Source organism: Mycobacterium senriense (genome assembly GCF_019668465.1).
In the GTDB taxonomy this organism is placed as follows: domain Bacteria; phylum Actinomycetota; class Actinomycetes; order Mycobacteriales; family Mycobacteriaceae; genus Mycobacterium; species Mycobacterium senriense.
The window spans coordinates 1-227,677 of record NZ_AP024828.1 but is presented as its reverse complement, the minus strand read 5'-3'; the positions used below and the strand labels follow the sequence as shown (position 1 = coordinate 227,677).

219 protein-coding genes, 1 tRNA gene, 1 other RNA gene and 7 pseudogenes (1 of these 228 cut by a window edge) are annotated in these 227,677 nt (G+C 66.6%); 123 read left to right on the top strand and 105 right to left on the bottom strand.

Annotation, left to right across the window (positions count from 1 at the left end; genetic code table 11):
- The 9 genes from MTY59_RS01145 to MTY59_RS01105 all read right to left on the bottom strand — a co-directional run.
- Nucleotides 1-101, bottom strand: partial view of a phosphotransferase family protein gene (locus MTY59_RS01145; protein ID WP_221044052.1) — the 5' end (the start) only. 892 nt of this gene lie to the left of the window's left edge; the window shows 101 of its 993 coding nt (coding positions 1-101); the start codon lies at nt 99-101; its stop codon lies beyond the left edge, outside the window.
- Nucleotides 101-1,339 (bottom strand): acyl-CoA dehydrogenase family protein, encoded by a 1,239-nt coding sequence (locus tag MTY59_RS01140; RefSeq protein WP_221044051.1) that lies wholly within the window; start codon nt 1,337-1,339, stop codon nt 101-103. The genes MTY59_RS01145 and MTY59_RS01140 overlap by 1 nt, the downstream gene beginning before the upstream one ends.
- Nucleotides 1,340-1,347: 8 nt before the next feature.
- Nucleotides 1,348-1,992, bottom strand: coding sequence for a TetR/AcrR family transcriptional regulator (locus MTY59_RS01135; RefSeq protein WP_221044050.1), 645 nt, complete (start codon nt 1,990-1,992; stop codon nt 1,348-1,350).
- 14 nt (nt 1,993-2,006) lie between these two features.
- On the bottom strand, nt 2,007-2,900 hold the full coding sequence (locus tag MTY59_RS01130; protein WP_221044049.1) for a hydroxymethylglutaryl-CoA lyase: 894 nt from the start codon (nt 2,898-2,900) through the stop codon (nt 2,007-2,009).
- Nucleotides 2,897-4,102, bottom strand: a complete 1,206-nt coding sequence (locus MTY59_RS01125) for a CaiB/BaiF CoA transferase family protein (RefSeq protein ID WP_221044048.1) — start codon at nt 4,100-4,102, stop codon at nt 2,897-2,899. Before MTY59_RS01125 ends, MTY59_RS01130 begins: the two co-directional genes overlap by 4 nt.
- Entirely contained in the window at nt 4,099-5,301 is a 1,203-nt protein-coding gene (locus tag MTY59_RS01120) for an alpha/beta hydrolase (RefSeq protein WP_221044047.1), read from the bottom strand. Before MTY59_RS01120 ends, MTY59_RS01125 begins: the two co-directional genes overlap by 4 nt.
- Nucleotides 5,301-6,389 carry a homogentisate 1,2-dioxygenase gene (locus MTY59_RS01115; RefSeq protein ID WP_221044046.1) on the bottom strand — a complete coding sequence of 363 codons (1,089 nt, stop codon included), beginning with the start codon at nt 6,387-6,389 and terminating at the stop codon, nt 5,301-5,303. The genes MTY59_RS01120 and MTY59_RS01115 overlap by 1 nt, the downstream gene beginning before the upstream one ends.
- 177 nt (nt 6,390-6,566) lie before the next feature.
- Entirely contained in the window at nt 6,567-7,538 is a 972-nt protein-coding gene (locus MTY59_RS01110; protein ID WP_221044045.1) for an NADPH:quinone oxidoreductase family protein, read from the bottom strand.
- Between the two features lie 73 nt (nt 7,539-7,611).
- Nucleotides 7,612-8,610 carry an acrylyl-CoA reductase family protein gene (locus MTY59_RS01105; RefSeq protein WP_221044044.1) on the bottom strand — a complete coding sequence of 333 codons (999 nt, stop codon included), beginning with the start codon at nt 8,608-8,610 and terminating at the stop codon, nt 7,612-7,614.
- 22 nt (nt 8,611-8,632) lie between these two features.
- On the opposite strand from MTY59_RS01105, the gene MTY59_RS01100 reads away from it, so the two are divergent.
- Entirely contained in the window at nt 8,633-9,490 is an 858-nt protein-coding gene (locus tag MTY59_RS01100; protein WP_221044043.1) for an oxidoreductase, read from the top strand.
- A gap of 82 nt (nt 9,491-9,572) precedes the next feature.
- Here MTY59_RS01100 and MTY59_RS01095 read toward each other — a convergent pair whose 3' ends face one another.
- The 3 genes from MTY59_RS01095 to MTY59_RS01085 form a co-directional block, all read right to left on the bottom strand.
- A complete protein-coding gene (locus MTY59_RS01095; RefSeq protein WP_221044042.1) occupies nt 9,573-10,778 on the bottom strand; it encodes an acyl-CoA dehydrogenase family protein in 1,206 nt (401 codons plus the stop codon).
- A gap of 32 nt (nt 10,779-10,810) precedes the next feature.
- Nucleotides 10,811-12,214 (bottom strand): acyl-CoA dehydrogenase family protein, encoded by a 1,404-nt coding sequence (locus tag MTY59_RS01090; RefSeq protein WP_221044041.1) that lies wholly within the window; start codon nt 12,212-12,214, stop codon nt 10,811-10,813.
- An 86-nt stretch (nt 12,215-12,300) separates the two neighbouring features.
- Nucleotides 12,301-13,092, bottom strand: a complete 792-nt coding sequence (locus MTY59_RS01085) for an inositol monophosphatase family protein (RefSeq protein ID WP_221044040.1) — start codon at nt 13,090-13,092, stop codon at nt 12,301-12,303.
- Between the two features lie 33 nt (nt 13,093-13,125).
- Between MTY59_RS01085 and MTY59_RS01080 the strand changes: the two genes are divergently transcribed.
- Nucleotides 13,126-13,491: a hypothetical protein gene (locus tag MTY59_RS01080; RefSeq protein WP_221044039.1), complete on the top strand. Its 366-nt coding sequence runs from the start codon at nt 13,126-13,128 to the stop codon at nt 13,489-13,491.
- Nucleotides 13,492-13,498: 7 nt separating this feature from the next.
- On the opposite strand, the gene MTY59_RS01075 is transcribed toward MTY59_RS01080, so the two are convergent.
- The 3 genes and pseudogenes from MTY59_RS01075 to MTY59_RS01065 form a co-directional block, all read right to left on the bottom strand.
- A complete protein-coding gene (locus tag MTY59_RS01075; protein WP_221044038.1) occupies nt 13,499-14,599 on the bottom strand; it encodes a PPE family protein in 1,101 nt (366 codons plus the stop codon).
- A 92-nt stretch (nt 14,600-14,691) separates the two neighbouring features.
- Nucleotides 14,692-15,858, bottom strand: a complete 1,167-nt coding sequence (locus MTY59_RS01070; RefSeq protein ID WP_221044037.1) for a PPE family protein — start codon at nt 15,856-15,858, stop codon at nt 14,692-14,694.
- 434 nt (nt 15,859-16,292) lie between these two features.
- A pseudogene (locus MTY59_RS01065) lies at nt 16,293-16,658 on the bottom strand (SPFH domain-containing protein); the annotation flags it as partial.
- A 128-nt stretch (nt 16,659-16,786) separates the two neighbouring features.
- On the opposite strand from MTY59_RS01065, the gene MTY59_RS01060 reads away from it, so the two are divergent.
- A complete protein-coding gene (locus MTY59_RS01060; RefSeq protein ID WP_221044036.1) occupies nt 16,787-17,584 on the top strand; it encodes a universal stress protein in 798 nt (265 codons plus the stop codon).
- 204 nt (nt 17,585-17,788) lie between these two features.
- Nucleotides 17,789-18,262 carry a group III truncated hemoglobin gene (locus tag MTY59_RS01055; protein WP_221044035.1) on the top strand — a complete coding sequence of 158 codons (474 nt, stop codon included), beginning with the start codon at nt 17,789-17,791 and terminating at the stop codon, nt 18,260-18,262.
- Here MTY59_RS01055 and MTY59_RS01050 read toward each other — a convergent pair.
- Both MTY59_RS01050 and MTY59_RS01045 read right to left on the bottom strand, forming a co-directional pair.
- Complete coding sequence (locus MTY59_RS01050) at nt 18,204-18,635, bottom strand: pyridoxamine 5'-phosphate oxidase family protein (RefSeq protein ID WP_221044034.1); 432 nt, start codon at nt 18,633-18,635, stop codon at nt 18,204-18,206. The two genes, MTY59_RS01055 and MTY59_RS01050, sit on opposite strands and share 59 nt — an antisense overlap.
- A gap of 63 nt (nt 18,636-18,698) precedes the next feature.
- Entirely contained in the window at nt 18,699-20,060 is a 1,362-nt protein-coding gene (locus tag MTY59_RS01045) for an FAD-dependent oxidoreductase (protein ID WP_221044033.1), read from the bottom strand.
- Between the two features lie 162 nt (nt 20,061-20,222).
- Between MTY59_RS01045 and prfB the strand changes: the two genes are divergently transcribed.
- From prfB to MTY59_RS00980, 13 genes are all read left to right on the top strand, one after another.
- Nucleotides 20,223-21,344: a peptide chain release factor 2 gene (gene prfB, locus MTY59_RS01040; RefSeq protein WP_064950398.1), complete on the top strand. Its 1,122-nt coding sequence runs from the start codon at nt 20,223-20,225 to the stop codon at nt 21,342-21,344.
- Nucleotides 21,334-22,320, top strand: a complete 987-nt coding sequence (locus MTY59_RS01035; protein ID WP_250160691.1) for a mechanosensitive ion channel family protein — start codon at nt 21,334-21,336, stop codon at nt 22,318-22,320. Before prfB ends, MTY59_RS01035 begins: the two co-directional genes overlap by 11 nt.
- Nucleotides 22,317-22,817 carry an Rv3103c family proline-rich protein gene (locus MTY59_RS01030; protein ID WP_221044032.1) on the top strand — a complete coding sequence of 167 codons (501 nt, stop codon included), beginning with the start codon at nt 22,317-22,319 and terminating at the stop codon, nt 22,815-22,817. The genes MTY59_RS01035 and MTY59_RS01030 overlap by 4 nt, the downstream gene beginning before the upstream one ends.
- A 43-nt stretch (nt 22,818-22,860) precedes the next feature.
- Nucleotides 22,861-23,550: a cell division ATP-binding protein FtsE gene (gene ftsE, locus MTY59_RS01025; RefSeq protein WP_007772842.1), complete on the top strand. Its 690-nt coding sequence runs from the start codon at nt 22,861-22,863 to the stop codon at nt 23,548-23,550.
- The gene (ftsX, locus tag MTY59_RS01020; protein ID WP_221044031.1) at nt 23,551-24,444 is read left to right on the top strand and encodes a permease-like cell division protein FtsX; all 894 of its coding nucleotides are present in this window, start codon (nt 23,551-23,553) and stop codon (nt 24,442-24,444) included.
- Between the two features lie 2 nt (nt 24,445-24,446).
- A complete protein-coding gene (gene smpB, locus MTY59_RS01015) occupies nt 24,447-24,956 on the top strand; it encodes an SsrA-binding protein SmpB (protein ID WP_221044030.1) in 510 nt (169 codons plus the stop codon).
- The gene (locus tag MTY59_RS01010) at nt 24,953-25,795 is read left to right on the top strand and encodes an EamA family transporter (protein ID WP_221046191.1); all 843 of its coding nucleotides are present in this window, start codon (nt 24,953-24,955) and stop codon (nt 25,793-25,795) included. Before smpB ends, MTY59_RS01010 begins: the two co-directional genes overlap by 4 nt.
- A 48-nt stretch (nt 25,796-25,843) precedes the next feature.
- Entirely contained in the window at nt 25,844-26,689 is an 846-nt protein-coding gene (locus MTY59_RS01005; RefSeq protein WP_221044029.1) for a maleylpyruvate isomerase family mycothiol-dependent enzyme, read from the top strand.
- A 167-nt stretch (nt 26,690-26,856) separates the two neighbouring features.
- Complete coding sequence (locus MTY59_RS01000) at nt 26,857-27,819, top strand: ferritin-like domain-containing protein (RefSeq protein ID WP_221044028.1); 963 nt, start codon at nt 26,857-26,859, stop codon at nt 27,817-27,819.
- A gap of 136 nt (nt 27,820-27,955) precedes the next feature.
- Nucleotides 27,956-28,323: a transfer-messenger RNA gene (ssrA, locus tag MTY59_RS00995) on the top strand.
- Nucleotides 28,324-28,695: 372 nt separating this feature from the next.
- Nucleotides 28,696-28,917, top strand: a complete 222-nt coding sequence (locus MTY59_RS00990; protein ID WP_221044027.1) for a hypothetical protein — start codon at nt 28,696-28,698, stop codon at nt 28,915-28,917.
- Between the two features lie 494 nt (nt 28,918-29,411).
- Complete coding sequence (locus tag MTY59_RS00985) at nt 29,412-29,792, top strand: MmpS family transport accessory protein (RefSeq protein ID WP_415822785.1); 381 nt, start codon at nt 29,412-29,414, stop codon at nt 29,790-29,792.
- A complete protein-coding gene (locus MTY59_RS00980; RefSeq protein ID WP_284145290.1) occupies nt 29,789-32,725 on the top strand; it encodes an MMPL/RND family transporter in 2,937 nt (978 codons plus the stop codon). The genes MTY59_RS00985 and MTY59_RS00980 overlap by 4 nt, the downstream gene beginning before the upstream one ends.
- A 16-nt stretch (nt 32,726-32,741) precedes the next feature.
- Here MTY59_RS00980 and MTY59_RS00975 read toward each other — a convergent pair whose 3' ends face one another.
- A complete protein-coding gene (locus MTY59_RS00975; RefSeq protein WP_221044026.1) occupies nt 32,742-32,972 on the bottom strand; it encodes a ferric uptake regulation protein in 231 nt (76 codons plus the stop codon).
- 359 nt (nt 32,973-33,331) lie between these two features.
- Here MTY59_RS00975 and MTY59_RS00970 point away from each other — a divergent pair, with 359 nt between their 5' ends.
- From MTY59_RS00970 to MTY59_RS27135, 4 genes are all read left to right on the top strand, one after another.
- Nucleotides 33,332-34,102 carry an SDR family NAD(P)-dependent oxidoreductase gene (locus tag MTY59_RS00970; protein WP_221044025.1) on the top strand — a complete coding sequence of 257 codons (771 nt, stop codon included), beginning with the start codon at nt 33,332-33,334 and terminating at the stop codon, nt 34,100-34,102.
- 89 nt (nt 34,103-34,191) lie between these two features.
- The gene (locus tag MTY59_RS00965; protein ID WP_250160689.1) at nt 34,192-34,761 is read left to right on the top strand and encodes a cupin domain-containing protein; all 570 of its coding nucleotides are present in this window, start codon (nt 34,192-34,194) and stop codon (nt 34,759-34,761) included.
- A gap of 57 nt (nt 34,762-34,818) precedes the next feature.
- Entirely contained in the window at nt 34,819-35,577 is a 759-nt protein-coding gene (locus tag MTY59_RS00960) for an SDR family oxidoreductase (RefSeq protein WP_221044024.1), read from the top strand.
- 49 nt (nt 35,578-35,626) lie between these two features.
- Nucleotides 35,627-36,037: a cupin domain-containing protein gene (locus tag MTY59_RS27135; protein WP_250160688.1), complete on the top strand. Its 411-nt coding sequence runs from the start codon at nt 35,627-35,629 to the stop codon at nt 36,035-36,037.
- 19 nt (nt 36,038-36,056) lie between these two features.
- Here MTY59_RS27135 and MTY59_RS00950 read toward each other — a convergent pair whose 3' ends face one another.
- The 4 genes and pseudogenes from MTY59_RS00950 to MTY59_RS00935 form a co-directional block, all read right to left on the bottom strand.
- On the bottom strand, nt 36,057-36,632 hold the full coding sequence (locus tag MTY59_RS00950; RefSeq protein WP_284145701.1) for an N-acetylmuramoyl-L-alanine amidase: 576 nt from the start codon (nt 36,630-36,632) through the stop codon (nt 36,057-36,059).
- A 264-nt stretch (nt 36,633-36,896) separates the two neighbouring features.
- Nucleotides 36,897-37,799: an N-acetylmuramic acid 6-phosphate etherase gene (gene murQ, locus MTY59_RS27810; RefSeq protein WP_221046187.1), complete on the bottom strand. Its 903-nt coding sequence runs from the start codon at nt 37,797-37,799 to the stop codon at nt 36,897-36,899.
- 90 nt (nt 37,800-37,889) lie between these two features.
- Nucleotides 37,890-38,675, bottom strand: a pseudogene (locus MTY59_RS27805) (BadF/BadG/BcrA/BcrD ATPase family protein); the annotation flags it as partial.
- Nucleotides 38,603-38,971 carry a VOC family protein gene (locus MTY59_RS00935; protein ID WP_221044021.1) on the bottom strand — a complete coding sequence of 123 codons (369 nt, stop codon included), beginning with the start codon at nt 38,969-38,971 and terminating at the stop codon, nt 38,603-38,605. The gene MTY59_RS00935 and the pseudogene MTY59_RS27805, both read right to left, overlap by 73 nt.
- Nucleotides 38,972-39,068: 97 nt before the next feature.
- Between MTY59_RS00935 and MTY59_RS00930 the strand changes: the two genes are divergently transcribed.
- Entirely contained in the window at nt 39,069-40,397 is a 1,329-nt protein-coding gene (locus MTY59_RS00930) for an adenylate/guanylate cyclase domain-containing protein (protein ID WP_221044020.1), read from the top strand.
- Between the two features lie 74 nt (nt 40,398-40,471).
- Here MTY59_RS00930 and MTY59_RS00925 read toward each other — a convergent pair whose 3' ends face one another.
- Entirely contained in the window at nt 40,472-40,927 is a 456-nt protein-coding gene (locus tag MTY59_RS00925) for a GAF domain-containing protein (protein ID WP_221044019.1), read from the bottom strand.
- A gap of 86 nt (nt 40,928-41,013) precedes the next feature.
- Here MTY59_RS00925 and MTY59_RS00920 point away from each other — a divergent pair, with 86 nt between their 5' ends.
- Both MTY59_RS00920 and MTY59_RS00915 read left to right on the top strand, forming a co-directional pair.
- Nucleotides 41,014-42,537: an adenylate/guanylate cyclase domain-containing protein gene (locus tag MTY59_RS00920; protein WP_221044018.1), complete on the top strand. Its 1,524-nt coding sequence runs from the start codon at nt 41,014-41,016 to the stop codon at nt 42,535-42,537.
- 136 nt (nt 42,538-42,673) lie between these two features.
- On the top strand, nt 42,674-43,405 hold the full coding sequence (locus MTY59_RS00915; RefSeq protein WP_221044017.1) for a class I SAM-dependent methyltransferase: 732 nt from the start codon (nt 42,674-42,676) through the stop codon (nt 43,403-43,405).
- A gap of 7 nt (nt 43,406-43,412) precedes the next feature.
- On the opposite strand, the gene MTY59_RS00910 is transcribed toward MTY59_RS00915, so the two are convergent.
- The 4 genes and pseudogenes from MTY59_RS00910 to MTY59_RS00895 form a co-directional block, all read right to left on the bottom strand.
- Nucleotides 43,413-44,582 (bottom strand): glycosyltransferase, encoded by a 1,170-nt coding sequence (locus MTY59_RS00910; RefSeq protein WP_221044016.1) that lies wholly within the window; start codon nt 44,580-44,582, stop codon nt 43,413-43,415.
- On the bottom strand, nt 44,579-45,616 hold the full coding sequence (locus tag MTY59_RS00905; RefSeq protein WP_250160685.1) for a UDP-glucuronic acid decarboxylase family protein: 1,038 nt from the start codon (nt 45,614-45,616) through the stop codon (nt 44,579-44,581). The genes MTY59_RS00910 and MTY59_RS00905 overlap by 4 nt, the downstream gene beginning before the upstream one ends.
- A gap of 59 nt (nt 45,617-45,675) precedes the next feature.
- Nucleotides 45,676-46,113, bottom strand: coding sequence for a nitroreductase family deazaflavin-dependent oxidoreductase (locus MTY59_RS00900; protein WP_221044015.1), 438 nt, complete (start codon nt 46,111-46,113; stop codon nt 45,676-45,678).
- Nucleotides 46,114-46,372: 259 nt separating this feature from the next.
- Nucleotides 46,373-47,293 (bottom strand): annotated as a pseudogene (locus MTY59_RS00895) (LysR family transcriptional regulator); the annotation flags it as partial.
- Between the two features lie 102 nt (nt 47,294-47,395).
- On the opposite strand from MTY59_RS00895, the gene MTY59_RS00890 reads away from it, so the two are divergent.
- From MTY59_RS00890 to MTY59_RS00875, 4 genes are read left to right on the top strand one after another with little or no spacing between them, the layout of a single operon-like run.
- Nucleotides 47,396-48,682, top strand: a complete 1,287-nt coding sequence (locus MTY59_RS00890; RefSeq protein WP_221044014.1) for an aromatic ring-hydroxylating oxygenase subunit alpha — start codon at nt 47,396-47,398, stop codon at nt 48,680-48,682.
- The gene (locus tag MTY59_RS00885) at nt 48,679-49,002 is read left to right on the top strand and encodes a hypothetical protein (protein ID WP_221044013.1); all 324 of its coding nucleotides are present in this window, start codon (nt 48,679-48,681) and stop codon (nt 49,000-49,002) included. The genes MTY59_RS00890 and MTY59_RS00885 overlap by 4 nt, the downstream gene beginning before the upstream one ends.
- 4 nt (nt 49,003-49,006) lie before the next feature.
- On the top strand, nt 49,007-49,837 hold the full coding sequence (locus MTY59_RS00880; RefSeq protein WP_221044012.1) for a TauD/TfdA dioxygenase family protein: 831 nt from the start codon (nt 49,007-49,009) through the stop codon (nt 49,835-49,837).
- On the top strand, nt 49,834-50,712 hold the full coding sequence (locus MTY59_RS00875) for a TIGR03619 family F420-dependent LLM class oxidoreductase (RefSeq protein WP_221044011.1): 879 nt from the start codon (nt 49,834-49,836) through the stop codon (nt 50,710-50,712). The genes MTY59_RS00880 and MTY59_RS00875 overlap by 4 nt, the downstream gene beginning before the upstream one ends.
- Before the next feature lie 25 nt (nt 50,713-50,737).
- Here the strand turns inward: MTY59_RS00875 and MTY59_RS00870 are convergent, their stop codons facing one another.
- The gene (locus MTY59_RS00870; protein WP_221044010.1) at nt 50,738-51,883 is read right to left on the bottom strand and encodes an LLM class flavin-dependent oxidoreductase; all 1,146 of its coding nucleotides are present in this window, start codon (nt 51,881-51,883) and stop codon (nt 50,738-50,740) included.
- A 198-nt stretch (nt 51,884-52,081) separates the two neighbouring features.
- Between MTY59_RS00870 and MTY59_RS00865 the strand changes: the two genes are divergently transcribed.
- Together MTY59_RS00865 and MTY59_RS00860 are read left to right on the top strand one after the other, a co-directional pair.
- Nucleotides 52,082-53,545, top strand: coding sequence for a cytochrome P450 (locus MTY59_RS00865; RefSeq protein WP_221044009.1), 1,464 nt, complete (start codon nt 52,082-52,084; stop codon nt 53,543-53,545).
- A gap of 16 nt (nt 53,546-53,561) precedes the next feature.
- Entirely contained in the window at nt 53,562-54,710 is a 1,149-nt protein-coding gene (locus MTY59_RS00860; RefSeq protein ID WP_221044008.1) for a sulfotransferase family protein, read from the top strand.
- On the opposite strand, the pseudogene MTY59_RS00855 reads toward MTY59_RS00860, so the two are convergent.
- From MTY59_RS00855 to MTY59_RS00845, 3 genes and pseudogenes are all read right to left on the bottom strand, one after another.
- Nucleotides 54,674-55,028, bottom strand: a pseudogene (locus MTY59_RS00855) (MMPL family transporter); the annotation flags it as partial. The gene MTY59_RS00860 and the pseudogene MTY59_RS00855 overlap by 37 nt on opposite strands.
- 55 nt (nt 55,029-55,083) lie before the next feature.
- Entirely contained in the window at nt 55,084-55,590 is a 507-nt protein-coding gene (locus tag MTY59_RS00850; RefSeq protein WP_221044007.1) for a DUF2505 domain-containing protein, read from the bottom strand.
- Between the two features lie 27 nt (nt 55,591-55,617).
- Entirely contained in the window at nt 55,618-56,274 is a 657-nt protein-coding gene (locus tag MTY59_RS00845; protein WP_221046185.1) for a M15 family metallopeptidase, read from the bottom strand.
- A 220-nt stretch (nt 56,275-56,494) separates the two neighbouring features.
- Between MTY59_RS00845 and MTY59_RS00840 the strand changes: the two genes are divergently transcribed.
- Nucleotides 56,495-58,063 (top strand): serine hydrolase domain-containing protein, encoded by a 1,569-nt coding sequence (locus MTY59_RS00840; protein WP_221044006.1) that lies wholly within the window; start codon nt 56,495-56,497, stop codon nt 58,061-58,063.
- Nucleotides 58,064-58,070: 7 nt separating this feature from the next.
- Here MTY59_RS00840 and MTY59_RS00835 read toward each other — a convergent pair whose 3' ends face one another.
- The 3 genes from MTY59_RS00835 to MTY59_RS00825 form a co-directional block, all read right to left on the bottom strand.
- The gene (locus MTY59_RS00835) at nt 58,071-59,633 is read right to left on the bottom strand and encodes an LCP family protein (RefSeq protein ID WP_221046184.1); all 1,563 of its coding nucleotides are present in this window, start codon (nt 59,631-59,633) and stop codon (nt 58,071-58,073) included.
- 437 nt (nt 59,634-60,070) lie between these two features.
- Nucleotides 60,071-60,949 carry a phytanoyl-CoA dioxygenase family protein gene (locus MTY59_RS00830; RefSeq protein WP_221044005.1) on the bottom strand — a complete coding sequence of 293 codons (879 nt, stop codon included), beginning with the start codon at nt 60,947-60,949 and terminating at the stop codon, nt 60,071-60,073.
- 80 nt (nt 60,950-61,029) lie between these two features.
- Complete coding sequence (locus MTY59_RS00825; protein WP_221044004.1) at nt 61,030-62,487, bottom strand: phospholipase D-like domain-containing protein; 1,458 nt, start codon at nt 62,485-62,487, stop codon at nt 61,030-61,032.
- Between the two features lie 183 nt (nt 62,488-62,670).
- Here MTY59_RS00825 and MTY59_RS00820 point away from each other — a divergent pair, with 183 nt between their 5' ends.
- The gene (locus MTY59_RS00820; RefSeq protein WP_221044003.1) at nt 62,671-63,072 is read left to right on the top strand and encodes a DUF732 domain-containing protein; all 402 of its coding nucleotides are present in this window, start codon (nt 62,671-62,673) and stop codon (nt 63,070-63,072) included.
- 53 nt (nt 63,073-63,125) lie between these two features.
- Here MTY59_RS00820 and MTY59_RS00815 read toward each other — a convergent pair whose 3' ends face one another.
- The 3 genes from MTY59_RS00815 to MTY59_RS00805 all read right to left on the bottom strand — a co-directional run bounded on the left by MTY59_RS00815 (nt 63,126) and on the right by MTY59_RS00805 (nt 65,320).
- On the bottom strand, nt 63,126-63,740 hold the full coding sequence (locus MTY59_RS00815; protein WP_221044002.1) for a methylated-DNA--[protein]-cysteine S-methyltransferase: 615 nt from the start codon (nt 63,738-63,740) through the stop codon (nt 63,126-63,128).
- Nucleotides 63,737-64,240: an RNA polymerase sigma factor gene (locus tag MTY59_RS00810; protein WP_221044001.1), complete on the bottom strand. Its 504-nt coding sequence runs from the start codon at nt 64,238-64,240 to the stop codon at nt 63,737-63,739. Before MTY59_RS00810 ends, MTY59_RS00815 begins: the two co-directional genes overlap by 4 nt.
- Before the next feature lie 75 nt (nt 64,241-64,315).
- Complete coding sequence (locus MTY59_RS00805; protein ID WP_221044000.1) at nt 64,316-65,320, bottom strand: oxygenase MpaB family protein; 1,005 nt, start codon at nt 65,318-65,320, stop codon at nt 64,316-64,318.
- Between the two features lie 99 nt (nt 65,321-65,419).
- On the opposite strand from MTY59_RS00805, the gene MTY59_RS00800 reads away from it, so the two are divergent.
- From MTY59_RS00800 to MTY59_RS00780, 5 genes are read left to right on the top strand one after another with little or no spacing between them, the layout of a single operon-like run.
- A complete protein-coding gene (locus MTY59_RS00800) occupies nt 65,420-66,016 on the top strand; it encodes a TetR/AcrR family transcriptional regulator (protein WP_221043999.1) in 597 nt (198 codons plus the stop codon).
- Between the two features lie 11 nt (nt 66,017-66,027).
- Nucleotides 66,028-66,300, top strand: a complete 273-nt coding sequence (locus MTY59_RS00795; protein ID WP_221043998.1) for a hypothetical protein — start codon at nt 66,028-66,030, stop codon at nt 66,298-66,300.
- A 58-nt stretch (nt 66,301-66,358) separates the two neighbouring features.
- On the top strand, nt 66,359-66,766 hold the full coding sequence (locus tag MTY59_RS00790) for a DUF4267 domain-containing protein (protein WP_221043997.1): 408 nt from the start codon (nt 66,359-66,361) through the stop codon (nt 66,764-66,766).
- A gap of 60 nt (nt 66,767-66,826) precedes the next feature.
- Entirely contained in the window at nt 66,827-68,398 is a 1,572-nt protein-coding gene (locus tag MTY59_RS00785; RefSeq protein WP_221043996.1) for an adenylate/guanylate cyclase domain-containing protein, read from the top strand.
- A 32-nt stretch (nt 68,399-68,430) separates the two neighbouring features.
- Nucleotides 68,431-69,258 (top strand): LLM class F420-dependent oxidoreductase, encoded by an 828-nt coding sequence (locus MTY59_RS00780; protein ID WP_221043995.1) that lies wholly within the window; start codon nt 68,431-68,433, stop codon nt 69,256-69,258.
- 2 nt (nt 69,259-69,260) lie between these two features.
- On the opposite strand, the gene MTY59_RS00775 is transcribed toward MTY59_RS00780, so the two are convergent.
- From MTY59_RS00775 to MTY59_RS00765, 3 genes are all read right to left on the bottom strand, one after another.
- Nucleotides 69,261-70,736 (bottom strand): protein adenylyltransferase SelO, encoded by a 1,476-nt coding sequence (locus MTY59_RS00775; protein WP_221043994.1) that lies wholly within the window; start codon nt 70,734-70,736, stop codon nt 69,261-69,263.
- Nucleotides 70,737-70,765: 29 nt separating this feature from the next.
- A complete protein-coding gene (locus MTY59_RS00770; RefSeq protein ID WP_221043993.1) occupies nt 70,766-71,335 on the bottom strand; it encodes a hemerythrin domain-containing protein in 570 nt (189 codons plus the stop codon).
- Between the two features lie 245 nt (nt 71,336-71,580).
- Complete coding sequence (locus tag MTY59_RS00765) at nt 71,581-71,859, bottom strand: WGxxGxxG family protein (protein ID WP_221043992.1); 279 nt, start codon at nt 71,857-71,859, stop codon at nt 71,581-71,583.
- 327 nt (nt 71,860-72,186) lie between these two features.
- On the opposite strand from MTY59_RS00765, the gene MTY59_RS00760 reads away from it, so the two are divergent.
- From MTY59_RS00760 to MTY59_RS00750, 3 genes are read left to right on the top strand one after another with little or no spacing between them, the layout of a single operon-like run.
- Complete coding sequence (locus MTY59_RS00760; protein WP_221043991.1) at nt 72,187-73,107, top strand: HpcH/HpaI aldolase/citrate lyase family protein; 921 nt, start codon at nt 72,187-72,189, stop codon at nt 73,105-73,107.
- Between the two features lie 40 nt (nt 73,108-73,147).
- Nucleotides 73,148-73,504, top strand: a complete 357-nt coding sequence (locus MTY59_RS00755; RefSeq protein ID WP_221043990.1) for a DUF488 domain-containing protein — start codon at nt 73,148-73,150, stop codon at nt 73,502-73,504.
- A 31-nt stretch (nt 73,505-73,535) separates the two neighbouring features.
- The gene (locus MTY59_RS00750; protein ID WP_221043989.1) at nt 73,536-74,162 is read left to right on the top strand and encodes a GNAT family N-acetyltransferase; all 627 of its coding nucleotides are present in this window, start codon (nt 73,536-73,538) and stop codon (nt 74,160-74,162) included.
- Nucleotides 74,163-74,179: 17 nt separating this feature from the next.
- Here the strand turns inward: MTY59_RS00750 and crcB (MTY59_RS00745) are convergent, their stop codons facing one another.
- Together crcB (MTY59_RS00745) and crcB (MTY59_RS00740) are read right to left on the bottom strand one after the other, a co-directional pair.
- Nucleotides 74,180-74,563 carry a fluoride efflux transporter CrcB gene (gene crcB / locus MTY59_RS00745; protein WP_221043988.1) on the bottom strand — a complete coding sequence of 128 codons (384 nt, stop codon included), beginning with the start codon at nt 74,561-74,563 and terminating at the stop codon, nt 74,180-74,182.
- Complete coding sequence (crcB, locus tag MTY59_RS00740) at nt 74,560-74,958, bottom strand: fluoride efflux transporter CrcB (RefSeq protein WP_221043987.1); 399 nt, start codon at nt 74,956-74,958, stop codon at nt 74,560-74,562. The genes crcB (MTY59_RS00745) and crcB (MTY59_RS00740) overlap by 4 nt, the downstream gene beginning before the upstream one ends.
- Before the next feature lie 101 nt (nt 74,959-75,059).
- Between crcB (MTY59_RS00740) and pgm the strand changes: the two genes are divergently transcribed.
- The 4 genes from pgm (at nt 75,060) to MTY59_RS00720 (ending at nt 79,193) form a co-directional block, all read left to right on the top strand.
- Nucleotides 75,060-76,703: a phosphoglucomutase (alpha-D-glucose-1,6-bisphosphate-dependent) gene (gene pgm / locus MTY59_RS00735; RefSeq protein WP_221043986.1), complete on the top strand. Its 1,644-nt coding sequence runs from the start codon at nt 75,060-75,062 to the stop codon at nt 76,701-76,703.
- A gap of 92 nt (nt 76,704-76,795) precedes the next feature.
- Complete coding sequence (locus tag MTY59_RS00730) at nt 76,796-77,965, top strand: MFS transporter (RefSeq protein WP_415822783.1); 1,170 nt, start codon at nt 76,796-76,798, stop codon at nt 77,963-77,965.
- Between the two features lie 56 nt (nt 77,966-78,021).
- A tRNA-Ala gene (locus MTY59_RS00725) sits at nt 78,022-78,094 on the top strand.
- A gap of 334 nt (nt 78,095-78,428) precedes the next feature.
- Entirely contained in the window at nt 78,429-79,193 is a 765-nt protein-coding gene (locus tag MTY59_RS00720; protein ID WP_221043984.1) for a universal stress protein, read from the top strand.
- 135 nt (nt 79,194-79,328) lie between these two features.
- On the opposite strand, the pseudogene MTY59_RS00715 reads toward MTY59_RS00720, so the two are convergent.
- Nucleotides 79,329-79,631 (bottom strand): annotated as a pseudogene (locus tag MTY59_RS00715) (PucR family transcriptional regulator); the annotation flags it as partial.
- 537 nt (nt 79,632-80,168) lie between these two features.
- Between MTY59_RS00715 and MTY59_RS00710 the strand changes: the two are divergent.
- Together MTY59_RS00710 and car are read left to right on the top strand one after the other, a co-directional pair.
- Nucleotides 80,169-81,203, top strand: a complete 1,035-nt coding sequence (locus MTY59_RS00710; protein ID WP_221043983.1) for a hypothetical protein — start codon at nt 80,169-80,171, stop codon at nt 81,201-81,203.
- Between the two features lie 246 nt (nt 81,204-81,449).
- Nucleotides 81,450-84,998 (top strand): carboxylic acid reductase, encoded by a 3,549-nt coding sequence (gene car, locus MTY59_RS00705; RefSeq protein WP_221043982.1) that lies wholly within the window; start codon nt 81,450-81,452, stop codon nt 84,996-84,998.
- Between the two features lie 535 nt (nt 84,999-85,533).
- Here the strand turns inward: car and MTY59_RS00700 are convergent.
- Nucleotides 85,534-86,364, bottom strand: a complete 831-nt coding sequence (locus MTY59_RS00700; RefSeq protein ID WP_221043981.1) for a mycofactocin-coupled SDR family oxidoreductase — start codon at nt 86,362-86,364, stop codon at nt 85,534-85,536.
- A 475-nt stretch (nt 86,365-86,839) separates the two neighbouring features.
- Between MTY59_RS00700 and MTY59_RS00695 the strand changes: the two genes are divergently transcribed.
- The 5 genes from MTY59_RS00695 to MTY59_RS00675 all read left to right on the top strand — a co-directional run bounded on the left by MTY59_RS00695 (nt 86,840) and on the right by MTY59_RS00675 (nt 92,940).
- Nucleotides 86,840-89,725 (top strand): AfsR/SARP family transcriptional regulator, encoded by a 2,886-nt coding sequence (locus tag MTY59_RS00695; protein WP_221043980.1) that lies wholly within the window; start codon nt 86,840-86,842, stop codon nt 89,723-89,725.
- A 44-nt stretch (nt 89,726-89,769) separates the two neighbouring features.
- Nucleotides 89,770-90,978, top strand: a complete 1,209-nt coding sequence (locus MTY59_RS00690) for a cytochrome P450 (RefSeq protein WP_221043979.1) — start codon at nt 89,770-89,772, stop codon at nt 90,976-90,978.
- A complete protein-coding gene (locus tag MTY59_RS00685) occupies nt 90,918-91,763 on the top strand; it encodes an SDR family NAD(P)-dependent oxidoreductase (RefSeq protein ID WP_347881609.1) in 846 nt (281 codons plus the stop codon). Before MTY59_RS00690 ends, MTY59_RS00685 begins: the two co-directional genes overlap by 61 nt.
- 124 nt (nt 91,764-91,887) lie before the next feature.
- On the top strand, nt 91,888-92,343 hold the full coding sequence (locus MTY59_RS00680) for a nuclear transport factor 2 family protein (protein ID WP_221043977.1): 456 nt from the start codon (nt 91,888-91,890) through the stop codon (nt 92,341-92,343).
- Nucleotides 92,344-92,565: 222 nt separating this feature from the next.
- The gene (locus MTY59_RS00675; protein ID WP_221043976.1) at nt 92,566-92,940 is read left to right on the top strand and encodes a limonene-1,2-epoxide hydrolase family protein; all 375 of its coding nucleotides are present in this window, start codon (nt 92,566-92,568) and stop codon (nt 92,938-92,940) included.
- Nucleotides 92,941-93,551: 611 nt separating this feature from the next.
- On the opposite strand, the gene MTY59_RS00670 is transcribed toward MTY59_RS00675, so the two are convergent.
- Complete coding sequence (locus MTY59_RS00670; RefSeq protein ID WP_415822781.1) at nt 93,552-94,271, bottom strand: YwaF family protein; 720 nt, start codon at nt 94,269-94,271, stop codon at nt 93,552-93,554.
- Nucleotides 94,272-94,468: 197 nt separating this feature from the next.
- Here MTY59_RS00670 and MTY59_RS00665 point away from each other — a divergent pair.
- The 6 genes and pseudogenes from MTY59_RS00665 to MTY59_RS00640 form a co-directional block, all read left to right on the top strand.
- Nucleotides 94,469-94,765 (top strand): annotated as a pseudogene (locus MTY59_RS00665) (type II toxin-antitoxin system death-on-curing family toxin); the annotation flags it as partial.
- 192 nt (nt 94,766-94,957) lie between these two features.
- A complete protein-coding gene (locus tag MTY59_RS00660) occupies nt 94,958-95,467 on the top strand; it encodes a hypothetical protein (RefSeq protein WP_221043975.1) in 510 nt (169 codons plus the stop codon).
- 15 nt (nt 95,468-95,482) lie between these two features.
- Nucleotides 95,483-97,153, top strand: coding sequence for a hypothetical protein (locus tag MTY59_RS00655; protein WP_221043974.1), 1,671 nt, complete (start codon nt 95,483-95,485; stop codon nt 97,151-97,153).
- A 251-nt stretch (nt 97,154-97,404) separates the two neighbouring features.
- On the top strand, nt 97,405-98,370 hold the full coding sequence (locus MTY59_RS00650; RefSeq protein WP_221043973.1) for a metal-dependent hydrolase: 966 nt from the start codon (nt 97,405-97,407) through the stop codon (nt 98,368-98,370).
- Entirely contained in the window at nt 98,367-98,555 is a 189-nt protein-coding gene (locus MTY59_RS00645; protein ID WP_221043972.1) for a ferredoxin, read from the top strand. Before MTY59_RS00650 ends, MTY59_RS00645 begins: the two co-directional genes overlap by 4 nt.
- 3 nt (nt 98,556-98,558) lie before the next feature.
- Entirely contained in the window at nt 98,559-99,773 is a 1,215-nt protein-coding gene (locus MTY59_RS00640) for an NAD(P)/FAD-dependent oxidoreductase (protein ID WP_221043971.1), read from the top strand.
- A gap of 38 nt (nt 99,774-99,811) precedes the next feature.
- On the opposite strand, the gene MTY59_RS00635 is transcribed toward MTY59_RS00640, so the two are convergent.
- Complete coding sequence (locus MTY59_RS00635) at nt 99,812-100,027, bottom strand: hypothetical protein (protein WP_221046691.1); 216 nt, start codon at nt 100,025-100,027, stop codon at nt 99,812-99,814.
- Nucleotides 100,028-100,300: 273 nt separating this feature from the next.
- Between MTY59_RS00635 and MTY59_RS00630 the strand changes: the two genes are divergently transcribed.
- Nucleotides 100,301-100,495, top strand: coding sequence for a long chain fatty acid-CoA synthetase Faa4p (locus MTY59_RS00630; protein ID WP_221046182.1), 195 nt, complete (start codon nt 100,301-100,303; stop codon nt 100,493-100,495).
- Nucleotides 100,496-100,499: 4 nt separating this feature from the next.
- On the opposite strand, the gene MTY59_RS00625 is transcribed toward MTY59_RS00630, so the two are convergent.
- Complete coding sequence (locus tag MTY59_RS00625; protein WP_221043970.1) at nt 100,500-101,903, bottom strand: aldehyde dehydrogenase; 1,404 nt, start codon at nt 101,901-101,903, stop codon at nt 100,500-100,502.
- Nucleotides 101,904-102,087: 184 nt separating this feature from the next.
- Between MTY59_RS00625 and MTY59_RS00620 the strand changes: the two genes are divergently transcribed.
- From MTY59_RS00620 to MTY59_RS00575, 10 genes are all read left to right on the top strand, one after another.
- Nucleotides 102,088-103,356 carry an aromatic ring-hydroxylating oxygenase subunit alpha gene (locus MTY59_RS00620; protein WP_221043969.1) on the top strand — a complete coding sequence of 423 codons (1,269 nt, stop codon included), beginning with the start codon at nt 102,088-102,090 and terminating at the stop codon, nt 103,354-103,356.
- Nucleotides 103,353-103,688 (top strand): hypothetical protein, encoded by a 336-nt coding sequence (locus tag MTY59_RS00615; RefSeq protein ID WP_221043968.1) that lies wholly within the window; start codon nt 103,353-103,355, stop codon nt 103,686-103,688. Before MTY59_RS00620 ends, MTY59_RS00615 begins: the two co-directional genes overlap by 4 nt.
- Nucleotides 103,685-104,932: a metal-dependent hydrolase family protein gene (locus MTY59_RS00610; protein ID WP_221043967.1), complete on the top strand. Its 1,248-nt coding sequence runs from the start codon at nt 103,685-103,687 to the stop codon at nt 104,930-104,932. Before MTY59_RS00615 ends, MTY59_RS00610 begins: the two co-directional genes overlap by 4 nt.
- A gap of 11 nt (nt 104,933-104,943) precedes the next feature.
- Nucleotides 104,944-105,396: a MarR family winged helix-turn-helix transcriptional regulator gene (locus MTY59_RS00605; protein WP_221043966.1), complete on the top strand. Its 453-nt coding sequence runs from the start codon at nt 104,944-104,946 to the stop codon at nt 105,394-105,396.
- A gap of 93 nt (nt 105,397-105,489) precedes the next feature.
- Nucleotides 105,490-106,584 (top strand): ferredoxin--NADP reductase, encoded by a 1,095-nt coding sequence (locus MTY59_RS00600; protein ID WP_221043965.1) that lies wholly within the window; start codon nt 105,490-105,492, stop codon nt 106,582-106,584.
- Between the two features lie 32 nt (nt 106,585-106,616).
- Nucleotides 106,617-107,360: an SDR family NAD(P)-dependent oxidoreductase gene (locus tag MTY59_RS00595; RefSeq protein ID WP_221046181.1), complete on the top strand. Its 744-nt coding sequence runs from the start codon at nt 106,617-106,619 to the stop codon at nt 107,358-107,360.
- Between the two features lie 13 nt (nt 107,361-107,373).
- The gene (locus tag MTY59_RS00590) at nt 107,374-108,636 is read left to right on the top strand and encodes an aromatic ring-hydroxylating oxygenase subunit alpha (protein ID WP_221043964.1); all 1,263 of its coding nucleotides are present in this window, start codon (nt 107,374-107,376) and stop codon (nt 108,634-108,636) included.
- The gene (locus MTY59_RS00585) at nt 108,633-108,971 is read left to right on the top strand and encodes a hypothetical protein (RefSeq protein WP_221043963.1); all 339 of its coding nucleotides are present in this window, start codon (nt 108,633-108,635) and stop codon (nt 108,969-108,971) included. Before MTY59_RS00590 ends, MTY59_RS00585 begins: the two co-directional genes overlap by 4 nt.
- Before the next feature lie 50 nt (nt 108,972-109,021).
- The gene (locus tag MTY59_RS00580; protein ID WP_221043962.1) at nt 109,022-109,867 is read left to right on the top strand and encodes a TauD/TfdA dioxygenase family protein; all 846 of its coding nucleotides are present in this window, start codon (nt 109,022-109,024) and stop codon (nt 109,865-109,867) included.
- Nucleotides 109,867-110,418: a carboxymuconolactone decarboxylase family protein gene (locus MTY59_RS00575; RefSeq protein ID WP_221043961.1), complete on the top strand. Its 552-nt coding sequence runs from the start codon at nt 109,867-109,869 to the stop codon at nt 110,416-110,418. Before MTY59_RS00580 ends, MTY59_RS00575 begins: the two co-directional genes overlap by 1 nt.
- A 36-nt stretch (nt 110,419-110,454) precedes the next feature.
- Here the strand turns inward: MTY59_RS00575 and MTY59_RS00570 are convergent, their stop codons facing one another.
- Nucleotides 110,455-110,646, bottom strand: coding sequence for a ferredoxin (locus tag MTY59_RS00570; protein WP_221043960.1), 192 nt, complete (start codon nt 110,644-110,646; stop codon nt 110,455-110,457).
- Nucleotides 110,647-110,810: 164 nt separating this feature from the next.
- On the opposite strand from MTY59_RS00570, the gene eno reads away from it, so the two are divergent.
- The gene (eno, locus tag MTY59_RS00565) at nt 110,811-112,094 is read left to right on the top strand and encodes a phosphopyruvate hydratase (protein WP_221043959.1); all 1,284 of its coding nucleotides are present in this window, start codon (nt 110,811-110,813) and stop codon (nt 112,092-112,094) included.
- A 12-nt stretch (nt 112,095-112,106) separates the two neighbouring features.
- Here eno and MTY59_RS27800 read toward each other — a convergent pair whose 3' ends face one another.
- The 8 genes from MTY59_RS27800 to MTY59_RS00525 form a co-directional block, all read right to left on the bottom strand.
- Complete coding sequence (locus MTY59_RS27800) at nt 112,107-114,989, bottom strand: ATP-binding cassette domain-containing protein (RefSeq protein WP_221043958.1); 2,883 nt, start codon at nt 114,987-114,989, stop codon at nt 112,107-112,109.
- A 45-nt stretch (nt 114,990-115,034) separates the two neighbouring features.
- On the bottom strand, nt 115,035-115,862 hold the full coding sequence (locus MTY59_RS00555; protein WP_221043957.1) for a mycofactocin-coupled SDR family oxidoreductase: 828 nt from the start codon (nt 115,860-115,862) through the stop codon (nt 115,035-115,037).
- Complete coding sequence (locus MTY59_RS00550; protein WP_221043956.1) at nt 115,859-118,702, bottom strand: MMPL/RND family transporter; 2,844 nt, start codon at nt 118,700-118,702, stop codon at nt 115,859-115,861. Before MTY59_RS00550 ends, MTY59_RS00555 begins: the two co-directional genes overlap by 4 nt.
- Nucleotides 118,699-119,097 (bottom strand): MmpS family transport accessory protein, encoded by a 399-nt coding sequence (locus MTY59_RS00545; protein WP_221046180.1) that lies wholly within the window; start codon nt 119,095-119,097, stop codon nt 118,699-118,701. Before MTY59_RS00545 ends, MTY59_RS00550 begins: the two co-directional genes overlap by 4 nt.
- 251 nt (nt 119,098-119,348) lie before the next feature.
- On the bottom strand, nt 119,349-119,777 hold the full coding sequence (locus MTY59_RS00540; protein WP_221046179.1) for a hypothetical protein: 429 nt from the start codon (nt 119,775-119,777) through the stop codon (nt 119,349-119,351).
- 75 nt (nt 119,778-119,852) lie between these two features.
- A complete protein-coding gene (locus MTY59_RS00535; RefSeq protein ID WP_221043955.1) occupies nt 119,853-120,038 on the bottom strand; it encodes a hypothetical protein in 186 nt (61 codons plus the stop codon).
- A 29-nt stretch (nt 120,039-120,067) separates the two neighbouring features.
- The gene (locus MTY59_RS00530) at nt 120,068-121,501 is read right to left on the bottom strand and encodes a hypothetical protein (RefSeq protein ID WP_221043954.1); all 1,434 of its coding nucleotides are present in this window, start codon (nt 121,499-121,501) and stop codon (nt 120,068-120,070) included.
- 199 nt (nt 121,502-121,700) lie between these two features.
- Nucleotides 121,701-124,136 carry a glycogen/starch/alpha-glucan phosphorylase gene (locus MTY59_RS00525; protein ID WP_221046178.1) on the bottom strand — a complete coding sequence of 812 codons (2,436 nt, stop codon included), beginning with the start codon at nt 124,134-124,136 and terminating at the stop codon, nt 121,701-121,703.
- A 295-nt stretch (nt 124,137-124,431) separates the two neighbouring features.
- Here MTY59_RS00525 and MTY59_RS00520 point away from each other — a divergent pair, with 295 nt between their 5' ends.
- Nucleotides 124,432-125,931, top strand: a complete 1,500-nt coding sequence (locus MTY59_RS00520) for an MFS transporter (RefSeq protein ID WP_415822778.1) — start codon at nt 124,432-124,434, stop codon at nt 125,929-125,931.
- A 55-nt stretch (nt 125,932-125,986) separates the two neighbouring features.
- Here MTY59_RS00520 and MTY59_RS00515 read toward each other — a convergent pair whose 3' ends face one another.
- Entirely contained in the window at nt 125,987-126,310 is a 324-nt protein-coding gene (locus tag MTY59_RS00515) for a DMT family transporter (protein ID WP_076051517.1), read from the bottom strand.
- 91 nt (nt 126,311-126,401) lie between these two features.
- On the opposite strand from MTY59_RS00515, the gene MTY59_RS00510 reads away from it, so the two are divergent.
- From MTY59_RS00510 to MTY59_RS00495, 4 genes are all read left to right on the top strand, one after another.
- Entirely contained in the window at nt 126,402-127,325 is a 924-nt protein-coding gene (locus MTY59_RS00510) for an alpha/beta hydrolase (RefSeq protein ID WP_221043953.1), read from the top strand.
- Nucleotides 127,322-127,750, top strand: coding sequence for a DoxX family protein (locus tag MTY59_RS00505; protein ID WP_221043952.1), 429 nt, complete (start codon nt 127,322-127,324; stop codon nt 127,748-127,750). The genes MTY59_RS00510 and MTY59_RS00505 overlap by 4 nt, the downstream gene beginning before the upstream one ends.
- A gap of 88 nt (nt 127,751-127,838) precedes the next feature.
- Entirely contained in the window at nt 127,839-128,636 is a 798-nt protein-coding gene (locus tag MTY59_RS00500; protein ID WP_221043951.1) for an SDR family NAD(P)-dependent oxidoreductase, read from the top strand.
- The gene (locus tag MTY59_RS00495; protein ID WP_221043950.1) at nt 128,637-129,596 is read left to right on the top strand and encodes a phosphotransferase family protein; all 960 of its coding nucleotides are present in this window, start codon (nt 128,637-128,639) and stop codon (nt 129,594-129,596) included.
- Between the two features lie 15 nt (nt 129,597-129,611).
- Here MTY59_RS00495 and MTY59_RS00490 read toward each other — a convergent pair whose 3' ends face one another.
- Nucleotides 129,612-129,857 (bottom strand): hypothetical protein, encoded by a 246-nt coding sequence (locus tag MTY59_RS00490; RefSeq protein WP_221046690.1) that lies wholly within the window; start codon nt 129,855-129,857, stop codon nt 129,612-129,614.
- 170 nt (nt 129,858-130,027) lie between these two features.
- Between MTY59_RS00490 and MTY59_RS00485 the strand changes: the two genes are divergently transcribed.
- On the top strand, nt 130,028-130,711 hold the full coding sequence (locus tag MTY59_RS00485; protein WP_221046176.1) for an MspA family porin: 684 nt from the start codon (nt 130,028-130,030) through the stop codon (nt 130,709-130,711).
- A gap of 13 nt (nt 130,712-130,724) precedes the next feature.
- Here the strand turns inward: MTY59_RS00485 and MTY59_RS00480 are convergent, their stop codons facing one another.
- The 4 genes and pseudogenes from MTY59_RS00480 to MTY59_RS00465 form a co-directional block, all read right to left on the bottom strand.
- Nucleotides 130,725-132,020 carry an acyl-CoA dehydrogenase family protein gene (locus MTY59_RS00480; RefSeq protein WP_221043949.1) on the bottom strand — a complete coding sequence of 432 codons (1,296 nt, stop codon included), beginning with the start codon at nt 132,018-132,020 and terminating at the stop codon, nt 130,725-130,727.
- A gap of 3 nt (nt 132,021-132,023) precedes the next feature.
- Nucleotides 132,024-133,168, bottom strand: a pseudogene (locus MTY59_RS00475) (CaiB/BaiF CoA transferase family protein).
- Nucleotides 133,165-133,941: an enoyl-CoA hydratase/isomerase family protein gene (locus MTY59_RS00470; RefSeq protein WP_415822777.1), complete on the bottom strand. Its 777-nt coding sequence runs from the start codon at nt 133,939-133,941 to the stop codon at nt 133,165-133,167. The pseudogene MTY59_RS00475 and the gene MTY59_RS00470 overlap by 4 nt, the downstream one beginning before the upstream one ends.
- A gap of 2 nt (nt 133,942-133,943) precedes the next feature.
- Nucleotides 133,944-135,152 (bottom strand): acetyl-CoA C-acetyltransferase, encoded by a 1,209-nt coding sequence (locus MTY59_RS00465; RefSeq protein ID WP_250160916.1) that lies wholly within the window; start codon nt 135,150-135,152, stop codon nt 133,944-133,946.
- Nucleotides 135,153-135,375: 223 nt separating this feature from the next.
- Between MTY59_RS00465 and MTY59_RS00460 the strand changes: the two genes are divergently transcribed.
- Entirely contained in the window at nt 135,376-136,332 is a 957-nt protein-coding gene (locus MTY59_RS00460) for an LLM class F420-dependent oxidoreductase (RefSeq protein WP_221043947.1), read from the top strand.
- Between the two features lie 3 nt (nt 136,333-136,335).
- Here the strand turns inward: MTY59_RS00460 and MTY59_RS00455 are convergent, their stop codons facing one another.
- From MTY59_RS00455 to MTY59_RS00425, 7 genes are all read right to left on the bottom strand, one after another.
- A complete protein-coding gene (locus tag MTY59_RS00455; protein WP_221043946.1) occupies nt 136,336-137,166 on the bottom strand; it encodes an oxidoreductase in 831 nt (276 codons plus the stop codon).
- Between the two features lie 17 nt (nt 137,167-137,183).
- A complete protein-coding gene (gene ppk2, locus MTY59_RS00450; RefSeq protein WP_221043945.1) occupies nt 137,184-138,062 on the bottom strand; it encodes a polyphosphate kinase 2 in 879 nt (292 codons plus the stop codon).
- A gap of 30 nt (nt 138,063-138,092) precedes the next feature.
- Nucleotides 138,093-138,758, bottom strand: a complete 666-nt coding sequence (locus MTY59_RS00445; protein WP_221043944.1) for a nitroreductase family protein — start codon at nt 138,756-138,758, stop codon at nt 138,093-138,095.
- Between the two features lie 14 nt (nt 138,759-138,772).
- Entirely contained in the window at nt 138,773-140,290 is a 1,518-nt protein-coding gene (locus MTY59_RS00440; RefSeq protein ID WP_221043943.1) for an Hsp70 family protein, read from the bottom strand.
- 182 nt (nt 140,291-140,472) lie between these two features.
- Nucleotides 140,473-140,757: a hypothetical protein gene (locus tag MTY59_RS00435; protein ID WP_221043942.1), complete on the bottom strand. Its 285-nt coding sequence runs from the start codon at nt 140,755-140,757 to the stop codon at nt 140,473-140,475.
- 138 nt (nt 140,758-140,895) lie between these two features.
- Entirely contained in the window at nt 140,896-143,175 is a 2,280-nt protein-coding gene (locus MTY59_RS00430; RefSeq protein WP_221043941.1) for a carbon starvation CstA family protein, read from the bottom strand.
- Nucleotides 143,176-143,229: 54 nt separating this feature from the next.
- Nucleotides 143,230-144,759: an ATP-dependent DNA ligase gene (locus tag MTY59_RS00425; protein WP_221043940.1), complete on the bottom strand. Its 1,530-nt coding sequence runs from the start codon at nt 144,757-144,759 to the stop codon at nt 143,230-143,232.
- Between the two features lie 111 nt (nt 144,760-144,870).
- On the opposite strand from MTY59_RS00425, the gene MTY59_RS00420 reads away from it, so the two are divergent.
- Both MTY59_RS00420 and MTY59_RS00415 read left to right on the top strand, forming a co-directional pair.
- Nucleotides 144,871-145,638 (top strand): SDR family NAD(P)-dependent oxidoreductase, encoded by a 768-nt coding sequence (locus MTY59_RS00420; protein ID WP_007772657.1) that lies wholly within the window; start codon nt 144,871-144,873, stop codon nt 145,636-145,638.
- A gap of 175 nt (nt 145,639-145,813) precedes the next feature.
- A complete protein-coding gene (locus tag MTY59_RS00415) occupies nt 145,814-147,979 on the top strand; it encodes an acyl-CoA dehydrogenase family protein (RefSeq protein ID WP_221043939.1) in 2,166 nt (721 codons plus the stop codon).
- Between the two features lie 10 nt (nt 147,980-147,989).
- On the opposite strand, the gene MTY59_RS00410 is transcribed toward MTY59_RS00415, so the two are convergent.
- The gene (locus MTY59_RS00410) at nt 147,990-148,325 is read right to left on the bottom strand and encodes a Zn-ribbon domain-containing OB-fold protein (protein ID WP_221043938.1); all 336 of its coding nucleotides are present in this window, start codon (nt 148,323-148,325) and stop codon (nt 147,990-147,992) included.
- A 63-nt stretch (nt 148,326-148,388) separates the two neighbouring features.
- Here MTY59_RS00410 and MTY59_RS00405 point away from each other — a divergent pair, with 63 nt between their 5' ends.
- The 3 genes from MTY59_RS00405 to MTY59_RS00395 all read left to right on the top strand — a co-directional run bounded on the left by MTY59_RS00405 (nt 148,389) and on the right by MTY59_RS00395 (nt 152,195).
- Nucleotides 148,389-149,582 carry a thiolase family protein gene (locus MTY59_RS00405; protein ID WP_221043937.1) on the top strand — a complete coding sequence of 398 codons (1,194 nt, stop codon included), beginning with the start codon at nt 148,389-148,391 and terminating at the stop codon, nt 149,580-149,582.
- Nucleotides 149,583-149,604: 22 nt separating this feature from the next.
- Nucleotides 149,605-151,062, top strand: a complete 1,458-nt coding sequence (locus MTY59_RS00400; protein WP_221043936.1) for a FadR/GntR family transcriptional regulator — start codon at nt 149,605-149,607, stop codon at nt 151,060-151,062.
- A 140-nt stretch (nt 151,063-151,202) separates the two neighbouring features.
- Nucleotides 151,203-152,195: a sensor histidine kinase gene (locus MTY59_RS00395; RefSeq protein ID WP_221043935.1), complete on the top strand. Its 993-nt coding sequence runs from the start codon at nt 151,203-151,205 to the stop codon at nt 152,193-152,195.
- Between the two features lie 69 nt (nt 152,196-152,264).
- Here the strand turns inward: MTY59_RS00395 and MTY59_RS00390 are convergent, their stop codons facing one another.
- A complete protein-coding gene (locus tag MTY59_RS00390; protein ID WP_221043934.1) occupies nt 152,265-152,486 on the bottom strand; it encodes a hypothetical protein in 222 nt (73 codons plus the stop codon).
- A gap of 406 nt (nt 152,487-152,892) precedes the next feature.
- A complete protein-coding gene (locus tag MTY59_RS00385) occupies nt 152,893-153,081 on the bottom strand; it encodes a hypothetical protein (protein WP_221043933.1) in 189 nt (62 codons plus the stop codon).
- 333 nt (nt 153,082-153,414) lie between these two features.
- Here MTY59_RS00385 and MTY59_RS00380 point away from each other — a divergent pair, with 333 nt between their 5' ends.
- Entirely contained in the window at nt 153,415-153,939 is a 525-nt protein-coding gene (locus MTY59_RS00380) for a 2-isopropylmalate synthase (protein WP_221043932.1), read from the top strand.
- Nucleotides 153,940-154,030: 91 nt separating this feature from the next.
- On the opposite strand, the gene MTY59_RS00375 is transcribed toward MTY59_RS00380, so the two are convergent.
- A complete protein-coding gene (locus tag MTY59_RS00375; protein ID WP_221043931.1) occupies nt 154,031-155,509 on the bottom strand; it encodes a cytochrome P450 in 1,479 nt (492 codons plus the stop codon).
- A 114-nt stretch (nt 155,510-155,623) separates the two neighbouring features.
- Between MTY59_RS00375 and MTY59_RS00370 the strand changes: the two genes are divergently transcribed.
- Nucleotides 155,624-156,259 carry a TetR/AcrR family transcriptional regulator gene (locus tag MTY59_RS00370; RefSeq protein ID WP_221043930.1) on the top strand — a complete coding sequence of 212 codons (636 nt, stop codon included), beginning with the start codon at nt 155,624-155,626 and terminating at the stop codon, nt 156,257-156,259.
- Between the two features lie 29 nt (nt 156,260-156,288).
- A complete protein-coding gene (locus MTY59_RS00365; protein WP_221043929.1) occupies nt 156,289-157,221 on the top strand; it encodes an SDR family oxidoreductase in 933 nt (310 codons plus the stop codon).
- On the opposite strand, the gene MTY59_RS00360 is transcribed toward MTY59_RS00365, so the two are convergent.
- Both MTY59_RS00360 and MTY59_RS00355 read right to left on the bottom strand, forming a co-directional pair.
- Complete coding sequence (locus MTY59_RS00360; RefSeq protein WP_221046174.1) at nt 157,156-158,208, bottom strand: DNA polymerase IV; 1,053 nt, start codon at nt 158,206-158,208, stop codon at nt 157,156-157,158. The genes MTY59_RS00365 and MTY59_RS00360 overlap by 66 nt on opposite strands.
- Entirely contained in the window at nt 158,205-158,813 is a 609-nt protein-coding gene (locus MTY59_RS00355) for a TetR/AcrR family transcriptional regulator (protein ID WP_221043928.1), read from the bottom strand. The genes MTY59_RS00360 and MTY59_RS00355 overlap by 4 nt, the downstream gene beginning before the upstream one ends.
- A gap of 91 nt (nt 158,814-158,904) precedes the next feature.
- Between MTY59_RS00355 and MTY59_RS00350 the strand changes: the two genes are divergently transcribed.
- The 6 genes from MTY59_RS00350 to MTY59_RS00325 all read left to right on the top strand — a co-directional run bounded on the left by MTY59_RS00350 (nt 158,905) and on the right by MTY59_RS00325 (nt 165,296).
- Entirely contained in the window at nt 158,905-159,459 is a 555-nt protein-coding gene (locus tag MTY59_RS00350; protein WP_221043927.1) for an NAD(P)H-dependent oxidoreductase, read from the top strand.
- A gap of 506 nt (nt 159,460-159,965) precedes the next feature.
- Nucleotides 159,966-160,205, top strand: coding sequence for a redoxin NrdH (locus MTY59_RS00345; RefSeq protein ID WP_221043926.1), 240 nt, complete (start codon nt 159,966-159,968; stop codon nt 160,203-160,205).
- 27 nt (nt 160,206-160,232) lie between these two features.
- Nucleotides 160,233-160,679 (top strand): class Ib ribonucleoside-diphosphate reductase assembly flavoprotein NrdI, encoded by a 447-nt coding sequence (gene nrdI, locus MTY59_RS00340; protein ID WP_221043925.1) that lies wholly within the window; start codon nt 160,233-160,235, stop codon nt 160,677-160,679.
- Nucleotides 160,649-162,814, top strand: coding sequence for a class 1b ribonucleoside-diphosphate reductase subunit alpha (nrdE, locus tag MTY59_RS00335; protein ID WP_250160680.1), 2,166 nt, complete (start codon nt 160,649-160,651; stop codon nt 162,812-162,814). The genes nrdI and nrdE overlap by 31 nt, the downstream gene beginning before the upstream one ends.
- 61 nt (nt 162,815-162,875) lie before the next feature.
- Nucleotides 162,876-163,604 (top strand): TetR/AcrR family transcriptional regulator, encoded by a 729-nt coding sequence (locus MTY59_RS00330; RefSeq protein WP_221043924.1) that lies wholly within the window; start codon nt 162,876-162,878, stop codon nt 163,602-163,604.
- A gap of 153 nt (nt 163,605-163,757) precedes the next feature.
- Complete coding sequence (locus MTY59_RS00325) at nt 163,758-165,296, top strand: flavin-containing monooxygenase (protein WP_221043923.1); 1,539 nt, start codon at nt 163,758-163,760, stop codon at nt 165,294-165,296.
- Here the strand turns inward: MTY59_RS00325 and MTY59_RS00320 are convergent.
- Complete coding sequence (locus tag MTY59_RS00320) at nt 165,293-166,210, bottom strand: SDR family NAD(P)-dependent oxidoreductase (RefSeq protein WP_250160679.1); 918 nt, start codon at nt 166,208-166,210, stop codon at nt 165,293-165,295. The genes MTY59_RS00325 and MTY59_RS00320 overlap by 4 nt on opposite strands.
- Before the next feature lie 102 nt (nt 166,211-166,312).
- Between MTY59_RS00320 and MTY59_RS00315 the strand changes: the two genes are divergently transcribed.
- Nucleotides 166,313-166,885, top strand: a complete 573-nt coding sequence (locus tag MTY59_RS00315; RefSeq protein WP_221043922.1) for a TetR/AcrR family transcriptional regulator — start codon at nt 166,313-166,315, stop codon at nt 166,883-166,885.
- Here MTY59_RS00315 and MTY59_RS00310 read toward each other — a convergent pair.
- Together MTY59_RS00310 and MTY59_RS00305 are read right to left on the bottom strand one after the other, a co-directional pair.
- Nucleotides 166,857-167,402 carry a TetR/AcrR family transcriptional regulator gene (locus tag MTY59_RS00310; RefSeq protein WP_221043921.1) on the bottom strand — a complete coding sequence of 182 codons (546 nt, stop codon included), beginning with the start codon at nt 167,400-167,402 and terminating at the stop codon, nt 166,857-166,859. The two genes, MTY59_RS00315 and MTY59_RS00310, sit on opposite strands and share 29 nt — an antisense overlap.
- Nucleotides 167,386-167,832 (bottom strand): SRPBCC family protein, encoded by a 447-nt coding sequence (locus MTY59_RS00305; protein WP_221043920.1) that lies wholly within the window; start codon nt 167,830-167,832, stop codon nt 167,386-167,388. The genes MTY59_RS00310 and MTY59_RS00305 overlap by 17 nt, the downstream gene beginning before the upstream one ends.
- A gap of 179 nt (nt 167,833-168,011) precedes the next feature.
- Here MTY59_RS00305 and nrdF point away from each other — a divergent pair, with 179 nt between their 5' ends.
- The 3 genes from nrdF (at nt 168,012) to MTY59_RS00290 (ending at nt 170,160) form a co-directional block, all read left to right on the top strand.
- Nucleotides 168,012-168,986 (top strand): class 1b ribonucleoside-diphosphate reductase subunit beta, encoded by a 975-nt coding sequence (gene nrdF, locus MTY59_RS00300; RefSeq protein WP_221043919.1) that lies wholly within the window; start codon nt 168,012-168,014, stop codon nt 168,984-168,986.
- A 254-nt stretch (nt 168,987-169,240) separates the two neighbouring features.
- Nucleotides 169,241-169,399: a hypothetical protein gene (locus tag MTY59_RS00295; RefSeq protein ID WP_221043918.1), complete on the top strand. Its 159-nt coding sequence runs from the start codon at nt 169,241-169,243 to the stop codon at nt 169,397-169,399.
- A gap of 323 nt (nt 169,400-169,722) precedes the next feature.
- Entirely contained in the window at nt 169,723-170,160 is a 438-nt protein-coding gene (locus MTY59_RS00290) for a DUF3349 domain-containing protein (RefSeq protein ID WP_221043917.1), read from the top strand.
- Here MTY59_RS00290 and MTY59_RS00285 read toward each other — a convergent pair.
- A complete protein-coding gene (locus tag MTY59_RS00285) occupies nt 170,155-171,195 on the bottom strand; it encodes an NAD(P)-dependent alcohol dehydrogenase (RefSeq protein WP_221043916.1) in 1,041 nt (346 codons plus the stop codon). The genes MTY59_RS00290 and MTY59_RS00285 overlap by 6 nt on opposite strands.
- A gap of 119 nt (nt 171,196-171,314) precedes the next feature.
- Nucleotides 171,315-172,391 carry an iron-siderophore ABC transporter substrate-binding protein gene (locus tag MTY59_RS00280; RefSeq protein WP_221046171.1) on the bottom strand — a complete coding sequence of 359 codons (1,077 nt, stop codon included), beginning with the start codon at nt 172,389-172,391 and terminating at the stop codon, nt 171,315-171,317.
- A gap of 207 nt (nt 172,392-172,598) precedes the next feature.
- Here MTY59_RS00280 and ctaD point away from each other — a divergent pair, with 207 nt between their 5' ends.
- The 8 genes from ctaD (at nt 172,599) to MTY59_RS00240 (ending at nt 181,018) form a co-directional block, all read left to right on the top strand.
- The gene (gene ctaD / locus MTY59_RS00275; protein ID WP_250160678.1) at nt 172,599-174,359 is read left to right on the top strand and encodes an aa3-type cytochrome oxidase subunit I; all 1,761 of its coding nucleotides are present in this window, start codon (nt 172,599-172,601) and stop codon (nt 174,357-174,359) included.
- Nucleotides 174,360-174,374: 15 nt separating this feature from the next.
- Complete coding sequence (gene serB / locus MTY59_RS00270) at nt 174,375-175,613, top strand: phosphoserine phosphatase SerB (RefSeq protein WP_221043915.1); 1,239 nt, start codon at nt 174,375-174,377, stop codon at nt 175,611-175,613.
- A gap of 60 nt (nt 175,614-175,673) precedes the next feature.
- Nucleotides 175,674-176,516, top strand: a complete 843-nt coding sequence (locus MTY59_RS00265) for an ABC transporter ATP-binding protein (protein WP_221043914.1) — start codon at nt 175,674-175,676, stop codon at nt 176,514-176,516.
- The gene (locus MTY59_RS00260; protein WP_221043913.1) at nt 176,513-177,331 is read left to right on the top strand and encodes an NUDIX hydrolase; all 819 of its coding nucleotides are present in this window, start codon (nt 176,513-176,515) and stop codon (nt 177,329-177,331) included. The genes MTY59_RS00265 and MTY59_RS00260 overlap by 4 nt, the downstream gene beginning before the upstream one ends.
- Nucleotides 177,328-178,092, top strand: a complete 765-nt coding sequence (locus MTY59_RS00255; RefSeq protein WP_221043912.1) for an enoyl-CoA hydratase — start codon at nt 177,328-177,330, stop codon at nt 178,090-178,092. Before MTY59_RS00260 ends, MTY59_RS00255 begins: the two co-directional genes overlap by 4 nt.
- 10 nt (nt 178,093-178,102) lie before the next feature.
- On the top strand, nt 178,103-179,074 hold the full coding sequence (locus MTY59_RS00250; protein WP_221043911.1) for a class I SAM-dependent methyltransferase: 972 nt from the start codon (nt 178,103-178,105) through the stop codon (nt 179,072-179,074).
- Complete coding sequence (locus MTY59_RS00245) at nt 179,032-180,264, top strand: THUMP-like domain-containing protein (RefSeq protein WP_415823125.1); 1,233 nt, start codon at nt 179,032-179,034, stop codon at nt 180,262-180,264. The genes MTY59_RS00250 and MTY59_RS00245 overlap by 43 nt, the downstream gene beginning before the upstream one ends.
- 70 nt (nt 180,265-180,334) lie before the next feature.
- On the top strand, nt 180,335-181,018 hold the full coding sequence (locus MTY59_RS00240) for an esterase (RefSeq protein WP_221043910.1): 684 nt from the start codon (nt 180,335-180,337) through the stop codon (nt 181,016-181,018).
- A 171-nt stretch (nt 181,019-181,189) separates the two neighbouring features.
- Here the strand turns inward: MTY59_RS00240 and MTY59_RS00230 are convergent, their stop codons facing one another.
- Nucleotides 181,190-181,579: a DUF6264 family protein gene (locus tag MTY59_RS00230; RefSeq protein WP_221043909.1), complete on the bottom strand. Its 390-nt coding sequence runs from the start codon at nt 181,577-181,579 to the stop codon at nt 181,190-181,192.
- Between the two features lie 18 nt (nt 181,580-181,597).
- Complete coding sequence (locus MTY59_RS00225; RefSeq protein WP_221043908.1) at nt 181,598-182,920, bottom strand: outer membrane protein assembly factor BamB family protein; 1,323 nt, start codon at nt 182,918-182,920, stop codon at nt 181,598-181,600.
- A gap of 136 nt (nt 182,921-183,056) precedes the next feature.
- On the opposite strand from MTY59_RS00225, the gene MTY59_RS00220 reads away from it, so the two are divergent.
- Nucleotides 183,057-183,794: an acetyltransferase gene (locus tag MTY59_RS00220; protein WP_221043907.1), complete on the top strand. Its 738-nt coding sequence runs from the start codon at nt 183,057-183,059 to the stop codon at nt 183,792-183,794.
- Nucleotides 183,795-183,966: 172 nt separating this feature from the next.
- Here MTY59_RS00220 and MTY59_RS00215 read toward each other — a convergent pair whose 3' ends face one another.
- From MTY59_RS00215 to MTY59_RS00205, 3 genes are read right to left on the bottom strand one after another with little or no spacing between them, the layout of a single operon-like run.
- A complete protein-coding gene (locus tag MTY59_RS00215; protein ID WP_221043906.1) occupies nt 183,967-185,295 on the bottom strand; it encodes a cryptochrome/photolyase family protein in 1,329 nt (442 codons plus the stop codon).
- A gap of 3 nt (nt 185,296-185,298) precedes the next feature.
- Nucleotides 185,299-185,778 carry a TspO/MBR family protein gene (locus MTY59_RS00210; RefSeq protein WP_221043905.1) on the bottom strand — a complete coding sequence of 160 codons (480 nt, stop codon included), beginning with the start codon at nt 185,776-185,778 and terminating at the stop codon, nt 185,299-185,301.
- Nucleotides 185,775-187,874 carry an MMPL family transporter gene (locus MTY59_RS00205; protein ID WP_221043904.1) on the bottom strand — a complete coding sequence of 700 codons (2,100 nt, stop codon included), beginning with the start codon at nt 187,872-187,874 and terminating at the stop codon, nt 185,775-185,777. The genes MTY59_RS00210 and MTY59_RS00205 overlap by 4 nt, the downstream gene beginning before the upstream one ends.
- Before the next feature lie 146 nt (nt 187,875-188,020).
- Between MTY59_RS00205 and fni the strand changes: the two genes are divergently transcribed.
- Nucleotides 188,021-189,067, top strand: a complete 1,047-nt coding sequence (gene fni / locus MTY59_RS00200) for a type 2 isopentenyl-diphosphate Delta-isomerase (protein ID WP_221043903.1) — start codon at nt 188,021-188,023, stop codon at nt 189,065-189,067.
- Between the two features lie 11 nt (nt 189,068-189,078).
- Nucleotides 189,079-190,329, top strand: a complete 1,251-nt coding sequence (locus tag MTY59_RS00195) for a glycosyltransferase (protein WP_221043902.1) — start codon at nt 189,079-189,081, stop codon at nt 190,327-190,329.
- Here the strand turns inward: MTY59_RS00195 and MTY59_RS00190 are convergent.
- The 13 genes from MTY59_RS00190 to MTY59_RS00130 form a co-directional block, all read right to left on the bottom strand.
- Complete coding sequence (locus tag MTY59_RS00190; RefSeq protein ID WP_221043901.1) at nt 190,326-190,898, bottom strand: MarR family winged helix-turn-helix transcriptional regulator; 573 nt, start codon at nt 190,896-190,898, stop codon at nt 190,326-190,328. The genes MTY59_RS00195 and MTY59_RS00190 overlap by 4 nt on opposite strands.
- A 204-nt stretch (nt 190,899-191,102) precedes the next feature.
- Entirely contained in the window at nt 191,103-191,438 is a 336-nt protein-coding gene (locus tag MTY59_RS00185) for a DUF3140 domain-containing protein (protein WP_221043900.1), read from the bottom strand.
- A gap of 31 nt (nt 191,439-191,469) precedes the next feature.
- Nucleotides 191,470-191,685 (bottom strand): hypervirulence associated TUDOR domain-containing protein, encoded by a 216-nt coding sequence (locus tag MTY59_RS00180; protein WP_221043899.1) that lies wholly within the window; start codon nt 191,683-191,685, stop codon nt 191,470-191,472.
- On the bottom strand, nt 191,682-192,119 hold the full coding sequence (locus MTY59_RS00175) for a hypothetical protein (RefSeq protein ID WP_221043898.1): 438 nt from the start codon (nt 192,117-192,119) through the stop codon (nt 191,682-191,684). The genes MTY59_RS00180 and MTY59_RS00175 overlap by 4 nt, the downstream gene beginning before the upstream one ends.
- A 323-nt stretch (nt 192,120-192,442) precedes the next feature.
- A complete protein-coding gene (locus tag MTY59_RS00170) occupies nt 192,443-192,832 on the bottom strand; it encodes a DUF2784 domain-containing protein (protein WP_221043897.1) in 390 nt (129 codons plus the stop codon).
- Nucleotides 192,833-192,868: 36 nt separating this feature from the next.
- Nucleotides 192,869-193,879 (bottom strand): DUF5914 domain-containing protein, encoded by a 1,011-nt coding sequence (locus tag MTY59_RS00165; protein WP_221043896.1) that lies wholly within the window; start codon nt 193,877-193,879, stop codon nt 192,869-192,871.
- A complete protein-coding gene (locus MTY59_RS00160) occupies nt 193,876-195,402 on the bottom strand; it encodes a hydroxysqualene dehydroxylase (protein WP_221043895.1) in 1,527 nt (508 codons plus the stop codon). The genes MTY59_RS00165 and MTY59_RS00160 overlap by 4 nt, the downstream gene beginning before the upstream one ends.
- A complete protein-coding gene (locus MTY59_RS00155) occupies nt 195,399-196,118 on the bottom strand; it encodes a class I SAM-dependent methyltransferase (RefSeq protein WP_221043894.1) in 720 nt (239 codons plus the stop codon). The genes MTY59_RS00160 and MTY59_RS00155 overlap by 4 nt, the downstream gene beginning before the upstream one ends.
- Nucleotides 196,105-196,416 (bottom strand): lycopene cyclase domain-containing protein, encoded by a 312-nt coding sequence (locus MTY59_RS00150; protein ID WP_221043893.1) that lies wholly within the window; start codon nt 196,414-196,416, stop codon nt 196,105-196,107. The genes MTY59_RS00155 and MTY59_RS00150 overlap by 14 nt, the downstream gene beginning before the upstream one ends.
- Nucleotides 196,413-196,736, bottom strand: a complete 324-nt coding sequence (locus tag MTY59_RS00145) for a lycopene cyclase domain-containing protein (protein ID WP_221043892.1) — start codon at nt 196,734-196,736, stop codon at nt 196,413-196,415. The genes MTY59_RS00150 and MTY59_RS00145 overlap by 4 nt, the downstream gene beginning before the upstream one ends.
- Nucleotides 196,733-197,686 carry a phytoene/squalene synthase family protein gene (locus tag MTY59_RS00140; RefSeq protein ID WP_221043891.1) on the bottom strand — a complete coding sequence of 318 codons (954 nt, stop codon included), beginning with the start codon at nt 197,684-197,686 and terminating at the stop codon, nt 196,733-196,735. The genes MTY59_RS00145 and MTY59_RS00140 overlap by 4 nt, the downstream gene beginning before the upstream one ends.
- A complete protein-coding gene (crtI, locus tag MTY59_RS00135; RefSeq protein WP_221043890.1) occupies nt 197,683-199,203 on the bottom strand; it encodes a phytoene desaturase family protein in 1,521 nt (506 codons plus the stop codon). Before crtI ends, MTY59_RS00140 begins: the two co-directional genes overlap by 4 nt.
- 28 nt (nt 199,204-199,231) lie before the next feature.
- Nucleotides 199,232-200,416, bottom strand: coding sequence for a polyprenyl synthetase family protein (locus MTY59_RS00130; protein ID WP_221046168.1), 1,185 nt, complete (start codon nt 200,414-200,416; stop codon nt 199,232-199,234).
- A gap of 256 nt (nt 200,417-200,672) precedes the next feature.
- On the opposite strand from MTY59_RS00130, the gene MTY59_RS00125 reads away from it, so the two are divergent.
- From MTY59_RS00125 to MTY59_RS00115, 3 genes are all read left to right on the top strand, one after another.
- Nucleotides 200,673-201,200, top strand: coding sequence for a MarR family winged helix-turn-helix transcriptional regulator (locus MTY59_RS00125; protein WP_221043889.1), 528 nt, complete (start codon nt 200,673-200,675; stop codon nt 201,198-201,200).
- A 150-nt stretch (nt 201,201-201,350) separates the two neighbouring features.
- The gene (locus MTY59_RS00120; RefSeq protein WP_221043888.1) at nt 201,351-202,085 is read left to right on the top strand and encodes an Rv1815 family serine proteinase; all 735 of its coding nucleotides are present in this window, start codon (nt 201,351-201,353) and stop codon (nt 202,083-202,085) included.
- 75 nt (nt 202,086-202,160) lie between these two features.
- Nucleotides 202,161-202,844 carry a phosphodiesterase gene (locus MTY59_RS00115; RefSeq protein WP_221043887.1) on the top strand — a complete coding sequence of 228 codons (684 nt, stop codon included), beginning with the start codon at nt 202,161-202,163 and terminating at the stop codon, nt 202,842-202,844.
- A gap of 89 nt (nt 202,845-202,933) precedes the next feature.
- On the opposite strand, the gene MTY59_RS00110 is transcribed toward MTY59_RS00115, so the two are convergent.
- The 4 genes from MTY59_RS00110 to MTY59_RS00095 are packed head-to-tail and all read right to left on the bottom strand — an operon-like array spanning nt 202,934 to nt 207,974.
- Nucleotides 202,934-204,286 carry a TIGR01777 family oxidoreductase gene (locus MTY59_RS00110; protein ID WP_221043886.1) on the bottom strand — a complete coding sequence of 451 codons (1,353 nt, stop codon included), beginning with the start codon at nt 204,284-204,286 and terminating at the stop codon, nt 202,934-202,936.
- Between the two features lie 22 nt (nt 204,287-204,308).
- Nucleotides 204,309-205,553 (bottom strand): glycosyltransferase family 4 protein, encoded by a 1,245-nt coding sequence (locus tag MTY59_RS00105; RefSeq protein WP_221043885.1) that lies wholly within the window; start codon nt 205,551-205,553, stop codon nt 204,309-204,311.
- A gap of 13 nt (nt 205,554-205,566) precedes the next feature.
- A complete protein-coding gene (locus MTY59_RS00100) occupies nt 205,567-207,159 on the bottom strand; it encodes a 1,4-alpha-glucan branching protein domain-containing protein (RefSeq protein ID WP_221043884.1) in 1,593 nt (530 codons plus the stop codon).
- A complete protein-coding gene (locus MTY59_RS00095; RefSeq protein WP_221043883.1) occupies nt 207,156-207,974 on the bottom strand; it encodes a class I SAM-dependent methyltransferase in 819 nt (272 codons plus the stop codon). Before MTY59_RS00095 ends, MTY59_RS00100 begins: the two co-directional genes overlap by 4 nt.
- Before the next feature lie 227 nt (nt 207,975-208,201).
- On the opposite strand from MTY59_RS00095, the gene MTY59_RS00090 reads away from it, so the two are divergent.
- Together MTY59_RS00090 and MTY59_RS00085 are read left to right on the top strand one after the other, a co-directional pair.
- The gene (locus tag MTY59_RS00090; protein ID WP_221043882.1) at nt 208,202-208,993 is read left to right on the top strand and encodes an electron transfer flavoprotein subunit beta/FixA family protein; all 792 of its coding nucleotides are present in this window, start codon (nt 208,202-208,204) and stop codon (nt 208,991-208,993) included.
- A gap of 36 nt (nt 208,994-209,029) precedes the next feature.
- A complete protein-coding gene (locus MTY59_RS00085) occupies nt 209,030-209,986 on the top strand; it encodes an electron transfer flavoprotein subunit alpha/FixB family protein (RefSeq protein ID WP_221043881.1) in 957 nt (318 codons plus the stop codon).
- A gap of 163 nt (nt 209,987-210,149) precedes the next feature.
- Here MTY59_RS00085 and MTY59_RS00080 read toward each other — a convergent pair whose 3' ends face one another.
- Both MTY59_RS00080 and MTY59_RS00075 read right to left on the bottom strand, forming a co-directional pair.
- Nucleotides 210,150-210,527: an SRPBCC family protein gene (locus tag MTY59_RS00080; protein WP_221043880.1), complete on the bottom strand. Its 378-nt coding sequence runs from the start codon at nt 210,525-210,527 to the stop codon at nt 210,150-210,152.
- A complete protein-coding gene (locus tag MTY59_RS00075; RefSeq protein ID WP_347881608.1) occupies nt 210,527-212,071 on the bottom strand; it encodes a cryptochrome/photolyase family protein in 1,545 nt (514 codons plus the stop codon). The genes MTY59_RS00080 and MTY59_RS00075 overlap by 1 nt, the downstream gene beginning before the upstream one ends.
- 195 nt (nt 212,072-212,266) lie before the next feature.
- On the opposite strand from MTY59_RS00075, the gene MTY59_RS00070 reads away from it, so the two are divergent.
- The 4 genes from MTY59_RS00070 to mnmA are packed head-to-tail and all read left to right on the top strand — an operon-like array spanning nt 212,267 to nt 216,243.
- On the top strand, nt 212,267-213,112 hold the full coding sequence (locus MTY59_RS00070) for a GNAT family N-acetyltransferase (protein ID WP_221043879.1): 846 nt from the start codon (nt 212,267-212,269) through the stop codon (nt 213,110-213,112).
- Nucleotides 213,109-213,954 carry a lysophospholipid acyltransferase family protein gene (locus MTY59_RS00065; protein WP_221043878.1) on the top strand — a complete coding sequence of 282 codons (846 nt, stop codon included), beginning with the start codon at nt 213,109-213,111 and terminating at the stop codon, nt 213,952-213,954. Before MTY59_RS00070 ends, MTY59_RS00065 begins: the two co-directional genes overlap by 4 nt.
- 33 nt (nt 213,955-213,987) lie before the next feature.
- The gene (locus MTY59_RS00060; protein WP_221043877.1) at nt 213,988-215,166 is read left to right on the top strand and encodes a cysteine desulfurase family protein; all 1,179 of its coding nucleotides are present in this window, start codon (nt 213,988-213,990) and stop codon (nt 215,164-215,166) included.
- A complete protein-coding gene (gene mnmA / locus MTY59_RS00055; RefSeq protein ID WP_221043876.1) occupies nt 215,167-216,243 on the top strand; it encodes a tRNA 2-thiouridine(34) synthase MnmA in 1,077 nt (358 codons plus the stop codon).
- Between the two features lie 7 nt (nt 216,244-216,250).
- On the opposite strand, the gene MTY59_RS00050 is transcribed toward mnmA, so the two are convergent.
- Nucleotides 216,251-216,895 (bottom strand): sensor domain-containing protein, encoded by a 645-nt coding sequence (locus tag MTY59_RS00050; RefSeq protein WP_221043875.1) that lies wholly within the window; start codon nt 216,893-216,895, stop codon nt 216,251-216,253.
- A gap of 99 nt (nt 216,896-216,994) precedes the next feature.
- Between MTY59_RS00050 and MTY59_RS00045 the strand changes: the two genes are divergently transcribed.
- The 9 genes from MTY59_RS00045 to MTY59_RS00005 all read left to right on the top strand — a co-directional run bounded on the left by MTY59_RS00045 (nt 216,995) and on the right by MTY59_RS00005 (nt 227,645).
- Nucleotides 216,995-218,023 (top strand): uroporphyrinogen decarboxylase/cobalamine-independent methonine synthase family protein, encoded by a 1,029-nt coding sequence (locus MTY59_RS00045; protein ID WP_221043874.1) that lies wholly within the window; start codon nt 216,995-216,997, stop codon nt 218,021-218,023.
- Nucleotides 218,024-218,087: 64 nt separating this feature from the next.
- Nucleotides 218,088-218,570 (top strand): SRPBCC family protein, encoded by a 483-nt coding sequence (locus tag MTY59_RS00040; RefSeq protein WP_221043873.1) that lies wholly within the window; start codon nt 218,088-218,090, stop codon nt 218,568-218,570.
- The gene (locus MTY59_RS00035; protein ID WP_221043872.1) at nt 218,567-218,890 is read left to right on the top strand and encodes an ArsR/SmtB family transcription factor; all 324 of its coding nucleotides are present in this window, start codon (nt 218,567-218,569) and stop codon (nt 218,888-218,890) included. The genes MTY59_RS00040 and MTY59_RS00035 overlap by 4 nt, the downstream gene beginning before the upstream one ends.
- A 43-nt stretch (nt 218,891-218,933) precedes the next feature.
- Entirely contained in the window at nt 218,934-221,015 is a 2,082-nt protein-coding gene (ligA, locus tag MTY59_RS00030) for an NAD-dependent DNA ligase LigA (protein ID WP_221043871.1), read from the top strand.
- A 4-nt stretch (nt 221,016-221,019) separates the two neighbouring features.
- On the top strand, nt 221,020-222,132 hold the full coding sequence (locus MTY59_RS00025; protein ID WP_221043870.1) for a cystathionine gamma-lyase: 1,113 nt from the start codon (nt 221,020-221,022) through the stop codon (nt 222,130-222,132).
- A 72-nt stretch (nt 222,133-222,204) separates the two neighbouring features.
- Nucleotides 222,205-222,801 carry a TetR/AcrR family transcriptional regulator gene (locus MTY59_RS00020; RefSeq protein WP_221043869.1) on the top strand — a complete coding sequence of 199 codons (597 nt, stop codon included), beginning with the start codon at nt 222,205-222,207 and terminating at the stop codon, nt 222,799-222,801.
- Nucleotides 222,802-222,969: 168 nt separating this feature from the next.
- On the top strand, nt 222,970-223,416 hold the full coding sequence (locus MTY59_RS00015) for an MmpS family transport accessory protein (protein WP_221043868.1): 447 nt from the start codon (nt 222,970-222,972) through the stop codon (nt 223,414-223,416).
- Nucleotides 223,413-226,313 carry an MMPL/RND family transporter gene (locus MTY59_RS00010; protein ID WP_221043867.1) on the top strand — a complete coding sequence of 967 codons (2,901 nt, stop codon included), beginning with the start codon at nt 223,413-223,415 and terminating at the stop codon, nt 226,311-226,313. The genes MTY59_RS00015 and MTY59_RS00010 overlap by 4 nt, the downstream gene beginning before the upstream one ends.
- Before the next feature lie 75 nt (nt 226,314-226,388).
- A complete protein-coding gene (locus MTY59_RS00005) occupies nt 226,389-227,645 on the top strand; it encodes an HNH endonuclease signature motif containing protein (RefSeq protein WP_221043866.1) in 1,257 nt (418 codons plus the stop codon).
- Nucleotides 227,646-227,677 lie beyond the last annotated feature (32 nt).

Below are 227,677 nucleotides of genomic sequence, written 5' to 3'. Positions count from 1 at the left end.
GTGAGCGCGCGCAGATTCTCGACCGCGGTGTCGGCGCCGACGGCCGCCGTGAGCACCGCGGCAAGTTTGGTGCCCAGTTCCCCCGACTCGTCGCCGGCCATCACTTGTTGCCGAATTTGAACAGCCGCTGGGCCACCCGGCGAATCTGGATCTCCTCCGCGCCCTCGGTGATCCGGTAGCGACGGTGATGGCGGTAGATGTGTTCGAACTGCTCGTGCCGGCTGTAACCGAGGCCGCCGTAGACCTGCATGGCGCGGTCGGCGGCGTCGCAGACCAGCCGGTTGGCGCGGTAGTTCGCCATCGACACCTTGTCGGAGACCTCCATGTGGTGGTCGCGGTCCAGATGCCAGGCGGCGTAGGCCACCAGCAGCCGCACCATCTGCGCTTCGGTCGCCAGCTCGGCCAGCGGCCACTGCACGGCCTGGTTCACCGACAGCGGCTTGCCGAACACTTTGCGGCCGGCCGCGTACTCGGCGGCGCGGTCGATACAGTACTGCGCCGCGCCAAGGCTGCTCGCCGCCTGCCGAATCCGGTTCTCGTGCAGGAAGGTTTGAGCAACTTCCAGGCCGCGGTCCACCTCGCCGAGCACCGCTTCGGTGGGAATCCGAACATCGGTCAACTCGACTTCGCCGTGGTCGGTCGGCATGTTGAAGGTCCACCAGTAGTAGGGGACGTTGAAGCCGGGCGAATCGGTGGGCACCAGGAACGCGGTGATGCCGACCGCGGCCCCCGGCTCGCCGGAGGTGCGCGCGAAGACCAGGTCGTGGGTCGCGCGGTGCACGCCGGTGTTGAACCGCTTGGAGCCGTTGATCACCCAGCTGTCGCCGTCGCGTTCGGCGTGCGTCTCCAGCCACGTGGCGTCCGATCCGTGTTGCGGCTCGGTCAGGCCGAACGCCATGGACCGCTCCCCGGTGATCAGCGCCTCCGACCATTCCTTTCGTTGCTCGTCGGTGCCGAACCGCTCCATCATGATCACCTGCGGGAAGTTCCCGACGATCGACGATTCGTTCTGCAGGTCGTTGTGCAGGCCAAGGCCCTTGTGCGCCAAATGTTCCCGGATGACGGCCATGTCGACGTTGCTGCCGTCACGGCCGCCCAGTGCGGCCGGCAGTCCGTAGCGCAGCCAGCCGGCCTTGTCGGCTCGCCGGCGCATCTCGAAGAGCAGTTCCTCCCATTCGCGCGTCGGGATCCCGTCGTTGTCCCAATCGGTGCGTGCATGCTCACGGCGCTGGTCGAAGTACTGCATGTTCTCGCGTTCCAGCGGCTTGATCTCGGTCTCGATGAACTCGTCCATCTCGGCGAGCAGGCCCGGAAGGTGCTCTGGCAGAGTGAAATCCACGTCTTCTCCTAAGATCCCGTGAGGCCGCCGTACAGGGTTTTCTTCCAGACCGTCGACAAGGTCGCGATGGCGTCTTCGTCGCTGATGTTCAGGCCGAGGCCCGCCGGCCCGGATGGTCCGACGAACACGGTAGTGAAGTTCTCGAACAGCAACGCGATGGCCGCCGCGGTGTGCTCGGGGTGCAGCTCGGCGCCGTAGCCCTGTTCCTGGGCCCGGCGCACCGATGCCGCCACGAGATCCATTCCGAACCGCCGGAATTCGTTCTGCACGGCCGCGAAGCGCTGCTGAGTGGCGGCCAGCTGGGCCACGGCGATCATGATGCCGATGTTCTGCTTGAACATGTTCCAGTAGCCGGTGACCACCGAGGTGAAGAAGGCATCGTCGTCGGGAGACTCCGGCAGGTGGACACTCAATCCCGACGGCGCCACCACCTCGTGCAGGAACGATTCCGCGAGTGCGGCCAGCAGGTCTTCCTTATCGGTGAAATACCGGTAGAACACGGCAGCCGATTTCCCGGCGGCCGAGGTGATCTCGGCCAGGGTGGTGCCGTGAAAACCCCGTTCGGCGAAGAGCTTCCGGGCGGCCTGCTCGATGGCCTGCCTGGTCTGGCGGCCTTTGGCGGTCAGCTCTCGGTTCGCCTCCGGGGCAGACATCAGTTCCCCCGCACTTAATGTCTCCGTCGGTCGCCGGCGCGCAACAGGGCGCTCGGCAGGTCGTGACCCACCAACGACTTCGCCACGCCGGCCGCGGCGATGGCGGCCTGCAGGTCGACGTCCACGTCGATGCCGCTGTCGGCCAGCAGGTATACGAGATCCTCGGTGGCGATGTTGCCGGTGGCACCCGGCGCGAAGGGGCAGCCCCCCAGTCCGCCGACCGAGGCGTCCAGTCGGGTCACCCCGGAGCTGACCGCGGCGTAGGCACTGGCCAGGCCCGAGCCGCGGGTGTTGTGGAAATGCCCGCCCAGCGGCAGGTCGCCGATCACCGGACGCAGTTGCGCGATCAGCGAACTCACCCGGCCCGGGGTGGTGGTGCCGATGGTGTCGGCGATCGACAGGCGGTCGGCGCCGCGGTCGCGGGCGGCCGCGGCGATCTCGAGCACCCGGTGGGGCGGGGTGGGACCTTCGAACGGGGAGTCCCAGGCGGTGGCGATGACGACTTCGACGGTGACGTCGCCGTCGTGCGCGATGGCGACGATCTCGTCGATCTGGCTGGTGGCTTCGGTGCTGGTGCGCCCGACGTTGGCCGTGCTGAAGGTGTCGTCGGCGGCCACCACGTATTCGATGGAGCGCAGCCCCGCGGCGACGGCCCGCTTCGCGCCGTTGGGACTGGCCACCAGGGCCGAGAATTCGATGTCGGGATAGTCATGCAGATGGGCGGCCAGCTCGGCGGCATCGGCCATCGACGGCACCTTGGTCGGGGAGACGAACGCGGTGACCTCTACTTCGCGAACCCCGGTGGCCGCCACCGCGGCCAGCAGTTCAAGCTTGGCCGACAACGGAATCGGGGTTTCGATCTGCAGGCCGTCGCGCAGGGCCACTTCTCGAATCTCAACGTGTGTCACAGCACCTCCTCGGCGCGCAGCTGATCGAGCTCCTCGGCCGTCTTGCCCAGCAGCCCGATGAAGATGTCGTCGTTGTGCTGGCCCGGGCGCGCGGGGCCGGCGTTGCGGACTTGCCCCGGCGATTCCGAGAGCATCGGCACGATGCCCGGGCCCAAGACGTTGCGCCGCACGCGCTCGTCGTAGTGCTCGACCAGCATGCCGCGCGCCCGCAGCTGCGGGTCGTTGACCACTTCGGCGACGGTGTTGATCGGCCCCGCGATCACCCCTGCGGCGGAGAGGGTTTCGATGATCTCACCGGGCTGGCGTTCCGCGGCCCACGCGCCGATGATGTTGTCGAGTTCGTCTTGATTGCGGCCCCGCGCGACGTGCGTGGCGAACCGGTCGTCGGTGGCCAGCTCCGGGCGGCCCATCGCCTTGCACAGCCGGGCGAAGACGGTGTCCTGATTGGCGGCGATCACCACCCACGAGCCGTCGGCGCTGCGGTAGATGTTGGACGGGGCGATGCCTTCGAGCCGGGTGCCCGACGGTCCGCGCACCACGCCGGCGACGTCGTAGTCGGGGATGGTGGATTCCTGTACGGCAAGGCATGATTCGGTCAGGGCGACGTCGACCACCTGGCCGCGTCCGGTGACGCTGCGCCGGTACAGCGCGGCCAGCGCACCCTGGGCGCCGAACATGCCGGCCAGGCTGTCGCCGAGCGAGAGTGCCAGCCGGGGCGGCGGACCGCCCGGAAACCCGTTGAGGTGGCGCAGCCCGCTGGCCGCTTCGGCGACCGAGGCGTAGCCGGCCTTGGTGGCGTCCGGTCCGGTCTGCCCGTAGCCGGACACCCGGACCAGGATGATGCCTGGATTGCGTTCGCTGAGCACGTCGTAACCCAGGTTCCACTTTTCCAGGGTGCCCGGACGGAAGTTCTCCACCACGATGTCGGACTTCTCGACGAGCTCGCAGAACAGTTCGCGCCCACGGGGGTGGCGCAGGTCGAGGGTGATCGCCTTCTTGTTGCGCGCGTGCACCGTCCAGAAGACGTGCTGCCCGTCGAGCTCGGCCTGACCCCAGGTGCGCAGCGGGTCCGGGGTCTTGGGAAGTTCCACCTTGATGACGTCGGCGCCCATGTCGCCGAGCAGCCGGCCGGCGAAGGGCCCGGCGATCAGGGTGCCCAGTTCGAGCACCCGAACGCCGTCCAGCGCGCCGGTCACCGTCATTCGGCGCTCGCGAAATCGTGCCCCACCAGCCAGTCGGTGACGATAGTGACGGCGGCCCGCAGCGCGTCGCGCTGGTCGGGGCCCGCGTAATAGTGTGTGGCGCCGGGGATTTCGTGCATCTCCTTGTCCTCGTGTCCGATCGCCTGGAACAGCCGGCGGGTGTGGCTGGGTGTGCAGGCGTCATCCGCCAGGTTACCGATCACCAGCGCGGGGATCGCGATGTCCGGGCCGCAGGCCACCGCGTCGCCGCGGGCGTCGTCGTAGCTCCACTGCGAAAGCCAGCCGCGCAGGGTGGAGAACCGGGCCAGCCCGACCGGGCTCATGTTCACCACCTGAGGATCCCCCAGGTAGCAGGTGCCGGGGACGCGTTCGTTGGGATCGACGGCCGGGTCCAGCCAGCGCGGGTCGGCCATGGTGCCGTGCACGACGAAACCGAACTCGTCGTCGGGCCGGCCGGCGGCCGCCAGCTCGGCCAGCTTGTCCCTGACCCATGCGGTGATGCGCCGGTTGCGGTCGATCTGTGCCTGCCGGTAGCGGTCCAGGAATTCTTGGCTGTAGGGCGGCTGATTGGGGTTGTCGGGGTTGTACAGGTCCAGCTCGGGGTCGCGCTTGGTGGGGTCGGATTCGTCGAGGATCGACGCGTCCAGCCATTCGGTCAGCGTGCCGTGCCGGCTGATGTGCGCGGCCAGCAGCATGATGCCGTCGGCCGTGGGCAGGTCGAGTTTGGTCAGGTCGGGACCGTCACCCGTCGGGCTGGACGTGATGGTGGGATTCTGCGCCTGCTGCTGGTAGAACACCGACAGCGAACCGCCGCCACTCCATCCGGCCAGTACCACCTTCTGGTAGCCCAGCCGCTTCTTGGCGTCCTTGATGCACTCGCCGAGATCCTCGACGACCTTCTCCATCAGCAGCGCAGAGTCGGTGCCGCGGAAGCGGCTGTTGCAGTAGATGACGTGATGGCCGGCCCGCGCCAGCGCGTTGATCATCGGCAGGTAGGCGCCGCCGCCGATGGGATGCATGAACACCAGCACGGTGTCGGACGGCTTGTCCGTCGGCTTGAGCAGGTAGCTTTCCAGCACGGTGATCTCGGCCAGCCCGCCGTAGACGTCTCGTACCCCGGAATTGTTCTGGAAGGCAACGAGATAGGGGATTCGCTCGTATTCGTGCTTCTTGGGTTTCACGGCTTGTGCTTGGGTCATCAATGTTGTCCTAGGTCGTGGGCCAGTACCTCCGCCGACGGGGTGAGCCGCCGGCGCGTGTCGATGGCGATTACCTGCCAGTCGACGCGGGAGTAGTCGTCGAACTTGCGGCGCGCCCGTTCGCGTGCCTTCTCCGGTGCGCCGTGGTGAACCCCTTGCGGCGCATGGGAAATCAAACCGGGTGGCATCGGGATGCCGTACAGCGAGCCGCCGTGGAAGAAGGCGATCTCGTCGTAGTCGACGTTGCGGTGATACCACGGTGTGCGTTCGGTGCCCGGGATGCCCTCGGCGGGCTTGGGCAGGAAGTTCATCACGTAGACGCCGGTGGCCTGCATGAACAGGTGCACCGTCGGCGGCAGGTGGACGCTGTCGGAGGTGACCACGTTGTAGTCGGCGATGTTGAACGTGAACGCGAAGTTGTCGCCGCGCCAGCCCTCGACGTCGAGCGGATTGTGTTGGTAGAACAGCGTTGTCGGGCCGCCCTCGTGGATGAGCCGAACCTCGAATTCGCCGTCGGCCTCCTCGGCCGGCGCCGGCTCGGGGATGACGACCTGCGACGGATCGAAGGGGAAGTGGCGGCCCAGTGCGCCGGGCGGCGGCACCCGAAACTCGTCGGTGGCCTCGATCATCAGCATCGTCGTCGCGCTGTCGGGCAGCTGGCGCCAGGTGCATGCCTTCGGGATGTACAGCCAGTCGCCCTCCCGGTAGCGCAGCGGCCCGAATTCGGTCTCGGCCAGGCCGCTGCCCTGGTGGACGAAGCACAGCAGGTCGCCGTCGACGTGGCGGACGAAGAACGGCATCGGCTCGTGACGACGGCTCAACAGGATTCGGCAGTCGTCGTTGCGGAACATCAGCAGTGGTCCACCGTCCGCTGCGGTGGCGTCGCTGGGCTTGAGCTCGCTGGACAGCACATCGATGGGCCGCAGCGGGCCGACCGATCGGTAGGCGGTGGGGTCGTTGCGCCGGTACAGGTTGGCGGTGCGGCCGGTGAATCCGCCCCGGCCCAACTCGTCGTCCTTGAGGCCTTCGAGGTCGGCGTGCAGGCGGCGCGGTGTTCGGCCTTTTCGCAGGTGCACAGAGGATTCCATGGACGGCTCCTCCGGTGGGGACCAGCTGGGTGGCGATCAAGGTCTACAAAACTGAAAGTGACATTACTTTCTCTTTTGGCACCGCACAAGGGTCGCCGACGAGCGGTCGCACGAGGATCACCGCGGCTACGAGGCGGGCAGTCAAACCACTGTGGCAGCTGGGGCCGCGTGCAGCGCCTAACCGCGGACGCGCAGTACGACCTTCCCCTTGGCGCTGCGATTCTCCAGGGAGGCGACGGCGGCCCCGGCTTCTTCCAACGGATAGGTCACCGGCTCGGGCGGGGCCAGCTCCCCGGAGGTGAGCAATCGCTCCAGTCCGGCCCACTGCTCGTCCAGCGCGCCCGGATGCGTCCCCGCCCAGGCGCCCCAACCCACGCCGACCACGTCAATGTTGTTGAGCAGCAACCGGTTTACCTTGACGGTGGGGATCTCGCCGCCGGTGAACCCGACGACCAGCAGCCGCCCGCCGGGAGTAAGCGAGCGCAGGGAATCGGTGAATCGGTCGCCGCCGACCGGGTCGACGACGACGTCGACGCCACGGCCGTGGGTCAATTCCTGCACCGCGTCCTTGAAACCGTCGGCCAGCACCACATCCGTCGCGCCGGCCGCCGTCGCGATGTCGGCCTTGTCCTGGGTGCTGACCACGGCGATGGTCCGGGAGGCGCCCAGCGCCGGCGCCAGCCGCAGCGCCGAGGTCCCGATGCCTCCGGCCGCGCCGTGCACCAGAACCGTCTCGCCGCGCTGCAGCCGACCTCGAACGGTCAGCGCGAAGTACACCGTCAGGTCGTTGAAGAGCAGGCCGGCGCCCGCCTCGAAGCTCACGTTGTCGGGCAGCTTGAACACCCGGTCCGGGGCCAGCACCGCGACCTCGGCCATGCCGCCGGACAGCATCGTAAGGCCAACCACCCGGTCGCCGGCGCGCACGTTCGCGCCCTCGGGTGCGGATCGGACCACGCCGGCGATCTCGGCGCCGAGCACGAACGGCAACTCGGGCCGGTATTGGTAGAGACCCCGGGTGAGTAGGGCGTCCGGGAAGGCGACCCCGGCCGCGTGCACGTCGACGACGACCCCGTCGCCCGACGGTTCGTCGATGTCGGTCAACTCGACCGCGTCCGGACCATCGAGCCGAGTCACCTGTACCGCGCGCATGCCACCTCCGTCGTCACCGCCATCGCCGCTGCCACAATGCGCCCGAGCAGCGCGTGGTCAGCCTACTGCCGCCTCAAAATCCACCCGCGACCCGCACCACGGCCCGCCCGGAGAATTTGCCGGCGCGCACCTGATCGATCACGCCGACGACGTCTTTCACGTCGACCTCGCTAATCAGCGAGTCCAGCTGACGTGGCCGCAACGAATTGCCGAGCCGGGCCCACAATTCGCGGCGCGGTCCGATCGGCATCAGCACCGAATCCATACCCAGCAACGCGACGCCGCGCAGGATGAAGGGCAGCACCGTGGTGTGCAGGGCCGGGCCGCCGGTGAGGCCGCTGGCCGCCACCGCGCCGCCGTAATCGACGGTGCTGAGCACGTCGGCCAGCGTCGCACCGCCGACACAGTCCACCCCACCCGCCCAGCGCGCCTTGCCGAGCGGCCGTGGCTTGGCGTCGGGGTCGGCGGGCAACCGGCCGATAACCTCCGCGGCGCCAAGGGCTTTCAGCCGGCCAACGGCTTCGGCCTTGCCGCTCGAGGCGACGACCTGATACCCGGCGCCCGCCAGCAGGTCCACACTGACCGAGCCGACGCCGCCGCTGGCTCCGGTGACGACGATGGGACCGGCGTCGGGCGTGATGCCCCAGTCGATCAGCGCCCGCACACTCATCGCGGCGGTGAAGCCCGCCGTTCCGATCGCGGCGCCCTCGCGCGGGCTCAACGCACCGAGCGCCACCACCTGGTCGGCCGGCACGCGTGCGTACTCGGCGTAGCCGCCGTGGTGACCGGTGCCGATTGCATACCCGTGGGCCAGTACCTGGTCGCCGACGGCGAAGTCGGCCGACGTCGACTCGACGACCTCACCGGTCAGGTCGATGCCCGGGACCACCGGGTAGTCGCGCACCACGCCGCCACCCGGCGTCAGTGCCAGCGAGTCTTTGTAGTTGACGCTGGAATACAGGACCCGGATGGTCACATCGCCGGGCGGCAGGTCGGAGTGGTTCAGCGTCTCGACCGACGCGGTTATCCGGTCACCATCTTGGCGCGCGACGAGCGCCTGAAACGTGTCCATCCTTCGACGCTAACCTCACCGTATGGATCGCTTTCCACTCGGTGGGTTCTCGGTCAACCGGATCGGCTTCGGGGCCATGCAGTTGCCCGGGCCCAATGCGTTCGGTCCGCCGCGCGACCGCGACGAGGCGCTGGCCGTGCTGCGCCGCGCGGTCGAACTCGGCGTCGACCACATCGACACCGCGCAGTTTTACGGACCCGACGTCGCCAACGAACTGATTCATGCCGCGCTTCATCCCTATCCGCAGAACCTGGCGCTGGTCAGCAAGGTCGGCGGCCGCCGCGACGACAAGGGCGCCTGGGTGCCGGCCGGTGCGCCGGCCGAATTGAGCCACGACATCGAAACGAACCTGCGTAGCCTCGGCGTCGAGCGACTGGCGGTGGTCAACCTGCGGGTGTTCGAAAGCGACGGCCCGGACCAGGAGTTCGATGACCAGCTCTCGGCCATGATCGAGGCCCGCGACCGGGGATTGATCGGCGGAGTCGGGCTGAGCAACGTCAACCGCGATCACCTGTTGCATGCCGTGGAGCGCACCGAGATCGCTTGTGTGCAAAACGCATTCAATCTGGTGCAGCGGGAGTCGACTCCGGTACTCGAGGAATGCATGGCGCGGGGGATTGCCTTCGTCCCGTTCTTCCCGCTCGGCGCGGCCTTCATGCGGCCCAACCCGGTGCTCAGCGACCCGGTGGTCCAGGAGATCGCGCAGCGTCTGGGTCGCACACCGGCCCAGGTCGCGTTGGCGTGGACGCTCGGCGTGGCGCCCAACGTGCTACTGATCCCCGGCACCTCGTCGCTGAGCCACCTGGAAGAGAACGTGGACGTCGCGTCCATCCGACTGGACGACGAAGACCGCGAGCGGCTGAACGCGGTCGCCGGCTAAGTTTCGCCGAACGTGCACTCAGTGCGAAAAATCCGCCCAAATCTCGCAGTGGTTGCACGTTCGGCGCAGAGCCGCCGCCGAATTACTTGAGCTCGGAGGAGGACAGGCCCAGCAGGCGGCGAGCTACCACCAGCTGCTGAATTTGTTGCGTGCCTTCGAAGATGTCCAGGATCTTCGAGTCGCGCGCCCACTTCTCCAGCAGCAACTGCTCGGAATAGCCTGCGGTGCCTGCCAATTCGACGGTCTTGAGCGTGACGTCGGTGGCCATCCGGCCGGCCTTGGCCTTACTCATCGAGGCTTCTTTGGAGTTGGGGATCTTGTTGTCGGCCTGCCATGCCGCGCGCAGCGACAGCAGATAGGCGGCCTCCCAGTCGGCTTCCATCCGCAAGAACTCCGATGCCGCCGCGCTCTGGACGTGCGAGGGCTTGTCGTAGGAGATCTCCACGCCGGCCTCGGTGAGGATCTTGCGAATCTCCTCCAGCGCGGCGCGGCCGACACCGACCGCCATGGCCGCGACGATGGGCCGGGTGTTGTCGAAGGTCTCCATCACTCCCGAGAAGCCCTTGCCCACCTCGATTTCGGGGTTGCCGAGCAGGTTTTCCTTCGGGATGCGGGCGTTGTCGAACCGGATGACCGCGGTGTCGGAACCCTTGATGCCGAGCTTGTGCTCCAGCCGTTCGACCGTGACACCGGGGTGCTCGCGCGGCACAACGAACGACTTGATCGCCGCGCGGCCCTGTGTCTTGTCGAGCGTCGCCCACACCACGATGTGGGTGGCGCGCGATCCGGCGGTGACGAAGATCTTCTCGCCGTTGATCACGTACTCGTCGCCGTCCAGGGTGGCGGTCGTCGACACGGCCGCCGAGTCCGATCCGAAGCCGGGCTCGGTGATGGCCATCGCCGCCCACACCTTGCCCAGGCGTTGCAGCTGCTCCTCATTGGCGACGGCGGAGATGGCCGCGTTCCCGAGCCCCTGATAGGGGACGGACAGCATCATCGCCAGGTCGCCCCAGCTGGCTTCCAGGGTCTGCAGCAACGCGGCCATGTTGGCGCCGTTGTGGTTCTTGTCCCGTTCTTCGTCCTCGCCGCCCAGCGCGTTCGCTCCAGCGAATTCGATTGACTCCGAGGCCCCTTCGAAGAGACTGAAGAGCGTGTCCAGCTCGACCGGGTAGGCGTGCTCCTTGAGGTCGTACTTGCGGGCGATCGGTCGCATCAACTCGGCGGCGCCCTGATGCGTCTTCGTCGTCACCGCTTGCATCTTGCGGGGAAGTTCCAGATTGATTGCCATGATTGAACTTTCAGTTCGAGTTGGATAACGACTTAGATGACCACGACACCCTCGGCGACGCCGATGGCCCGCAGGTCGCGGTACCAGCGTTCGACCGGGTGCTCTTTGGTGTAGCCGTGGCCGCCGAGCAGTTGAACGCCGTCCAGGCCGATCTGCATGCCCTTGTCGGCGCCGAGCCGCTTGGCCAGGGCCGCCTCGCGGACGAACGGCAGGCCTTGCTCGGCCCGCGCGGCGCCGCGCCAGGTGATCAGCCGCAGCCCGTCCAATTCGATGGCGATGTTCGCGCACATGAAGGCCACCGCCTGCCGGTGAGCGATCGGCTCACCGAAGGCCTCGCGCTCCTTCACGTACGGAACGACGTAGTCGAGGACCGCGTGGGAGGTGCCGACCGTCAGCGCCGCCCAGCCGAGCCGGGCCAGCGCGATCGCCTCGGAGTAATCCTCGTCGGTCGCCTCGTCCTCACCGAGCCGTGCGTTCGGCGGCACCGTCACCCCGGACAGTTCCAGGTGGCCCAGGGCCGCCGCGCGAATCCCCATGCTCGGATCCGCCTTGACGGTAAGGCCTTTGGACGAAGACTCGACGATGAACAACGCCGGCTTGCCGTCCAGCTGCGCGCCGACGATGAACAGCTCCGCGTCGGCGGCGGCCGGGACCAACGACTTCACCCCGTCGAGGCGGTACCCGCTCGGGGTGCGCACAGCGGTGGTCTTCAGCCGGGTGGGATCGAAGAGCGGCTGCGGCTCGGCGATCGCCACGCACGCTTGGGGCACGTTCTCAGCGGCGAACTCGGGCAGGTAGGTGGCCTGCTGGTCGGCGCTGCCCCAGTGGGTCAGCGCGGAGGCCACGCCCCCGGGAGCCAGCAGCGGCAACGCCAGACCCATGTCGCCGTAGGCCAGCGCCTCGGCGACCAGCACGTTGGTCACGCTGGACCGGTGCGCGGCGATGCCGTCGAAGTCCTCGGGGATGTTGATCGCGGTGATGCCGAGCTCGGCGGCCTTGCTGATCAGTTCGTGCGGGTAGGTCGCCGCCTCGTCGGCGTCGTGCGCGGCGGGGCGCAGCACCTCCGCGGCGAACTCGTCGAGAGTCTCGACGATCATCTTCTGCTCGTCGTCGGGCGTCAGGTCGAAGTAGTCCTTGCCGCTGGACTTGAGCCGGGTGGGCCCGCCGCGCAGGTTCTGGATCCGCTTGAACTCCCGAGAAGAAGTGGCGGCGGTGGAGAAGACGGTCTTCGTGCCATAGCGCAGGGCGCGGTTGAGCGGGTCGCGCAACCGGTACTTGTCCAGGAACTCCTGCCCGACGAGCGGGGTGATCAGCGCGATCGCGATGTCGACGCCGGTGCGCTTGTGCGGTTGCAGCCCGACTGCGGACTTGTGGTCACGCCGTTTGACGCGTGAGGGGGCGGATTTTGAAGTCTCTTTGGAACCGGAACCGGTCATTTTTCAGCAGCCTCAGGTCGATGGGCAATGCGGATACCGCCGATCTTACTCCGGAGTAAGATCGGAGAGAACACTTGTTAACTAATTCACACCGGCGGGGCCGAGAGGCTGCCCAGCACCTGTTGTTGTAGCAGGCCGTTGGTGGCCACGGCGCTGCCGTGATGTGGTCCCGCGGTGCCGTCCAACGCGGTCAGCGTCCCGCCCGCTTCGCGCACCAGGACGTCGAGCGCGGCGAGGTCCCACACCGACACTTCCGGTTCCGCGGCGATATCGACCGCCCCTTCCGCGAGCAGGCAGTAGGACAGAAAGTCGCCGAAGGCGCGCACCCGCCACACCGCGTCGGTCAGCGCGATGAATCGGTCCCGCACACCGAGTTGCGCCCACCCGGACAGGCTGGAGAACGAAAGACTCGCCGAATTCAGTTGGGCCACTAAGGAAACCGAGAGCCGACGCGCGGGCGCACCGTTGACCGTGACGAAGGCACCCTGGGCGTGCGCGGCCCACCACCGGCGCTGCAACGCCGGGGCGCTGACGACACCGACGACGGGGATACCGTCTTGCAGCAGCGCGATCAAGGTGGCCCACACCGGCACCCCGCGTACGAAGTTCTTGGTGCCGTCGATCGGGTCGATGATCCATTGACGTCCGCTGAACGTGGTGTCGCCGCCGAACTCTTCGCCGACGATGCTGTCGTCCGCCCGTTCGCGCCCGAGCACCTCGCGCAGCTCGGTTTCCACCGCGCGATCGGCGTCGGTCACCGGCGTCAGGTCGGGTTTGGTGTCGACGCGCAGGTCCAGCGCGCCGAAGCGGGCGGACGTCAACGTGTCTGCGCGGTCGGCCAGCGAGAGCGCCAGCGCCAGATCGCCGGTGCGATTCATGACGCAGTCTTATCACGGACCTACCATGGCCTCGTGTGGGAATTCGGGCTGCTGCTCCTGCTGGTGGCGATATTGGGGGTATTTCTCGTCCAGCGGTTTGTCCCGCGCGGCCCCCGAGGTGAGCTGCTGAGCGGCACGCTGCTGGTGACGGGGATAAGCCCCCGGCCCAACGCCACCGGCGAGCAGTTCGTGACCATCGCCGGCGTGATCAACGGGCCCACCGTCAACGAGTACGCGGTGTATCAGCGCATGGCGGTGGACGTGAATCAATGGCCGACCATCGGCCAGCTTTTCCCGGTGGTCTATTCGCCGAAGAATCCGGACAACTGGAGGTTCGCTCCCGCGGTACCGCCGACGCCGCCCGCGCCACCCGAGTCGCCGCAGCCCCCCACGGGCTGAGTCTGCGTCAACCGGCCGCGGGTGGACGCGTCATCACTGTGATCCGCCTGCCGTAGCGCGGGACCACGAGCGCCGCCCGCCTGACCGTCCCGCGCGGGATCCCGGGGATGCCGGGCGTCCCGGATCCGGCCCGGGCGGCCGCGTCGCCGGCCGTCAGGTCGGACAAGCCACCGCCCGGCAATGCCGCGACTTGGTTACCGGTCGCGCCGGCCCAGCCGGCAGGCACCGACATCGGTCCGATCCGTTCGGCACGCGCAAGCACCGCGTTGACGTTGCCCAGTCCCGACGTCGCACCGCTGAGCGCGGGGGCCTTGGGCAGCGCGGCTGGGAGCGCGCCCAGGTTCGGCAAAATCCCTAAGTTCTTGTCGGCCTGGATGATTCCGGAAGTAGTCCCCTCGGCGGTGAAAATGGATCTGAAGGTGGTCTGGGCGCCCTGGATGGTGTCAAGGATTCGGAAGAGTTCCGACGACGAATTGGAAGTCGAGGAGTTCACCACCACGCCCGATCCCGAGTCCGTGCCCGAGTTCGAGGCGTTGGCGGTAGCTTGGACGACGGCGTCCTGCTGCGCCGTCGTCCCCTGGGTGGTGGTGGTCTGGCGGGGGGAGGCGAACGGCGAGAACTGTACTGCCGCGGCAGAACTGGCGGAATAGCCGTACATCGCCGCGGCGTCCTGAGCCCAATATTCGGCGTACTGGGCTTCGGTGGCCGCGATGGCCGCGGTGTTCTGACCGAAGAAATTCGTTGGCACCAGCGTGGCCAGCTGAGTGCGGTTGGCCGCGACCGCGGGCGGGGGCACGGTCATGGCGTGCGCCAGCTCGTAGGCCGCGGCGGCCGTCCGTGCCTGCACGGCCGTCTGCTGCGCATGCTCGGCGGTCGAGTACAGCCACGCCACATAGGGCGCCGCGCTCGCGGCCATCGCCTGGGCTGCGGGCCCGTGCCAGAACAAACCGGTCAGGCCGGACAGCACGGACTCGTACACGGCGGCGGTGATGCTCAGCTCGGCCGAGAGCGCGTCCCAGCTTCCCGCGGCAGCCAGCAGCGAGCCCGATCCGGGGCCCGCGTACATCCGGCCGGAGTTCACCTCTGGTGGAAGAAAGCCGAATTCCATTGTCTTACAGCTTTAAAAGCTGCGTGAAGCGAAACTGCTTACGGCGAAAGGTTGGTCCTATGACCGACAGCAGTTGGGTTAGTGGGGGCACGTCACCCGGCGGCCGGCGGGCGTGGCATCACGGTGAGTCGCACGCCGTAGCGTGGCGGGACCCCCGCGCCGGCCGACCGCGCGGCACCGCCACCCGGCATGCCGGGATACCCGGGATACCCGGACGCCATCGGCTCCTCGGTCCCGGGAATCGTGGTGAAGCCCGCGGGTTCCAGCGGCGAGATGTGGGTGCTCGTGGGTGCGGCCCAGCTTGCGGGGACCGACATCGGCCCGATCGTGCCGGCATGCGAGAGGGTCGCGGTGACGTTGCCCAGGCCCCCACCGAGGCCCGCCGTGGCGCCGCGGAGTGCGGGCGCCGCGATCGCGGGAGCGAGATTGGCCGCGGCCGCCCCGGGCTTGGCGAGGATTCCCAAATTGTTTTCCGCCCCGATGATGCCGGACACGAACTGCTCCATGTTGTAGGGAGCGCTGAAGCCGAGGCCCGTCCCCTGAATCGCGTCGAGCACCCGGAAGGCGCTGTTGCCCGAGGTCGATGCGTCAAGGTAGGTGATGTCGCCCGTGGTGATTCCCGATCCGGTCGGATCGGTGGTTAGCGGTGAAAACGTCTGCGCGGCAACCTTGGTCGCGCCGGCGTTGGTGTTGGCAGTGGCCACGGCCGCGTTCTGGGCGCTCACGCCGGATTCGTCGGTGGATTTGTTCGCGGCGGCGAACCGGGGCAACTGCGTCGTCGCCGCCGTCGACGACGCCGAGTAGCCGGCCATGGCGGCGGTGTTCTGAGCCCAAAAGTCGGAGTACTGCGCCTCGGTGTCAGCGATGGCAGCGGTGTTCTGCCCCACGATGTTCGTCGCCACGAGCGATGCCAGCAGCGCGCGGTTGGCGGCGATCACCGGCGGCGGCACGGTCATCGCGTACGCCTGCTCGTAGGCCGCGGCGGCCGTCCGCGCCTGCATGGCCGTCTGCTTCGTCTGCTCGGCGGTTGCTTGCAGCCAGCCCATGTAGCGGGCGGCCGAATACGCCATCGACTCGGCGGCCGGCCCGGCCCATTGCAGGCCCAGGCCCGCGAGAACCGATTCGTAGGACTCGGCGGTGGAGGCCAGTTCGGCGGACAGCGCGTCCCAGCTTCCGGCGGCGGCCAACAGGGAGGCCAATCCGGGGCCGGCGTACATCCGGGCCGAATTGATTTCGGGTGGAAAAAAAGCCCAATCCATCTGTGATACATCCCCTCAAGTGCGATTTTCGGGCAAACGTCATGGCGCCGGCGCTCGCCGCGTCGGCATGTTCTCAAGAAATGGCCGCTCCCGGATTCGCTTTGCGGGTCGGCAAAGCTCACCCCGCGTCAGGTGGGAGCGCAGCCCGACGCGATCGCGCCACCGCCGACCAGCGGTCAGCGTGGCGCGTTTACTAAGTTGGCGGACCGTGCGCGCAGGGCATTACAAAGACCTTCGGGTTTCGGGCCACTCAAACGTCGCAGGTGCGGCTGATGCCTGCGGGGTTTTGCCTATTTCCCGGCGCCGACCAGGCAGAATTCAGCAGGTGTTCACCTTGTGTTCATCGTCTGTTCACCTACGATCGGGCTAGATTTACACCTGTTGAACAACGAAAGTACTTGAAGTGCTTGATATCTGGTGGTGTGCGCTGGTGGTCACCCGCGATGGTTCAAGTTGTCGACCACACCCGGCAGCGCCTCGGGGTGCCGCAGGAACGGCGTGATGATGTCGACCGGCAACGGGAAGACGATGGTCGAGTTCTGATCCGCCCCCAACTCCAACAACGTCTGCAGATAACGCAGCTACAGCGACGCCGGACTCTTCGAGAGGGTCTCGGCGGCTTCGCGCAGTTCCTCCGACGCCTGCAGCTCGCCGCGCGCGTTGATGACCTTTGCGCGGCGTTCGCGCTCGGCATCGGCCTCGCGGGCCATCGCCCGTTGCATCGACTCGGGAATTTCGACGTCCTTGATCTCCACGACGCGCACCTGAACACTCCAGGGCTCGGTCTGCTTCTCGATGAGCGGACCATAGGGTCCAATGGCATTTATTTGGGGACCAATGCCTCTGGGGGAGTGGGGTTTACGGGTCATAAAGTCTTAACTGAACGGTGCAATGAACACTTTTCTACCGCGCAATAAAGGAAGTCGCGATGAGCAACGTGTATTCAGCTCCCGCAATTGTGGTGGGTGTCGACGGATCCAGGGCGGCGATACATGCGGCCGTGTGGGCGATCGATGAGGCGGTCAGCCGCGACATTCCGCTGCGGTTGGTGTATGTCATCGATCCGCACGACTCATCGGGCACGCGCAGCGGTGGCACCCGGCTCGCCGTCGCCCGTGCCGCGTTGAGCGACGCCCACCGGGCCGTCGACGCCGTGGGCGGACCGGTCAAGATCGAAACCGAAATTCTCTGGGGCAGGACGGTTTCCAAACTGCTTGAGGCGTCGAGGTCTGCGGTCATGCTCTGCATCGGGCGGATCGGGCTCAACCATGCCTGCCACGGCGGACCCGCCGTCGCTGCCTCTTTGGTCCGCTCGGCGGTGTGTCCGGTCGCCGTAATCCAGCAGTCGGCGAGCCGTCCGACGGCGCCCCGGGTCAGCGGCGTGGTCGCCGAAGTGGACAACGGCACCGTGCTGCGGCACGCATTCGACGAAGCAAGGCTGCGCCGAGCGACGCTGCGGGCGGTGTCGGTATCGAGAGATGCGGAAGTTCGCGGCGGAACTCTTGGAAAAGGCTCGGCGCAAGGGCAATTGGATCGCAGGCTGGCGCGGTGGATGCGGCTGTATCCTGACGTGCGGGCCGAGCCGGCGATCGTGACCGGCGGCGTGGACCGGTACCTGCGCGCCCACGCCGATGCGGGCCAGCTGCTGGTCACCGACTCCTATCGGGCCGAGCCCCTGTGCCACGAGGGTCACTCCGTGCTCGCGATACGTTGCGGCAACCTGTAACTCGGGCAGCACAGGCACCGTGATCTGAAACATACTGCTCTGCAATAGCGTTCATCGAAGTCAGGCCCCGGCGTAGACCGGAATTGTCTCCCGTATGTGCCGTTTTTGAACGGTGTCAAGGGACCGAATGGCCCTGTTGCGAGACCGCACCCTCGGGCAAGATGGTGTTACTTTGAGTTGCAGATATATCGAAGGGTTGCTGACATGAGCCAGCTGACGACGGCCGAGGCGGCTGCCGACCTGATCGACCGCGCCGACGTGGAGGCGTTGCTGCGCCGTTTCTACGGGCGGGCGTTGGACGACGAGGTCCTGGCCGAACCGTTCGCCGAGTTGCGGGCCACGGGCTTGGAGACCCACGTTCCGACGATGTGCGACTTCTGGGAGACGGTACTGTTCCGCGCGGGTCTTTATCGCGGCAGTGCGTTGCAGGCGCACCGCGAAATCCACCGGCGTGCCCCGCTGTCGGATCATCACTTCCGCCGCTGGCTCACCTTGTGGCACAACACCGTTGACGAGATGTATCGCGGACCGGCGGCCGACCGGGCGAAAGTTCAGGCCGGCCGGATCGCGTGGGCCATGCACCGGCGACTGACCGGCGCCGACGCACCCGAGTTGCTCGTCACGCAACCGGCTCGTGACGGTCAGGCTCCGGACCGAACCGGAAATGACGGCCGGTGATCTCGGTCGGCGTTATACGCACGTAGTGCGGTTTGAGCGTTGCCGTCCACGGCAACAACTGCGCGCGTTCGGCCCGCTGAATGTCCGCGTCTGCCTTCAGCAGTCGCGCGCGACCGCGCACGATCACGCTCCACCCTTCGATGAGGTTGTGGTCGTCGACCTCGAAGACCACCGCGTGATCGGCCACGGCAGAGAACAGTTTGGTGCCCTCGGCGGTGCGGAACAGCACGGTGCGGTCCTGCAGGACGAAGTTGACCGGAAAGATCTCGGCCTCACCGGCGAAGTTGGTGACCAGGCGGCCCAGCGCGACACTGCCCAACAGATTCCAGTTCTCGTCCTCGGAAAGCACGGTTACCGGTTGGTCGCTACCCACGCCGCCAACGCTAAGGAGAATTGCGGGCGTTGAGTAGAGCCCTTCGTACTCGCCGTAGCGGGCTCAGCCGTGGCTGACCCGGAGCAACTTCGCCAAACTCGGCAGCTTGACGCGGGGCCGTCCGTGCGGTTCACCGGCCGCGCGCTCATGGGCGTCGATGAGGTCCCAGTGCGCCGAGGTGACCAGCTTGGGCTGGCGCGACGCCAGCCAGTCGGCCAGCTTTTCGGCGTGGTCTTCGGGGAAATCCGCCAGGCCGTCGGCGCCGGACAAATCGGCGAGCAGCGTGTCGACGGTGTCCTGGGAGTCCTTCTTATTGGTGCCGATGACACCGGTCGGCCCGCGCTTGATCCACCCGACCACGTATTCATTGCGGCTTCCCTCGACCCGGCCGCCGCTGTTGGGGATCGTCGCGGTCTTCTCGTCGAACGGCAGCCCCGGGGTGGGCACACCGCGATAACCGACCGAGCGCACCACCAGCTGAACCGGCAGCTCCTCGCGCTCGCCGGTGTCTTTGGCGGAAACCCAGCCGTTGTCGTCGGTGACCAGCTCGTTGCGGCCCAGCACGATCGCTTCGACCCGGTCTTTGCCCTTGATCTCGATCGGCGAGGTCATGAAGCGCAGCACGATGCGGCGGTGTCCGGGTCGCGGGTCTCGTTTGGCGTAGTCGCGCAGCACGTTGATGTTCTGTTTCGCCGTCTTGCCGGCCGCGGCCGCTTCCTCGTCGCTCACGCCCTCCAGCTGGGCGGGGTCGACGATCACGTCGACGTTTTCCAGGTCCTTCAGCTCACGCAGCTCGAGGGTGGTGAACGCGGTCTGCAACGGCCCGCGCCGCCCGATAACCACCACCTCGTCGACGCCGCAGGGGCGCAGCGACTCCAGCGCGTGGTCGGCGATGTCGGTTTGTCCCAGCACGTCGGGGTCGGTGACCAGAATGCGCGCGACGTCGAGCGCGACGTTGCCGTTGCCGACGACGACGGCCCGGGCGCCGGAGAGATCGGGCGTGGACTCCTCGAAGTTCGGGTGCGCGTTGTACCAGCCCACGAAGTCCACGGCGGCGATGCTGCCGGGCAGGTTCTCGCCGGGAATGTTCAGCGCGCGGTCCGATTGCGCCCCGACCGCGTAGACGACGGCGTCGTAGCGCTCCGCGAGCTCGTCGGCCTGCACATGTTCGCCGACCGAGATGTTGCCGAAGAAGCGGAAGCGCGGATCCTGGGACGTGTTCTCGAACTGCTTGCTGATCGACTTGATCTTCGGGTGATCGGGCGCGACGCCGGAGCGCACCAGACCCCACGGGGTGGGCAGCATCTCCAGCATGTCGACGGCAATGTCGATCTCTTCGGACCCGTCGGCCGCCTTTAGCAAGGAGGACGCGGCGAAGAAGCCCGACGGTCCGGAGCCAACGATTGCAACGTGGTAAGGGCGCATTCTCGACCTTCTATTCGTGCCCGGATGCGCGCAGGGGGCTGTCGCGCGCAAGGCGGGGCGCACATGATCGTGACTCGATGCTAAACGCATGACCGCTGGTCGTGACCTGGACACTCGCTGCGAGCGGAAGCTGCCCGGAGGGCCCCGGTAACGTTGTCGCCTGTGGAACCCGACCGGCAAGCCGATATCGCGGCCCTCGACGCCACCCTGACCACGGTGGAGCGAGTGCTCGATGTGGACGGTCTGCGCGCGCGCATCGAGAAGCTCGAACACGAGGCGTCCGATCCCCAACTGTGGGATGACCAAGCGCGCGCCCAGCGGGTGACCAGCGAGTTGTCGCACGCCCAGGGCGAGCTGCGCCGGGTCGAGGAGTTGCGGGGGCGCCTGGACGATCTGCCGGTGCTCTACGAGCTGGCGGCCGAGGAGGGCGGAGACGCCGCCAGTAAAACAGAAGCGCTGGCCGAGGCCGACGCCGAGCTGAAGGCGCTGCGCGCGGACATCGAAGCCACCGAGGTGCGCACCCTGCTGTCGGGCGACTACGACGAACGCGAGGCGCTGGTCACCATTCGTTCCGGCGCGGGTGGAGTGGACGCCGCCGACTGGGCCGAGATGCTGATGCGGATGTACATCCGGTGGGCAGAGCAACACAAATATCCCGTCGAGGTGTTCGACACCTCCTACGCCGAAGAGGCGGGCATCAAGAGCGCGACGTTCGCCGTGCACGCCCCGTTCGCGTACGGCACGCTGTCCGTCGAGCAGGGCACCCACCGGCTGGTGCGAATCAGCCCGTTTGACAACCAGAGCCGCCGTCAGACATCGTTCGCCGAAGTCGAGGTTCTTCCGGTGGTGGAGACCACCGATCACATCGACATTCCGGAAGGTGATGTGCGCGTTGATGTTTACCGCTCGAGTGGTCCGGGAGGCCAGTCGGTGAACACCACCGACTCTGCGGTACGTTTAACCCATATCCCAACGGGTATCGTCGTGACTTGTCAGAACGAAAAATCGCAGTTGCAGAACAAGATTTCGGCGATGCGAGTTCTTCAGGCAAAGTTGTTGGAGCGCAAGCGTTCCGAAGAACGCGCTGAACTAGACGCGTTAAAAGGCGAAGGTGGCAGTTCGTGGGGCAACCAGATGCGCTCCTACGTTCTGCAGCCGTATCAGATGGTCAAGGACCTGCGGACCGAGTACGAGGTCGGCAATCCTGCGGCCGTCCTGGATGGAGACATCGACGGGTTCCTGGAAGCGGGAATCCGTTGGCGCAACCGAAAAGATGACGAATAACACAAGTTTTCTCGCCGCATCGATGACGCACCGCTGGCACGACTTCTGGCGGGGCGAGCTCGGTGAGTGGATCATCGCCCGGGGTCTGCGGATCGTCATGATCCTGATCGCCGCGGTGCTGGCGGCCCGGTTCGTCAACTGGGTGGCCCAGCAGGTGACGCATCAGCTCAACCTGGGATTCGCCGAAAGCGATGCGCTGGTGCGCTCGGAAGCGTCCAAGCACCGGCAGGCCCTCGCGTCGGTGATCTCCTGGGTGTCGGTCGTCATCATCGGCATCTGGGTCATCATGCAGATCTCGTCCGTACTGCAGTTCTCGGTGGGCGGATTGGTCGCGCCGGCCACCGTGGTCGGCGCCGCGCTCGGTTTCGGCGCACAACAGTTGGTACGAGACCTTCTAGCCGGCTTCTTCATTCTGGTGGAGCGCCAGTACGGCTTCGGAGACCTGGTCACCATCACCGTGGTGTCCGCGACGGACGCCAGCGGCACGGTCGAGAACGTGACCTTGCGGGTGACCCGGCTCCGGTCAGCGGATGGCGAGGTGTTGACCATTCCGAACGGGCAGATCGTCAAGGTGGTCAACCTGTCGAAGGATTGGGCCCGCGCGGTGGTGGACATCCCGGTGTCGACCAGCGCCGACCTCAACCGGGTCAACGAGGTCTTGCACCAGGAATGCGACCGCGCAATGGACAACCCCGTGCTCGGGGAGCTGCTGTTGGATGCACCCACCGTGATGGGGGTGGAGAGCATCGCGGTCGACACCGTGACCCTGCGTCTGGTGGCCCGGACGCTGCCCGGCAAGCAGTTCGAGGTCGGCCGGCAGCTGCGCGTGCTGGTCATCCGGGCGCTGGCCCGCGTCGGGATCGTCACCGCGGCGGACGCGCGGATAGGCCTGGTAGAAGACCCGTCCGTGCCGGCCGCGCAGGCCGCCGAACAGCAAATCGACGATGACGTCCAAGGTGCGGTGCAGAAGCGTTGAAGTTCACCCTGAACATCTTCGAGAAGCGCGGCGACGACTCGGATGCGGAGCATCACTGGCCGAAGCACATGTTTGGCGGGCGGATGCGCACGTCGACGTTCGTATTGATCGTCGCTTTCTTCCTGGCGTGGTGGGTCTACGACACCTACCGGCCGGAACCGGCGCCCAAGCCCCCGGCCCAGCAGGTGGTGCCGCCTGGTTTCGTGCCCGACCCCAACTACACCTGGGTGCCGCGCAGCCGCGTGCAGGCGCCGCCGACGACCGCCACCTACACGCCGACCCCGACGAGCACGCCGCCACCGCCGCCGCCCCCGCCACCGCCGCCAGCACCGGTGACGACGACCACAACCACCACACCGCCGTTCCAGTTGCCGCAGCTGCCGTGCGTCCTGCCGGCGCCGTTCTGCCCGCCCAGCTCAAGCCCCGCCACGCCGCCGCCACAGCAACCCCAGCCGGGGCCGGGCCCGGTGCCGACTTCGCCGCCACCGGCCAGTTGACTTCGCCTGCCAGCGAAAATCACCGCTACACTGGCGTGCCGTGATGATCACCCTGGACCATGTCAGTAAGAAGTACAAAGCGTCGGCCCGCCCGGCGTTGGAAGACGTCAACGTCAAGATCGACAAGGGTGAATTCGTCTTCCTGATCGGCCCGTCGGGGTCGGGCAAGTCCACCTTCATGCGGCTGCTGCTCGGCGCGGAGAACCCGACCAGCGGCGACGTCCGGGTGTCAAAGTTCCACGTCAACAAGCTGCGCGGGCGGCACGTCCCGAAGCTGCGCCAGGTCATCGGCTGCGTTTTCCAGGACTTCCGCCTGCTGCAGCAAAAGACGGTCTACGAGAACGTCGCGTTCGCGCTGGAAGTGATCGGCAAACGAACCGACGCGATCAACCGGGTGGTGCCGGAGGTGCTGGAAACCGTCGGCCTGTCCGGCAAAGCCAATCGGTTGCCCCACGAGTTGTCCGGTGGTGAGCAGCAGCGGGTGGCGATCGCCCGCGCGTTCGTCAACCGGCCGCTGGTCCTGCTGGCGGACGAGCCGACGGGCAACCTCGACCCAGATACCAGTAAGGACATCATGGATTTGTTGGAGCGGATCAACCGCACGGGGACGACGGTGCTGATGGCAACGCACGATCACCACATCGTCGACTCGATGCGACAGCGCGTCGTCGAGTTGTCGCTGGGCAGGCTGGTTCGCGACGAGCAGCGCGGCATCTACGGGATGGACCGCTAAGTGCGCTTCGGTTTCCTACTCAACGAGGTCCTGACCGGGTTTCGTCGCAACGTCACGATGACGGCCGCGATGATCCTGACGACCGCGATCTCCATCGGCCTGTTCGGCGGCGGTCTGCTGGTCGTCCGGTTGGCCGACAACTCGCGCGAGATCTACCTCGACCGCGTCGAGACGCAGGTGTTTTTGACCGACGACATATCGGCCAACGACACGACGTGTGCGTCCGCGCCCTGTAAGGGGCTGCGCGACAAGATCGATGCGCGGCAGGACGTGAAATCGGTGCGCTTCGTGAACCGGCAGGACGCCTACAACGACGCCATCAAGAAGTTCCCGGAGTTCAAGGACGTGGCGGGTAAGGACTCGTTTCCGGCGTCGTTCATCGTCAAACTGAACAATCCCGAACAGCATGCGGAGTTCGATGCCGCGATGCAGGGCCAGCCCGGGGTGCGCAGCATCCTCAACGAGAAGGACCTCATCGACCGGCTGTTCGCCGTCCTGGACGGCCTGCGCGACGCCGCGTTCGCCGTCGCCCTGGTGCAGGCCGTCGGGGCAATCCTGTTGATTGCCAACATGGTGCAGGTCGCCGCGTACACCCGGCGCACCGAGATCGGGATCATGCGGCTGGTCGGTGCCAGCCGGTGGTACACCCAGCTGCCCTTCCTGGTGGAGGCGATGCTGGCCGCGTCCATCGGTGTGGCGATCGCGGTCGTCGGACTCATGCTGGTTCGGGCATTGTTCCTGGACAACGCGCTGAGCCAGTTCTATCAAGCACACCTGATCGCCAAGGTCGACTACGCCGACATCCTCTACATCGCGCCGTGGCTGTTCCTGCTCGGCGTGTCGATGGCGGCGGTGACGGGGTATGCGACCTTACGCCTCTATATACGGCGGTAGCTGTGGCCAAGGGTTCCGGCCGAGCCAAGGCGGCGGGCGGCAAAGGTGGCAGCAAACAAGTCATCGCCACCAATCGCAAAGCGCGGCACAACTATTCGATCATCGAGTTGTTCGAGGCTGGAGTGTCCTTGCAGGGCACCGAGGTCAAAAGCCTTCGCCAGGGCCAAGCATCATTAGCTGACGCGTTCGCAACGATCGACGACGGCGAAGTCTGGTTGCGTAACTTGTACATCCCGGAGTATCAGCACGGTAGCTGGACCAATCATGAGCCGCGACGCAACCGAAAGTTGTTGTTACATAGGCAACAAATTGACAGGCTGGTCGGCAAGATACGAGATGGTAACCTCGCCTTGATGCCGTTGTCTCTGTATTTCTCCGAGGGCAAGGTCAAGGTTGAACTTGCCCTTGCGCGCGGTAAAAGGGCTTACGACAAGCGCCAGGACATGGCGCAGCGCGATGCACAGCGCGAAGTGGTTCGTGAGATCGGACGTCGAGCAAAGGGCATGACCTGATCGGGGCGGCGTACGCCCAGCTGTCCGCCGTTACGTACGGAGTCAGCGATTTCGTGGGCGGTGTAGCAGCTCGGCGAGTGGCCGCGCTGCGCGTAATGCTCGTCGCCTACCCGATCGAGACGCTGTTACTGGGCGTGATGGCCGTTTTCGTCGGCGGCCCGATCCACACCGGCGCCGTTCTGTGGGGATGTCTATACGGCATCGGGATGGCGTTCGGTATGTGGGCGTTCTTCGCTGCCCTTGGCTCCGGGCCGATTTCGGTTGTCTCACCGTTGGCGGCCGTGCTCAACGCCGCGGTGCCCGTCGCCGTGGGCGTGGCGCTGGGGGAGCGGCCGGGGCAGGCGGCCCTGGTGGGCGTCGTCCTGGCGCTGGGCGCGGTGATGCTCGTCAGCCGCGAGGCCCCCGTCGAGGGCACGCCCTATCGTTTCACGCCAAAAGTGGCCTGGCTCACAGTGGTTGCGGGCTCGGCGATGGGGTTGAACCTGGTGTTCCTGCACCAGGCGCCGCACGTGTGCAAGCTCTGGCCCCTGGTCTTCGCCCGGGTGGCGGCCAGCCTGGTGGTGTTCGCAATGGCCAAAACCAGCCAGAACCTGGTGATGCCGCGCGGACGGCCACTCAAACTCGCCGTGGCCGTCGCGGTGCTCGATATCTTCGCCAACATCACCATGCTGGCGGCGCTGCACACCTGGTTGCTGTCGCTGGCCAGCATCCTGATCTCGCTGTATCCGGCCGCGACGGTCGTGCTGGCGATGGTGGTGCTGCGTGAGCGGGTGACCCGCTTGCAGGGGATCGGCATGGTGCTCGCCATGGGCTCCGTGGCGATGATCGCGTCCGCCTGACGGCTACCGGGGCGCCTGCTGTCGATTGCTCGGCCTACGATCCTGACCATGGCCGATCGTCCCGTCACCAAACTCGACAAGTCCGCCGTGCTCTCCGGTCTCTTCGCGGCGTGGGACGACATCGACGCGCTTTTGGCCGGGTTGTCCGAAGCGCAATGGCTCGCGGCGAGCCCGTTGCCGGGCTGGGACGTCAAAGCCTTGGTGGCGCACATGATCGGCACCGAGTCGTTCCTCGCCGGCATCGCCGCACCCCAGCCCGATATCGACGTCTCGACGCTGGAGCATGTGCGCAACGACGTCGGCGTGATGAACGAGTGCTGGGTTCGTCATCTGAGCGCGCAGGCCGACGCCGACGTGCTGGAAAGCTTCAGGGCGATCACCACCGATCGGCGCGAGGCGCTGACGAGCCTGTCCGGCGAGGAGTGGGACGCGGTGACGATGACCCCGACGGGCCCGGATTCCTATGGCCGGTTCATGCGGATTCGCGTGTTCGACTGCTGGATGCACGAACAAGACATGCGCGTGGCGCTGGAACGGCCGCCGTCCGACGACGATCTGGCCGGCCCCGCGGCGTCGCTGGCCGTCGACGAGATCGCCGCGACGATGGGCTACGTCGTGGGCAAGCTGGCCAAGGCGCCCGACGGTTCCCGCGTCCTGTTCGACCTCACCGGACCGCTGGCTCGCACGATCCGGGTCAGCGTCGACGGGCGGGCTGTGGTCGTCGACGACTTCGCCGGGCAGGACCCGACCGCGACCATCCGGCTGGACGGGCTGCAGTTCACCAGGCTCGCCGGTGGCCGCCCGATGTGTCCCGCCCGGGCCCAGGACATCGAGCTCGACGGCGATCGGGACGTCGCGGCGCACATTGTCGAACGGCTCAATTTCGTTATCTGACTAAGTGTTTCGTTCCGCTGGACAGATCCAAGGTCCTGGCGGAGCCAGCATAGCGATATATGTCACACCTTCGCGCCAAAGGTGTCTTGGCGGCGGCTGAACGGGTAGGCGACTAAAAGAGCGCGCTGTGCGCCTACCCCGATCATCAACGCCAGGAGGCCCCCAAAATGACCGCACCCGACACCACGAGACTGCTCGCGCAACTGCGCACGCTGCTCGATCTGACCAACACCGAGATTCAAATCGCGGAGACCCGCGTCGCCCAGGCACGCACCGACGCGGTGCGCCGCGAGCTGTCCCAGAACGCAGGCAACGGCCGCGAGAGGGCCGAAGCCATCCAGTCGGCGATCCGGGATCTCGGTGGGTACCCCGACGTGATCGGTCCCTTCCTGGGTCGCGCCGCCGCGGCCGTCAAGGCCCTGACCGAGCAGGCCGAACCGTTCGATGAGGCGCTGCTGGGTGACCTGGCGCTGGAGGACCAGCTGCTGGACCGGGCCCGCTACACCAAAGCGCTGGCGGTCGCCGCGAAGCGGCAGGACGTTGTCGACCTCGCCGACCGTTTGATCACCGCGCACGCCGCAACCGTGGACTGGCTGACCACCGTGCTCGCCGAAGACGCGCTCGGCGGACCGGCCGCGCTTCGCCGAACCCCGATCCAGATGGCCGCCGGCACCGCGGTGAAGCTGGTCAACCTGCCGGTCGCCTGGTCGGCCCGCGGGGTCGACCGCGCGGTCGACGCGCTGCGTTCCACCGGCCCGGCGATCAACGACCTGGTCAAGCGCGGTGGCAACGCCAGTGAGATCGCGGCGAAGGCACTGTCCGCGTCACAAAGCGCCGCCCTGCGGGCCGCCGAAAGGGTCACCCGCTCCGAAGGCGCGAACCGGACCGCCGACGCGCTGCACTCGAGCCGGGCCACCGTTGGCGTTCTGGAGGCGTCCGAGTTGCCCATCGCCAATTACGACGACCTCAACGTGAACGACGCGGTGGCCGCGATCAAGGAGCTCACCGCTCCTGACGACGTGCGCGTCGTGATCGCTTATGAAGAGGCGCACAAGAACCGGCAGGGCGTCGTTGCGGCGGCGCAAACCCGAGTCGCTGCCATCGCCCAAGAGGTTGTGGGCATCAACTAGCGGATCGCAAGTGCAGAAGAGTGCCCCCGGCGTCACGATGCCGGGGGTACTCCTTACGGCGCGGAAGAAAATGGCGTTGCCGCTGGTTGATAGGCAGGTACCATTGATATTCCTGCCGAAAGTCGGCGGGGTGCGAGGGGCTGAAAGGTTTCGACTTCGCGCATCGAATCAAGGGAAGCGTGCCGGTGCAGGCAACTGACCACCGTAAGCGTCGTTGCAAACAGATAAGCGCCGATTCACATCAGCGCGACTACGCTCTCGCTGCCTAAGCGACAGCTAGTCCGTCAGACCGGGAAAGCCCTCGACCCGGAGCCTGGCGTCAGCTAGAGGGATCCACCGATGAGTTCGGTCGCGGGACTCATCGGGACACCAACAGCGACTGGGATCGTCATCCTGGCTTGTTCGCGTGACCAGGAGATCCGAGTAGAGGCATAGCGAACTGCGCACGGAGAAGTCTTGAGGGAATGCCGTAGGACCCGGGTTCGATTCCCGGCAGCTCCACAGAGAATGTGCTGTTCAGAGCGATAAGTAGGTAGGCGCCGCCCTACGTCAAGAGACCCATGGGTTGGATTATGCCTGGGGTGAGCGGCTTTAATCGTCATACGACGGCGATGTCACGTTGTGCACGCCCGAGACCGCATAGCGAGGAGCTTTCATGACGTATCGCCGTCTTGCTTGGGTGGCCTGCGCGGTGCTGGCGACGGCCATCATTCCTGTCCCGGCCCACGGCGCGCCGCCGACGAAGTGTCTGACCAACACTCCCAAGGGCAAGCAGGTCTACGTGCCCTGCGATCTGCTCAACGCCGGCGCCAATTTCCCGCCCGGGCAGCGTTGCCCCCCGCCGCTCGAGCAGTACCCGAAGGATGTAGCGGACTGGTGTGGCGAAGGCCCTGGCCTTGCGAGTCCCGCGCCCACGAGTCCTACGAGCTCGACGACTCCTACCAGCCCGACGACTCCTACCAGCCCGACGACTCCTACGACTCCTACGAGCCCGGTGCGGCCTACGAGCCCTACGAGTCCTGCGACACCGACAACTCCCACCAGCCCGGCGGCTCCGGGCAACGCACAGTAAAGACGTCGTGCATCGGGTACAAGTAGCTCACCGTGGGCAGCCCTGGGCCAGTTGAACTTTGGCGGTGATGTCGCCGATCGCGAGGGATGTGGTGCGCCGGGGTGCGCATTTAGTCGTCGATGTCGATTGCCCGCCCGTCCCCTCCGCAGTAACCATTCACGCGATCGACGAAAGCTCATCGTGCAAAGCACTGCAAGCGAGTGTTGTTTGACGGCTGCGAGATCCAGAGGTGCACACGCTGTTCCAGCGTGAATGTTGTTGGAAGCAGGGGCTGCTCAGCTACATCGTCGACACCGCTACCTGCACCAGCACCTCCACCACAGCAAAGATGAGGATGTCTGGCCGCTGCTGCTGCGTCGTCGGCCTGCCGGCCATCCGGGAATCAACTCAAACGCTACGGCGTTCGGCTAGCCGTGGCGCACGCGAGGAGATGCCTTAATATCAGCCCGTCGAGCATTCCTGATCGGGGGGCACGGTGCTGAAGCTTCTCAAGCAGGCATGGGTTCCACTGGTTGTGGCCGTGGCACTGATCATTGGCGGCGTCGCAGTGGTCCGACTCAATGGCGTGTTCCCAGGACCCGGCCTGCCCAAGCCAGATCCCCGGGATGCGACCCCGCCGTATGCGGCGAAGACCGCCATCTACGAAATCTTTGGACCGCCCGGGACGACCGGGGTCGTCAACTGGATGGACGCGGAGTCACTACCGCAGAAGGCCGACTTCACCACATTGCCGTGGTCGAAGACGATCGTCGCCGAGATGCCTGGCATCTTCGCCTACGTCGTCGCCCAAGGTGACAGCCCCTCCATCGGCTGCCGCATCACCGTCGACGGCAAACTGGTCGACCAACAACAGGTCAACAACCGGGACGCGCAGGTTTCCTGCTTGGACAAGTCCGCGTGACCGACGATACGAGCGACACCGACGAAATCCCGGTCCCGCAGCGCACCGAAATTGAGCGCAAACCACGTCTGGCCCGCACCATCCGCGTCCTGGCGCTGCCGATCGTCGTGTTCTGGCTGCTGATCGCGGTCGGTGTCAACGTCTTCGTCCCACAGTTGGAGAAGGTTGCCGAGGAGGTCTCGGTACCGCTTTCGCCATCCGACGCTCCTTCGGTGACCGGGATGAAGCACATCGGGGCGAAATTCAAGGAGTACGACTCCGACAACCTCGTCCTGGTGACCCTGGTCGGTGACAAACCTCTCGGCGAGGACGCCCACCGGTATTACGACGATCTGGTCAAAAAGCTGCAGGGGGACCACGAGCATGTCGAGCACGCGCTGAATTTCTGGGGACAGCGATTCACGTCCTCCGGCGTCGAGAGCCACGACCACAAGGCCGCCTATGTCCAGGTCAATCTGCGCGGTGACCAGGGCGGAGCAATCGGCGACAAGTCAGTTGCCGCGGTCCGCAAAATCGTCGCGGACTCGAAGCCGCCGGCGGGGGTGAAGGCCTACGTCGCCGGTCAGGGAGCCCTGACCGCCGACACGATCGTTGTCGGCGATGCAAGCCTGGCCAAGATGACGATCATCACCATCATCATCATCGCGATCATGCTGATGTTCGTCTATCGATCCATCGGCACGGTGCTGCTGACGATGGTCATCCTGTTCGTCGGACTGGCCACCGGCCGCGGGGTGGTGGCGCTGCTCGGCGAAACCGGCATCATGGGGCTGTCGACCTTCGCGGTCAACTTGCTGACGGCCCTGGCCATCGCGGCGGGGACCGACTACGCGATATTCATGGTCGGCCGCTACCAGGAGGGCCGCGAACGGGGGCTGGACCGCGAAGCCGCCTACTACGACACCTTCGCCGGTGTCACCAAGGTGGTTCTGGGCTCGGGTTTGACGATCGTCGGGGCGCTGGCCTGCCTGAAATTCACCCGGCTGCCGTACTTCAGTTCGCTCGCGTTTCCGTGCGCGGTGGGTCTGCTGGTGGTGGTGGCCGCGGGGGTCACGCTGACGCCGGCGCTGATCGCGTTCGCAAGCGGCTTCGGCCTGTTCGACCCGAAGCGCGAGTTCAACTACACCCGCTGGCGCCGTTTGGCGACCGCCATCGTGCGGTGGCCTGCGCCCATCCTCGCCACCTCGGTCATCCTGGCGATCGTCGGCGCAATCGGCTTGATGGGCTTCACTCCGCGCTACAACGACCTGTACTACCTGCCGGAGAGTGCCTCGTCGGTGAAGGCGTACACCGCGGCCGATCAACACTTCACCCAGGCCCGATTGAACCCGGACCTTCTGATGATCGAATCGGACCACGATCTGCGCAATCCCAGAGACATGCTGGTCCTGGACAAGATTGCCGGTGCCATCTTCCGGGTGCCCGGCATCGAACGGGTGCAGAGCATCACCAGACCCCTCGGGCCGCCGATTCAAGACGGATCCATTCCGTTCCAGCTCAGCGTGCAAAGCGCGCCGATCCGTAGCAACTTGAATTACCTGAAGGACCGCATCGCCGACATCAAGAAGATCACGGGTTTCCTCGACACCCAGATCGCCCTGTTGGAGCGCCAGTACGAGGTGACCCAGAAGCTCGCTAATTTCGCGGACGACAGCTCGAAAACCACGGGGGAGACGGCGGCCATCACGGACGAGATCCGGGACCATATCGCGGATTTCGATGACTTCTGGAGACCGATTCGCAGTTACTTCTACTGGGAGAAGCACTGCTACGACATCCCGATCTGCTGGTCGCTACGAAGCCTGTTCGACGCCCTGGACGGATTCGATCAATTGGCCGAAAAGTTCCACGCTCTCACCAGCGACCTCAACCACACGGCTAGCGCCACGCGCGAATTGCTGGCGATCATTCCTGAGAACATCGCCGTCACGAAGTCGATCCGGGATACGACGCTGACCATCTACAGCTCGTTCGACAGTCTGATCGATCAGTTCGACCGGCTGACCGACACAAACGCCGTGATGGGCAAGTCCTTCAACGACTCTCAGGTGGAGAGCCTGTTCTACCTGCCGCCCGAGATCTTCCAGAACCCAGACTTCTTGCTGGGGTTGAGCTTGATGGTGTCGCCGGACGGCAAGGCCGCTCGCTTCATCATCACTCACGCAGTGGATCCGGCGACGACAAAGGGAATCGCGTCCGTCGATCAGGAGCGCCAAGCAGCCAAGGAGGCGCTGAAACTCACCTCGCTGGAGAATGCCGACATCTACCTCGGCGGTACGGCCGCGACGTTTTACGACATCGCCAACGGAGCCAAGTACGACCTGATGATCGCCGGGGTGGCCTCGATCGTGCTCATCTTCATCATCATGGTGATCGTCACCCGCGCTTTGGTCGCAGCGGGTGTCATCGTCGGCACCATCGTGTTGTCGTTGGGGGCCGCCTTCGGATTCTCGACGCTGATCTGGCAGCACCTTGGTAACTTCCAGTTGCACTGGGTGGCAACCGAATTCGCGTTGATCGTGCTCCTGGCGGTGGGATCCGATTACAACCTGATGCTGGTGTCCCGGATCGAGGAAGAGATCGGAGCGGGCCTGAAAACGGGACTCATCCGCGGCATGGGTGTGACCGGCCCGGTGGTGACTGCCGCCGGTGTGGTGTTCGCCGTGACCATGGCCACGATGATCACCAGCGATCTCCGGGCGATCGGCCAATTCGGCACGACGATCGGTATCGGCCTGTTGTTCGACACCTTCGTCGTCCGATCGCTCATCACGCCGTCGATCATGACGGTGATGGGACGCTGGTTCTGGTGGCCGAAGCGGGTACGCGTACGACCGGCCAGCCAGATGCTTCGGTCCGTGGGGCCGCGCCCGCTGGTTCGCGCTCTCTTGTACCACCCGCGGCACGGGGCTGGGTCGGGCCCGCAGACGTAGAGTCCGCTATGCCCTCCTAGCCGTCGGCGGGGCGCGCCTTGGCGGCTTCGCGCCGAGCCTTCTCCTTCGCGTGCGTCGAGCAGCAATGCCCCATTTCGCAATGGAACCGGTCGCTACAATCATGCGAACAATAGGCTGATGCGGCCGGAAGCCATTCCGGATCAGACAGGTCACGCCATCGGTCGTTCGGATCGAACGTATGGCCGCAATGTACGCAGACCTTGGTCTTGGTCTTGGTCTTGACCATATCGCTCAGCGTACGCGCCATGGCCCTGATTCGACGCTGATTTCCGATGGAGGGCGAACAATCCAGGTCTCGCAAAGCAGATGGCGCGCCATTCAACGTAACTTCATTTAGGCCACCAAACTAACTATCGCGCAACATAATCCATGCACTCTGCACGGCGGCGCATTGCTCACCCGGGTGAATAGGTGGTGGGGGTGATGACAGCTCACCCCGCCTGGCTGCAGTCTCAGTAGGACTAGGACAGGGCGGGATTGCCATCCCGTTCGCCAGGCGCCCTGGCTCAGGCCGGTACGCGTTGCCGATGCGACGAGCGGCGGTCCGGTCGGAGTCGTCTGGAGGAATAGGAAGGGAACCCGCATATGCATTTCGAGGGCAAGAAGGTCATCGTTGTCGGCGGCAGTGCCGGTATGGGCCGGCAGGTCGCGATCGACATCGTCGATCACGGCGGGAGCGCGGTCATCGTCGGACGCTCGAAAGCGCGTGTCGACGACACCGTCACTCAGCTGACGAGCCAGCGCGGCGAAGCCTGGGGCCTCGCCGCCGAGCTGACGGATCGCGCTGCGATAGCGGATGTCCGGCGCGCGCTCTCCGAGGATCACAGCGACGCGACTCTGTTGGTCAACTCGGCCGGAATCTTCGACCCCAAGCCGTTTCTCGAGTACGACGAGCAGTTCTACGACTCGTTCATGGAGCTCAACTATGCCCTGTTCTTCCTGACGCAGACCGTCGTTGAGGGCATGATCGCCCGTGGGGAGGGCGGCTCCATCGTCAACATCGGCAGCATGTGGGCGCACCAGGCCATCGGTCAAACCCCATCGTGTGGGCACTCGATGCAAAAAGCCGGGCTGCACGCGCTCACCCATAACTTGGCCATCGAGCTTGCCGCGCATCAGATTCGGGTCAACGCGGTGGCACCGGCCGCCGTCAAGACCCCCGCCCTCGAGCGGTGGTTACCGAAGGACGAGATCGACGCCACGCTTGACGCTTTCGCACCGCTTCATCCCCTGGGACGAGTCGGCACCCCAGCTGACGTCGCCAACGCCGTCACCTATCTGCTCTCAGACCAGGCCAGCTGGGTCACAGGCGCGATTCTCAACGTCGACGGCGGCTTCATGGCCGGCCGCATCTAACCCGATGAAGGTCCGCTGCCGGTAGCAAGCTGGATCGAAAAACTGTGTTGCGCAAACTAATAGGCCGCGCACCCAGCTAAGGAGCATTAGTGTCACGCGAATACAACAAGCACCCGGCCGCAGCCCGCGCGACAGACGACATCTTGAGGCCAGGCGGCCCGCCGGCCAAGTCCGTCGGCCGCACCGAGGGCAAGTCGGTGTTCCTTGGGACGGTCGGTGTCCGCCACATCGTCGATTGGGCTCACGCGCAAGGACGCTTCTCGGTCCTCGAGCATCCGATGTCGCCCAGAGCGCTAGCCTCGCCGCTTCATCGCCACCACAACGAAGATGAGTACAGCTGGATCATCGAGGGACGCGTGGGCGCTTTGCTTGGCGATGAGGTGCTCTACGGCCTACCCGGCGACTTCATTTTCAAGCCGCGGGGCCAATGGCATACGTTCTGGAACGCGGGCGATGAGCCGGCCCGCATCCTTGAAATCATTTCGCCCGCAGGATTTGAGCAATTCTTCGACGAGCTTTCTGACCTCGGCGGTGTGGACAAGGTATCGACAGCGGCCCTTGATGAACTCTGTGCGCGGTACGAACTGGAGATGGATGTCGACAGTGTCCCCGAACTATGCAGACGCTTCGACCTGAAATTCCCCGGTGAACCTATTTGATAGTGAACCGTTAAGGTCCAAAATCCCTTTATAACAAGCAACTTTGAAGGGTTCATCATGAAGATCGTAGTCATGGGTGGGCGTGGTCTGATCGGCTCGAAAGTCGCGTCCAAGCTCAGCGCGCAGGGACACGACGTGGTCCCCGCCTCACGCCGATCAGGTGTCGATTCACTCACCGGTGAAGGTCTCGCCACCGCTGTCGCTGGTGCGGATGTCCTGGTCGACGTCGCCGATTCACCATTGTTCGACGATGAACCCGTAATGCACTTCTTCACTACCACGACAACGAATCTCCTTTCTGCTGAACGGGAAGCGGGAGTCAAACACCACGTCGCGTTGTCCGTGGTGGGCGCGCAGGTCATGCCAGATAGCGGCTACAACACTGCGAAAGCAGCTCAGGAGAACCTGATCAAGGAATCGGGCCGGCCGTATTCGATCGTGCGAGCAACTCCCTTCTACGAATTCGCGGTCGGCTTGGCCGATTCCGCGACAGAGGGAGACATTGTCAGGTTGCCGCACGCTTTGTTCCGTCCTATCGCCGCCGACGATGTCGCCACCGCCGTCGCGCGCGCGGCTGTAGGGCCGCCTATCAACGGAGTAACGGAGATCGCCGGACCCGAGGCACTCGGGATGGACGACTTTGTCCGCATGGGCCTTGCCGCCATCGGTGATCAACGTGAGGTCGTGACCGACGCCGAGGCGCCATACTTCGGTGCGGTGATCGACGATCACAGCCTCGAACCCGACGAGAACGCCACCATCTTCACTACTCGATACTCCGACTGGATCGACGCATACTCCAGCCGCGGCAGGTAGGAAATCGAATGGGACTCAAGTGATCCCAGTCCCACCAGGAGGATAACGAATGTTGCGGGATACGACTGACTCCGAATCGAAATCGACAATTACAGTGCTGCAGGAAGTACGGTCACCGTCTCTTCCTGAAAATGCCCACGTGATGACTGTTCTTATCAACCTTCCACCGGGCGCTGTCGGTTACCCACCACATCGCCTTCCTGGCGGTCCGGGATTCGGCTACATGATCGACGGTGAAATGTTGTTCGAACTCGAGGGTGAGGCGCCACGCGTCCTCCGTGCCGGAGACGCGTTCTGGGGGCTCGGCGGCGACGTAATCCACTATCAAAACGCTAACAACCGGACTGACATTCCTTGTAGCTTCGTCCTCACATTGTTCTGCGTGCCCGGGCAACCGATGCTCGAACGTGTTACCGAAGAGGAGCTTGAGGAGCGAAAGGGACTACGCGTCACACGTTGACTGGCTTGGGCCCAACCGGTCAGTCGCCGGCCTCGATTGACGCGACTTTTGCGGCCGCGTCAGGACCGCAGAAGCGCTGGAGGTCCACTCCGCCTGCGCCGAGGAGGTCGTCAATGCGGCGCTTGAGGTCGCCCGAGGAAATATGGGCGTACAGGTTTCCACCGGGGCAAGAGGTTTGGGCCAGGTCCCGATGGCCCGCCAGTGTGTCGGTCGCAATGTGAAAATTCTGAGCCGCCCATGCGAACGCGCGAGCTGCTCCCTGCAGCTGGGCCTCCGGCACGGCCTCCTGATCGAAGTCTCCTTCGCAGAGGACCAGGAAATGGCCCGTCGTGTCGTAGTCAGTCGCGGTGTCGCCGGCGAACTCGGTGCTCCGCAGTTCATAGATGTTGCCATTGCGGTCGACGCCGACGTGATAGGCGATGTCGATCCACCCGTGCTGGTCCTGGTGGTATCGCTGATCCTGTCTGAGATGGCTTGGGGCATTGCGATTTTCGCCAAGGACGACGGCCTCGTGGTGGAGGGTCATCCGGGTGATGGTGTGGCGCTTCCCTCCGGAGCGGGCCGGTCGCGCCCCCCAGGCGTCCCGGCATAGCAACAGTGCCGGAGTCGCAGCGGTCAGGCTTGCACTGATTGTCGGCGTCGGGGGAGGAGCCGAAGGCAAACGTAGCTTCGGGTGGGTCTCAGACACCGAGGCAGAGTCCGTTCGCGTCGCACTCGAGCAGCCGCCGACCAGGGACGCCACACCCGCGCCGGCCGCCATCAGCAGCCGACGGCGGCTGACAGGAGATGGCCGGCCACATGCTGGCTCGCACACGGTCCTCACGATACGGGCGTGACGCCGGCCCGGGGACATCTTCATTCATGTCCCGCCGAGGGCGTCGCGCACGCGTCCGCGGGCCCGGTCGAGCCGGGCGGCGGCCTCGGCCGCGTCGACGCCCGCGAGCAGCGCCACGATCGCGGTCTTGGCGTGACCGCCGGCGGCGGCGAGTGCGGCGGTCGCGGCCTCCTCGTCGACGCCGGCCGCGTCGCGGACGATGCGCACCGCCCGGCGGCGCACCTTCGCATTGGTGGCGCGCACGTCGACCATCCGCGGTCCGTACGCCTTGCCGAGCGCGATCATCACGCTCGTCGAGAGCGCGTTGAGCACCACCTTCTGGGCTGTGCCCGCGGTCAGCCGCGTGGAGCCGGCGAGCACCTCGGGCCCGGTCAACAGTTCGATCACCACGTCGGCGGACGCCTCGGTGCCCGGGTTGTTGACGATCGCGACGGTCAGGGCGCCCGCCGCGCGCGCGTGCTCAAGCGCCCCGAGCACATACGGCGTGCGGCCCGACGCCGTGATCCCGACAAGCGCGTCGGCGGCGGTCAGGTCCGCGAGATCGGCGGGATCGAACGCGTCTTCGGCGCCCTCGATCGCCTCGGTCAGCGCCGCCGGTCCGCCGGCGATGACGCCGCGCACCAGGTCGGTGCCGAAGGTCGGCGCGCACTCGGCCGCGTCGAGCACCCCGAGCCGCCCCGGCGTTCCGGCGCCGGCGTAGACCAGGCGGCCGCCGCGCTCGAGCCGCGCGGCGATCGCCTCGGCCGCCGCCGCGATCCACGGGACCGCCGCCGCCACCGCGCCGTGCGCATCGCCTTCGGCGGCAACGAGCAGCGCGACGACCTCGGCGATGGGGCGCGCATCGAGATCGTCAAGGTCTGGCCGCACCGCCTCGGTGGCGAGCGCATCGAGCCCTTGCGGGACAACGGCTTTCGAATCCTCCTGCACGCGAAGCACATACGGCTCGTGGATCTTCCGTAGTTGCAGCGCGCCGTCGAGCGCGTCGCCGGCGGCTGGGATGAGGTCGAGCTGCGCGCGCAGCGCCTGGACTCCGGCCAGTCCGCCGACCATCGCCACCGAGCCATCCCCGGCCGCACGGGCGGTCGCGGCGAGCGCCTCGGCGGCGGCGCTGATGATCGCCAGCGCCGCGGCGTCACCATGCGCGGCGAATACGTCCGGCGTGAACGACGCGAGCCCCGCGGCACCGGTGAGCTGCGCGGACCAGCTCTCCGGCGCGCCGAAGCGGGCGCGGGCGGCGTCGAGCAGCGTGGTGGACGGTCCGCGGCCGTCGTGAGCGCGCAACGCCGCGCGTAGCCCGGCGGCGCCGATCCACGCGCCGCCGCCCTCGTCGCCCAGCCAGGGGCCCCAACCGTCGGCGGTACGTAGCGCGCCGTTCGCGTCGATGGCGAGCGCCACGACACCGGTGCCCACAATCAGCACGACGCCCGGCTGCCCGTTCAGCGCGCCCGCGTGCGCGATCACCGCGTCACTGGTCACGGCGACGCGTTGCGCCCGAAGCGATTTCAGCAGCGCATCGCCCAGCGCGCGCGTTGCGTCCGGCGCCGCGAGCGCGCCGGCCGCGCCGACGATCACCTCGTCGACCGGGCCGAACTCGCGCGCGACGGCCAGGATCGCCGCCTCCGCGGCCCGAACGCCGCCGGGCGTCGCGAGCCCCGGCGCGCCCGCGCCCTCGGCCCTGCGGCCGTCTGCCGCGGCCCGGCAGGACGTCTTACCGAGGTCGACGGCGAGGATCACCGCAGCTTCTGCGCGAATTCGATGATGTTGCCGTCGGGGTCGGCGATGTGCAGCGTCCTCTCGTGCCATGGTCGATCCACTGGTCCGCTCAGGATGTCGACCCCGAGTCCGCGCAACCGTGCTGCTTCCGCATCGACGTCGTCGATCAGGAAACCGATCTCACCGCAGGGCGGGTCGCCGCCCTCGCGACCGATGAGCTCGGGCAGCTTCGCGCGTTCGAAAAGCGAGAACTTCGTGTTCTCCATTTCGAACTCGACATAGCCGTCGCCCTCAATCCGCACCCGAAGCCCGATCACGTCCCGGTAAAACGCCACCGACCGGCGCAGCGACTCGACATAGTGAATGACGTAGTCCACACGACGCATGCAATGCACCGTAGCTGTTTCCGCAGCCCGATTTGTGCGCCGCTGTTTCGACCGTCAAGTGGCTCTTGGCATGGCCCGCGCGGCGTAAGGTTCGACCATGAACGTCCCGCCGGACATTCACTACGCCCAGAGCGGTGGCCTCAACATCGCGTTCTCGGTGACCGGAGACGGGCCCGACCTCGTTGTCGCGCCCGGCTTCATCTCGCACCTCGACATCATGTTGGAGGAGCCGTCGGTCGTTCACTTCTACTCGCGGCTCGCGTCCTTTCGTCGCGTCGTCACCTTTGACAAGCGGGGCACCGGTCTCTCGGATCCGGTAATGCACGCGCCGACGTTGGAAGAGTCCGTCGATGACCTGCGCGCCGTCATGGACGCGGCCGGATGTAAACGCGCCGACCTTGTGGGCGTTTCGGAGGGTGGCACGATGGCGATGCTGACAGCGGCCGGCCATCCAGATCGCGTGGATGCGCTTGTCCTATATGGCTCGTTCTCCCGCCTGCTCCGAACGACTGACTACCCGCTCGGCGTCACCGAGGAGCAGCTGTCGGCGTTGGTCGAGGTGAGTGCGACCGGCTGGGGTGAAGGCGTCGGATTGGGTGCATGGGCTCCGAGTCGGCGGGGCGACGCCGATTTCCGGCGGTGGTGGGCGCGGTTGCAGCGCGTGGCCGCCAGCCCGGGCATGGTCCGCAACATCTTCGCGCTCTATCCGCACCTGGACATCCGTGACGTGCTGCCCGCGATCCAGGCGCCGACGCTCGTGGTGCACCGGCGCGACGACCGGATGGTGAGGTGCGAGATGGGCCGCTACGTCGCCGACCGCATCGCCGGGGCCAAGTTCGTCGAGATCGACGGCGCCGACCATCTGTTCTTTACGGGCGACGCCGATGCCCTGCTCGACGAGGTCGAGGAGTTCCTCACCGGCGTCCGCCCGAAGCCGGCGGTCGAGCGCGTCCTGGCCACGGTGTTGTTCACCGACATCGTCGACTCCACGAAGCGGGCGGTAGAGCTTGGCGATCAGCGATGGAAGGAGCTGCTCGGCAGGCACGACGTCCAAGTACGGCGCCAGCTCGCACGGTTCCAGGGTTGTGAGGTCAACACGACGGGCGACGGCTTCCTCGCCCGGTTCGACGGGCCCGCCCGCGCCATCCGGTGCGCCATGGCGATCCGTGACGTAATGCGCAGCCTGGGCCTCGAGGTGCGGGCCGGGGTACACACGGGTGAGGTCGAGTTGCGGGACGACGACATCAGCGGCATCGCCGTCCACATCGCAGCGCGTGTGGCGGCAGCGGCCGGGGCCGGCGAGGTGCTCGTTTCGCGCATCGTCATCGACCTGGTCGCCGGGTCGGGCCTCAAGTTCGCCGCTCGCGGCGAGCACGTTCTCAAGGGCGTGACGGGCGAGTGGGCGTTGTTCGCCGTCGAAGCTTGACGGGTAGGCCTAATTCACGAGACGTACAGGAGCTCCACCGGCGCCTGCTTCAGCGGCGCGCGCCCCGCAGCGCATTAGCTCTCTCCCACCTGAGTGCGCGCATCCCAAATCCGTTGTGTCTGAACGCCAATCGAGGGGTGGTGGATTTCTTGAAAGTTCCGTCCACCCCGACCGAATGTGGCGACGACGGCGGTCGGCGCATCGTGTTCCAGGATTGGCATGGACAGCCACTCGCAGGGTCGTATGTGCACCAAATCCACCGCTGCAGCGGCTTCGTCGGCGTCGCAGACGTAAGGCCCGGAGATGCGGCCCAGCCAGAACCACCCGTGGGTGTCGCGGGTCCACACGAACGAGCCTTCGTCGAGGTCGGCGAATCGGGCGACCCGATGGGCAAGCCGCTCCTCTTCGCCCGACCGGCTCACCAGTTGGCCAAACCCGCACACGCCGAGCCGCCGAGCGCGATCGATGGCGGCCTGTGGCTCGACGGCATCGTTGCGGGATCGCATAGGCGCGCGGTAGGCGGCGACCATGAGAGACATCCTGCCCCGACGCCGCAGCCGACCCGATGCGGCCCTTTTCCCGCACATCGTGGCCAACGACGACTTAATCTCCCGACATGGATCGCATCTGGCAGTGGACTTGGGATCGGTACGGGGCGCGGTATACCTGGGCGGGCGGCGTGATTTCGTTCTTCATCTCGCTGCCGATCTACCTCACATTCGTGTCATTTCCGATCGTCGCGCTCGAGAAGTCGGGTCGCTACATTGCCGCTGCGGCCATCACCGTCGTGGCAGAGCTGCTGCTCGCATGTTTGATGGTCCTTCCAGATCGCCGATGGGCGCGCCCCGCCGAGCGGTGGGCAGCCAGCCACGAGGTCGATCGGCTGACGGCCCTGGAGGGCACTTATGTCTTTAGCCGCCGGACGACTTCTCGCACGGTATGGGTCGCCGGTTTCCTGGCCGCCGCGTTGGCAGTCATTGTCGGCGCGATCGCCGGAGCCGGTTGGATACGGCTGGTGCAATACGGCGTATTGGCTGCCACCATCGGAGTAGCGGTCCAGTTGGTCGCGCTCCATAACAGCGTGGAGGCAGCATGGCGGCCACCTAGGCTCGCCCTGGCTGGCGACACGGGCATCGGCGACTCCCTGCCACGTCAGCGCCCGACCTTTGCCGCCCGGTCGAACGTGTCCATGGTTGCGGTCGCGTTCGGGTTCGCCGTCGGTGGCGCCTTGCTTGCGACCGTGTTCAATCGCGTCGGTGATATCCCCATCCTCGCGGTCGTCATCGGAGGCGGGTTGGCGGTTGTATTCGCGGTGCCGATCTCCGTCGGACTTGGATTCTCGCCATCCCTGCAACCCATTCGCGACCTCGCCAAAGGCGCCGAACGTGTTGCGGCAGGGGACTATAGCCAACGCTTGCCGGTCGTTCAGGACGACGACTTGGGCGCCCTGTCGGCGTCGTTCAACCGCATGCAGACGGGTTTGGCTGAGCGACAACGGCTTCAGGGCGCGTTCGGCACCTACGTCGACCCGGCCCTCGCCGCGCGACTGCTACAGCAGGGCGACGACGTCTTCACCGGTGAACGGCGCGAGGTGACCGTGATGTTCGTCGACATCCGTGACTTCACCCCGTTCGCCGAGGCGAACTCCGCCGAGGACACGGTCGGCCGGCTCAACGCGCTATTCGAAATCGTCGTGCCCGCCGTCGTCGAGGGCGGTGGTCACGTCAACAAGTTCCTCGGCGACGGAGCATTGGCCGTGTTCGGCGCCCCTAACGACCTCGCAAACCACGCCGACGCCGCGGTGGCCGCGGCGGTCGCGATTCACCGCCTCGTGGCCGAGCGATTCGGCGGTGAGCTCCGCATCGGCATCGGCATCAACACCGGTACGGTGATCGCGGGCACTATCGGCGGCGGAAGCAAGCTCGAATTCACGCTGATCGGTGACACCGTCAACGTCGCTGCCCGCGTCGAGCAACTCACCAAGGCCACCGGCGACGCCATCCTTCTCACCGGTTCGTGCGTGGACGCGCTGACCAGTCGACCGCACGGACTCCTCGACCGAGGAACGCACGCTTTGAAGGGCAAGTCGGCCGAGGTGCGGGTCTTCACTCTCGGCCTAGAGGACCGAAAGCCGCACTGAGAACAGCTCTTGGCTAAGAGCATCGATTGCGGTTGGGCGCAGAATTGATACGGTTCACCCACGGCCGCCAATTTGACCGCCGCAAAATTCGCCAGCCCACAACCGCACTGGAGGAGTCCATGCGCAGGAGCGCGTCATGAGCGATGCCGCCTGGGCTCTCTATACCGAGCAGATGAACAACGTCGACGGTTGGTTCTTCGAGGCCGACGTCGAGCTCTTCAGCCACCTGCTCGCGTGCCAGACGGCCGAGGGCATCAAGGGTGACATGTTGGAGATCGGCGCGTACCAGGGCAAGTCCGCCATCTTGATGGGTTACGGCCTGCGTGACGATGAAGACCTGGTGATCTGCGATCTGTTCGGCGCCGTGATGGATCACGCCGACATCGCGCAGGCCCCGCGCCAGGAGTACTCGGGCCTGGATCAGCAGCAGTTCCTGACCAACTGGGATCGGTTCCACACCCGCCGGCCAACGCTGGAGGTCTGCGAATCGTCGGCGCTTGATCTGGGAGAACGGGCACTGCGCTTCGTCCACGTCGACGGTTGTCACGCCTACCAGTGCGTGGCCAACGACATCAGGCTCGCCGTGACGCACACGGCCGAGCGTGGCGTGATCGTGATGGACGATTATCGAGGGGTCGAAACCCCCGGCGTGGCGGCGGCCGTCTGGCAGGCGGTCGGCAATGGCTTCGTGTTCCCCTTCGCGGCGACGTATATGAAGCTCTACGCCTGCACATCGGCCGCCGATCAGAGCTATTGGTTAGAGCGGGTCCGGGATCGCGGCGACATCTGCGCCTTCCCCGACTTCGACTTCCCGTCATATCGCAACGTTTCGGACATGCACATTCACCACTCGGCCGACGAGCACTGACAGGGGTTCACCCCGAGTCCTGGCCGACCGTGGCTTCCACCAGATCGGCGGCCGTGGCAGCGCTTTCGGCGGGTGTGGCCATCTGAGCGGCGACGTCGAGGGTTCGAGCGATGCAGTGCGGAGTCAGGATGGCGCGCAGATCGGCGAGCAGCGAATCCGGGGTGGTTGCGGAGAAGTGCCGTCCGATGCCGACGCCCAGCTGGCCGACCGCGGCGGCCCACATCGGCTGATCGACCGAAACCGCAAGGGCCAACGTAGGTTTGCCGGCGCGTATGCCGGCGAACGTGGTGCCGGGACCTCCGTGGTGAACGACCGCGCGGCAAGCGGGAAAGACGGCCGAGTGGTTCACCGCGCCCACCACCTTGATGTGGTCGAATCGCGACGTATCGGCCAGATCACTTACGCCGCTGCAGATCAGCGCGCGTTCGCTCAATTGCGCGCAGGCCCCGCTGATCATCTCGAGCAAGCCGGCGTGAAACGCGACTCGCGCGCTGCTGCCAAAGCCGAAGTAGATCGGCGGCGTTCCCGCGGCAATCCATGACGACACCTCGTCGTCGACGTCCGTCGTCAGCTCCAGCGTCAGCCCGCCGACGAAAGGCCTTCGGACATCCCATTTCGCCCACTCGGCTGCCAGCCCGGGGAAGAACAGTTCGTCGTAGGCCTGGATCTCCAGCGGTTGTCGCACCGAGGGTCCCGGTTCCTCCGGTAGACCCAACGTTTGGCGCAGAGCGTCTTCGGCGTCTTTGGTAACTTGCGTCGACGTATCACGCCCGAGCGGGTAGATATGCAGTGCGGCCTGCGGAATGTCGTAGTATTCCGCAACATTGGCGGCCAGCCCCTGCTGGCTCGCGTCGGTCAACAACAGGTCGGCCCCGTCCGCCAGCGACGTGAGCGCCGTGCCCAGCTGCGGCCAGAGTCGTTTGAGGTCCTCTGAAATCACCCACGCCATGAAGACAGGGTTCGGCGTCTCTCCGTATTTCCGGGCGATATTCGCGTTCTGCTCAACCTGATCCGGGCCGTGGGGGACCGCCGCAAGGCCCGCCGACTCGACGAAGCCAACATAGTTGGGCGGCACCGCCATGGTGACATCGTGACCTCGGCGCTGCAGCTCCCGACCGATGGTGGCGCACGGCTCGACATCACCCCGAGTTCCCAGTGTTGCCAGCACAATTCTCATCGCTGGATGCCCCCACCGGAGTCTGCGCCGACGATGCGTCTGAAATAGTCGATCGTCCGTTCGACGCCGTCTTCGAACGAGATTCGTGGAACCCAGCCGAGGGAGGACTCGGCGAGGGCGATGTCCGGCTTGCGCTGCTTCGGGTCGTCCGGCGGCAGTGGTTCAAAGACCGTCGGCGAAGGCGATCCGGTCATTTCCTTGATAATGCTCACGGTTTCGAGGACGCTGCGTTCGGCCGGGCTGCCGAGGTTGACGGGTCCGGTGAACGAGGCGTCGCTCGCCGCCATATTGACGAGCCCGTCGACGAGATCGTCGACATAACAAAAGGAACGGGTCTGGCTGCCGTCCCCAAAGACGGTGATCGGTTCCCCGCGCAGCGCCTGGACGATGAACGACGAGATGATTCGGCCATCCTCTGGATCCATCCTTGGACCGTAGGTATTGAAGATGCGGACGACCTTGATCGGAACGCGGTAGCGACGCGCGTACTCGAGCGTCAGCGTCTCCGCGACCCGCTTGCCTTCCTCGTAGCAGGCCCGCACCCCGAAGCAGTTGGCATTGCCCCAGTAACTCTCGGCCTGCGGATGGATGGTCGGATCCCCGTAGACCTCGCTGGTGGAGGCCTGCAGAAACGTTGCTCCCCGCTCGCGCGCCAGTTCCAGTAGGTTCCTGGTCCCGACGTAGTTGGTCTCCAGGGTGAACAGGGGATCCCGCTGGTAGGCGCGCGGCGAAGCGGGACAGGCCAGATTGAAGATGACGTCCAGCGGACCCGGCACGACCGCGTCGACCGGCCGGGTGACGTCATGCTTGACGAAACCGAAGCTCGGATCCCCGTCGAGCTGCGCGATGTTCTCGCGCCTGCCGGTGCAGAAGTTGTCGAGTCCGATGACTTCGATGCCGTCGCGGCGGAGACGATCGCACAGGTGGGACCCGAGGAACCCGGCGGCGCCCGCGACGAGGGCTCTCACTACTTTTTCTCCTTCGGTCCGGCCATCGAACACGTAGCTTCGCATGACCGACGCGACGTCCTGCAAGACGCCCGCTGGGACCGATTGCGCTCACACCGGCGGTTCTTGATTTGTTCAGCTGAAGTTCAAGGTTTCGGGGCCAGGACGACGACGGGAATCGGCCGCGACGTCTTCGTCTGGTATTCGTTGTAGCGGTTTTGATTGTTCTTGTTGACGATCTGCCACAACCGCGGATAGTCAGGATCGTCTGGCAGCACGGGTCGGGCGGTGACGGCGAAACGTCTTGGGCCGACGTTGATCTCGACGTCGGGATTCGCCCTCAGGTTGTGGTACCAGCCCGGGGATTCGGGCGCACCGCCCTTGGAGGCGACCACCAGATAGTTGTCCCCGTCGCGGGCGTAGGTCAGCGACGTCGTGCGCTGTTTACCGGTCTTCGCGCCGACGGTATGCAGCAGCAGACTAGGTATCCACAGCGTACGGTGGCCGATCCAGCCGTTCGTCTTCTGATAGAAAGTGTTGTGCACCCGCAGCACCTGCGGGAGCAGCTTCTCCACCAAACTCATAGCTTCCAGTCTCACTCAGCGGGGTCGAGCTTCGCCAGTGCCTTCCGCACGGCGCGGCGGGCTAGTGGTGATGCGGCGGTTGTTCGTCGCGCAGCCGGCGCTCGTCCCACGCGTCGCGCACCTGCTCCTCGTCGCCGAACCGCTCCACGTCCTCGGGCGTGACGTGCACCCGCTTCGGTTTCGGCGCGGGCCGCGGTGGATGCGAGGGTTCACTGGGCATGACGCGATTATCCCTCAACTCGGACGAACTCCAGGACTGCGCCCTGGCGATGTTCTCGACGATGATCTGACACGCGGTGTCATAGAAGGCGCTGATCAAGGTGGAGAAGGACAGCTCGAAGGGATAGATCATGTGCACGGCCAGCGGCTCGACCGCCCACTCGGGCAGGATCGGCACGATGGTGCCCTCGCGCAGTTCCTCGGTGCAGATGATCTGCGTGGGCATGGCGCCGATGCCGAGTCCCTGCAGGATGTACTCCTTGCACACTTGAAAGTTGTTGGCCCGCGCACGTACTCGTGGTGACAACTCGTGTCGTCTGTCCAGTTTGGTCACCGTCAGCTTGAGCTTTTGCGGCCCGCAGAAGCCGAAGTCGATGAACGGCAGAGTGTTCACCTGTGCGGGTTCGGTAATCGGATCCTTCATTCGCGCTACGAAATCGGTTGAGGCGCAGAGGAACAGGTTCAGGTCGAAGACCTTCCGCGCGATCAGCGTCGAATCCTGTAGCGGGCCGGGGCCGAACACGACGTCGTAACCGTCCTTGACCGGGTCGACGATGTTGTCGACCAACCGAATGTCCAAGCGCGAGTTCGGGTAACGCTGCAAGAACGTGGCCCCGACGCGAGATGCGTAGTCGATGCCCAGGCTTACCGGTATTGCGACCCGCAGTTCGCCCTGGGGTTCCTGCCGACTGCCCTCCACGAGGGCCCGTACGCCGTTGGCCTCGGTTCGGATGCTCATCGCGTGCTCGTAGATCTGCTCGCCGATGTCGGTGACCGTCAGCTGGTGGGTGTTTTTCCGCAGTAGTTTGATGCCCAGGTCGGATTCGAGCTTGGTCAGCTTCCGGCTCACCGTGGACTTGGGCATGCCGAGTGCCGTCGCCGCCTTCGAGATGCTGCGGCAGTCCACCACCTTGCCGAATACCAGCAGGGCATCGAGGTCAAAGGGCAGATTATTTTCCATGGGCGGTGTTCCAAGTATGCAACAGGGTGTTGCGTTCGTACACCTTATTGGGGGTCCCCGCAGCTGCTAGCGTCGGCCGCACCAGGTAGGAGGTACGCGGGGATGAATCAGCCCATCGCCGTCGCCAAGCCCCCAAACGGGCACTGGACCGACGCATATCCCGAACTCGGCCGCGGCCCGGTGTCGCTCGAAGATTGTGTATCCGAAGAGTTCTACGAGAAGGAACGCGAGCACGTCTTCAGGAAGACTTGGCTTTACGTGGGGAGAGTCGAACGAGTCCCCCGCTCGGGCAGCTACTTCACCCGCGAGTTCAGGTTCGTGAACACCTCGATCATCGTCGTGCGCGGCAAAGATCAGGTGATCCGCGCCTTCCACAACATCTGCCCGCACCGCGGCAACAAGATGCTGTGGGAGGACGACCCGTTCCAGGAAGTGTCCGGCCGCGCCCCGTTGCTGTACTGCCGCTTTCACGGGTGGCGCTACAAGCTGGACGGCTCGCTGCACTCGGCCACCCGCAAGGACCTGCTGCTGGACTTCGACGCGGACAGCTGCCAGGTGCCGGCGGTGCAGTGCGAGGTGTGGGAAGGCTTCATCTTCATCAACCTCAACCCGCACAACACCGAGCCGCTGCGGTCATTCCTCGGCGAATTGGCCCATGGCATCGAGGGCTATCCGTTCGACGGGCCGCATCAGGTCTACAAGTTCTCGGTCGAGTTGCAGTGCAACTGGAAGATTTTCGTCGACAGCTTCGCCGAGAGTTACCATGGCCCGTACCTGCACGCATCGTCGTTCGGCGCTGTCACCGCGGAGGCCAGAGACGCGTTCGACCAGCCGAACCCGTTCACCGACGCGCTGGCCTACCAGCTCAGCGGCCCGCATCGGATGTTCTCGTTCTCCGGTGAACCCTCGCAGAAGACGCCGTATTCCAAGCCAATTGAATGCGTGATGGAAGCCAGCGCCGCGGGTCCCTGGAACAAGAAGATCGATCGAGGGTCGATGCCCCCCGGGATCAATCCCACGCGGTCGGAGAAGTACGGGTTCGACTCGTTCCAGTTCTTCCCCAACTTCGTCATCATCTTCGGCGCATCCGGCTTCACCACCCACGCTCACTGGCCTACCGGCCCGCACTCGCACGTGTTCGAAGTCGAGATGTTCTATCAGCCGCCGAGGACGCACAGGGAGCGACTCGGTCAGGAGCTCACCGTGACCTTCCTCAACGACATCATCCTCGAGGACGCGAGCCCGTCCGAGGGTCTGCAGGCGATGCTCAACAGCGGTGTCCTGACGCATTTCACGATGAATGACGAGGAAATTCTGGTGCGCCACCTCCACAAGGTGGTCGGTGATTATGTTGCGGCCGGCGAAGCGGCGAAGGCGGGTCAACGATGAGTACGGTTCTGCCGAAAGAGTTCTCGCAACTCGAGCACTTGGTGCCCGAGTGGGCGATCGAGGATGGCCACCAGCGCTACGTCAAACGCGTCAACAGCTCCATGGAGCAAATCCGGGCCTTCTACGACGAGGTGTTTCCGCACGCCGAGGAAGCCGTCGTCTACATCGACAAGTTCGACTACTCCGAGCCGCTGCCCGACGACGTCGCCAATCTGCGCAACCTGCTCTACTCGCTGATCACCGTCTCGTTGGCGGTCGAGCTGTGGAAACAGCCGCGGGTCAAGCATTCGGCCAACACCATCCTCACGAGAGTGAGTTAAGGCCATGGGAATCGGTTCGGCACAGCTGGAGATCCTCGACGTGACGCCGACAATCGGCAGCGAAATCAGGACCGATCTCGACACGCTGCTGAGCGGGCGGGAGGCGCCGACGATCCGCGACGTTCTCGAGCGGCGCGGCGTGGTCTTCTTCCGCGGCCTGGACATCGGTGACGACGAGCAAGTCGCCATCGCCAAGACCCTCGGCACGCTCGTCGCCAACGAGGGCCAGGGCGGCATCAATAAGATCTCCCTCGACGAGAAGGTCAATCAGCGCGCCAAATACCTGCAGGGCTCGATGTTCTGGCATTTCGACGGATCGCTGCAGCCGCTGCCCAATCTGGCCACGCTGCTGCGCGCGGTGCAGCTCTCCGAGACCGGGGGGCAGACCGAATTCTGCAACACCTACGCCGCCTACGACGACCTGCCGGATGCCGACAAGGACGCGATCGCGGAGCTTCGCGTGGTGCACAGCGCGGAGCGCTCGCAGTATTACGTCACCCCGGAGATGAGTTACGACGAGGTGGCCTTCTGGCAGAAGTCACCCACGAAGGCGTGCCCGATCGTGTGGACGCATCAATCCGGGCGCAAATCCTTGCTGTTGGGCGCGACCTCGGATTACGTGATCGGCCTGCCGGTAGAGGAAAGCCGCGCACTGCTTGCGCGGCTTCGTGATTGGGCCACCCAGCCGCAGTATGTCTATCAGCATCAGTGGCAGCCCGGCGACCTGCTCATCTGGGACAACACCGGGACCATGCACCGGGTGTTGCCGTATTCGGTCGACAGCGGCCGCCTCATGCACCGAACGATTCTCGCGGGTGAAGAGCCCCTGCAGTGAAGCTCGGCATCGCCACCCCGGTCGTCACCAATGTCGCTGGTGCGCCCCTGGAATGGGAGAAGGACGCCGGCATCGAGGACATCGGCCGGGTCGCGGAGGTCGCGGATCGGCTCGGCTATCACCACATGACCTGCAGCGAGCACATCGGCATGCCTTCGACCGAATCCGGTCGGCGCGGAGCTCGCTACTGGGATCCGCTGGCAACGTTCGGTTATGTTTCCGGGCGCACCAAACGACTTCGCTTCGCGACGATGACGTTGGTGCTGGGGTACCACCATCCGCTGGCGATCGTAAAGCGTTACGGCACACTGGACCACGTCAGCAATGGGCGGCTGATCCTCGGTGTGGGCGTCGGTTCGCTCAAGGAAGAGTTCGACCTTCTCGGTGTGCCTTTCGACGACCGCGGCGCCCGCGGCGATGACGCCCTGAGGGCGCTGCGGGCGGCACTGCCGAGCAACGAGCCGACGTATCACGGTGCGTTCTACTCGTTCGGCGGGTTGACCGTGGACCCCTGTGCGGTACAGCCGCACGTGCCGATCTGGGTCGGCGGGCGCACACGACGTTCCCTGCGGCGTGCGGTCACCCTCGCGGACGGTTGGTGCCCGTACTACGTGTCGATCCACACCGCCGCGGACTGGTTGCAACAGTTCGAATTACCGCCCGATTTCGAGGTGGTGATGCCCGCGGAGCAAGCCCTGGATCCGGCCGGGAAACCCGAGGCGACACGGGATACGTTGCGGGAGTTGGCCGACGGCGGCACCACCACCCTCTCGGCTCGATTCGTCCACCATTCGTTGCAGCACTATCTCGAGCAACTGCACGCCTTGATCGAACTGCACGGCGAAACCTTCGGTGCGGACGCGCCCACGCAGTAGACCAGTCGACGGCCGCACGGGGACTTCATAGTTTCTTGAGCCCGCGCAGAATCTTGAAAAACGGCGCGCTGGATGCAAGGCCCTTCCGCAAGGCCGGCTGCAGGTAGCTGAGGTTATTGACAACGAAATAGCGCACTCCGTGGTCGCGCCACTGCGCAGCCTGATCGACGACCTCGTCGGGCGTCCCGGCCAGAAGTGCGTCTTTGAGCAGTGATACCGGGACGTTCTTGGTGTAGGACAACACGGTGTGCTCGTCCAACGTTTGCGGGACCAGATCTTGCGCGCCGCTGAATTCACCTCCCAGCGGATGCTGTACGCCGTGGTCGGCCCACATCTGGCCAGGGATGATGAGCGCGAAGGCCTTTGCGGCGTCTGAATTAAGGGCCTGCTCGACGTCGTCGGGGCTTCGTCCGGTGACGACAAAGGCTGAGATTGCCGGCGTGATCGAACCAGGGGCGCGGCCGGCGTCGGACGCCGCTGTTCGCACTGCTTCCAGACCCGATGCGTAGTCTTTGGGTCCCGAGACGAGGCCGGGGAACCAGGCGTCGGCGTAGCGCCCGGTGGCCCGCAGCATCCGCGGGCCCTTTGCGGCGATCCAGATCTCGGGCCATTTGCCGCGGTACGGGGGCAGGTCGAACACCGCGTTACGCAAGGGAAAGTACGGCGACTCACGCGAGATGGGTTCGCCACGGGAGTTCCACAGGGCACGGATCGTGGCGATCGCCTCTTCAAAGCGTGCCACGGGTTTGGTCCAGTCAACTCCGTAGGGCTCATTGCCCTCCCGCTCTCCCACACCGATGCCCAGAATGGCGTGGCCACGGCTGATCAAGTGCAACGTGGCGGCAGCCTGGGCGGTGACCGCCGGATGACGTCGGTTGGTATCCGTCACGCCGACACCAAGCCGTAGACGTCCAAAGCGCTTGCGGGAAGCAAGATGTCCGAGCATCGTCCACGGTTCGAGTTGAGCGTCAACCTTTGGGATCAGTTTGGCGACACCGAGGTAGCCCGGCGTGGCGAGCGAGCGTGGGAACAGCGAATTCAGGTGGTCGGCCGCCCAGTAGGAGTCGACACCGCTGGCCGCGGCCATTCGCAAGTTGGTGCGCGCGAGCATGGTCGGGGAATATCGAGAATTGAGAAGCTGACTGCTGATGCCGACTCGGATGTGGTTCATGAACGTCGCCTTTCGCAGGAGTCGAAGCAGTGCGACGCCGGCCGATTGTCGGCCAGGCTAACAGCCGTTAACGGGAGGGGAAACTGCGTTGGCCACGTCGACGAACTCATCGGCTTTTCCCGACCTGCGTGATTAGCATGGTGCCGCTACCCTTACATCATTCCGCAACCTAACTAACCTTTCTGGGATCGGGGGCTGATGACGGCGACGCTATCCGGTGCCGAAGAAGCAGAGGGTTGGGTGCGGCAAGGCGGCGGGTGCCCCTTTGGGCGCGGTGGCTCGTACTCTGTGCCGGCCACGCGAGACTTGTCGTTGCCGATGGGCGATGTCGCGACTCGGCGCGTCCCGACGCTCGCGACAACGATGAGGCGCGACGCCCAGCTTGCGCGGGCGTGCGCGCCGATGCTGGCAAAAGTACTGGCGCTCACCGCGGCCAGAAAGGTCCGCTCCAGGCTGGCCGGCGGCCATGCCCCAGAGCATGTGCAGATCACCGAATTCGACCCAATGAGCCCCGCGATCGCCCGTGATCCATACCCGCACTATCGAGAGCTTTTGGCGGGCGAGCGGGTGCAGTACAACCCCAAGCGCGATGTCTACATCTTGAGCAGATATTCCGACGTCCGTGCGGCTGCACGTAACCACGAGATGTTGTCCAGTGCGGAGGGAGTCACATTTTCCAGGGGTGCGGCGCCTTTCCTTCCCACGTCTGATCCGCCAGTACACACGCGGATGCGCAAGCAGCTGGCGCCGGGGATGACGCGCGGCGCACTGGAATCCTGGCGTCCGATGGTCGACGAACTGGCCCGAGAGTTGGTCGGCGGTCTGAAGGAGCGGGGAACCGCGGACGTCGTCTCCCTCGTGGCCGCACCGATGCCGATGCGCACCATCACCAATGTTCTCGGCATTGCTGGACCGGACGAGGCCGCTTTCATCCGTTTGTCGAACCAGGCGGCTCGTATCACCGACGTCAACCTGTCGGTTTCGGGCCTGGGGTCGCTGATGCACGGCTTCACCGGATTTCGGCGATTGCGTGCGCTCTTCACGCAGATGCGCGATAACGGGCAGCTGGGGGAGTGCACCGTTCTCGGACGGCTCGCCGGACATGCCGACCGTGGGCGGCTCAGCGATGACGAATTGTTCTTGTTCGCCGTATTACTGATGGTTGCGGGCCACGAGACCACGGCGAATATGATCAGCACCTTATTCCTGACGCTGGCCGAATATCCAGAACAGCTCAGGCTCCTTGCACAGCGACCAGAGCTGATCCCTTCCGCGGTTGAGGAGCAACTTCGCTACCTGGCTCCGGTCCAAAACATGTGCCGTACAACGCGCGTCGACTACCCCGTCGGCCGCGCCGTCATACCGGCAGGCTCCCGTGTGCTGCTGCTGTGGGGTGCAGCGAATCGTGACCCGCGTCAATACGATGACCCAGATGTCTTTCGTGCCGAACGTAATTCGGCCGGTCATCTCGCGTTCGGCTCCGGCATCCACTCGTGTCCCGGGACCCATTTGGCACGGATGGAGGGCCAGGCGGTCCTGCGCGAGATCGTCACCAACCTCGACCGGATAGATGTGGTCGAGCCGCCGACGTGGACGACAAACGCCAACCTTCGCGGCCTGGTCCGGTTACGCGTGGCCGTTACGCCCCGCGCAACCGCGTAGAGCACGTCCACGTGCGATGAAGAATCCCCGCGCGACACCTCGATTCTCCTGGTGGCAGGAGTGGGCCGCGCCGGTGTGGATAGGCTGCAATTTCTCGGCGTGGGCGCGCCTGCTGATCCGTAACCGTTTTGCGGTGCACTGGAGCCGCTGGCACTACGCCACCCTTTACACGCTGGTCAGCGTGGTCAACTCCTGTCTGGGGTTGTTGCAGAAGATCGTGTTCGACAGACGCGTGGCCGAAACGACGATCACCGATCCGCCGATCTTCATCGTCGGGCACTGGCGTACCGGCACCACATTGTTGCACGAACTGTTGGTGCTCGACGATCGCTACATCGGCCCGACGGGCTTCGAATGCGTTGTACCGCAGCACTTTCTGCTGACCGAGTGGTTGGCGCCGTTGGCGGGATTCATGGTGTCGAAGCATCGGGCCATGGACAAGATGGATTCGAGCTTGCATCACCCGCAGGAAGACGAGTTCGTGTGGATCATGCAAGGACAGCCGTCGCCGTATCTGACGCTGGCGTTTCCGAACCGGCCGCCTGAGCATGAGCGGTTCCTTGATTTGGAGCACTTGTCGCCGCGAGAACTAGCGGCATGGAAAAGGGTCCTCTTCCAGTTCGTTCAGCGGTTGTATTTCCGCCACCGCAAGGCCGTCGTCCTCAAGAACCCCAACCACAGCTTCCGAATCAAGGTCCTCCTGGACATCTTTCCGGAAGCGAAGTTCATCCACATCGTCCGGGATCCATATGTCGTTTATCCGTCCAGCATTCATCTCGTGAAGTCGTTGTCTCGGGTGCACAGCCTGCAACGACCGACCTTCGAGGGATTGGACGAGAGAGTTCTCGCGACCTACGTCGACCTTTACCGCAAGGTGGACGAAGGGCGCGAACTCGTTGACCCGGCACGCTTTTACGAGTTGCGCTATGAGGATCTGATCGCTGATCCCGAAGGGCAGTTGCGCCGCCTGTACGAGCATTTGAGGTTGGGGGGCTTCGAGCAATACCGGCCGCGCCTGCGCCAGTACCTTGCCGACCACGCGGACTACGAGACGAACAGCTACGAGCTGACTGCGGAGCAGTGCAAAATCGTCACCGAGCGCTGGGGCGAAGTCATTGACCGCTATGGCTACCGTTCGGCTTCCGCGTCGGAGCCGAGCTCGTAGCGGCGGTGGTTGCCCGTCGATTCCCGAAGTAGCAGTGCGCGAACCAGGGGCCGCGGGCCATTGGCACGAAGCAACGCGCTGGCGGGTCGGGGGCGCACTTTTTGCGGCCACCAGAACCAGCGCCCGAGAAGCGTCGCGATCGCCGGGGTCATGAACGCACGCACGACCAGCGTGTCGAACAGCAAGCCCAAGCCGATGGTGGTCCCTACTTGCCCGATGACTCGCAGGTCGCTGACCACCATGGAGGCCATGGTGAAAGGCGAATACCAGGCCGGCATTGGTCACGATCTTGCCGGTACCGCCCATCGCGCGAATGCCGGTTTGCTCCATTTCGGCCCTGAAATACGACAGGACGCGACCGACGAGTTAAGCCTCAGGTGTTGTCGATGATCCACGTGGTGGTGAAGCGCAGCATCTCGGGGATGCCCTTGGACAAATCGGATCCGATGGTTTTCTCCAGCTTGCCGCCGACCAGCGGGATCTTGACCTCCACCCTCAGAGTCGAGTGCAGTTGTGAACCGCCGTCATCCGTCGGCGCCAGTCGGCTTTCCGCACGGCCCGACCCCAACCCGCCGGACGCCGAGACACTGACGTGCCCGCGCACCTGTCGGTCGCCGTCCGGTCGCCACGACTCGGTTTGCACGATCTTCACGTCACCGGTGACGAATTTGGCGACCAGCCCGGGGAGAAGTTGACGGCCCAGGTGCTGGGTCGTGCGCACCGTCACGGTGCCGTCGGCGTCGCTCACCAGGGAATCCAACGTGGCGTCCGCGGAGCCGGCCGCGATGCGGGCCAGCCAATAGTCCTCGCGACCGAACGCGGCATGTATTTGTTCGACGGTGGCGGACGACTCGGTCGAGACGTCGAATGAGCGCGACATATCCGTCCATTCTTGCAGAGGCCCGGCTCACGGTCGCTCAAAGTGCTGGTAGTCGACGGGCGACGTCCAATCGCCGCCCCACCGCCACCCGCGGTCCGCGAAGATGCGCACGCCGGGGTCCCCGCCGTGCAAGAGCCCTGGGTCGCTGCGACTGCGGTCCAGATACTCCGCCGCGTTGCGCGGTTGAAAAGTGCCGTCGGCGTAGACGCACGGGTTGAGACGCGGATTCACATCGATGGCCCGACCGTAGGCGTGTTGCGACCAGTGCTCGCTTCCCGGGATGCCCCGGCAATTGAAGGCCGACGTGTTGTCGTCCTCCATGGAGAGCTCGTCGTCGGCGCCCGGGTAGCGGTCCGCCGTGCGGATCTTCTCGATGGGAAATCCCACTCGGTAGAGCTGCCCGAAGACCGCGATGACCTCCGGCACCAGGTCCTGGTGCACGATCAGCTCGCCGCGATAGGTCCGGCCGTCGAAACCGAGGTGGTCAACCTCGACTCGTCGTAGCTGCGCGGGGTCCACCGGGCAGCCCGGCCGCCAGCTCGCACCGAGCTCCGCGGCGGTGACCGGGTGAACGTTGCTGGCGGCGGGCGACGACGGGCCGGCAGCCGGCACGGCGGACGATGGCCTGGCCGCAGGGGGATTCGGCGCGGCGCTGCAGTGCGTCAATGTGACCCCGGCGGCCATCGTGTGCGCCAGCACGGCGACCCACCGCCTGCCGGATATCACTGGGGATGGGTCCTCACCGCTTGCTCCATCGCGACACGACCGTCGCGACCTGGTGTCGCGAGACAGGTCCGGCGCCAACGCTACTGCAAGCCGCTCCTAATCTCGTGCGCAGCAGTCCCTTTGCGTCGAAGCCGAAGGCGCACTGGATGCCGTCAGGCCGCCGACTTACGCTTGCCGTATGCCGGTAGTCAGTGGCGGGTGGAAGTTCTGGCCATCCTTGCTACGCAAGACGATTGTGGTCGCAATTGTGTTGCTCGCCCTCATCGCGGTTTCTCCGTGGACTTTTACGGCACGCACACCGGTAGCCGACCGCCCGCAGCAGCCCGCGCAGACGCCCGCACAGACGCCGGTGCCCGTTGCGGCGCCGACTGCGGCTCCCGCACCCGAATTCGCGACCATCTCCAAGCTGATGAACGACGCGATCGCGGCAGGCGGGCTGCCGGGCGGCGTGGTAATGGTCGGGCACGATGGCAAGGTCGTCTTCCACCAGGCATACGGGTCGCGCAAACTTGCGGGCGAACCGGGGCTGGACGGATCGCCCGCACCCGCGGAGCCGATGACCGAGGACACGATCTTCGATATGGCGTCATTGACGAAGTGCCTTGCAACGGCGGTCGCCATCATGCAGCTCTACGAACAGGGCAAGGTGGCGTTCGACGATCCGGTGCAGAAATATCTGCCCGACTTCAATACGACGAACGATCCACGGCGGGCACAGGTCACGGTGCGCATGCTGCTGACCAACACGTCCGGCGAGGGTATCGACGTAAGCCTGGCAGACCCATGGGGGCTGGGCGGACCCGACAAAGCCGAAGGCATCCATCGCGCGCTCACCACGCCGCTGCAGTCGGGTCCGGGTGAGCTCTTCCGATACTCCGACATCAACTACATCCTGCTGGGCGCGCTGCTCGAGAAGACCACGGGTGAGCCCGAAGACACCTACGTCCAACGCGATGTGTTTGCGCCGCTTGGCCTGCAAGACACCCGCTACCTTCCCGCGGCCAAGGCCTGCGGGCCCCACACGATCAGAGGAGCAGCGGTTGCCTGGGCCCCCGCGCCGGCGGGGGGCGAGTCGATGGCTTGTCCCGCAGGGACTTGGAACACCAGCCTGCTGCCGCGCGTCGCGCCGACGGCCCGCGACGAGGAAAGCAGAGACGACCCCGGCAAGAATCCGGATTTCTTTGCCCTGCTTCGGGGTACGGTGCATGACCCGACGGCACGCCGGATGGGGGGAGTTGCCGGCAATGCCGGCATGTTCTCGACGGCGCACGATGTCAGCATCTTCGCGCAGTCGCTGCTTGACCGGCTGGCCAACCGCCCGAGTGAGTTTCCTTTGCGGCCAGAAACTCTCGAGCTGATGACGACTCCTCAGCAGCCCGGCCATACCGCCGAACAACTTGTGGCGGCAAACCGCGCCGTTCAACAAGCTCACACTCCGACCTATCCGGCGATCGAAGGGCAAAGCCTGTTTGGTTTTGGCTGGGACATCGACACCGCGTTCTCCGGGCCGCGCGGGAAGGTCTTTCCCGTCGGCAGCTTCGGCAACACCGGGTTTACCGGAACCACGCTGTGGATCGACCCAGGTTCGAATACCTACGTCATCCTGCTCTCTAACTCGATCCACCTACGGGGGAGCCCGCCGATCTCCCACCTCAGGGGTGCGGTGGCCACGGCCGCGGCGCAAGCCTTGCAGCTTTACGGCGCCGCGCCACCGGCCTCGACGCCGGCCCCACGCAAAACGCCGTAGCACCTTGTCATTTCACGCAGGGAATGCCGTCGGCGGTCATCCGCGAGAGATTGGTTACGGCGGGTTGCTGCGCTCCGCTTCCGGTGGCGGGCACGGTGGTGACGGGTGCCGTGGCGGTTGCGGTCGGCGATTCCGACGTGGAATTGCGGGTCTGGTCGAACCGGTAGATATCGGTCCCGACGGTCAACCGAACCGTGTTGCGGGCAACGCCGTCGGATGCGGTCGCCGTTATGTCGTACTGGTCGGCGAGCTCGGTCGCCGCCATCTTCGCGCCGGGTCCGTACGCGATGCTGCTCGTCTCGGTGGTCGAGTCGGCCGTGCTGAGCCTGCCTTCACTGAACTTCCCAGTCGCCAAGAGCATTTGAACGGTTGCCGCCTCTCCCTGTTGGCCCGAGGCATTGACGACGTCGAGCGCGACGCCGCCGGAGGTGCTCTGCGTGTCGCTGTCCGGTTGCGCCGTCGTGGTGGGGCTGCTGGTCGAGGGTGCAACAGACGAATCGGCGCCCACCAGGTTGTGCACGATCGAGCGGATGGTGGGTACGTCGATGAAGTTCACATAGGCGCCATCTGAGAGTTGACCGAAGCTGGTGACCGGCAGCGTGTACAGCACCACCGGTCTGTTGGGGAATGCCAACGCATTACGAATGAATTCGTCGAAGTCGAAACCGGCGTCGACGGCGACGTTCTGCTTGGCGACATCCAACAGGGCGTGCAGTTTGGTTGCGTCCGAAAACGTTCCGCCGCGGCGCATCGCACTGACCACCGAGACGATGAAGGCCTGCTGGCGTCGACTTCGATCAAGGTCGGTGAACGCCGCGTCGTTGGGGTCGCGGCGTTGCCGGACGAAGGCCAACGCCTGCGTTGCGCTGATCTGTTGGACGCCTTTATGAAAGTCCGCGCCGGAGTAGTACCGGTCCGAGGTGTCCGCGCTCAGGCACACCGTGATCGGTTCGACCACCCGGGCGAGTTGGAAGAACCCGGCCAGGGTGACTTCGATGAAGTGATCGATCGGGATCTGCAGAAGACTTTTGACGGTGCTGATTTCGGCTTTGCGGCCCGCCTCCCGCGCCGCCTGTTCCTTTTCCGTCGAGCCTTGCCCTTGCAGCGGGGTCGGAGTCGGCTGCGAGCCCGCGGAACCGTGGCCGGCGATCACCCTCTGGTAGGCGTAGCTGTAGGCCTCCTTGATCTTGCCGCGGCAATCCGAGGTCGGGCATCCCGCCAGATCGACATAATCGTCGCGGGGGATCGAGATCGCCGTGGCCGGACCGCCGCCGGCAGGAAGGTGCACCACGATGAGCGCGTCGGAATCGCCGTCAGCCGAATCCTCGTTGCCCGCGTGCAGCGCGTCGTAAATGTCGGGTGGCAGCGGCTGCCCGTGCTGGTCACGGCGGCTATCCAGGCCCATGATCAGGATGTTCTGGTCGCTTCCGGTCGACGCGGGCTCACCGGCCAATGCCTCGGATTTGGTGATGCCCGCCGACGCGCTCCGATAGGCGTGCCAGGCGATGCCGATGACGGCGACCACCACCAGGGATATCAAGGCGGCCAGCACCTTGGCACCGGCCACCATCCTGTGGTTGCGGTGCAAGCGGTTCCGGGGCCCGTCCGTCGGTGAATTTGCTTCTTCGCCGGGCGGGCCCGCTCGACGCGTCATGACAGATCTGAGAATAGCCTGGTCGCACCGCTTCAAACCCGGGGAACGCGGAGTTGAGGCACCCGTCATCCCCTCAGTCGGTTGGTAGCCGACGACCGTGCCGGCCCAGTCCGCCCAGTCGCCGACCATGTCCGCAAAGTTCGTCAGGAAGCGGCCCGTGACCGCGAGGACCGCGGCCCGCTCGGGAAAGGGGGCGGTGATACCACCCAAATCCCGCGGGGCTGGTCGGTCATCTCGGCGTGCTCACGCCGCAGGGATCAGCTGCGCAGTACGCCCCGACTCCCGCGGCGCAGGGACTGTACTTCCACGGCTTGGTGAGCAGGCCCGGGTTGATCGCCTACATGGCCAAGCAATCACGTGCCTTGGCCCGTCGCATCTGTGCTTAATTCCAACAGCCGCAACGGATGCAGGCCGTCGACGTTGCCGACGAATGGCGGATGAATGCTGTAGCCGAGCATCCGGCGAAGGTCACCGGAGACCGCCCGCGCGATGTCGCGCGATATCGACAAGGTGTAGGCCTCCATCGGCCGCAGCCATGGTTGGCAGTACTGGGCGGTGACGGCGAGGCGGTCGCGGCCGGTGTCGTTGGCACCCCCGCCGTGCCAGAGGGTGCCGACGAAGAAGACGCACGAGCCGGTGGGCATCACGACGGGTAGGGCCTGATCGTCGGGTCCCGGCCGGCGCTTGCCCCAGCGGTGGCTGCCCGGATAGACGACGGTGGCGCCGTTGTCGGCGGTGAAGTCGTCGATCGCCCAGATCGTCGCGGCCGCCAGCGGTTCCCGGGGCCGCGGAATCGGGTAGAACCCGTCGTCGTGGTGCGCCAGCTGCGCGGCCTCGCCGGGCTGAATGTTGATGGCCTGCAACGCCGAAAGCAGATAGTTGGGCATCAGCAGCCGATCGAGCACCGCGAGCACCCGCGGGTCATCGACCAGCCGATCGCACACCCGGGTCCTACTCAGCAGGCTGTAGATGCGCTGGGTGCGCAGGCCTTCGAACGAGTTGCGGCCGGTGTGCCCCAGCCAAGGGCGCACCACCTCACGGATCTGCGAGCACTGCTCGGCGGTGAGCAGGTTCTCCCAGATGACGTAGCCGTCGCGATCGAGTGCGGCCATGTCGGCCTCGACGGTCGCGCTGTCCGCCGCGCTTCCACCGGTCGGCGTCCGCTTGTACCGCTGCGCCAGGTCTCCCCGCAGGTCCTCCAGCGTGGTGACGGAGTCGTCGTCGATGCTCATTGGTGCTCGTCCTTAGTCCACTGGCACTTCTGCCCACCCTAGGCCGAGTTCGGCTCAACCCACACCCGAATCGCTGACGGTCAACCCCGTAGGCCGGTGATGAACCGTTGCACGCTGCGGGTCAGCGACCGTGGGACGTGGTCGGGATCCATCAGGTCGTTCTCGGCCAGCCGGCCCGCCTCGTTGGCGACGGTCCGCTCGGTGAAGGGCCGCAACGTCTTGCCTTCTCCGCGAAGTGCCTCGATCGCCTTGCGCACCGACCGGTGCTCGCCGACCGCGTTTTCGAAGTCGCCCACCGAAACGCCGAGGTGCTCCGCCATCAATTCGCTTCGCACCGAGGCGATTTCGCGGCGTACGTCGTCGTGTTCGGAGTTGGCCGGCTGCGCCTCGATCGCGACGTCGCACTCGCTGTCGAAGCCCATCGAGCGGTTGTTGAAGTTCGACGAGCCGATGCGCAGCAGCCGGTCGTCGACCACCAGTACCTTGGAATGGATGTAGATCGGCGTGCCGCCGTCGGTCGCCGGCCAATAGACGCCCAGCCGGCCATGATCGTCGGCTTCCCACAGCAGCCGGATGAGGCGGTGACGGGCGCTGTCCATCGTTCCGCGCTCGAGCGGGTTGTTGCCTCTGCGGGCCAGCACGATGACGATCTCTGGACCATCGTCCTCGCGCAGCCGCGCAACCAGCGCCTGGGCAATCGTTCGGGATGCCAGGTATTGGTTCTCCACATAGATGGTGTGGCGCGCCGCCGCGATGGCGGCCAGGTTGAGCGCCTCCACCTCCCGGACCTCGGCGCGGTCTTCGCGCTCCGGCACGGTGCGTGCGATTCCGACGTCGACGTTGCGCAGGTCCGGTTCCAGCTTGCTGGGCCAGGTGCTGTGCTTGGCCTCGACCGGAGCCAACGAGTGTTTGGTCGCGGTCTGCCACCTGGCCAGGGCCTGCTCACCCAGGGCGCGTGCGGCCGCACCATCGACGGCCAGGCCGACGTCGTGCCGCGGCCCGTAGCTGCGCCCCGCCGTGCGGCGGTGAGGGCTGTCATGCGCGTGCGCCCGGGTGTCCCATCGTTCGAGCGTCAGATCGATGCCGCCGCAGAACGCCACCGCATCGTCGACGACCACGATCTTCTGATGATGCACAGAGCCAATCGGATGGGCGCCGTCGATGGCGAAATGCATTCGCCTGCTGCTGATCTGGTTCAGCAGAGACACCGGGGTGAGGCCGAACCAGATGCCGTCGAAGGCCGGCAGCAGACGCAGATTGGACTTGAGCAGGTAGATGTCCAGGCCCGGCCGTTTCCAGAGCATCCAGTAAAGGAACGCGCCCAGCTGGTTCGGCCCGGGAAGTGTCTTCTCGCCCCGCTCGAAGTTCACCCTGGAATCGAAGTCCCAGCCGATCAGCATGATCCGCTGGCGGGCGCGCAGCATCGCGGCCTTGACGTGCCTGAAGTAGTCGGCCGCGTCGATGATGGCGGCGAACTGCTCGGCCCGTGCCGTGCGCCAGCAGGTCCGGCCGGGAGTCAGGAGTCGATCGTCGTCCACGCCGGGGCTCTCAACGATGTTGCTGGGACAGCGCGGACATAGCCACTGTGTACCACATAGGGCCGGGTGTCAGGATTCGTGCGGAAACGGCGCCCGGCGGCCCGACGTGGGCGTTTGCCGCCGTTATCCACAGCCGGCGGGGCTCGGCAGGACAGGGCCGCCGATCTATATGAGGATGAAGCGATGCGAATGCTGCTAGTGCTTGCGGGCTGCGCCGCCCTCGCCGGCGTGGCCGCGCCCGCGTACGCCGACCCGGTCGGCACTTCGGGAGCTGATGGGAGCTTCATCGCGGCGCTCAACCAGGCGGGCATCACCTACCGGGACCCGGCTGCGGCCGTCGGGGTGGGTAAACGGGCATGCGAACTGATGGACGAGGGCAGTCCCCAGGTCGACGTGATCAAGAGCGTGTCGTCGAGTAATCCGGGGTTCACGGTCGACGGCGCTGCCCAGTTCACCATGATCGCGGCGAGCGCCTACTGCCCGCAGCACCTGGGGCAGCATGTCAACCAGGCACCGCAGCCCGCGCGGACGCAGCAGTCGTCGCCGGTGATCGACCTTCCGCCCCTCACGCCGGGCGCCGCCTAGCGGCCGGTACGGGCGGCGGGGTTGTCCCGCAACGGGATTCGCCCGGATCCGAGTTAGGCCGCGGCCTCGAGGGTGAGCAGGATGCGTTTGGCTTCCACGCCCCCGAGATAGCCGCCCATCGCGCCGTCGCTGCGCACCACGCGGTGGCAGGGCACCACGACCGGTAGCGGATTGGTGGCACACGCACTGCCGACGGCGCGAACCGCGTTCGGATTGCCGGCCAGCTTGGCCACCGCGGCATAGCTCGCGGTGTGACCGTAGCCGATCTCGGGCAGATGACGAAGCACCGTGTTGCGGAATCCGGCCGAGAGCCGCCAGTCCAGCGGCACGCCGAAATCCCGGCGCTTACCGGAGAAGTACTCGTCGAGTTGCCGTGCGGCCGTGTCGAGGCGGCTGGGTGCGAGCAGGATGCGCGGGCTGATCCTCTCGGCGAGGCTTTGCAGGACGGTGTCGTGACCCTCGCTGGCGTAGGCGACGCGGACGAGGCCGAGTTCGGTGGCCGCGATCAGCAAGGCGCCGACCGGACTGTCGACGATGCGGTAGGCGATGTCGAGGAGGTCCTCGGCTTGCGCGGCGGCGGCGAGCCGGACGTGCAGTGTGCCCAGGTCGCCGGCGGTGGCGTCGGTGCTCTGCGTCAGCTCGCGGATCAATTCGTGTTCGTTGCTCATCGGTGTTCTCCTGTCCCGGTCGTGCCGGCGGCGACGCCGGGGTATGTGCGTCTGAGGGTGCCGATGCCGTCGGCGGCGGCGCGCCGGGCGGCGTCGGGACTGCCGCCGAGGATGGCGGCGATCTCGGAATAGGGCAGGCCGGCCAGGTAGTGGAAGGCCACCGCCTGCCTCTGCTTGGCGGGCAGCCGGGCCAGTGCGTCGGCCAGGTCCTCGTCCCTGTCGGGATCCGCCGGGCCGGCGGTCTCGGGGACGTCGTGGGTCGGCACTGCGCGTCGCGCCCGGGCCCGGGTGAGGTCGATGGTTTTGCGGTGCGCGATGGTGACCAGCCAGGCCTCGATATTGGCGTCGGCGGGCAGGTCCGGGTAGCCACGCAACGCGGACAGAAAGGTCTCCGACCAGGCATCGTCGGCGTCAACGGGCCCGACGATGGCGCGGCATACCCGCAGTACGGCGGGACCGTGGTCGACGACCACCGCCTCGAACGGTCGTTTAACTGTCACGCTGTGTAGACGTTTCGCCGGAGAAGTTTGTGAGATGTCCCCAGTGTCGAACACCGGAGGCGGCGACGGGAGCGACTACACGGACTGGAAGCTGCGCTCCACCTCGGACCGGCTGCGAACCTGATCGCTGCCGAGCACGTAGGTCGGCAGGGTGTGGGGGACCGTGGTGCCGCCCTTGACCCTGGCCTGGGCCTGCCGGAATTCCGGCGCGGGGCCGGATGCGGCGTTGATCCCGTTGATGATCGACCACACCGCGGTGCGACGGGCGGTGCGTTCGACGATGTTGCAGTCGCGGTGCTGCAGCATCTGTTTGGCCCATTTCGGCATGGTGTCGCGGATGGCCCAGTCGACGGCAGCCTGCGGCATGTGGACGTTGGGGCCGGTGCCCATCGCTTTGCCATAAGTGACAGCCAGTTTCGGCAAGTAGGACTCCAGGCACTCGAGCGTCTCGGCCTTGGTGGTCGGCAGGTCGGTGCCTCCCAGCGCGTGCCCGACGCGGACGAACTCACCGTAGTAGCGGTCGAGGCTCTTGCCGCGCAACGGCATCGGGTGATAGAGCTCGTGCGCGGTGGCCAGGCCCCAGACGACCGTCGCGTAGTTCCAGCGCAGCCACTCGGGGTCGTCGGCGTCGTAGCGGGCGCCGTCGGGACGAGTGCCCTTGATGGTGTGGTGCATCGCGCGCACGGATTTCGCCAGCCGCTCAGCGGTTTCCGTTGACCCATATGCCGTACCGATGAAGAACGCCACCGAATGGCCGAGACGTGTCGCGGCGCCCTCAGGATCGATCCGGGGCACTTGCGATATCGGGTTTCCGTTGCTGTCCCGCTTGATCAGTCGCGAGTGGTGCATGCCCATCCAATAAATTGACGGGTCCAGGGTCTCCATGAAGGCGGCGCACTGCAGACCGAAGATCAGCGCGGGCAGGTGCGAATGCACGCGCCACACGGCGCTGTCGGGGCCGAACCAACCCGGATCGCCTACCGGCGCGGCGAACTCCATGCCGCGGAAAAAGTACCGTCGCATGTTGTCGTCCAACCGTTTGTTGATCAGCTGCCCGACGATCTGGTGTGGCAGAAACACAGCGCACTCCCTCGAAACTTCTGGTCACGACTGTAACCAGAATATGTTTTTGGCTACATGTGTGACAAGACCCGCGCCATCCCGACTTACGCTGTAGGGATGTCGAGTCCCACCCGGTGGGCCGGTATACCGCTCAAGGACCGCCGCGCCGAGCGTCGTGCGCTGCTGGTCGAGGCCGCCTATCGACTGTTCGGCAGTGGCGGTGAGGCGGCCGTCTCCGTGCGTTCGGTGTGCCGCGAATGCGGGCTGAACACGCGATACTTCTACGAAAGCTTCGGTGATACCGGCGATCTGCTCGGCGCGGTCTACGACCGGGTGAGCGATCAGCTCGGCGAAGTGATCGAGGCCGCAATCGAGCAGGCGGGGGACTCGCTGGGCGCCCGGACCCGGGCCGGCATCGCGGCGGTGCTGGGCTTCTCATCCGCTGATCCGCGCCGCGGCCGGGTGCTGTTCACCGACGCGCGCACCAACCCGGTGTTGGCCGCCCGGCGCCGCGCGACGCAGGACATGCTGCACGCGGGCGTGCTCACCGAGGGCTGGCGCCTCAACCCCGACTCCGATCCGGTGGCCGCGGAGGTCGCCGCCGCCCTGTACACCGGCGCCATGGCCGAGCTCGCGCAGCAGTGGCTCGCCGGGCAGTTGGGCACCGACCTCGATGTCGTGGTCGACTACGCGCTGAAACTGCTGCTGCGGTAGGGAGTGCGGTTATGGGCGGAATCGAACAGGCGATGGACCCGGTCAGGCGCGTTCTCGGGCACAAGGTCAGCGTCGGCGGGCTGATCGAGCTGGGATTGTGGTTGTTGATCCCGTACCTGTGTATCGGGTTCGCGTGGACAGCTTTTCACCCTGAGCAGACCCAGCGAATTCAGGCGCGGATAGAAGCCGTGGCGCCCACCGGCGCCGACGCCATGGCCTTCGGGGTGGCGACGGTGCTGTGGCCGGCGTCCCTGCAGATCGCCGATTCCTGCCCCGCGCCGTGAGCGACTCTCGGGTGGAATGCGTGCACGATCGGACGGTTTGCTCCTAGGCTCTCAGACCATGTCCATCGACCGGTTCGGCCTTCTTGCGGGCACCATCCGACTTGCCTCTGGCGTTTCCTTCCTCGTCGACCCGCTGCGGGCGAACAAATTGTGGGGAGACCCGGACGAGCCGACACCGACAGCGCAACTGTTGTTGCGGTCGATGGGCTATCGCGACGCGCTGATCGGTGTCCTGCTCTTGTCGGCGGCGCTGCGCGGTAAGAACACCCGCGGCTGGTTCCTGGCCTCCGCCGGTGCGGACGTGGCCGACCTGGTCGGCGGGATGAGCGTCCACAACGAGATGAAGCCTTCGCAGCAGATCATCGGCCTGGGCGGCGCCGCTGTCGGTGTCGCCGCGGGCCTGTGGGGTGCGGTACGTCCGGCCAAGCGGGCGGCCCGGGCGGTGACCGAAGAAACCGTTGTGTAACTGAGCGAATCGGCAAGTATTTGCTGTTCTAGACCGCGATGCAGTCGGTACGCTCATTGCGTGCCGGAGACGGCGTATGCAAACTGCGGTGATCTCAGCCTGGCGTACCAAGTGATTGGCGACGGGCCGATCGATCTTGTCTTCGCTGGTTCGTTCGCCAGCCATGTCGAGCTGTACTGGTCCATGCCCGAGTTCAAGGCCTTCATGGAGCGGCTCGCGGCGTTTTGCCGCGTCATCCTCTTCGACAAGGCCGGCGTCGGGTTGTCGGACCCCGTTCCACGGGTCCGCACTCTGGACGATCGGGCGGCCGAGATCGAGGCCGTCATGGACGCCGCCGGCTTCGAAAGGGCTGCGCTGCTCGGGGTGAGCGAGGGTGGCCCGGCGGCCATTCTGTTCGCCGCGACGCGACCGGAGAGAACGCGGGCTTTGATCCTCACCGGCACGGCGGCATATCTGCCCAGCGAAGGTTGGGACGACCTTGATCTTGATCCGGCTGAGCTCCGGGCACGCTCCATACGTGAGATAGGCGAGGAGTACACACCGTCTGAAGACCAGATCATCGGCTTCCAGAAATTCGGCCGGGCGGTCGTGTCGGCGTGGGGAAGTGGTGAGGCACTCAAGTGTCTGCTGCCGTCCGTCCGGTCGTCACGCCAGCTGGGAATGCTCGAGCGCATGTGCGCGAGCCCCGGGATGGCGCGGGTCACGCTTGAAGCCGCTTTCCAGATCGATGTCCGGCCGATCCTGCCGACACTCACCATGCCCACCTTGGTCGTGCACGCCGCCAAAGATCCCGGGGTCCCGGTGCAGGCGGGCAGGTATCTGGCCGACCACATACCCGGCGCGCGCATGGTCGAGCTCGACGGCACGGACCATGCGCCGTGGTTCACGGACCCCGAAAAGATCGCCACCGAGATCGAGGAGCTTCTCACCGGCAGCCACGCGACCCCGGCCCCGTTGAATCGCGCCCTACGGACGGTGCTGTTCACCGACATCGTCGCGTCGACGGAACGCGTCGCGGCGACTGGCGACGAGCGGTGGCGAGCGGTCCTGCAGCGCTTTGGTGAGATCACCGCCGAGGCCACCGAACGATACGCCGGCACGGTGGTAAAGAGCACCGGCGATGGGTACCTCATCACGTTCGACGGCCCGACCCAGGGCATCCGGTGCGCCGAGAACCTGCGCGACGATGCCGAGAAACTGGGCGTCGAAATCCGTACCGGGATCCACACGGGAGAATGCGAACTCATGGATGCCGACATCGGGGGGATCGCAGTCCACATCGCGGCGCGGATCCTCGGTCAAGCCGGTGCCGGCGAAATCGTGGTGTCACGGACGGTTCGTGACTTGGTCGTCGGCTCCGGGATCGGATTCCAAGAGCGAGGCGTCGTCGAGTTGCGTGGCGTTCCCGGCGCCTGGGAGCTGGTCGCCGTCGACCGTCACGGTGCGAGCCGCGCATCGCGCGAAGTGCAGCTGGCGGCGGCGTCCACACCCGGGCCCCGGACGTCGATGCGTCGGTCGGACCGTGCCGTGGCGGTGATGGCGAAACGCACGCCGTGGCTGCTGCGCGGAATGGCGCGATTGGTGCCGGTTACCGACGGTGGCCCGGTGGCCGCCGCAACAAGCTCGCGCTGACAGGCGAGCGGTGATGCTGTTGACTGAGCATTATGGGTTTCGGTGTGCTGACATTTGTTACCGACGACGGCATTGGTCCTGCGGACTTGGGGGAGGCGCTCGAGCAACGCGGTTTTGAATCGCTCTTTCTCGCCGAGCACTCACACATCCCGGTCGACGCGAAGACCCCGTATCCGAGCGGGGGCCCGATCCCGCCGAAGTACTACCGCACGCTGGATCCGTTCGTGGCGCTGAGCGCCGCGGCGGTCGCCACCGAGCGGCTCGTCCTGGGCACCGGCATCGCTCTGGTGCCCCAGCGCGATCCGATTCACACGGCCAAGGAGGTGGCGTCGCTGGATCTGGTGTCGCAGGGGCGATTTCGATTCGGTGTGGGAATCGGCTGGCTACGTGAGGAGATCGCCAACCACGGCGTGAATCCCGCGGTCCGCGGACGCGTCGTCGACGAGCGGCTCGACGCAATGATCGAGATCTGGACGCATGAAAAAGCGGAATATCACGGCGAATTCGTGAACTTCGACCCGATCTACAGTTGGCCCAAGCCGGTCCAGCAGCCTTATCCGCCGCTGTATCTCGGCGGCGGACCGGCCGGCTTCAAGCGCATCGCCCGGCTGAACGCGGGCTGGCTGTCGATGACGGGGTCGGCGGAGGAATTGTCCTCTCCGCTCGAGCAATTGCGTGACTTGGTCGGCAAGGACGTGCCGGTGATCCACTTCCATGGCGGCAAGCCGACGGCGAAAGAGCTCGAGGCCTATCGCGAACTGGGCGTGGAGCACCTTTTGGTGGACCTGCCGACCGAGCCTCGCGACCAAACGCTACAACGCCTCGACGGGTTGCAGGCCGAGCTCGCCAAGCTATCGTAACGCTAAGTGCCGCAAAAGGTTTGGTACTTGCCGAAGTCCTCGGGGGCGGGCGCGGCGTAGCGCTCGACGCCGGGCCGTTCGGCATAGGGGTCTGTCACCGCGGCGAGCAGTTGTTCCAGTGGGCCGAGCTCGCCGGCCGTCGCGGCGGCGAGCGCCTCCTCGACGAGATGGTTGCGCGGAATGTAGATCGGGTTGCTGCGATCCATCGTGTCGGCGTCGGGGCCCAGCGCCCGCCAACGTGTCAGCCACGCGTCAAAGCCGGCGAGGTCGGCGAACAATCCGCGCACGGGTTCGGCATCGGATTTCGCAGCTCCACGCGCCGCGTGGCTGAGCCCGCGGAAGAACGAGGTGTAGTCGACGTGGTTCTGCTTGAGCAGCAGCAGCAGTTCCTCGACGAGCACCGTGGCGAATTCGGTGTCTACGCTGTCGGGTAGGCCGAGTTTGGCGCGCATCCCGGAGCTCCACACGGCGTCGTAGCGGGTCTGGAAAACGCCGAACGACTGTTCCGCGAGCGCAATGGCCTCCTCGGTGTTCTCCGAGAACAACGGCAGAAGCGTCTCGGCGAAGCGGGCGAGGTTCCATCCGGCGACGACCGGTTGGTTGCCGTAGGCATAGCGTCCCCAGAAGTCGATCGAACTGAAGACGGTGTCGGGGTCGTAGGCCTCCATGAAGGCGCACGGCCCGTAGTCGATCGTTTCACCCGAGATGGTGGTGTTGTCGGTGTTCATCACGCCGTGGACGAATCCGACCAGCATCCATCGCGCGATCAGCGACGCCTGGACGGCAACCACCGCTTCGAACAGGGCGAGGTACGGGTTGTCCGCCTCGGCGGCGCCGGGGTGGTGGCGGGCGATCGCGTGGTCGGCGAGGCGGCGCAGCAGGTCGTCGTTCCCGGTGGACGCGGCGAACTGGAAGCTGCCCACCCGCAGATGACTGCTGGCCACCCGGGTGAGCACGGCTCCGGGCAGCGTTTCTTCGCGATGGACCGGGCGGCCGGTGCCCACCACGGCCAGCGACCGCGTCGTGGGCACGCTCAGCGCGTGCATCGCCTCGCTGATGATGTATTCGCGCAGCATCGGCCCCACCGCGGCCAGGCCGTCTCCGCCACGGGCGAACGGCGTGGCACCCGAACCCTTGAGGTGGATGTCCCGCAGCCGCCCGTCGCCGTCGATGAGTTCGCCGAGCAGCAGCGCACGCCCGTCGCCCAACCGCGGAACGAAGCCGCCGAACTGGTGACCGGCGTAGGCCTGGGCCACCGGGGTGGCCCCGTCGGGCATCGAGCTGCCGACCAGGAAGCGCAGCCCGTCGGGGCCGCGCAGCCAGGCGGCGTTGAGGCCCAACGACTCGGCCAGCGGCTCGTTGAGCGCCAATAGCTGCAGCTCAGGGAAGGTCTCCGCCTGCCAGCGGACCGCCATCTCCGGTAACTCGCGGAAGAACCGGTCTTGGAGAGCAACGGTGGTATCCGGGGCAACGCTCATCTCATCGAGCCTACGGAAACCCGAAGGCGCTATCCGAGGGCTTTGCCGATGAGGTCGCGGGCGCGATCGAGCATCGACGCGAACGGCCCGAGCGCGAAGTTCAACTTCGCCGATTCCACGCCGGGGTGGGGGCGCGTCGGAGCGATGGCTTCGGCGGCACGTACTGCCGTGCCCATTCGCTTGAGGTCGTCGGTGTCGACCTTGCGCTTCAGGATGGGGAACTCTTCGTCCTCTTCCTGCCGGGCGTGCTCGAGCACGGCTTCACGCAGCTTGGTGAGCTCTGAGATGAACTTGTCCGAGGTGATGTCGAGCTTCTCGATCGCCGACAGCAATTCCTTGGCTTCGTGCTCCTCCTGGAGGCGGGCGTCGACGATGGCGTCACCCGACTCACCGTCCTCGCGCCGCACGCGCGGATGCACCACCATTTCCTCGGCCGTCTCATGGACGGCCAGCAGCTGACGCAACGTTGCGAACGGCTCTTCACGCGCTTTCGGATCCGTCGCGTGCAGCACTTCGTCGAACATGTCCTCGATAAGGTTGTGCTGCGCTTTCAGGAATGCGACAACTTCGTCGGGCGATTCGACAATGAGGTCTGCCATCGCCGATACCTCCTGTGATGGGGGGAAGTGGGAGACGCACATTGGGCTGTGTACGGCTTGAACGAGGCATACCCGCTGCACAAATGGTCAAACGGATGCTGCGCTGCGCGCGGTGCTCTGCGCGCGGCGGCAACAAATCAAAATCCTCTGCGGCACAAGGCGTTTGTGTAGCAGCATCGAGCACCCAGCGGGATCCCCGTCAGCTGCGTAGCAACTGACGGGGATCCGGGGGCTACGCAGCAGGGTTAAACGCCGCGGTCCCGAGTGGCGGTGGGTCCGACGCCGGTGCCGGCGACGTGGTCCTTGCGGCGCATCAGTCCGGCAAGTCCGCCCAGGCCCAAGAGGCCAACGAGGCCCCACAGCCCGTTGTTGTCGCTGTGGTGGTCACTGCTGTTGTTGCTGTTGTCCGCCAATGTCGTGGTGGTGGACGGTGCGGGTGCACTCGGATTGGTGGCGTTTGCCACACCTGCTCCACCGAACAACAGTGCACCGGTGGCTGAAACGATTGCTATGGTCCTACGCATATCTACTCCTCGTGGATTTTTCTCGGTCGAGCCCAGAAACGGGTGATCGAGACGCATTTCGGGACCAGCTTGCTCTAGCCTCCGCAGGATCCGACGCACGACCGAATGGCCGTAACGTGGCGAGGGGTGTTCTACCCCGGTCAGCCACGGTGAAAACTCGTCCACGGGTGCGTTTCGTTTGCTGGATGTCCCTGGGCGAGCCCCGGCTCCGGCGGGTTGCTGTGCAGACACGAAAGGTGACACGGCCGTCCGGCGTGCATCTCACGCGGTCGGGCTACGGTAAAGGAGCCCAGACCGCAACCACGAGAAGGCGACAGATCAGCAGACATGTACGAACAGGCCAACAGCACCGCCGCCGAGCCCGAAGACATCGGCTCTCGCATCGACCCGGTCCTCGCCCGGAGCTGGCTCCTGGTCAACGGCACGCACGCCGATCGGTTCCAATCCGCGGTGAACTCGCGCGCTGACATCGTCGTTTTCGACATCGAGGACGCGGTGGCGCCCAAGGACAAGAACGTGGCCCGCGACAACGTGGTGGGCTGGCTGGGCGCCGGCAACATCGACTGGGTCCGCATCAACGGCTTCGGCACCCCCTGGTGGGCCGACGACCTGGCCGCCTTGGCCACCACCCCGGTCGGCGGGGTGATGTTGGCGATGGTCGAATCGGTCGACCACGTGACCGAGACCGCGAAGCGGCTGCCCGATGTGCCGATCGTGGCCCTGGTGGAAACCGCCCGCGGCCTGGAACGCATCACCGAGATCGCCGCGACCAAGGGCACCTTCCGGCTTGCCTTCGGCATCGGCGACTTCCGCCGCGACACCGGTTTCGGCGACGATCCGGCCACCCTGGCCTACACGCGATCACGCTTCACCATCGCCTCCAAGGCCGCCGACCTGCCCAGCGCGATCGACGGGCCGACCATCGGCTCCAATCCGCTGAAGCTGATCGAGGCCACCGCGGTGTCCACCCAGTTCGGGATGACGGGCAAGATCTGCCTGACGCCCGACCAATGTGCCGTCGTCAACGAGGGACTCTCGCCGTCGCAGGACGAAATCTCTTGGGCGAAAGAGTTTTTCGCTGAGTTCGAACGTGACGGGGGAGAGATTCGCAACGGCTCCGACCTGCCACGCATCGCCCGGGCCACCAAGATCCTGGAGCTGGCCCGCGCCTACGGCATCGAGGCGTTGGACATCGACGAGGAAGAGCGCGACCACTCGCCCGCGCCGTCGGACACCTACCACTACTGAGCAGCTGCACGCCTGCACGCCTGCAATTACCCTGTCAAGGGTGAGCGGCAAGGGCCGGATCCGGGTGGCGCGGGTCTACGACGACGTCAGTCCCGACGAGGGCCAGCGTGTGCTGGTCGACCGCGTCTGGCCGCGAGGAATGCGCAAAGACGATCCGCGCGTGGGCATCTGGTGCAAGGACGTCGCCCCGTCGAAGGACCTGCGCGAGTGGTACCACCACGATTCGGGCCGGTTCGACGAATTCGCGTCACGCTACAAGAGCGAACTGCGCGACAGCAGCGCCCTGGACGAGCTGCGCAAGCTCGCCAAGCGCGGCTCCGTCACGCTGGTGACGGCGACCCGCGACCTCGATATCAGCCAGGCCGCGGTCCTGGCCAAACTGCTCAAACCTCGCTGAACCAGCAACGTCGTATGCCCGTCCCGTTGATATGACCAACCCCGACCCGATCCTCCCGCGGGAACTGACCGACCTTCCCGAGGCGATCCGCAGCGTCCCGGCACCGCCCATCCCGGAACTGCCCGCGCCGTACGGTCTGCGCGTCGCCGATCCGGACGCCGACGCCGAGATGGTCGCGGAATGGATGAGCCGGCCGCATCTGGTCGAGGCCTGGGAGTCCGACTGGCCGGTGGCGCGGTGGCACCGCTATCTGAAGGCGCAACTGGGGGGCGGCTTCTCACGACCGCTCATCGCCAGCCTGGACGGGGTAGACCACGGATACATCGAATTGTACAGAGCGGCAAAGGATTCCATTGCCCGTCGATATGACCATGATCCCTACGATTTGGGACTGCATGTCGCGGTCGCTGATTTGGACTATATGGAACGCGGCCACGTCAGTTACCTGCTGCCGCATATGGTCATCGGCATCTTCACCCTCGATCCGCGGTGTCGCCGCATCATGTTCGATCCCGATCATCGCAATGCCTTGGCGCGCAAGTTCTGTGAACGTGGCGGCTGCGCATTTCTCGGCGAGCATGACATGTCGAATCGGCGGATGGCGCTGTACGTGCTGCCCCGCACCCCCGAAGACGTCCCCCGTCAGCACGACACCTGATGGCCCGCGCGCCCGCATCAAAGTTGCTGTGCCAGCTGTTGTCCGATAAAGGCCGCCGCCTCACCGAGCGAGACGCTCACGACGATGTTGGCCAGTGCTGCGCGGAGTTGGCGTTCCTCGCCGAGCCGCTGGGTTTCCAGCATCCAGGTGGAAAACGTGGTGTAGGCACCGACGAAGGCGGTGCCGGCCAGTAGGGCCACGTCCTTGTTTAGTGCCAGGCCGCCAAGGAAGCCCAAAAGCGCTGCGCCGCTGATGTTCACGGCAAGCGTGCCGAACGGAAACGGCCGCGATAGCCGGCGCGCCACGGTGCGGTCGACGACGAAACGCAGCACCGACCCGACGCCGCCGATCAGCACGACGCCGACCCAGACCAGAGCCGTCGTCATCGTGGCGGCGGTCATCGGCGCACCCGGACCCGGCGCACCAACTTGGTGGCAAGGTGCACCGCCAGCAGGCCCAGCACGATGCTGGTCACGGTGTAGCCGACGGCCAGCCCCCAGTGGCCGTGTTCGATCATCCTCAGCGTCTCGACCTGCATCGCCGAGAAAGTGGTTAAACCGCCGCACAATCCGGTGCCGAGCAGGGGCCGCCGATAGCTCGACGTCGGCAACCGCTCCAGCAGCCGGGTGGTGAAATAGCCCACCAGGAACGCCCCGACGATGTTGACCGCGAAGGTGGGCCATGGCCAGCTCGCCGGGTCGCCGCCGGCCAGGGTGCTCAGCGCCGCACGGGCCAGGGAGCCCAGCGCCCCACCGGCGAACACCGCGGCCAATTCGCGGTAGTCCCGTTGAGCCACTGTGGCGATTCCCTTCGTTTGCCGGTGCGCTACGCAGCGTATGGCCGAAGTCCAGACCGGCGCAGCCCGGGGGGACGCGGACACGGGCAGAATTGGTAACCATGGTCGCCAACCCACGCGCCGGTCAGCCGGCCCAACCCGAAGACCTTGTCGATCTGCCCCACCTGGTGACGGCGTACTACTCAACCGCGCCCGACCCCGGTGACGTCGCTCAACAGGTCGCCTTCGGCACGTCGGGACACCGCGGGTCGGCGCTCAACGGAGCGTTCAACGAGGCGCACATCCTGGCGATCACCCAGGCCATCGTCGAGTACCGCGCCGCACACGGCACGACGGGACCGCTGTTCATCGGCCGGGACACGCACGGACTGTCCGAGCCGGCCTGGGTGTCGGCGCTGGAGGTGCTGGCCGCCAACGACGTCGTCGCCATGATCGACTCCCGCGACCGGTACACCCCGACACCCGCGGTCAGCCACGCCATCCTCACCTACAACCGCGGCCGCACCAAGGCGCTGGCCGACGGAATCGTCGTGACACCGTCGCACAACCCGCCGTCGGACGGCGGCTTCAAATACAACCCGCCCAACGGCGGCCCGGCCGATACCGATGCCACCAACGCGATCGCCAAGCGCGCCAACGAGATCCTGCGCGACGGGTCGGGCGTCAAGCGCATTCCGCTGGCCCGCGCCCTGCAGACCGTGCAACGCCACGATTATCTGGGCAACTATGTCGACGACCTGCCCAACGTGGTTGACATCGACGCCATCCGCGCGGGCGGGGTGCGCATCGGCGCGGACCCGCTGGGCGGGGCCAGCGTGGACTATTGGGCCGAGATCGCCCAGCGGCATCGTCTAGACCTGACCGTGGTCAATCCGCTGGTCGACGCGACATGGCGGTTCATGACGCTCGACCACGACGGCAAGATCCGGATGGACTGCAGCTCGCCCGACGCGATGGCGGGGCTTATCCGAACGATGTCCGGCGACCCCGACCGCTACCAGATCGCCACCGGCAACGACGCCGACTCCGACCGGCACGGCATCGTCACGCCTGACGGGGGGCTGCTCAACCCGAACCACTACCTCGCGGTTGCCATCGAATACCTCTACACCCAGCGGCCGTCGTGGCCGGGCGGCATCGCCGTCGGCAAGACCGCCGTCAGTTCGTCGATGATCGACCGCGTGGTCGCCGGCATCGGCCGCAAACTGATCGAAGTGCCGGTCGGGTTCAAGTGGTTCGTCGACGGGCTGATCGGGGGGACCATCGGCTTCGGCGGCGAGGAGTCGGCCGGGGCGTCGTTCCTGCGCCGCGACGGCTCGGTGTGGACCACCGACAAGGACGGCATCATCCTGGCGCTGCTGGCCTCGGAGATTCTGGCGGTCACCGGGTCGAGCCCGTCGCAGCGCTATCAGGGGCTGACCGCCGAGTACGGCACGCCGTATTACGCGCGGGTCGACGCGCCCGCCGACCGCGACCAGAAGGCCCGGCTCGCGAAGCTCTCTGCCGACCAGGTGACCGCGACGGAATTGGCGGGGGAGCTGATCACCGCGAAGCTCACCGCGGCGCCGGGCAATGGCGCACTACTGGGCGGATTGAAGGTGACGACGGCCAATGCATGGTTTGCCGCGCGTCCGTCCGGAACCGAGGACGTGTACAAGATTTACGCGGAATCCTTCAACGGGCCTGAGCATTTGGCGGAGGTGCAAGAAACCGCGCGCGAGGTAGTTAATAAAGTCATTGGGTGACCTTTTCCCTCCGCGTTGCCCGCTCGGGGGGGCGTGCGTCCCGTCCTGGCCGGCTGCCGCACGAAGTCTGGATTCTGAGCTGGGCGAATATCATGATCGCCCTGGGCTATGGGGTGATCTCGCCGGCGCTGCCAACCTTTGCACGTAGCTTCGGGGTCAGCATCAAGGCGGTGACATTCTTGGTCACCGTCTTTTCGTTGAGCCGGTTGTGTTTCGCACCGATCAGTGGCCTGCTCACCGAGCGGTTGGGTGAGCGGCGGATCTATATCGGGGGTTTGCTGATCGTGGCGGTGTCGACCGCCGCGTGCGCGTTTTCCCAGGCTTACTGGCAGTTAATGCTCTGCCGGGTCTTCAGCGGCATCGGGTCCACGATGTTTTATGTCTCGGCGCTGGGACTGATGATCCACATCAGCCCTCCCGACGCGCGCGGGCGGATTGCGGGGCTGTTCACCACCTCTTTCATGGTCGGCGCGGTCGGTGGTCCGGCGGTCGGCGGCCTGGCGGCGGGATGGGGGCTGACCGCCCCGTTCGTCGTGTACGGCGTCGCCATGCTCGGTGTCGCGGTGGTGCTCTCCTACAGCCTGCGGAACTCGGCGCTGGCCGCACCGCCGTCGCCGACCCGATCCACGGTGACGCTGCGCGAGGCGCTGCGGGTGCGCGCGTACCGGTCGGCGCTGCTGTCCAATTTCGCGACGGGATGGTCGGCGTTGGGCCTGCGCGTCGCGCTGGTCCCGCTGTTCATTTCCGACGTCATGGGCCGCGGCATCGGCGTCATCGGCGTGGTGCTGGCGGCCTTTGCGGGCGGCAACGCGCTGGCCGTCATCCCCAGTGGTTACCTGTCGGACCGGATGGGGCGGCGCACGCTGTTGATCATCGGGCTGGTGACGTCCGGCGTGGCGACCGTCTGGCTGGGCTTTGTGTCGTCGTTGCCGGTGTTCATGGTGGCGGCAGGCGTGGTCGGGACGATGACCGGGATCTACATGTCGCCGCTGCAGGCCGCCGTCGCCGACATCCTGGGCAATGAGGCGCGCGCGGGCCTTCCGGTGGCGACGGTGCAGATGATGTCGGACCTGGGTGCAATCGTCGGATCGATGGCGGTCGGGTGGGCCGCCGAGCAGTTCAGCTACGCGTCGGGCTTCGTCATCAGCGGCATCGTTCTGCTGATCGCCGCCGTCGGCTGGGTGGTGGCGCCGGAGACCCGGACGGCGGTGGAGCTGGAGGCGGACCTGATGGCATCCGAGTCGGACGTCGAGCCGGTATGAGCAGCAACTTTGAAGGTCAGTTACCGGTGGTGTAACTTCGATGGGCACGACTTCACGGGGCTATGGCGCAGCTGGTAGCGCACCACACTGGCAGTGTGGGGGTCAGGGGTTCGAGTCCCCTTAGCTCCACCGATATAGCGAGTCGAGAGGTTTAGGTCTCGCGATTACGGGTGCGCGGCCCTGTTGAAACCGACTGGCAATCTGGATCTTCCCGCGCGAAGGGGATTGCGTCGTTGGCCAGGGCTTGTCCTGCGGTGCCTACTGGGCGGGCCCGGTTTAGCGCTACAGGGTCGAGGTATCGATCCGTCCGGGTTGGCAGACTCAACCGGTCACAACCTTCTGGGAGCGGTCACAACTCTTCTGGGAGATCGAGCACGCTGGTTTACAGCAGCATGGGAATGGTCAGCCACCTGGTTTGTCCTCTCCGCCGGCGTTCTCGGCCGAAGGGGCGGGGGAGGTGATCGTGAGCCAGCCGGGGGCTTCCAAGTCGGTGGTAGTGGGCATCGACAGTTCGCTAGCCGCGGTCAACGCGGCGAAGTGGGCAGTCGTCGAGGCTACTAGCCGCGGCCTGCCCCTTCGCCTCGTGTACGTGATCCCCGACGGGGAACCACCTCACGCCTCGGCGGGAGCCATGCAGCGCGAACCGGAGTCGGCTGAAACCGCGCTGCTCCGCGCGCAGTATGCCGTACAAGCCCTGCGAAAATCCGTCGACGTCGGGACAGTCCTGCTGCGCGGGGATCCCGATTGTGTGCTGATCGATGAATCTCGTGACGCCGCAATGATATGCGTCGGTTCCAAGCCACATGGGTATGAGCCGGTCGGCCCTGTTGCGGCCGTTTTGGCCCAGCGAGCGCATTGTCCGGTGGCCATCATCCGCACTGACATATACGCACCGCATATAACCGGCGGAGTGATCGTTGTCGGCCTCGACGACGAGCCCGACAACGACGTAGTCGTGCACATGGCCATGGAGGAGGGGCGGCTTCGCGGGGCAACCGTGCGGCAGATTGATAGCCGAATCGATAGCTGGGTTCGACGCTACCCTGACGTTCACGTCCAGATCGTGGCCCCGGGTATCGGACCCGAACACCAGGAAAATCACGACGCGGCAATCCAATTAGCCGTCGTGGGTCGCGCCGATGCCGACGAGATCACCCGGATCGTCATTCCTAACATCCATCCGATCCTCGGCTACCCCGATTGGTCAATCCTGGTGGTCCGCGGTTGAGCAGGCGTGCGAGGCGCCTGGCTGTTTCGACGGGGCAGTCTTTGACAGCAGCCGCGGACGAATTAGCCTGGCGCAGTCGGTATTTGGTGGTCTCACCGGTGATGGTGGTTCACACTGAAAGCGGAAAGCGCCAAGTCAATCAAGATCACGGTGCGTGGGTCGGGCACGGCTCACCCTAGACGCCCGTTGCAGCTGATTACCGCTCAACTCATCGCGGTTGAGGAATCGCCACGTCCGCGTCGCAGCGTGCAGGTTGAACCGGGTATCGACGCTGCGGAGGTCGTAGCCGGTGAGTTCAGCGATGCGCGCCAGCCGGTAGCGCAGCGTGCTTCGATGAATATGCAGTGCAGCCGCGGATTCGTCATAGTTTCCGCCGCATTCCAGGTAATCGCTCAATGTCAGGACGAGTGTGGCGTTCCTGTTGAAGTCATAGTCGAGGAAGCGTCATCTGATCCAGACCCGGGCCCTGTTCGTTTTCATCGGCGACGTTCCAAACACGTCGTGGCTCGCCGGTGCTATCGAGCTCGACGATCACGGTTACGTTCCGACCGGCTCGGCCGCGCTTTACTCGGCCACCGATGGCAATCAGCGGCCAACGCAACATCAGCCGATGATCCTGGAAACCAGCCGACCCGGCGTTTTCGCGGCGGGGGACGTGCGAAGTGGCTCGGTCAAGCGGGTGGCATCCGCGGTCGGCGAAGGAGCTATGGCAATACGCCAAATTCACGAGCACTTCGGGACCTGATCGGCGGCGGTCGTCCCGGGGGACCGGCCGCCATGTGGCAATACTGAACCGTGACCTGACTTGGACGGACCCGCCCACACGGCACAAGCCGTTTCGCCTGCCAGCCGAACGGGATGACGGGCCGAGGAATGGGAATCGGGTCAGACCTGCGGAACTCTCAATGTCGTGCCGGCGCCAGTGCGACCACCAGGGACGTTTGGCCGTCTGGGGTAGGGGTATGCCGGAACCTAGTGCCAGGCGCCCCGTCATCAATCTTGCTAATCGCCGATCCCGGACTTCCGGCGGTGATCGCCGAACGTCTTTCTGATTCGCTGCCGAATGTGCTGACAGACTCGGCTACTCCGGATGGCAAGTGGGACGTGTCTGTGCGACGCCACTCCTATCCGTTCGATGAGCATGCCGAGGTCTTAGAAATGACCCGCATCATCGACCCGGCTGGCGAGAGCGAGGACATCGTGATCTACCTGACCGATCTACCACGACGTCTCGGGACGACGCCGGTGATTGCTGACATCAGCTTGCATAACCGGTTCGGACTGATTTCCATCCCCGGGGTAGGCGGCCTGTTCATCGATCGCCGGGTGAAAAATTTAGCGCAGACAATCGTGGCCGAGGTGACGTGCCAGTCGGAGACGCAAAACCGATCCGTGAAACGGCTGACCCGGACGCAGGAGGACGACGTTGTCCGCTACGTCGCGCCCACATCCCTGTCACGCCTTCAGCTGCTGATGGGCATGGTTTACGCCAATCGTCCGTGGCGATTGGCCGCTGGCATGTCCAAGGTGATGATGGGGGCGTTCGCCACTGGGGCCGTGAGCCTTGCGTATCCGACGATTTGGCAGTTGTCCGCCACGATGGGCCCCTGGCGATTGAGCGCAGCGACGATCCTGGCAAGTACAGCGATGATCGCGTGGCTCATCCTCAACCACAAACTATGGGAACGCCCGCATTCGGCCGGCGAGCGTGAACGCGCGGCGTTGTACAACACCGCGACCCTCGTCACTCTGACGATCGGCGTCGCCATTTTCCACATCGGTCTGTTCGTCCTGCTGCTGCTGACCGCCTGGTGGACGCTTCCGCCGCAACTGGTCGCACACAGCATCGGCCATCCCGTCGGCTTCTCATCCTTATTGCTGATGGCCTGGCTGGTGGCGGCGGTCGCCACATTGGGCGGTGCCCTGGGATCGGGGTTGGAGGATGACGAGGCCGTCAAGGCGGCGGCATATGGGGTGCGGCAACGCCAGCGATTCGACAAATCGAATTGACGCAATCGTCGAGCGTCATCGCCGCCGCCCAATTTGACGCCTTCTGCTTTGACGCCGTCAAGACCGACAACAACCGCAGGTAACGAGCGGGACTCAGCGGGAACGAGACGGACACACCCGTCACCACGCTGGCCAACGAAGGTATCCCCGAGATGTGCGGACGCTCACACCGCGCTCAGGATCAATTGCCCAGTCGCCGTTGTTTTCCCTTTTAAATTGTGAGTATTGAGTGGGAAGGCCTTTTCGATGGCCACAAGCATCCACAGCGACCCCAGCAACCCGCTCGGTTTGGGCGGCAGACGAGAGCAGCGACGGGCGCACCGGATTGCGCACCTGTACGCCTCTGATTCTCAGTTCCGGGCGACGAAACCGCTCCCCGGTGTGATTGATGCGGCGCGCCGCCCGGGGCTTCGGCTGGGCCAAATCTTGCAGACGCTCGTCGATGGCTATCTGAACCGCCCTGCACTCGGGCAACGCGCACGCGAGCTGGTGCTCGACCCGGCCACTGGCCGCATCACCCCACGGCTGCTGCCCGGCTTCGACACCATCAGCTATGGCGATCTATGGACGCGGGTGCGTGCGCTCGCCGCAGCATGGCACCGCGACGAGACGTCTCCGGTGAATACAGGCGATTTCGTCGCGACGGTCGGATTCGCCGGTCCCGACTATCTAACTGTTGACCTGGTTTGTGCGTATCTCGGCCTGGTGTCGGTGCCGCTGCAACACAACGCCCCGGTATCGATACTGAAACCGATCATCGACGAGACCGAGCCCCGAGTGCTTGCCGCGGGCGCGGCCTATCTGGATCTCGCGGTCGAATCCGCTTTAGAGAGTGTGTCTTTGCGCCATCTGGTGGTATTCGACTACCAGCCGCAGATCGACGTCCATCGAGAGAACCTCGAGCGTGCCCGCAGCCGCCTGCACGACGCGGGCAAGCCGATCATCGTAAGCACGCTGGAAGAGCTCATTCAGCGGGGACGGCAGCTTCCGCCCGAGCCGCTCTACACCGGCGCCACCGATGAGCGGCTGGCGATGATCCTCTACACATCGGGCAGCACCGGGACACCTAAGGGCGCGATGCTCACTGAGCGGATGCTGACAAGGCTGTGGACCTCACCGATCATCGAGTCTGAGACCCCAGTGTTCAACGTCAACTTTTTCCCGTTGAACCACATTGCCGGGCGGTTCCCGTTGATCGCGTCATTCTTGGCGGGCGGCACCAGCTATTTCGTTGCCGAGCCGGATCTTTCTACGTTGTTCGATGACTGGGCGCTGGCACGACCCACCGAGTTACTTCTGGTACCCAGGGTTGTCGAGATGCTGTTTCAGCACTATCGCTCCATGGTGGACCGACTCACGTTGGAAAATCCCGACATCGCTGACGCCGAGGCCGAAGCCGCCGTCGAATTGCGAGAGCTGGTGCTCGGCGGACGGGTGCTTCGCACGTTTGTCAGCACCGCCCCGCTGGCCGCCGAGCTGAGGGAATTTCTGGAGTCGTGCCTCGACATACACGTGGGCGACCTGTATGGGCTGACCGAGGTCGTCCCGGTGACCAGGGACGGCGTCATCGTCCGCCCCTCGGTGACCGACTACAAACTCATCGACGTCCCCGAATTGGGCTACTTCACCACCGACAAGCCTTATCCGCGTGGGGAATTGCTGGTCAAATCGGAGAACAGCACACCGGGCTATTACAAACGCCCTGAGGTCACCGCCGAGGCATTCGACGAAGACGGCTACTACCGCACCGGCGATGTGATGGCGGAGGTCGCTCCCGATCATCTCGAGTACGTCGATCGGCGCAAGAACGTCCTCAAGCTGGCGAACGGCGAGTTCGTGGCGGTGGCGAACTTGGAAGCTGTGTTCGGCACGGCGCCGCTGGTGCGGCAAATTTTCGTCTACGGCAACAGCGAGCGCTCCTACCTACTGGCGGTGATCGTCCCCACGGCCGAAGCGTTTTCGCAGTTTGGTGACGAGAGCACCGCACTGAAGGCCGCGTTACGTGAATCGCTGCAGCAGACCGCGAAAACCGCTGAGCTGCAAGCCTACGAGGTGCCCGCCGATTTTCTGATCGAGACCGAACCGTTCAGCCCAGCCAATGGTCTGCTTTCCGGTATCGGCAAGAATCTGCGTCCCAAACTCAAGGATGCCTATGGCGCGGGACTAGAGCAGCTATATGCCGAGCTGGCCGCCGCACAGGTAGGCGAACTCCGCGCGCTGCGCCAGGCGGCCGCAGAGCGGCCGTTGCTCGACACCGTGATCGGGGCCGCACGGGTGGTGTTGGGATCACCGGGCGACAATGTGGACGGCAACGCCCATTTCACCGACCTGGGCGGGGATTCGCTTTCGGCGCTGACCTTTTCCAATTTGCTTGAGGAGTTGCTCGGGATCGAGGTGTCGGTGGGGGTGATTGTCAGCCCGGCGAGCGACCTGAGTCAGATCGCCGACTACATCGAGGCCGAGCGCAGGTCGGGATCCCGCCCGACATTCGCCAGGACCCATGGGAAGGGCGAAACCACCATTTACGCAAGCGATCTGACGCTGGAGAAGTTCATCGATGCCAAGTCGCTGACGGCGGCCAAGACGCTGCCACGTGTCACCGGTGAGCCGCACACCGTTCTGCTCACCGGCGCCAATGGCTACCTCGGCCGCTTCGTGACGCTGGAGTGGTTGCAACGGCTATCCCGCACTAGCGGGAAACTGATCACCATCATCCGCGGCAGCGACGCCGACGTGGCACGCGCTCGGCTCGAGAAGGCCTTTAACAGCGGAGACCCCCAACTGCTGCAGCGCTTCCGCGAGCTGGCCGCCAACCACCTGGAAGTCATGACCGGCGATATCGGCGAACCCAACCTCGGCCTGGACCCCACGGCCTGGGAGCGGCTGGCCAACACGACCGACCTCATCGTGCACGTGGGCGCTCTGGTCAATCACGTGCTGCCCTACGACCAACTGTTCGGCCCCAACGTTGTTGGTACCGCTGAGGTGATCAAGCTGGCGATCTCCGCGCGGATCAAACCGATCACCTTCATGTCGACGGTGGCGGTTGCCACGCCGATCGCGCCCGACAAGTTTGCCGAGGACGGCGACATCCGCGTCATCAGCCCGGTGCGTACGATCGACGACTCCTACGCCAACGGCTACGGAAACAGCAAGTGGGCCGCGGAAGTCCTACTGCGTGAGGCGTTTGACCGATGCGGCCTGCCGGTGACGGTGTTCCGCTCCGACATGATCCTGGCGCACAGCCGATACGTCGGACAGCTCAATGTGGTCGACAATTTCACCCGGCTGATCTTCAGCCTGCTGGCAACGGGTATCGCGCCCGGGTCCTTCTATCAGACCGACGCCGCGGGAAATCGGGCCAGGGCGCATTACGCCGGGTTGCCCGCCGACTTCGTTGCCGAAGCCGTGACCACCCTGGGAAAGCAGGTCACGTTCCGCTCTTTCGACGTGGAGAACCCACACGACGACGGCATCTCTTTGGACACCTTCGTCGACTGGCTCATCGACGCGGGACACAAGATCAAGCGGATCGGCGACCACCACGAGTGGCTTACCCGCTTCGAAACCGCGCTGAAGACGCTGCCGGAAAAGCAACGACGGCATTCAGTGCTGCCCCTACTGGGTGCCTATCGCGAACCCGAAATGCCGCTGCGCGGCGCCCCGACCCCCACCGAGGAATTCCAGACCGCAGTGCGGGCAGCCCGAATCGGCGCCGACAAAGACATTCCGCACCTTTCGGCTGCACTGATCGACAAATATGTCACCGACCTGCAGCACCTAGGCCTGTTATGAGAAACCCAGACATCACCGTAGACATCCAGGAACGTCGCAAGGCCCGGTGCTGATCGCGGAACAAGACGGCGCGAATCGGCAGTTAAATCAGCGTTTTGATGGTCGCGGCAGGAGTTCGAGTCCTCTTAGCTCCACGGTAAAAACCCGCTCCGGTCAATGTGGGAGCGGGTTTTCTCGTTAGCGCGGGCCAGGCGCGAGCGCAGGTGTACTGAGCGCTTCGCCTTGAGCATCGCCAGCTCTCTCGCGGCGCCACCGGGAGACCGTGAGCACTGCACTCATTCTTTGTGGGCACGATGGTGTCGCGGCCGTTCACGTCGACGCGGCCCGACGGATGTGCAGCGCTCCGGTGCTAGTTCGATGTCCGACCAGCGCAGTCCGCCGACCTCTTCACGGCGCAACCCCCCAACAGCGTCAACTCGAGCACCCACCGAGGCGGTGCGTGGTGACGTGATCGAGGAACTTGGCCAGCTGCTCGGGTGCCCGTATGTCGTCGGCCGCGGTCGCGGTGACCGCTGCCTCACATTGGCTTAATCAGTCACTTGATGCTGACACCGGCATCGACGGGAAGGGCAGCACCGGTGATATAGCGGGCATCGTCCGACACAAGAAACAGCAACGCATTACTGACGTCGACAGACTCGATCCATGGGATCGGCAGAGCGTTCATGTTCACAGCCCTCTTCAAGAAGTCTTCGCGCGTCGGGTCCTTGAGATCGGGGCAGAACAACCTGTAGCTTGCGTCGTTTTGGATCATATCCGTGTTCACGTTGGTCGGGTGGATCGTATTGACACGAATGAAATTTGGAGCGAGTTCTAGCGCGAGCGTGCGCATCAAGCCGACCAATCCATGCTTCGCCGACACGTAATGCGCCGAGTTGGGGTACGCCTTCAGCCCTGCGCCCGAGCTTGTGATGACAATGGATCCGCCGCGATCGCCGGCGAGCAGATGGGGAATGGCAGCCTTGCAAGTTCGCCAAACACCGCTCAGGTCAACATCAATCATCTCAGTCCACTGGTGCTCGCTGAGCGCGTCGGCCATGCCACTGGAAACGATCCCGGCGTTGGCGACGACGATGTCAAGGCGACCAAGCTTTTCAACACCTTGGTCCAAGGCCGTTTTCACCGAGTCGAAGTCGCGCACATCCGCGTGCGCGACGCAGATGCGTCGCCCCAGCGCCTCCACCTGCCTTACCGTCTCAGCAAGGTCGTCCGCGGTGGCACCTCGATAGGGCACCGTTTCGATGTCTGCGCACACGTCGATGCCGATGATGTCCGCGCCCTCTTGGGCCAACCTCACCGCATGACTGCGTCCTTGGCCCCGGGCGAGCCCGGTGATGAAAGCAACCTTGCCCTCAACTCTTCCCATCGTGTTTTCCCTTCCTGTCGAAAACCGCGCCGCGACGAGGTGCGCCTATATAGCTAGCTCGTCGCACCGACGCCCAGTGCACTCGGCCGACGCGGTGGTCAAGCAGTGGCGGGACCGGGAATTTAGCGGTGAGAAGCAATTGATGTTTCTCGATGCAGACGTCAAATTTTTTACTAGTATGCGTCACAGTTGTCAATCACACGATTTCTGGGGGCGGCAGTGCCAGTGAAGGCGCTCGACCCGACATCGGTGTCGGATTATCCTGGGGCCCAATGGATGAGTGTCCCGGGTCTCTGAGGACCGACGCGGCGGCAGTGTCACCGCCCGCTTCGCTGCGGCGCCTGCGTCAGAGATGCCTAGTGGTCCCGTGATCCAGGCGAAGGTGCGTGTTCCGCCGCTTCCCGAGGGGATCGTCGCCCGGCCGCGGCTTGACTCTGCTTTCGCTGAAGTGATCGAACGCCACCGTGTGGTCGTCGTGGCAGCGACCGCAGGTGCGGGTAAGACGACCGCGGTGAGCAGCGCGATACAGCGCATCGGCACACCGGTCGCCTGGCTGACCATCGACCGGACAGACAGAACGCCCGGTCGTCTGCTGGTGTACCTCGAGGCGGCGCTGGCACAGCAATATCCGCAGCTTCGCGGGTTGGCGACACGTGCGCTCGCAGCTGGACTCGCCCATGAGGAGGCTGCGGGGATGCTGGCCGAGGCGGCTAGCGACAATCGGTTGATACTCGTCGTCGACGATCTTGAGCGCCTCGGCTTCGAGCGCCCGGCGTGGTCGGTGCTCGACTCCTTCATGCGGTACGCATCCCCAGCGATTCGGTTCCTTCTACTGAGCCGGGTCCAGATTCCGCCCTCGGCCTGCCAGCTTCCGGGTGCCGGTGAGGTCGCCACATTGGGGGAACAGGATCTGGCGTTCACCATCGAGGAGGCTGGGCAGGCGCTTGCGGCGCGCGGTCGGGAGAATGTTGACCCAGGCGAAGTTGTGGCATCGACCGGGGGTTGGGTCACCGGCGTCCTGTTCGAGGCGTGGCGGGCACAGGCCCACATCGATGGCGCCGGGGGCGACGGAGATCCGCTATACGGTTACCTCTCTTCGCACATTCTGGCGCAGTTGGCCGCGCCGGAACGTGAGTTCCTCATTGCGACATCGGTTCTGGATGAGGTGACTGCCGAGAAGGCACGAGCCTTGGGATTCGACAACCCATCGAAGCGCCTCGCGACCCTTCGGGCCGTCCACATGCCAGTGAGCTGGCTACACGAGGGCCACACGATGCGCTGTCATCCGCGGTTTCGGGAATACCTGCGCCACATGCTTGATCTCCAAGCCGATCATGAGGTCCACGCCGTGCGCCTCGCGCATGCGCAGCTACTCGACCGGGAGGGCCGCGCTGAGGAGGCCGCAAACGAGCTCCTGTCGATCGCCGAGACACGGGCCGCACTCGCACCGATCGAGCGGTCAATCGTCGACGTCGTCGAGCGGCTCGACACACCGGTGGCGGAGCGCTGGCTGCGCGCGGTTTCAGCGGTGGCTCCGCCGGGCGCCTCGTCGCTTGCCACGGCCGAGTTGATGATTGCGGCATCGAGCGAGGACTACCGGCGCGCCGTAGCCGTCGCCGATCGGCTCGCACACGCGGGGGAACGGGACGCGGTGGCGCGCCTATCTGAGCGTGACGCGGCGTTCATGGCCTGGGCGTACGGAGCGTACGGACGCTTCGGGGACGCGGTCGAGGTGCTGGAAGCGGCTGCCAAAGGCCCCATGGTCGAGGCGATGCTGTACAGCTTTGCGCTGTTCGGTGCCGCCGAGCAGCGGCCTCGCCCATCACTGAGCGGCGGCCCGCTGGACGCGGTTGTCTATTGGGCGGACTACGGATTCGGTCACCTGCGTGAACTGACTGCAGAAGCCACCTCGCCGTGGGCTGAGGCGCTCGCGCGTCCGTGGCGGATGGCTGCCCTGCGCGCAAGCGGGCTGACCCAACAGGCGCTGGAGATGTATGAGGCATCACGGCCCGGCGATACCGGCTCCGTGTTCCCGCACGCGATAGCTGGTCCCGAGATTCTCCTCGACGCGGGACGTGCAGAGGAGGCGCTACGGGAAGTGCACGCGGCGCGGGCCCACGCGCATCGCAGCACGCCGCTGTATGCACTGTGGAATGGGGTGATCGAGGCAAAGGTACTGCTTCGCGGAATGCATGATCCGAAGGCCGCACTATCGCGACTGGAAACGCTTGTCAAAGACTCGCCGTCCTCGCACATCCCGATGTTCCGCGAGTTCCTCGACACATGGCTCGGCGTGGCCCTGTTACGCCTCGGTGCGAATGAGCGCGCCGTCTGGAGCCTACGCATGGCGGTCAGCAGCATGGTTACCGGTGATCGGTTCCTGGAGCTACCGACCGCGTGTGTTTACCTGGCGGAGGCCGAGTGGCGCGCCGGTCGCGACGATGCCGCCGACGCGGCAGCAGACCTCGCACTTTTCGCGTCCAGCAGGCACGGATCCAATCATCTGCTGCTGCAGGCACTTACCGATTTCCCCGCGGTCGCGGCACGGCGTATCGATGCCGAGCGCGATGCCGACTCGGCCTGGCACGCGCTCGGGCGTGCTCTGGACTCGCAGGGAATGACGATCCAGCGCGCCATCTCGGTCCCTGTCGAGGTGCGGGAGTTTGGCAGGTGCGAGGTCGTCATCGACGGCCACATCGTGCGCCCCAAGATCAAGAAAAGCTTCGAACTGCTGTCCTACCTGCTCACGCTGGACGAACCCGCCGCCGAACGCGGCGAGCTCCTCGCGGCGCTATTCGACGGCCGTGAAGACCGCTCGACTCGCGCCTACCTACGCGAAGCGGTGCGCCAACTCCGACAGGTAATGCCCCCAGGGGCGGTGTCCAGCGCAGACTCCGGTCGAGTTGCGCTGTCACAGGCAGTCCAAGGAGTCGCAGAATCGATGCGGTTCGAGCGCGGACTTGTCGAAGCGAGCCGGCTGCGGGGCGAAGACAGGCTGCGCGCAACGCTTGACGCCCTTGCCATTGCCGACGCCGGCGAATATCTGCACGACGTCGCCTCGGAATGGGCCTACGGCCGCCGCCAACACCTCCAAGAATTGGCCATCACTGCGCGATTCGAGGCCGCTTGGGTTGCCTATGAACTCGAGCGGTACGCCGAGGCCCGCCAGCTCATCGACCGTGTCGTGGCCGCCGACCCGTTACGGGAGGCGCCGTGGCGGCTGTCCATGCGCGTTCGCAGTGCGCTCGGTGACGATGACGGCGTGATTCGGGCATTCCACCGGTGCCGTCAGGCGCTGGCCGAGATCGGCACCCAACCGTCGGACACCAGCTGCCGGCTACTCGAGTCGTTGCGCCGGTAAATGCGATTTCGCACTGATTTCGCACGGCGAAATACGGTCCTCACATGTCAATTGAAACCGATCCCGTCAGCGAGCGACTCGGCCGCTACAGCGGCTACAACCCGGAGTTCACGCCCGAGGACGCACTCGCACTGTTCAGCGAGGCCCGCGAGCGGTGCCCGGTCGGCCACAGCGATCAGCTCGGCGGCTTCTACCTGGTCTTCGACCATGACGCCGCCCGTCGCATTCATCGAGATCCGACTTTTTCCACCGTGCCGGGCATGTTTCGTCCCCAGGTCGACCGCCCTCAGCTGCCGCCCACCGAGTACGACCCACCGGAGCACGACCACTGGCGACGTGTCTTCAATCTGGCCGTCAACGGGAAGACCGCCGCACTGATCGAGCCAGGGATCCGGGAGGACGTCAACCGACTCCTCGACGCGTTCATGGACCGGGGCACCTGCGATCTCGTCCCCGAGCTGGCCGTACCCGTACCGCTATACGCGATCTGCCGAATCCTTGGTGTCGACATCTCGTCGGCCGCCGAATTGCGTAGCCTCACCGATGATTTGATGGCCAACTTGGCATTTCCCGACAAGGCCGCTGATGCATACCAGGCCCTGGCCGCGTTCGGCACCAAAGAGATCGCCGAACGTCGCGCAAATCCCCGCGACGACGTCCTCACCCGGCTCTCCCAGGAGGAGGTCGACGGCCAGCGCCTGTCAGACCTCGAAATCACTCAGGTGATGGCAAGCCTGCTGTCGGCGGGACACGAGACGAGTACGGTCCTGATGACCAGCATGTTCTATGAAGTGCTGTCGCGCCCTGACGTACACAAGCAGCTGCTCGAGGATCGGTCGCTGATCCCGGCCGCGGTCGAGGAGACCTTGCGGCTGCATCCCCCGGTGATGGGGCTATACCGTCGCGCCACCCAGCCGTCCACGGTCAGCGGAGTCGATATCCCTGAGGGCAGCGACCTCATGCTCTGCTGGGCCGCGACCAACCGTGATCCAAAGGTGTTCGATAAACCTGATGAGTTCCGACTCGACCGGGGACGTAATCACCACCTGACGTTTGGATTCGGCATCCACGCCTGTCTAGGGGCCGGTGTCGCCCGACTGGAGATGCGAATTGCGCTCGAGGAGTTGTTGCGCCGTCTTCCCGACATCGAGCTCACCACCGACGCAACCGAATACAAGTTCAGCGGGCCCGAATGGGTCAGCATCACCGAGCTGCCGGCGCGTTTCACTCCGCCCACGAAGCCGGGGGTTTGACGATGACCGCTCTCGCTTCCGAGGAATCCACCCTTATCCCCCGCACACACGAGCGACGCGTCGCGGTGGTGACCGGGGCGTCCGGCGGCCTGGGACGGGCCATCTGTCGCGGTCTGGCCGCGGCAGGAGCAACAGTTGTCGGGGTGGATCTAATGGCCGCCGACGACACCGCTGCGGACACGCGGGCCGCGGGCGGGGAGTGGTTAGGCATCGTCGCCGATGTCACCTCCCCTGAGGACACGCACGATGTCGCCGACCGGGTAGTCGCAACGTATGGCCGCTGCGACATCCTGGTCAACAACGCCGGGGTTGCCGACATCTGCGGATGGGATGAGCTGAGCTACGAACTGTGGCAGCAGGTGCTGCGGGTCAACCTCGACGGGCAGTTCCTGATGGCGAAGGCGCTCGTGCCGGCCATGCGCGAACACGGCTACGGCCGCATCGTCAACATCAGTTCGACGTCAGTGGCGATGCCCGTGGACAACTTTATCGCCTACCGGGTCTCCAAGATGGGCGTGATCGGACTGACGCGCGCATTGGCGAGCCTTGGCGCCGACGGCATCACCGCCAACGCGGTGAGCCCGTCGCTGACTCCCACAGGCATGACCGACGGACGGGTGCCCGACGAAGTATTCGAGATGATCCGTCAGGGTCAAAACATCAAGCGGATCGCCCGGCCGGATGATCTCGTCCCGACGATCCTTTTCTTAACTGGTGAAGGCTCTTACTGGGTGACCGGCCAGGCGTTCGCTGCGGACGGCGGCGGTTCGTTCAACCTGCCCTAGGCGTCTATCCGGGTGCCGCGAATCGGAGTGGACGACGGCGTCCGTGGAGACACATTTCTTGATTAACAGCCCACCGGCCGCCATGGCCGCAGACGTATAACCAACCAACACAAGGAGATCCCCGATGTCCATCCTGCAGCCACAGGAGAAGCTCGAACTCGTCACTCGTCACGCGGAGGCTGAGCTGCGCTGTGATTGGGACGGCGCACTCGCGACAATGATCGACAATCCATTCTACGTCCATTATCCCTTGGGCATTCGGGTCCAAGGGCGGGAGGCAGTTAAAGAGCAGTGGAAGCGTTTGCTGGCGACGCCAGGATTCGCCGCTGCCGCCGAGTCCGCGAACCTTCGGCACTGGGTGCTCGGCGAAACGCTCGTGAGCATGTATGAGTGGCTAGTGGACGACGGCAACGGCTCAGAGCGATCGATGAGAAGCTACGCGCTGTTCACTTTCGTAGACGGGCTGATCGAGAGCGAAACGATCTATTCAGAAGCGACCACCGACGCGGTGATGAGACAAGCACTGAACGACGAGTTCTGCAGCGTGCCAGGCGTCGAACGCCTTGACGAGGTGGTTTGAACAGCCGATAGTCACCGGCTTAACGCGGCGGTCTCCGTGGCGATGAAGTTGCGCGTCGACCGATCCTCATCAGCTGGCGACAGACAGCAGTGCTGACACGGTCTCCGCCACCGGTGTGAAAAGCCACGCTCGTTACTGCACGGAAGGTGCAGTTTTTTGTGAGGCCGCACCGGTTCTTACCTCGGCCCAACAGATTCGCAGAGTTTCGAGAGGTTTCATCAAATGACAAATTCCGCTGACGAGCTGGTGATGGGGTTCTGCAAGCTGTGGGCCTCGCCGAACCCGAAGAAACTGGCCAGCTACTTCACCGAAGATGCTGTCTATTACAATATTCCGATGGCTCCGGTTGAGGGCCGCGCGGCAATCGAGCAGTTCTTCACAGGGTTCACCGCCGATTACGATGGCATCGACTTTGAGGTACACCGCCAAGTGTGCGCCGGCAACTTAGTGATGAACGAACGCGTTGACGTGCTGCGCCGCAAGGACGGCCGCAGCTTACAACTACCCGTCATGGGTGTATTCGAGATTGTGGACAATCGAATTGCCGCCTGGCGGGATTACTTTGATCTAGCCACGCTTACCAGAGCCTTTGGCTGATCACGCTTGACCGTTCATTGTGTAGTGCGTCGGGCAACGTTGAGGCGGCAAAGGGTGAGATGCTCAGGGGGGACGGAAGCCTGGCGTGTTCGCGCAGGCGCACCCACGAACAATCTCGGGGGATGCCTATCAACGTCATACAACGTGCCCTAGCGTTGTCCTAAGACACCTAGCCACCCGGAGGCACGTCCGGGACGCATCGGTACGAAGACGGGTTGCAGGCAGGCGTTATCCGATCCGCCGTGGACGCTGTGGCACGCTGCAGCACAGGCGTTTTCAAGTGGTCGCAGGTTCAAATCCTGTCACGATTTTGGCTGTCACCACTTTGGCTGTCACCACTTTGGTCGACGCGTCAGTTCAGGGACCCGGCCAGCAAATGAAGCGAACTCCCACCCCGCTGCCCGCAATGCGGTGATCGCGTCGCTAACTCCGGCGGCGGTACCCGACTCGGGATGGTTCATGTGTGCAAGCACGATCGATCCCGGCGCCGCGCCCGTGATGTCGGAGCGGACCTGAGCTGCTTACGGCGTCACCCGGAGGGGACACTGATCTTGTTGCGGCTGACACCCTCTCGGGCAACGCCCTGCAGCGTCCCGATCCCGACGACCCGATCAGCCAAGCCGCGGACCTTCTTTAGCGCGTCGCCGTATTCGCTCCCACGGCCAGGTCATCAAGGCCCACACGATGAGTATGAGCGTGGCCGCAGTCAGTAAGTACACCGGCCAGGGGCCCAATACGTCGAGCAGGCTCGCCGTGCGGGGTTTTCCGTTGAGGAAGCCGTAGTCCGTTCCGGCGATGCTGTTGAAAGTGAAGGCAGTTGCTGCCCAGACCGCGGTGACCAGAACCGCGATCCGGTAGCTGCGCCACTGGGGCCGCATCCGCCGGCCCCAGGTGAGGTAGATGGCTGCCCAGACGACGAGCAGGTGAATTGACCAAAAGCCGAGGAACTGGTGACTGGGGAAATCCGGACTTTTCAGCGCCGGTGAGATCAGCGCCTGTGTGCTCAAAGTGAACCCCCAGTAGTAGGTGAGTGCGAAGGGCCAGTGTCGCTGCGACCACAACGCGTAGGCTGCCGCGGCAGTGGCGAGATCGGTCAGGCGCAGTGGTACCGACCCCTCGATGGTGGGCGGGACCAGTGAATAGGCGAGCACCGAACCGTATATCGCCGCAGTAAGCGCCCCAAGGGTGCGGCCGAGGCACCGAGCTTGCGATTCGGTCTGGGAGCGTCCGATCCAGACAAGCAACGCGGAGCCGATCGCGAAGACAGCCATGACCGCCCAACGCGACGGGCCGTACACGGTGAACTCCCGTTGCGCAGGGGACAGGTCCATTAACTCCACAGTTCCATCCAAATGTATCGCTACCGAGGCCTCGCCCATACGGCTTCCCGGCGTTACAGCTACTCCCCGTTAGCGCCCATATCAGCGACCACGTCGACCTCGGCCCATGGCCGGGGCATCTATACCGATGACGCGACTCATGTGTCGCCCATGACCCACTGCCACGACATCCTGTCCAACGGCACTGCGGCTTGCTCGAATCGGCTCTAGCGCGGCCTCGCGCCTCGGTGTTTGGCCAGGACGCTTACCCAGATTCCCAATTTAAGGCCGCCGTGCTGCTGCAATCGGCTGGCACGGAACCACGCGCTCGTGGCCGGCAACAAGCGAGTTGCGTGGACAGCCTGCCGGACCTTCCTGGCCATCAGTGGATTACCGGGCAAGAGGACGAGCGCTTCGACTTTGTGCTCAGGGCGGCCACCGGTGCAATGCCCGATCCCGACGAGATTGCAGAACATCTGCGCAGCTGGAGCTATCAGGAGGGCTGAGCTGCCGGGCGGGGGCCGACCGGCTCACAGAAGAATTCGAGGCCAGACTCGGTGTGGCCGTGTCACACGGCCACCACGCCGGCGGCGATACCCCGCAGGCGCATCGGCGAGATATGGGCGACTCGAGACACGCCTTTTTGGGTACAGCATCCACAAGCCGACTGGGTCCACTGATCGAGCCGACATAACTGTATGCGCGACGGCACCGTGCGCGCCGCCGAGGGACGGAGTTATGACATGCATCGCCCCGACACCATCATCGAAATTCATCGCGAACGCGTGCAGGACCAGACGGTCGAGATGTTCAGCGGCGACCGGTACACGCAGTCCGTCGACGGCACCGGCTACTCCGCGACGGCCACCCTCGACCTCACCCTGGATCGCGTCTGGTTCATCCTCGACGCCCGTCAGCGGCTGTGGCAGGAGGAAGCCGACGGTGAGACTCGCGACCCCGTGCGGCACTTCGCGATAGACCTGGTGATCTTCGATTCCAAGATCGTCATCGATTCGGTTACCTGCATCCCGCTGGTATCGCTGCCCCCGGCTACCGTCACCATCCCCGATGGTCCACGTGCCGGAGAGTCGCGCGAGATTGCCTACAACGAGATTCCGTTGTTCGGGCGGTTGACAATTCACGACCAGCTTGAGCCACACCAACTAGAGCCGGGCAAGCAGACGATCGCACTGAACTTCACCTCCTAGGATGCCCCCGTACTGGTGGCCAGCCCGTTGGCGGACCAGCACGTCGGGCGGCTGTTCGGTCCGCACATCGAGCGGCGTGCGGACGGGATCACGGTCCTTAAGGGACAAGACCCGCGGATCAGCTGGGAACTCGACTACGCCGAGGCGTACTGGATAACCCACAGCATCGCCGGGGAACTGATGGTGAACCTGGAGAAACTGCAACACCCCAGCCTCTCCGACGATGAAGCAAGAACCAGGGTGCTCGACTCGCTTGCCGCCCAAATCGCCGATGCGGTCCGCCCGCAATTGGAGGCGATGGGGGACAACGGTATTCAGGCGTTGCTGCCGTCGCCGGTGGACGTCGAACCCGAGGCGCAAGACGACAGCACGGCTAAGAAGCTCGATGCCGTCGTGCAGCGCTTCGACGTCGGCGATGCCACCGAGGAATCCATGGTGGTGCAGCTGCAGACACTGCGGGACTTGCCGCCCGGTGAGGACCTGCCCGCGTCGGTCCTCGCCGAAAACCCCCGCGAGAGGGCGGCTTTGGCCGTCACCGGGTGGAGCATTCTGCGACAGGTCCGTGACACCGTGATGAACAGTTTCGGCCTCGACGAGAGCGACTTCGACCCCGATGCGCCGTGCGCGCTGGCGGGTCCGAAGACCATCAGCATCGGCGGACAGGACCGCAGCCTCGACGCTCTGGACGCCGATATCGTTCCGCGAACCGAGGACGGCCGATTGGTCGTCGACGGCACCGTGAGCGCCGATACCAAGCTCTACGACTTCAAGGCCACCTTCAAGGTGACGTACGACATGGGCCTCGGCGACATCCCGCGCGACCCGAAGGCGAAAGAGCTGTTACGTGACGACGTCGACACCATCGAGCTTCTCGAAGAGACGCTGAGTCTGGCCGGTGCGAAGAAGCGCGCCGGTCATCTCGGCACCGAAGAATACGAGGCGGAAGTCAAGCGAGTTCGCGAACGATTCGATCGACTACCACGAACCGTGGGGGTGCGACCGGCGCAGAACTCCGAGCCGGACGTGAACGCGGACTTCTCCCTGACCGCCGCCGGCAAGGTGGCCACGGCCGCAGGTGCGGCGGCTGTCGTCGGTCTGCTCGCTCTGCCGGTGACCTGGGTGGCCGGGGCCGCCGGCGTTGGGGCCGCCGGGGCGGGCGGATTGTTGACCCTGGCGATCGCGCAGTACATCACCACCGTCCTCACCATCGACTGGTTCGGTACCGGCATCGGTTCTCGTCAGGTCAAGAAATCGCTGAACGACCAACCCGAAGGCACATCGCTTCCTCCGATCGGGATGCCGGTCGACCTAGACCTCAACCGCCAACGCCTCGCGGTGTACTTCCGTCCGGTGCCTGCGAAATTGTGGATCGACTGCGTCGAGGCCGATGCGGACGAAGACCAGGCAGGCGATGGCGAAGGCGTTCGGGTCATTGGTGGCCGGTGGCCCACCGATGGTCACCCGTGGAGGCTGTCGCACCATGATGCCGTGTTGTTCGTCGACTCCGACGAACTGCAGCTTCTCGTCGATCCGGCCAGCGCATGCGGTGGCGAGTTACCTGTCGGCGTTGACACCGACGTGGACGGACGACGCCGCCTGCGGGTCCAGAGCGATCCCGAGACACTGCGCCGGCTTCCGCAATGCTCTCTTGACGCCGCCAAGGCACGAAAACAAGACCGGAGGTAACCGGCGGAACCCAACACCTTCCCGACCGGGGCGGACCGGTCCCGCACGGTGACGACTTGACAAGGAACTCTCAGAATCTGGTACCGCCGGTACGCATAACCGGCCCGCCGTGTGGGTACGCCGCTGGGTGAACGGTTGTTCGCAGCGAACTGGCGTCCGCATCGTGGTTCACTCGCGGGTCGACTTGTTTTTTTCCGAAGGAGAAGGGAAACGACCGGCCAAGCACGGTCGGTCGACGGGAGGAGTTTCAGATGCCCGAGGTCCAACTTCACCACGATGGACATCCCATGTATCGCCGGATGGTTCGGTTTGATTGGTCGGAGACGCCGCTGCACTGGGTGCCCGACGATCCGTTCTCGACGCACATGATCAATGTCTTGCACCTATTGCTGCCCGAGGGCGAGCGGCACTTCATCAAGGCCGTTCTCGAGGCGTCGTCCCTGGTCGATGACCCGGAGCTGGAGGCGGCGATCAAGCCGTTCATCCAGCAGGAGTCCTGGCATGCCTGGGCGCACCAGGTCGTACTGGACCACTTGGCCGAACAGGGCATAGAAACCAAGCCGTACACGGAACGACTCGGGAGACTGCTGTCCCTGACGCTAGGTGATCCGCCCAAGTTTTTGCCGTCGGCGTTGCACCGGTGGTGGCTATATCGGCGTCTGGCTGATGTGGCCGCGCTGGAACATTACACAGCGATGTTGGGCCAGTGGGTGCTGTCGAACAGAGGTCTGGACTATGCAAAGGCCGACCCCATGATGCTCGACCTGCTGCGCTGGCACGGCGCCGAGGAGGTCGAGCACCGCTCGCTGGTGTACGACGTCTACCAGCACGTCTCCGGGAACTACTTGATCAGGGCCTTCTCGATGTTGTTCGTCTCGCCGCTGTTCATCGGCTGGTGGGTCGCGGGGGCTCGTTACCTGATGGCCCAAGACCCGACCATCGATCGCAAGTGGCGTTGGCGGGACTGGCTTTGGGCCGCGCGCGAGTACCGGTTGCCGGGCCCATGGAAGCTTATGGTGACGACGCCCGTCAGGTACATGCGGCCCAGCCATCATCCCAACGACGAGGCGTCCACGCAGATGGCGATCGACTACCTGGCGTATTCGCCGGTGGCCAAGGCCGCCCAGGAGCGGGCGCGATCCCAAGGGAAGTCACCGGATCAAACTCAAGGGATCGAGACTTCCGGCAACGGAGCACGAAAGGCAGAACTGCGATGAAGGTTTCGGTGGATCTCGACACCTGCGACGGCAACGGCGTGTGCATGAGCATCTGCCACGACGTGTTCGACGTGCGCGAAGACGGCCTGCATGTGCTGCAAGAGGAGCCGCCGGAGGAGCTGCGCCACCAGTTGGTAGGCGCCGAAGTGTCCTGTCCGACACAGGCGATCACGGTGAAGGACTGAACGATGCCGAGTCGCCAGCTGGGGAACGTTGTCGTCGTCGGTGCCGGCGTGGCGGGCACGCGAGCGGCGGAGACGCTGCGGCAGATGGGTTATGACGGTGCCCTGACCATCGTGGGTGCCGAGCGGCAGGCCCCTTACCATCGCCCGCCGCTGTCGAAGAAATTCCTCACCGGCCAGGTTCACCGGGCCGGTGTCGACCTGGCGCCGCAATTCGATATGGATGCGCGCGTTTTGCGCGGCGCATCCGCTCTCAAGCTGGACATGTCCTCGCGCACCGTCCACGTACGCGACGACGGCCGGGACCTGCCCCTGCAGTTCGACGGACTGGTGATCGCCAGCGGCGCGACGCCACGCGAATGGCCGGGCGGCCCGGTTCCCGACGGGGTGCTGATGCTGCGCACGGTCGAGGACTGCCTGGCCATCCGAAACCGGCTGAGTTCGCGACCGCGGGTCGTGGTCGTCGGCGGCGGGTTCATCGGTGCCGAGGTCGCCGCGAGTTGCCGGTCGATAGGCCTGGACGTCGTGCTGATCGAGAAGGCCAGCGGCCCGCTGCTGGCCGCGCTGGGCAAGGAAGTGGCGCCGCGCTGGGCCGACCTGCATCGTCAACATGGCGTGGATCTGCGGGTCGGAGTCGGTGTCGACGGATTCGTGGGCAAGGATCGGGTGGAGGCTGTTCGGCTCACTAACGGCTCGCAGGTTCCGGCCGATCTGGTCATCGTCGGCCTCGGGGTGACTCCTGCCACCGACTGGCTGGACGGCTCCGGATTGCGTGTCGACGACGGCCTGATCTGCGACGCCACGGGCGCGGTCGAAGGTGGCGCAGGCGACGGCACCGTCGTCGCCGCCGGCGATGTGGCGCGCTGGTGGCACCCGCTGTACGAGCGGCACCTGCGTACCGAGCACTGGGACGACGCGGGCCGTCAGGGTGCGGCCGCGGCCCGCACGCTGCTGGCGGGGCCGGCGGGCGGGGAGACCTACGACGAGGTGCCGTACTTCTGGTCCGACCAATACGACGTCAAGCTACAGATGCTGGGCGTCCCAACTGATTACGACGCAGTCGAGATCATCGAAGGCAATCCGGACACCTGGGAGTTCGTCGGCGCTTACGGGCGGGGCGGTCGCACCATCGCGGTGCTCGGGACGATCCCAGGCCGGGTATATGCCTATCGCGAGGCCATCGAGAAGCGCGCCGAATTTCCTCCGACCCGGCCGGATTAGCGAAGCTGACCCTGGGCGCAAGGCCCGCACGGATGTGGTCAGCAGAGGGCGGCGGCCGAGAACCAGCCGCCGGCCACAAGTGCGATGAGGAGCGCGGCGGTGCTTTGCCCCATCATCGCGGCCGCGACGACGCCCACGATCGCGCATATAAATACCGTGACGGTCAGGAAGGCCACGAGCAGCCGGTGTGAGTTGACCGCTGCGCCAGCACGAGGCGCAATGGCGGCCTTGCGAGAACGCTCCACACCAGCCATGAAATCCCCTTCGGTGTGACGCTGGCAACATCGAGTGCTCAACTGTGGTCTAAATCACATCTGCGATGGTGTCGACGCGCTCTGCCTCAATAGACGCTCCGTCGTTATCTGCCTGAGATCGCAATTAGGTTTTCCGCCTCGATGCGGATTACTCTTGCCGCGGTTCGTTCGCGACTCAGGAAAGCAGCCATGTCTGTTCAGCCCACTCTGCTGCGACGTCAATCGTTGCGCAGCGCCCGCCGACAGCGGGTCGCTCCCCGCGTGAAGTGTCCGATGGTCGGCCAGTGCTTCGATGTCGAAATCAGCCGCGACGCGGACGGATGGATGATCCGCATCCCCGAGATCGGCAGGGCCACCCGCGCCGGCAGCCGGGCCACGGCGGAGCTGGCGGCACGCGAATGCATCGCGACCTGGACCGGCATCCCGATCGGGTATGTCGCCGTGCACGTCGCCAGCCAGACCAGCTAGTTACCTAGCCGCCTGGCGCGATCGCGATCGATTTCGTCTCGAGGTAGCCGTCGAGCCCTTCGGGTCCGAGCTCGCGGCCGTAACCGCTCGCCTTGACGCCGCCGAACGGCGCAAACGGATCCATCGTGTAGCCCTGGTTGATGCCGAGGGTGCCGGTGCGGATCCGCGTGGCCAGTGCCAGGGCCCGGTCGGTGTCGCTGCCCCAGACCGATCCGGCCAGTCCGTAGTCGGAATCGTTCGCGATCTCGACCGCCTGTTCCTCGTCGCGGTAGGGGATGACCGTGATGACAGGTCCGAAGATCTCTTCGCGTGCGATGCGCATCGCGTTGTCGGCGGCCGCGAACAGGGTGGGTCGGACGTACCAGCCGCGGTCGAGCCCGTTGGGCATGTCGGCGCCGCCGACGATCAATCGCGCCCCCTCGTCCTGGCCGACCCGGATGTAGTCGCGAACGCGCTGCTGCTGGCGTCGAGACACCAGGGGACCGAGTTGGGTCTTGGGGTCGCTGGGGTCGCCGACGCGAAGGCCGTTCATCTCGGCGGCGAGCGCATCGACGTATTCGTCGTGGCGCGCTTCGGGCACCAACACGCGTGTCAGCGCATTACAGATCTGGCCGCTGTTGGACAGGCTGGCCGATCGCACCCCGGTGGCGACCTTGTCCGGCGCAGCGTCATCGAGAACCAGGGCCGCCGACTTGCCGCCGAGTTCGAGGCTGACCTTGGTGAGGTTGGCGGCGCAGGCCGCGGCGACGGCGCGGCCTGCCGTGGTGGAGCCGGTGAAGGACACCTTGTCGATTCCACGGTGGGCAACGAGGTAGGCGCCGAGCGCGGCGTCGCCCGGGAGCACACTGACCACGCCGGGCGGCAGGCCCGCCTCGTCGAGCATCTCGCCCAAAAGTAGTGCATCCAGCGGGCTTTCGGGCGCGGGCTTGAGGACGACGGTGCAGCCGGCCAGCAGCGCCGGCACCAGTTTGGTGACGATCAGAAATTGGGGCATGTTCCAGGGCACGATCGCCGCGACGACGCCGACGGGCTCTTTGTGGACCAGGACGTCACTGCCGAAGAACCCCGGCCTCGTCTCCTGCCACCGGTGTCGCTCGGCCAGGTCGCAGAACGCGCGGATCATGAAAGCGGGCAGGCCGACCTGCGCGCGCTGGGCGAAGCTGGTCGGGGCGCCGATCTCGGCGGTGATGACGTCGGCCATCTCGGAGCGGCGCCGGTCGTAGATGTCGGCGAGGCGCCGGATGGCCGCGATCCGTTCCGACGGCTCGCTGTGGGCCCAGGGCGACGAGGTCAAGGCCGCGCGCGCGGCGGCGACGGCGGCGTCGACGTCGTCGGGTCCGGCCGCGTCGACCTCGGCGATGGGTTGCTCGGTGTGTGGTGAGATGACTTGCACAACCTGGTGGTCCATCCGCGCCTCCCGGGGCCAATATCAACTACTTGCTATTGATGGGTCGAGGATATACCGTCGGCCGTGACGGAGCTCTCAGGGACCGGTGAAACCGGTGCGCAGGCGGTTGTTTCGCGCGGGCAGTGCAGAAGTGAGCGGCTGGGCACGCAGGGCTTTCCCACGTTGGACTGCATAAGGAGCGAACATGGCTCGATTCCCCAAACCGCCGGAGGGCAGCTGGACCGAGCATTACCCCGAATTGGGCACCGATCCGGTGTCCTACGAGGACTCCATCAGCCCCGAGATCTACGAGCTGGAACGCGAGGCCATCTTCAAGCGGGCCTGGCTCAATGTCGGTCGCGTTGAACAACTTCCACGCAAGGGCAGCTACCTCACCCGGGAGCTGAAAGTCGTCAACACCTCAATCATTCTGGTACGCACGACATCTGGTGACATCAAGGCCTACCACAACGTGTGCCGGCACCGCGGCAACAAGCTGGTGTGGAACGACATGCCGCAGGAAGAGACGCGCGGCGTGTGCCGGCAGTTCACCTGCAAATACCACGCCTGGCGCTACGACCTGGACGGCAACCTCACCTTTGTGCAACAGGAGGAGGAGTTCTTCAACCTCGACAAGAGTCGCTACGGCCTGGTGCCGGTGCACTGCGACGTGTGGGAGGGCTTCATTTTCGTCAACTTCGCCAAGAAACCCGAACAGTCGTTGCGAGAGTTCTTGGGGCCCATGATCTCCGGGCTGGAGGGCTACCCCTTCGACAAGATGACATCCCGCTGGTACTACCGCTCGGAGGTCAAGGCGAACTGGAAGCTCTACATGGACGCGTTCCAGGAGTTTTATCACGCGCCCGTGCTGCATGCGAACCAGTCGCCGACCGCGTACTCAAAGGCGGCGGCCCAGGCGGGTTTCGAAGCCCCGCACTACCGGCTGGACGGCCCACACCGGCTGGTCAGCACCTCAGGGGTGCGGGCCTGGGAAATGGCCGACGAGATGCGCAAACCAATGGAGGACATCTGCCAGAGCGGATTGTTCGGACCTTGGGACAAGCCGGATCTGGGCGATATGCCGGCCAGGCTAAACCCCGCGAAATGCGATCCGTGGGGGCTGGATTCTTTCCAGCTGTTCCCAAACTTCGTCATCCTGTTCTGGGGCCAGGGCTGGTATCTGACCTACCACTACTGGCCAACGTCGTACAACACACACCTCTTCGAGGGCACGCTGTACTTCCCGGCGCCGCGCACCCCCCGCGAGCGAGTGGCCCAGGAACTGGCGGCGGTGTCGTTCAAGGAATACGGGCTGCAGGACGCCAACACGCTGGAGGCAACGCAGACGATGCTTGAATCCCAGGTGATCGACGAGTTCTTGCTCTGCGACCAAGAGGTTTTGATCCGTCACCTGCACAAGGAGACCGCGGCCTGGATCGATGACTACCGTCGGACTTCCACGGCAGGAGTGTGAATACGATGCCGATGCTGCCCGCCGAGTTCGCCGACCTCGAACGGTTCTCCGACTGGTGTCTGCCCAGCGAACCCGAACGCTACGCCAAGAGGCTGGCCAGCTCGATGACGGAAATGAAGGCGTTTTACGACGCGATGACCGCGCGGGCCGAAGAGGCGCTGGCGTTCAGCGACAAGTTTTCTCTCGACGACCTGCCCGACGATGTCCAGAATCTGATGCACCTGCTCTATTCCATGATCATGGTGTCGTTCCCGGTCGAATGCTGGAAACAGCCGCGCGTCCCCGACTCGGGTGCGTCGACGTTGGACTGCGTGTCCGAGCCGGTTCCATGATCTCCGTGCTGCGGGCGGCCCGATGGGGTGACGTCGTGACCGGCAAGATCCACACGCCCGCGGAAGTGGTGATCGAAGGCGAACGCATCACCGCGATCAATCCCCAAGAGCCGCTACCGGATTCGGCGACCGTCATCGACCTCGGCGACGTGACGCTGCTGCCGGGCCTGATGGACATGGAACTGAACCTGCTCATCGGCGGGCCCGGCGGCCCCGAAGGCCTACCGGCGCCCATGCACGGCGTACAGGACGACCCCGCGTACCGCACGCTGCGCGGCGCGGTCAACGCGCACACCACCCTGGAGGCCGGGTTTACCACGGTGCGCAATCTCGGGCTGATGGTCAAGACCGGGGGATATCTGCTCGACGTGGCGCTGCAGCGCGCCATCGACCAGGGCTGGCACATCGGGCCGCGCGTCTATCCCGCCGGCCACGCCGTCACCCCGTACGGCGGGCATCTGGACCCGACGGTGTTCCAGCGGTTGGCGCCCGGGATCATGCCACTGTCGGTGGCCGAGGGCATCGCCAACGGTGTGCCCGACGTGATCGCCTGCGTGCGTTACCAGATCCGGCACGGCGCCAAGCTGATCAAGGTCTCCGCCTCGGGCGGCGTGATGTCACACAGCACCGCGCCCGGTGCGCAGCAGTACTCCGACGCCGAGTTCGCCGCGATCGCCGACGAGGCCCACCGGGCCGGAGTCCGGGTCGCCGCACACGCCGTGGGGGACAGTGCAATACAGGCGTGCATCCGCGCGGGGATCGACTGCATCGAACACGGCTTCCTGGCCAGCGACGAGACGATCCAGATGATGGTCGACCACGGCACATTCCTGGTCTCGACCACGTATCTGACCGACGTCATGGCCATCGACCGCATCGCACCGGAGCTGCGCAAGAAAGCGCTCGAGGTGTTCCCCCGGGCAAAGTCGATGCTGCCCAAGGCGATTGACGCCGGTGTGCGCATCGCATGCGGCACGGATGCGCCGGCCATCCCGCACGGTCAAAACGCCAAGGAACTCGGCGCGCTGGTGGAACGGGGCATGACTCCCGCGCAAGCGATCCGGGCGGCGACTGTGGTGGCCGCCGAGCTGATCGAGGCGGACGACCAATTGGGCAGGCTGGCGCCCGGCTATCTGGCTGACATCATCGCCGTGCCCGGAGACCCGTTCGACGACATCGCCGCAACTTTCGACGTTCGCTTCGTTATGAAGAATGGGCAGATCTACAAGAGCCTCACGGCGTGATGGAGGCGGGCATGGAACTCACCGACAACATCCTGTGGCTGCTCAAGCAGGCCTTCTACTACTCGCTGACCACCATCAACGAAGCGATGCGCGAACACGGTGTGAGCACCGCCCAGATCGGTGTGCTGCGCCAATTGGCCAACGAACCAGGCTTGTCCGGCGCCGAATTGGCGCGGCGCCTGTTGATCAGCCCGCAGGGCGTACAGCTCGCGCTCACCGCGCTGGAACGCCGCGCCCTGGTGGAAAGGAAGCAGGACCCCCAGCACGCCCGCATCCTGCGGGCCTACCTCACCGGGGAGGGCCGCAAGGTCGCCGAAACGGTGGTCAACGATGCTATCGCCGCGCACCAGGAGGTGTTCGGCGTGCTGAACGAGCAAGAGCAGCGGACCCTGCGGGAATTGCTGGGCCGCGTGGTCGAAAAGGGTACCGGCCATGAGCTGTTCAACGATCACGTCGACGGCTGACGCACCCCACAGCGGCGTGGCCTGGGGCATCGTCGCGGGCCGCCTATATCTAGTACTTGAGATGAATCGCAAGTAGTTGATACTCTGGCCGGGATGGGTGAAAAGCGCGTGACTGCGGACGTCGGTTCGGCGGCGGTGGCCGAGGCCGGATCAAGCGGTGTCGACGTCGCTGCCCTGCCGGATGGCTTTGTGCCACTGCGGATCAAACGCGTGATCCCCGAAACCCGCGACGCCGTGTCGATCGTTCTCGATGTCCCGCCGGGCAGCGTGGAACTGTTCGGTTACCAAGCCGGACAGTTCCTGACGCTGCTGGTCAGCGTCGACGGCAGCGAGCACCGGCGGTGTTATTCGATGTCGTCCGCACCCGGTCTGGGCGAGGACCTGCAGATCACCGTCAAACGCGACCGCGACGGCCTGGTGTCGAATTGGCTCAACGACAGGGCCGCGCCCGGCGACCAGCTGCCCGCCCTGCCGCCGCAGGGCCGCTTCGTGCTGCACGACAGCGATCGAGAGCTGATCGCCTTCGCCGGTGGAAGCGGCATCACGCCCGTCTTTTCGCTGCTGCGCACCGCGCTGGTGTCCGGCAAGCGCACCGCGCGACTTTTCTACGCCAACCGAAGCCGTGACGCGGTGATCTTCGACGAGTCGTTGGCGTCGCTCAGCGAGAAGCACGCCGATCGCTTCGTGTTGCACCACCATCTCGACGACAACAGTGGCTTCGTCACCCCGGCGGACATCCAGGCGTTCGTCCGCGACGCCGGCGACGCGGACGTTTACCTCTGCGGGCCCAACGAATTCATGGAGACCGTGCGAACCGCCCTGTCCGCGTCGGGCGTGCCGACCGACTGCCTGCACGTGGAGCACTTCGACGTGAACGACATCGCCGCGGCGGCGCCGCCGGACACCGACGTGGTGACCGACGAGGTCACCATCGTGCTGGATGGAGTCACGACCACGGCACCCTACGATCCGGGCAACACGTTGCTGCAGACGGCCCGGATGGCGGGCCTGCGTGCCCCGTCTTCGTGTGAGATCGGTTCGTGCGGAACGTGTATGGCGCGTCTGACGCAGGGCAGTGCCCGGATGATCAACAACGACGCGCTCGAGCCGGATGAGGTGGAGGAGGGCTGGGTGTTGACGTGTCAGGCCCTGCCCACCAGTTCCACGGTGCGGGTGGTCTACGAGTGAGCGACAAGGCGGTCGATGGTGGAGTGGAGTCGATGACCAGGGTGGCGGTGGTGACCGGCGGCGCATCGGGTATGGGCGAGGCGACCTGCCATGAATTGGGCCGGCGCGGACTCAAAGTCGCGGTCCTCGATGTCAATGAGCATGCCGCGCAACGCGTCACCGACGACCTGCGCGCCAACGGTGTGACCGCGCTCGGCGCGGGCGCCGACGTCACCGATCGGGCCGCGGTGGAGCAGGCCTTCGCGAAGGTGCGCAGCGAGCTGGGCCCGGTGACGGTCCTGGTGACCAGCGCCGGCATGTTCGACTTCTCGCCGTTCTTGGAGATCAGCGCCGAAACCTGGTCGCGGATCGTCGACGTCAATCTCACCGGCACCTTTCACTGCTGTCAGGTCGCGCTGCCGGACATGGTGGAGGCGAATTGGGGGAGGATCGTGATGATCTCGTCGTCCAGCGCACAGCGCGGCTCACCGTTCGCGGCCCACTACGCGGCGTCCAAAGGCGGGGTCATCACCTTGACCAAGTCGCTGGCCCGCGAATACGCGCCGCACGGGATCACGGTGAACAACATTCCGCCCTCGGGCATCGAGACCCCGATGCAGCACCAGGGCCAGGCCGCGGGGTACCTGCCGTCCAACGAGCAGATGGCAAGCAATATCCCGTTGGGCTACCTCGGCTGCGGGGCCGATATCGCCGCGGCGGTCGGGTTTTTATGTTCGGAAGAAGCCAGGTACATCACCGGCCAGGTGTTGGGCGTCAACGGCGGAGCGGTGATGTGATTGTGAGGATTCGATGACCAGAGCAGGCAGGCCCCCGGAGGGCTCGTGGACCGAGCACTATCCCGAGTTGGGCACCGGTCCAGTGTCTTTTAGAGATTCGACGTCTCGGGAATTCTACGAACTCGAGCGCGAGGCGATCTTCAAGCGGGCATGGCTGAACGTCGCACGCGTCGAGGAGTTGCCGCGCGTCGGCAGCTACCTGACCAAGGAGATCGAGGTCGTCGGCGCCTCGGTGATCCTGGTCAAGGGCAAGGACGAGCAGATCCGCGCGTTCTACAACGTGTGCCGGCACCGCGGAAACAAGCTGGTGTGGAACGACTTTCCCGGCGAGGAGACCCGCGGGACGTGCCGGCAGTTCACCTGCAAGTACCACGGCTGGCGCTACGACCTGCAGGGCGCGCTGAAATTCGTCCAGCAGGAATCGGAGTTCTTCGACCTCGACTTCGCGCAGTACGGGTTGCGTCCGGTGCACTGCGACGTGTGGAACGGCTTCGTCTTCATCAACTTCGACGCCGAACCGCTCCAAACCCTGCGTGACTTCCTCGGTCCGATGATCACCGGCCTCGACGGTTATCCATTCGATAAGCTGACCGAGCGCTACGACTGGGTGGCCCACAACAACAGCAACTGGAAGATCTTCGCCGACGCCTTCCAGGAGTATTACCATGTGCCCTCGCTGCACTCACAACAGGTGCCCGCCGAGGTGCGCGAACCCAACGCCGGATTCACTTGCGGGCATTTCCAACTCGACGGGCCGCACCGGTTGGTCTCCACGGCCGGGCGGCGCCGCTGGCTGCTGCCACCGGAATACATGTATCCGATCGAGCGGGCCACCCGCAGCGGGTTGGTGGGACCGTGGCGAACCCCCGACATCGGCGAACTGCCGGCCGGACTGAACCCCGGGGGGATCGAGCCCTGGGGCATCAGCAATTTCCAGATCTTCCCGAACACCGAGGTCCTGATCTATGGCGGCTGGTATCTGCTGTACCGGTACTGGCCCACCTCACACAACACGCACCGATTCGAGGCGTACACCTACTTCCATCACGCGCGCACCGTGCGGGAGCGTATCGAGCACGAAGTCGCCTCGGTGGTGCTGAAAGAGTTTGCGCTGCAAGACGCCGGGATGCTCGGCGGAACGCAGGCGGCGCTGGAATACGGCATCGTCGACGAGTTCCCCCTCAACGACCAGGAGATCCTGGTGCGCCATCTGCACAAGGTCGCCGTGGACTGGGTCGAAGCCTATCGCCGCGAACAGCATTCGGTGGGGGTGTGACGATGCCTCCCATGCTGCCCAGCGCATTCGCCGAGTTGGAGGACTACGCCCAAACCTGGTGTTTGGCAACAGAAACCGAGCGCTGGAACGCCCGGGTGAACGCGTCGATGCCGGAACTACGCGAATTCTACGACGCGTTCTTTCCCCGACTCGAAGAGGCGATCGACTACTGCGACAAGTTTCCCCTCGACAATGTGCCCGACGACGCACTGAACCTGCTGCACTTGGTCTATTCGCTGATCATGGTCGCCATGGCGGTGGAGATCATGCACCAACCCGCCCCGGTCGACGCCGCCGACGCCGTCATGATCCGCACCGGCGGACCGGTGCCCTGACCGCCAGCCAACGAGCGCACCGTACATCCCTTTTCTCGAAAGGAGCGACCATGAGCCTGCTCACCATCACCAAACTCACCGACTCCGTCGGCGCCGAAGTCGCGGGGCTGGAGCCGGCCGCACTGGCAACCGACGACTCGGTCGGTGAGGCGGTGCTGGATGCATTGGAAGACAACGGAGTTCTGGTCTTTCGCGGCCTGCAGCTCGACCCGGTGGCCCAGGTCAGCTTCTGCCGCCGCCTCGGCGATATCGACCACTCCTCCGACGGCCACCATCCGGTGGCCGGCATCTACCCGATCACCCTGGACAAGTCGAAGAACGCCTCGGCAGCCTACCTGAAGGCCACCTTCGACTGGCACATCGACGGCTGCACGCCGTTGGGCGACGAATGCCCACAGAAGGCCACCGTGTTGTCGGCGGTACAGGTCGCCGAATGGGGCGGGGAAACCGAATTCGCCAACTCCTATGCCGCGTACGACGCCCTGAGCGACGAGGAGAAGCAGCGGTTCGGCACCCTGCGTGTGGTGCACTCGCTGGAAGCCTCCCAGCGCCGCGTCTACCCCGACCCATCGCCGGAACTGGTGCAGCGGTGGCGATCTCGCCGCACCCACGAGCATCCCCTGGTGTGGACACACCGCTCCGGCCGCAAGTCGCTGGTGCTGGGCGCCTCCGCGGACTACGTCGTCGGCATGGATCTCGATGAGGGACGCGCCCTGCTGGACAGTCTTCTCGAGCGCGCCACGGTGCCCGAGAAGGTCTACAGCCACAGCTGGTCGATCGGCGACACCGTCATCTGGGACAACCGCGGGGTGCTGCACCGCGCGGCCCCGTACGACCCGGATTCACAACGCGAAATGCTGCGCACCACCGTTCTCGGCGACGAACCGATCCAGTGATGACGCCGGCCGACCAGCATCCGCTGCGCCTGCCACCGTTGCCCGCCGGCGAGTGGGACGACGGCACCCGTGCGGCGCTGGCGTCGCTGATCCCGGCCGAACGGGCGAATCCCGTTGGTGCAGGCAATGTTTTGTCGACCATGGTCCGCCACCCCGACCTGACCGCGGCCTACCTACCGTTCAACGCCTACCTGCTCACGCGATCGACCCTGTCGCCCCGGGTGCGTGAAGTCGCGTTGCTGCGGGTGGTGCACCGCAGCAATTGCGGCTACCTGTGGTCGCACCACATCCCGATCGCTCTGCGTGCCGGCCTGACCGAAACCGAGATCGATGACATCCGCTCCGGCCGCTGCACCGACCGGACCGATCAGGCCGTGGTCGAGGCGGTCGATGATCTCTGCGGTGACAGCACTATCAGCCAACCGACCTGGGATTTACTGGGCGAGCTGTTCACGCAGCAGCAGTGCATGGATCTGACGTTCACCATCGGCGGCTACCTCCTGCTGGCGTTGGCCGTGAACACGTTCGGCATTCAGGAAGAGCACGAGTAGGCCCGACAGGCGCCCGGCGCCGGGCCGTGGTGCGCGCTAGTCCTCGCGAGACAGGGCGGCACGCGGGCACTCGGCGATGGCTTGCTCGACCAGCGCCTCCTGCTCGGCTGGGATCGGATCCGCGATGACCACCGCATAGTCGTCATCGTCGAGCTGGAAGACACCCGGCGCGATGTTCACGCAGTAGGCGTTGCCTTCACACCGATCAAGGTTCACTACCGGCCGCATGAAGATCCTCCCTCGGGATCCCTCTGTCCGACACTCGGAGTTTTTACAGTACTACTTGTGTAAACGCTAGCCTAGCGCGGCCGGGCGGGAAATGACGGGTGGCGACTTCTCAGTGACCTCTCAGTAGCGTGGTCTTACGCTGAGATCCTGGGTCCGGGAGGTCGATGATGAAGATCGCGTCCGTCATCGCGCGCCAACTGCTGGACTGTAAAGCCCGGCCCCTGGTCGAGGTCGAGATCACCACCGACAGCGGCGTTGTCGGCCGTGGCGCGTCCCCGACCGGCAGCTCCGTGGGTTCACATGAGGCGTTCGTGCTGCGGGACGGCGATCGAACCCACTACAACGGGCTGAGCGTGCACCACGCCATCGCCGCGGTGACCGACGAGATCGCCCCCGCCCTCATCGGCGCGGAGCTCGACGATCCGCGGTCACTGGACCGGGTCATGATCGATCTCGACGGCACGCCGGACAAGCACCGGCTCGGCGGCAACGCGATCTACTCAACGTCGATCGCGCTGCTGCGGGCGGCCGCCGCCGCGGCCGGCACACCCACCTACACCTATGTCGGCGCGCTGCTCGGGCTCGAGCCACCGACCACCGTCCCGGTGCCCAGCTTCAACATGATCAACGGGGGACACTACGGCGACGTCTGCCAGACATTCAGTGAGTTCCTCGTCGTGCCTTATCGCGCGGACTCGATCCAATCCGCGGTCGAAAAGGGGGTGAGCCTGTTCGAGCCGCTCGGCGAGGTGCTCGCCGAGCGGCTCGGCCGCGCACCGATGCTGGCGTCGTCGTATGGATACATCGCGCCGTCTAGCGATCCGCGCGTCGTCCTGGAGGTGCTGACCGAGGCCGTCGAGCGCGCCGGCTGCGCCGACATCATGGCGTTCGCCCTGGACTGCGCGTCCAGTGAGGTGTACGACAGCGACTCTGCGACATACGCATTCGACGGCGAACGGGTGACGGCGGAGGCTTTGATCGATTATGCCCGGGGGCTGTCGCAGGAGTTCCCGATGCTGTTCATCGAAGACCTGCTGGACGGGGATGACTGGCCCGGGTTCGCCAAAGCGGTGCAGGCGGTGCACCGTTCGATCATTCTCGGGGACGACCTGATCGTCACCAACCGCTCCCGCTTGCAGCGGGCCGTCGAGACGTCCGCCGTGGACGGTTTCATCCTGAAGCCCAACCAGGTCGGAACCATCGCCGAAGCCCTGGACTGCTTCGAATACGCCACGAGGAACAGCATTTTGGCGATCCCTTCTGGCCGCTCGGGCGGCGTCATCGACGACGTGGTGATGGACCTGGCTGTGGGCCTGGGTGCGCCGTTTCAGAAGAACGGCGCACCGCGGTCGGGCGAGCGCATCGCGAAACTCAACTTTCTGCTGCGCGCGGCCGAAGGCATCCCGGACTGTGCGCTGGCCGACGTCCCGGCACTGGCGCGGTTCTGAGCGCGTTACGGCTCAGTAGCCGGCGAACAACGCGAGCTCGGCCGCGACGGCGGCCCCGCACACCGCCAGCACGATCGAAAGAGCCAGCCAGTCGGCCGGTTTCGGTCGCGACGGGGCTGCGGAAATTTGACCCGTACCGCCGCGGGCGGTGATGGCATCGCCCATCTCGTCGGCGCGGCGCAGTGTCACCGTGATGACCGCGACGACCACGTCGATCACGTCCGCCAACGGGTTCCGCAGCCTGGCCCAACGGGTTTGCGGCCGCCGCTTGGGCCGCAGTCGGCGCGCGGCGAAGAGCACCCGGAATTCGTCGATGAGCATCGGGAAGGTGCGCAGCGCGAGCGCCAATGCGACCGACCAGTCGTCGACGGGGATCCGCAGCGGCCGCAGGAAGCGGCCCAAAGTGGCGACCGCCGGGGCGATCTCGGCGACATTGGTCGTCCACGACACCAGTGCGCCCAGTGCGAGCAACACCACCGACAGCGTGGTAAGCCGCAGCAGGTCCAGCAGGCCGCCGAAGCCCAGCGTCACAGTGCCCAGGTGGACCCTCGGGCTCCCGCCGGCGAACGCCGCGTTGATGCCGACGATCACCAGCACGATCCACAGCCAGCGCGGCACCGACGGCAGCACGCCCCGGGGGATGCGCGCCAGCCGCATTCCGATCACCGCCAGCGCGCCGGTGAGCCCGATCGCCACCCAACCCGGGAAGAACGTCAACAGCAACGAAAAGCCGAATACTACAAGCAGTTTGGTACCGGCCCACAGCTCGTGTATGGGCGAGCTGCCCGGCACCGGCCGCAGCAGCACGACGGGGCGCCGGCGACCGGACGCCCGCTTGACCGGAGCGTCGATAGCCACCGTATTGTGCTGGGCCGCAGCCGGTGCCGGCTGCAGTGAACCGTCATGCAGGTGCAGCGTGCGCGGACACAGCTCCTGAAGCCCGGCGAAGTCATGCGAAATGACCACCACGGTCAGGCCGGTCTCGCGGCGCCGCTCGGTGAGCAACTGGACGAGCCCGCGCTGACTGGCGGCATCCAGCCCGGCCAGCGGCTCGTCGAGGATCAACACCCGTGGCGATCGCGCCAGCAGCCCGGCCAGCACCACGCGACGCATCTGGCCACCGCTGAGCTGGTCGATGCGCCGCTTCGCCAGCCCGGCGTCCAGGCCGACTGCGGCCAGGGCCGCGGTTACCCGGGCGTGATCGGCGGGTGAAAAACCGGCCGCCGAAGCCACTTCCAGATCGACCCGGCTGCGCATCAACTGCAGCCGCGCCGCCTGGAACTGCAGCGCGACAGCGCCCACCTGGTCGGCGGTCGGGCGTCCGTCGAGCAGACAGGCACCGGTTGCCGGCGCGGTCAATCCGGCCATGATCCACGCCAGTGTCGACTTGCCGGAACCATTTCCGCCGTGGATGAGCAGCCCGTCGCCCTGGTGCACCGCGAAGCTGACATCGCGCAGCGCGGTCTGAGCCCACGGCGTGCCGCCGGCGTATTCGTGTCCGACGCGGACGAGTTCGAGCACCGGCGCGCTGGAGGCGAGATCGGGCGTCGCCGTCGGCGCGGGGGCGGTCGCGCTCTGCACCAGATCGGTGTCGACCGACGCATCGCCGAGTTTGATTGCGCGGTCGGCGTATTCGGCCTCGTCGTTGTAATGGGTGATGTGCACCAACGCGGTTTGATGGCGTTCGGTCAGGCCGGACAACACGGCGAGCAGCTTCTCGCGGCCCTGCCGATCGACCATGCTGGTGACCTCGTCGGCGATCAGCAACGCCGGCTCGCGCGCCAGCGCCGCGGCCACGGCCAGGCGCTGCAGCTCTCCGCCGGACAGACTGCCGGTGTCGCGGTCGGCCAGGTCGGCCAAACCGACCTCACCGAGTAGCCGGGGGATGTCCGTGGTCTTGGCGGGCGGCAGTCCCCAGACCACGTCGTCGGCGACCCTCGTGCCCAGCACCTGGCTCTCCGGGTGCTGCATGATGACCGCGGTGCCCCCGAGTTCGCCGAGCCCGACCGCCCCGGGACGGTCGACGGTGCCCGACGTCGGTTCGCGGCCGGCCAGGATCAACATCAGCGTCGTCTTCCCGGAGCCGTTGGCGCCGGTGACCGCGATGTGTTCTCCCGTGCGCACGTCCAGGTTGACCGCAGGCAGCGCGTCGTGGTCGGCGTGCGGGTAGCGCAGACGCACCTGGTCCAGCCGTACCGGGACGGGCCGGATCGGTCCGTCGCCGGCGGGCGCGTCCAGCTTGTGCACGTCGGGGATGCCGCGTAGTCGTTCCAGCACCCGTGACAACGCCCACCAGCCGACCAGCGAGGCGCCCACGATGGCGAATACGGCGTACCCCAGGACCAGCCACTGCCAGTAATGCAGCGCCTCGGCGAAGAAATCCTTGAACTGTTGCGCGGCCGGACGCAGCTGCGGCACCCGCGACACAACCGTTGAGGCGCCGTCCACGGTGGCGCTTGCCGCGTGGAAGGCGAGTTGCCGGAACCGGGTCAGGACGGTCAGCGCGAGGACCATCCCGGCGCCGACCACGACGCCCGCGCCGAAGGACACCATGATGACGGTGGGCGTGCCGCGGCGGCGCCGCTTGACGGTTCCGGCCAGGCCCCCGACATAGGCGCAGAGCCCGATCGCCCCCAGACCGCTCAGGCCGACGACCAGGAAGCCGATCACACCGGCGGCGACCGTCGCGGTGATCAGAACGCGGATCCGGTAGCGATAGGCCAACAGCCCGGTCGGCACGCTGCCGAGCAGGCCGAGCCCCCCGCCATGCGGAAGGACGACCGCGATGATGGCGATCGCCGCGCACAGGGCGCCCATCACCGATGCTTGCGCCAGTTCGCCGGGTCGTAGCGATCCGGCGCGCGCTTTCGCCGTTGCAGCGCCGGGTGCCTTCACGACACGATTATGCCGTCGTCGGCGGTGTGCCCGGTGGCTCTCTCATCAGATCTTCAGGTAGCCCTTGTCGGCGGGAATTTGCGCGGCCGTCACCAGTGAGGACGCGTCGCTGGCAAGCCACAGGACGATGTCGGAGACCAAGTTCGGGTCGGCGAGCGAGTCGGTGGGCAATGCGCCGGGGGAGAAGCTGTGGATGTAGGTCTGGTGGTCGGCGAACAGTTGCCACATCGACGGGTCGTTGCCCATCGGGGTGTCGGTGCCGTACGGGTGTACCGAGTTCACCCGGATGCCGTATCCACCGAGTTCGACCGCGAGCGAGTTGGTCAGCCCGACCACGCCGAACTTGCTGGCGCAGTAATGCCCGCAACCCGGCACGGCCTTCACGCCCGCGGCGGAGCTGATCGTGATGATCGAGCCGCCGTTGCCCGCCCGAATCATCGCGGGCACAGCGGCTTTGATGGTGTTCCAGACGCCGGTTAGGTTGGTGTCGAGGACGTCCTGCCATTGCTGAGCCGAAATCTCCCACAGCCGGCCCCAATTCAGCACGCCGGCGTTGGCGACGACGATGTCGAGGCGGCCGAACTGGGTGATCGTCTCGTCGACGATCCGCTGCTGCCCGGCGGCGTCGCGCACGTCGATCTGCGCGGCCAGCATCTTGCGGCCTTCGCTTTCCACCAGGCTCGTCGTTTCGGCCAGGTCCTCCGGCGTCGAGGCCGGGTAGCCGTTGTTCGCCGCCACCGGGCCGCAGGCGTCGATGGCGACGACGTCGGCTCCGGCCCGGCCCAGCCGCACGCAATGCGAACGGCCCTGCCCGCGCGCGGCGCCGGTCACGAACGCGACCCGGCCCGCCAGGGGTTTGTCGTTGTCGCTCATGCGATCTGGGCCTTCCGTGTCGGGGGCAGCGGGCGGGTACGCACCAGCGTGGGCCACCAGAACCAGGGTCCCATGATCCGCAGGATGCACGGCACGACGAACGAACGCACGATCAGCGTGTCGAGCAGCAGGCCGATACACACGGTCGAACCCACCTGACCGACGGTTCTGAGCTGGCTGCTCAGCATCGCGAGCATGGTGAACGCGAACACCAGACCCGCCGATGTCACCACGCCACCCGTACTTCCGAGCGCGCGGATGAGGCCGGTGTGAATTCCCGCGTGCAGTTCCTCTTTGACACGCAGGATCAACAGCAAGTTGTAGTCGGAACCCACCGCCACCAGGATGATGAACGTCAACGGCAGGATCAGCCAGTACAGCGGCAGGCCGATGAGGTGCTGCCAGACGAGTATCGAGAGCCCGAACGCACCGGCGTAGGAGAAGGCCACCGTGGCGGGGATGACGATGGCGGCCATCAGACTTCGCGTCAGGAACAACATGATCAAGAAGATCAGCACGAAGGCAGCGATCGCCACGATGAGCAGATCGGAGGCGGCGTATTCCTGGATGTCCTTGTTGGTTGATCCCGAACCGCCGATATAAACCTTCGCGCCGGCCAACGAAGTCTCTTTGAGCGCCGCGGTTATCGCGTTGGGGAACTGTTCGACGTGCTGCACGCCTTCCGGGCCATTGGCGTCCCCCGTGTGGGTGACGATGAAACGAGCAGCCTTGCCGTCCGGCGACATCAGGAGCTTCATGCCGGTCTTGACGTCTTCGTTGTCGAAGCCCTCGTGCGGAATGTAGAAGAAGTCGTCGCTACGGGACTGGTCGAAGTCGAGCCCGACATTGACCTGGTCGAAGTATGTCTGGTCGGTCTGGGTGGTCTGCAGAGACGAGGAACCGTAGGTGTTGACCAACAGAGCCGCCAAAGACTCCGAGTCGTCGGCCGTGAGTTTCAGTTGCGCGATGATCTGCGGGAACGCCTTATCCACCTCCACGAGAGAGACTCTCGCGAACTTGATGTCTTCGGCCAGGTGGTCGATGTGGTCGATCGTGTCCCATAACGATCTGAATGCCCAGCAGATGGGGATGTCGAAACAGTGCTTCTCCCAATAGAAGTAGCTCTTGACCGGGCGGAAGAAGTCGTCAAGGTTGGAGACTTCCTCGTTCATCTCGTTGCTGACCCGTTCCAGGTCCTCAACGGTGAGCACCGTCTGATGCAGTTCGTCGGACACCCTCTGAAAGAAGCCGATTTCCTTGCGCAAGACCGCGACGGTGTGCGTCGTGATCTGTGCCTGCTGGCTGGTATTGGCGTTTTGCTGCTGGTTGAACGGAAGCTGTTGACCGTTCCCGCTGCCTTGTGTGGTGAACAAGTAGGGAATCGTGGCATGTTCCAAAGCTCGGCCCATGGGCCTGGTGATGCTTTGCACCATCGCGACGCCGGGAAGGCGTTCGAGCGCCTTGGCCGCTCGGTCCAGTGAGATGAAGTCAGCCGAGTTTCGCAGGTCGTGATCGGACTCGATCATCAGCATCTCGGAGAACAGCTTGCTCTTCGGGAAGTGCCGATCCGCCGCCGCGAAACCCTGATTGGCGAGACCCTTGATCGGCTGGTATTGCCGGTCGTCATAGTTCTGCCGGTACGTAGGCACGAAGATCGCGCCGAGTAACACCGCAGCGGAGCTGGCGAACAGGATCGGCACCGGCCACCGGACCACACTCGTCCCGATGCGCCGATACAGATGCGCCTTGGCCTTGCTTTTCGGGTCGAAGAGCCCGAACAGGCTACCCACGGTCAAGAAGGCCGGGCCGAGCGTCAGCGCTGCCGAGATGGTGAACAGCATGGAGATAGCGACGGCCGGGCCCATGGTGTGGAAGTAGTTGAGTCGCGCGAACGTCAAGCAGTAACACGCCCCCGCGATCGTCAGCCCGGAGCCAAGGATGACCGGCACGACACTCTTGTATGCGGTGTAAAACGCCTCCTCCCTGCTTTCGCCGTCGTGTCGCGCCTCGTGATAGCGGCCGATCAAGAAGATGCCGTAATCGGTCCCCGCTCCCAGGGTCAGCGCGACGACGATGTTCACCGCGAATGACGAAAGCTCGATGTACCCGAGATGCCCGAGGGTTGCGGTAACCCCCTTCGCGACCAGCAGCTCGAACAGAACCCCGGCCAAGGGCACAAACAGGGTGACGATGGAGCGGTACACCAGCAGCAACATCCCGAGAATGAGGAAGATCGTCACGATCGTGATGTTGTTCAAGCTGTTATTCGCAATAGCCACCGTGTCTTTGGCGAGCGGGGCCGCGCCGCTGACGTAGACCTTGAGCCCAGGCGGCGGCGTGTCCTTAGCGACGATATCCCGTACCGCGGCAACGGACTCGTTCGCTTGCATTTGGCCGATATCGCCCGCGAGACGCAACAGCACGTACGTGCATTTGCCGTCGAGACTCTGCGCGCCTGCCGCGGTGATCGGCTTTCCCCACAGATCAATGGCGGACTGCACATGCTTGGTGTCCCGCAACAGCCGGCGCATCAACTCGTCGTAGTACTGATGGTCTCCGTCGCCCAGCCTCCGGTTGGCTTCCAGCACGACCATGGCCAAGCTGGTCGAATTGGACTCCTGGAATTTCGCACCGATGGCCAGCAACGACCGCTGCGACGGCGCATAGTGCGGGACCACCGGCCCCGCGAGTTCTTCTGCGACCCGCTCTACCTGCGGCATGAAGGTGTTCGTCGAAATAGCGAGAAGGGCCCAGAAGGCAATGATCGGTATCGCGAAGATGCGGACCATTCTGGGGACGAAAGGTCGTTTCACGCGGTGCTCGGCCAGATGCTCGCTCATGCGGACTTCACCAGACAAAAGACGTGTGCATCCTGGTGGGTATCGGACTGTTCAGCGCGGACAACGCCATTCACCCGCAGCCGGCAGCCGACTGAACCACCATGAACCTGCGCCGAGATGCTGCCGGACACCACGGTGAGCGTGGTCGACTCGGTGTGCGACCACGGCAAGGTCGTGAGATCGACCGTGTGCGGATGCCCGTCGTAGTCCACCCAGACGAGCGTCCCCCCTTGCCCGACGGAGCCGAACACCTCGTAGTCGATTCGTTTGATACTGAACTCCGGCGGCGCTGCCGGTTCATTGACAGTGACGACTGGCGGGGGGTCGGAGAACTGGTGCACCTTCCACATGGCCACCGCCCCCACGCCGACCGCAACGACCGCAACCAGAGGCATCCAGGCGCGGGCCAAGACGGTCCTGCCGACTGAACGGGGGCTCACGCCGTCACCCTTCGGAATCCGGTCCGCACATCGTGTTCTCGCCCCCGCTCCCGCGCTCGTGCACATGCGGATAGTAGACGGTCATGTATCCAATTGACATATGATCGTGCAAAGACTAGCGACAACGCAACCGCAACGCGACCCCGAGCTGCTGGCGGCGTACCGATCTGCCCGTGACCGCATCAGACGCCCGGTCCGATGTGTCATCAGGACAATTTCCGCAGCCGCCTTCTCAAACGTCTGCTGCGCAGAATCTGAGTCGTGAAGTTCGTGGCGGCCAACATCGGGAACACCCCGAGAAATGTCCGTTCCGAGGGCGTCGCACCGTGCAAGTGGTAAAGGCTGCCGAACACATAAAAGCATCCCGCACTGAATAAAGCAGCGGGGATGGAGAACGTCATCAGGGAGCTGCGACGGCCAACGATCTCCCGCGCATAATCCAACTCTTCCTGCGACATTGGTTCGCCTTTGCGCACTTTACGCGTAACGGCTTTGGCACTGCCAATTTCGTCGCTTATCGGAAGAGGCGTTCGGTCTCCCAACCGTTTCACGTATACAGCGGCGAGAGCAACGAACATCAACGCCAGCGCAAGGCTTACTACCGTGAGGAAACCGAAGAGACCCGACTCCAGCATTTCGGTCATCTGCTCTCCTGCCGAACCATCGAAGACTCCTCAGAACGCTACCTCAGTAGCCGTCGCCGCCCGGCGTCAGCGCTTTCCGGAATCCTGGTCCTTGATCACATCCCGAACGATCAACACGACCAGGACGATCAGCGCGAGTGGCACCAGCAGTTTGAAGACGATTGACGCGTGGCTGTACAGCAGGCCATAAGCAACCGCTCCGATCACCACCATGGCGAGCAGGATGGCGCGATTGATCTTGTCCGTACTCATTGAAGAAACCTAACTTCTCTCGCGTTACGTCAAAACCCGAAGTCGCCGCTACCGCCGGAATCGGACCCGCCGCCGAAATCGGAACCGCTCGAGTCCCAGCCGCCGCCGGAGTCCCATCCTCCGTCAAAGCCCACGTCACCGCCGCCGGAGTATGCGTCGTCGCCGCCGGAGAATCCCACGTCGGCCGGTGGGCTGTCGTAGCCTGCGGCCTGTCCGCCGTCATAGCCGTAGCTGTTGGCATCGGCGAAGGCGGAGTCGCGGCCGGCCTCGAATCCGCGCTCGTAGCTGCCGCCCCAGTGGTCGTCGAGCAGCGCATCCATCAGCAGCACGTCGGCCAGCGCCCACGTCCAGCCCGGACCCCAGAACGCGTATGGGTAATAGCCGGGGTAGAAGAACATCCCGTTGTGGTAGCCACCGCCGTAGTAGTACGGATAGCCGGGCTGCGCCGTGGTGCTGTAGTTGTTGTTGTTGATCGTCACCGATTCGCCGGTGTCGAGGTCCTTGGTGCGCACGGTGGCCTGCTTGCGATCGTCGGCCGGCACCGAAGTCACGGCGGCAACGTCGGGCCTGGGTTGCCGGGGGTCGAGCTTGCGGTTCGCCTTGGCGACCGTGGACTCCACCACCCGAAGATGCGCCCGCGCGGCGCCGTAATCGCCTTTGCCATAAGCATTTCGGGCGTCGTACAGGCTGGCGTTGGCTTTCAACGACTCGGCGCTGACATCGGCGCCGCTCTCGGTCAGCACCGCGTTGTCGAGGTCGCTGACACTCGAGGTGGCCGCGATCAACTCCTGCTTGATCTCCTCGCGCGCCTCGGAGTTCTTGCGGTGCTTGCGATTTCGGCCCACTGCGAACCAGAGCAGGCCGGCCATGACCAGCCCGATGCCCACGATGACCAGCGTCACCTTCAGCCAGGCCCAGTCGTCGTGCTTTTGGTGCGCGACGGGAGAGGTGGTCACCGGACCGCGAGCGGCCGCGTTGACGCTCGCCAGCTTGCCCACAAAGGCGCTCGTCGCGCCGTACGGGTCGTTGCGATGATCTTTCGCCGACTGATTCATCAATCGATCGACGTTGTCCGCGATGGCTTTCGGCACGTTGTAGGCGCGCACGTGGTAGCCGCGAGAGTCGATCACCAGAATGACGCCGCTGAATTCGGCGTTGCGGGCCAGCATGGCGTCATGGACGGCGTCGGCCGTGGTCACGCCGCTCTGCGCGGGCGACACCGCAGCGACCCAGATCGGAGGTCCCGAACTCCACGTCCACGAGCTGGTGAGGATCTGCTGATTCAGCTTGTCGGGGTTCTGCAGCGGCGGTCTGGCGCCCGGGTCGACCACCACGTGCGTCCGGGCATCGAACCTGTTCACCAGCTGGTCTGTGTAGGTGTCGGCCGAGACGGACGGAGCGAACAGCAGTGCCAGCACCATGGTCAACGCAGCCACCGCGAGGTTGCGGAAGCGTGAAGTCACATCTCTCCTGCCGTCGTTGCGCCGGTCCTTGCGGCGGGCCGCGGAAACGTCCACTTGCGACGTAATCCTCGATGTCAGCACCGCCGAATACCGCGAGGAGTTCCTCAGCGTGAGCGCCCACCCTAGCCCGTTTCTGGCGGATCCGCCGCCGGGGCGGCAGGCTAACCGCGAGCGCAGTGCCGGATTTGCCCGCTCACCACTAGATTTTGACCGTCAGTGGCCAGACGTTCCAGATCTCGTCGCAGTACTCCGTGATGGCGCGATCCGACGAGAACTTGCCGCTGCGTGCGGTGTTGAGGATCGACATCTTGGTCCACGATTCCCGGTCCTGCCACGCCGCGTTGACCCGCTCCTGGCAGTCCATGTAGGACGCGTAGTCGGCGCACACCAGGAAGGGGTCGTCGTAGCGCAGGTTGTCCACCAGGGGCCGGAAGACTTCGGTGTCGCCGCGCGAGAACGTCCCGTCGGCAATGAGATCCAGCACCGCGCGCAGCTCGTCGTTGCCGTCGATGTAATCGGCCGGACGATACCCGCTGGCCTTGGCCGCCGCGACCTGCTCCTCCGTCAGGCCGAACAGGAAGAAGTTCTCCGGCCCGACTTCGTCGCGCATCTCGACGTTCGCACCGTCCAGGGTGCCGATCGTCAGCGCCCCGTTGATCATGAACTTCATGTTCCCGGTGCCGGAGGCTTCCTTGCCTGCGGTGGAGATCTGCTCGGACAGATCGGCGGCCGGGTAGATCATATGGGCGTTCTGCACGTTGAAGTTGGGCACGAATGCCACCTTCAGGAATCGGTTCACGTCCGGGTCCGCGTTCACCGTTTCCCCGACCGCGTTGATCAGCTTGATGATGCGCTTGGCCAGGAAATACCCGGGAGCGGCCTTGCCGCCAAAGATGAAGGCGCGCTGGGGGATCGATAGGCCGGGATTCTGCTTGAGCCGGTGGTAGAGCGCGACGACGTGCAGGACGTTGAGGTGCTGGCGCTTGTATTCGTGGATGCGCTTGACCTGGACATCGAACATCCAGTCCGGGTTCAGTTCGACGCCGGCGACCGAGTGGATGTATTTGGCCAGGCGTGACTTGTTGTTGCGTTTGATGTCACGCCACTCGCGCCGGAAGGCGGCGTCGTCGATGAACGGTTCGAGCCCGCGCAGGCGGCCCAGGTCGGTCAACCAGCCGTCACCGACGGTGCGGTCCAGCAGTTCGCGCAGCCCCGGGTTGGCCAGCGCGAGGAAGCGGCGTGGCGTCACACCGTTGGTCTTGTTGCTGAACCGTTCCGGCCACATCTCATAAAAGTCTTTGAGCACACTGCTTTTCAGCAACTGCGAGTGAAGTGCGGCGACGCCGTTGATGGCGTGGCTGCCGACGGTGGCCAAGTGTGCCATCCGGACGTTCTTGCCGCCGTTCTCACCGATCAACGACATCCGGGCGACGCGGTCCTCGTCACCGGGAAAGCGGCTGCGCACCTCGTCGAGGAACCGGCGGTTGATCTCGTAGATGATCTCGAGGTGGCGGGGCAGCGACTCGGCGAACAGCTCCAGCGGCCAGGTCTCGAGCGCCTCGGGCAGCAGGGTGTGGTTGGTGTAGCCGAACGTCGCGACGGTGATGTCCCACGCCTCGTCCCAGTCCAATTCGCGCTCGTCGACCAGCAGCCGCATCAGCTCAGCGACGCCGATCGAGGGATGGGTGTCGTTGAGCTGCAAGGCAAACCGCTGCGGTAGTTCCTTGACGGACACGTCGGCGAGATCGTCCATGATGTGCAGCACATGTTGCAGCGAGCAGGACACGAAGAAGTACTGCTGCAGCAGGCGAAGCCGCTTGCCGGCGTCGGGCTCGTCATTGGGGTACAGCACCTTGGTGACGGTCTCGGACGTGACCTCGTCCTCGACCGCCTTGTAGTAGTCACCGGTGTTGAAGGCCTCCAACGCGAATGACTTGACGGCGCGCGCGCTCCACAACGTCAGCACGTTGCAGGTGTTGACGCCGTAACCCTGGATGGGTGTGTCATATGCGGTGCCCTTCAGCAGCCGTCCGGGTACCCAGCGCACGCGGTCGTGGCCGGCCTCATCGGTGTAGTGCTCGGCGTAGCCGCCCCACTTGACCAAAAAGCTGACGTCGGGTTTGGCGATCTCCCAAGGGTTTCCGTTGTCCAGCCAGTTGTCGGTCTGCTCGACCTGCCAGCCGTCGTGGATTTCCTGATCGAAGATGCCGAATTCGTAGCGGATGCCGTAGCCGATCGCGGGGCGCTCCAGGGTGGCCAGCGAGTCCAGGTAGCACGCGGCGAGCCTGCCGAGGCCGCCGTTGCCCAGCCCGGGCTCCTCCTCGCAGGCCAGCACCGTGTCGAGGTTCTGGCCCATCGCCGCCAGCGCCTCGCGCGCGGCCCGCTCCATCTGGAGGTTCAGCAGGTTGTTGCCCAGTTGCGGGCCCATCAGGAATTCGGCCGACAGGTAGCAGGTCACCTTGCGCCCGAGGTCGAGTGAGGTCTGCGTCGAGACCACCCGGCGGTCCTGCATGCGGTCGCGCACCGCAAGAGCGAGCGCGCGGTAGTAGTGCTCCGGGCGCCGGGCCGCCGCCGGGCGCCCGATCGAGTAGCGCAGGTGGTCGTTGATCGCCCGCTGTAGCGCCGCCGCCCCCATCCCGGTGCGAGAATGCTCGATCAAGTCGGCCCGGGCGGGGCTGCCGGGGGAGAGTCCGTCGGAGGGCGTCTGATCGACGTCGGTCATTGGGGGTCCTACTCGCTAGAGATGGTGTCAGCACGGCGTGGCCTACCCAGTGGTGTGCAGGCCGTCAGTCTCGCAGCGATGTTTGCACATCAGGAGCGGAATTGACGTCTGCCACGTGAACGAAAGCTCACGTACTGGCGACGAGAGAGCATTGCCAGGCGGGGTCGGGTAGCTGCGGCGACGACCCCATAGCGCAGAATGCTCACTCGTGGGCCGGCCTGGTGGCGGTGAATCGACGGAGCCACGTCAACTGCCGTTGGCGTCGACCGGCGCGCGTTGGCTCATCGCCGCGGCGGTCCTCGGTTCGGGGATTGCGCTCCTCGACGGGACCGTGGTCAACGTTGCGCTGCCAACCATCGGCCGGGAGCTTGGTGGGGGTCTGACCGGTCAACAGTGGGTCCTCGATGGCTACCTGTTGACGTTGAGCGCCTTGCTCCTCTCCGGAGGCGCTGCGGGCGACCGGTACGGCCGGCGACGGGTCTTTCTTGCCGGACTGGCGGTTTTCAGCGTGGCTTCTCTCGGCTGCGGTTTGGCGCCGACGATCGGATGGCTGATCGGTGCTCGGCTGGTGCAGGGTGTCGGCGCGGCGGCGTTGGTCCCAGGCAGCCTTGCCCTGATCGACGCCGGCATCACCGACGGCGACCGCGGCCGTGCCGTCGGTCTCTGGGCGGGCATGTCCGGTGTGACGACGGCGCTGGGTCCGTTCATCGGCGGCTGGCTGGTCGACGCGGCGTCGTGGCGCTGGGTTTTCCTCTTGAACCTTCCGCTGGCCGTCGCGGTGGCATGGATCGCTATGCGGCACATCTCGGAATCTCGCGACCAAACCGCACGCGGCGGCCCCGACATCCTCGGGGCTGCCGCCGTCACGGTAGGCCTGGCGGGGGTGATCTTCGCGCTGATCGAGGCCCCTTCGCGCGGCTGGACATTCGTGACTGTCACCGCCGCCTGCGTGGGGCTGACGGGGTTGGTCGCTTTCCCCTTGATTGAACGACGCGCACCGTCGCCGCTGTTGCCTCAAAAGCTTTTCCGCTCAAGGCAATTCACCGGCGCAAACCTCACGACCTTGGCCGTGTACACGGCGATCGGCGGTGCGTTGTTTCTGTTGGCGCTGCAGCTGCAACAAAGCCTGCACTACTCTGCCCTCGCGGCCGGTCTGGCGACGCTGCCGATGACGATCATCATGATGATCGGCTCCCCATTGGCAGGTGCGTTGGGGCAGCGGACCGGTCCCAGGCTGCCCATGACGGTCGGCCCGTTGGTCGCTGCGGGCGGGGTGGCGTTGATGGCGCGTATCGTGCCCGGGGCGACGTACCTGGCTGCAGTCCTGCCCGCGGTGGTTATCTTCAGCGTCGGCCTGGCGATCACTGTGGCACCTCTGACGGCAGCCGTTCTTTCTGCTGTTCCTGATGCCTACGCCGGAACCGCTTGGGGTGTCAACAACGCGGTTTCGAGGATCGCGGGCCTGCTCGCAATCGCCGTGTTGCCAGTCGCCGCCGGGATCGACGCAGCCCCCGGGACGCCCCTTGGCCCCGGCTTCTCGCTCGCGATGATCATCATCGCAGTCGTATGTGTGGTGGGCGGAAGTGTCGCGCTGCTGACGATTCGCACCGGCGCCGACTTTGCGCATCAATTGGTGCCGGGCATCAACCACGCCTGCCAAGACCCGTGCACCCGACGACCGCGCAGCCGCACGCCGGACGCTGTGTAGTTCTGCCACAGGAGCGCAAGGATTCGTTGGTTGCCACAGCGGACGACCCGGGCGGTCAGTGCGCGCCGGTCAGATTCAGCGTCACCACCCCCGCGATGATCAGGCCGACGCCGAGAACCTTCGTCACGGATATCGACGAGCCCAGGAACAGAACGGCGATCAGCACGATCAGGGCGGTACCGATCGCGGACCACAACGCGTAGGCGACGTCGGTCTGCATACCGCGCGAAATCGACACCGCCAGCAGCGCGAACGAGACGGCATAACCGATCAGGCACACCACTGTCGGCCACAATCGGCTGAAGCCGTCGGTGCTCTTGAGCAGGCTGGTCGCTATCACCTCTGCGAATATGGCGCCGAGGAGAAAGAGATAGGTCAAAACGCCTCCTTATAACCCAGGTACACGTACGTATTTACCTGACAGGGATGCAATGGACGTCGTCTCCCGCTCGCCGACGAAGGGTTGCCGTATGACGCTTGCCGGGCATCCACTGGAGCTCGATGTCAGCGAGGTGATCGGGGAACGCGCGTCACTGGCCGCGACGTACTATCCCGCCCGCGGCGACGAGCGGGCACCCGCGGTGCTGGTTTGCCTGCCGGGCGGTACCTACAGCCGCGAATACTGGGACCTCGACATTCCCGGCCACCACGGGTACAGCTTCGCCGGTTTCGCCACCGGGAACGGCTACGCCGTCGTGACCATCGATCCCTTGGGTACCGGCGAAAGCTCGCAGCCCGCACGCGATTTCGGCTTCGGCGATATCGCCGCGACGCTGGCGTGTGCCGTTTCCGGCCTATCGCACGCCATCGGCCTGCACGCGCCGCCGGTCGCCGTGGCGCATTCGCTGGGCGGGTATCTGGCCATCACTCAACAGGCGCTGTTCCCCAGTTATGCCGGTCTGGCGGTGCTGGGCTGCACCAACCAACACGTCGCGCCACTGAACCTCGATGCCGCGATAATCGCGCGCTGCGCTTCTCCGCAAGGCCGCACCGATCTGGCCGCCGAGATCCTGTCCGCCCTCCCGCAGCCGTATTTCGAGGGGCCACGCGAGCACCTGCAGAGCTGGTTCCACCTCGCCGACGTGCCCGCCGACGTCGTCGCGGCCGACTCCGTCACCGCCAAGTCGGTCGTGCCCCGGGTGTTCGGCACGGCGATGATCCCCGGCGTCGTCGCGGAGCACGCGGCGCGGATCGACGTCCCGGTGCTCGTGGGTTACGGCGTGCTCGACGTCTCGCCGGATCCGCGCGCCGAGGCCGGCCTGTACCGGAGCAGCCCCGACATCACCACGATCGTGCTGGCCGACAGCGCACACTGCCACAACATGGCGTCAAGCCGGCATCGGCTGTGGCGTCGCCTGCTCGCCTGGGCCGCCACCGTAACCTTGCCAGCGTGATGAATGGGCTCGACCAGAGACTGACCCGCTACGCCCCTGCCGTGCTCAGCCTGTTTCGATGCGTCTACGGTTTGCTCTTCGCCGCATACGGGTCGAGGAGCCTCTTTGACTGGCCGGTCCGCTCGCCCGTTCATATCGGGTTCGGCGTCTGGCCCGAGTGGTACGCCGGAGTGATCGAAATCGGCGCGGGTCTGCTCATCGCAAGCGGGTTGTTCACCCGCGCCGTGGCGTTCGTCGCGTCGGGGGAGATGGCGGTCGCTTACTTCGCGATTCATCAACCCAAGGCGCTTTGGCCCGTCGCCGATCCGCCCGCCGGCAACGGTGGGGCCTTGGCGATCCTGTTCTGCTTCGCCTTCTTCCTGCTGGTCTTCTCCGGCGGCGGCGCCTATTCGCTCGATGCGCTGCGCCGAAAGGCGTACAGCTGAGGCTTCCCCTCGACCGGCGATAATGGCATTCTCTGATACGGAGAAGCTGTTTCCAACGACGGGCGGGTTTGGTTTGGAGAGGTTGACGATGAGCGCACAACGCTGCGACGGGATGGTGGCCCTCGTCACCGGAAGCAGCCGGGGCCTGGGCAAGGCGATCGCCGTGCGGCTGGCCGAAGGCGGGGCCACGGTGGCGTTGACCGCCCGCACGATGGACCCCGATCCGAAGTACCAGGGATCGCTGAGCCAGACGCGCGACGAGATCGTCGCCGCGGGCGGAAAGGCCGTTGCGGTCCAAGCGGACCTGTCCCAATCCGAAGACCGGGAACGCCTTTTCGCCGAAGTGACCGGTGCCATCGGCGCGCCCGACATCCTGGTCAACAACGCCGCGGTGACGTTCCTGCGGCCACTCGACGGGTTTCCCGAGCGACGCGCCCGGCTGATGATGGAGATGCACGTGCTGGGGCCCCTGCATCTGTGTCAGCTGGCGATACCCGCGATGCGTGAACGTGGACGCGGCTGGATCGTGAACCTGACCTCGGTGGGTGGCGACCTGCCGCCCGGGCCGCCGTTCTCGGAGTTCGACCGGACCGCCGGCTTCGGCATCTACGGCACGGCCAAGGCCGCGCTCAATCGGTTGACGAAAAGCCTTGCGGCCGAGCTCTATGACGACGGCATCGCGGTGAATGCCGCCGCCCCGTCCAATCCGGTGGCCACGCCCGGCGCCGGCACCCTCGATCTGGCCAAGACCGACACCGAGGACATCGCGCTTATCACCGAGACGGCGTTCCGGTTGTGCACGGGTGATCCGAAGACGCTGACCGGGCGCGTGGCCCACACCCAGCCTTTCCTCGCCGAGGTCGGCTGGACCGCGCCGGCGGGCTGAATGGCCGAGCTCGACCCCATCGAGCTGCGCCGGCGACTCGACCACGCCGGCGTCACCGATGTCGTCCCGCTTTCCGGGGGAGCTTCCAGTCTGACCTTCGCGGGCACCGGGGACGGCCAGCGCGTGGTGATCAAGGTCGCCCCGCCGGGCGTCGAACCGGTCGCGCACCGCGACGTGCTGCGCCAGGCCCGCATCATCAAAGCACTTGCCGCAACCAGTGTTCCGGTGCCGCAGGTGCTGTGGGAGGACGCGGGGGATCCGCCCGGCACACCACCGCTGTATGTGATGTCGCATATCGAAGGCGATTGTGTGGAACCGTTATTCGACGATTGCCCACACCTGTCCCAGCTAGCCGATCGGTACCGAAATGCGTGCACCACCATGGCCGCTCTGCACGGCCTCGTGCCGGCGAGCCTCGGGCTGGGCGACGAACCGGTGGTCGATCCGGTAGCCGAAGTCCACCGCTGGTCTGACACGTTGCGGACCGTCGACCCGGCGCTGGTGCCGGACTGGCCGAGAGTGCGCGACGCGCTGCTGGATTGCGCGCCGAGCGCGATGCCGCCCCGGGTGGTGCACGGTGACTTCCGGCTGGGAAACCTGCTCGCGGCCGGATCGCGTGTCAACGCCGTCATCGACTGGGAGATCTGGTCGATAGGCGACCCCCGGATCGATGCGGGCTGGTTTTTGATCAACTGCGATCCCGACACGTACCGGCGGGTTGCCGTGCCCGATGTCATGGTGCCACCGATCGCCGAGCTCGCCGAGCTGTACGTTTCTGAGTTGGGTTGCGACGTCAGCGATTTGGGGTGGTTCCTCGCGCTGGCGTGCTTCAAGTCGGCGGCGACCTGGTCGCTGATCGTCAAACACAATCGCCGGAGGCCTGCGCCGCGAGCCGATTTGGAAGCCATGGCAGCGGTTTTGCCGAGACTGCTCGACCGCGCCCGGTCGACGCTGGCTTAGCGTGCGGGATACGCCTTACTGGCAGACGACCAAGAGGTTTTCGCAGATCATTCCGACGTCACCCGTGTCGTTCACGGGCTGGCCCTCATTGGACGGATTGGTCCAGGTGGTCGGGAACGGACTCCATAAGTCGTCGACCCCCGGCGGTTGCGGGCGAGGATCGACGTTCGGGTCCGCGCTCGCGATGCCGGCGCCGCCCGCCACGGCGATGGCCGCCGTCGCGCAGACCAGCAGTGCGCGAGCGCGAGTGCGAAGCGTCATCGCCACCTCCTCGGTTAATGCCGGGATTGTTGGCTTTTCGAGGTCAAGTCTACCTTTGCCTCCTTATCGCGTAACAGTTACAAACTCACAACAACTTCGGCCGGCCGTCCAGCAAATTTCGCTACTCGAATCGTCGGGTGCGTACGGTTTCGCCCGTGAGGCCCATAGCCGTGGTCGTTCGTCGCGCCCTGGTGGCCGTCGTCTGCCTGGCGGTTTCTTTGCCCGCGGCGCCGACGACGGGCGCGGATCCCGACGCCGCCCCGCCCCCTCCCGAAGCGGCTCCGGTGGCCGACGGAGCGTTGCCGTCGAATTTTCCGGTAGTTCTCAATACCCCCGACGGCTGGACCCTTGGCGTGGGCGCCAGAGACGAGGCGCAGGTCCCAGTGGCGCCGCTGACGACCGCGGTGTCGTCCCGCGAATACCTCGCCAGCGGGATATTCGTCGGCTCTTTGGTGGGACCGGGACGGCCCCAGGGCGTCCTCGAGGTGGGTTACGAGATCGGCTGTGGCATCGACATGAGCACGTCCGACGGCGTCACGATCGGCGGCACCGCGGGCATCACCCCGGGTGTGACGGGACCGGTGACGGGTGTGCCGGGTGATGTGCTTCCGTTGGTCGTTGCTCCGATCGCGGGTGTGCTCAACGTGGGGCTCAAGCCCGGCCTGGTGATCGTGGTGCCGGTGGTCAAGAAACAGTTCAGGGGCCCGAATCCATGGGTCATGGTCAGCAACTTCCACGTCAAGATCGACGGGTGCGTGGGCGAATCGTTCATCCGTTCTTATGCGGTGCTGAATCGGGTGACCGACGATTCCGACGTGGTGCTGTCCTACGTCGGTGTCACCAAGAAGGTCTGATCGGGCTCGCTGCTCAGCCGCGGGGGATGCCCGCCAGCTTGTCGGCGAACTTCGCCTCGGCGGCCGCGCGCAACCGCAGCAGGTGCTCGGAGGGAAACAGATCCGGCGCCGGTTCACGGTCTTTCAGCAACAGCCTGGCCAGCGTGACCTTGTGGACTTCGGTCGGGCCATCGGCCAGTCCGAGCACGAAGGACTCGACCAGGTACTGCACGAACGGCATCTCGTGGGTGGTGCCCAACGACCCGTGCACCTGAAGCGCGCGCGACGACACGTCATGCAGGACCTTCTGCATCATCGCCTTCACCGCCGAGATGTCGGCCCGCACGGCCTTATAGTCGTTGAATTGGTCGATCTTCCACGCCGTTTGCAGGGTCAGCAGCCGGAAAGCCTCGATCTCCATCCACGAGTCGGCGACCATCTCCTGCACCAGTTGCTTGTTGGCCAGCGCCTCGCCCTGGGTGTAGCGCGAGACCGTCCGCTCGCAGATCATGTCGTAGATCCGGCGGACCAGGCCCACCGTGCGCATCGCGTGGTGAATCCGCCCGCCGCCCAACCGAGTCTGGGCGACCACGAAGGCCCCGCCGCGCGGGCCCAACATGTGATCAGCGGGCACGCGGACGTTTTCGTACCGGACATAACCCTCACGCCCACCACCGGTCGGTTGGTAGCCCAATCCGACGTCACGCAGCACGTTGATGCCGGGGGTGTCGCCGGGAACGACGAACATCGAGTAACGCTGATAGGGCGGCGCCTCGGGATCGGTCATCGCCATCACGATGATGAACGACGCCATCGAGGCGAACGACGAAAACCACTTCTCTCCGTTGATGACCCAGTGATCGCCATCCTGCACCGCGGTGGTGCGGAATACCTTCGGGTCGGCCCCGCCCTGCGGCTCGGTCATCGAGAAACACGAGATGATCCGGTTGTCCAGCAGCGGGTCCAAATAGCGCTCCTTGAGCTCGGGTGTGCCGTAGTGCGCCAGGATTTCGCTGTTGCCGGAATCGGGCGCCTGCGAGCCGAACACTATCGGCGCGCTTTCCGAGCGACCCAGGATCTCGTTGAGCAACGCCAACTTCACCTGCCCGTAGCCCGGGCCGCCCAGGTGCGGACCCAGGTGGGTCGCCCACAGCCCGCGCTTTTTCACCACCTCCTGCAACGGCGGGATGAGCGCCTGCCGCACCGGGTCGTTGAGGTCGTGAGATTCCTTGACAATCAGGTCGATCGGCTCGCACTCCTCGCGCACGAAGCCTTCGACCCACTGCAGTTGTTCTGCCCACTCCGGGTCGGTGGAGAAGTCCCACGACATCTGCTACCCCTTCTCGCTCTGCGCCACCACGCCGGCGTCCTCCAGCTCGGTGATGGCCTGTGTGTCCAATCCCAGTTCGCCGAGCAGCGCACGCGTGTGATCGCCCGGCAGCGATGGCGGTGCGGGGGCGGCCGGCCGGGTTCGGGAAAAGCGCGGCGCCGGTGCGGGTTGCGCGATGCCGTCGAGCTCGATGAACGTCTGCCGCGCGGCGTTGTGCGGGTGCTGCGGCGCCTCGGTCAGCGAAAGCACCGGTGTCGCACAGCATCCCGGGGTATCGAGGAGACGCTCCCACTCGTCGCGGGTCTTCTCGGCGAAGCGCGCGGCCAGCGTGGCCCGGTTGGCGGCCCACGCCGTCGGATCCCCATCGTCGTGGGGCACGTCCACGTCGAGCCGGCCGCACAGTTCGGCGTAGAACTTCGGCTCCATGGCGCCGACGGCGATGTGGCCTCCGTCGGCCGTGGCGTAGGCCCCGTAGAAGTGCGCGGCCCCGTCGAGCAGATTGTCCTGACGCCGGTCGCGCCACGTGCCGGTGGTAAGCATGCCGAAGTACGGTGCCAGCAGGGCAGCGACGCCGTCGACCATCGCCACGTCGAGGACCTGACCCGCACCCGACTCGCGGGCCTCGAGGATCGCGCTGAGCAGCCCGACCGCCAACAGCATGCCGCCGCCGCCGTAGTCACCGACGAGATTCAGTGGCGGGACCGGTGATTCGGCGGTCCCGATCGCGTGCAGGGCGCCCGTCAGCGCAAGGTAATTGATGTCGTGACCCGCGTGACCGGCCAGCGGCCCCTCCTGTCCGTAGCCGGTCATGCGGGCATAGACCAAGCGAGGATTGCGTTCCCGCAGCGCATCCGGGCCGATGCCCAGACGTTCGGCCACCCCGGGCCGGTACACGTCGACGAAGGCGTCGGCGTCGGCGGCCAGCCGATGGACGAGGTCCCGACCACGTGGATCCTTCACGTCGGCGGCCAGTGACCGCTGGCTGCGACGGACGGTGTGGTCGACGGGGGCAGCGGGCCGTCAACGCCGGCCAGGCCGTCCACGCGGATGACGTCGGCGCCCAAGTCTCCCAACAGCATTCCGCAAAACGGTGCGGGCCCCAGTCCGCCCATCATGACGATGCGCACGCCGCGTAGGGGACCGCTCATGAAGACCACTTCTTGCGGCGGTCGGCTGCCTCGTCGGTCGCGTGGGAAATCACCTGATTGCGGTTCTCCAGTTCCATGGCCGACGCCAGGCTGGTGGCGTCGGTGTTGACCTGAAGGGCGCGTTTGGTCAGTTGGGCTCCGAGCGGGGCATGGCTCGCGATGAGCGACGCCAATTCCACCGCGCGGTCCGCCAACCGGTCCGGCTCGACGACCTCACTGACCAGACCCCGTCGATCGGCTTCGGTGGCCGACACGGTGCGCCCGGTGAGCATCCAGTCGGCGGCCACGCTGGTGCCGACGATGCGCGGCAGGTGGTAGCTCATGCCCATCTCGGCGCCCGTAAGCCCGAGCAGGATGGCCGCGTTGCCGAAAGACGCTGCAGCGGAGCAGATTCGGATGTCAGCGGCCAGGCACAGCGCCAGTCCCGCGCCCACGCACGGGCCGTTGACCGCAGCGATGACCGGCTGCGGCAACGCGTACATCGCTTCGGCGAGGGCTGCCATCCGCTCCTGAAAACGCATCCGGTCCAGCGCGGGCGCGCTGGCCTCCAGCATGGAGGGGCCGAAGTCGCGCATGTCGATGCCCGCACAGAAGCCGCGTCCGGCGCCGGTCAGTACGACGGCGCGCGCCGAGCGGTCGATGGTCAGATCGCGCAAGGCCTGCCGCAATTCGGTTTGCATCGCCTCGTCGATGGCGTTGAGCCGCTGAGGGCGGTTGAGCCGCAGGATGACGACCCCATCGCCGGGCCGCTCGAGCTCCACGGTGTCCGGCATGGTCACACCCGCTCGATGATCGTCGCGGTGCCCATCCCGCCGCCGGTGCACATGGTCACCAGTCCCGTTGTCAGATCGCGGCGTTCGAGCTCGTCCAGCACGGTGCCGATCAGCATCGCGCCGGTGGCGCCGATGGGGTGCCCGAGCGCGATCGCGCCGCCGTTGACGTTGACCAGCTCGGGGTCGATGTCCAGATCGCGCATGGTCTTGAGCGGGACGGCGGCGAAGGCCTCGTTGATCTCCCAGAGATCGATGTCGGCGACCGTCATTCCGGCCCGCTCGAGGCAGCGCTGAGCCGCCGGTCCGGGTGCGGTGAGCATGATGACCGGTTCGCTGCCGATGGCCGCGGTGGCGCGGATCTGCGCTCGCGGCGTCACCCGATGGGTGTGCATCCAGTTCGAGGAGGCCAGCGCCACCGCGGCGGCGCCGTCGACCACGCCGGAGGAATTGCCCGCATGATGCACGTGATCGATGCGCTCGATGCCCGGATAGCGCTGCAGGCAGATCTCGTCGAAGGTGCGCTGCTCACCGTCGGCGTACGCGGCGCCCATCGCGGCGAAGGCCGGTTTGAGGCGGGCCAGCGACTCGGTGGTGGTGCCCGCGCGAGGATGCTCGTCACGCTCGATGCGACCGTCCGGCGTCGGCACGTCGACCAGCGAACGCACGAATCGCTCCTGCTCGATGGCCGCGGCGGCGCGGTGCTGGCTCTGCGCGGCGTAGGCGTCGACGGTCTCGCGGCTGAATCCCTCCAGGGTGGCGATGAGGTCGGCCGTAATACCTTGCGGGACAGTCGGGTACAGGGCGCGAAGGTCGGGGTTGTTGCCGTCGATGGTCGGGACGCCGGCCGTGACGTCCCAGCGCGACATCGACTCGACACCGCCGGCGATCACCAGATCCTCGCTGCCCGCGGCGATGCCGGAGGCCGCAACGGTCACCGCCTGCTGGCCCGACCCGCAGAATCGGCTCAGCGTCATCCCGGGAACGCTCTCGGGCCAGCCGGCCAGCAGCACCGACAGGCGGGCGATGTCGTCGCCGTGGTCTCCGCTGAGGATGCCGTTGCCGGCGATCACGTCGTCGACGTCGGCCGGCTCGAAGCCGACCCGCTCAACGAGCGCGGTGAGGCACCGGGCGAGCAGGGCTTGCGGGTGCACTCCGTGCAGGCCGCCGTCGGGGCGGCCGCGACCGCGGGGCGTGCGGACCGCGTCGAGAATCCAGGCGTCGATGATGGACTCCGATCGTCGTGGGTCGGGCGCTACCGGGGTCGGACGTGACCGGCACAGGTCACCCGCGATCGTAATCTGTCTCTCGACTGCGGAGAACCACCTTCTCCGAAATGGCGAAGCTGTTCTCGCTACGGGGACGGCGGCGGGCGTAGGTCCGCATCGACGCGGCCAACCGGTGCATAACGGGGCACTCAGCGGGTAGCCCGGCGCCATGACCAAGATCGGATACTTTCTCACCTGCGAGCAGTTCGGCCCCAAGGAACTCATCGACCAGGCCAAGCGCGCGGAGGACGCCGGATTCGAGGCGTTGTGGATCTCTGACCACTATCACCCCTGGAACGACGAGCAGGGCCAGAGCCCGTTCGTGTGGGGAGTGATCGGTGCGCTGTCGGAGGCGACGTCGCTGCCGGTCAGCACCGCCGTCACCTGCCCGACCGTCCGGATCCACCCGGCGATCATCGCGCAGGCGTCGGCCACCGCGGCCGTGCAACTCGACGGACGCTTCGTGCTCGGGGTGGGCAGCGGCGAGGCCCTCAACGAGCACATCCTGGGCGATCCCTGGCCGTCCGCCGGGGTGCGCCTCGAGATGCTGGAGGAGTCGATCGACGTCATTCGCAAGCTGCACAAGGGTGGTGAGGTGAGCCACCACGGCAAGCATTACGAGGTGCAGGAGGCGCAGGTCTACACCCGGCCGGAGCAACCGGTGCCGATCTATGTGTCCGCGTTCGGCCCGCAGGCCGTCGAGCTGGCGGCCCGCATCGGCGACGGCTACAGCATCGCCATGCCGGACGGCGACCTGGTCAAGCAATTCCGGGAGGCCGGCGGTGGTGACAAGCCGGTGCAGGGCGGTATGAAGGTCTGCTGGGACGAGGACGCCGACGCCGCCCTGAAAACCGCGCACCGGTTGTGGGCGAACGAGGGCCTGCCCGGCCAGACGTCGCAAATCCTGCCGCGCCCCAAAGATTTCGCGGCACTGCAGTCGCTGGTGCCGCCGGAGACGGTGGCCGAAAGCGTCGCGTGCGGTTCGGACCCCGAAAAGCACATAGCCCAGGTCCGCAAGTACATCGACGCCGACGTCGACGAGATCTACGTGCAGCAGATCGGCCCCGACATGAACGGATTCTTCGCGGCGTGGGAGCAGGGCGTGCTGCCGGAAGTGCGCGGCTAGGGATCAGCCCTCGAAATCGGTGCTGCTGGTGAGCTCTTCCCATTTTCGGATCTCGGCGGCCCGCGCGTCCGCCGTGTAGCGGTAGGCGGCCAGCGCATCGGGCCCGAGCAACAAAAACGCCGGCGGCTCAGCCGATTCGACGGCCGCGATGATGGCGTGGCCGGCCTTGGCGGGGTCGCCCGGCTGATTGCCGTGCATGGTGTCGTTTTCCTTGCGACGCTGCCCCGCGGTGGCGGCGTAGTCATCGATCACGGTGGCCGACTGGGCCAGCGAGCGACCGGCGAAGTCGGTGCGGAAAGCGCCCGGCTCGACAATCGTCACCGAAATGCCCAGCGGGACAAGCTCACCGCGAAGGGCTCCACTGATGCCTTCGATCGCGGCTTTCGCCGCCGAGTAGTAACCGGACCCCACCGGCGTCAGCTGGGCGCCGATCGAGGAGATGTTTACGATGGCGCCGCTGCGCCGCGCCCGCATGGCGGGCAGTACCGCCTTGATCATGGCGACGGTGCCGAAGAAATGCGTCTCGAACAACGCGCGGACGTCGGCGTCGTCGCCTTCCTCGACCGCGGCGCGATACCCGTAGCCGGCGTTGTTGACCAGCACGTCGATCTGGCCGAACCGCTCGACCGCCTGTCGCACGGCCGAGGCGACCTGCGCGGAATCGGTGACATCCAGGGCGGCGGCGAGCACCCGCTCGGGTGCGGTCTCGACGAGGTCGGCGACCGAGGCGGCGTCCCGCGCGGTGACGACGGCGTTGTGGCCGGCGCCGATGACGGCCTCGGCGAGCGCGCGACCGAGCCCGGTCGAGCACCCGGTGATGAGCCATGTGGACATGATCGTTTCCCTTCGCCTCAGTCGGTCAGCGCCCGGCCCACGATCAACGGGTCGGGCTCGCCCACCACCTCATGGTCCTTGTCGTCGTAGTCGGTTTTGGCGAGCACGTAGCGCATGGCGTTGATCCGGGCCCTCTTCTTGTCGTTGCTTCTGACCACGATCCACGGGGCGTCGTCGGTGTCGGTCGCCTCGAACATCGCTTCCTTCGCCGCGGTGTAGTCGTCCCACCTGTTGATCGACTCCATGTCCATCGGCGAGAACTTCCAATTGCGCACGGGGTCGACCAACCGGATGGCGAACCGGGTGCGTTGCTCGGCGGGCGACACCGAAAACCAGAACTTCGTCAAGCTGATCCCGTTGTCGACCAGCATCTGCTCGAAAAGCGGTGCCTGGTCCATGAATTCGGCGTATTGCTCTGGGGTGCAGAATCCCATCACCCTCTCCACGCCGGCGCGGTTGTACCACGACCGATCGAACATAACGATCTCGCCGCCGGCCGGCAGGTGGCAGATGTAGCGCTGGAAATACCACTGCGTTTGTTCACGTTCGCTGGGCTTATCCAGGGCCACCACCCGCGCGCTGCGCGGATTGAGGTGTTCCATGAACCGCTGAATGGTGCCGCCCTTGCCGGCGGCATCACGTCCCTCGCACACGATCACGTGCCGGCCCCCGGTGCGTTTGGCGTGATTTTGCAACTTCAGCAGCTCAACTTGCAGTCGCCGCTTGAGTCCTTCGTATTCGTCCCGCGGCATCCGATGGTCGTAGGGGTATCGCTCGCGCCAGGTATCGATGTGATTGCCCTCCCGGTCGAGCAAGACCGGTTCGTCGTCGTCGCGGTCGTCGACGGTGTATCCGTGTTCGGGAGTCGACAGGGCGTCCAGATCTATCTCGGTCATACTCCGACGCTTACCCGCGGCCCGCGACGCTTAGTCTTCAAAAGCCGGGCCGTCGAACCGATCACGGGTGATGAACTCTGCGATCGGCCTGCGGCGCAGCTTGGTCAGCTGCCGCACCGGTTTGCCCAGCGGCACGACGGCGGCCACCGCGTGCCCGTCGGGGATGCCCAGCAGTTCGCGGACGTGTTCTTCGGCCGCGATCGCCATCGTCGTGATGGTGCCGCCGTAGCCCTCGCTACGCGCGGCGAGCAAGATGTTCCAGATCAGCGGGTAGACCGAGGCCCCGCCGGCGATGCCGACGCGGTCCAGGTTCTGGTCGATGGCGGCGATGACGGCCAGGTCGACCGAAACCACCAGCACGACAGGGGCTTTGGCGATCGGCGCCACGAACGTGTCGGGGATCTCGGTCGCGTCGATGACGTCTTGCGGCACGCCGCTGGGATGCACTGAATTCCAAGGGTTTTCATTCGCCCGCAACTGGGCGAAGTAGCGGCGAGCGGCGGGCTTGCCGAGTTCGGCCAGCCGGCGGCGGACCGATTCGTCACGCACCACGGTGACATGGGCACCCTGCCTGTTGCCGCCGCTGGGAGCGAACCGGGCGTTGTCGAAGATGCGCCCCAGCACCGCATCGGGCAATGGATCGTCGGTGAATTCCCGTGCCGCGAAAGTTGTTCGCATCACGTCGTACAGCTGCATGGCGGGATGGCTCATCAACTCGCGGACGCGCACCGCTCCAGGCGGAAGGTGCGTTCGAACCCGGCCGGCTTCGTCGTCAACGTCACCTCCACCGCACCGCTGGGGGCGATGACGTAGCGCTCCTCGACATCGGGCCCCTCCGTCCAGCGGCCGACCGGCTGACGCCCGAGGTCGTCCCGGTCGTAGAGGGCCGGGTCGAACGGGAACAGCACCGGGTCATAGGGTGTGACGTCGCCGTCGGGACGCCCGTTGACCAGGCGGCTGCATTCGACGAACCGGAAGTGCCCGATGTTGTGTGCCGCTCGATATTTTCGCTTCACCACCAGCGGGGATTGCCCGTCGGCCGGAAGCGAAACGTCCTTGCACACGATCGGGTCGAACACGACACCGGCGCCGGCCTCGGCCTCCCGGAAGACCCCGAAGTTCCTCGAGAAGCGTTCGGACAGCGCAAAACCGGACTCCTTGTCCAAAAAGACGGCGAGTCCGATGGCGGTGGCGGCGAACGGGTGCGGCGAGCGTTTCACCCGCTTCTCGCCGAAGGTGCTGCGCAGCATCCGGGACACCAGCGGGAAGCCGCCGGCCCCGCCGACGACGTATATGCCCGCCACCTCCGACCAGTCCACGTCCTTGCGGCCGCGCGCCGGATCGTGCAGGACCCGGTTGAGCAACTCCGTCGTCTGGTCGACCAGCGGCGCGCACACCGCGTAGACGTCGTCGATGGGGCAGGAGAACGGGGGCCGATCGACCGCGGACAGGTCCACCAGGAAGCGGCGTGTCTGCGGTCCGACGGCTTCCTTGCGGGCGGCGCACTCCTCGGCCAGCAGATCGCGCCCGGCGGCGTCGAGGCCGGGCAGGTTGGCGCCGGCCACCACCAGCTCCACGATTGCCTCGTCGAAGTCGTCACCGCCGAGGCGCTGAATGCCCTCGCTGATGACGACCTCGTTCGCGTGCCCGGTCATCTTCAGCAGCGACGCGTCGAATGTGCCGCCGCCCAGGTCGTAGATGAGGACGTATTCGCGCTTGGCGGTGATGGTGGATCGGTACCGGTGGGCGTATTCCAGGCTCGCGGCGGAGGGCTCGTTGAGCAGCGCGACGACGTGAAAACCGGCGGCCACGTAGGCATCCAGGGTCAGCAGGCGCTGGGCACTCGAGGCGTTAGCCGGCACGCTGATCGCGGCTTCGATGCCCTCGCCCGGCGCCAGGGTGGCGTTCGAGTGCCGCTGCAGATCGGTTTTCAGCTGGGCCAGGAAGCCGGTGAGGAGGTCGGCCAGCCGATAGTCGCGGCCCGCGAGGGTGACCTCGGTCTGTGGTCCGGCGTCGTTGAGCAGGCGTTTGAACGAGCGCAGCACCGACCATCCCGGTTCGTGGCGGACGGCGGCGGCACCCGCGCCGTAGCGCAACTCCCCGGCGGCATTGGCGGCGATCAGCGACGGCCACGCATCCACGCCCTCGAAGGAAACGACGGGATAGTTGCCCCGGTCGACGGCCGCGACGACGGTGTGGGTGGTGCCAAAGTCGATACCGACTCTCATCGCGCAAGTTTAGGACCGCGACGCGGGCTTGGGCACGACCTTTTTGCGCGGCGTGCCGTCGGCGTTCGGTCAGTCCTCGAAATGGCGCTCGTAGTCGTTGCGCTCGAGCCGCCACTGCAGGCTGTGCGTCCCCATTGCGAGCAGCACCATCAACCCGACGCAGGCGACGCTGACGATCGCGTTCACAGCCTGTCCATTTCGCGCGCCATACGGGAGTCTTCGAGGTAGGCGTAATGCGTCGGGTAGTGGGGGTGCCCCGGCTGATTCGCGTCGGTGGCCATCCGTCGCAGCACGGTGGCGATCCGGCCGGCGAGGGGGGCGCGGCGCGTCGCCCGGACTGCGGCGGTGCCGAAGAGCACCTGTTGGGTGCTGATCAGGACCTCTTCGGATGCCGCTTCGACCGAGGGCGGTTGCGGAATGGGCTGGGTGTCGGGCGCGGTCCGGAGTCCCATTGGCGTGACCAGCATTTCGTCCACCTTCTTCGCGTTGGTCTGCCGGTGATGCAGTCAACGTAAGGTCGGCGATCACCAGTAGGCACGCGTAGTCGACTACCTGTTTGTGCGCGGCCCGCCGCGACACCTGGGCAGGTACCGGTCAGGGGGCGGTCAACGCTCCTGAGCGCCGAGGACCCCGGGAGTCGACGTCGGCAGCCCGTCCCACCTGCGTTGCACCTCGCGTTCGGCGGCGGTGGGGACCAGACCCGAGGGCGCGAACAACCTCGAGGGCACCGGGTCTTCCTCCGTCAGCGGCCGGCTCAACTTGCTGCCCGGACCGCGAATTGCCCCGAGCGCGACCAGGACTCCGGCGATCAGCACGACGACGACGGCCACCGCGAACAAGACGGACAGCGTGCCCTGGATGAAGGTGTTGCGGATGACCTCGTCGAGCTGATGGGCGTTCTTGGCCGACCCGAACGACGTCTTGCCGGCGCTCCTGGCGGCCAGGTACCGGAAGTGTTGCGTCCAGTAGCCGACGGCGGGATCCGCGGAGAAGATCTTCTGCCACGACGCGGTCAGCGTGACCATCAGATCCCACAGCAGCGGCACCCCGGGGACCCACGCCCATTTCAGCAGGCCCTTCTTGATGACGATCACGGTGATGACGGTCAGCGCGATCGCCGCGAGCAGCTGGTTGGCGATGCCGAACAGCGGGAACAGGGTGTTGATGCCGCCCAGCGGATCGGTAACGCCCATCAGCAGGATGCCGCCCCATGCGGCGACCACCGCCAGGCTGCAACCCCAGACGCCCGGGCGCCAACTCGGGTTTTGCAGTTTGGCCAGCGGCCCGCCCAGGTTGCCCAGCGCGTCGGAGAGCATGAACCGCGCGACCCGGGTGCCCGCGTCGACGGCGGTCAGGATGAACAGCGCCTCGAACATGATCGCGAAGTGGTACCAGAACGCCTTGAGCCCGGCGCCGCCGAAGGCCCGGTTCAACACCTCGGACATGCCCACCGCCAGCGTCGGGGCGCCGCCGGTGCGTGACACGATCGACTTCTCGCCGACCCCGGCGGCGGCCTGGTTCAGCTGGTCCGCGGTCGCCGGGCCGCCCGACAACCCCAGGCCGTTGACGTAGTGCGCCGCGGTGGCCGCGGTGCCGCCGGTCTGCGCGGCCGGGGCATTGAGCGCGAAGTACACATGCTGGTCGAGGACGGCCGCACTGATCAGCGCCATGACGGCGACGAACGACTCGGTCAGCATGCCGCCGTAGCCGATGAAGCGCATCTGGCTTTCCTTCTCCAGCAGCTTGGGCGTGGTTCCGGACGAGATCAGCGCGTGGAATCCGGACAGCGCGCCGCACGCGATGGTGATGAACAGGAACGGAAACAGCGAGCCGGCGAACACCGGCCCGTCGCCCCGGTGGGCGAACCGCGAGACCGCCGGCGCCTGGATGAGCGGATGCGCGAGGAAGATGCCGAGTGCCAGCAACGTGATGGCCCCGATCTTCATGAACGTCGACAGGTAGTCGCGCGGCGCCAGCAGCAGCCACACCGGCAGCGCCGACGCCACGAAGCCGTAGATGATGATCAGCCAGCAAACGGTGACGGCCGAGAGGTTCAACCACGATGCGCCCCAAGAGGTTTCGCTGACCCAGTTGCCTGAGACCACGGCGAGCATCAGCAACGCGAAACCGATGAGGGAGACCTCGCCTACCCGCCCCGGCCGCAGGAACCGCAGGTAGCAGCCCATGAAGAGGGCGATGGGAATGGTCATGGCGATGGAGAACACGCCCCACGGGCTCTGGGCCAGCCCGCGCACCACCACCAGGGCGAGCACCGCGATGATCATCACCATGATGACGAGCACGCCGACCATCGCGGCGGCCCCGCCGGTGGCGCCCAGCTCGTCGCGCGCCATCTGGCCGAGCGAACGGCCCCGCCGCCGGGTGGAGATCCACAGCACCAGGTAGTCCTGCACCGCCCCGGCGAATACCGCGCCGAGGACGATCCAGATGCTGCAGGGCAGATAGCCCATCTGGGTGGCCAGCACCGGGCCGACGAGCGGCCCGGCCCCGGCGATGGCGGCGAAGTGATGGCCGAAGAGCACCCGACGGTCGGTCGGCACGTAATCGGTGCCGTCGTCGAGGATCTCGGCGGGCGTGGCGTGGTCGTCGCGCGGCCGGACGATCTTCAATTCGATCAGCCGGGCGTAGAACCGGAATCCGATCAGGTAGGTACAGATCGCCGCGACGACGATCCACACCGCGTTCACCGTCTCGCCCCGGGCGAACGCGATGATCGCCCAGGCGACCGCGCCGAGCACGGCGACGATCGCGAACACGATCTTGTGCCGCGCCGTGATGGGGGAGCGGTCGACAACCGCGACGGGTGGCAGGTCATCGTCGGTGTGGATGTAGCTGACGTCGGTGCCGTGCTCTGTGACTGCCACGGCGGAAACCCTACGCGCGTTGAATTAACGGCGCCTGTCCAGAAAAGCCCTGGTTCAGTACAGCGCGCGCACGGCGTCGATGGTGTCGGCCTCGGCGGGGCTCTTGTCGTCGCGATAGCGCACCACGCGGGCGAACCGCAGCGCCAGCCCGCCGGGGTAGCGCGACGATTTCTGCACGCCGTCCAGCGCGATTTCGACCACCTGTTCGGGCCGCAGATGGACGACGTAGCCGTCCGTCCCGCCGACCGCGAGTTCGCTGAACCGGGCGGTCTGCCACTGCAGCATGGCGTCGGTCATGCCCTTGAAAGTCTTTCCCACCATGACGAATTCGCCGCTGGCCGGGTCACGCGCGCCCAGGTGGATGTTGGAGAGTTTGCCGCGGCGCCGCCCCGATCCCCACTCCACCGCGAGCACCACCAGATCCAGCGTGTGCACAGGCTTGACCTTCAGCCAGCCCGCTCCGCGGCGCCCCGCCGCATACGGCGCGTCGGGCGCCTTGGCCATCACGCCCTCGTGGCCGGCGGCCAGGGTCGCGTCCAGGAAGGCGCCGGCCTGCGCGGGGTCGGCGGTGAGCAGCCGGTCGACTCGCTGCGCCGGGGGCACCAACGCGTCGAGGGCGGCCAGTCTCTCGGTGGTCGGGGCGTCGATCAGGTCGACGCCGTCGCGATGCAGGATGTCGAAGAAGAATACCGAAAGTCGCTGCGCGGCAAGGGCTGCGGCGATGTCGACCGAGCGGCCGAACCGTGAGGCGGTGACCTGGAACCGGTGGGGACGGTTGTCGGGCCGCAGCGCGATGGCCTCGCCGTCGGCGATCAGGTCGTCGACCGGCAGCGCCAGCGTCGCCTCCACCACCTCGGGCAGCCGGGCGGTGACATCGTCGAGGCTTCGGGTGTAGACGGTGACCTCGTCACCGGCGCGGTGAATCTGCACCCGCGCCCCGTCCAGCTTGGCTTCGAAAATCGTTGCGCCGCCGTGGCGTTCGATCGCATCGGCCACGCCCGTCGCGGTCTGCGCCAGCATCGGGCCGACCGGGCGGCCGACCCGCAGGGTGAACGCGTCCAGCGCCGACGCCGCACCGGACAGGGCGGCCGCCGCGACCGCCGGCAGGTCCCCGCCCAGCATGGCGGCGCGCTGCACCGCGGCGGCCGGGATGCCGGCGGCCTTGGCCACGGCGTCGGCCATGATCCCGGCCAGCGCGCCCTGGCGCAGTTCACCGCCGAGTAGTCGCACCAGAAAGGTCTGCTCGGTGTCGGTGGCGGCGGCGAACAGGGCGTCCAGCAGCGCGGCGCGGCGCGCCTGCGCGCCCTTACCCGACACGGCGCCGATCTCGGAGAAGGTGGCGTCGACGCCGGCGACGGTCAGCGAGGCGTGCGAGGCCGCCGGCGGGCGCGAGCGCAGCGCCGCCCAGCCCACGCCGATCTGGCGTTGCCGCAACTCACCAGAAAGCCACGACACGATGACGGCGACCACCGTGGCGTCGGGCGCGGCGCGGGTCAGCAGGCCGGCGATGTGGGCGACCTTGGTCAGCCGCGACGACGTGCTCCCGACATCGGTTGACGTCATTGCCACGTCGATGAGGAGCACGGTTGCCAGCTTGGCATGGCTCGGTGACAGGCCTGAAGAGCGAGCACGCTAGCGTGCCTACGTAACGTTACAGATCGCAGTGATTGTGACAACCACAAAGGAGACGTCCGGATGGAGATCAGTGGGAAGAAGGTCGTCGTCATCGGCGGCGCATCGGGAATGGGCCGGGCCAGCGCCGAGCTGCTGCACGAACGCGGCGCCGATGTCGCCATTCTCGACCGCGAGGGTTCCGACGGCAAGACGGTCGCCGAGGGCGTCGGGGGCACCTTCTACCCGGTTGACGTCACCGACTTCACCGGCACCGAAGAGACCCTGCAGGCCGCGGTCGACAAGCTCGGCGGCCTGCACGTCGTGATCACCACCGCGGGCGGCGGTATCGCCAAGCGGACGCTGACCAAGTCCGGTCCGCATGACCTCGAATCCTTCCAGTCCGTGATCGATCTGAACCTGATCGCCACCTTCAACATCAGCCGGCTGGCCGCCGCGCACATGGCCAAGAACGAGCCCGAAGACCCCGACACCGGGGAGCGCGGCGTCATCATCAACACCGCCTCCATCGCGGCCTTCGAGGGCCAGATCGGGCAGGTCGCCTACACCGCCGCCAAGGCGGGGATCGCTGGGATGTGCCTGACCATGGCCCGCGACCTGGGCTCGGTGGGCATCCGGGTGCTGGGGATCGCCCCGAGCCTGTTCGCCACGGGGCTGACCCAGGGCATTCCCGACGAGTTCGCGACGCAGCTGACGAAGGATGCGGCGTTCCCCAAGCGCCTCGGCCGTCCGGAGGAGTACGCGAAGCTGGCCGCGGCCATCGTGGACAACCCGATGCTCAACGGCCAGTGCCTGCGACTGGACGCCGGGCAGCGGTTCGCGCCCAAGTAGACGCCCCCCGCTGGGGCCCTCCCCGCATTAAGTACACTCTTTAGGCAGCCGCCCCGCTTCCCCTCGAAGCGGGGCAGGCCACCCAGCTTCAGCTCCGACGATGCGGACCGCGCGGCGGTCCGAGCGGGAGCGGGACGATCACACCCGGCTGGCATGCGGCGCGAGGAGGGCCCTCATGGGTATCGCAATAACCGACGACCATCGTGAACTCGCCGAGGTAGCTCGCGGGTTCTTGACCTCGCAGAAGGCGCGGTGGGCGGCGCGGTCGCTGCTCGACGCCACGGACGAGCCGCGCCCCGGGTTCTGGCAGAACCTGGTCGAACTCGGCTGGCTCGGCCTGCACGTCGACGAGGAATACGGCGGCTCGGGCTTCGGGCTGCCCGAACTCGTTGTGGTGATCGAAGAACTCGGTCGCGCGGTGGCGCCGGGGCCGTTCGTGCCGATTGTGATCGCCTCCGCGGTGATCGCCAAAGACGGTACCGCCGAACAGAAGTCGCGGCTGCTGCCCGGTCTCATCGACGGAACCGTCACCGCGGGCATCGGGCTGGGCGGCCAGGTGCGGGTCAACGACGGCGTGGCCGAGGGCGAGGCCGGAATCGTGTTGGGCGCCGGGCTGGCCGAGCTGCTGGTGATCGCCGCGGGCGACGACGTGCTGGTGCTCGAGCGCGGCCGCGACGGTGTCTCGGTCGAGGTGCCGGAGAACTTCGATCCGACGCGGCGGTCCGGACGCGTCCGCCTGCATAACGTGCGCGTCTCCGGTGACGACGTCCTGACGGGGGCGCGCAAATCGGCGCTGGCCCGGGCTCGCACCCTGCTGGCCGCCGAGGCCGTGGGCGGGGCGTCGGACTGCGTCGACACCGCCGTCGACTACGCCAAGGTGCGCCAGCAATTCGGGCGCACCATCGCCACTTTCCAAGCGGTCAAGCATCACTGCGCGAACATGCTAGTGGGCGCGGAGTCCGGGATCGCCGCCGTCTGGGACGCCGCCCGCGCGGCGTCCGAGGACGAGGAGCAATTCCGGTTGATCGCCGCGGTGGCCGCGGCGCTGGCCTTCCCGGCCTACGTCCGCAACGCCGAACTCAACATCCAGGTGCACGGCGGCATCGGCTTCACCTGGGAGCACGACGCGCACCTGCATCTGCGCCGGGCGGTGGTGAGCGCGGCGCTGTTCGGCGGTGACGCGCCGGCTGGCGACGTCTTCGAGCGCACCGCCGCCGGCGCCGTCCGCGACAACAGTCTGGACCTGCCGCCGGAAGCCGAGGAACTGCGCACCAGCATCCGCGCCGACGCCACCGAGATCGCCGCCCTGGGCAAAGAGGCCCAGCGCGACAAGCTGATCGAGACCGGCTACGTGATGCCGCACTGGCCCAAGCCGTGGGGGCGCGCGGCGGACGCCGTCGAGCAGCTGGTGATCGAGGAGGAGTTCCGCGCGGCCGGCATCAAGCGACCGGATTACGGCATCACCGGCTGGGTGATCCTGACCCTGATCCAGCACGGAACGCCTTGGCAGATCGAACGATTCGTGGAGAAGGCGCTGCGCAAGGACGAGATCTGGTGCCAGCTGTTCTCCGAGCCCGACGCCGGCTCGGACGCCGCGTCCATCAAGACGCGCGCCACCCGGGTGGACGGCGGCTGGAAGATCAACGGCCAGAAGGTTTGGACCAGCGGGGCGCACTACTGTGCGCGCGGGCTGGCCACCGTGCGCACCGACCCCGACGCCAAGAAGCACGCCGGCATCACCACGGTGATCGTTGACATGAAGGCACCCGATGTCGAGGTGCGCCCACTGCGGCAGATCACCGGCGGCTCGGACTTCAACGAGGTCTTCTTCAATGACCTGTTCGTCCCCGACGAGGACGTCGTCGGCACGCCCAACTCCGGGTGGACCGTCGCGCGCGCGACGCTGGGCAACGAACGCGTCAGCATCGGCGGCAGCGGATCGTTCTACGAGGGGCTGGCCGACCAACTGGTGCAGCTCACCGAGCAACACCCGGATCGGTTGGCCGGCGGGCGAATTCGAGTCGGGTCGTATCTCGCCGAGGAAACCGCGCTGCGGCTGCTGAACCTGCGGCGCGCCGCGCGCAGCGTCGAAGGCGCGGGACCCGGCCCGGAAGGCAACGTCACCAAACTCAAGCTGGCCGAGCACATGGTGGAGGGCGCCGCGATCATGGCGGCGCTGCTGGGCCCCGAGGTCGCGCTCACCGACGGTGCCGGCGCCCTGGCCGGCCGGCTGATGATGGGGGCTCGCGGGATGGCGATCGCCGGCGGTACGTCGGAAGTGACGCGCAATCAGATCGCCGAGCGGATCCTCGGCATGCCGCGTGACCCGCTGATCAACTAGTCCGACGCGGTCAGGCCGGCGCGAATTGCGCCGCGCCGCCGCTGCCGCGCTCCGGCCGCAGGGCGACGGGCATGCCGCAGCTCACCGAATCCGGCTCGCAGTCAACGATATTGGCCGCGACCCGCAGGCCGCTCTGTTCGGCGAGCTCGACGATCGCGATGACATAAGGGGTGGGGATCTCCGGGTTGTACGGGTGATGGTTGACCGTGAAGGTGAACACGGTGCCCCGCCCGGAAACTTCTCGCGCCTCCAGCGTGCCCCCGCACTCGCGGCATCCGCCGCCGCCCGGATGCACCCAGCGCGCGCAGCCGTCGCAGTACTCGATGAGCAGCGGCCCGTTCGACACGACGAATACAGTACACTCAATTGATTCGATGCGGTGACGGGTGTGGTCTGACGGGCGGTGTACATGACGCTTTTCGAAAAAGACGCGATCTTGTCCGGCGTCGGCATCTCACGAATCGGCCGCCGCACCGGCATCCCGTGCCTGGAGCTGACCATGGAGGCGGTGCGCACCGCCATCGAGGACGCCGGGCTGGCCGCCGGCGACATCGACGGCATCGCCACGCTGGGTGACACACCCGCGGCGGACGTCAATGCCCAGCTGCGCATCGACGCCGCGGACTGCGGGTCGGGCTTCGGCACCGGCGGCCTGCTTTCGCCGGTGATGTCGGCGTGCCGCGCGGTCGCCGAACGCCGCGCCCGCCACGTGGTGGTCTACCGGACGATCCAGATGCTCGGCGGCACGGTTCCGGTCAAGCAGGAAGAGAACGCACCGGCCCCGCCACTGGCGCGCATGTTCGAGACACCCGAAGGCGAGCCGAAGCCCGCCGTCGGCGCCATGGATGACGTCAACGATCTGGTTGCCGCGCACGCTTATTCGGCCGCCAACTGGCTGGCGCTGAACTGCCGCCGCCACATGGACCTGTACGGGACAACCAAGGAACAGCTGGGCTGGATAGCGCTCAACGGCAGGCGCAACGCGGCGCTGAATCCCCGTGCGGTCTACCGGGATCCGATGACGATGGCCGACTACCTGGGCGCCCGGCCGGTGTCCACCCCATTGGGGCTGCTGGACTGCGACGTCCCGATCGACGGCTCGATCGGGGTGGTGGTCTCGCATGCGGAGTACGCGGCCGACTGTCCCCACCGCGCGGTGAAGGTGGAGGCGATCGGCGGGTCCGACGGCGCCGGCGGCTGGTTTCACCGCGCGGACTACCCGAAGATGGCGATGTCGGATGCGACGGCGCAGATGTGGTCGCGCACGACGTTGAAGCCCGCCGACCTCCAGGTCGCCCAGCTCTACGACGGATTCACCTATCTCACGCTGGCGTGGCTGGAAGCGCTGGGGGTCTGCGGCGACGGCGAGGGTGGCCCGTTCGTCGAGGGCGGGGAACGGATCGCCCCCGACGGGCACCTGCCGCTGAACACCTACGGGGGCCAACTCTCGGCAGGGCGCATGCACGGCTACTGGGCGCTGCACGAAGGGTGCCTGCAGCTGCGTGGCGACGCGGGGGAGCGGCAGCTATCGCGTCGCCCCGAGGTGGGCGTTGTCTCCGTCGGCGGTGGGCCCGTCGCGGGGTGCATGCTGCTGACCTGTTGAGCGACAAGGCGATCGAGCTCGGATGACTGAGGAGCCAAGGACCGGCCCTGCCGACAAACTCGCTTCGATCCTCGCTCGCGACATCGAAGCCGATATCGTCCGCCGCGGCTGGGCGGTGGGCGAGTCGCTGGGTTCCGAACAGGCTCTGCAGCAGCGCTTCGGGGTGAGCCGGTCGGTGCTGCGGGAGGCCGTCCGACTGGTCGAACACCATCAGGTCGCGCGGATGCGCCGCGGGCCCAACGGCGGGTTGTACATCTGCGAGCCCGATGCGGGGCCCGCCACCCGCGCGGTCGTCATCTATCTCGAATACCTGGGCACGACGCTGGGCGACTTGCTCAACGCCCGCCTGGTGCTCGAGCCGCTGGCGGCCTCGCTCGCCGCCGAGCGCATCGACGAGGCCGGCATCGCGCGGCTGCGGGCGGTGCTGCAGGACGAACAGCAGTGGAAACCCGGTTTAGCGGCGCCGCGCGACGAGTTCCACATGACGCTGGCCGAGCAGTCCAAAAACCCGGTGCTGCAACTGTTTATCAATGTCCTGATGCGGCTCACCACCCGCTACGCGTTGGCGTCGCGACCGGATTCGGCGACCGAGGCGATCGAGGCGGTCGACCATCTGCACGCGCACCACTCCGCGATCGTCGCGGCCGTCACGGCCGGCGATTCGGCGCGCGCCAAGACGCTGTCCGAGCGACACGTCGAGGCCGTCACCGGCTGGCTGGAGCACCATCACGCGGGCGACGGGAGCCGGGGTCGCAAGAGGCGGCGCCGGCTCGATTCCGAGGCACCCAGGGGCAAATTGGCCGAGATGCTGGCCCTCACCATCGGTGACGACATCGCCGCCAGCGGCTGGCACGTGGGTTCGGTCTTCGGCACCGAGACGGCCCTGCTGGAGCGTTACCGGGTGAGCCGCGCGGTGCTCCGCGAGGCGGTGCGGCTGCTCGAATACCACTCGATAGCCCACATGCGCCGCGGGCCCGGCGGTGGGCTCGTCATCGCCCAACCCGCGGCGCAGGCCAGTATCGACACGATCGCGCTGTACCTGCAGTACCGCAACCCCAGCCGCGAAGACCTGCGATGCGTCCGCGACGCCATCGAGCTCGACAACGTCGCCAAGGTGGTCAAGCGGCTGGGCGAATCCGAGGTGGCGGCGTTCCTGGCCGGCCATCGGTCCGGGCTACCGGAAGGCTCGCGCCAGACGGCCGACGACGTGCGGCAGGCGATCGCGGAGGAGTTCAACTTCCACGGCGGCCTGGCGCAGCTCGCCGGCAATGCGCTGCTGGACCTGTTCCTGCGCATCATCGTCGAGCTGTTCCGCAGGCACTGGTCGAGCACCGGGCAGGCGCTGCCAACCTGGTCGGACGTGCTGGCGGTGCACCACGCTCACCTGCGGATCGTCGAGGCGATCGAGGCGTCGGACGAGAGCGTCGCGGCTTATCGCCTCCGCCGTCATCTCGACGCGGCCGCCTCGTGGTGGCTGTAGATAACGCGATCGCCGGCCGTCGAAGCGGCCTCTCCGATGAGGCAACCTAAATGTGATCTGTTGCGCGGTATAGCAAAGGCCCGCTTGGGGTACTGGAAGGGAGGGAAGGCGCGAGCCTGCCCAACAGGGGGTTGGCGTTAGTGATCGAAAGCGAGCGCGCTGAAGTGACGGCGGGTAATGAAGCCAGACAATACGGTTTCGTCCACTCCGCATCGATTTACCACTCTCAGCAGGAGTTTGTCGATTTGGTGGGCCGCTTCGTCGGCGACGGTTTGGCGGCGGACGAGGCGGTGCTGCTGGCCGCGCCTCCCGAGACGCTGGCCCTGCTGCACGACGAGTTGAGCGCCGGCGGCGGCTTGCCCGCCGAGGTGCGCATGGCCGACATCACCGAGGTGGCCCGCAATCCGAGCCGGTTCATGGCCATGGAGGGCGCGTTCATCGACGAGCACCCGGACCAACGAGTCCGGATCGTCAGCCAGCTCGCGTGGCCCGGCCGCACCGACAAAGAATTCGTCGCCTGCATGGAGCACGAAGCACTCGTCAACGAGGCGATGGACGGCTACCCGGCCACCAGCCTGTGCCTGTACGACGCGAGCCGGCTGCGTGATGACGTGCTGTGGAACGCGCGCGCGACGCATCCGCTGCTGTGGGAATCCGGTGCGCTGCAGCGCAGCTCAAATTTCGCGCCAAGCGACGTCCTGGAACGCTGCAACCAACCATTGGCCGCCGGCCCCGGGGCGGTCACCTACATGGTCCGCAAGTCGGCGGACCTTCGGCCGGCCCGGTCCTTCGCCGTCGACTACGCGGGCTGGATGGGGCTGTCGCGGGACTGCATTGAGGATCTGCAGCTGGTCGCCACCGAGTTGGCCACCAACAGCCTGATGTACACCGGGGGCGCGTGCCGGTTGGCCTTCTGGCAGGACGATGGGCACCTGATCTGCGAGGCACGCGACACCGGGCGACTCGAGGACCCGCTGGTGGGGCGTCTGGACCCGGGCCCGTGCGGTCCCGCGAGTCGGGGCCTGTATCTGGTCAACGCCATCTCGGACTTGGTGCGAACCCACACCACCAGGACGGGTACGACGATCCAGGCATACCTGCGGTGCGAGCCCGCCGCCGGCCCGGCCGGTTAAGGCGAAGCGGTCCACGAAAACAGCGACCCGCCAAGACCACAGGTCCCAGCGGGTCGCTTGTCTTTGCGGTTAGAGGCCGAGCGCGCCGGTGATCCCGCCGACGATCCCGCCGACCGTGCCACCCACGGTGCCGCCGACCGTTCCACCGGTGGTGCCGCCCAGCGTGCCACCTGTGGTGGTTCCGGCGGTGGTCCCGCTTACCAAGCATCCGGTGGGCGCGAACAACACCACGACGAATCCCGCGGCGGCCGCGGTGGCTTTAAGGACCCGCTTAGTCCTCGTTGAATTCATAATCACATCCTTTTCATCTGGAGGCATAGCCCTGCATGTAAACCGCTCTATTTAACGGATGTTACAACGGCTATTAAACACACGTAAAGACCTAGTTTGCATTCGGCATCGGTAAGGTGGTCGCTGTCCTGTGAACCCCAATTAGCCAATGCAACAGCATCATTCGGAGGCAGTGGCGCGCGGATGATGTCGCGCTTGCGCCCGGGGGATAGCAAAGTATTGCCGTCGCACGGCGGTGCCGACAAAGCGCAAAAGGCAGCGCAAAAGCGCCATTGTTCCAGCGCTATTGCGTGCTTAACCCCGGCCGAAGTCGGGTTGAGAATCCTCCGTCATCCGGGTCTGCCGGATAGACGAAGCGAGTGAGGAAATAGCGCCCCGCCGAGAGCGGGGCGCTTGTTCAATCGGATTAAAGGCCGAGGCTGCCGACGAGTCCGCCAATGCCGCCGACGCCGGAGCCGCCGGCACCGCCGATGAGGCCCGAGCCGCCCGCGCCGCCGGTGACCGTCGTCGCACAGCCCGGTACTGCCAACACCGCGGCCACCGCCACGGCCGCTGCGACAGCTTTGACGGTTTTCTTGGTGCTCTTCGCCTTCATGATCGTGCCTTCCAGGTGAGGGGTAGTTGAACAGCCGTCTAATTGACTGCCGCTTCGTGCCATACCCCCTGTTAAACACAAGTAAACCAAACTTTTAGGATAATTTTCTGTATTTTTTTGTACGGTCCGTTTGTACGGCTCAGCGGCGCTTTGCGCCCGCTGAATGGAGTTGCAGACACCGTGGCCTGGCGTCTAATGTCAACGCTCGTGCGTCTTTTCGAGCGAGTCGTAGTAGCTAGCACCCGCAGCGGGGTTTGATCCGGACCGACCCCCCGCTGTGGGTCGGAAGCTACTGCCGTCGGTCGCTCCTGCTGACCAGAAAAGACCGGCACCATGACCTTTCCCGAGCGCGATCAACTCCGAAATTTCGAATCCGCCGGTGTGTGGTTCGGCGAACGCTTCGGCGTCGCGTTGCCCCTCGGTCTGCGCGAGCAGGCCGACTCCATGTCCTGGGCGGGGTTCGTCGCGACCTACGGGCGCAACGCCGGCCCGCTGCGGCTGGGCGACTGGCAGTGCGCTTACGACGGTCGCCCCGCGGCCCGATTGGGCCCGCAGCCCCGCGACTACCGGGCCGTGATCGCCGTGGGTGACCGGATCAGCACCGGCACCGCCGCGGCGTCAGGGCCGATCGCGGCCCTGACCGCGATGCTGCATGAGCGCGGGATCACGGTCGAGGTTGTGAACTTCCATCAGATGCGATCGTCAACCGGCAGCGCGACTTTCATCCTCGGCAGCGACGGCGTCCGCACCGAGTGGGCGATGGGCTGGGCGGACGATCCGACCCAGTCGGCGCTGCGCGCCGTGATCGCCTGCGCCAACCGGCTGTTCGCGGCTCGGTGCGGCGGAGCGGATCGATAGGTGAGTTTCATGTGCGCTAGCGCCGGTGATAGCGCACATGAAACTCGGCCCTACCGCGACGGCGGCGACTGAGGCTGCCGTCGCGGACGTTCTACAGCGGCCGCAGCACGATCGGCATGCCGTCCATCGGAATCGGCATGCCGCCGTAGTCCCAGTGCGGCTGGTAGCCCGGCCGGGCCAGCTCGACGCGGTAGCGGCGCAGCAGCCGGTGCACCACTGTCTTGACCTCCAGCTGGCCGAACACCATGCCGATGCACTTGTGCGCACCACCGCCGAACGGCGCGAACGCATAGCGGTGCTTCTTGTGTTCCGAGCGCGGTTCGGCGAACCGCTCCGGGTCGAATTTGTCTGGCTCCGTCCACAATTCGGACAGCCGGTGATTCATGCCGGGCCAGATCGTGATGTTGGTTCCGGCCGGGATGTAGTGGCCCAGCAGCTCGGTGTCGCGCACCGCCATCCGCATGTTGAACGGCAGCGGCGTCACCATGCGCAGCGACTCGTTCATGATGAGTTCGAGCGTTTCCAGCTTCTCCAGCGACTCGATGTCCAGCGGTCCGTCGCCGAGGCGGGCCGACTCCTCGCGCGCCCGCTCCTGCCACTCCGGGTTGGCGGCCATGTTGTAGACCATCGTGGTGGTCGTCGAGGTGGACGTGTCGTGCGCGGCCATCATCAAAAAGATCATGTGGTTGACGATGTCCTCGTCGGTGAAGCTGTTGCCGTCGTCGTCCTCGGTGTGGCACAGCACGGTCAGCATGTCGCTGCCGGTGGCGCTACGGCGGTCCTTGACCCGCTCGGCGAAGTAGTCCTCGAGCAACTTGCGCGCCTTCAGGCCGCGCCACCACTTGAACGGCGGAATCGGCTGCCGGATGATCGCCCCGCCGGCGCGCGTCGTCGTGGTGAACGCCTGGTTGACCTTGGTGACCAGGTCATGGTCGGAACCCGGCTCGTGCCCCATGAACACCAGCGACGCGATGTCCAGGGTGAGTTCCTTCATCGCCGGGTGGAACAGGAACCGCGCGTCGTTGGTCGGCCAATTGGCGACGATGTCGGTAGCGACCCGGTCAATGTGCTCGACGTAGCCGGTCAGCCGGCTGCGGGTGAAGGCCTCCTGCATGATCCGGCGGTGGTACATGTGCTCGTCGAAGTCGAGCATCATCAGCCCGCGGTTGAAGAACGGCCCGATCACCGGGTGCCAGCCCTTCTGCGAGAAGTCCTTGTTCCTGTTGGAGAACACGGCCTGGGTGGCGTCGGGCCCCAGCGCGGTGACCGCCGGCATGATCGGCGAGTCCAGGTAAATCAGCGGGCCGTGGTTTCGGTAGAGGTGCAACGCGTAGTCCGGGCCGCCGCGGAACAGCTCGATGATGTGGCCGAGGATCAGGAGCCCGGCGTCGCCAAGCACGGGCTTGAGGTCGCTGCCGGCCGGCGGTTCCGCCAGGACTTTGGTCTCCCACTCGTGGGCGAGCAGGCGCTTCTCGATCGCACCCATCCCCGGGATGGTCTGCAGCGTCGGGGTGAACCGGCGCCGCGCCTGATCCAGCAGGTATTGCGGGGTGCTGATGGTGGCGGTCATAAACGCTCCTTTGCGTGCCCTCCGGGTGACGGCCGTCACTGATTTATAACCTTCGCTGAAAAACTTGACGGCTGTCAAGTTTGCTTTTTGCGCGGCGTGGTGCAAGGTCAGGGAGTGACCAGCCACCCCGCTACTCCGGAGCCGGGCGCACGACGGCGTGGCGACAAGCAACGCCAGGCGATCGTGCAGGCGGTGCGCGAACTCCTGCAGGAAAAGCCGTTTGCCGAGTTGTCGGTGAGCACCATCAGCCTGCGGGCCGGGGTGGCGCGATCGGGCTTCTACTTCTACTTCGACTCCAAGTACGCGGTGCTGGCACAACTCATGGCCGAGGCCGCCGAGGAGCTCGAGGAACTCACCGAGTACTTCGCCCCCCGGCAGGCCGGCGAGTCACCCGAAGAGTTCGCCAAGCGGATGGTCGGCAGCGCCGCGGCCGTCTATGCGCACAACGACCCCGTCGTGACCGCCTGCAACGAGGCCCGCAACACCGACGTCGAGATTCGCGATCTGCTGGACCAGCAGTTCGAGGTGGTGCTGGGCCAGATCGTCGGGATCGTCGAGGCCGAGATGAAGGCCGGGACGGCCAGGCCGATCAGTGACGACCTGCCGACGCTGATCCGCACCCTGGCCGGCACCACCGCGCTGGTGCTGACCGGCGACCCGATCCTGACCGGGCGCGACAGCGACCGTGACCGACGGGTGAGCGTCCTCGAGCAGTTGTGGCTGCACGCGCTGTGGGCGGGCCGTCCCTAGCGGGTAGTACCGTCGGTATCGTCACGGCCATGGCGCAGCGGGAATTCGGGCGGTCTTTCGCGGGAAAGCGGTGCCTAGTCACCGGCGCGGCAAGCGGCATCGGCCGCGCCACGGCATTGCGGCTGGCCGCGCACGGCGCCGAGCTCTACCTGACCGACCGCGACCGCGACGGACTCGAACAGACGGTGGCCGACGCGCGCGCCCTGGGCGCGCAGGTCCCCGAGCATCGCGCGCTCGACATCGCCGACTACGACCAGGTGGCCGCCTTCGCCGCCGACGTCCATGCCGCGCATCCGAGCATGGACGTCGTCCTCAACATCGCCGGCGTATCGGCGTGGGGCACCGTCGACCGGCTGACCCATGAACAGTGGAGCAAGATGATCGCCATCAACCTGATGGGTCCGATCCACGTCATCGAGACCTTCGTCCCGGCGATGGTGGCGGCCAAGCGCGGCGGGCATCTGGTCAACGTGTCCTCGGCGGCCGGGCTGGTGGCCCTGCCGTGGCACGCCGCCTACAGCGCCAGCAAGTACGGACTGCGCGGCCTGTCGGAGGTGCTGCGCTTCGACCTGGCCCGGCACCGCATCGGCGTGTCGGTGGTGGTGCCGGGCGCGGTGAACACCCCGCTGGTCGGCACCGTGGAGATCGCCGGCGTGAACCGGGAAGACCCCAACGTCGCGCGATGGATCAGGCGATTCGCCGGCCATGCCGTGTCGCCGGAAAAGGCCGCCGACAAGATCCTGGCCGGAGTGGCCAAGAACCGGTACCTGATCTACACGTCGGCCGACATCCGGGCGCTGTACGCGTTCAAAAGGCTTGCGTGGTGGCCCTATAGCGTGGCCATGCGCCAGGTGAACGTCATCTTTACCCGCGCGCTGCGGCCCAGCCCGGCGCCGCTAGTCCGGCATGACCAACTCGAGGCGCACCCCGAGCAGGCGGACCGGCCGGTCGAGCTCGAATAGGTCGAGAACGCGAAGGGCCGCGGCCACGATGACGTCGCGATCGGTGCTCGGTGCATCGAGCTTGCGAATCTTGGTCCGCGTGTAGAAGGTCGCCGTTCGCACGGTGACCGCCACCCGGGTCACGACTCGGTCCTCCGCCAGCACATCCGTCAGCGCCCGCTCGGCCAAATCCGTTACGGCCGCGTCCATTTCGGATCGATCGGTGAGATCGCGCGGAAACGTGACCACGTGGCTGCGCGAGCGCGGCACCCAGGGTTCGGCGCTGACCTGGCTGTCGCCGCCGCCCTTGGCCAACAGCAGCAGCCAAAGCCCGGTGCGCGGGCCGAACGTGGCCGTCAGCAGCTCCGCGTCGCAGTGGGCCAGCTGCCATACCGTCGTAATCTCAAGATCGGCAAGCTTTTTCGCCGTCTTGGGACCCACACTCCAGAGCGCGTCCACCGGACGGTCGGCCATCAGCGGCATCCAGTTCGCGTCGGTGAGCACGAAAATGCCGCCCGGTTTGGCGAAGCCGGTGGCGACCTTGGCGCGCTGCTTGTTGTCGCTGATGCCGACCGAGCAGGACAGCCCGGTTTCCGAGGAGATGACGCTGCGGATCTGCTGCGCGATCTCGCCCGGATCCTGTGCCGTCACCGCGACATAGGCCTCGTCCCAGCCCCAGACTTCGACCGGATGCCCCAAGTCGCGCAGCACCCCCATCACCTGATCGGACGCCTCGTCGTAGGCGGCGGGGTCGGAGGGGAGGAAGGTCGCCTCGGGGCAGCGGCGGGCGGCGGCCCGCAGCGGCATGCCCGCACGCACGCCGAACTCGCGGGCCTCGTAGGAGGCGCAGGTGACGACCTTGCGCGGTTCGTTCGGATCGCCGCTGCCGCCGACAATCACCGGCAGCCCGGCCAATTCGGGGTGCCGGCGCAACTCGACCGACGCCAGGAACTGGTCGAGGTCCACGTGCAGGACCCAATCCGGCCCCGCCGCGGCCACGGCGTTCATCGCCCGCAGAGCTTGCGCGCCAAGCTTTCCCACGCGTCGCCCAGCGTCGCCAGCGTGTGACCGCCCTCGGCGAGTTGGTGCTCGACGTAGTCCACGTCCAGCAGCGCGAGCAGCGCGTCGGTCTGGGCGTCGAGGTCGCCGGTGGAGTCGGCGGCCTTGAGCAACATCCGCACGTGCGTGCGCAGCACCATGGCCGGCGCGTTGTGCCGGTTCTGCGGGTCGCGGTTGGCCGCGGACAGCAGTTCGCAATGGTCGTGAGCGAATCGGATCCGCTCCCGCCCGAACGCGACCAGCCGGTCGGCCGGCGGCGCGCCGGGGCCCAGGGGTGGCGGACCGAACAGGAACGCCTGCTGAACGGCTTGTTCGTCCTCGTCCAGCAGCACCATCATCAGCCCGGCCCGGCTGCCGAAGCGGCGGAACAGCGTGCCTTTGCCGACCCCGGCGGCGGCGGCGATGTCATCAGTGGTGACGGCGTCGGCGCCGCGCTCGGCGACCAGGGTTCGGGCAGCCTGCAGGAGCAGGGCGCGGTTGCGCGCCGCGTCGCCCCGTTCGTGGTGCACCACCTGGGGGGAGAGCACGTGCAACTCACCGGACCGCTCGCTCACTCCTGCACTTTAACGCTGCCGGAATAAATCGGACTGTAGTCCGTTTAAGCCGTGCGAGGATGTACACAACGACCGAAGGGAAACTCCGACAGTGGCAACCAAAATCTTGGCGTTAGTGGGAAGCCTGCGGGCGGCGTCGATCAACCGCCAGATCGCCGAGTTGGCGGGGGCGGTCGCCGCCGACGACGTGACGGTCACGATCTTCGAGGGGCTCGGCGAGCTGCCGTTCTATAACGAGGAGATCGACGACGTGATGAACACCGGCGCGCCACCGCTGGCCCCGGTGGCCGCGCTGCGCGCCGCGGCGGCCGACGCGGACGCCGCCCTGGTGGTGACGCCCGAATACAACGGCAGCTACCCGGCCGTCATCAAGAACGCGATCGACTGGCTGTCCCGGCCGTTCGGCGACAGCGCGCTGAAGGGCAAGCCGCTGGCGGTCATCGGCGGATCCTTCGGCCAGTACGGCGGGGTGTGGGCGCACGACGACACCCGCAAGTCGTTCGGCATCGCCGGCGCGCGGGTCGTGGAGGCGATCAAACTGTCGGTGCCGTTCAAAACCCTGGAGGGCAAGGCGCCCGCTGACCACGCCGAGCTGTCCGCGAACGTGCGTGATGTGGTGGGCAAGCTCGCCGCCGAAGTCGGCTGATTGGCAGAAGTCAACAAGCCGCTCGCCGGGCGACCAGCGCGGTTGGCACAACCGAATAGCAGAAGCCGCCAGCTCCGTTCTGGCGGCTTTGCTAGCTGAGGGTGGTGCCGTCGTCGGCGGCGGTGATGTCGGTGGTCCCTGCTATACCCCTACATAGAGACGGCCGCGCCTCGGCGTGTGATCTGCGACACGCCGATCGGGTGGTCAGATTTGTTCGCGACAGGGCTCACGACCAGGGAATTTCAAAATTGTTATTCAGAACATCTTGTATCTCGACATCTTGTCAGCCACTAGGTGTAGTGTTTCGAGCACCGGCAGATCCCAGGACCACCAAGCAAGCCAGACTCGGTGAACCCCCCGAAATCGGCACTCACAGGTCGCTCGACCTGGACGGCCGCAATACGGGAATCAGGGAGCCTGCCGGATCGCTGAAGATAGCAAAGACGCAGTCCAAAAGTAGTTGCCAGTCCGTTGGGTCCCCCTCTTCCGCAAAGGAGCGGCATTCTATGAGCATCACCGTGTACACCAAGCCGGCATGTGTGCAGTGCAGCGCCACCTACAAGGCGCTGGACAAGCAGGGCCTCGCCTACGAGAAGGTCGACATCTCGCTGGACGCCGAGGCGCGCGACTACGTGATGGCTTTGGGATACCTGCAGGCTCCTGTGGTGGTGGCGGGCAACGACCACTGGTCCGGTTTCCGGCCCGACCGCATCAAGGCGCTCTCCACGGCGGAACTCAGCGCGTAAGGCAAGACGTCAAGTAAGGAGGTTGCGGTGCAGTCGCGCAACCTGGTCTATTTCTCCTCGGTGTCGGAGAACACCCACCGCTTCGTGGAGAAGCTGGGGATTCCCGCCACGCGGATACCGCTGCGTGGCCGCATCGAGGTGAACCAGCCCTACGTCCTCGTCCTGCCCACCTACGGCGGCGGGCACGCGACTCCCGACCTCAACGCCGGCGGTTACGTCCCCAAGCAGGTCATCGCCTTTTTGAACAATGAGCACAACCGGTTGTTGATCCGCGGCGTCATCGCCGCGGGCAACAACAACTTCGGTGCCGAATTCGCCTACGCGGGCAACGTGATCTCGCGCAAGTGCGGCGTTCCGTACCTCTACCGCTTCGAACTAATGGGAACCCAGGACGACGTGGATGCCGTCCGCGCGGGCTTAGCCAATTTTTGGAAGGAACAGACGTGCCACCAACCGTCGCTGCAGAGCCTGTAACCACCGGTGCCCACGCGTTGCCGGGCGAAACGGATTACCACGCGCTCAACGCGATGCTGAATCTGTACGACGCGGACGGCAAGATTCAGTTCGACAAGGACCGCGAGGCCGCGCATCAGTACTTCCTGCAGCACGTCAACCAGAACACGGTGTTCTTCCACAATCAGGACGAGAAGCTCGACTACCTGATCAAGGAGAACTATTACGAGCGTGAGGTTCTCGACCAGTACAGCCGCAACTTCGTCAAGACGCTGCTGGACCGCGCCTACGCCAAGAAGTTCCGGTTCCCGACGTTTCTGGGCGCGTTCAAGTACTACACCTCCTACACGCTGAAGACGTTCGACGGGAAGCGTTACCTGGAGCGTTTCGAGGACCGTGTGGTCATGGTGGCGCTGACGCTGGCCGCCGGCGACACCGTCCTGGCCGAGAAGCTTGTCGACGAGATCATCGACGGGCGATTCCAGCCGGCCACCCCGACGTTCCTGAACTCCGGCAAGAAGCAGCGCGGCGAACCGGTGAGCTGCTTTCTGCTGCGCATCGAGGACAACATGGAGTCGATCGGGCGATCGATCAACTCCGCGCTGCAGCTGTCCAAGCGCGGTGGGGGAGTCGCGTTGCTGCTCAGCAACATTCGCGAGCACGGCGCTCCGATCAAGAACATCGAGAACCAGAGCTCGGGCGTCATCCCGATCATGAAGCTGCTCGAGGACTCGTTCTCCTACGCCAACCAACTGGGGGCCCGGCAGGGCGCGGGCGCGGTGTACCTGCACGCGCACCACCCGGACATCTACCGGTTCCTGGACACCAAGCGCGAGAACGCCGACGAGAAGATCCGCATCAAGACGCTGAGTCTGGGCGTGGTGATTCCCGACATCACCTTCGAGCTGGCCAAGAAGAACGAGGACATGTACCTGTTCTCGCCATACGACGTCGAGCGGGTCTACGGCCTGCCGTTCGCCGACATCTCGGTGACCGAGAAGTACTACGAGATGGTCGACGACGGGCGCATCCGCAAGACGAAGATCAAGGCGCGCGAGTTCTTCCAGACGCTGGCCGAGTTGCAGTTCGAGTCGGGCTATCCGTACATCATGTTCGAGGACACGGTGAACCGGGCCAACCCGATCGAGGGCAAGATCACGCACTCGAACCTGTGCTCGGAGATCCTGCAGGTGTCGACGCCGTCGTTGTTCAACGAGGACCTGTCGTATGCCAAAGTGGGCAAGGACATTTCGTGCAACCTGGGCTCGCTGAACATCGCCAAGACCATGGACTCGCCGGACTTCGCCCAGACCATCGAGGTGGCGATCCGCGCGCTGACGGCGGTGAGCGACCAGACGCACATCTGGTCGGTGCCCTCGATCGAGCAGGGCAACAACGACTCTCACGCGATCGGGCTCGGGCAGATGAACCTGCACGGCTACCTGGCGCGCGAGCGGGTGCTCTACGGTTCCGAAGAGGGCGTCGACTTCACCAACATCTACTTCTACACCGTGCTGTACCACGCGCTACGGGCGTCGAATCGCATTGCGATCGAACGGGGAACGAAGTTCGGCGGCTTCGAGAAGTCGAAGTACGCCTCGGGTGAATTCTTCGACAAGTACACCGAGCAGGTGTGGGAGCCGGCCACCCCGCGGGTGCGGGAGATCTTCGCCGAGGCGGGCATCCGCATTCCGACACAAGAGGATTGGCAGCGGCTCAAGGAATCGGTGCAGCAGCACGGCATCTACAACCAGAACCTGCAGGCCGTCCCGCCGACGGGGTCGATCAGCTACATCAACCACTCGACCAGCTCGATCCACCCGGTGGCGAGCAAGATCGAGATCCGCAAGGAAGGCAAGATCGGCCGCGTCTACTATCCGGCGCCGTATCTGACCAACGACAACCTGGAGTACTACCAGGACGCGTATGAGATCGGCTACGAGAAGATCATCGACACCTACGCCGCGGCCACCCAGCACGTGGACCAGGGGCTGTCTCTGACGCTGTTCTTCAAGGACACCGCCACCACGCGCGACGTGAACAAGGCGCAGATCTACGCCTGGCGCAAGGGAATCAAGACGCTGTATTACATCCGCCTTCGTCAGATGGCTTTGGAGGGAACAGAGGTCGAGGGCTGCGTGTCCTGCATGCTCTAAATCTCGCCCTGATCGGGCAGTCTGCCCAGGTCAGAAGCCGCGAGGAGGTAAAGTGCTTGACGTGGTGAGAATTCCCCGGCCCCACCCCAGCGTCAAGCCTGGGGCCAAGGTCGACGCGCGCAGCGAACGATGGCGCGAGCACCGCAAGAAAGTGCGTAGCGAAATCGTCGACGCGGCCTTCCGCGCCATCGACCGCCTCGGCCCCGAGCTGTCCGTGCGGGAGATCGCCGAGGAGGCCGGTACCGCCAAACCGAAGATCTACCGGCATTTTCACGACAAGTCCGACCTGTTCCAGGCGATCGGGGAGCGGCTGCGCGACATGCTGTGGGCGGCGATCTTCGCGTCCATCGACCTGAAAACCGACTCGGCCCGCGAGGTGATCCGGCGCAGCGTCGAGGAGTACGTGGTCCTGGTCGACAAGCACCCCAACGTGCTGCGCGTGTTCATCCAGGGCCGCTCGGCCGCCAGCCCCCAGATCCTGGACGAGGGACGTGGCATCACGCTGGCCGTGGCCGACATGTTCGACAACGAGCTGCGCGAGATGGAGCTCGACCATGCGGCGGTCGAGCTGGCCGGGCACGCGGCGTTCGGCTGTGCCGCATCGGCCACCGAGTGGTGGCTGGGTCCCGAGCCGGAAAGCCCGCGCCTGATGTCGCGCGAGCAGTTCGTCGCGCACCTGACGACAATCATGATGGGGGTAATCGTCGGCACCGCCGAGGCGCTGGGCATCACAATGGATCCTGACCTGCCGGTTCACGACATGGTGACCGTTAAGCCGGCCGCGGGCTGAGCGGGCCGCGGCGTTGACAATCGCCGCGGGCATCGATAACACTCGTCCAAACCGATACCCTGGGTACTGGGTATCTTCGTCAGCCGGGGCCGCAGCCGAACACGCCGGCTAACGCCGACCCGAGACAGACCTGGATAGAAGGACCGATCGACCGTGACCGACGTCGTGACACAAACCGAGACACTGCCGGGGGCCGGCGCCCACAAGCCGGTGCACACGCGCGCCGTCATCATCGGGACCGGGTTCTCCGGCCTGGGGATGGCGATCGCGCTGCAGAAGCAGGGCGTCGGCTTCGTCATCCTGGAAAAGGCCGGCGACATCGGCGGCACCTGGCGAGACAACAGTTACCCCGGCTGCGCCTGCGACATCCCGTCGCACCTGTACTCGTTCTCATTCGAGCCGAAGCCCGACTGGAAGAACCCATTCTCCTATCAGCCCGAAATCTGGGACTACCTCAAAGGGGTCACCGAGAAGTACGGCCTGCGCCGCTACATCGAGTTCGACTCGCTGGTGGACCGTGCGCACTGGGACGACGACGAGAACCGCTGGCACGTGTTCACCGCCGACGGGCGCGAGTACGTCGCGCAGTTCCTGATCTCGGGTGCGGGCGCGCTGCACATCCCGTCCATGCCCGAGATCGAGGGCCGCGACGAATTCGGTGGCGCCGCTTTCCATTCCGCGGAGTGGGACCACAGCGTCGACCTGACCGGCAAGCGGGTGGCGGTGATCGGGACCGGCGCGAGCGCGATCCAGATCGTCCCGGAGATCGTCGGACAGGTCGCCGACCTTCAGCTCTACCAACGCACTCCGCCGTGGGTGGTGCCGCGCTCCAACCCCGAGATCCCGCCGGCGGTGCGCCGCGCGATGGAGAACGTGCCCGGCCTGCGCGCGCTGGTGCGCCTGGTCATCTATTGGGGGCAGGAGGCGCTGGCCATCGGCATGACGAAGCGGCCGAACCTGCTCAAGTTCATCGAGGCCTACTGCAAGTACAACATTCGCCGATCGGTCAAAGATCGCGAGCTGCGGCGCAAGCTGACGCCGAACTACCGCATCGGGTGCAAGCGAATCCTGAACTCCACCACCTATTATCCAGCGGTCGCCGACCCGAAGACCGAACTGGTCACCGACCACATCGCGCGGATCACCGCCGACGGCATCGTCACCGCCGACGGAACGCACCGGCAGGCCGACGTCATCGTGTATGCCACCGGCTTCCACGTCACCGACTCCTACACCTACGTCCAGATCAAGGGGCTGCACGGCGAGGACCTGGTGGACCGGTGGAACCGCGAGGGCATCGGCGCGCACCGCGGGATCACCATCGCCGACGTGCCGAACCTGTTCTTCCTGCTGGGTCCCAACACCGGGCTGGGGCACAACTCCGTGGTGTTCATGATCGAATCCCAGATCCGTTACGTCGCAGACGCGATCGCGACCTGTGACAAGCTCGGCGCGCAGGCGCTGGCGCCGACCCGCGCCGCCCAGGACAAGTTCAACGACGAACTGCAGCGAAGGCTGGGCCCGTCGGTGTGGAACAGCGGCGGCTGCAGCAGCTGGTATCTGGACGAGCACGGGAAGAACACCGTGCTCTGGGGCGGCTACACATGGGAGTACTGGCGAGCGACCCGCTCGGTCAAGCCGGACGAATACCAGTTCTATGGCGTGAGCATGGGCCAACGCGCGACGGCCTAGCTGCCGAGCAAAGTTGTTGCGGCGCTGCGATTTTCGATCGACTGCGGCTTTTTGGCGAAAGATCGCAGGTTCTGCCGGATGATGCGGTCCAGGACCCGGTCGGACACCAAGCGGCTTATCCGCACCAGGATCGCGGCGTCGCGCCCGATGGTGTAGCGAGTGCGGGGACGCGATGCGGTCGCGGCCCTGGCGATCACTTTCGCGGCGTGTTCGGGCGAAACGCCATCCTGGCCGAACGACCGGGCTTGTGCCGTGACGGCCGCGATGAGATCGCTGTAGCGGGCGAGTTGAGCATCGGTCAGGTTCGCCATCAGTTCCTCCGCCGTGCTGATTCCGCGCTCGGCCATTTCGGTTTTGACCGCGCCGGGCTCGACGACGACCACCTTGATGCCGAGCCCGGTCACCTCCCGCCGCAACGCATCGCTGGCGGCCTCCAAGGCGAACTTCGAACCGGCATATGCGCCATACGTCGGCAACACCACCTTGCCGCCCACGGAGCTGATATTGACGACGGTGCCCGAGCTGAGCAGCAGGGCCGGCAAAAGCGCCTGGGTCATCGCGATGTGGCCGAACAGATTTACCTCGAACTGCCGGCGCCACTGGGCTATCGGCAGCGTTTCGATCGGAGAATTGACCGCGATCCCGGCGTTGTTGACCAGGGCGCGCAGGGGGCGCCGCTGCGGGTCGCGCGCGACACGGTCGGCGATCGCGGCCACGTCCGATTGCATCGTGATGTCCAAAATCTGCGGCTCGATGCCATCCGCGCGCAGCGCCTCGGCGTCCACCTCGCGACGCACACCGGCCAGCACGTGAAAACCCTTGCGGGCCAGTTCCCGTGCGCCGGCTGCGCCAATGCCTGTGGAGGCACCGGTTACGACGATCAGTTCATTACGGGTGGCGCGATTCGACGACATGATGGTCTCCAATCGAGGGGATCCAGCTTCAGTTGACGCTGTCATCTCAAACTAACAGTTGAGTTGACATTGTCAACCCAAGGACCGGCTTATGCTCTGCGGGTGACGACACGATCCGAGAGTGCGGCGGCCACCCGCCGTTCGTTGGTCGAGGCGGCCGGGGTGTTGCTCGACCTCGGAGGAGTCGAGGCGGTGACCCTGCGCGAGGTGGGTGCCCGCAGCGGCGTGTCGCGCTCGGCGGCGTATCGCCACTTCGCCGACAAAGAGTCTCTGATCGCCGAGCTGGCCACCAACGCGCTGCGCGAATTAGGTGATGCACTCGAAGCGTTGGCCGATGCCGAAGACTCACCCGAGGAATGTCTGCGATCGGCCCTGCTGTCGCTGATCGCCATCGGCCGCACCCGCCCGCATCTCTATCGCCTGATGTTCACTCCGCCGGCGGGCGACCCGACCGCAGCGATGCAGGTGGCCGAACGCACGCAGGGACTATTTCTGCAGATGGTGGGCCGCATCACCGGTCCGCAGCAGGCGCCACGCTATGGGGCGCTCATTTTGACGAGCGCACACGGCATCACGGGCCTGGATTTGAGTGGCCACATGGACTTGGACAAGTGGCACACCAGCGCCGAGGAACTCGTTGACACGCTCATCTCGGTGCTGCCAAGAGCTGAATAAAAGCCTGCGCGGCCGCGTCTACGCCGGCCTCGTCATCGGTCGCAACGAGATCCAGCAGCAGTCCGCGCGCGACGGCGAGGCCCAGCCGCGCCAAGGCGGGGTCGACCGGACCCTCGGCGACCGCCTCAACCTCGGCCAGCCAGCCGTCGACCGCACCGGGAATCATTCGGGCAAAAGGCTTTTCGCCCTGGGCGGCGCGGGCGTAGCACTCGAAGAACAGGCGCTCGGATTCGCGTAGCTCGGGTCGGCGGAGGTCGGCCCACATGGCCGCGAAGCTCTCGGCCGGGTCGGGCGGCAATTCGGGCAGCCGCCGCATCTGGCGGCGTTCGACCTCCTCGACGATGGCCACAAGCAGGTCTTCTCGAGAACCGAAGTGGTGCAACAGCATCCGGTGGCTGGTGCCGACGGCGGCGGCCACCTCGCGCAGCGACCGGTCGCCGATGCCGCCGGTAGCGAACTCGGCTAGCAGCGCATCGAGGAGCTGCCGGCGCCGCTCGGTGTCAGGAGTGCGCGCCATCGGCGCGGGTGAGCTGCTCTGATCGAGCCTTGAGGCCCTGGGCCTCGAGTTGCAGGAAGCGTTTGGTCTTCTTGGCCATCAGCCGCCCGACCAGTGCGCCCAGTGCGCCGCGCTGGTCGAGTTGCTGGCGCACCAGGGTGCGGCCGCCGGGCTGGGGGATGACGTCGTGCCGGGCGGTCACCCGCACCCCTGGAGAGCGCTGCATCCAGGTCCATGACCTACCGGGGTCGAGCTCGGTGACCGTCCAGACCAGCTTTGACATGCCGGGCTGCTTGATCGCGAACCGCCTGCCGACGGCAAGGCTCGAACCATCAAGGCCGACAAGGGAAGTCACCGATGTGGTCCATTCGGGCCAGTGCTCGACGTCGGTGAAGACCTCCCAGACGAGTTGGGGTGGCGCGTCGATCTCGACGCCGTCTTCGGTAATCATGTACCAAATGGTACATGATTACCGCGCAATACTGGAGGTTGGATTGGATCCGGTGGTGGCCGGATACGTCGGCGACACGTAAACACAACTTGTTGTGTTGCCGTTGCTTGTCGCACCCCAGGGGTAGTGTCTGGAGCCTGGGATTCGTCCAGCAAAACGGTGTGTGAAGTGGGGTTCTGGTGAGCGAAAACATGAAGCTGATCGACCGCGTTTCGGCGATCAACTGGAACCGGCTGCAAGACGAAAAGGACGCCGAGGTCTGGGACCGCCTGACCGGCAACTTCTGGCTGCCCGAGAAGGTGCCGGTATCGAACGACCTGCCGTCGTGGGGAACCCTGACCGCCCACGAGAAGCAGATGACCATGCGGGTCTTCACCGGCCTGACGCTGCTGGACACCATCCAGGGCACCGTCGGGGCGGTCAGCCTGATTCCCGACGCCCTGACGCCACACGAAGAGGCCGTCTACACCAACATCGCGTTCATGGAGTCGGTGCACGCGCGCAGCTACAGCAACATCTTCTCCACGCTGTGCTCGACCGCCGAGATCGACGACGCCTTCCGCTGGTCGGAAGAGAACCCCAACCTGCAGCGCAAGGCCGAGATCGTCATGCAGTACTACAAGGGCGACGAGCCGCTGAAGCGCAAGGTCGCCTCCACGCTGCTGGAGAGCTTCCTGTTCTACTCGGGCTTCTACCTGCCGATGTACTGGTCAAGCCGGGCGAAGCTGACCAACACCGCCGACATGATTCGGCTCATCATCCGCGACGAGGCCGTGCACGGCTACTACATCGGCTACAAATACCAGCGCGGACTGGCGCTGGTCGACGACGCGCGCAGGCAGGAGCTCAAGGACTACACCTACGAGCTGCTCTTCGAGCTCTACGACAACGAGGTGGAGTACACCCAGGACCTCTACGACGAGGTCGGGCTGACCGAGGACGTCAAGAAGTTCTTGCGCTACAACGCCAACAAGGCGCTGATGAACCTCGGCTACGAGGCGCTGTTCCCCCGCGACGAGACCGACGTGAACCCGGCCATCCTGTCCGCGCTGTCACCGAACGCCGACGAGAACCACGACTTCTTCTCCGGTTCGGGGTCGTCGTACGTGATCGGCAAGGCCGTCAACACCGTAGACGAGGACTGGGACTTCTGAGCGCGCATCACGGCGCTCACAGATAGTCCGACTTATCGGACGGGGCTCGTGCCTGTCGGCCGGCCGGCACTGAGCTGCTCTATAACCCGCGCCGGAGTTTTTACAAATTCCGATGTAACTAGATGTGGGAGCGATTACGCTGCCATCGACGAATCGGGACACGTCGCAAATATCAGGGTCGCCATACGGGGAGGTTTTGGAAGTATGTTGTTCCGTGCGGCTCGCGTCACCGCAAACGTGGTCATCACCGTCTTATGACCGTCGCGTTGCTGACCCAGCATCTGTACGAGTTTGCCGTCGAATTGCGTCGGTTGGCCTACACCATGCCTGGCGGGTATGAGGACCGACTCATCCACCTCAGCGAGCGGATGGTCCACTGCGCCAAGGAACAAAGCTCGGAAGGTGTTAGCTAGCTCAGCCGATCAATGTCGCCGATGTAGAGCATGTGCGAGCGACCGGCAAACGCGCAATGTGTTTCCCCGGGCCGCTTTCTGAAGGTTGTGGACGCCGTCCAATTATTGACTTGACCGCCAATAAATCCCGGGCGGACGATTCCCGGATGCGCGGACAAATAGTTGATTATCGCCGCACTCGTCCCGGGCAGCGGCCCGGCGCGTGCGGGCAGACCGAGGCCAGGACTGGGACCTTCTGAGCTGTTCGTGAACGGCGCATGAATTGTCGGCATGGCGTGACGTCCCGGTGGCGCTGCTGATACCGCTGCCCTGACACTGTTGAGGTGACGAAAACCGCGTCCTCTGAAAAGGATCACCGCCACCATTTCTGCCGTTCCGTGATTCGATGGCTGCAGGTCGGCTACCCGGACGGCGTTCCCGGCCCGGACCGAGTGCCGTTGCTGGCCCTGCTGCGCAGCACACCGCTCACCGAAGACCAGATCCGGGACGTGGTGCGCAACATCACCGAGAAGGAAGGGTCCCCGGAGACAATCGATCGCCCGATCGATCGCGACGCGATCGCCGAATTCATCTCCGACATGACCCAATTCGACGCCGGGCCGGAAAACGTCATCCGGGTGGCCGCCACGTTGGCCGCCGCCGGATGGCCCCTCGCCGGCATCGACGTCAGCGAGGTTGTTCCCGACGACGAGTTCGCGGAAGCAGCCGAAATCGCGGCACGAGGCTCCGAGGCCGAAGAGGCTTCGGAGGTCGCCTCATAGCTTCGAGATGTCGATGACGAAGCGGTAGCGCACGTCGCTGGCCAGGACGCGCTCGTAGGCTTCGTTGATGTAGTCGGGCTCGATGAGCTCGATTTCCGGCGTCACGTTGTGCTCGGCGCAGAAGTCCAGCATCTCCTGGGTCTCGGCGATGCCGCCGATGTTCGACCCGGACAGGCTGCGGCGCGCCAGCGCAAGCGAGAACGCGCCCACCTCCATCGGGTGCTCGGGAATGCCCAACTCGACGAGCGTGCCGTCGACGTCGAGCAGGCTCAGATAGTCGTCGAGGTTCAGGTTGGCCGAGACGGTGTTGAGGATCAGGTCGAAGCTGTTGCGCAGCGTCTTGAAGGTCTCGCGCTCGGCGGTGGCGTAGTAGTGCTTGGCGCCCAGCCGCAGCCCGTCTTCCATTTTCTTCAGTGACTGCGACAGCACCGTCACGTCGGCGCCCATCGCCGCGCCGAGCTTGACGCCCATGTGGCCCAGCCCGCCCAGGCCGATGATCGCCAGGCGGGTGTCCTTGCCGGCCTTCCAGTGCCGCAACGGCGAGAACAGCGTGATGCCCGCGCACAGCAGTGGCGCCGCCTGGTCCAGCGGCAGCGAGTCGGGGATGCGCAGGACGAAGTTCTCGTCGACGACGATCGCCTGGCTGTAGCCGCCCTGCGTCGTCGTGCCGTCGCGGTCGGTGGCGTTGTAGGTGAAGGTGGCGCCCTTTTTGCAGTAGTTCTCGAGCCCGGCTTTACAGCTGCTGCACTGGCCGCAGGAGTTCACCATGCAGCCGACGCCGACGTGGTCGCCCACCTTGTGCTTGGTGACCTCGGAGCCGACGGCGGTCACGACGCCGGCGATCTCGTGGCCCACGACCAGCGGGTAATCCGGTGTGCCCCATTCGCCCTTGGCGGTGTGGATGTCGGAATGGCAGATGCCGGCGAACTTGATGTCGATCGCCACGTCGTGCGGACCCGGGTCGCGCCGCTCGATGGTGGTCTTGGTCAGCGGTGCCGTCGGCGAGGTGGCCGCGTACGCCGAAACTGTGCTCATGAAAATCCCTCTTCGATTCGATGCGTCGTCAAGAAGTTTAGCTAGGGTAAAAGTTCTTTCGCCATTGGACGGGGTGAACATCACGTTATGACGATGGACGCGTTTTTGCCGGACCGCCGTCAGTTGATCGGGGCGTTCACCAGCCGCAGGTCGTCGACGATGCCGCGGGCCGCGATCAGGCCCTCGCCGGTTTGCCAGATCTCGTCGTTGACGATGTAGACCCGGTTGTCCCGGTTGGCGGACAGCTTGCGCCACGGGTTGCTGTCCAGGATCGTGGCGGCCCGGTCGGCGGCGTCCGGGGTGGCGCAGGACACGTACACCACGTCGGCGTCGGCGATCGACAGGTCCGGATTCTTGGCCAGGTCCGCGTCGCTGCTGCCGATCTCGATGTAGGGCTTGTCGGTGAATCGCTGGGACGCCGGCCGGTCCACGCCGACCGCGCCCAGCACGCTGGCCGGGAAGTTGTTGGCGCCGAACACCCGGATGGTGGCGGTCGTCAGCTGCACGATCGACGCCTGGTAGTGGGAGGCGTCATGCCGCGCGCCGATGTCGGTCGTTCGCTGGGTAAAGCCGCTGATCAACCCGTCCACCGCGGCAGTGCGGCCGGTGGCGGCGCCGACGGCGCGCAGGTTGTCCCGCCACGCCGCACCCGGTGCGGCCGTGAACACCGTCGTGGCGATCGCGGTCAGCTGCGGATACAGCGTCGGCGTCAACCCCTGCGACCCCAGGATCAGGTCGGGGTGTGCGCTCGCGATCGCCTTCAGGTCGGGGTGCGAGCGGGTGCCGACCCCGGGCAGGCCGTGCACCGCGCCGCCCAGGTAGGCGGGCTGACTCGAGGACCCGTCCGGCAACGCCGCGCCGACCACTCGCGACTGCAAGCCCAGGGCGCACAGCGTGTCTAGCTGGTCGCCGGAGAGCACCACGATGCGCTGCGGGTCGGCGGGCACCTGCACGACGTCCGGGCTGACGCCCGCGGCGTTGTGGACTTGCCGTTTCGCCGAACCCGCATCGGCCTCGGCGGCATCGCGCGCGCACGACTCGTCGGGCCGGCGGTCGTTTCCGAGCACGCCCGCCCCCGCGATCTGGGTGGTCGGGGTGACCAGGGAACGGGCCGGCGTCTGACCGGCGGGCTTGTCGGATCCGCAGCCGCTGGATGCCAGGACGAGAGTCGCCGTCGCCGCGGTCGCCGCGGCCAGCCGGGCGGGTCTGATCACGCCGAACAACACGCGTCAGACGCTAACATCCGGCCAGTTCGGCGCCGCCGCGCCGACGGACACGCCGCACCGGTGAGTCATTTACGACAGTTTGTAGGACCAGCCCTGACGTCGCCATGATCGACGGCTAAGATTCGTCTCAATACCGATTTTTGGGCCAGTGTCCGATCTGGATGTTTGGAGAAGCTGTTGACAGCCGAAGCGCCCCCGTTGGGAGAACTCGAGGCCGTTCGTCCGTACCCGGACCGCATGGGCCCCAAAGGGAACCTCGTCTACAAACTGATCACCACGACCGATCACAAGATGATCGGCATCATGTACACGGTCACCTGCTTCGCCTTCTTCTTCATGGGCGGGCTGATGGCGTTGCTGATGCGCACCGAGCTGGCCGCCCCGGGGTTGCAGTTCCTGTCGAACGAGCAGTTCAACCAGCTGTTCACCATGCACGGCACGATCATGTTGCTGCTGTACGCGACCCCGGTGGTGTTCGGCTTCGCCAACCTGGTGCTGCCGCTGCAGATCGGCGCCCCCGACGTGGCCTTTCCCCGGCTGAACGCCTTCTCGTTCTGGCTGTTCCTGTTCGGCGGGCTGATCGCGGCGTCCGGCTTCATCGTCCCGGGCGGGGCCGCCGACTTCGGCTGGACCGCCTACACGCCGCTGTCTGACGCCGTTCACTCACCCGGCGTAGGGGGAGACCTGTGGATCACCGGCCTGATCGTCGCCGGTCTGGGCACCATCCTGGGTGCGGTCAACATGATCACCACCGTGGTGTGCATGCGCGCGCCCGGCATGACGATGTTCCGGATGCCGATCTTCACCTGGAACATCCTGGTGACCTCGATCCTGATCCTGATCGCGTTCCCGATCCTGACCGCGGCGCTGTTCGGGCTGGCCGCCGACCGACATCTGGGCGCCCATGTCTACGACGCCGCCAACGGCGGCGTTCTGTTGTGGCAACACCTGTTCTGGTTCTTCGGCCATCCCGAGGTGTACATCATCGCGTTGCCGTTCTTCGGCATCATCACCGAGATCATCCCGGTGTTCTCGCGCAAGCCGGTCTTCGGTTACACCACGCTGGTGTACGCCACTCTGTCGATCGCCGCTTTGTCGGTCGCGGTGTGGGCGCACCACATGTTCGCCACCGGAGCCGTTCTGCTGCCGTTCTTTTCGTTCATGACCTATCTGATCGCGGTGCCGACCGGAATCAAGTTCTTCAACTGGATCGGCACGATGTGGAAGGGGCAGATCACTTTTGAGACGCCCATGCTGTTCTGCGTGGGCTTCCTGATCACCTTCCTGCTGGGTGGTCTGACCGGCGTGATGCTGGCCAGCCCGCCGCTGGACTTCCACGTCACCGACAGCTATTTCGTGGTCGCGCACTTCCATTACGTGCTGTTCGGCACCATCGTGTTCGCCACCTTCGGCGGGGTGTACTTCTGGTTCCCGAAGATGACCGGCCGGCTGCTCGACGAGCGGCTGGGCAAGCTGCACTTCTGGCTGACGTTCATCGGGTTCCACACCACCTTCCTGGTGCAGCACTGGCTGGGCGACCTGGGCATGCCGCGCCGCTATGCGGACTACCTGCCCAGCGACGGCTTCCAGCCCTACAACGTCGCCTCGACGGTGGGCGCCTTCATCCTGGGTGCGTCGATGTTCCCGTTCGTCTGGAACGTCTTCAAGAGCTGGCGGTACGGCGAGGTCGTCACGGTCGACGATCCCTGGGGTTACGGCAACTCCCTGGAGTGGGCGACCAGCTGCCCGCCGCCGCGGCACAACTTCACCGAGCTGCCCCGAATCCGTTCGGAGCGCCCGGCATTCGAGCTGCACTACCCGCACATGGTGGAGCGGCTCCGCGCCGAGGCGCATGTAGGCCGCCATGCGACGGCTTTCGAATCACCGAAGGGATTCGGCCCGCGGACGGAACCCGATCGCTCGACTGCTAACCAGTAACGGCGGCTGTCGGGAGTGAACCCACCACCCAAGGTGTCGGTGCTGATCACCGTCACCGGCGTGGATCAACCGGGCGTGACGGCGACCCTGTTCGAGGCGCTGTCACGGCACGGGGTCGAGCTGCTCAACGTCGAACAGGTGGTGATCAGGCACCGCCTGACGCTGGGCGTGCTGGTGTGCTGCCCGGCCGAGGTCGCGGACAGCGCGCAGTTGCGCGACGACGTCGAATCGGCGATCCACACGGTCGGTCTCGATGTCACCATCGAGCGCAGCGACGACGTGCCGATCATGCGGGAGCCCTCGAGCCACACCATTTTCGTGCTGGGCCGGCCCATCACCGCCGGCGCGTTCGGCGCGGTGGCCCGCGAGGTGGCGGGCCTGGGCGTCAACATCGACCTGATCCGCGGCGTCTCCGACTATCCGGTGATCGGCCTTGAGCTGCGTGTGTCGGTGCCGCCGGGCGCGGACGGCGCGTTGCGGACCGCCCTGAACCGGGTGTCCAGCGAGGAACAGGTCGACATTGCGGTCGAGGACTACAGCCTGGAACGACGCGCCAAACGGCTCATCGTGTTCGACGTCGATTCGACCCTGGTGCAGGGCGAAGTCATCGAGATGCTGGCGGCCCGGGCCGGCGCCGAGGGCAAGGTCGCCGCGATCACCGACGCCGCGATGCGCGGCGAGCTGGACTTCGCGCAGTCGCTCGAGCAGCGGGTGGCGACGCTGGCCGGCCTGCCCGCCAGCGTGATCGACGAGGTCGCCGAGCAGCTCGAACTGATGCCCGGCGCCCGCACCACGCTGCGGACCCTGCGGCGCCTGGGTTACGCCTGCGGCGTGGTGTCCGGGGGCTTCCGCCGGATCATCGAGCCGTTGGCCGAGGAGCTGATGCTGGACTACGTCGCGGCCAACGAGCTGGAGATCGTCGACGGCACGCTCACCGGACGGGTCATCGGCCCCATCGTCGACCGGGCCGGAAAGGCTACGGCGCTAAGGGAATTCGCGAACCAGGTCGGGGTGCCGATGGCGCAGACCGTCGCCGTGGGCGACGGCGCCAACGACATCGACATGCTGGCCGCGGCCGGACTGGGGATCGCGTTCAACGCCAAGCCGGCGCTGCGCGAGGTCGCCGACGCGTCGCTGAGCCACCCCTACCTGGACACGGTGCTGTTTCTGCTGGGCGTGACCCGCGGCGAAATCGAGGCCGCCGACGCGGTCGACGGCGAGGTCCGCCGGGTCGAGATCCCGCCCAACCCGTAGCACCGCCGGGCGCGGCGACCCGGCAGGTATTCGAGCGCTGCGGTACGGCACGATGGTCGGGTGCCCGAAAACGGAAGCGAGTCAGCCGACCCCGATCTGCTGCTCGACTTCAGGCAGGTGTCGCTGCGGCGCGGCGGCAACGTCTTGGTCGGGCCAGTGGATTGGGCGGTCGAACTCGACGAACGCTGGGTGATCGTCGGGCCCAACGGCGCCGGCAAGACCTCACTGCTGCGGATCGCCGCGGCGGCCGAACATCCTTCGTCCGGCGTGGCTTTCGTGCTCGGCGAGCGGCTCGGCCGCGTCGACGTGACCGAGCTGCGGTCCCGGATCGGGCTCAGCTCCTCGGCTTTGGCGCAGCGGATTCCGACCGACGAGGTGGTGCGCGACCTCGTCGTCTCGGCCGGCTACGCCGTGCTCGGCCGGTGGCGGGAACGCTACGAGGACGTCGACTACCAACGGGCCATCGACATGCTGGAAAGCCTGGGCGCCGAGCACCTCGCGGAGCGCACCTACGGCACGCTGTCCGAGGGCGAGCGCAAGCGGGTGCTGATCGCCCGCGCGCTGATGACCGATCCGGAGCTGCTGCTGCTCGACGAGCCCGCCGCCGGCCTGGATCTGGGCGGCCGAGAGGAATTGGTCGCCCGGCTGGCCGACCTGGCCGCCGACCCCGACGCGCCGGCCCTGGTGTTGGTCACCCACCACGTCGAGGAGATTCCGCCCGGGTTCAGCCACTGCATGCTGCTCTCGGAGGCCGAGGTGGTCGCCGCGGGATTGCTGACCGACGTGCTGACCGCCGAGAACCTGTCCACCGCGTTCGGCCAAGCGATCGCCCTCGACGTCGTCGACGGGCGCTATTTCGCGCGGCGAGTCCGCACCCGCGCAGCCCACCGGAGGCCGTTATGACGTCACCCGACGAACCCCCGCTGGTCGCACGGCCGGCCGCCACCGTGATGCTGGTCCGCGACGACCCGGGCGGCATCGCGGTCTTCCTGATGCGCAGGCACGCCCGAATGGAGTTCGCCGCGGGCACTGTGGTGTTCCCCGGCGGCGGTGTCGACGACCGCGACCGCAACGCCGACATCGCGTGGGCCGGTCCGCCGCCGCAGTGGTGGGCGCAGCGGTTCGGGATCGAACCCGACCTGGCCGAGGCACTTGTGTGCGCCGCTGCCCGCGAGACGTTCGAGGAGTCCGGGGTGCTGTTCGCCGGGCCGGCCGGTGACCCGGACGGCATCATCGGCGACGCCTCGGTGTACGGCGATGCCCGCCGGTCGCTGGCCGAACGGTCGCTGTCCTTCGCCGACTTCCTGCGCCAGGAAAACCTGGTGCTGCGGTCCGACCTGCTGCGGCCGTGGGCCAATTGGGTCACCCCGGAGGCCGAGCGCACCCGCCGCTACGACACCTATTTCTTCGTGGCAGCGCTGCCGCAGGGGCAGCGCGCCGACGGCGAGAACACCGAGTCCGACCTCGCCGGATGGATGGCGCCCCGGGCCGCCATCGACGAGTTCGAGGCCGGCCGCTGCTTCCTGTTGCCGCCGACGTGGACGCAGCTGGACTCGTTGGCCGGGCGGACCGTGGCCGAGGTGCTGGCCGTCGAACGCCAGATCGTGCCGGTGCAGCCGCGCCTGGAGATCCAGGGCGACAACTGGGTGTTCGAGTTCTTCGATTCCGACCGCTACCACCAGGCGCGGGAAGCGGGCGGCCTGGGATGGCGGCATTGAGCGAGTTCGTAAGCGTCGTGGTCAGCGACGGCACGCAGGACGCCGGGCTGGCCCTGTTGCTGCTGTCGCGGCCGCCGACCAACGCGATGACCCGCCAGGTCTACCGGGAGGTCATCGCGGCGGCCGAGGAATTGGGCCGGCGCGACGACGTCGCCGTGGTGATCCTGTTCGGCGGCCACGAGATCTTCTCCGCGGGCGACGACATGCCCGAGCTGCGGACGCTGCGCGGCCCCGAGGCCGAGAGCGTGGCGCGGGTGCGGCAGGAGGCCGTCGACGCCGTGGCCGCGATTCCCAAGCCGACCGTCGCCGCGATCACCGGCTACGCGCTGGGCGCCGGGCTCACCCTGGCCCTGGCCGCCGACTGGCGGATCAGCGGCGACAACGTGAAGTTCGGCGCGACCGAGATCCTGGCCGGCTTGGTGCCCGGCGGCGACGCGATGGCCCGCCTGACCCGGGTGGCCGGCGCGAGCAAGGCGAAAGAGCTGGTGTTCAGCGGACGCTTCTTCGACGCCGAAGAGGCCCTGGCGCTGGGCCTCATCGACGACATGGTGGCCCCCGACGACGTGTACGACGCCGCCGCCGGGTGGGCGCGCCGATTCCTCGACGGGCCGCGGCACGCGCTGGCCGCCGCCAAGGCCGGGATCAACGACGTGTTCGATCTGGAACTGCCCGAGCAGCGCGCCGCCGAACGCCGCCGCTACGTCGAGGTATTCACCGCTGCTCAGGGCGGTGGCGATCGGGCGGATCCCGGCGGCCGTTAGGCTGCCCTGCATGACCAGTTCGACCGACGCCCTTCCGACGCCCCACGCCACCGCCGAGCAGGTGGAAGCCGCCCGGCACGACAGCAAGCTGGCGCAGGTGCTCTACCACGACTGGGAAGCCGAGACTTACGACGACAAGTGGTCGATCTCCTATGACCAGCGCTGCATCGACTACGCCCGCGGCCGCTTCGACGCCATCGTGCCCGACGAGGTGCTGCGCGAGCTGCCCTACGACCGGGCCCTCGAATTGGGCTGCGGCACAGGGTTTTTCCTGCTCAACCTGATCCAGTCCGGGGTCGCCCGGCGGGGATCGGTGACCGACCTGTCGCCGGGCATGGTCAAGGTCGCGACCCGCAACGGCCAGTCGCTGGGCCTCGACATCGACGGCCGCGTCGCCGACGCCGAGGGCATCCCGTACGAGGACAACACCTTCGACCTGGTCGTCGGGCACGCGGTGCTGCACCACATCCCCGACGTGGAGCTGTCGCTGCGCGAGGTGATCCGGGTGCTGCGCCCCGGTGGCCGGTTCGTCTTCGCCGGCGAGCCGACCAGCGCCGGCGACGTCTACGCCCGCGAGCTGTCCACCCTGACCTGGCGGATCGCCACCAACGTCACCAAGCTGCCCGGCCTGGGGAGCTGGCGGCGCACGCAGGCCGAGTTGGACGAATCCTCCCGGGCCGCTGCGCTGGAGGCCATCGTCGACCTGCACACCTTCACCCCGGGTGATCTGGAGCGGATGGCCGCCAGCGCCGGCGCCACCGAGGTGCGGACCGTCAGCGAAGAGTTCACCGCCGCGATGTTCGGCTGGCCGGTGCGCACCTTCGAGGCGTCGGTGCCGCCCGGGCGTTTGGGTTGGGGCTGGGCGAAATTCGCCTTCACCGGCTGGAAGACGCTGAGCTGGGTGGACGCCAATGTGTGGCGCCGCGTGGTCCCGAAGGGCTGGTTCTACAACGTGATGGTGACCGGGGTCAAACCCTCCTGAGTGTCGGGCTGCGCTTCGGCACCGACGACGTCGGCTATCTGCGGTCGCACACCGGTGCCGCGGCGCTGGAGGCGGTCGCCGAACTGGAACTGACCGACGCCACCCTGGTCACCGATGTCGCCGCGGCGCGCGCCCGATTCGGCGACCGGGCCGCGGTGCTGGTGGAGACGGTGCTGTTGCGCCGCCGCGCGGTGGAAAAACTAGGCGAGCTGGCAGTGTCGGATTGGCTCTTCACCGAGGAGGCGCTGCAGCAGGCCACCGCGGCGCCGGTGGCGTTGCACCGGGCCAGGCGGCTGGCCGGCGACGGCGGCGTCGTCGTGCACGACGCGACCTGTTCGATCGGCACCGAGCTCGCGGCGCTGAGCGCCTGCGGGATCACCGCGCTGGGCAGCGATATCGATCCCGTACGGCTGGCGATGGCGCGCCACAACGTGGGGGAGTCGGCCTGGATATGCCGCGCCGACGCACTGCGCCCGGTCACCCGCGACGCCGTGCTCGTCGCCGACCCGGCCCGGCGGGTGGAGGGCCGGCGGCGATTTCGCATCGACGATTACCGGCCCGGCCTCGGCTCGCTGCTTGACGCCTACCGCAACCGGGACTTCGTCGTAAAGTGCGCTCCCGGAATCGATTTCGATGAGGTGCGACGCCTGGGCTTCGACGGGGAGATCGAGGTGACGTCGTATCGCGGCTCGGTCCGGGAAGCCTGCCTGTGGTCGGCCGGACTGGCCCGGCCCGGCGTGCGGCGGCGGGCGACCCTCCTGGATCGCGGCGAGCAGCTCAGCGACGACGACCCTGACGACTGCCCGGTGCGGCCGGTCGGGCGCTGGATCGTCGACCCGGACGGTGCGGTGGTCCGGGCAGGGCTGGTGCGCCACTACGGCGCGCGGCACGGGCTGTGGCAGCTCGATCCCGACATCGCCTACCTCTCCGGCGATCGGCTGCCCGCGGCGGACCGCGGGTTCGAGGTGCTCGAGCAGCTGGCCTTCGACGAACGCCGGCTTCGCCAGGCCCTGTCGGAGCTGGACTGCGGTTCGCTGGAGATCCTGGTCCGCGGGGCGCGGGTGGACCCGGACGCGCTGCGCAAGCGGATGCGACTGCGCGGGAGCCGATCGCTGTCGGTGGTCATCGCCCGCATCGGTGCGCGCAGCGCCGGCCGGGCGGTGGCGTTCGTTTGCCGCCCCTCCCGATAGCGCCGGGTACGCTGGCGGCGTCACTTCTCCGGGTCACCGGCCCTGGCCAATTTGCGAGGACAATTCCACGATGCGTTACCTGATAGCCGCTGCGCTGTTCGCGGCGGCGGTCTTGGTGGGCTGGCCGGCCGCGGCCGACCCACCGTCGTGCGCCGGCCTGGGCGGCAGCGTCGAGGACGGCCAGATGTGCCGGCTGCGCGCCACCGGCCCCAACTACACGTTCAACCTGGCCTTCCCCGCCGACTATCCGGACGAGCAGGCGCTGACCGACTATGTCACCCAGAACCGGGACGGCTTCGTCGCCGTCGCGCAGAGTTCCGGGGGGCGCGACCAGCCCTACCAGCTCGAGGCCACCACCGAGCAGCGCTTCGCCGGGCAGCCACCCCACAACACCCGCAGCGTCGTGCTCAAGTTCTTCCAGGATGTCGGGGGAGCGCACTCGTCGATCTGGTACAAGGCGTTCAACTACAACCTGGGCACCAAGCAGCCCATCACCTTCGACAACCTGTTCCCTCCGGGCGCCACGCCGCTGGACGCCATCTTCCCGATCGTGCAGCGCGACCTGGAACGCCAAACCCCTTTGGGCGCCGCGGTTCTGCCGTCGACGGGACATGACCCGACGCATTATCAGAACTTCGCCATCACCGACGACCAGCTGATCTTCTACTTCGCCCCGGGCGAGATGCTGCCGGCGTTCGGCGGGCCGTTGCAGACCCAGGTGCCGCGCAACGCGATCCCGCCGCTGGCGATCTAGTGGCGATCGCAAGCGCGGCGTAGCCAGGCGCAGCGGGTCGCCACCATCGGACTGAGTGGCGATCGCAAGCGCGGCGTAGCCGGGCGCAGCGGGTCGCCACCATCGGACTGAGTGGCGATCGCAAGCGGCGTAGCCGGGCGCAGCGGGTCGCCACCATCGGACTAGAGACTCTCAGACCGGGCCGGCCTGCAACTCCATGGCCACGGCGCCCAGCACCAGGGCCACCTGCGCGATGCAGCCGATGAGCGGGACGAAGAACGCCCGCCGCCGCCGCACCAGTAAATACACGGCGACGACGATGTCGACGACCAGAAGGGCGGCGCCGCCCCAGGTGCCCAGGTTCATCGCCCGATCGATCCAGGCGGGATCGCCGCATTTTCGGGACCCGCAGGGATCGGTGCTCATCACCAGCAGGCCCAGCACCACAAAGCTCGCCGCGTAGAGGCCGCCGTGGATGACCAGCAGGACGGACGTCGCCACGATGTCGGCGGTGCCGCCGCGCGGGCTTGCGGTGGTCTTGGCGGTCGCGGCGCCTGGCGCCGCGGGTTCATCGATCGGCACTACACGAGTATGTCCCGGTCAGTCCGGCGCAAAACCGTAAACCTGGCCATCGCTGGTGGCGGCCACCACCCGGCGATCGGTGCCGACCGACACCCCGACCGGATACCCGGTCGCCGCCGGCATCGGGTAGCTGCCCAGCGTTCGGCCGCTGCCCGGATCGAAGATCAGGAGCGACATGCCGGGGGCGCCGTTCGCCGGGGGCCCGCTGGCCACGGTGTAGCCGACGCCGGTGCCGGCCAGGCTCGAGGTCGATAGGGGCAAAACGTCGTCGCGGCGCCACACCTGATCGGCGTGATCGCCGGCGTCCTTGAACGCCGCCAGCTTCGTGTCGGGCCCGCCTCCGGTGACGATCAGCCCCTGCGGGGTGACCGCGGGCGGCGTCTGCGCCAGGAAGCCCAGCGGCACCGACCATTTCACCTTCGCGTCGCCGGCGCGCAGCGCCCACAGTCGTTGGTCGCGGCCGTTGACGTAGATGGTCGACCCGTCGGCCGACAGCACGGGGCTGGCGATGACACCGGCGCTCACGGCGTCGCTGGTCCACTCGCGGGTCAGCAGCGGCGTCTGCCCCGGGTGGTACTTGAGCCCCACCAGACCCGCGGCGGGAGCGCCGGGCTGCCAGACACCCAGCACCACCATCCCGTTGGCCGCCGAGAAGGCGGGCGCGGCGGCGACGGGGCAGCCCTGCCGCGCCGGCGCGCAGTCGCCCAGCCCGCGCGCGGCGTCGGTGGGGTCGACGCCGTCGACCAGGTCGAGCGGGCTGCCCGATACCTGGCCGCGATGGGAGTCGAAGACCAGCACCTGTCCCAGGTGCGTGGCCACCAGCAGCGCGCCTTGCCCGACGAATCGCGGCGTGGTGGGCATGCCGATCACCGGTTGGCGCCACCGCGTCCACTGGGTCACCGGGAAAGACAGGATCGCTCCGGGCTGGCCGACGTAGACGTTGTCGAATCCGTCGAGCAGCGGGCCGCCGAAGCCGCCGCCCTGGGCCAGACGCACGCACCAACGCTGCCGCCCGTTGTTGTTGTTCTCCCATTCCATCAGCGAGCATCCCGCCGAGGTTTGGGCGTTGAGGACCAGATAACCCCGCGCACTCAGCGCCGGTCCGGCGGCCAGGCTTCCCTTGACCGACCGGGTCCACTGCATGGAGAGCTTGGCGGCCCCGTCGGTGGCGGTGTAGCTGCTGTTGGCGGCGTCGGCGTACTGCGCCGGCCAGCCCTGCGCGGCCGAGGCGTCGACCCAGGAGTCGGTGTTGCCGCAGGCGCCCGCCCCGATGGTGATCACTGCCGCCAACGCGACGGATGACGAACGCCGGAGCCCACTGACGAGTTGTCGGGCAAGCACCTTCGGTTTTCCCAATCCTTCTCGCGTGGCGGGCCGCGCGCGGGCGGACCCGGCCGTTGGGCGGCAATCGAGTACAGGTGAGGGTAACCCGTGGCGGTTCGCGGGCTTACGATTGACCGAGTTAGGCTTTCCGGCCATGACATCCATGTGGGGTGCCCCGGTCCATCGTCGTTGGCGTGGATCGAATCTGCGCGACCCGCGCCAGGCCAAGTTCCTCACGCTGGCCTCGCTGAAATGGGTGCTGCGTAACCGCGCTTACACCCCGTGGTACCTGGTGCGCTATTGGCGGCTGCTGAAGTTCAAGCTGGCCAACCCGCACATCATCACCCGCGGCATGGTGTTCCTCGGCAAGGACGTGGAGATCCACGCGACGCCCGAACTTTCTCAGCTCGAGATCGGCCGGTGGGTGCACATCGGCGACAAGAACACCATCCGCGCGCATGAAGGCTCGCTGCGGTTCGGCGACAAGGTGGTGCTGGGCCGCGACAACGTCATCAACGCCTACCTCGACATCGAGCTCGGCGATTCGGTGTTGATGGCCGACTGGTGCTACGTCTGCGATTTCGACCACCGCATGGACAACATCGACATGCCGATCAAGGACCAGGGCATCGTCAAGTCCCCGGTGCGGATCGGGCCGGACACCTGGGTGGGGGTGAAGGTGTCGGTGCTGCGTGGCACGTCCGTCGGGCGCGGTTGCGTGCTGGGGTCTCACGCGGTGGTCCGCGGGGTGATCCCGGACTACTCGATCGCGGTCGGCGCACCGGCCAAGGTGGTCAAGAACCGCCAGCTCGCCTGGGAGAGCTCGGCCGCGCAGCGCGCCGAACTGGCGGCCGCGCTGGCCGACATCGAACGCAAGAAGGCCGCGCGCTAGCCGTTTGCGCCGGGTTGTCCACCAGGGCCCACCAAGGGCCACCCGTGCCACAGCATTAACGGCTACGCACCAGGAACCCCTTTTCGAATCCGCTAGCGCGGGCGCCAGCGGATTGCCAAGGGCGGACATCGGTTCGCGGTGCCGGCGGCCTTGCGGGCATGACGAATCGCGATCAAATGCTCTGATAGCGCCGCAGCGCCTCGGTGCGCTCGGCGGCGTGGTCGACGATGGGCGCCGGGTAGCCGTCCGGCCGCTCACCCTTGCGCAGGTGTACGTCGTCGGCCGAGCGCAGTTCGGGTACCCAGCGCCGGACGTAATCGCCCGACGGGTCGAACTTCTCGCCCTGGGTATTCGGGTTGAACACCCGGAAGTAGGGCGCGGCATCGGTACCGCAGCCCGCGCACCACTGCCAACCGTGCTGGTTGTTCGCCATGTCGCCGTCCACCAGCTGGTCCAGGAACCATTCGGCACCCCATTGCCACGGCAGGTGCAGGTCCTTGACCAGGAACGACGCCACGATCATCCGCACCCGGTTGTGCATGAAGCCGGTGTCGCGCAGCTGACGCATGCCGGCGTCGACGAAGGGAAACCCGGTCTCGCCGGCTTTCCACGCCTCGAAGCGGCGTTTGGCCTCGGCGCCGGTGTCGGTCTGGATGCCGTCGAACGCGCTGTTCCAGTTGCGCCAGACACTGGCCGGCCAGTGGTGCAGCACGTCGGCGTAGAAGTCACGAAAAGCCAACTCCCGCAGGAAGGCTTGCGCACCGGCGTTGCGCAAGTCCAGGTCGGCGACCAGAGTGCGGGGATGAATGGCGCCGAACTTCAGGTGCGCCGACATGCGGCTGGTCCCGGTCAGGTCTGGTCTGTTGCGGTCCTCGGCATAGCTCTGTAATCCGTTGTCGACGAATGACTTCCACTGCTTACGTGCCGCCGCCTCGCCGGCTGCCACCTCGAGAGCCGCCCCGGGATCGGGGATCTCGCATTGCTCGATCCGCAGCTGCGCCGGATCCAGCCAGCGTGCGGACTTTGCGCCCGATTTCGCCGGTTCGCGCCAGCCGGTCTTCTGCCACTGACTCAGGAACGGGGTGAACACCTTGTAGGGCGACCCGTCCGGCTTGGTGACGCGGCCGGGTGAGACCAGATACGGCGATCCGGTTGCCATCAGCGGCACCGAACCCAGTGCCGCGCTGACCTTCTCGTCGCGGCGCTTACCGAACGGTGCGAAGTCCTCGGAGATGTGCACCGACGACGCATCGATTTCCTTGGCGATGCGCGGAATCTGCGTGTGGGGCTGCCCGCGGGTGACCAGCAGCCTCCCGTCGAGGTCGTCGCGCAACCGCCGCAGCGAATCACCCAGGTACTGCAACCGGCGTTGTCCCGACGACTTTTCCAGGCGCGGATCGAGCACGAAGCAGGCGAGCACCTCGTCGTGCTCGGCCGCGGCGACCAGCGCCGGATGGTCATGTAACCGCAGATCGCGGCGAAACCACAACAGTGTCGGCATGATCTAGTGGTTGAGTCGCCAGATGTGGGTGGACAGGATGGTCGCGAAGCCACACCACAGCGGGTAGGGCAGCAACGCCAGCCCGCCGCGTGGCGTGGCTTGGGCCGTGCGCCTGACCAGATCGGCGCTGCTGGCCGTCAGCGCGGCGGCGCCGACCGCGCTCGCGCCGAGTTTGTGGTACCCGAAGAACAGCCAACTCCATCCGGCATTCAGGAGCAGGTTCGCCGCCAGCGCCACGGCGTAGTTGCGTGCCTTATCGTGCTGCCCGGCCGCGCGAAACCGGTCGATGGCCACCGCCGACGTGCCGGCGATGTCAGCGTAGAGCGTGGTCCACACGGTGGGGAAGGCGGCGCGGGGCGGCTGGTAGGAGGGCTTGCGAAGCCGCGAGTACCACCGGGGAATGGCGTTGCTGCTGGCGATGCTTCCGGTGCCTGCGGCCGCGGCGACGGCCAGGCCGGTCGCGGCCAGTGTTGACCTGTTCACGGTGTGCTCCGTTCTGGTTGTTTCCGGTCCGCTTGTTGCTCAACGGCTTTGGTGTGGGCAGGGTTGGTGGGCCACCAGATCCGGTCGCCGATGAGGGCGAACAGGGCGGGGATGACCAGCGTGCGCACCACGAAGGTGTCGAGCAGGATGCCCAGGCCGACGATGATGCCCAACTGGGTCAGGACGATCAGCGGCAACACCGCGAGCACGCAGAACACGGCGGCCAAAACGATTCCCGCGCTGGTGATCACGCCCCCGGTGGCCGACACCGCCCGCACCATCCCGTCGCGGGCACCGTGCTGCGCGGCTTCCTCGCGGGCCCGGGTGACCAAGAAGATCGTGTAGTCCACGCCGAGCGCCGCCAGGAACAGAAACGCGAACAGCGGGGTGGTGTTGTCCAGAGCCGGGAAGCCGAAGACGTGCATGCTCGCCCAGCCACCCATGCCCAGCGCGGCCAGCGCACCCAGAATCGTCGCGGCCAGCAGCGTCGGTGGCGCAAGGGCCGACCGCAGCAGCACGTAGAGCACGATCAGGATGACGGCCAGGATCGCCGGGATCAGCAGCACCCGGTCATGCGTGGCCGCGTCGCGAATGTCCAGGGCCTGTGCGTCGGCGCCACCCACCAGCGCGTGCGGGTCGGCGGCTCGCGTCGAATCCCGCAGCGCGGCAACGATGCCGAACGCCCGCGCTGACGACGGCGGTGCGTCGATCACCACGGACCACTTCGTCAGCCCCGACCGGCCGGACTCGGTCGCCGAGACCACGCCGGCGGTGGACGTGATCGCCCGCTGCACGGCTGCGGCGTGGTCGCCTGCGCTGACGATCAGCGTCGGATTGACCAGGCCGGCCGGAAAGTGTTCGGCCACAACGTTGTAACCGATGACCGAGTCCGCGCGGACGCGGAATTGCTCGGTCTGTGACAAACCGATCCGGGTTCCGAAAAGGCCGGCGCCAAGGGCTGCCAGCACGGCGATGGCGACCGCGGCGACCAGTGCGGGGCGCCCGCCCACCCATTCGGCGACGCGATGCCAGCCGCCGGAATCCAGCGTTTCGTCGTCTCCGGCGTGCGGGACGAACGGCCAGAACAATCTCCGGCCGCACACGGCCAGCAGCGGGGGCAGGATCACCAGCACCGACATCGCGGCAACCACAAGGCCGCAGGCCGCCAGGGCGCCCAGGCTGCGGGTGCTCGGGGTGGACGCGAAGAGCAGGGTGAGCAGCGCCAGCACCACGGTGGCGTTGCTGGCGACGATGGCCGGCCCCGCCCTGCGCACGGCATGACGCAGCGCGACGCGGTGCGCGGACCGGCGCCGGAGCTCCTGGCGATACCGGGAGATCAGCAACAGCGCGTAGTTGGTGCCGGCGCCGAAGACCAGCACGCTGGTGATCCCGGAGGTGGCACCGTCGAAGCTCAGCCCGGTCAGCGATGCCACCGAAGTGCCGGCCGCGGCGGCCACCCGATCGGCGAACCCGACCACGAGCAGCGGGACCAGCCACAGCACCGGGGAGCGGTAGGTGGCGATCAGCAGCAGCGCCACCACCGCCGTCGTCACCGCGAGCAAAGTGATATTCGCGCCGGTGAAGGCGCTGGCGATGTCGGCGCCGAATGCCGGGCCGCCCGTCACGTGCACCTGCAGCTGCGAGGGCAGACCGCTGGCAGCGGCCGTGCGCAGCGTGGCGACGGCGTCGCCCAGGGCGAGCCCGGACAGGCTGGAGCTGATCGGCACGACGCCGAGGACGGCTTTGGAATCCTGCGAGGGCATCACCGGAGCCCCCGCGATGGCCCCGGACTGCGCTGCCGCCTGCACCCGATCGCGGGCGGATTGGGCCGCGGCGATATCCGACGTGCTCAGGACCCGGCCGTCGCTGCGGCTGACCACCACGATCAGCGGGGCTTTGTCACCCCCGGAAAATTGCTTTGCCAGCGCGTCGAGCTGGGCGGATTGGGCCGCTACCGGAACCGACTGCGGGGACTGGCCCGCGGCCGCGTTGCCGCCTACGAGAACCATGAATGCGACACCCAGCAGGGCCGTGACCAGCGCGAGCAGCCATGAACGCCGGCCCGTCACAGCGGCGGCCAGGGAATCCCACACCACGGATACAAGCCTTTCAGTTTGTTAAACATTAATCAACTGAAATGACGCATCGCCACGCGGCAACGCCGGCGCTACGCAAGAGGGGGCACTATGGACATTATGAACGCGGGGCGGGGTGCAGTGTCGGACGCGAGGGGGTACCTGCGATGACCGCTGACCGGGGGGAGATGACCACTCGCAAGCGGCGCCACATCGACGTCTGCCTGAACGAGCCGGTCGGCTACGACGGCCTCAGCACCGGGCTGGACCGCTACGCATTGCCCTACAACGCGCTGACTCAGACGAACCTAAGCGACATCGACTTGTCCACCGGCTTTTTCGGCGCCGACCTGCGGTCTCCGATACTCATCGGCGCGATGACCGGGGGCGCCGAGCTGTCCGGGACGATCAATCGCAATCTGGCGGCGGCCGCCCAACAGCTGGGACTGGGCATGATGCTGGGCTCGCAGCGGATCATGCTGGACAGTGCGCTGGGGGAGCGCGCCGCGGACAGCTTCACGGTGCGCGACGTCGCCCCGGATGTGTTGCTGTTCGGCAACATCGGCCTGGCGCAACTGACGAAGACCGCCGTGCCGGATCTGGCCAGGGCCCTCGACCGGGTGGGCGCCGACGCGCTTGCCGTGCATACCAATCCGCTTCAAGAAGCCATGCAGCACAACGGTGACACCGATTTCTCCGGGTCGCTGAGCAGGCTGCGCGAAGCGGCCGACAGCATCGGCTATCCGGTGCTGCTCAAGGAGGTGGGGCACGGCATCGGCGGCGCGGCTGCCGCGGAACTCGTTGCGGGAGAGGGCGAATTACCGGTCGCCGGAATCGACGTCGCGGGCGCCGGTGGCACGTCGTGGTCGCGGGTCGAGCAGTTCGTGCGGTACGGCGAACTGCGCTATCCGCACCTGGCCGATTGGGGCATCCCCACCGCCCGCGCGATCGTGGAGGTGCGTGGGGTGCTGCCGGCGATCCCGTTGGTGGCATCCGGCGGCATCCGCACCGGCATGGATGCGGCCAAGGCGATCGCGCTGGGCGCCGATGTGGTGGCGGTAGCGCGGCCGCTGCTGGCCGCCGCGATCGAATCGACTGCGGCCGTGGTCGATTGGCTGCAGCCGTTCATCGACGAGCTCAGGGTCTGCCTGCACGGCTGTGGCGCCGCGAAGCTGGCGGATCTGCGCGATGTCGACCTCATCGGCGTGGCCTAGGCCCGCGCGACGTGGCCGTCATCTTGGCGTACGGTTCGCCGGCCCTGGGGCATCTGCTGCCGACCGGGGCCCTGCTTGCCGAGCTGGTCCAGCGCGGCCATGACGTCCACCTGCGCACCATGTCGGCCGGCGTCTCGGCGATGCGATCGGTCGGCGTGCACGCCGAGCCGGTCGACCCGGACATAGAGGCTATCGCAGGCAACGACTGGCAGGCGCGAAACGCTCTGGGAGTGCTGAGGTTATCGATCGACGTGCTGTGCCGCCGGGCGGTGCTGGAGGTCGGCGACTTTCGGCGGGCGGTGGACGCGGTCCGACCGGATGCGGTCATCGTGGATGCGAATTGCTGGGGGGCTTTATCGGCCGCGGACGCCGGCGGCATTCCGTGGCTGCTCTTCTCGCCGTTCACCCCGTACCTGCGCTCCCGCGGCGTGCCGCCGTTCGGTCCCGGAATGCGTCCGTTGCCGGGCATTGCCGGCGACATCCGGGACGCCGGAGTGCGCGCCGTCGTAACGCACTTGTTCGACCGGCCGATGTTGCCCCGCATCAACGCCATTCGTGCTGAGCTGGGCGTGCCTACGGTGACATCGGTGGACGGCTTCGTGCGGCGCGCGCCCCTGGTGCTGGCCGTGGGTGGCGAGCCGTTCGAGTACCCGCATCCCGGATGGGCCGGTCTGGTGCACCACATCGGCGCGTGCGTGTTCGAGCCCACACCGACTCCCACACCTGAGTGGATCGACGCCATCGATCGTCCGATGGTGCTGGTGAACACCTCCTCGCTACGGCAGGCCGACGAGGCCCTGGGGCGAATCGCCTTGCGCGCGCTGGCCGACGAGGACGTTCATGTGGTGGCGACGTTCCCGGCCGGTTTACCCGCCGATCTGCCGAGGCCGGCGAACGCGACCGTATGCCGGTTCATGCCGCACGCCGCCATCCTCGCCAAGGCCGGCTGCGCCATCACGCACGGCGGCATGGGCACGACGCTGAAGGCCCTCGATCGCGGCGTGCCGGTCTGCGTGGTGCCGTTCGCCCGCGATCAGGCCGAGGTGGCACGGCGGGTCGAGGTTGCGCGCTGCGGCACCCGCCTGCCCGCGAAGAAGCTCACCGCCGCGCGGCTGAGGGCCAAGGTGCGCGAGGCGATGACGATGGCCGCCGGTGCGCGCCGGGTGGCGGCCGGATTCGCCGCAACGGGGGGTGTGGCCCGCGGTGCCGACCTGATCGAGCAGCGGCTACTGGGCTGCGCGGCCGAGTGGCCGGTTCACTAGACGCCGCGTTTCACCGGGCTGCCACGGGCTCTGGCCGGCGCACGCTTCGGTTCGGGCGCCGGCGCGTTGGGACCCGGTGCGACGAGTCGGGATTCGAAGCTCGCCATCGCCTCGATCATCGACGTGAACACCCGATGTGCCGCCGCCAGGTCGCGATCGGGCAGGGCGGCCAGCGCGGTACGCAGTTCGGCGCCAAGGGGAGTGAAAAACGACCGGGCCAGCGCCATTCCCGACTTCTCGTAGCGGAGCAGGGTTTTGCGCCGGTCCTGGGGATCGGGCTCGCGCCGGACGTGGCCGGCGTCGATCATGCGATCGACGAGGTAGGTGATAGCCGCCGGCGACACGTCCATGCGCCGTCGCAGCTGTGCCGCGGTCAACGGTTCTCCCGCGGTTTCGGCGACCATGATGTGCAGCAAGGCGTGGAAGTCGGTGCCGCTGACGTCGTTCTGGCGGGCGAAGTGGCGGCCGATACGGTCGGACTGCGCAGTGATCGCCCGCATGTCGGCCGACATCAACTTCTCGAGTTCGGCCCGGTCCAATCGCCGGTCAGCGGCGGCGCGCTTGGTCACTTACCCGCATCCTTCTTGCAAGATACGCCGGCCAGCGTATCGGCGACCGCTGATCGCGGCCGGGCGAAACGCTAGGGCGTTTCTCTTTTTGTAGCCCATTGCGGACCAACACCGAGAGCAAACACGCCCCGCAGCGTTCCCGCTGCGAGCGGTGGCCATCAGCCTACGGCACCCGCGCGGCGGCTCAGCCGCGGCCGGCCGGCGTTATCGGGACTTCGCGGGGTCGTGGCCCCAGTTCATCAACGAGTATCGCCACGGGCTCTCGTCGATCTTGCCCTCCGGACGTTGCGCCAGGTGGCGTTTGGCATAGCCGACCACCTTTCGCATGTGCGCGTAGTCGGCGTCGGTGAGGTCGGCACGTTTGGCCTTGAGTATCTCGACGATGTGCCTGCCACTGGCGTGGCCGGTGGACTCGCCACCGTCCTGCTTTTGGCCGACGCCCTTGGATTCCTCGGTGCCGAGCCACTTTTCCAGCTCGCGTGCGGTCATGTTGACGGTGTCCTGGAAGCGATCCCAGGTAACCTGTCGGTCGTCGGCCATGGTCAGTCCTCGTGAATTCTGTTCACGCGCATCACTTTGCGCGCCGCAGCGCCTCCGGCTTGTGCACCGCGTCCGCGCCCGTTTTGTCGCTGCGCACCTTATACTGCGGCTCGTCCTCGGACGCCCGCACCGTGCGTCCGGCGGCTTCGGTATCGGACGTGATTTTGCCTTCGACCGTGCCCCGGACCGTGGTGCCGTGGCTTTGCCACTCCACCTTGTCGCCCTTTTTGAATTCGTTGTCGCTCATCGGGAGTCACCTTTCGCCGATTCATCACCGGGAGAAGCGGTGTGGGCCGGGTCTCCGGCGGTGCGGCGCCGCTGTTTCAGCGCCATCTCGTGGACGTGGCGGCGGCCGTCGGTGAGCCGGGACCGCACGAGCTGTTCGATCTCTTTGAAGCAGCGGTAGTAGCCGTCGTCATACTCCTCGACGACCTGAAAGCTCCACCGACCCCGCAGAACATTGCGCCCGATCAGCTCGTTACTGATTTGTCGCGCCAGATCGGCCCGGCCGATGTCATTCAACCGCGCCACCGCCTCATCGAGCTGCAAATCGGCGCGACCGGTGAGCTGATGGAAGGAATACAGATGTCCGCGAGCGCGCTCGATGGTTTCCAGCGCCTCGGTCACTCGCCCTACCGCCTGCGCCACGTCGTCAACATCGGCACTCGCCCCGTCGCTCATTCGCATTCCTCCCCGCGTTGGCATATGGCATTCCCGCCGCCAGGGGGACCGAATCCTCGGATTCAGCGATTCATTTATTGAACAGTCAAGGCATTGAGGCCGGCCGTGTGCCACGGCGCGAGGCGGTTTGAACGCCTGCGCCCCGGGTATCTGGTGTGACGATGACTGTGATCGAGACTTCCCGGCGCCTGGGCCGCGCGGAGCGCAAAGTGATGCGCCTGCAACGGCGTTTGTTGTTCGCGCAGCTGGCCATGTGGCCCACCGTGATCGTCCTGGCGGTCCTGCTCGTGGGCGGCGTGCTTTGGGCGGTGCGGCGGCGGAGGTCAACCGGTGGTCGGCATGCCGCGGCCCCCGCGACCAACGCCCCGGCGGGCGAATACAGCCCATGAGACGGCCGCGGCGGAGAAGGCGAGCGCCTGTGCGGCGCCGATGCGGCCGGGCGGCACGAAATATCCCGTCACGTAACGGTCGATGAATCCGGACGTGGGCAGCGGATCCATCTGCGCGCGACGGCGTGCCCACGATTCCACCGACGTCAACGGGCAGCGCAGCCTGAGCACCACGACCGCGACGCCCCAGGCCACCGCGGGCACGTGCAGCACGATGGTCCTCGGCCAGCGCAACGCGAGGAAGCCCCCGCTCGGCACGTACAGCAGGTACGCCAGGTGAGCGCCGACGGTCGCCGCGACGACAGCGACGTAGGGCCTGCGCACGGTTGAATTCTCCCATGCGGGTAGCCCGACGCCGGGCTACCGGAGTCCGGCGCGGACCTGGTAGCGGCGTTCGGCGTAGGCGAGGTCGTCGCGCCAGAGCTTGGTGGCCGCATAGCGCATGAGGGGTGTGATCAGCGGCGCCACCCGGGAGGCGTGCGCGAAGCCGGGCCGGTCCGAATGCGCGAGGGTGGCTTCCAGGACGGCGGTGCGGGGCCGGCCGTCGGGGTCCGAACCCATTGGCGTCGCGTGGGTTTCGACGACGCTGCCGGTTCCCTCTCCGTCCACGATGCGCATGACGATGGTGCGTGCCTCCGGGCAGCTGAATTCCGCGACGACGGGCACTCCCAGGCGTCCCATCCGGAACGTCACCGCCACCAGGAATCGGTCGACCTGTTCGGTAGGTGTAGTGAGCACGTCGAGCCGGGTGAACGAGTAGGGGTGAAACCACGCGCCGTGCCAGGGATCGAGCCGGTTGGCGATGATGTCACTCGGCTCGCACACCCCCTCCAGGCGGGCGACCGCGCTCAGGGTGTCGCCGGCCGGCCGTTGCGGAAGCACCGGCCGGTCCAGCGGTTCCTCCTTGCCCACCGCGTCGAGCCGCACCCAGGCGAGGACCCCGTCGTCGTGACTGGGCAGCGGACTCCAGCCGAACTCGCGAGCGTGTCCGTCGAGCGTCAGCCCGTGCCAGCGGCAGATCAGCGTGCCCCGGTGCACGGTGCCGGTCGCGAGGTCGGCGCCCAAGTGGGGACAAGTGCGCGGCCCCACGCACAGCCGGCCGCGTTCGTCACGCCAGGCGACGACGTCGACACCGGCCACCCGCGTGCCGACGGGACGCCCGGCGGGCACCCGATCGCTGGCCGCGAACGCGTACCAGTTGCCGGTGGGTTTGCGCTGCGAGCGTCGCAGCGCACCCTCGATGATGGCGGGCTGTGCGTCGCGATACGTCGGGTGCTGATAAGCCCATGACACGCGCGGGATCACCTGCACCGGCCAGCCTTTGGCCTGGGCGGCGGACAGGCATTGTTGAAGCTGTTCGCGAATCCTCATGATCGGGTGGCTCTTTCGCGGGCGGCAAGCCATCGCAGTAGTGGTGACCGGCCTTGGGTGGGTACCGTAGCCAACGGGTGTCCGGCTAGTCCCCATCGTTGCAGGAGTTGGTTGGCGGCGCACCAGCCGGTGGTGGCGGCCCGCTCCATCAGTGCCACCGGCAGGTCGATGCGGATGGCGTCGCCGGCCAACAGCAATCCCGGTGTGGGAGTGATGATCGGGGGGCGGTGGGGGTAGGAGCCGGGCGAGAACAGCGGGCAGTCGCTGCGATGCAGCAGCCTCTCGTGGACGATCTGTGCCTCAGCGGTCTCCGGATATATCCGGTGCAGTTGTCGTAGCGCGGCGGCGCGCGACGGTGCGGAATCCAATGCGTACGAGTGCAACTCGACGACCGAGCCGCGGTGCGCGGCGGCCCAGTTCCGCGCCTCGCATTCGTAGCGCTCCAGCACGCTGATGTTATCGAGCGGTTCGTGGCCGGCCGTGCCCAGGAACGCCGGCCGGTGCGCCGCGACCGGGCGGTCGAGCCACAACCGGTGCACGGCGAACGGCGGCGCGGTGCGCAGCCGCGCTATCTGGGCGCGCCAGTCGTCGGTGCCCAGGTCGCTGGATGCCGTAACGATCCGCTGCAAACCCGCGATGTCGGTGGCCAATACGACGGCGTCGACGTCGCAGTGGTCGTCGGAATCGGTGTGCACCCGGAAGGCCTTCGCCGCCTCCGTGTCGATGCGCAGGACCTTGGTGGCGAGCCGGAACCGCACGCCCCGCCCTTCGAGGTAGCCGCGCAGCGGCTGCCACAACGCGCTGTCGTAGTTGGCCGACGGGACGTCGAAGATCAGGCCTTCGGAGGACCCCAGGAAGTAGATGTGAAACATGGTCGCCAATTCGGCCGCGGAAAGCTCAGCGGGATCGGCGAAGAAGCTGCGGGAGAACACCTCGAACGCCAGATGCCTTGCCGCCTCAGGGAATCGGATGTCCTCGAGGAACGACGCGGCGTCGGTGTGATCCAGGCGCTGGTAGGTGCCAGGCACCGATACGGCGGCCAGCGGTGCGGCCGCGCGGGCGTCGATGCGGGTGAAGTCACGAAGCCGGAACGTGGGACTGCGCGCCGCGAAGACCACGGCGTTCCATGGTGGGGTGCGCGGCAGCCCGCGGAAGCTGTCGCGCCGGCCGGCCCCGTCGATCAGCGGGTAATCCTCGACGGGAATGAGCATCCGCAATTGCGGGTCGATCCGGCCCAGCAGGGCGCGCAGGTTGTAGTACTGGCGGAAGAACGCGTGGAAGCCGCGGTTCATCGCGAGCTCGACACCGCCGTCCCGCTCGGTCCACCCGCCCACCCGGCCGCCGAGATAGTGCTCGCTTTCGATGACCTCGACCGCGACGCCGCGCTCGGCCAGCCCGGTGGCGGCGCTCAGCCCGGCGATCCCGCCGCCGACGACGGCCACCCGCGGGCGCGACTCCAACGCGACGGCGTCCGGCAATCCCGTTGGCGCGGCGAATGTTCGGCGACGCCGATCGACGCTCATCGCGGCGCATCCGCCAGGAAGGTGTGCACGATGTTGGCTTCCCAGCCGGGCATCGTCTCGCTGTGCACCGAGGTGAAGCCGGCGTCGGCGAGCCGAGCCCGAAATCGCGCGGCGCCGTCGAACGCCAGCACGCTGCGCCACAGGTAGCGGTACAGCCCGGCGTCGCGGGTGCGCCACCACCCGAAGGGGATGATGATGCCCCAGCACACGGCGTGCCAGATGCGGGTGGCCGCGGGGGAGTCGCGCACCGAATATTCGTGCACCGCCAACGTGCCGCCGGGCCGCAACAATCCGCAAAACCTGCGCAGCTGTGCGTCGCGGTCGGCGACGTTGCGGATCAGGTAGGCGGCCAGGATGGCGTCGAACGGTCCGGTGATCCCGTGCTCGGCCAGCTGTTCGACCGGGGTGTGCACGAAGCGCACCGAGGCGGGCCAGTCCTTCGCGCGCGCCGCTTCGAGCATGCCCCGCGACGCGTCGACGGCGACGATGTCGGCCTCGGGAGCGACGGCGAGCAGCGCGGCCGTCGAGGCACCCGTGCCGCATCCGGCGTCAAGCAACCGTAACCCCTTGCCGCGGTTCGGAATCCGCATCCGTCGTGCCGACAGGGACAGCTGCGCGTGGTAACCGGGGCTGGCACCGACCAGGCGATCGTAGGCCGGCGCACCCGCGTCGAACGCGGCCGCCAACTCGCCGGGCCCCGCATCATCGACGCGCACGTTGCCGCTCCCACAGCAGCAGCACCGCGGTGACCAACGCGAAGCCGAACAGGAAATCTTCGACCGGGATGTCGAACGGGAAGCGCACGCCGCTCAGCTGTTTGTCGTCATAGATGACGATGGGGGAGCTGAGTTTGGTCAGCCAGCCGTCCACCGGGATCTGGAACCCGAGCACGATCAGCATCGACAGCCAGTACGCCGGCCGCCGGAAGAGCCCGGTCCGCAGCACCGCCAATTCCAGTGTGCAGACCAGCAATACCGCCACCGCGGCCGGCAGGGTATAGCCGAGGCCGGTCATCGGCGATGCACCTTCTCCAGGATGGTGGTCACGGCGTTATAGGTCAGCAACGCGCACACCGGGATGACGAGGAAGAACAGCACCTCTTCGATCGGCACCCGGAACGGGATGCTCAGGCCACCCAGATAGTTGCGGTCGTAGGTCCAGACTTGCGCGGCGACCGCGATCTCGTCCCAGACCAAAAAGACCGCGGCCACCGGCACGACCGCCTTGATGACCCGCCGCCACTGCCGGTAGACGCCGGGGCCGAAGATTTCCAGCGGCGCGGTGATCACCAGGCATGCGGCGAGCACCGCCAGGTATTGCCACCGATCGCTCATGCGGCCCCCGATTGACGAACGCCCCGCGCGCTGTTCCGCGCCCGCCACGACCGTATCAGCCCCGCGCCGGCGACCCGAAGGCGTCGCGCCGTGCCGACGGTGGCCCGGTGATCGAACACCGCGAAGTCGCTTCTTTCGATGCAGTCCAAGATCTCTGAATACAGTGCCGCCGCGGTCGCCACGCACGGCCGCGAACGACGGGCGAGCGTGGCGATACCGTTCGCGGCGAATCGGTAGGTCTGCCGGGCGATTTCGTGCTGAGCGATCAGGGCCCGGCGCACCCGCGGATCGGTGCGGCGCTGCGCGTGGCACCACATCAGCAGCTCTCGGTCGACGCCCTCGGCGGCCAGCTCGTCGGCCGGCAGGTAGACCCGCCCGCGCTGCAGGTCCTCGTCGACATCGCGCAGGAAATTGGTCAGCTGAAACGCCCGGCCCAGCGCCGCGGCGTACGGCGCGGCCTCCTGCACCGGCGTCACGGTGCCCAATATCGGAAGCACTTGCAGCCCAATGGCTTCCGCGGAGCCTCGCATGTACTGGTTGAGGGCGTTGCGGTCGGGATAGTCGGTGACGGTGAGATCCATCCGCATCGAAGCCAGGAAGTCCTCGAACAGATCCGCGCTGATCCGGTAGCGCCGCACGGTGTCGGTGACCGCGGCGACCAGCGGATCCTCCAGGTGGGCTCCGTCGGAGAAGAAGCGCTCCGAGAGCTGCTGCAGCCGCCGGCCGCGGGCGTCGGCGCCGACCTGCGGGTCTAGGTCATCGAGGATGTCGTCGGCGTAACGGGCGAAGCCGTACAGCGCATGCACGGGCGGCCGCTGGTCGGGCGCGAGCAGCCGGGTGGCCAGGAAGAAGGTGCGGCCGTGCGCGGCATTGAGTTGGCGGCATCGCCGGTATCCGTCGCGCAGCCACGGATCGTCGATTCCGGCCGCGGTCAACTCGCCGCGCATCACGGCAGTCCGGCTTTCATGTCGATGTGCGCGGCCGATCGCGCGGTGGTGCCGGTGATGCGGTCGGCGGCGAGCCGCCCGGAGATCAGCGTGGTCGGCACACCGACGCCGGGCACCGTGGAGGACCCGGCGAGCACCGCGTTGTCGATGCCGCGCACCATGTTGCCCGGCCGGAAGGGGCCCGTCTGACCGAACGTGTGGGCGAGCGCGAACGGACTGCCGGCCGCCATGCCCTGCCGGGCCCAGTCGGCCGGTGTGACGACATCCAAAACCGTTGCGTCGTGCGGCAAACCGGGCAGCAGCCGGTCGGCGACGAGCGAGATCATGTCCTCGACGTAGGCGCCGCCGGTGCCGGCCCAATCGATGTTGCCCCGCTCCAGGTTCGGCGCCGGCGCGAGCACGTAGAGCAGGTCGCGTCCCTCGGGAGCCAGGGTCGGGTCGCTGGCCGTCGGCCGGGTGACCAACAGGGACGGGTCCCGCATGAGCTGTCCGTCGTCGACGATGTCGGTGAAGGTCTGATCCCATGCCTCGCCGAACAGGATGGTGTGGTGGGCCGTCCCGGATGCGACGGCGGGACAACCCAAGTGCGCGACGACGGCCGAGGGTGAGGGCCGCAGCCGCACCGCGCGTCGCGGTGTGCGGCCCAGCAGCGCGTAGGTCTGTGGCAGCTCGGTGGTCAGCACCACCGCGTCGCAGGCGATGCGCCCGGCCTGCTCGGTGACCACCGCGCTGACCCGCCCGCCGGTGCGTTCGAGCGCGGTAACGGTTGCGCCGTAACAGAATCGGACGCCGGCACCGGCGGCGGCCGCGGCCAGTGCGTCGGGCAGCGCGCGCACGCCCCCGCGCGGAAACACCACACCCGAGATGGTGTCCATGTAGGCGATCACCGCGTACACCGCCAGCGCATCGCGCGGCGCTACGCCGGCGTACAGCGACTGGAAGGTGAAGATCCGCCGCAGCCGTGGGTCGCTGACGTACCGCCTGACCATCCGGTCCCACTTGCGGAAGCCGCCGATCGCAGTCAGCTGCGCCAACTGCGGGGTGAGCAGCGACAGCGGGGAATCGAAGTTCGCGGCGATGAAGCCGTCGAATTCGGTGCGGTACAGCCGCGTCAGCCACTTTCGCAGCCGTCGGTAGCCCGCTGCCTGCCCGAAGCCAGCGAACTCCGCGACAGCGTCGGCCATCCGATCCTCGTCACTGTGCACGTCCAGCGCGCTGCCGTCGGCGAACACGGCGCGGTAGGCCGGGTCGAGGGCCAACAGCTCCATGCGGTCGCGCAGTCGCTCGCCCACGGCCGCGAACGTCTCGTCGATGATGTCCGGCATGGTGAGCACCGTCGGCCCGGTGTCGATCCGGTAGCCGTCGATGTCGAGACGACCGGCCCGGCCGCCCGGCCACGGCTCGCGCTCCACCACCGTGACCGCGCGCCCGCGGCCGGCCAGGTGCAGCGCCGCGGAAAGTCCGGCCAGCCCGGCGCCCACCACCACCACGTGATCTCCGCGACCTTCGATGGTCCGCATGATCAACAGGCTCCCCGGTCTGTGCTACTCATTCGGCGCGTTTCGTGCAGACGGCCGCCATTTCGGCCAGCGCGGTGCGAACGGGCTCGTCGATCGACAGGTCGCTGAGGTGCTCGCGCGCGGAAGCGACGCGGTCGCCGATCATCTCCTCGATCAGTTGCACGGCTCCCGTCTCGACGATCAGCGCTTTCCACCGGTCGATCGCGTTGTCGTCGAGGGTTTCACGATCCGCCAGCTCGATGAGTTCACGCCGGGTCGGCGCATCGGCCAGCTGGTGGGCGGCCACCACGACGCTGGTCGCCTTGCGCTCCAGCAGGTCGCCGGCGCTGGGTTTGCCCGTCACCGCCGGCGAGCCGAAGACGCCGAGCACGTCGTCGCGAAGCTGGAATGCCTCACCGACGGCGGCGCCGTAGCGGCCCAGTTGGGACAGCGTCCGACCGTCGCACTCGGACATGGCCGCGCCGATCTCCAGCGGCCGGCGCACCGTGTAGTTCCCCGACTTGCGGCGCGCCACGTCGAGCACGACTTCCAGTCCGGGCATCTGCCGCGCATCGTTGGTCAGGTCGGCGAATTGCCCGACGGCAAGCTCGGTGCGCATGGCGTCATAGCGTGGCCAGGCGCGTTGCAGACGCCTGGGCTCGACGCCGCTGTCGCGCATCATCTGTTCGGCCCAGATGAGGCAAAGGTCGCCCAGCAGGATGGCGGCGGATTCACCGAATCGCCGCGAGGAGCCGCACAATCCGCGCTCGCGATGCCATTGGCCGAATTGCCGATGCGCCGACGGGCGGCCGCGCCGCTGGTCTGAACCGTCCATGACGTCGTCTTGCAGCAACGCGAACGCGTGCACCAACTCGAAGCTGGCCGCGGCCCGCAGGGCCGCGTCGTCGGGCGGCGCGCCGCACAGCCAGCCCAGGTACACGAACGTCGACCGCAGGCATTTGCCGCCGGAGACGAACTGCATCAGGATGTCGCCTGCGGCATCGATGCGCGCATCGTCGAGTTCGCCGGCACGTCGCGCGACGATGAAATCGGCGACATCGCCCAGCACCATGCGCCGTACGTTCGACCGCCATGCTTCGAAATCGTCAGCGCTCAGCCAACCGATCGCCACCGGCGGCGATGCCGTGGCCGGTGAAAACGACAAAGCTCCCATAGTGCCCAAGCGCTCCCTTCCGGACGGCGTGGCATGCCCAGCCCCGTCCGGCCCAAACACCCGCGTCATACCCGCCGATGAGGCGGGCAAAACCACAGCGCTGACCGTCAGACACACCCTTGCGCCGACCGCTACGACATACCACCTCGTTCAATAACTTAAACATTAATTTAATGAACTTCATCGGTCGGCGCCAGCCGGGGCGGATCCACACGGTCGTGGTTGTCGTCCGGCGCCGGCGCGGAGCTGCCACGACCCCGGCTGAAACATTAAGTAACTGAAATGTCATCGCAATCGGCGATATGCTCGCAGCGTTATGGACGCCGATGCGCAGTGCTGCGGCCGCGATGAGCTGGAGTCGCTGATCTCGGCCGATCTGCGGGAGCTGTCAACCGAGTCCGACCAGATCGGCCGGTTGTTCGCGCTGATACATTGCCTGCGGCCCAACGATTTCCGCGCCCTGCTCTACATCATGGTGGCGGAGAGCGGTGGGCGGCCGATGACGTCGAGCGACCTCAGCCACCGGATGGGGCTATCGGGTTCGGCGATCACCTACCTGGTGGACCGGTTGATCGACGCCGGCCATATCCGCCGCGACAACCACCCGGTCGACCGGCGAAAAGTCGTGTTGCGCAACGATGAAACCGGCCTTGCCACCGCCCGGTCGTTCTTCAGTCCGCTCAACGCGCACACCCACGTCGCGCTTGCCGGCCTACCGGATGCGGACCTGACCACCGCTCACCGGGTTTTCGCCGCGCTCCTCGACGCGCTGCGGTGCTTTCAGGACGAATTGGGCGAAGCGCCGAAACCCTTCCCACACCGTTCGACGGGTGTGGACGCCTGACGTCTTCGTTTTCCGGCTTTTTCGCAACCCACGATTGTTCGCTAGCCGGCCGGGCCCAAGCCGGTTTGGCCCCATCGGAGGCGGGTATACGCACGTTCAACAACAAAACGCGGTGAACCCCCTGATGGACGTGAGGGGTGATGCGTCCCAATGGAAGAGCTCGGACGCCGGTGGTGCCGGCTGGCGATCGCATCCGCGGCCACGACGATGTTTTTCACCGCACCGGTCCAGGCCGTCGCCGACCCGGGCGCCACCGTGTTTCCCGGAATGGAGATCCGCCAAGGCGGTACCGTCTGCATGTTGGGCCTGGTCGAGCTGCGGCTACGGGTCGCGCTGACCAGCGGCCAATGCGATGGCGGCCAGTCGGTGGTGACCGACCGTGACCGCAAACCGATCGGCAACGTGGTCCTCGGCCGCCGCCAGGTCGACGCGGACTCCGCCGCGGACACCTCGATGCTGCCGGTGGAATACGAGGTCATTGCGATCGCGCCGGAGGTGACGCCCACCGATGTGCTGCCCACGGGGCGCCATCTGAGCTCCGCACCCGGAACGCGCGCCCAGACCGGGATGCCCGCGTGCCAGCTGCGCAGCGCGACCGGCCAACGATGCGGCTCGGTCAGCTCGGTAGGCAACGGGCGCTTCGCCATCACGGATATGGCCTCCGACAGCCGGGACTTCGGCGGTCCGGTGTACACGCTGACCGCTGACAACAATGCCGTGATCGTCGGACTGGTCGAGGGCACCTGGCGATCCTCGCCCCAGATCGAGTCGTGGCAGGCCGTCATGGCACAGGTCTATATCGACAGCCACACCTACAGCCCGCAGCAGCCCCCGCCCAGTCTGCGAATGATCGGCTGGCGCACAACCGGTTTTGCGTCACGGTAATTTTCACGCAGCGCCGCGGCGCGACGGTGTCGCACGCCCTTGTTTCCCCCCGCCCAGAATGGGAATCCGCCGCCGGTGAACGTTTTGGAACTTGTGGCGGTGCCCTTTCAGTGGGGCTCTGCGCTCCGGGGCAAACGGTTCTTCCATCCGACCGGGGTGCTGGCCGAGGGCCACATCGAACGCGTTGCCCCCGCGGCGCAGGGCTTGCCGATCCCATCCTCGGACATTGTTGCGCGCGTGTCGAAGGCCACCGGTACGCCCGGGGCGCTGCCCGACTTCATCGGGTTGGCCCTCCGGCTGCCCACGCCCCAGGCCGCGGACAAGCCGTGGGACATCCTGCTTGTCTCGTCCGGGTCAGGGGTGCTGTCCCGCGCGCTGGCGTTACGGCCGGCCACGTCGTGGAACGGCCAGACCCTGACCACGCTGATGCCGTTGCACTATCAGGGCAACAACTGGTGGCTGCGGGCCCAGACCTCGAGCGAGATCGGCGGCCCGGGGTTGTCCCTCGACTCGGTCCGGTCAACGCTCGAGCGCAGCAACATCGAGGTGACACTCGACCAAGCCTGCGGCAGCGGCGATTTCACACCCGTGGCCCGCATCACGCTGACCACCGCCCTAGATCCCGAACGCGACCACGACGTGTCATTCGACCCGGTGCTCAACACGGCGCCGGGCCTGAGTTTGCACCCCCGGTGGCTGGCCGATCTGCGCGCCCGCGCCTATCGGCACAGCCGCGACGGCAGAGATGCCGAAGAGTAGCCGTGCTGCATTCCCGATCGTTCGTCGAGGCGATCAGCCGGGATGTCACCGCCGGGCCACTCACCGTTCGTCGGGTGCCCTGACAACCGTCAGCCGGTGCGCCCCAACAGGTGGCGCAGCGCCGCGTCGAGGTCCGGCGCACGGAACCGGTGTCCGGCGGCGGCGAGCGCGGCGGGTGCCACCCGCTGGCTCGCGCACGCCAGTTCGCGGGCGCCCTGGTCGCCCAGCAGCCGCGGGCCCAGCGCCGGCACCGGCAGCACGGCCGGCCGGTGCAACACCCGCGCCAGGACGGCGGTGTACTCGCTGTTGTGAACCGGTTGCGGTGCAACGGCATTCACCGGGCCGGAGAGTGTGGCGTCCCAGAGCGCACGGTGATAGATGTCCACCAGATCGTCGATCCCGATCCAGGACAGCCATTGTCGCCCGTCGCCGAGCCGGCCGCCCAGTCCGGCGCTGAACAGCGGCCGCATCAGCTTCAGCGTGCCGCCGGCCGGCGATTGCACGATGCCGGTGCGCACCCGCACCGCGCGCACCCCGGCCTGCTGCGCGGGCGTGGTCGCCCGCTCCCAGTCGGTCACCACGTCGGCCAGGAATCCGTCGCCGCGATCGCTGTCCTCGGTCAGGGTGTCGTCGCCCCGGTCGTATCCGTAGTAGCCGATCGCCGACGCCGAGATGAGCACTGCCAGCCGGGGGGCCGCGCGGCCCAGCAGTTCGGCCAGCCGCCGGGTGGGCTCAATCCTGCTGTCGCGGATGGCCTGCCGGTGTTTATCGGTGAACCGGCCGGCGATCGATGCTCCCGCCAGATGGATTACCGCGTCGACCCCGTCGAACAGCCGCGGGTCGGGATCGGCTGTGTTCCAGCGTCGCTCGTCGTCGCCGCGTGGCGCGTGCCGGACCAGCTGGATAACCCGATGGCCACCGGTGCGCAGGAAGGCGGTCAATGCCGAACCGACCAGCCCCGAGGATCCGGTGACGGCGATCGTCAGCCGCCGCAGCCCATTCTCGGCGGCCAGCCGGTGTGCGGCCAGATCGTCGGCCAGCTGCCGGTGCCGGTAGTCGAACATCGGCCGCAACAGCGGCCCGGGCACCGGGGTGTCGACCCGGTCGATCACCCTGGTGCGGTTGCCGCCGAGGTCCTCGAATTCGTGGGTGTGGTTCCAGCGCACGGCAATTCGTGTCGGCAGCGTGGCCAGGCCGTCGCCGCCGATGGCGTCGACGAAACGTCGCGGCGGGTCGTAGCCGTCGGGCTGATGGACGGCGACCCAGCGCAGACCCCCGGGCAGCGCCAGCGTGGCCCTCCCGTCCTTCAGCGAGGCGGCCTCGGTGATTAGCCGCATCGGCTGCCACGGGGGCGAGAGCCGGGCGAACGCGCCCGGCCTGGCATGCCAATCGAAAACATCGGTGATGGGAGCGTCCACGACGCTCGAATAGTCCAGGCCCATCCCTGAAACGTTAGGGAGGGTGCTACCGGTCCGGCAAGGCGTGTTCGACGATGGGCAGCCGGGCGTGCGGCTGCCGCACGCCACGCTTGGCCGACAGGTACACCTGCGCGGTCTTGTCGGCCACCGTGCGCCAATCGAAATCGGCGGTGAGTCGCTCGCGGGCGGCGTGGGCGCGCTGCTGTGCGGCATGCGGGTCGTCGAGCACAGTGCGCACCGCCGCGGCCAGCCGGGCCACGTCGCGCGGCGGGCACGACACTCCGGTCTGGCCGTTGATCACCGCCTCGCCCAGGCCGCCGATGTTCGAGGTCACCAGGGGAGTGCCGGCCGCGGCCGCCTCCAGTGCGACGATCCCGAACGGTTCGTAATGGCTGGGCAGCACCGCGGCGTCGGCGCGATGCAGGACGGCCAGCAGCTCGGCGTGGTCGAGGTGCCCGACGAACCGGACTGCCTTGAGCACCCGGTGTTTACGGGCCTGCTCGATGAGCCAGCCCAGTTGAGTACCCTCGCCGGCGATGGTCAGTGTGGTGCCGGGGTGGCTGCGCCTGATCCGCGGCAGCGCGGCGATGACGTCGTGCACACCCTTCTCGTATTCCAGCCGTCCCAGGTAGAGCAATTCGGCGGGTCCGGTGCGCGGCCGGCGCGTCGCGAACGGCCACCGCGCCGTCTCGATGCCGTTGCAGATCACCGTGATCTCGGCCAGGCCGGGACCGAACAGTTCGGTGATCTCGTCGGCCATCGACGCCGAACATGTGATCAGCGAGTCGGATTCGCGCACCAGCCAGGATTCGACCGCGTGCACCTGGCGGCTGATCGCGCCGCTGACCCAGCCGGAATGCCGGCCGGCTTCGGTGGCGTGGATCGTGGAAACCATTGGTGCATCGTAGAATTGGGCGAGGGCGATCGCCGGGTGGGCCACCAGCCAGTCGTGGGCGTGCACCACGTCGGGCCGCCACGCGCGGTTGCTGCCCGGCTTTGTCAGGGGCAGCCCGGCGCGAATCATGGAGTGGCCCATCGCGAGCGTCCACGCCATCATGTCGGTGCCGAAGGAGAATTCGTGCGGATCCTGGGCGGCCGCTATCACCCGGACGCCCTCGCTGATGTGGTCGGACGACGGATGGCTGCGGGGATCGGTTCCGGTGGGACGGCGCGACAGCACGACGACGTCGTGACCGGCGGCGGCCAGCGCGGTGGACAGGTGATGCACGTGCCGGCCGAGCCCGCCGATCACCACCGGCGGGTATTCCCACGACACCATCAGGATTTTCACGCCGCGGCCCGCCTCATCGAGGCAACCTGCGGGCGTCGAGGGCGCCGAACAGTCCGTCGGCGCGGTTCCATCCCTCCGCCAGCCGCTGCGCGGTGTCGCGCCGGCCCGACGCCAGCGCGTCGGCGATTTCGCGGGTGGCGTGCGCATGCAGGTGGGCGCGGTAGCGGGCATAGTCGGCGGCCGAATCCTTGCTCACCATGAACGGCCAGTCGCTGGACACGGTGAGCAGCGTTTCGCGCAGGATCTGATCGGCGACGTGGTCGCGGGGGATGGGCCCGTCCAGTGATGCGGTCTGGGACAGCGCCTTGTCGACGGTGCTCAGCGCCATGTCGACGATCTCGCTGTTCAGCGCCACCAGATCGGCGACCTGGTCGCCGGCCCACACCTGCCAGTCCTTGCCCGAGCCCCACGAGCTGGGCGGCAGGGCCACCGGGTTGCCGACGAAGCCGTCGGCGATGGCGTCGCTCAGCGTGCCCACCCGCACGCCGGCCTCGGGCAGTGCGCGCAGCACCCGCTCCAGCCATGTCGGCCCCTCGTACCACCAGTGACCGAACAGCTCGGTGTCGAAGGCGGCGACCACGTGGGCGGGTCGCCCGATGCGCTCGGACTCCGCGAACAGGCGGTTGCGGACCACGTCGACGAAATCGGCGACGTGCATGTCGACCGCGTGATCGGCGCGCTCGGGGTCGTAGGGCGCCTTGTCCTCCGAGGACACGTTGCGGCCCGTCACCCGGGCCGGCTTGAGTCCGGTGAGGTGATCGTAGGTGTGGAAGTCGCGGTACGCGGCGTGCCCGGGGTAGCCGGATTTCGGTGACCACACCCGGTAGCTGACCTGCAGATCGCGCCCGAACGCCACCACATCGGTGTCGCCGACCGGCCGGCCCAGCGCGGTGTCGCCGTGCAGCGACGGGCCGTCGACCATGAAATGGGTGACGCCGGCGGCCGAATAGTCGTGTTCCATGCCGGGCGCGTAGGCGCACTCGGGCGCCCAGATCCCGCCCGGGCCGTGCCCCTTTCGCGCCCCTAGCCGGTGCGCGGCGTCGGCCAGGCCCTCGCGCAGCGCGAACTCGCGCAGCCGCGGCGCCAGCAGCGGTTGGAACGGGTGGGCCAGCGGGCCGCCGAGCAGCTCCAGCGTGCCGGCGTCGAGCAGGCTGCGCAGCAGCGGGCTGCCACCGTGCCGCCACAGGGTGGCGAAGTCGTCCAGCGCCCGCTGTGACTCGGCGGACTCACGAATCCCCAAGGCGCGCAATGCTTCCGGCGTGCATGACGGGTAGCCGGCCGACTTCGAGCGGGGCGCGGACCGCACGCTGGTGGCCTCCAGGCCGCGCAGCCGCCAGTTGGCCAGCCAGTGATGCATGCCGTCCAGGCAGTAGGGGTCGTCGAGCTGGGCATTCACCACCGGCGTGACGCCCAGCGTGATCACGCCCTGGCGGTCCTCGCCGGCCAGCGTGTGCAGCACGCGCATCAGCGGCAGGTAGGCCGCCGCCCAGGATTGATACAGCCATTCCTCGCCGACCGGCCAGCGGCCGTGGTGGGCCAGCCAGGGCAGGTGGGTGTGCAAAACCAGGGTGAACAGGCCCGGAACCCGGTTCTGCGGCGTGCTCACGGCGCTACCGCGATCGCGATCAGGTCGAGGCTGTCGTCGATGTGCCGGCCGGTGTCCGCGCCGGCCTCGACCATGTCGAAGTCCCCGGTGGTGACCGCCGCGACGTCGGCCGCCAGCTCGGGCGGCCACGGCGCGTCGGCGACGGCCCGCGCGATCTGCGCGTCGATGATCGAGCCGCCGTGCCGGGCATCCATTTCGCGAAGCCGGGGGCCGTGGAACAGGCCGCTGACCGAAACATCGGTAAAACCGCCGTCGACGAGCAGCTGGGTCAGCTCGGCCGCGTTGAGCTCCCGGGTGTGGAAAGGGTTGATCGGGGTGTCGCGGCCCGGCGAGAAGGTGATGCGGTTGGGCGTCGACATCAGCAAAAGACCGGACGGGCGCAGCACCCGGGCGCACTCGACGACGAACTGTGTTTGGTCCCACAGGTGTTCGATCACCTGGAAGTTGACCACAATATCCACCGACGCATCGGGCAGCGGCAGCTGCGCGAGGTTGGCCTGCATGACGTCCACCCGGGGGTAGCGGCTGCGGACATGGGCCACCGCGGCCTCGTCGTAATCCACCGCGATGACGCGGCGGGCGACACCGGCGATCAGGTCCGCACCGTAACCCTCGCCGCAGCCGGCCTCGAGCACGTCGGCCCCGACGCAACGCTCGGCCAGTCGCTGGTAGACAACCTCGTGGCGACGGAACCAGTAGTTCTCGATGTCCAGGCCCGGGATGGTGCGCTCGCCCGTCAGCATCATCACCGCGTCACCCGCCGACGCGGTGTCGCCGGGGGTGTGCTGCGGGACGTCAGGCACGAGTGCGCTCATTGCATAGGCAGGCTAACGCGAAGTGTCGGATTCGCGAACCGGGGAAGCGGGGGCCCGCTCCGCAAGCGGCGGACGGGCTGCGAGAACGTGCACTACGACCCGCTATGGTGTGAATGCATACCGCACAAAGTTACCGGGTAGTAACACGGCCGTGCGTTGCGAACACGCGTACCGAGGTTTCGCAGTCGAATGCTGCGAGCCCCCTTCTAGGAGGACGAACCACACTCATGACGAACATCGTGGTCCTGATCAAGCAGGTCCCAGACACCTGGTCGGAGCGCAAGCTTTCTGACGGCGATTACACGTTGGACCGTGAGGCCGCCGACGCGGTGCTGGACGAGATCAACGAGCGCGCGGTGGAAGAGGCGCTGCAGATCCGTGAGCGCGAGGGCGGCGAAGGCTCGGTGACCGTGCTCACCGCGGGTCCCGAACGCGCCAACGAGGCGATCCGTAAGGCTCTGTCGATGGGCGCCGACAAGGCCGTCCACCTCAAGGACGACGGAATGCACGGCTCGGACGTGGTCCAGACCGGATGGGCGCTGGCGCGTGCCCTGGGCACCATCGAGGGCACCGACCTGGTCATCGCCGGCAACGAGGCCACCGACGGAACCGGCGGCGCGGTGCCGGCCGTCATCGCCGAGTACCTGGGCCTGCCGCAGCTCACCCACGTACGCAAGCTCTCCATCGAGGGCGACAAGGTCACCGGCGAGCGGGAGACCGACGAGGGTTTGTTCACCCTCGAGGCCACGCTGCCCGCGGTGGTCAGCGTTACCGAGAAGATCAACGAGCCGCGCTTCCCCTCCTTCAAGGGCATCATGGCCGCCAAGAAGAAAGAGGTCACCGTGCTGACCCTCGCCGATATCGGCGTCGAGAGTGACGAGGTCGGGCTGGAAAACGCCGGCTCGACCGTGCTGTCGTCGACGCCCAAGCCGCCGAAGACCGCGGGTGAGAAGGTCACCGACGAGGGCGAGGGCGGTAACGACGTCGCCAAGTACCTGGTTGCCCAGAAGATCATCTGACCCGAGTTCCTCAAGACGAGAAGAGCGAAATAACCCATGGCTGAAGTACTGGTGCTCGTCGAGCACGCAGAAGGTGCGCTGAAGAAGGTCACCTCCGAACTGATCACCGCCGCCCGCGCGCTGGGTGAGCCCGCCGCCGTCGTGGTGGGCGCTCCCGGGACCGCCGCGCCCCTGATCGACGGGCTCAAGGAGGCCGGCGCCGCCAAGATCTACGTCGCCGAGTCCGACGACGTCGACAAATACCTGCTCACCCCGGTGGTCGACGTGCTGGCCTCGCTCGCCGAGTCCAGCTCACCCGCCGCGGTGATCCTGTCGGCCAACGCCGATGGCAAGGAAATCGCCGGCCGGCTCGCTGCCCGGATCGGTTCCGGCCTGCTGGTCGACGTGGTCGAGGTCAAGGAAGGCAATAAGGCGACCTACTCCATCTTCGGTGGCGCGTTCACCGTGGAGGCGCAGGCCAACGGCGACACCCCGGTGATCACCGTGCGCGCCGGAGCCGTCGACGCCGAGCCGCAGGCCGGCGCCGGCGAAGAAGTCAAGGTCGAGGTCCCGGCCCCGGCGGAGAACGCCACCAAGATCACCGCCCGCGAGCCGGCGGTCGCCGGTGACCGTCCGGAGCTGACCGAGGCCACCATCGTCGTCTCCGGTGGTCGCGGTGTCGGCAGCGCGGAGAACTTCAGCGTCGTCGAGGAGCTGGCCGACTCGCTGGGTGCGGCCGTTGGTGCGTCGCGCGCCGCCGTCGACTCCGGCTACTACCCGGGCCAGTTCCAGGTGGGCCAGACCGGTAAGACCGTCTCGCCGCAGCTCTACATCGCGCTGGGCATCTCCGGTGCCATCCAGCACCGCGCGGGCATGCAGACATCCAAGACGATCATCGCGGTCAACAAGGACGAAGAGGCACCCATCTTCGAGATCGCCGACTACGGCGTGGTGGGCGACCTGTTCAAGGTCGCTCCGCAGCTGACCGAGGCGATCAAGGCACGCAAGGGCTGATTTCTCGGCCTCAAGCCCCCGGCGCCGCGGCGCCGGGGGCTTTTGCGTTCGGTGCGCATCGCACCGTCTCTGCGCACCATCCGCCGATCTCCGAATCCGTTAGCGCCCGTGCTAGCGGATTGCGGAGTCGTACAACGATTCTGGCGTCGGCCGTCGACCCCCGCTAGGCGCCGGTCAGCATCGCGTCAATGCGGCGCACCGCGACAGAGCACACCGTCAGGTACGGCGCGGACCACCATGGCACCGAGATGCTCACCCGCGCGCCGCCGTCCACCGGGTCCACCCGGTGTCGGGTCGCCGGCACGCCGGCCACCTTCCACGCCCAATGGCGCCCGGGCTCGAACTCGGTGACTTCGAACGGCACCGCGACCAGCAGGGAGGTCTGCACCGTGCCGGTGGCGTGCAAGGCCAGCTCGGTGTGCGGGGGGTCCAGCCGGGCCCTCCGAATCGTCGGGCCCCACCTCGGCCACGCGTCCAGGTCGACCAGCAATTTCCACACCGCCGCCGGCGGCGCCGCGATCCTACGATCGGCGGTCAGCATCACGGCGGGGCCTGCCCGAGCCGGCGCTGTTGTTCGACGACGTCGTCGAGATCGGTGAGCCGCCGCAGACCCGCCAACGGCTGGGTCATGCGCCGGTTGCCCTGCAGAGTTCTCCTGTTGCGGTTCAGGAACGACCAGTAGCCGCCCGTGAACGGGCAGGCGCGCTCACCGACTCGCTCGGTGGGGCGATACGAGCAGTGCCCGCAATAGTCGCTCATGCGGTTGATGTAGGCGCCACCCGCGGCGTATGGCTTCGTCGCCATCAGCCCGCCGTCGGCGTGCTGCGACATACCCACGACGTTGGCGACCATCACCCACTCGTAGCCGTCGACAAAGCACCGGTGGAACCAGTCGGTGACTGCGGCGGGATTCCACCCGCGCTGCAACGCGTAGTTGGACAACACCATCAGTCGCGGGATGTGATGCGCCCAGCCGTGGTCGCGCACCTGCGCCAGCACGTCTTTCAGGCAGCGCGCCTCGACCGCGTCGGCGTCGAGGTCGGCGAACCAGTCCGGTGGCCCCGCGCGCGCCCGGAGCGCGTTGCGATGGCGATACTCGGGTCCGAAATGCCAATAGACGTGCCAGATGTAGTCACGCCACCCGATCAGCTGGCGGATGTAACCCTCGACGCTGTTCAGCGCTGCCTCGCCGGCCCGGTAGGCGTCCTCGGCCGCGTACGCGCAATCCAGCGGGTCCAGTAGGCCGAGGTTCATCGGGGCCGACAACAGGCTGTGCGCCATGAACCGGTCGCCGCTGAGCATGGCGTCCTCGTGAGGGCCGAAGTGCGGCAACCGATCCCGCAGGAACACCTTGAAGGCGGACTGCGCTTCGGTTGCGGTGACGGCGAATTCGCGCGGCCCGTCGCGGCCGACAAAGGCGACGGCGCCGTCGCGTTCCCAGCGGTCCAGGTCGGCGCGCACTTGCTCGTCGATGTCGTCCTCGTCGGGACGCCAAGGCGCGGGCACCTCCAGCGTTGCGGTGTCCTTCGGCGCCGGCTCGCGGTTGTCGGCGTCGAAGTTCCACCGCCCGCCCGCGGGCTGGTCACCGTCCATCAACAGGTCGAACCGGCGGCGCGCGTCGCGGTAGAAGTTCTCCAGCAGTAGCGTGCGCTGCCGCTTGGCCCACTCGTCGAACTCAGCGCGGTCGGTGCAGAAACCGCGTGCGGGTAACACGTCGATCGTCGGGTTCGACCGCACGAACTCCTCCGCCGCCCAAGTGGTGGGCTGACACACGCTGATCCGCTCCTGCACCTGTTCCAGGGCTTCCCCATACGTGCGGGTTTGCAGGAACTGCGCCTGGTCGCCCAGTTCGGCCGCGCGATGGCGCAGCGCGGACAACACGAGGTGGGCCTTACGGCGGTGGAATCGGCGGCGTTCGAAGATCGCGCGGGACTCGATGAGCAGCACCGGCTGGTCGGGGTGATCCAGGAAATGCGGACCCAGTTGATCGGCAAAACACCAGCGGCGCGCGCCCGCGCTCGTACCCGCGTCCGAGGTGTGGTTCAAGACGAAGTCCGCATCGCCGAAGGATTGGTTACCTTGCACGACCTACCCGCGGCGGTCCGTGCTCAACCGCGGCAGGCGGCAACGCCGCGTTCATCCCGTTGTTGCCCACGCTGTGTGAGCTGCGTCGCACCGCGGGACCCGGGACCCGTCCGCGCCCAGTTCGTCATCTCACGTGCACCGACACGTCACAGCGTCGATGCCGACTAGCACATCGACTACGCCACGTTGGGCTTCATGAGCATTGCTTCAGTCCTCATACCCAGCGATAAGTCGACCGGTACGGCCACCAGCTCGTCGGCCGCACCTCGCTACTCCCTGTTGCTGTCCACCGACCCCGCCATGATCGAAGCGGCGCAGCGACTCCGGTACGACGTATTCACCAGCACGCCCGGTTTCGCACTGCCCGCTGCCGAACAGGACGGACTGGACGTCGACAGGTTCGACGAGTTCTGCGACCACCTGCTGGTGCGCGACGACGACACCGGTGAAATGGTCGGCTGCTACCGCATGCTTGCGCCGGCGGGGGCCATCGCGGCCGGCGGGCTCTACACCGCCACCGAGTTCGACATCCGCGCGTTCGATCCGCTGCGGCCCTCCCTGGTGGAGATGGGACGCGCCGTGGTGCGCGACGGCCATCGCAACGGCGGCGTCGTCCTGTTGATGTGGGCGGGCATCCTGGCCTACCTGGACCGCTACGGCTACGACTGCGTGACCGGGTGCGTATCGGTGCCCATCGGGGGCGAATCCGACGTTCCGGGCACGCAGCTGCGCGGCGTCCGCGACTTCATCCTGAGCCGGCACGGGGCCCCGCCGGAATACCGCGTCTACCCGCACCGGCCGGTGGTGGTGGACGGGACGGCGATCGACGACATCGCGCCGCCCGCGCGGCCCTCGGTTCCGGCGCTGCTGCGCGGTTACCTGCGGCTGGGCGCCCAGGTGTGCGGCGAGCCCGCGCACGACCCGGACTTCGGCGTCGGCGATTTCTGCGTCCTGCTGGACAAGGCGCACGCCGACACTCGATATCTCAAGCGACTCCGCTCGGTCTCGGCGGCGTCGGAAATGGCGGGCGGCGAGCGATGAACGCCCCGGCGGGCACCGGGCACTCCTGGCTACCGCGCGCCTCGTGCGACGCCGGCTGTGTGGGTGCGGGCGACGTCATCGCGTCGCGACCTCTGCGCAGGGCGCTGCGGGTGACGCTTCGCCTCATGCTGGCGCTGCTGCTGGCGCCGGGGCTGCCGCTGCTGGCGGTGCCGCTGCCGGGCCGCACCCGCGTGCAGCGCATCTATTGCCGCTTGGTGTTGCGTTGCCTGGGCGTCCGAATCACCGTGACGGGCAACCCGATTCGCAACCTGAGCGGCGTGCTGGTGGTGAGCCCGCACATGTCCTGGGTCGACGTCTTCGCCATCGGTTCGGTGCTGCCCGGGTCGTTCGTCGCGCGGGCCGACATGTTCACCGGCCCGGCGACCGGGATCGTGGCCCGCATCCTGAAGATCATCCCGATCGAGCGGTCCAGCCTGCGGTGCCTGCCCGGTGTGGTGGACGCCGTCGCCCGCCGGCTGCGCGCCGGTCAGACGGTCGTCGCTTTCCCGGAGGGCACCACCTGGTGCGGCCGGGACCGCGGCGCCTTCTATCCGGCGATGTTCCAGGCCGCGATCGACGCCGCCCGTCCGGTGCAGCCGCTGCGGCTGACCTACCACCACGTGGACGGCACCCCCTCGACGGTGCCGGCCTTCGTCGGCGATGAGACCCTGCTGAGCTCGATCCGCCGGCTGCTCGTCGTGCCGCGCACGCTGGCAAGGGTGCACGTCGAGTCTCTGCAGCTCCCCGGGACCGACCGGCGCGCGCTGGCCGGCCGGTGCCAGTCCGCGGTGGGTGCCGGAACCGACCGGCGCGCTGGTCACGGGCACGTGCTGGTGGCCTGAGCAAACGGGCGGGCCGGTATCGTGGGTCGCGTCATGGTCTACCTGGATCACGCCGCCACCACCCCGATGCACCCCGCCGCCGTCGAGGCGATGACGGGTGTGCTGGGCACGGTCGGCAATGCGTCCTCGCTGCACACCAGCGGCCGCGCGGCGCGGCGCCGCATCGAGGAATCCCGCGAGCTGATCGCCGACCGGCTCGGCGCGCGGCCCTCGGAGGTCATCTTCACCGCCGGCGGCACCGAGAGCGACAACCTGGCGGTCAAGGGCATCTACTGGGCCCGCCGGGACGCCGAGCCGCGGCACCGGCGCATCGTCACCAGCGAGGTGGAACACCACGCCGTGCTGGACTCGGTGAACTGGCTCGTCGAACACGAGGGCGCCGAGGTCACCTTGCTTCCGACCGCCGCGGACGGGTCGGTGTCGGCGGCGGCGCTGCGCGAGGTGCTCACCCGCCACGACGACGTCGCGCTGGTCTCGGTGATGTGGGCCAACAACGAGGTCGGCACCGTGCTGCCGGCCGCCGAACTCGCCGCCGTCGCGGCCGAATTCGGCGTCCCGATGCACAGCGACGCGATTCAGGCCGTGGGGCAGCTGCCGGTCGACTTCGCCGCCAGCGGTTTGTCGGCGATGAGCGTGACCGCGCACAAGTTCGGCGGCCCGCCCGCGGTGGGTGCGCTGCTGCTGCGACGCGACGTCGCGTGCGTGCCGCTGGCGCACGGAGGCGGGCAGGAGCGTGACATCCGTTCGGGCACCGCCGATGTCGCCGGGGCGGTCGGAATGGCGGCGGCGGCCCGGATCTCGGTCGACGGGCTCGAGGTCAACAGCGCCCGGCTGCGGGCGTTACGCGATCGGCTGGTCGACGGGGTGCTGGGCGGCATCGAGGACGTCACCCTCAACGGGGCACGCGATCCGCTGCGCCTGCCCGGCAACGCGCACTTCACGTTCCGCGGCTGCGAGGGCGACGCGCTGCTGATGCTGTTGGACGCCAACGGAATCGAGTGCTCTACGGGGTCGGCGTGCACCGCAGGCGTCGCTCAGCCCTCGCACGTGCTGATCGCGATGGGCGCCGACGCGACCAGCGCCCGCGGGTCCTTGCGACTGTCGTTGGGGCACACCAGTGTCGACGCCGACGTCGACGCGGTGCTGCGGGTACTGCCCGGGGCGGTGGACCGCGCCCGTCGCGCCGCGCTGGCCGCCGCGGGGGCGTCCTAAGTGAAGGTGCTTGCCGCGATGAGCGGTGGCGTCGACTCGTCGGTCGCCGCCGCCCGGATGGTCGACGCCGGACACGACGTCGTCGGCGTGCACCTGGCGCTGTCCACGGCGCCCGGCACGCTGCGCACCGGCTCGCGGGGATGCTGCTCGAAGGAAGACGCCTCCGACGCGCGCCGCGTCGCGGATGTGCTCGGGATCCCGTTCTACGTCTGGGATTTCGCGGAGAGGTTCAAGGCGGACGTCATCGACGAGTTCGTGTCGTCGTATGCGCGCGGCGAAACCCCCAACCCGTGCGTGGTGTGCAATCAGAAGATCAAGTTCTCGGCGCTGTCTGCGAAGGCCATTGCGCTCGGGTTCGACACGGTGGCCACCGGCCACTACGCCCGGCTCTCGGACGGCCGGCTGCGCCGCGCCGTCGATCACGACAAGGACCAGTCCTACGTGCTGGCGGTCCTGAGCGCCGAGCAGCTGCGCCACGCGGCGTTCCCCATCGGGGACACCCCCAAGCCGCAGATCCGGGCCGAGGCCGCCCGGCGCGGCCTGACCGTCGCGGAAAAGCCGGACAGCCATGACATCTGCTTCATCCCGTCGGGCAACACCCGTGCCTTCCTGGGCGAGCGCATCGGGGTGCGCCGCGGTGCGGTGGTCAACGCCGACGGCACCGTGCTCGCCGAGCACGACGGCGTGCACGGGTTCACCGTCGGGCAGCGCAAGGGGCTCGGCATCGCCGGGCCGGGACCCGACGGCCGTCCGCGGTACGTGACCGCGATCGACGCGGAGACTTCGACCGTGCACGTGGGCGAGGCGGCCGACCTCGAGATACGCGAAATGGTCGGCCGGACACCGGTTTTCACTTCGGGCGTCGCGCCGTCCGGCCCGGTGGAGTGCGCGGTTCAGGTGCGCGCGCACGGCGAAACGGCCGGCGCGATAGCCGAACTGGTCGACGACGAGGTCTTCGTGCGGCTGCGCGCGCCGATGCGCGGCGTGGCCCGCGGCCAGACACTGGTGCTGTACCGGCCCGATCCCGACGGTGACGAGGTGCTCGGCAGCGCCACCATCGCCGGCACCACCCGCTGAATCCGGGCTATCGCGGCATGTTCGCGGAGATATTCGTCATCACGATGTCGGACACCGATTGCGCGAAGCCGCAGAAGGTGACCTCCAGCATGGCCACCGACAGGATCCGGTAGTCGCGGCCGCACCCGCCGGGCCGCAGGTGCAGCGAGCTGGCGTCGGCTTTCCAGTCGCCGACGTAGAGCTGGCCGCTCGAGCCGTTCGCGCAGTCGCCGACGGTGCCGACCAGGGTGCCGAAGGCGCGCCGGGCGGCGTCGGCGTCGCGATAGGCCGCGGCGCCTTCGGAGATCAGCGCGCCGTCGGGTGGGTCCTGAAACGTCGTCTTGTGGAACGCCTCGAGGTCGCGCCCGAAGGTCGCGGTCTCGGCGTAGATGAACCGGCACTCGCGCGGTGCGGTGTCGGCCAGCGCGTCGATGTCCACCGGGCTGGTGCCGTCCATCGACGGGATGATCGTCAGATGGTCACCGGCACCGGTGATCGCGCGCATCCGCGACTGATCCAGCAGGATCGTGTCGACGTCGACGCCCTGCACCACCCTGCGGTTGGCGCCCGATCCCGCCACGGCCGCCCCGTCCACCACCCGGGTGCACGCCGCCACCAGCGCCACCACGGCGCACAGCACCGGTAGCCACGCCGATTTCGCCTTCTGCGACACGTTTCGCACCCCTTTTCGCGTTGAACCTACCCGCGCCGTCCCGCGGCACACAGACCCCTGCCGACCGGCGCGTAGTGCGACGTCGAATACGGTTGCCCGGTGAGTGTTTTCACCCATCCTTTTGCCAACGCCAGCGGTGTCGGATCGTGGCCCGGCATCGCCGCGCGCCAGGCCGCCGAAGTCGTCGTGGGTGAACTCGCTGGCGCGCTGGCGCACATCGTGGAGCTGCCGGCGCGCGGAGTGGGTGCCGACCTGCTCGGCCGGGCCGGCGCGCTGCTGATCGACGTGGCCATCGACACGGTGCCGCGCGGCTACCGGCTCGCCGCCAGGCCCGGTGCGGTCACCCGCCGCGCCGTCAGCCTGCTCGACGAGGACATGGACGCGCTGGAGGAGGCCTGGGAGGCCGCAGGCCTGCGCAACGACGGCCGGGTGGTCAAGGTGCAGGCGCCGGGCCCGATCACGCTGGCCGCCGGGATCGAGCTGTCCAACGGCCACCGGGCGATCACCGATCCCGGGGCGCTGCGCGACCTGGCGGCGTCGCTGGCCGAGGGCGTCGCCGCGCACCGCGCGGGGCTGGCGCGCCGGCTCGAGGCGGAGGTGGTGGTGCAGTTCGACGAGCCGTCGCTGCCGAAGGCCCTGGGCGGCGGGCTGACCGGGGTGACCGCGCTGAGCCCGGTGGCGCCGATCGACGAGGAGGTGGCCGCGGGCCTGCTCGACGGCTGCGCCCAAACGGTGGGCGGTGAGGTGCTGCTGCACTGCTGTGCCCCCGATCTGCCATGGGATCTGTTGCAGCGCAGTGCCTTTCGAGCCGTCTCGGTGGATGCAGGCGTGCTGAGCGCGGCCGATCTGGACGGTGTCGCCGCGTTCGTGGAGTCCGGCCGCACCGTCGCGCTGGGGGTGGTCGCCGGCAACGCCCCGCCGCGCCGGCCGTCGGCGGAGGAGGTGGTCGCCGCGGTGGTCGCGGTGACCGATCGCCTCGGCTTCGCCCGTTCGGCGCTGCGCGACCGCATCGGCGTCACGCCCGCGTGTGGTCTGGCCGGCGCGACGCCGCAGTGGGCGCGGACCGCGATCGAGCTGGCCCGCAAGGCGGCCGAGATGTTCGCCGAGGATCCCGACGCCATCGGATAGGCAACCAGCAGGTTGCGCTTTTGGGCGCGCCGTGCTGAAGTGATAGGCAACCAGGAGGTTGCATATGAAGATCGAGAAGCACGTGGTGCTGCGCGCGCCGCTGGAGCGGGTGTGGCGGGCCATCAGCGACGCCGAGGAGTTCGGTCGCTGGTTCGGGGTGCGCTTCGACGGGCCGTTCGTCGCCGGGACATCGGTGACCGCGGCGATCTGCCCGACCGTCGTCGACGGTGAGGTCGCCGAGCGTCAGGAGGCGCACGCCGGAGTGCGCAGCACCTGGCAGATCGTCGCCCTCGAGCCGCGGCGCCGGTTCGCCTACCGCTGGCATCCGTTCGCCATCGACCCCGACGTCGACTACGACCACGAGCCGACCACGCTCGTCGAGTTCACCCTGTCCGAGCAGCCCGACGGCGTGCTGCTGACCATCACCGAATCCGGTTTCGAGGCGATTCCCGAGGCGCGCCGCGGGGGAGCCTTCGGGGCCAACGGTGAAGGCTGGGCGATCCAGACCACGCTGGTGCGCAGGTACATCGAAGGCGCCAGAGTATGAGCGGACGTGTCGCCGTCGACGCGCCGCTCTTCGACGCGCTGGGCGATCCCAACCGGCTGCGCATCATCGTGCGGCTCTGCGATCAGGGACCGAGCTCGACATCGCAGGTCACCAGCGTCATCCCGGTTACCCGGCAAGCGGCCAGCAAGCACCTGCAGCTGCTGGAGTCCGTCGGGCTGGTGACGAGCAGCCGGCGGGGCCGCGAGCGGGTCTGGACGGTGCGGACCCAGCCGCTGGCGTCGGCCAGCGAGTACCTGAGTCAGCTGTCCCGGCGGTGGGACGCCGCGGTGGATCGGTTGCGCGCCTATGTCGAGGACTGAGCGCGCGCGGTTTCGCGTCGGTATCCTCGGATAGCCTGCCAAGGTGAGCGCAGCAGAAGCCGATTCGGTATCGCCCGAGGTTCGCCGGCAGTGGCAGGACCTCGCCGAAGAGGTCCGTGAACATCAGTTCCGCTACTACATCAAGGACGCGCCGATCGTCTCGGACGCGGATTTCGACGCGATGTTCAACGAGCTTCTCGCGCTGGAGGAGCGCCACCCCGAGCTGCGGGTGGCCGATTCCCCGACCCAGTTGGTGGGCGGGGCGGGTTTTGCCACCGAGTTCGGCGAGGCGCAGCACCTGGAACGGATGCTGAGCCTCGACGACGTCTTCGATCGCGACGAGCTGGTGGCCTGGAACAACCGCGTCGAGACCGAGGTCGGCAAGGAGCCGTACTACCTGTGCGAACTCAAGATCGACGGGGTCGCCCTGGCGCTGGTGTACCGCGAAGGCCGGCTGGAACGCGCCGCGACCCGGGGTGACGGCCGGGTCGGCGAGGACGTGACGCTCAACGCGCGCACCATCGACGACGTCCCCGAGCGGCTGTCCGCCAGCAAGGAATTCCCGATTCCGGCTCTGCTCGAGGTGCGCGGCGAGGCGTTCTTCCTGCTCTCCGATTTCGAGGCGCTCAACGCCAGCCTGGTCGAAGACGGCAAGGCGCCGTTCGCCAATCCGCGCAACAGCGCCGCGGGGTCGCTGCGCCAGAAGAACCCCGCCGTCACCGCCCGCCGCAAGCTGCGGATGATCTGCCACGGCATCGGCCGCACCGAGGGGTTCGCACCGAAGACCCAGCACGAGGCCTACACCGCGCTCAACGCCTGGGGGCTGCCGGTGGCCGAACAGACCGCGCGGGTGCGCGGCCTCGCCGCGGTGGAGGAGCGGATCGGCTACTGGGGTGAACACCGTTACGATCTCGAGCACGAAATCGACGGCGTGGTAGTCAAAGTCGACGATGTCGCGCTGCAGCGCCGGCTCGGCACCACCTCCCGCGCGCCCCGCTGGGCAGTCGCCTACAAATACCCGCCGCAGGAGGCGCAGACCAAGCTGCTCGACATCCGCGTCAACGTCGGGCGCACCGGCCGCGTCACCCCGTTCGCCTTCATGACGCCGGTGAAGGTGGCCGGGTCGACCGTCGGGCTGGCCACCTTGCACAACGCCGCCGAGGTGAAACGCAAGGGTGTGCTGATCGGCGACACCGTGATGATCCGCAAGGCCGGCGACGTGATTCCGGAGGTGCTCGGCCCCGTCGTCGACCTGCGCGACGGCTCCGAACGCGAATTCGTCATGCCCACCACGTGTCCCGAGTGCGGCACCACGCTGGCGCCGGCCAAGGAGGGCGACGCCGACATCCGCTGCCCCAATGCCCGGTCGTGTCCGGCGCAGTTGCGGGAGCGGGTGTTTCACGTCGCCGGTCGCGGTGCGTTCGACATCGAGGGACTCGGTTACGAAGCGGCCATCGCGCTGCTCAAGGCCGGGGTGATCGCCGACGAGGGCGACCTGTTCACCCTTACCGAGGACGACCTGTTGCGCACCGAGCTGTTCCGGACCAAGGCCGGCGCCCTGTCGGCCAACGGCAAACGGCTGCTCGACAACCTGGACAAGGCCAAGAAGGTGGCGCTGTGGCGGGTGCTGGTGGCGTTGTCGATCCGGCACGTCGGGCCGACGGCCGCGCGCGCCCTGGCGACCGAGTTCGGCGATCTGGACTCGATCATGTCGGCGTCGACGGAGCGGCTGGCCGCGGTGGAAGGCGTCGGGCCGACGATCGCGGCGGCGCTCACCGAATGGTTCACCGTCGACTGGCATTGCGCGATCGTCGAGAAGTGGCGCGCGGCCGGCGTGCGGATGGCCGACGAGCGCGACACCAGTGTGGCGCGCACGCTGGAGGGGCTGACGGTGGTGGTCACCGGGTCGCTCAACGGCTTTTCCCGCGACGACGCCAAGGAGGCGATCCTGGCGCGCGGGGGCAAGGCCGCCGGCTCGGTGTCGAAGAAGACCGACTACGTCGTGGCCGGCGATTCGCCGGGGTCCAAGTACGACAAGGCGATCGAGCTGGGGGTGCCCGTCCTCGACGAGGACGGCTTCCGCAAGCTGCTTGACGAGGGCCCGCCCGAAGCCCCGGCGGAGTGAGCCGATGAGCAGCCGGTACGGTGACTCCACTCGGAGCCTCAAAGCCATTGACGTCGAGGCGATTTCGGGTCATCCGGTGGCGCCGCAGGCGGTGCTCGCCGCCACCTATCACCTGGCCGCCGACGAATCTGGTGGCTCAGACAATTACGGCCGCGGCTCCAATCCGACTTGGCGGCAACTGGAGTCGGCGCTCGCCGAGCTGGAGGGGGCCACCGGCGCGCGGGTGTTCGGCTCGGGCATGGCGGCCGTCAGCGCCGTGCTGCGCGCGCTGGCGACGCCCGGATCGACGGTGGTGGTGCCGGCCGACGGCTACTACCAGGTGCGCCGCTACGCCCGCGAAGACCTGGTGCCCGCGGGTGTGACGGTCGTCGAGGCGTCGAGTGCGCAGCTCTATGACGCCGCCGCGCAAGCCGACGTGGTGCTGGCCGAAACGCCGACCAACCCGGCGTTGGACGTGATCGACGTGCACCGGCTGGCCGGCATCTGCCGGGATCGCAACGCGCGCTTGGTCGTCGACAACACCGCCGCCACGCCGCTGGGTCAGCAGCCGCTGTCGTTGGGCACCGACGCGGTGGTGGCCAGTGCGACCAAGGCCCTGTCCGGTCACGGTGACCTGCTGGCCGGCTACGTCGCCACCAGCCAGCCCGAGCTGCTGGCCGCGGTGGAGCGACACCGGCTGCTGGCCGGCGCCATCCTGGGTGGGTTCGAGGCGTGGCTTCTGTTGCGCAGCATGGCAACTGCCGGATTGCGCTTCGAACGGCAATGCCAGAACGCTCGGGCGCTGGCGACCATGCTGGCCCGCCACCCGGCGGTGCGGTCGGTGCGCTACCCGGGATTGGCCGACGACCCGGCACATTCGGTGGCCATGGCCCAGATGCGCCGGTTCGGGGCGCTGGTCTCCATCGAACTGGCCGACGCGGCCGCGGTGTACGCGCTGGTGGACCGCAGCGAACTGCTGATCGCATCCACGAGTTTCGGGGGCCTGCACACCTCGGTGGATCGCCGGGCCCGCTGGGGAGACCCGGTCGCCGACGGATTCGCGCGCATCTCGCTGGGCATCGAAGACACCGACGACCTGCTCGCCGACATCGAACGCGCGCTGATGTCCTCCCGCTGACGAATTCACATTCGTGGGGCCGACTGCGCCGAAAGTGGTCCGCAACACCCGACCGGCTCTATCGTGGGGTCTATGACCCAGACGGCCGACCGGTGTGAGCCCGCGTCGCCGTGGTCACCGCGCGAGGCCGAGATACTGGGCGTGACCCTGGCCCTGCTGCAGGAACACGGCTATGACCAGCTGACGGTGGACGCGGTGGCCAACGCCGCGCGCGCCAGCAAGGCCACGGTCTACCGGCGCTGGCCGTCCAAAGCCGAACTGGTGTTGGCGGCCTTCATCGAAGGCGTCCGGCAGGTGGCCGTTCCGCCGAACACCGGCACGTTGCGTGGCGACCTGCTGAGCCTGGGGGAGACGATCACCCAGGAGTGCGGGCAGCACGCCGGCACCATCCGCGCGGTGATGGTGGAGGTGTCGCGCCACCCGGCGCTAAACGATGCCTTGCAGCATCAATTCCTCGACCAGCGCGAGGCGATGCTCAAGCATGTGCTGCAGCAGGCCGTCAACCGGGGCGAGATCGCCGAAGACGTCATCAGCGACGAGCTCTGGGACTTGTTGCCCGGCTATCTCATCTTCCGGTCGATCATGCCCGGACGCCCGCCGACCCGTCGCACCGTGCAAGCGTTCGTCGACGGGTACCTCATCCCGGGCCTGACCGGGACCGTCGGATAACGCGCGGGCATGTCGGAGCCGGCAGCCCGTCGAGAATATATACGCGCGCGTCTCTTGTACAGTACGGTCCCGTACCGTACTGTCGTAGCTGTCGATCACACTCACGGTGTTGGCAGCCGTGTTTGGCTTGAGTGGAATCTTATCGCCCGATCTTCGAAAGGCTAACGGGTGAAAGGCTTTTCGATCGCGTCCCTGGTGAAGCGGGGGTGGATGGTGCTCGTCGCCGTGGTGGTCGTCGTGCTTGCCGGATTCGGAATCTATCGCCTGCACGGAATCTTCGGTTCGCACACCAGCACGTCGGCCAACAGTGGCCTGTCCAACGAGATCGTCCCGTTCAACCCCAAGCAGGTCGTGCTCGAGGTCTTCGGTGCACCGGGCGCGACCGCGACCATCAACTACCTCGACGTCAACGCCCAACCACAGCAGGTCAAGGACGCGCCCCTGCCGTGGTCGTTCACCATCACCTCTACCGAGCCGGCGGTCATCGGCAACGTCGTCGCGCAGGGCAACGGCGACACCCTGGGCTGTCGCATCACCGTCAACGGAGAAGTGAAAGACCAACGCACCGTCAACAAAGTCGACGCCTACACCTTCTGTCTGGATAAATCTGGATGAGCAACGATCAAGAGTCGCGGCCGTTCGTGCCGCGCACCATCCGCCGGCTCGCGTTGCCGATCCTGCTGTTCTGGGTCGCGCTCGCCGCGCTCACCAACATCGCGGTGCCGCAGCTGGAAGACGTGGGCAAGACCCACAACGTGGCGCTGAACTCGCCAGATGCGCCGTCGCTCAAGGCGATCAAACGCATCGGTGAGAAATTCCACGAGTTCGACACCGACAGCTCGGCGATGATCGTGCTGGAAGGCGACAAACCCCTGGGCGCCGACGCCCACCGCTTCTACGACGAGATGGTCCGCAGGATCGAACAGGACCACAAACACGTCCAACATGTCCAGGATTACTGGGGCGACACCCTGACCGCGGCGGGATCGCAGAGCAGCGACGGCAAGGCCGCCTATGTCCAGGTGAACCTTGCCGGCAATCAAGGCTCGGCGTTTGCCAACGAGGGCGTCGGGGCGCTGCGCGACATCATCGAGCGCATGAAGCCGCCGCCCGGCGTCAAGACCTATGTGACCGGTGCGGCGCCGCTGATCTCCGATCAGTTCGACGTCGGCAGCAAGGGCACCGCGAAGGTCACCGGGATCACCATCGGGGTGATCGCGCTGATGCTGTTCTTCGTGTACCGCTCGGTGCTCACCACGCTGCTGGTGCTCGCCACGGTGCTCATCGAAATGTCAGCCGCCCGAGGCCTTGTCGCGTTTCTGGGTAACGCCGGAGTGATCGGTCTGTCGACGTATGCGACGAATCTGCTGACGCTGTTGGTGATCGCGGCCGGAACGGACTACGCGATATTCTTCGCCGGGCGTTATCAGGAGGCGCGCGGCACCGGTGAGGATCGCGAAAAGGCCTTCTACACGATGTATCACGGAACCACGCACATCGTGCTGGGCTCCGGGCTCACCGTGGCCGGCGCGGTGGCCTGCCTGAGCTTCACCCGGTTGCCGTACTTCCAAAGTCTGGGCATACCAGCGGCATTGGGTATCCTGGTCGCGCTGTTCGCCGCGCTCACCCTGGGACCCGCGATCCTGACCCTGGGTGCCATGGTGGGCATCTTCGATCCCAAGCGGGCGATACGAACCCGCGGCTGGCGGCGCATCGGCACCGCCATCGTCCGGTGGCCGGGTGCGGTGCTCGCGGCGGCGTGCGCGCTGGCCCTGATCGGCCTGATCGCCCTGCCCGGCTACAAGACCAGTTACGACACCCGCCCCTACATGCCGGCCAGCGCGCCGGCCAATATCGGCTACACCGCGGCCGAGAAGCACTTCTCGCGGGCCCGGCTGGAGCCCGAGCTGCTGATGGTCGAAACCGATCACGACATGCGTAACCCGGAGAGCATGCTCGTGTTGGACAAGGTGGCCAAGGCGGTGTTCCACGTTCCCGGGGTCGCGCAGGTGCAGACCATCACCAGGCCGTTGGGAACCCCGCTCGTCCACAGTTCGCTCGCGTTCGTGGTCAGCAATTCCAGCGCGGCGCAGCAGGAAAACCTGACGTACCAACGAGATCGGGCCGACGACGCCCTCAAGCAGGCCAACGAACTGAGCAAGACCATCAACATCCTCAAGCAGCAGTACACCCTGCAGCAGCAGCTCGCCGGAACCACCCACGACGAGACGGTGAACTTTCACGACACGCTCGCCACGATCCAGGATCTGCGCGACAAGATCGCGAATTTCGACGACTTCTTCCGGCCGGTGCGCAGTTACTTCTATTGGGAGAAGCACTGTTACGACATTCCCGTCTGCTTCGCATTCCGATCGCTGTTCGACGCGCTCGACGGCATCGACCAGCTCACCGAGAAGTTCGAGAACCTCACGGCCTCGCTCGACAAGCTCGACGCGCTGCAGCCCAAACTGACGGCGCTGATCCCGCCGCAGATCCAAAGCCAGCAGACCAATCGCGATCTGACACTGGCGAATTACGCCACGCTGTCCGGCATCTACGCGCAGACGGCGGCCGCGATCGACAACGCGACGGCGTTGGGACGCGCCTTCGACGCGGCCAAGAACGACGACACCTTCTATCTGCCGCCCGAGGTGTTCAACAACCCCGACTTCAAGCGTGGACTGAAACTGTTCCTCTCGCCGGACGGCAAGGCCGTCCGGATGATCGTTACACACGAGGGCGATCCCGCGACGCCCGAGGGCATTTCGCACATCGATCCGATCACCAAGGCCGCGCACGAGGCCCTGAAGGGCACGCCCATGGCCGGGGCGGGCATCTACGTCGGCGGGACGGCCGCGACGTACAAGGACATCCAGGATGGCGCCAAATACGACCTGATGATCGTGGCGTTCGCCGCGCTGAGCCTCATCCTGCTGATCATGATGATCATCACGCGCAGCCTGATCGCCGCGCTGGTGATCGTCGGCACGGTGGCCCTGTCGCTGGGGGCCTCGTTCGGCCTGTCAGTCCTGGTGTGGCAGTACATGTTCGGCATCCAGCTGTACTGGGTCGTGCTCGCGCTGGCGGTGATCCTGTTGCTGGCGGTCGGATCCGACTACAACCTGCTGTTGATCTCCCGTTTCAAGGAAGAGATCCATGCCGGGCTGAACACCGGCATAATCCGGGCCATGGCCGGCTCCGGTTCCGTCGTCACCTCGGCCGGCATCGTTTTCGCCGTCACCATGTGTGCGTTCGTGTTCAGCGGTTTTCAGGTGCTCGGTCAAATCGGGACGACGATCGGGCTCGGCCTCTTGTTCGACACGCTGATCGTGCGCTCGTTCATGACGCCTTCTGTCGCAAGGCTTCTCGGGCGGTGGTTCTGGTGGCCGCAACGGGTGCGCCCGCGCCCGGCCAGCACCATGCTGCGGCCCTACGGTCCGCGCCCGGCGGTTCGCCAGCTGCTGCTGTGGGACGACGACGACCCGGTGGCGACTTCATCAAAAGCTGGTTGATGTAGTTCCCTCGGGCCGCGTCCACCGTACTGGCGCGGGCCCGGATTTGTCGTAGGTGGCTGCGATGATGGGGTTATGTCTTCGATCGCATCTGCTGGCGCTGTGGTGGTGAGTCCTGGTGAGCGTCTTGGGGTGTTGTTCGAGGAGTTGGCGGAGTTGACCGGTCAGCGCAACGCGATTGATGGGCGCATCGTGGAGATCGTGGCCGAGATCGAGCGAGATGAGCTCTGCGGGGTCACCGGGGCGCGGTCGGTGCCGGCGTTGGTGGCCTGGAAGACCGGCTGTTCGCCGGCAACCGCGCACACCATCAGCACGATCGCGGGCCGGCTCGAGGAGTTCCCGCGCTGCGCTCAAGGGATGCGTGAGGGCCGGCTGTCGCTGGATCAGGTCGGCGTCATCGCGGCACGCGCCGGTGCGGGGTCTGATGAGCACTACGCGGCGTTGGCGCGCTGCGCCACGGTCACTCAGCTGCGCACCGCGGTCAAACTAGAACCGCGACCCCAACCCGAACCCGGACCTGGGCCCGAGTTCGAGTGTTCGATCACCACCAGCGCCAACGAGCACGGCAGCTGCTACCGGATCACCCTGGCCCACCATGACGCGGCGAAGTTCGAGGCCGCCTTGGCGTCGCATCGTGATGCGCTGCTCGCCCAGTGGCGCCACGATCACCCCAACGGCACGGCCGCGTCAGCTCAGCGGCCCCCGGTGCCTGGCACCGCCGCGGCGTTTATGCGCCTGGTCGAGGCGGGGTGGGACGCCGAGGCGGCGCGGCGCCCACACGGGCAGCACACCACCGTGGTGGTGCATGTCGACGTGGAGCAGCGTGTTGCGGCACTGCATTTGGGTCCGGTGCTCACCGACGCCGAACGCCGCTACCTGACCTGTGATGCCACCGGTGAAGTCTGGTTCGAACGCCACGGCGAGGTCATCGGTGCCGGCCGGGCGACCCGGCTGATCAACCGGCGGCTTCGCCGCGCGCTAGAGCATCGCGACCGCACCTGCGTGGTGCCCGGCTGCGGGGCCACCCGTGGTCTGCACGCCCATCACCTGCGGCACTGGGAAGACGGCGGCCCCACCGAGTTGGCCAACCTGGTGCTGTTATGCCCCTATCACCACCGGTGCCACCATCGTGGCGTGCTCACCATCACCGGACCCGCACACGCACTCGTCGTCACCGACAACACCGGCCGATCACTGAGCCCGGGATCGCTGGCGCGCCCACCCACTCAACCCCCGCCCGCGGTGCCACCCTGCCCAGGACCTACCGGCGAACGCGCCAACTGGTGGTGGTATGACCCCTTCCAACCCCAACCACCACCGACAAACAACTAGCCCGGCCACCACCGGCAACCCGTCGAAACTCA

What these genes read in the sequence shown, in the direction of transcription:
- MTY59_RS00635 (WP_221046691.1), bottom strand. Translation starts at nt 100,027, where the DNA reads ATGGCTGGTGTGGAGCGTTCTCGCAAGGCCGCCATTGCGCCTCGTGCT.
- MTY59_RS27135 (WP_250160688.1), top strand. Translation starts at nt 35,627, where the DNA reads ATGTTGCGGGATACGACTGACTCCGAATCGAAATCGACAATTACAGTG.
- MTY59_RS00025 (WP_221043870.1), top strand. Translation starts at nt 221,020, where the DNA reads ATGAGCAGCCGGTACGGTGACTCCACTCGGAGCCTCAAAGCCATTGAC.
- MTY59_RS00345 (WP_221043926.1), top strand. Translation starts at nt 159,966, where the DNA reads ATGAGCATCACCGTGTACACCAAGCCGGCATGTGTGCAGTGCAGCGCC.
- MTY59_RS00510 (WP_221043953.1), top strand. Translation starts at nt 126,402, where the DNA reads ATGACGCTTGCCGGGCATCCACTGGAGCTCGATGTCAGCGAGGTGATC.
- MTY59_RS00575 (WP_221043961.1), top strand. Translation starts at nt 109,867, where the DNA reads ATGACGCCGGCCGACCAGCATCCGCTGCGCCTGCCACCGTTGCCCGCC.
- MTY59_RS00795 (WP_221043998.1), top strand. Translation starts at nt 66,028, where the DNA reads ATGGGCGGAATCGAACAGGCGATGGACCCGGTCAGGCGCGTTCTCGGG.
- MTY59_RS01075 (WP_221044038.1), bottom strand. Translation starts at nt 14,599, where the DNA reads ATGGAATTCGGCTTTCTTCCACCAGAGGTGAACTCCGGCCGGATGTAC.
- MTY59_RS00460 (WP_221043947.1), top strand. Translation starts at nt 135,376, where the DNA reads ATGACCAAGATCGGATACTTTCTCACCTGCGAGCAGTTCGGCCCCAAG.
- MTY59_RS00010 (WP_221043867.1), top strand. Translation starts at nt 223,413, where the DNA reads ATGAGCAACGATCAAGAGTCGCGGCCGTTCGTGCCGCGCACCATCCGC.
- MTY59_RS00385 (WP_221043933.1), bottom strand. Translation starts at nt 153,081, where the DNA reads ATGAAGGCGAAGAGCACCAAGAAAACCGTCAAAGCTGTCGCAGCGGCC.
- MTY59_RS00285 (WP_221043916.1), bottom strand. Translation starts at nt 171,195, where the DNA reads ATGAGCACAGTTTCGGCGTACGCGGCCACCTCGCCGACGGCACCGCTG.
- MTY59_RS00175 (WP_221043898.1), bottom strand. Translation starts at nt 192,119, where the DNA reads ATGAGCGACGGGGCGAGTGCCGATGTTGACGACGTGGCGCAGGCGGTA.
- MTY59_RS00495 (WP_221043950.1), top strand. Translation starts at nt 128,637, where the DNA reads ATGGCCGAGCTCGACCCCATCGAGCTGCGCCGGCGACTCGACCACGCC.
- MTY59_RS00555 (WP_221043957.1), bottom strand. Translation starts at nt 115,862, where the DNA reads ATGAGCGACAACGACAAACCCCTGGCGGGCCGGGTCGCGTTCGTGACC.
- pgm (WP_221043986.1), top strand. Translation starts at nt 75,060, where the DNA reads ATGGTCGCCAACCCACGCGCCGGTCAGCCGGCCCAACCCGAAGACCTT.
- MTY59_RS00415 (WP_221043939.1), top strand. Translation starts at nt 145,814, where the DNA reads ATGGGTATCGCAATAACCGACGACCATCGTGAACTCGCCGAGGTAGCT.
- MTY59_RS01000 (WP_221044028.1), top strand. Translation starts at nt 26,857, where the DNA reads ATGACCGCACCCGACACCACGAGACTGCTCGCGCAACTGCGCACGCTG.
- MTY59_RS00535 (WP_221043955.1), bottom strand. Translation starts at nt 120,038, where the DNA reads ATGAGTACGGACAAGATCAATCGCGCCATCCTGCTCGCCATGGTGGTG.
- MTY59_RS00085 (WP_221043881.1), top strand. Translation starts at nt 209,030, where the DNA reads ATGGCTGAAGTACTGGTGCTCGTCGAGCACGCAGAAGGTGCGCTGAAG.
- MTY59_RS00645 (WP_221043972.1), top strand. Translation starts at nt 98,367, where the DNA reads ATGAAGGTTTCGGTGGATCTCGACACCTGCGACGGCAACGGCGTGTGC.
- MTY59_RS00570 (WP_221043960.1), bottom strand. Translation starts at nt 110,646, where the DNA reads ATGCGGCCGGTAGTGAACCTTGATCGGTGTGAAGGCAACGCCTACTGC.
- MTY59_RS00500 (WP_221043951.1), top strand. Translation starts at nt 127,839, where the DNA reads ATGAGCGCACAACGCTGCGACGGGATGGTGGCCCTCGTCACCGGAAGC.
- MTY59_RS01060 (WP_221044036.1), top strand. Translation starts at nt 16,787, where the DNA reads ATGAGCAACGTGTATTCAGCTCCCGCAATTGTGGTGGGTGTCGACGGA.
- MTY59_RS00750 (WP_221043989.1), top strand. Translation starts at nt 73,536, where the DNA reads ATGACCAACCCCGACCCGATCCTCCCGCGGGAACTGACCGACCTTCCC.
- MTY59_RS00765 (WP_221043992.1), bottom strand. Translation starts at nt 71,859, where the DNA reads ATGCGTAGGACCATAGCAATCGTTTCAGCCACCGGTGCACTGTTGTTC.
- MTY59_RS00240 (WP_221043910.1), top strand. Translation starts at nt 180,335, where the DNA reads ATGCGTTACCTGATAGCCGCTGCGCTGTTCGCGGCGGCGGTCTTGGTG.
- MTY59_RS01120 (WP_221044047.1), bottom strand. Translation starts at nt 5,301, where the DNA reads ATGACCCAAGCACAAGCCGTGAAACCCAAGAAGCACGAATACGAGCGA.
- MTY59_RS00070 (WP_221043879.1), top strand. Translation starts at nt 212,267, where the DNA reads ATGAGCATTGCTTCAGTCCTCATACCCAGCGATAAGTCGACCGGTACG.
- MTY59_RS00925 (WP_221044019.1), bottom strand. Translation starts at nt 40,927, where the DNA reads ATGGTCGCCGCCTACCGCGCGCCTATGCGATCCCGCAACGATGCCGTC.
- MTY59_RS01105 (WP_221044044.1), bottom strand. Translation starts at nt 8,610, where the DNA reads ATGGACACGTTTCAGGCGCTCGTCGCGCGCCAAGATGGTGACCGGATA.
- MTY59_RS01115 (WP_221044046.1), bottom strand. Translation starts at nt 6,389, where the DNA reads ATGGAATCCTCTGTGCACCTGCGAAAAGGCCGAACACCGCGCCGCCTG.
- MTY59_RS00625 (WP_221043970.1), bottom strand. Translation starts at nt 101,903, where the DNA reads ATGGACCACCAGGTTGTGCAAGTCATCTCACCACACACCGAGCAACCC.
- MTY59_RS00910 (WP_221044016.1), bottom strand. Translation starts at nt 44,582, where the DNA reads ATGAGAATTGTGCTGGCAACACTGGGAACTCGGGGTGATGTCGAGCCG.
- MTY59_RS00250 (WP_221043911.1), top strand. Translation starts at nt 178,103, where the DNA reads ATGACCAGTTCGACCGACGCCCTTCCGACGCCCCACGCCACCGCCGAG.
- MTY59_RS00470 (WP_415822777.1), bottom strand. Translation starts at nt 133,941, where the DNA reads ATGCCGGACACCGTGGAGCTCGAGCGGCCCGGCGATGGGGTCGTCATC.
- MTY59_RS00840 (WP_221044006.1), top strand. Translation starts at nt 56,495, where the DNA reads ATGCCGGTAGTCAGTGGCGGGTGGAAGTTCTGGCCATCCTTGCTACGC.
- MTY59_RS01125 (WP_221044048.1), bottom strand. Translation starts at nt 4,102, where the DNA reads ATGACGGTGACCGGCGCGCTGGACGGCGTTCGGGTGCTCGAACTGGGC.
- MTY59_RS00800 (WP_221043999.1), top strand. Translation starts at nt 65,420, where the DNA reads ATGTCGAGTCCCACCCGGTGGGCCGGTATACCGCTCAAGGACCGCCGC.
- MTY59_RS00035 (WP_221043872.1), top strand. Translation starts at nt 218,567, where the DNA reads ATGAGCGGACGTGTCGCCGTCGACGCGCCGCTCTTCGACGCGCTGGGC.
- MTY59_RS00850 (WP_221044007.1), bottom strand. Translation starts at nt 55,590, where the DNA reads ATGTCGCGCTCATTCGACGTCTCGACCGAGTCGTCCGCCACCGTCGAA.
- MTY59_RS00080 (WP_221043880.1), bottom strand. Translation starts at nt 210,527, where the DNA reads ATGCTGACCGCCGATCGTAGGATCGCGGCGCCGCCGGCGGCGGTGTGG.
- MTY59_RS00860 (WP_221044008.1), top strand. Translation starts at nt 53,562, where the DNA reads ATGAAGAATCCCCGCGCGACACCTCGATTCTCCTGGTGGCAGGAGTGG.
- MTY59_RS00490 (WP_221046690.1), bottom strand. Translation starts at nt 129,857, where the DNA reads ATGACGCTTCGCACTCGCGCTCGCGCACTGCTGGTCTGCGCGACGGCG.
- MTY59_RS00685 (WP_347881609.1), top strand. Translation starts at nt 90,918, where the DNA reads ATGGGTCAGCATCACCGAGCTGCCGGCGCGTTTCACTCCGCCCACGAA.
- MTY59_RS00110 (WP_221043886.1), bottom strand. Translation starts at nt 204,286, where the DNA reads ATGGGCCTGGACTATTCGAGCGTCGTGGACGCTCCCATCACCGATGTT.
- MTY59_RS00545 (WP_221046180.1), bottom strand. Translation starts at nt 119,097, where the DNA reads ATGCCTCTGGTTGCGGTCGTTGCGGTCGGCGTGGGGGCGGTGGCCATG.
- MTY59_RS00445 (WP_221043944.1), bottom strand. Translation starts at nt 138,758, where the DNA reads ATGCAGCTGTACGACGTGATGCGAACAACTTTCGCGGCACGGGAATTC.
- MTY59_RS00730 (WP_415822783.1), top strand. Translation starts at nt 76,796, where the DNA reads ATGATCGCCCTGGGCTATGGGGTGATCTCGCCGGCGCTGCCAACCTTT.
- MTY59_RS00065 (WP_221043878.1), top strand. Translation starts at nt 213,109, where the DNA reads ATGAACGCCCCGGCGGGCACCGGGCACTCCTGGCTACCGCGCGCCTCG.
- MTY59_RS01085 (WP_221044040.1), bottom strand. Translation starts at nt 13,092, where the DNA reads ATGAATCGCACCGGCGATCTGGCGCTGGCGCTCTCGCTGGCCGACCGC.
- eno (WP_221043959.1), top strand. Translation starts at nt 110,811, where the DNA reads ATGATGAAGATCGCGTCCGTCATCGCGCGCCAACTGCTGGACTGTAAA.
- MTY59_RS00935 (WP_221044021.1), bottom strand. Translation starts at nt 38,971, where the DNA reads ATGCGTCGTGTGGACTACGTCATTCACTATGTCGAGTCGCTGCGCCGG.
- MTY59_RS00180 (WP_221043899.1), bottom strand. Translation starts at nt 191,685, where the DNA reads ATGAGCGACAACGAATTCAAAAAGGGCGACAAGGTGGAGTGGCAAAGC.
- MTY59_RS00845 (WP_221046185.1), bottom strand. Translation starts at nt 56,274, where the DNA reads ATGGCCGCCGGGGTCACATTGACGCACTGCAGCGCCGCGCCGAATCCC.
- MTY59_RS01045 (WP_221044033.1), bottom strand. Translation starts at nt 20,060, where the DNA reads ATGCGCCCTTACCACGTTGCAATCGTTGGCTCCGGACCGTCGGGCTTC.
- ftsE (WP_007772842.1), top strand. Translation starts at nt 22,861, where the DNA reads ATGATCACCCTGGACCATGTCAGTAAGAAGTACAAAGCGTCGGCCCGC.
- MTY59_RS01095 (WP_221044042.1), bottom strand. Translation starts at nt 10,778, where the DNA reads ATGGCAATCAATCTGGAACTTCCCCGCAAGATGCAAGCGGTGACGACG.
- MTY59_RS00380 (WP_221043932.1), top strand. Translation starts at nt 153,415, where the DNA reads ATGACCTTTCCCGAGCGCGATCAACTCCGAAATTTCGAATCCGCCGGT.
- MTY59_RS00215 (WP_221043906.1), bottom strand. Translation starts at nt 185,295, where the DNA reads ATGCCGACACTGTTGTGGTTTCGCCGCGATCTGCGGTTACATGACCAT.
- MTY59_RS00620 (WP_221043969.1), top strand. Translation starts at nt 102,088, where the DNA reads ATGGCTCGATTCCCCAAACCGCCGGAGGGCAGCTGGACCGAGCATTAC.
- MTY59_RS00310 (WP_221043921.1), bottom strand. Translation starts at nt 167,402, where the DNA reads ATGGCGCGCACTCCTGACACCGAGCGGCGCCGGCAGCTCCTCGATGCG.
- MTY59_RS01090 (WP_221044041.1), bottom strand. Translation starts at nt 12,214, where the DNA reads ATGACCGGTTCCGGTTCCAAAGAGACTTCAAAATCCGCCCCCTCACGC.
- MTY59_RS00405 (WP_221043937.1), top strand. Translation starts at nt 148,389, where the DNA reads ATGACGCTTTTCGAAAAAGACGCGATCTTGTCCGGCGTCGGCATCTCA.
- MTY59_RS00160 (WP_221043895.1), bottom strand. Translation starts at nt 195,402, where the DNA reads ATGAGCGTCGATCGGCGTCGCCGAACATTCGCCGCGCCAACGGGATTG.
- MTY59_RS00830 (WP_221044005.1), bottom strand. Translation starts at nt 60,949, where the DNA reads ATGAGCATCGACGACGACTCCGTCACCACGCTGGAGGACCTGCGGGGA.
- MTY59_RS00700 (WP_221043981.1), bottom strand. Translation starts at nt 86,364, where the DNA reads ATGGGAAGAGTTGAGGGCAAGGTTGCTTTCATCACCGGGCTCGCCCGG.
- MTY59_RS00880 (WP_221044012.1), top strand. Translation starts at nt 49,007, where the DNA reads ATGGGAATCGGTTCGGCACAGCTGGAGATCCTCGACGTGACGCCGACA.
- MTY59_RS00550 (WP_221043956.1), bottom strand. Translation starts at nt 118,702, where the DNA reads ATGAGCGAGCATCTGGCCGAGCACCGCGTGAAACGACCTTTCGTCCCC.
- MTY59_RS00915 (WP_221044017.1), top strand. Translation starts at nt 42,674, where the DNA reads ATGAGCGATGCCGCCTGGGCTCTCTATACCGAGCAGATGAACAACGTC.
- MTY59_RS00400 (WP_221043936.1), top strand. Translation starts at nt 149,605, where the DNA reads ATGACTGAGGAGCCAAGGACCGGCCCTGCCGACAAACTCGCTTCGATC.
- MTY59_RS01135 (WP_221044050.1), bottom strand. Translation starts at nt 1,992, where the DNA reads ATGTCTGCCCCGGAGGCGAACCGAGAGCTGACCGCCAAAGGCCGCCAG.
- MTY59_RS00605 (WP_221043966.1), top strand. Translation starts at nt 104,944, where the DNA reads ATGGAACTCACCGACAACATCCTGTGGCTGCTCAAGCAGGCCTTCTAC.
- MTY59_RS00780 (WP_221043995.1), top strand. Translation starts at nt 68,431, where the DNA reads ATGGGTTTCGGTGTGCTGACATTTGTTACCGACGACGGCATTGGTCCT.
- MTY59_RS00120 (WP_221043888.1), top strand. Translation starts at nt 201,351, where the DNA reads ATGGAAGAGCTCGGACGCCGGTGGTGCCGGCTGGCGATCGCATCCGCG.
- MTY59_RS00885 (WP_221044013.1), top strand. Translation starts at nt 48,679, where the DNA reads ATGAGTACGGTTCTGCCGAAAGAGTTCTCGCAACTCGAGCACTTGGTG.
- MTY59_RS00540 (WP_221046179.1), bottom strand. Translation starts at nt 119,777, where the DNA reads ATGCTGGAGTCGGGTCTCTTCGGTTTCCTCACGGTAGTAAGCCTTGCG.
- MTY59_RS01110 (WP_221044045.1), bottom strand. Translation starts at nt 7,538, where the DNA reads ATGCGCGCGGTACAGGTGACTCGGCTCGATGGTCCGGACGCGGTCGAG.
- MTY59_RS00920 (WP_221044018.1), top strand. Translation starts at nt 41,014, where the DNA reads ATGGATCGCATCTGGCAGTGGACTTGGGATCGGTACGGGGCGCGGTAT.
- car (WP_221043982.1), top strand. Translation starts at nt 81,450, where the DNA reads ATGGCCACAAGCATCCACAGCGACCCCAGCAACCCGCTCGGTTTGGGC.
- MTY59_RS00145 (WP_221043892.1), bottom strand. Translation starts at nt 196,736, where the DNA reads ATGAGCGATCGGTGGCAATACCTGGCGGTGCTCGCCGCATGCCTGGTG.
- MTY59_RS01100 (WP_221044043.1), top strand. Translation starts at nt 8,633, where the DNA reads ATGGATCGCTTTCCACTCGGTGGGTTCTCGGTCAACCGGATCGGCTTC.
- MTY59_RS00670 (WP_415822781.1), bottom strand. Translation starts at nt 94,271, where the DNA reads ATGGACCTGTCCCCTGCGCAACGGGAGTTCACCGTGTACGGCCCGTCG.
- MTY59_RS00185 (WP_221043900.1), bottom strand. Translation starts at nt 191,438, where the DNA reads ATGGCCGACGACCGACAGGTTACCTGGGATCGCTTCCAGGACACCGTC.
- MTY59_RS00835 (WP_221046184.1), bottom strand. Translation starts at nt 59,633, where the DNA reads ATGGTGGCCGGTGCCAAGGTGCTGGCCGCCTTGATATCCCTGGTGGTG.
- MTY59_RS00675 (WP_221043976.1), top strand. Translation starts at nt 92,566, where the DNA reads ATGACAAATTCCGCTGACGAGCTGGTGATGGGGTTCTGCAAGCTGTGG.
- MTY59_RS01005 (WP_221044029.1), top strand. Translation starts at nt 25,844, where the DNA reads ATGGCCGATCGTCCCGTCACCAAACTCGACAAGTCCGCCGTGCTCTCC.
- MTY59_RS00630 (WP_221046182.1), top strand. Translation starts at nt 100,301, where the DNA reads ATGGTCGGCCAGTGCTTCGATGTCGAAATCAGCCGCGACGCGGACGGA.
- MTY59_RS00435 (WP_221043942.1), bottom strand. Translation starts at nt 140,757, where the DNA reads ATGCTGGTCACGCCAATGGGACTCCGGACCGCGCCCGACACCCAGCCC.
- MTY59_RS01070 (WP_221044037.1), bottom strand. Translation starts at nt 15,858, where the DNA reads ATGGATTGGGCTTTTTTTCCACCCGAAATCAATTCGGCCCGGATGTAC.
- MTY59_RS00680 (WP_221043977.1), top strand. Translation starts at nt 91,888, where the DNA reads ATGTCCATCCTGCAGCCACAGGAGAAGCTCGAACTCGTCACTCGTCAC.
- MTY59_RS00930 (WP_221044020.1), top strand. Translation starts at nt 39,069, where the DNA reads ATGAACGTCCCGCCGGACATTCACTACGCCCAGAGCGGTGGCCTCAAC.
- MTY59_RS00260 (WP_221043913.1), top strand. Translation starts at nt 176,513, where the DNA reads ATGACGTCACCCGACGAACCCCCGCTGGTCGCACGGCCGGCCGCCACC.
- crcB (WP_221043988.1), bottom strand. Translation starts at nt 74,563, where the DNA reads ATGACCGCCGCCACGATGACGACGGCTCTGGTCTGGGTCGGCGTCGTG.
- MTY59_RS00890 (WP_221044014.1), top strand. Translation starts at nt 47,396, where the DNA reads ATGAATCAGCCCATCGCCGTCGCCAAGCCCCCAAACGGGCACTGGACC.
- MTY59_RS00365 (WP_221043929.1), top strand. Translation starts at nt 156,289, where the DNA reads ATGGCGCAGCGGGAATTCGGGCGGTCTTTCGCGGGAAAGCGGTGCCTA.
- MTY59_RS00690 (WP_221043979.1), top strand. Translation starts at nt 89,770, where the DNA reads ATGTCAATTGAAACCGATCCCGTCAGCGAGCGACTCGGCCGCTACAGC.
- MTY59_RS00590 (WP_221043964.1), top strand. Translation starts at nt 107,374, where the DNA reads ATGACCAGAGCAGGCAGGCCCCCGGAGGGCTCGTGGACCGAGCACTAT.
- MTY59_RS00660 (WP_221043975.1), top strand. Translation starts at nt 94,958, where the DNA reads ATGCGCGACGGCACCGTGCGCGCCGCCGAGGGACGGAGTTATGACATG.
- MTY59_RS00975 (WP_221044026.1), bottom strand. Translation starts at nt 32,972, where the DNA reads ATGGTCAAGACCAAGACCAAGACCAAGGTCTGCGTACATTGCGGCCAT.
- MTY59_RS00820 (WP_221044003.1), top strand. Translation starts at nt 62,671, where the DNA reads ATGCGAATGCTGCTAGTGCTTGCGGGCTGCGCCGCCCTCGCCGGCGTG.
- MTY59_RS00870 (WP_221044010.1), bottom strand. Translation starts at nt 51,883, where the DNA reads ATGAACCACATCCGAGTCGGCATCAGCAGTCAGCTTCTCAATTCTCGA.
- MTY59_RS00970 (WP_221044025.1), top strand. Translation starts at nt 33,332, where the DNA reads ATGCATTTCGAGGGCAAGAAGGTCATCGTTGTCGGCGGCAGTGCCGGT.
- fni (WP_221043903.1), top strand. Translation starts at nt 188,021, where the DNA reads ATGACCGCTGACCGGGGGGAGATGACCACTCGCAAGCGGCGCCACATC.
- MTY59_RS00815 (WP_221044002.1), bottom strand. Translation starts at nt 63,740, where the DNA reads ATGAGCAACGAACACGAATTGATCCGCGAGCTGACGCAGAGCACCGAC.
- MTY59_RS00360 (WP_221046174.1), bottom strand. Translation starts at nt 158,208, where the DNA reads ATGAACGCCGTGGCCGCGGCGGGGCCGGATTGGGTCCTGCACGTGGAC.
- MTY59_RS00220 (WP_221043907.1), top strand. Translation starts at nt 183,057, where the DNA reads ATGACATCCATGTGGGGTGCCCCGGTCCATCGTCGTTGGCGTGGATCG.
- MTY59_RS00150 (WP_221043893.1), bottom strand. Translation starts at nt 196,416, where the DNA reads ATGACCGGCCTCGGCTATACCCTGCCGGCCGCGGTGGCGGTATTGCTG.
- MTY59_RS00610 (WP_221043967.1), top strand. Translation starts at nt 103,685, where the DNA reads ATGATCTCCGTGCTGCGGGCGGCCCGATGGGGTGACGTCGTGACCGGC.
- MTY59_RS00060 (WP_221043877.1), top strand. Translation starts at nt 213,988, where the DNA reads ATGGTCTACCTGGATCACGCCGCCACCACCCCGATGCACCCCGCCGCC.
- MTY59_RS00305 (WP_221043920.1), bottom strand. Translation starts at nt 167,832, where the DNA reads ATGATTACCGAAGACGGCGTCGAGATCGACGCGCCACCCCAACTCGTC.
- MTY59_RS00960 (WP_221044024.1), top strand. Translation starts at nt 34,819, where the DNA reads ATGAAGATCGTAGTCATGGGTGGGCGTGGTCTGATCGGCTCGAAAGTC.
- MTY59_RS00125 (WP_221043889.1), top strand. Translation starts at nt 200,673, where the DNA reads ATGGACGCCGATGCGCAGTGCTGCGGCCGCGATGAGCTGGAGTCGCTG.
- MTY59_RS00005 (WP_221043866.1), top strand. Translation starts at nt 226,389, where the DNA reads ATGTCTTCGATCGCATCTGCTGGCGCTGTGGTGGTGAGTCCTGGTGAG.
- MTY59_RS00600 (WP_221043965.1), top strand. Translation starts at nt 105,490, where the DNA reads ATGGGTGAAAAGCGCGTGACTGCGGACGTCGGTTCGGCGGCGGTGGCC.
- MTY59_RS00640 (WP_221043971.1), top strand. Translation starts at nt 98,559, where the DNA reads ATGCCGAGTCGCCAGCTGGGGAACGTTGTCGTCGTCGGTGCCGGCGTG.
- MTY59_RS00790 (WP_221043997.1), top strand. Translation starts at nt 66,359, where the DNA reads ATGTCCATCGACCGGTTCGGCCTTCTTGCGGGCACCATCCGACTTGCC.
- crtI (WP_221043890.1), bottom strand. Translation starts at nt 199,203, where the DNA reads ATGCGGACCATCGAAGGTCGCGGAGATCACGTGGTGGTGGTGGGCGCC.
- MTY59_RS00525 (WP_221046178.1), bottom strand. Translation starts at nt 124,136, where the DNA reads ATGGGGGCGGCGGCGCTACAGCGGGCGATCAACGACCACCTGCGCTAC.
- MTY59_RS00770 (WP_221043993.1), bottom strand. Translation starts at nt 71,335, where the DNA reads ATGGCAGACCTCATTGTCGAATCGCCCGACGAAGTTGTCGCATTCCTG.
- MTY59_RS00375 (WP_221043931.1), bottom strand. Translation starts at nt 155,509, where the DNA reads ATGACCGCCACCATCAGCACCCCGCAATACCTGCTGGATCAGGCGCGG.
- MTY59_RS00775 (WP_221043994.1), bottom strand. Translation starts at nt 70,736, where the DNA reads ATGAGCGTTGCCCCGGATACCACCGTTGCTCTCCAAGACCGGTTCTTC.
- MTY59_RS00320 (WP_250160679.1), bottom strand. Translation starts at nt 166,210, where the DNA reads ATGTCGTCGAATCGCGCCACCCGTAATGAACTGATCGTCGTAACCGGT.
- MTY59_RS00900 (WP_221044015.1), bottom strand. Translation starts at nt 46,113, where the DNA reads ATGAGTTTGGTGGAGAAGCTGCTCCCGCAGGTGCTGCGGGTGCACAAC.
- MTY59_RS01035 (WP_250160691.1), top strand. Translation starts at nt 21,334, where the DNA reads ATGACGAATAACACAAGTTTTCTCGCCGCATCGATGACGCACCGCTGG.
- MTY59_RS00390 (WP_221043934.1), bottom strand. Translation starts at nt 152,486, where the DNA reads ATGAATTCAACGAGGACTAAGCGGGTCCTTAAAGCCACCGCGGCCGCC.
- MTY59_RS00295 (WP_221043918.1), top strand. Translation starts at nt 169,241, where the DNA reads ATGACCGTCGCGTTGCTGACCCAGCATCTGTACGAGTTTGCCGTCGAA.
- MTY59_RS00595 (WP_221046181.1), top strand. Translation starts at nt 106,617, where the DNA reads ATGACCAGGGTGGCGGTGGTGACCGGCGGCGCATCGGGTATGGGCGAG.
- MTY59_RS00650 (WP_221043973.1), top strand. Translation starts at nt 97,405, where the DNA reads ATGCCCGAGGTCCAACTTCACCACGATGGACATCCCATGTATCGCCGG.
- MTY59_RS00455 (WP_221043946.1), bottom strand. Translation starts at nt 137,166, where the DNA reads ATGTCCACATGGCTCATCACCGGGTGCTCGACCGGGCTCGGTCGCGCG.
- MTY59_RS00440 (WP_221043943.1), bottom strand. Translation starts at nt 140,290, where the DNA reads ATGAGAGTCGGTATCGACTTTGGCACCACCCACACCGTCGTCGCGGCC.
- MTY59_RS01055 (WP_221044035.1), top strand. Translation starts at nt 17,789, where the DNA reads ATGAGCCAGCTGACGACGGCCGAGGCGGCTGCCGACCTGATCGACCGC.
- MTY59_RS00040 (WP_221043873.1), top strand. Translation starts at nt 218,088, where the DNA reads ATGAAGATCGAGAAGCACGTGGTGCTGCGCGCGCCGCTGGAGCGGGTG.
- MTY59_RS00095 (WP_221043883.1), bottom strand. Translation starts at nt 207,974, where the DNA reads ATGAGCGCACTCGTGCCTGACGTCCCGCAGCACACCCCCGGCGACACC.
- MTY59_RS00165 (WP_221043896.1), bottom strand. Translation starts at nt 193,879, where the DNA reads ATGAGGATTCGCGAACAGCTTCAACAATGCCTGTCCGCCGCCCAGGCC.
- MTY59_RS00760 (WP_221043991.1), top strand. Translation starts at nt 72,187, where the DNA reads ATGTACGAACAGGCCAACAGCACCGCCGCCGAGCCCGAAGACATCGGC.
- MTY59_RS00090 (WP_221043882.1), top strand. Translation starts at nt 208,202, where the DNA reads ATGACGAACATCGTGGTCCTGATCAAGCAGGTCCCAGACACCTGGTCG.
- ppk2 (WP_221043945.1), bottom strand. Translation starts at nt 138,062, where the DNA reads ATGACCGAGATAGATCTGGACGCCCTGTCGACTCCCGAACACGGATAC.
- MTY59_RS00865 (WP_221044009.1), top strand. Translation starts at nt 52,082, where the DNA reads ATGACGGCGACGCTATCCGGTGCCGAAGAAGCAGAGGGTTGGGTGCGG.
- MTY59_RS00020 (WP_221043869.1), top strand. Translation starts at nt 222,205, where the DNA reads ATGACCCAGACGGCCGACCGGTGTGAGCCCGCGTCGCCGTGGTCACCG.
- MTY59_RS00580 (WP_221043962.1), top strand. Translation starts at nt 109,022, where the DNA reads ATGAGCCTGCTCACCATCACCAAACTCACCGACTCCGTCGGCGCCGAA.
- MTY59_RS00480 (WP_221043949.1), bottom strand. Translation starts at nt 132,020, where the DNA reads ATGTCGTGGGACTTCTCCACCGACCCGGAGTGGGCAGAACAACTGCAG.
- MTY59_RS00420 (WP_007772657.1), top strand. Translation starts at nt 144,871, where the DNA reads ATGGAGATCAGTGGGAAGAAGGTCGTCGTCATCGGCGGCGCATCGGGA.